Origin of the sequence: Thiocapsa marina 5811 (assembly GCF_000223985.1) — a bacterium.
GTDB classification, from domain to species: Bacteria; Pseudomonadota; Gammaproteobacteria; order Chromatiales; family Chromatiaceae; genus Thiocapsa; species Thiocapsa marina.
This window is the reverse complement of record NZ_AFWV01000006.1, coordinates 112,143-319,905: the sequence shown is the minus strand read 5'-3', so window position 1 is coordinate 319,905 and position 207,763 is coordinate 112,143. Positions and strand designations below refer to the sequence as shown.

The window sequence follows — 207,763 nt, the reverse complement described above, 5'->3', positions numbered from 1 at the left end:
CATCCGCATCGTCTCCTCGTGCGCTGCGCCGTAGCCCGGAAATTCGTTCATGCGGCAACCACTCCCGTTCGGATCATCGGGAGCGATGCTCGCAGCACGTCGATTCTTTTTCAAGTCGCTAACGCACTTTTCATACAAGATGGCTGAGGTAAAATGCCTTACTTGTTAGTGAATCGTTACAAATTGCGATGTGCATTCAGATGTGGGCGAAGCATAAGGCGGTCACAATTGCCGACACGCTGAACGCATCGAGAGAAGGTGGTAAAAAGGTCACGCCCGCAATGGTCTACGCGGCTGTTCGGCGTTCGCGTGCCGCCAGCGAACGTGAACTCGAAAGATTGGAAGCAACAGGTGATATCGAATCAGCGAAGAAGTTACGCAGTCGTATGGTGGCGTTGCTTCCGGAGCAGAAAACCGTCGATGAGAATAGCCTCGATGCGGACATTTTGGCGATTATCTATGCGCCGATTAAAAGTGAGGTGGCGCCATGATCAGCCTTGAGCCAAAGCGCGTCTCGTTAAAACTGGAGGATTCGACCGAAGAGATCGATGCGTTGAAGAGTCGGATCTTTCGAGAGCCCGAGATGAAGGCAATTCTGGAAAGAGCTATCGATTTACAATTGTTTGAACTCGGATACGTCGATGCGCAAACAACACGCTTCCACGATCGTGCTCCACACATCATTGACGTAAATCTGAGAATGCGTTTCTTTTGCGATACATCGGTATGATCTAGGAGGTGGTGACTTAATTCGTAATCTGAATGTTTTTGCGTGATCTTAATATACTAAAGTTTCCGCCTTTTGCCGGGCTGTGGCGGCAGGGGTGGGGGGTATTTTGAGGGGGTTTGCGTAGATTGCGGCAAACCCCACCGAAACGCCTCGACCTCCCAGCGCCAGGCCGCAGAGGATTCTCGGAATCCGGAAACTTCAGCTTAATATATTAAAGTCGGAGAAATCTATGTGGAAGTATCCCGTTAATCGCGTGACTATTGAACTCGAAAACTTTGCTGGAATGGACCAATTGATAACAGCACTCACCAAAGACCCGGTAGTCGGAAAAGGGTTTATGGACGCCGTTTGTGACCAACTCATTCTGAGTGGAATGATGATTTGGAAGAGCGACACCGACGAGCATATTTGGATCGACGAACGGCCCGATATTGTGGATTTGCATCTTACTCTGCCTTTGCACATCGACCAATCGTTTGGTTCGGTTATGCCTCATGCTGAACTTTTTGATTCGTCTTGGACAGAGAGCGTAGCTGATACGGATATGCGTTAGTGTTCCATGAGCCGAGTAGAGACATCCGCCTCTACTCGGCTCGACAGAAGCGCGACTATTAATTTTGAGTTGGCGGATACCCTTATAGTTGAAGGTCTGTAGTTTGGATAAATTAGAGTGCACCGGCCGAGGTGCACTCATCTTTTCTTAAAGCGAGACGTACCGATATGAACGAGAGTATTTTTGATAGCGATAGTCCGTTCGGACGCCCTTTGGAGGGCTTATCCGATGATGGATCAGACCGCGACGTTCGTCAAGACGAGGCTGAGTCTTTCGGTGCCTTCGATGGCATTGAACCGGATATTGAAACGGGCGACATTCCGGATGACGCGCCTTCGAGCATGGATGAAATCTGGATCCCGAACATTGACTTTGGTAATGGCCAGAAGGTCACGGAGACTGCTGTAATAACCACGACTATTGAGACGGATAAAGTCGAGACCCCTGACGGACCGCAGTATTCTCAGCCAACGGCTTTGGTGCCGGTAATGGAGAAGCCTCATAGCGCGATTGACGATGCCGGTAAGGACTATGAAGCGCCATATGACGCTCAATCCGGGACTACGCCGATTGACACACAGGTGAGTCGTCTTCCGCAAGCCATTTCTCGAGTCGCCAAGTCAGTGGAGCTAGCAGTCGATGATATTGGCGCACCTTACGACGTGATGGATGCATGGAGAATCATTCGTAACGAGTCGCCGCGAGACTATGCGCAATTTCGGGCAAAAATAAAGGCAGTCAAGGGATTCCAAATCGGGCCGTTCGAAAAGGAGTTGGGTACGCAAAAGTCAACGTCGGCGGAACATGACCTGTCAGCCGAAGCCATTATCGATATGATTCGGAAGGAGTCTGAGCTGTTTCACGACAAGAATACCGATACGTATATCGCAACGGTGATCGACGGTTACAGACAGACGTGGAAGCTCGGTTCGACTGACTTTCGGACTTGGCTGATCGGCGAAATCTTCGATCGGTTCGAGCGATGCGTCCCCGAGGCCACCATCAGCCAAGTAATCACGACTCTCAAAGCCTACGCTCTACGCCGTGGAACTCAGAAAGTGGTCGGAACGCGCGTGCTGTGCCTCGTACCCGAAAAGCGTTACCTGGTCAATTTGGGTGATGCCGCATGCACGTCCATCGAAGTTTCGGCCGAAGGGTATAAGCCGGTCGTTTTGGACGATGTACATCTTCTGCGAAGCGGTCGGATGATGCGTGCATTGCCGTTTCCGGCGGCATCAAGTTCGTTAGATGCACTTTGGGAGGCAGTCAATGTACCCGAGAAGTATCGACTCATCGTCATAGCATGGATGATACAATCCTTCCGGGTTGATAGTGCGTGCCCAGTGATTGAGTTTGTTGGCGAGGAAGGCTCGGGGAAAACGATGACGACGACGTGTATTCGGAACTCTGTCGATCCCAAAGAAGGTGGGCTGACCCCCTGTCCACGGTCAATACAGGACCTCTATAGCATAGCAGCCAACAGCCATGTCATCTGTCTGGAGAACGTCTCTTGGCTATCGCCCGAGACTCAAGATGCGCTCTGCACTATTGTGACCGGTGGTGGATACGCAGGAAGGCAGTTGTACACCAATGCCGACGAGTTCCTGCTGCCCGTGAAGAACCCTGTCATCATCAACGGCATCAGTGCTGCAATCACGGCATCCGATCTTGCGGACCGATCGATCTCGATCATCTGTCCCCGCTTGCAAAAGCGCAGAACAGAGAGTGATGTCATGCGTGATTTTGCCCAGAACCATGCAGCGATTTTCGGGGCACTGTTGTCCGAATTTGTCGCGGTGTTGAAAGTGGAACCTCAGATCATAATCGATCCTGAAAAGCTGCCCCGTATGGGTAATTACGCCTACACCGGCGAAGCGGTGTATCAGGCCAATGGTCGAGCAGCAGGAGAGTTTCTTGAAGACTTCAACAGTCTTCGGGTTGACGTTGCCGCACGAGCCGTGGAAAGTCATGCAGTGGGTAACGCGATCCTGGCGTTCCTGAAGGCACATCCTGAAGGCTTGGTATACAGTCCTGGTAATCCGGTGAACATCAAGAGCCTGCTTTGCGCTCTGCGAAAGTTTCGATCCAGCGACGATGCCAACTGGCCGACAAGCGCTCGGGCATTTGCCGATGCGATCCGACGACTATCTCCGAGCTTAGCCCGGATTGGTATTGAGGCTCGTATTGGTATGCAACGGACGAACGCGGGCTATCCGGCGACACTACGATACCTTGATGACAGCGCTCCGATCGAGCCGGAGGTTTTATAGTGTGAAGCACTTGGTATTCGGCGTCGCAATATGTATATTTAAGTAGGATGACCAGCCTCGGTATGACTGTAAAATGTCCTGCCGGGGTTGGTGATACGAGCGGCACCAACAGCAGAACTCCATCCATGACCCATGAGCAATCATAAGTCGTGGGTGGAGTTTTGTTTTTTGCGTCGATCTAACGGCACGCAGGTTCGCCGTGGGGCACTGATGATCGCAGGGCAGGGCAGGGCAGGTTCCGCCCTAGGCTACTGATGACCGTAGGCAGGGTGCGCAGGTTCAGCTATGGGCATTGGTGCGGCCGCAGGGCAGGGCAGGGCAGGGCAGTGTAGAGCGTGTAGACCGTGCACTGGTTTGCCCCAGCTAGGCTGGCCTGGAAAAAAATAGATCCCGAGCACAGGGCATGGGACGGTTCAGGAACCGTCCGAACCCTGAGGGCCTTGTGCCATAGGATAGCTAGGGTGACATTTTATCCTTAGACATGGGTAGATGGAGTCTCATAGAGAGATGCTGGGTTCAGAACCTCTTGATCCGATAGATACTCTGAAGAGGCTTGTTGGTCTTCAAAGGTTTCTGAGGGCAGGTAACCTGAGACATAGCCTGATCAGGAGTCTGCCAAGAAATTTTTTTCTCGGGTCTCGGGTACCTCGCCTAAAATAGTGCACGCTCTACACTGATCGTCCGCGGTCGTTCGCTGGATTCGCGGGCGGCACGGTAAGGAAGATCCTAAGCTGTCGGGGCTGGCCAGCAACGGCGTGGTACCAGTGCCATTGGAAAGGGTTGAGACCATCATCCGTGGCGATGCTGAGAAATGGTCCAATCTGTGACTTCGATCACAGACTGACTGATGATATTGTCGTAGAACCTCCCCAGTTCGTGGACTGTTGCCCTTTGTCGGGGAACAAGGTCCTCCTTCCATGGCGCGGTATCCTTGTGTTTGGGTGGCACGCGCGGATCGATTGCGTCGAGCAGATGGGCTGACCGGCACTCAGTGCGAATCGGACGAGGTTGATCGGAGTCATATCAAGGTGTTTGGATTCGTAATCGTTTTTTAGTAAGACGCGTATCTCATCGTAGACTGTGCTGGGCAGCCTTTCGGCCCGGTTCGAATGGACGTTTTCGAGCACGTTTTTGACGCCCTTTTTCGTTAGAAAAAATTGCGTTACGTGTTGAATAATGGACTTTTTTTCGATGCGGCCAGGTGACAAAGTCAGGCTGAAGGCAAACCCCGGACGGATCGGGATCCTGGGCAACGAAACCGATGGGCCACCTCATCGGACGCGGGTCTTGGTCCACTTCCGCGACGGCGACGAGCAGTTCATCCTTCAGGGTTCACTGGAGAAGGTCACGGCGGCGGCAACCGGGGCTTACGCCATGATGCAGGCCGGCCGCTATGGTCGGGTTTCCGACCTTCGCGGCGCGATCACCTATTATCGGCTCAGCGGTCGACTGGCCAACCTGATCTACAGCCTCAACACCACCAATACCCAGTTCCTGGCGTATCAGTTCAAGCCAGTGCTGCAATTTCTGGATTCGCCTTGCAACGGAATCCTGATCGCCGACGAGGTGGGACTTGGCAAGACCATTGAAGCCGGGCTGATCTGGACCGAGCTGCGTGCGCGCGTCGATGCGCAACGCCTGCTGATCGTCTGTCCATCGATGCTGCGGGAGAAATGGCAGGAAGAGCTGATCGGTCGTTTCGGTGTTCAGGCCGAGATCGTCAATGCGGCGGTCCTCTTGGATCGTTTGGCGTCACTGAAGCGCCGCCCCCATCAAAAGTTCGCCCTGATCGCCAGCATCCAGGGCATACGTCCCCCGCGGGACTGGAGCCCGGACGATCACGCGGAGCCGTCCCAAGCACCCGCCGCGCAGCTAGCGCGATTCCTTGCGGATGCCATGTTAGACGACGCCTTGCTCGACTTGGTGGTTGTCGACGAAGCTCACTATCTGCGCAATGCCGAGACCCTGGCTCATCGCTTCGCTCGTCTGCTGCGGCCGGTCACTCACAACTTGGTCATGCTGACGGCGACCCCGATTCAACTGCGCAGCCGTGATCTGTTCAATCTGCTGCACCTCATCGATGAGGATGCGTTTCCCTACGAGAACTCCTTCGAGGAGACCTTGCGTGCCAACGCACCCGTGGTGGCCTTGCGTGACCGGATCCTGAACGGCGAGGTCACCCAGGCGGACTTCGTGGAGGCATTGAAGGAGGCGATTCAACAGCGCATTTTCGGCGACAACGAGCAACTCGACCACCTTCTCCGGCATCCGCCAGGCGACAAGGACTTGTCGTCACCGCACGGACGGGCGGAGATCAGTGAGCAGCTCGACCGAGTCAATCCGTTGGCGAAAGTGGTGACGCGGACGCTGAAGCGTGATGTGCAGGAGATGCGGGTACAGCGCAGCCCGGTCACCATCCGCGTGGAGATGACACCGACCGAGCGCGAGTTCTACCTCCAGGTGACCGAAGCGGTGCGCGATTTCTGCGCCCGATTCGCAGTTTCCGAGGGGTTCATGTTGACGATTCCTCAGCGGCAGATGTCGAGCTGCATCGCCGCGGCCTGCCAGGGTTGGATCGCTCGGGCCGGTGACCTCGACGACGATGAGTTGGAGGAGGCGGTCTTCGAGCTCTTCGGCGATGCGGACGAGCCTGCCCAAAGACCCAATCTAGGGCCGCTGCTGCTGACGCTGGTCGGGATTGCACGCCGGGTCGGAGATGATCGGGCGCTACGGGCAGACGACACGAAATATGCTGAGCTGCTGGCCAACATTCGCCGCTATTGGGAAACCTATCCGGATCAAAAGATCATCCTTTTCTCCTTCTACCGCAATACCCTGCACTACTTAGCCAAGCGGCTCGCCGCTGACGGGATCCTGTCGGTCGTTCTGCACGGAGGTATGGACAAACAGGGGGCATTGCGTCACTTCGCCGCACCCGAAGGGCCGAACCTTCTGCTCTCGTCTGAAGTCGCCGCAGAGGGCGTGGACCTTCAGTTCTCTAGCCTACTGATCAACTACGATCTGCCGTGGAACCCGGCACGCATTGAGCAACGCATCGGGCGTATCGACCGCATCGGCCAGGCTGCGGAGCGCATCCTGATCTGGAACTTCATTTACGCTGAAACCATCGACGATCGAATTTACACGCGTTTGCTTGAGCGCCTGGATGTCTTCAGGCACGCCCTGGGCAGTCTGGAGGCAATGCTCGGCGATGAGATCCGCAAGCTGACCTACGAGCTTCTGTCACACAAACTGACGCCCGAGCAGGAAATCGCGCGCATCGAGCAAACACGCCTTGCGGTCGAAACGACCAACCGCCTACAGGAGGAACTTGAGGAGGAATCCACCCGGCTCATCGCGCACGGCGATTTCATCCAGAACAAGGTACGCGCCGCGCGCGAACTCGGGCGCTATTTGCGCGGCGAAGATCTGCTGGCCTATGTCCGCGATTTTTTGGAACGGGACTATCCGGGCACCCGTCTGCTTACAGGCGATGCGTGTCCTTTGGAGCAAACACTCGAGTTCTCGACCGAGGCAAGGGTCGCCTTCGCCGAGTTTCTGACCGCTCATCAGTTGGGGGGCACGCGCATCTTGGCGACTCCGCCCCCGCGGCTGTTGTTTGAGAACCGTCTCGGTCGCACTGCGCATGGGGTGGAACGCATTACCCAGGATCATCCGTTGGTGCGGTTCGTCAACGAGCGTTTGAAGCTCGCCGGAAGCGGTCCGTTGTATTGCCCAGTATCAGCCGTGGAACTGCCGGCGCAGATCCTCGGTTCAATCCACGCCGGAGTCTATATCTATGCCGTTGCCCGTTGGACCGTCTCCGGCGCGCGCGAGATCGAGCGGCTAGAGTATTTGGTACAAGGGCTCTCCGGGGGAGTGTGGATCGACGGCGAGCAGGCCGAGCGCCTGGTGAATATCGCCGGTCTGGAAGGCAAGGATTGGCTAGGTGCGACGAGCAGCCTCGATCATGCCCGCTCTGCCGATTTGCTTGATGCGTGCCGAACCGAGCTGGAAGCGCGTTTCCAGAGGTTCAGCCAGGCGCAGGCGCGCGAGAACCGCGACCGGGTTAATCTGATGGTCAACACCTTGCAGCACCATCTCGACCAGAAGCGCCGGGTGCTCAATACCCGGATATCCGAGTACCAGCAGTTTGGAACGGATCGGCAACGGCGCATTATCCCTGCCTTGAACGGTCAACTGAACAAGCTACAGCAACGTATCGAATCGAAGATCCAGGAATTGCGTCTCAAGGAGCAGATCACGTCTCAGGATAGTTTGGTTTCCGGTGGAGTGATAAAAGTGTTTTGAATTGATTCTCGGGGGATGGAGCGATGGTAAGTTCAATAAAGGAAGCTATGCGCAAGGCGCAAGACGAGAAAAGCAAAGGCCAGCCAAGGCAGCTATCAGGCGTCTCCAACGGATCGGGACCGACTTTAAAGACCAAGGAAGACATGGTTCGCTATCGAGACAATCTCAGAAAGGTCTTGCCATCCAGTAAAAATACGACCACGACCAATCAACAAACACCAAAAAAACCGACTACAATCAGCACGCCGACGCGCTGCGCCTCACACAAGAACACGCTGCCACGACCTACACCGGGAGCAGGGACCTATCGTTTAGCGGTGACAAATAGACCAAAGCTTGCCTTTGAGTCACAGTCTCGTCACCGGACCGATCTGCTCGATTCGAGTCTTTTTGAAGAGCATGGCACGCAATGTCATGGGCAGACGACCCACGACGAGCGTGAGATCGTCGTGGGGCTGGATTTCGGCACATCAAGCGTGAAAGTCGTCATCGGCGACTCGGCTTTGGGCTATGCGTTTGCCGTCCCGTTCACGACCGGTACGGGCATTGCACGGTACCTGCTTCCCTGTTGCTTGTATCGGACCGACGAGCTGTATTCCTTACACCAAGGTAGCCAGGTGTATCGTGACTTAAAGCTCGCCCTTGTAGCCAACCCGACCGAAAGGACGTTTCAGGAACCAGTCATTGCATTCCTGGCCTTCGTGATTCGGCATGCCCGGAACTGGCTATTACGGGAGCATCGGGACAAATACCATGACACCCACATTTTCTGGAAGCTTCGGATTGGTCTGCCGGTGGCGCATCGGCTTGATGAGCAGCTTTCGCCCATTTTCGAGAAATTAGCTCGAATCGCCTGGTTAGTCGCCGGCAGCACAGGTCCGATCACGCGGCCTAGCATTCGCCGTGCCGAGGAGCGTCACGAGGCGCTTCTGGCGGGTCCCGAGCAGATGACCGAGCATGAGGATATCGATGTCGATGTGGTACCGGAGATCGCAGCACAGATTTACGGGTTTGTGAATTCGAACCGATTCGACCGCAAAGCCCGTAACCTCTATCTCATCATGGATGTGGGCGCTGGTACCGTCGACTCATCATTGTTTCGTGTGAATCCCGCACGTGGTGGAAAATGGGATTTTGAGTTCTTTACCTCGGCTGTAGAGCCAAATGGAGTGATGAATCTACACCGTCATCGCATCAATTGGTGGCAGGAAGCATTGCAGGCAAATGCTAAATGCAGAGGGCTCGTGTCGTGTTGGGATGATCTCAAGTTTCCAACGGATCGGGAATTGGCTATTCCTGACTGCTACACAGGATATTTCCAGGGTATAGAGGTCGATTTTAACGATACTCGGAATACTCCAGATAGAGTCTTCTTCGGCACGGTCTTAAATCAAGTGTCGACGAATACATATATGAAGGCTTGGCAGACGGGTTTGTTGGAAGGTCAACTATTGAAGGATATTCCAACCTTCTACTGTGGGGGTGGAACGCGTATGTTGTTTTACGATCACCTCCGCGATCGGCTGCGCGCAGATGCCAACTTATCCTGGTTCGGTCTGAAACCTCACAGGATTGAGCTTCCTAGTGGACTTGAAGCTCCTGGCCTTAAACGTGACGATTATGATCGGCTGACAGTGGCCTACGGATTGAGTTTTCTTGAAGTAGGAAAGATTGTAAAAGCGATTCCGGAGCCTAAATTGCGCATTCCGCCGACCATGACGTGGCGAGACAACTACGCCGACAAGGATTACTGCTAAGTGCGGACGTTGAATGCACAGAGAGGGAGTCGATCCTCACACCGGCCTAGACGTTGCAGGTCTCCTGGGGGTGTGGTCGCCGGTAGTGGTCTTCGTGAGCGCGGCCCTTGCCCCGGAGTCGACGGAATGGCGGGGCAGTGTACATGGTGTACTGCGTGCACTGGTTTGACCGACCTTCCCCTGGCCCGCGAAGAAGAATAAATCGCGAGCAAGGGGCGTCGGACCGAGCGAAGCCTGAGGCATGGGCGTATCGGATTGTTAGAAGAAATCTCAGGTAAGATCAGTCTCCTAGAGTTTCTAGGTCTGATTAAGTCTCTTGTATGATCAGGTTCTTAGAGTCTCTAGCTTGAACGAAGTCTATTTAAGATCATGGAGTCAGAGTCTTCTGGTCTGATCGAGTCTCTGACGAGACTAGATCATCTCGACAGGTCTCTCAGCGTAGGTGACTTGCCTGGGTTCGAGGAGTCGATGATCCTTGAGTCGTTGGCATAGCCTGATCAGGAGCTTTCCAAGAAAGTTTTTTTCTCGGGCCTGTGATAGATCCCGGAAACATGTACACCCTCTACACGATCTACAACGGAGCGTTCGTGGGCGTTCGCTGGGTTCGGATCTAAAAAACAAGCATTAACCCCACGGGCCGGTTGGAACACCCCCAGGCTCTGCCGAGACCTTCCTGACAGACCCTTACGCAAACGATCCGTCTAGCTGTACAAGCTCGTATTTACATATAGCGGGAGGGGTTTCAAGAAACGGGGTCTGGTTCTCCGATCAGCACGAATTTAACGGCGGCATCGACATTCGTCGATATCCTTAGATCTTGGATGCAGGTGGTTGGTTTCTCAGTCGTGTGTCAATGATCTGGCGCAGACGCCGAGGATCGGCACAGGTGGCGATGCCTTCTTTGCTCAGTTGGCACTTGGCGTTCAGCGCCGATTAATTTTTGAGCTTCATGTTGAGTACAGTCAGTGACAACACTGCTGCTTCAAACAGCTCGACATGAATGCCCGCAGTTCTCTCACATCTGCAACCGCTAATTGTTCCACCTCTTGGCACCGCCCAAGGGGTGTTAGTAAGGTCTAGAAAGTCCCCAACTGCCGTAGGCTCTTCGATCATCGACGGTCGCAATACGCCTCGCCGGGCAAATTGAGAAATCACCCTCTGCATCACTAAGATCTCCGCCTTGGACTTCCCGAGGTCCTCCCGACGGGGGCGCCGTTCGCGAGTCTAGGCCCGCCTCTTCCAGTGCAGCGCCTCTCCGAAGCTTAACTTGCCCTAGTAGATCGTTCAGCTGCCCTATGTGACGCCCTTAGTCTGCACGTCGTCTCGAAGCCCACTCCGGTCGTGTGTGCAAGACTCGTTAGCCAGGTGGAGAGTTCTTGACCAACCATTCAGCCCTCGGTAGCCTTTGGTCACCGCATGACTCGAAGCGGCACTTGCAGTCCCAACCCTTCGGTGTGGGGTAGCAGTTGGACTTTGGCGTGATATTTATCGGCTGCTCAGGCGGAACAAGCCAATCGCCGATAGATAGGATATGGGTTCTTTTAAAGAACCGTCTGGCAAAGGGAGTTATGGATATGATGGTTGCCGTGCCCTACAAGTGGATTATCCGTCACCGTGACGATTTGCTGATGGCACTGAGTATCATGCTCTTGGCAATTGCCGTTTTTGTCTTTTTCAAGACATTCTTCGACGCTAATATCGACCCGCTGGCCACAGAAATATTGGCTGCTTTGCTCGGTACGATTCTGACCGTTCTGATCACGATGCTTCTGATCAAACGGCAGGGAACGATCGAGCAGGCGCAAGAGGCGGCTGCCACGAACAAGACGCATATCTTCGAGCGTAAACTCGAACTCTTCCGGGAGTTCATCGCTTGCTACACAAGAAGTGCGTTGGATGGAAGGCTGGACGCGGATGAACTCGGTCGACTAGAGGAGCTTGCCCTTACAATTACGCTCTTCGTACGTTATGACGCTAATACGCCGCCTGGAGAAGACCTTGGCGAGCAGCTCTGCAAATTTATTCTTGAGCTGGAAGTTTTCGGGCTTGACCCAAGCAGTACCGAGATGGATCCACAGCTCTTGGCGCGCTATTTTCCGTCTCACGATGGATTGAGAGCAGCGGCAGATATGGTTTCCTTCGTCGATATACTCCAACTGATGAAAGCCGAATTGGGTCTGGAAATGACTGATGAGGCTGTGGACGATCCTTTTAGGCAGCGTCCGAATCAGAATTATTGGGCAGAGAAATTGTTGTGCTACCGAGACTACCAGCGCAATTGCGAAACGGCCGGAGGCGCAGAGGCTCGGAGGTGATTTCGTTAACGGCCGAGAACGCTCTAGCGAGAGATCGAGGAAGTCTTGTCGCCATGTAAATGTCGTGGGCCTAGACTATTATATTGTTGATGGCCACGAAGCCGTTTCGCCTGTCTTTTCGTTGTGTCAAAAATTGCCGTTGTCGGGCGATCGCAGCGAGGGGACCACCTAACCCGGAAACGGAAAGTCAATTGCACGTGAACGAGTTACGAGTAACGAGTAACGATTTTGAGCGAATACAACTCGTTGAGTCTTGAGTGTCTGTTACACAATCGTTACCAAAACGATACACCAACTACGGCTGCGAGCAGGTGCGTCGGGACTTCGTCGCTGGTGAGTCGTCACTCTGAACCACTTCTTCGGAGTAGACTCAAAGGTTGCGCTCCCGCAGAGGCAGTATGAATTGCTCGGGAAGTATAAAACAGTTCTCTATTTGGCCAAAATCGAGCTTTGTATTTGGAACATAAAAGGCGGGGCCTAAAGCATAGTAATCCGAATCTCGTTTTCTGGAAGCTGATTTGGTGGCTCAAATGAGAACAGGAATCTCTCGTCTTTCATATCCGTAAGGCATTTTGGAGAACAACCTTTACCGCACCATGTGTCTCTCGTTTCTGGATGGCGATGCTTCGGGGGAAGCTTGCTGGTGGTTTTTCTCAGGTATGCCTCTCGATGTAATCCGGACAGTCGCGAAAGCGCGACACGCATTGTCGCACTCGCGTGACAGACTAACGCTAACGGTTCTCGCACGGTTCGATCCTGGGGGCCGCACGTCGCACTGCACAACGTTAAGAGGTCTCTATGCCTAAGCCGACGAGCTATCCACTGCATTGCCTGATCGAGGAGCGCCGTGCAGCGCTGGGGCTGTCGCGCTCCGATGTGATCCGGCGTATGGGTTCCCGCAACCTCAGCAAGGGCGTCCGCCGTCTGGAAGACATCAAACACGGTGACCTGAGTCACACGGCGTTTTTTCATGCTCCGCTCGCCCAAGCGCTGGAGGTTGAGCCGGATGTGGTCGAAGAGGCATTCCAGGCGACGCGCGATCAACTTTCCGCCGAGTGGGATGAAGCCTATCGCGCGGTTTTCAGTCCGCATTTGATTTGGGTCACGACGCCCCGGACCCGGTACTGGGCGCGACAGGCCGCTCTCGCTCGGGCGTACGTCAAGATGCAGGGGTTCTTTGTGCCGGGTTCTAGCCCTGCTACCTTCGTGGACCAGGCGATGCGGATGTTGCCCGATCCGCCCGATTTGCCTGGCTACGGTCGGATCGAAGGGTTCGTGATCAACTTCAGTCCCGACGAGGCCATTCGCTATGACCTGGAGGGTCGTGCGCTGGAGTGCTTGCCCGAGGCCGCGCTGGTAGGACATTTCACGCGTTTTTCCTGAGCGAGGGTTAAACCTACCCTGTCCCGACTCCATAGGGCATGCGGGAGGGGGGCAAACACCCAATGTCGTTAAGTTAGCATTTTTTGAATCATAACTATCTGACAATGTTAGAATAGTTCTGTATTCACAACCCGATGCGAGGGCACCCAAATGGTACTCAAACCCAAGGCGACCGACTTCACCCCCACTGAAATCGCACACATAACGGTGATTTTCTTCGATCTATAGGGCTATAAGCAATACTTTGGCATCGTCGGACTTTCTGGAGCGCCACCGGGTCGGTGAGAACGCGTTCACGCGCGATCGTAAGCTGCCGCTGCCGCAACTGGTGAGGTTTTTGCTGAACTTACGCAAAGGTGCCAACCAGGACGAATTGGACCGCTTCTTCGAGGTCGTCTGCGAGCAACCGCTGGCCGACAGTGTCTCCAAGTCGGCGCTGACCCAAGCCCGCGCCAAGCTGCGTCCCGAGGCGTTCAGCGAACTCAGTGAGGTGTTGGTGAACGAGGCGATGCGCACGCTGCCGATGCGCCGCTGGCACGGTTTTCGGCTGTTGGCGGTGGACGGGTCGACGTTTCTGCTGCCCAAGGAGCCGGCGATCGTGGAGGCGTTCGGGCAAACCGGGGAGGTGACACCGCAGGCGCGTTTCTCGCGGCTGTACGACGTGCTCAATCGCCTGGTCGTGGCGGCGGACATCGAGCCGTTGAGCCTCGGCGAGCGCATTTTGGCCGGCGAGTATCTGCCGGCGACACGGGTTGATGATCTGCTGCTCTACGATCGCGGCTATCCGGCGTTCTGGCTGTTTGCCTCCCATGCCGTCGAGCAACGCCACTTCTGTGTCCGTGTGCCGCGCGCCTTCTGCACCGAGGTGCAGGCGTTTGCCGCCGGTGACGCGCACAGCGCCGTGATTGAGCTGACGCCTTGCGATGAAGCGCGTCGCCAATGCCAAGCCTTTGGCTTGCCGACCGAGGCGCTGCGGCTGCGCCTGATTCGGGTGCGCCTGAAGGGCGGGGAGGAGGAGTTCCTGATCACCTCGCTGCTCGACGAGGAGGCATTCCCCACGCCGCTGTTCAAGCACTTGTACCATCTGCGCTGGGGCATTGAGGAGGGGTACAAAACGGAAAAATCCCGGGTCGAGGTGGAAAACTTCTCCGGGCGCACGGTGCACGCGCTCAAGCAGGACGTCCTCGCCAAGATCTTGACGCTCAACCTGACGGCGATCCTGGTGTGGGTGGCGCAATGGATGACCACGCGCCTGTATCAGGAGCGCCGACGCGGCTATCAGGTCAACTTCGCCAACGCACTGTCGAAAATGAAGGACAACGTCGTGCGCCTGCTCTCTGCGGAGCCACCGCCCGACCTCCTTGAACGGCTCCTCTGCGCCATGGCCCTGGAGGTGGAGGCGATCCGGCCCGATCGGTCGTTCCCGCGTCACATCAAGTCCACGACGCCAAAACGCTTCCATCCCAACTACAAGCGCTGCCGCTAGGGCTTAACTTAATGGCATTGGGGGGGCAAACACCATGTTCGGGAACGTGACGAAGTAGGAACCTTCAATGCAGGGCGTCGGCTACTTGATCGATCCACTCGTCGAGTTGGCTTTATTATCGGTTAATAGCCAAAACGAATGCCGGCTGGACAAGTGACTCCCGCTTCCGAGATCAGTGCAACGTGAGTTCTGGACTGATTGGCTGAGCCTGGTCCGAAACGGATACTGATCACCAATTCTGGTTCTATTTTCGAGGTGATGAAAATGAAATCACTGATTGAGTAATTGCACTTACATATCTGCCCTTCGATTTAGCGGTCAGTGCGGAGAAAAAATACATATGTCTGCAAAGTTTGACAATATCCCTACCGAAAGCGATACCGTCATCTTGTTTCAGGTGGAGGGTGCTCTCGACGGCTACGATCTCATGTACCAGAAATGGGCGTGGTGTAGTTATAGGGCGGAAAGCTTTATTTTTAGTGCCGCAGATATTTCTGGTCTGAGTGATGAAGAGGTGGAGACGCTTTCCAGAACATCGCCACTTGTTAAGTCAGATTCAGAAGTGACCATCACTCGAAAAGGTTCTGACTTTGTTTTTGTGAATTTCAACTTTGAAGATTCAGATGATGATGAACCCTGGGAGGATAAAAGAACTGATGAAGAACGAAAGATTGATCGCGAGAAGACCATTCGATATATCGGTCAGAAGAACAGAGAAGAAGTAGCCAGATTCAAAAAATAAAAATTTAGTGGGGTATAACGTTTTCGACAATGGAATACATTCGGCGCGGAAGTGACCAACCAATTGTTGATCCTGGGCAGTCAGCGATCCGTTCATAGAGTCTGCCGGTCGCTTCCTAAGGCATCTACTGGTGTCGATGTCCTTGGTTCGATTTTTGATGTGGACGTTTTCTGAGTCTCCTATCAATGGGTGCGCACGTTGATCGAGCTGCACCCATTGATTTTTTGTTGGACTGTTATTTCGAGCTACAGCCAGTTACCCAGTCATCGATATCGGTGTTCAGCCAAGCGGATATACGGCCGATTTTCTTCGGGGCAGGGAACTGATTCAGTTTGATCAGGCTGTATATTTTTGTCTTGCCGAGACCTGTTATTTCCAGGACCTGCTTTAAACGTAACAGACGATGACTTGTCGGATTCTGCGTATTATTTGCCATGTGTACTCTTAAACAAGAATACGCGTTGGAACGATGCGAAATTAGAAGAGTAAGTGTAGCGAGCGAGTAAGTTTGACTTAGTAAAGTGTAAGAGTAAGAGCAGGGGAGATCGATCTTCAGCGTAGTGGTGGTGTCGCCTGTCTGGATATGAAGAGCGACGGACTCGGACCCTCCGAGCTTGGCGTTCACAATAGTCCAGGCGAACGCAGAAGGCAACCGTCGAGCGATCGCGATTCTCGGAGGAGTGTGGTCAAACGGCGGTAGGGGCCTTCTCGGGGAGGGCACCTAAGTGCTATAGGGCAGGCTGCACGCATGATCGCTTAGTGCGACAAGAGAAGCAGTACCGCTGCCACGGTCATTGTCGAGTATTGACAGGCTGCGGCGTTCGCGTGATGATCGTCTGGCTACAATAGAATCCGAGCGGCGAAGAGTCACGACGACGAGCTTTACTCATCTTCATTTATCAGAAGCCGTTTCTTCCTTACTTCACTCAAAGAAAATCATGTCATGTTTCATCATTCTACAGTTTCGACTAATAGACTTTCAAAACTCCCGATACCCGAGCCCGGTGTGACCACGGTTTATTACTTTCAATATTTCAGCGGTAAAAGAGTTGTTTTGCGTGACGGCAGTGGTCGGTTGTTTTATACCGACGTCGAGTTCCTTTACAACATGATGCTGCACTATCGTGCCCACCGTGACATGCCCGTCGTGATCGGCAACGACTCACATTTGGAACCTGAATCCGACGATGGGTTGGGTGATGACGGAATGTTTTCATATATCGTCACTGACGATTAGGCGAACACTGACAACAAACCTCGTTGGTTGGATGTGTATTTTTGACCCCCTCCGCAAGGAGGGGTCTTTTACGTGACGGTTTCCTTCGCGCTTTTTTCCCAACGGATATCACGTCGGTTGTGAGGTTTCTCGAAGGGTTTCGAGATGTCTGATATGCGAGGAGATGTGGTCTGACGACGCTCGGATCGCGTCGATCGACTTGCAGACTGGGCAGGCGAGGTCAGGGTTAGAATCGCCGGTCTCTAGCCTCGATTTCGGCGCAGGGGGATTCGGTTCTTGTGCAGCAGTGAGCGCAGAACAGACGCGGATTCTAGGCAGTTCCATGCTCGGATCTTCCGGCCCACCTTCGAGCATCCGAGGCGCGGTGCTCGAAACACTGTTTTGGACTGTCGGATGCCGGCACCTAACGCCGACAATCATGGGCGGGAACGAGAGTGTTGCGTCTTAGGGAGGGGTGAAATTTGCGGAGTCGCCACGCTAACCGTTCGCGGATGTCCTCCCGCGATCGCGAACTTCCCTGTTCAGGTGGGGGACCAATTGGGGGATCGAAAGAGATAAGCGCATTGTAAGGCGCTGTAAATAATGAAGAAAATCAATTTTATTGGTGGAGCCGAGGTCTACCGAACTCGTCGCGCATGGCTATGTTTTGAATAGGTTTTTTATGATCCGTTTTCTCGTATACCCCCATATCTACCCCGCTTTGAGTGTCTGGTACCCGGTGAAGGTAGCTTATTTCGGGGTCCGGGCGGAAGGATACGCACAGTCTGCGGACCCTCGCTTGAACCGAGGGGAAACCGACGCGCAGTCGGCTTTGGGGTCACGTCGCGCGACCCTTGCGGGTTCTACGGGCTTCTCCGCGAACCTGGGGCGATCATCCGTCTGGGGCGCCACACGGAGCGGCAAATCCCCCTTCGGCAGTTGAATCGCGAGGGGGTTTACCGACGGTCAGCTCCCCGGAGCAGTGCGACCTCCCGTCTGGGATGATGGGGTCGCCCTCGGGCGTCCAGACCGGCCCGCCACGCCCTCGGCACGCCTTTTCTGTGGGTTGGTGCGGTCGCCCTCGGCGGCGGCTCCACGGGGCTGCTACAGCGTCTCGCGCCATCCTCGGGCCAGCCGGGCCAGATTCGAGACATCGGGCGCCTTGCCGTGTGCCGCCTGGATCGCCTCGCAGACATCCCGCGACGATGCGCCCGCGTCCAGCATCCCGATTGCCATTTGCTTGACGGCTGGCGGATAGCCTCGCTTCGTTACAGTGACGCCATGCAGCCCGACGGTGGCCTGATCCGTTTGGCTCGTTACTGTGACGCGCTTCGGCTGTGGCTCCGTCACGGTAACGGGCGGCGGCTCGGGAATCGTCACTGTAACCTCTGGCGCCTCGGGGGTCGTCACAGTAACGGATCGAGCACGCAAGCGGCGCACCAGTTCGGCGGCGATGCTCTCGATGGCCACGGACTGTTTGAGCCGGAAGGCTTGGGGAATCGCCTCGAAGAGTGTGCTGTCGGCGGCCTTGCCGATTTCGCTGTCATCGAGCCCATAGGCCAGCTCGCTCGCACGCCTGCGAAGAGCCGCTTGGCGTTGGGCGCTCGTCGTCTTCGGGGTCGTCGAGTCGGTCATGTTCGCGTCACTGTAACAATCTAGGTGGTCCCATTCTGTCACTGTAACGCCGAAAAACAAGGGGCATCAGGTGAGATTCGCCGGCTTCTCCCCGGAAGCGGGGGCGACCGCCTTGCGGTTTGGGGTCGGCAGCGAACACAGTGCGCGTCCGGCAGGGCGCGACAGACGGATCGCTGGCCGGTATCATCGTCTCGCTTGCGCCTATCCATAACAGCGGTCGGGCCTGGTTCTTGGGACTCGGGTCGTGGTCTAGGTAGGCGAAGCGGATTTAGATGGATGCTTTCAAGTCTTTCCTGTGTCAATTTTCTGTGGATTGGATCTTCAATCCTTCGCTGATTGTTTTCCGGGCGGCGTGAGGGTCATATATGAACGAAATTTATGCGAGGGCGTTGTGGCTGTTGGGGGGTGCATCTTTGCTTCTGCTGTGCTCGGGCTGTACGACGCTCGGCGCCACGAAAGATCCGAGCGGATTTTCTAAAGCTGAGATGGATACTTACAGAGCCAAGAATCTATCCGACAGCGATGCATTCACCTGTCTTGTCGAAGGGATTGATGCAGAACTCTGCGCGAAAACAAAGGATACGGGCTTTGGCCCATACGAGGGGGCTGTATTGCTCGGGGGCGGTTTCAGCCTAACGGAGGAATCTGGAAACGACAGCGCGCGAGAGTGGATAAGAAACGGGTTTACGTTCGATCAGGCTGTCTCCTGGCGAAAAGGCGGGTTTTCACTTGCGGATGCAAGTCAGTGGAGAGAGAAGGGTTTTACCCCGGAGAGTGCGTCTGAGGCGCAAGCAAGCGAGAGAGCGCGACAGTGGGAAAGGGATAACCCGGAGCTGGTGCGGCAGGCTGAGCGCCAGATGCAGCGCTACCTCAGCACGCCGAACATTTACGGCTGCCCCGGAAACATGATCCCGACCGGCACCGGCTGCGGGTATAACGTTGGGTACTGATGCTGGTCAATTCTGGATCTTTGGCTATAGAACTCAGCGTCGGGGCGCTATTTGACGCGCCCGGCTATCGGTGGAATGATCGAGCCACATTAAGCGAGGTGACGATATGGCCACTGAAGACTTGAACGAAGTCGTATTTCCCGAGATCGCGTGTCTTCTCGATCTTCTTTCCGAGCATCCAGCCGTTGCAGCAGACGGGACGCTGTACGGCGCGGTAGCGGTGATCAAGCGTATGTTGTGCGCGGCTTGGGAGGCATCGGAACACCTCTCCGAGATCGCGCAGCAACCCTCCTGACGCTCGGATAGGGATATCCGATCGCTGGTAGGGTGTGTATCCCGACGAAAGTGGCCGCCCGGTCCGAAGCAAAATGGCCGCTGGTTCTGATTTTTCCGGAACCTGCCGAAGACGCGCGATCTTTCGTTCTTGTTGCCGACCCGAAGCGTATTCGTGTTCTCCTTGGTGGTAATCTCCATGATTCGCCGTAGGCCGGCCCCGGCTAGGCGCTTAATCGGAGCACGCTATAAGGCGCGGATGACCAGCACCGACGGGAACCTGACGGTCGATTTCCCGGATGACGACAAGCTCTATCTCGGCAGCGTGGTCGCGTTGCGGACCTTGCTCGAGGGATACGTGCATCGGGTGATGGCGGCCTACGACGAGTACCTGCATGGGCGCGAGGGCGCGGATGTGGTGCTGCCCAAGATCGAGGCGCTGGCGCGCGAGTACGGCGACATTATCATGGGGCGCAATCGGCATTACCGCATCGCCCCGTGGCAGGAGCGGCATCGTCTCGGGGCGCGGTTGCGCTACTGGTACCCCGAGGAGATCGGCCGGGACGACGATCCGGGCGAGGGGTACTTTCGTTCGCTGGCCGCGCAGTGCATCGCCGCCGCCCAGGAGATGGCCGGCGGGTCGATGACCGACGAGGAGGCCGGCGCCGAGCTCGGTGAGATCCTGCAGGACAACGCCGAGCGCATGGTGGGGCTGGCCTGATGAACAACGCGAGTCGTCTTCCGATCTTCATCCGTAATGGCGCTCTACCCCTTCACGCCCGCCCTTTGGTAGGCATTCATCGATGTGCCCAACCTGACTTTGAGCTTCATCGCTGCAAACTGCGCAGGAAAGGGCGCTTTTTCCGGGAATAGCAGAGCGCCATTTGTGGGTGACAGGGTTAAGTGTACGCCTCGTGGATACTTAGGTCTTGAGTCCGCAGCGATCTGGATGCTTTGCCCGCGTAGGGCAACTTGAGTGGATTAAGGGCGTCGACCGCCTCCGGAGCCGACGTCGGGTCGCGCGATTCACCGGCACTTCCGCGTCACGGTTCCTCCGAACTCGAACTCCTCGCACGTAAATTGCTGGCCGCCGAACGTACCGGTGGTGGTCGTCGTGCCGCCGAAGGTTGTCGTTTCCGCACGAAGCCTTTGCCCGTCGATCGTACCGGTCGTGGTCGTCGTGCCGCCGAACTCTGTCGATTCTGTCCGTGCGCCTTGACCGATTCCGGGAGCACCCGGAAACCATGGTTCGGAAGCAATGGCGGGGCCGAAAATCAGTCCGAGGGTCATTGCGAGCGGGAGGTGGTTCATGGTGTGCTCTGCCATTGGGGTGTTGTCAAAAACCGAGATCGTCGCCGTCGTGCCCCCATGCCTCGCTGCGGGACGGTGACGATGCGGCGACCTTGCGCTGTCGGTCTTGCTGACATTACAGCATGGGCCGGCAATGTCAGCGCACCAGGGTGACTCGGGCAGTCGAAAGAGGCGAAGATCACCGGGCCTTACGCGGGGCGGGCGGTTGTCACGGTTGTCACGGTTGTCGGTTGTCGGTTGTCGAGCAATATGCCCAATCCTTCGATCGTTTGCGGTTCCCGAGCACCGAATCGATCGGATACGCTGCTGCCGTCGGGGCGCCGGGTGTCGGTGGTTGCGGGCAATGCTACCTCGCCGATGACGGCAGTGCGAGGCGCTCGAGCAGACGATCCAAGCCTGGACGAAAGGCGTAGAGGGCGTGTCGTTTATGGCGACACTGGAGGCGGCGCTCGACGAGGCCGTCGATGTCCACATGGGAAGCCTGGAGGCATACCTTGACGGAACAGGAAGCGATGGTGCGGGCGAAGGAGATCCTGGCTCAAGTGAAGGCGAACCGCGCGGATTTACTCTCGCGGGCGCGGGAGCGGCGCAGCCAGCAGGGCCAGGCGAAGGCGAGCCAGCCGGAACCGAGCAGAAACCAGAGCCAGAACCCGCCGAAGGTCGACTCCTCCGACTGAAACCGTCGCCTGTAGATCTCGCCGTTCTTGGTCGTCGGCGGCGGCGTGTTCGCGTCTCGCATCGAGAAGGATTTGGGTCTTCGGTGGTCATGCTGATGCCTCCATCGCCGGGGTGAGATTGAACAGCGCATCGAGCGCGACGGCATCCGGGTAGACGGCTTTCATCTCGGCTCGGGTCGCGTGCGGGGTGACGGTGTGATCTTTCCATGATCCATCGGCGTGTTGGATCAGCCAGCGCCAAGATGGGCGATCGGGCTCGCTGATTCTTTTGAACATGCCGGGCGAGGCACCTAAAGAACCTAAAGAACCCTCGTAGCCTGGGTTGTTTTGGTTTATTAGGTGCCCCCCTGGGGTGTTGCCAGATTTTTCAGGCGATCGAGGTAGGTACCCATCAGCGCCCCCCGAACACTGCGGGGTTGATCCGATATGCCTCGGACGGGCGCCCGCCGGCAGGGCCGGGCTTGGTCGAGACATGCAGCAGATAGCCCAAGTCGCACAAGATCCGCAGGGCGTCACGCGTCGCCTGGACGCCCGCCACCCCCGCCCATCCTTTCAGGTAGATGTCGGACGCCTTGAATCCGTCGCTTACTGCACGGGCCTTGATCTTCGCCAGCAGGGCGATTGCCCCGTCCACGTCGGCGCCGGTCCCTGCTCCGTAGATCCGTCGTGCGTGCGACTCTAGGTACCCCGCCCACGCCAGCGCACGCAGCATCGACGCCTCGCTCACGGCTTCCTCGTCGTCCGCCAGCGCACAAACCAAGGCGACCGCGGGCACCAGCTTTCGATACTTCGCGAGGTGCGACTCCAGCGCCGGGTGCATCGACCCATCCCGCAGGCGAGGCTCCAAAGAGGTTGCACGCCAGTGGTCGAATAGCTCTTGCGCGGCTTCCGACAGGCGGTAGACCCACGGGACATCTCGCCCGGTGTCGGGGTCGGTGTCCGGCTTGATCCCATCGAGCTTCTCGAAGACCTTGAAGGCGCTGGCCTTGGCGTCGGTGTTGGGCCAGCGGTCCACGTTCTTCCAGTCGCGCGACGGGTCGGGCCAGACCATCAAACTGAATCGCTGCAACAGCCCGTCGTCGCCCGCACCCTCGGTGACGGCCTCACGGATGAATGACTTCAGCTTGCCCGGCTGGATGCCTCCGAGCATCGACACGCAGACGGCTTCGATGTGCAGGTTCTTGCCTCGCATGATCCGGTCGAAGGTGTAGCCTTGGTTGCCGTCGTACCCCTGTAGATAGAAGGCGCGCGAGCCCTCCTGACCCTCTTTGTCGAGCCCGCGCAACAGCCCATAAAGTTCGTCGCGGTAGGCCAGGACGCCCCACGGGTTGTCGATGAGGATCTCCCCCAGTGCCTCGACCGTCGTGTCTGTCACCTTGTATCGCCGCAGCGCGGGCGGGTCGCCCTCATCCCCTCCCATCGAACGCAGCGCGGCCTCAGCCTCAAGGATCTTGCCGCCCTTGACCAGTTTCTGAGCCTGGTCCTTGGCGGCCTTGGCCTGCATCTCACGGATGATCTCCGCGCCTTCATGCTGCGAGACTTGATCCTTGAACGCGTCACGGGCCGCGGTCTGTAGCCGATCCAGCGGATTGAGCGCGACCGATAGCGCCGGGCTTTTCATAATCCCCGGGCGCCCGACCACTGCGCCCCACAGGTTCGGCACAACCTCCCAATCATCGAACCGTTTGGGCCTGACGACACACTTGCGCCCGACTACGGACGACAGGGCCACCATTGCCCCCACTGCGGGGAAGTCCGGCGGGCATTGCATCCGCTCCGCGGCGTCGGCGATCCAGCCTCGCAGCGACTCGGGCAATAGCGCCATGTCGAACGGATCGACCGGGTAGAGCGTCGCAGGAATCGGCTGGATCTTCGGCCATTCCTCCGGCTCCGCTGGTGGGGCGACGGGCTCGTTTGCCGGCTCCACGCCAGCCAGCCGCTCCAGCTCATCGGGGTCGAACTTGTAGACGGGTGCGGTGCTCATCGCGCTCCCTCCCATGCCTTCAGTCGCTCGCGGGCAACCTCGACGCGGGCCTGATCCTCGACACCGAGCACGCGACCGGATCGGATCTCGGTAGCGGCGATACGTAGCACGGCGCGCTCGACCTCCAGCGGATCAAGGTCGGCCATACGGCGGCGAAGTGCCTTGTTCGGGCGTTGTGCGAAGCGCGCGGCGTCCAGTCGGTCTTCGTAAAGGTCGCTCCACGTCAGCCCGAGCGCGGCCAACACGTCCTCGGACTCGCAGCCTGTGAAGCAATGCAGCAGCACACGCTCGCCGGTGTCGCGCACGGACAATGACGGCGATCGGTCTTCATGCGCGGGGCAGCGGGCGGACCATTTGCCATCCCCGGCAGCGCGGACGCCCTCAAGTCTGTTCAGAAGGGCGTGAACGCGGGTACCGGACGGCGGGGCCTGGAAAGCGATGTGCGCCCGGACCTCGGGCGGTAGGCGGTTTAAGTCGGTGGTCATGTTGGTGGTCTCCAATGATCTCGGAAACCGACCGGGCTGCGGGCATGGCGACAGACGACAGGCGCAAGTTGGTGCGCTATCATCTTCTCGCCGGTGCTCGCGACTGTGCCTAGTCGGAGCTTTGCGCGAGACGCCTTGCAGGGCTCTCGCGACGGTTTGAACAATACTCTGCCGATGCTGCTTCTTCAACGCCCGCCCGGATGCCCCCCGGTTGGGCGTTTCTCGTTTCGGGCCAGCGTTTTTCGGTCTTGGCGCGGCGGGCGGCTCGGCGGTCTCGGGTGCGTCGGCTCATTTCGGCACCCCTCAAGCCGCGGCCCGGCCGCACTTCTCGATGAATGCGCGGATGTCCTCGACCCGCCATGCGGTAGCGCGGGGGCCGATCTTGACTGGCTCCGGATAGGTGCCGTTGGCGCAGCCTTTCCACCAAGTGCTTTTCTTGACAGGGACCAAGGGCGGGACGGGCGGGTTGGCGTCGGGGTCGCCGATGATCTGCTTAAGGCGGAGAAAGCCGGTTTCTGGCAATGCGGACGGTGCGTGCACGTGGTGTTACCTCTCGCGATGCGATGGCCGAAGATGGCCGACGCAGCGAAGTGAAACACCACGGGTCGATGTAGTCAGGGGAGATAAATCGCGGGGTTAGTTCCCCCTTTGCGGGGGTGGTGCTAGCGGGCGAGGCGAGCGACCTCCGCCCTCATGTGCTCGTCGAGCTTCAGCACAAGCCGCAAAACTTCGTCGGGTATCGGGAAAATGTCGTCGGGTATCTGCACTCGCCTGTATTTCTTCCAAGCCTTGTCGATCGTGCCGCCGTCCTCGCCGGACTTTCCGGCAGCGCGCCCGACGATCTCCTTGGCGGCGTCCAGTGTTGCAACCCCGTGCTCGGCGATCAGCGTCTCGACCCATCGGGCATAGTTCCATTGCAGAAAGGCTAGATTCCCTTTCGGCTTGCCTTCGCGTTTCCAACCGAAAGCCTGATCCGGGGATTGCCCCTCCGCGATCCGCGCCATGATGCCCGCCAGCCACGCAGTCGCGGGGTCGGTGCCCTTGATCCTGGTCAGGCTCTCCACGCACTCGCCGGCCATGACGCGGAGCGCCTCGCGGTTGCCGGCCTCCGCCTCTTGGATCAGGTGCCAGTCGATCGCGGTGAATGGCTCGCTCAAGCCGCGCCCGGGGGCACGTTCGCGCCGATGCGCAGCTTGTCGAGATAGTCGCTCCACTCCTGCATCATCGCGCGCCGTTCGTCCAGGTAGCTCGTGCGGTTGTAGGCTCGGCCGTTCGCGTCCCGCACTGCATGGGCAAGCTGGTGCTCGATCAGGTCTGGCCGGTACTTGAGTCCTTCGTCGAGCAGTGTTCTAGCCGTTGCGCGCAAGCCGTGCCCGGTCGCGGTCTCTTTCGGTATGCCCATCCTCCGCATCGCCGACAGGATGGCGTTGTCGGACATCGGCCGTCGCGGGGTGCGTGCGCTCGGGAAGACATATTCACCATTCCCCGTGGCCGGCTCGATCTCCCGAAGGATCTCGACGGCTTGACGGCTGAGGGGGACGATCAAGTCCGTGTCGGTCTTGCTTACCGTGAACCGCCATTCGGCCGCGTCAAGGTCGAAGTCTGCCCATCGTGCCGCCCGCAGCTCTCCCGGCCGAACGAAGACAAGCGGAGCGAGCCGCAGCGCACACTTAACAGTCAGCGTGCCCTCATATCCCCACAATGCCCTCAGCAGCGCGCCGACTTCCACTGGGTCTGTCACTGCCGTGAAGTGCCCGTCCTGTGCTGTCGGGAGTGCCCCGCGCAGATCACGGGTAACATCCGAGTCTGCTCGGCTGGTGGAGATTGCGAACCTGAACACTTGGCCGATGTCGCTCAACGCCCGGTGCGCGGTCTCCAGTGCCCCGCGTTCTGCGATGCGTCGGACGGTCGCGAGGATCTCGGGGGCTTTCAGGTCTGCGATCGGGGAGCCGCCAATCCAGGGGAAGATGTCACGCTCCATGCGCCTTAAGACGCGCGTGCTGTGGCTCGGTGCCCACGTCGATTCGTTCTTCGCGAACCACTCCCGAGCGATCACCTCGAACGAATTGGTCGCGCGCTCGATCCGCGCTGCTTTCTGCGCCTTGCGTGCTGCACCCGGATCAACCCCGGCAGCGAGCAGCTTTCGGGCATCGTCGCGTCTCTCTCTGGCCTCCTTCAGTCCCACGTCGGGGTAGCCACCCAAGGCGAGCAGCTTTTCCTTGCCGTCGATGCGGTACCGGAACCGCCACAGCTTGCCCCCTTCGGGCGCGACCATGAGGAATAGGCCGCGCTCGTCGTAGAGCTTGAACATCTTGCCGGCCGGCTTGGCGTTGCGGACCTTGGCGTCTGTCAGGGGCATTTGGGGGTATATCCTTTCCGTGTTTCCGATGTACCCCGGAAATCTACCCCCACGGTACCCCGGATGTTAGTGGACTAAACCGCGTCCTGTCCTGGTACAATCTACCCCTAAATGGACAATCTCACAAGCGTAAGGGCATAAAAAAACCCGCCTTTTCGGGGCGGGTCTCTTGTCTCATAGTGTCCATGTCGGGACACTGCAAGTCGGTCTTTGGTGGAGCCGAGGGGGATCGAACCCCTGACCTCCGCATTGCGAACGCGGCGCTCTCCCAGCTGAGCTACGGCCCCATTGTCTGATTGTTTCGGCGACGATTCGCCCCGACTCTGTTCCGGGAGAAGGGCCGCCGACGGCGCATTGTGCACCGTGCCGGCGTCTTGAAACAAGCCCTGCAACCCTTCCCGACGATCCTACCGGAGTGCGCATGCTGGATTCCCTGCCGTTGCTCTTCCCCTCCGACTTTCCCGCGATCGACCGGCGTCGCCTGCAGACCCTGCAGATCAACCTCGGTTATCGCTGTAACCAGAGCTGCCGTCACTGCCATGTCGACGCGGGACCCAAGCGCTCCGAGTCGATGAGCGAGGAGACGGTCGAGGCGGTGCTCGCGTTCTTGGACCGGCACCCCGTGCGCACGCTCGACATCACGGGCGGTGCACCGGAGATGCACCCGGAGTTTCGTCGTCTGGTGCGCGAGGGTCGGCGCCGGGGCGCGGAGGTCATCGACCGCTGCAATCTGACGATCCTCTCGGAGCCCGGCCATGAGGATCTCGGGGCCTTCTTGGCGGATCAAGGCGTTCGGATTATTGCGTCCCTGCCCTGTTATCTGGAGGAGAACGTCGATACCCAGCGCGGCAACGGCGTTTTCGCGGCCAGCATTGCCGGTCTTCGCCAACTCAACCGCCTGGGCTACGGGGTGGACGGCAGCGCTCTCGAGCTGGACCTGGTGTTTAACCCGCAGGGTCCGACCTTGCCGCCTGCTCAGTGTGCCCTGGAGGCCGACTATCGGGCCGTTCTCGGCGAGCGTTACGGGATTGTATTCAGTCGCTTGCTGACGATCACGAATATGCCGGTCAAGCGCTTCGGCAGTCTGCTCCAGTCGACCGGGCAGTTTGCCGACTATATGGCCCTTCTGAAGGGCGCCTATCGTGCGGAGAATCTCGACGCCGTCATGTGTCGCGACCTGATCAGCGTGGATTGGCAGGGCTTCGTCTTCGATTGCGATTTCAATCAGATGCTCGGTCTTGGGCTCGAGCGGGACACGCGGCGCTTGCACATCTCCGAGGTCGATGTCGATGGGCTCGAGGGTCTGCGCATCCGTACCGCGCAGCATTGCTACGGCTGCACGGCCGGGCAGGGAAGCAGCTGTGGCGGGGCCTTGGCTTGAGGCGAGCGGCCCGGCTCATCCCGAGGGCAGGCCGGTGCGCTATCCGAATGCCCGTATCCTGATCTTCGCCAAGGCGCCGATCCCGGGACAGGTAAAGACCCGCCTGATCCCGGCGCTGGGGCCTACAGGCGCTGCGCAGCTTGCATGCGACCTTCTCGAGCGGCTCGTTCGGCGGCTCTCGGGTGCGCACCTCGCCCCGGTGGAGCTCTGGTGCTCGCCCGATCCCGGACATCCGCTGTTTCGAGACCTTGCCGAGTCGGAGGGTGTCGCGCTGCGAACACAGCAGGGCGAGGATCTCGGAGAGCGCTTGAGCGCGGCGGCCGAGGATGCGCTGGGTCGTGCCGACGCGGTGCTTCTCGTCGGCGCCGATGTCCCGGGGCTTGACGCCGACTATTGCGCATCGGCATTGGCGACGCTTGCCGAGTCTGACGCGGTTCTCGGCCCGGCCGAGGACGGTGGTTATGTGCTGCTCGGGCTCAAAGCCCCTGCACCGACCTTGTTCGAGGACATGCCGTGGGGAGGAGATCGCGTCGCCGCGATCACGCGGCGTCGCATGGCGTCGTTGGGGTTGCGTTGGCGCGAGCTTGCGAGCCTGTGGGATCTGGATCGGCCCGAGGATCTCCTGCGCTATCGTCGCCTCGATGCCGATCGAGGCGACGCCGAACCGACGGGCTGTCGCACCGAAGCCTAAGCGGCGCGTTGCAGGACCAGCTCCAAGACGGCCTTGCTGCCGAAGTAGGCGAGAATCAGCACGACGAATCCCCCGAGTGTCCAGCCGATCGCGGTCCGGCCGCGCCAGCCCTTGCGGAACCGTCCGATGAGCAGTCCGCCGAACATCAGCCACGCCAGGATCGAGAGCACCGTCTTGTGCACGAGGTGCTGCGCGAGCATGTTCTCGAGGAAGGCGAAACCGCTCAGCAGCGCCAGGGTCAGGAGTACGAAGCCCGCCGTGATCATCTCGAAGAGCAGGCTTTCCATCGTCTGAAGGGGCGGCAGGGTGCGCACGAAACCGCCCGGATGACGGCTGCGCAGATGGCTGTCCTGCACGGCCAGCAGGATCGCCTGCACCGCGGCGAGTGTGAGAAGACTGTAGGCGAGCATCGAGAGCAGGACATGGATCTTCAGGGGCCAATCCGCACTCGGACGCATGAAGCCGACATCGACGAACGATGCCTCCAAGATCAGGCTCAGGGCCGCGGCGGGCAGGAGCAGCAGGCCGAGATTCTCCACCGGTTTGGTCAGGCTCGACACCAGCAGCAGCGTGATGATGGTCCAGGTCGTGAGCGCCAGTGCGTTGTAGAACCCGAGATTGAGCCCGGCATGGCTGAAGATGCTGTCCCAGAGAAGCCAGCTGTGGAGCATGAGACCGACGAAGATCAGCCCGAGCACCAGCGGGCGCTGCGGCGTCCATCCGTCGGTCTTGCGGAACAAACGCATGCCGATCAAGGCGGCGGCAGCCGAGTAGCAGAGGATGGCGACGATGGCGATGAGGGTATGGGTCATAGATGGAAACCGATGGGCCTAAACCGCGCCCGGCGCGGTCTGCGATGTTTGTGGATGGGATCGGCCCCGGTAGGCTTGGCGACCGTTGGAGCCTGCGCGGTTTAAGACATTAAAAAATATATCATTTTAAACCGAGTCCCCGCTAAGTGTCGTGGATGCATCAAACGTCGAGCTCACTCGAAAGTCAGCATCTTGCTCCGGACGCGGTTTAAGTCGGATCGTGCACAGGGCTCGCGCAAACCTGACGTCGTCGAGACGGGGCCTTGTCGTATCGCCTGCCGGTGGCGAGCATTATACTCGGAACTTTCACGACAGGCCGGGCCCACGCCGGTCTAATTCAGATCGAATATCCGTGCGGGCATCGCAGCCCGGCGATGATCGAGGTCCACCTTATGTTCGAGAATCTCCAGGACCGTTTCGGCGATGTCCTGAACAATCTGCGCGGTCAGGGCCGTCTGACCGAAGAGAACATCAAAGAAACCGTCCGCCAGGTGCGCATGGCGCTCTTGGAGGCCGACGTTGCCCTCCCGGTGGTGCGGCAGTTCGTCGACGAGGTGCGCGAGAAGGCGCTCGGCGAGACCGTGACCCGCAGCCTGACGCCCGGTCAGGTCATGATCAAGATCGTCAACGACGAGCTGGTCAAGCTGATGGGGCAGGCCAACGAGCAGTTGGACCTGACCGCACAGCCGCCGGCGGTGGTGCTGATGGCGGGCCTGCAGGGCTCGGGCAAGACGACCAGCGTCGCGAAGCTCGCGCGCTGGCTGCAGGAGAAGCAGGGCAAGTCGGTGATGGTCGTGAGCTGCGACGTCTACCGCCCGGCCGCCATCGAGCAGCTGAAGACGGTCGCGACCGAGGTCGGGGCCGAGTTCCATCCAAGCACGCCGGATCAGAACCCGATCGATATCGCCAAGCGCGCGCTCGATGCCGCGCGCAAGCATTTCAAGGATGTGCTGATCGTCGACACCGCCGGCCGGCTGCATGTCGACTCGGCCATGATGGACGAGATCAAGGCGGTTCATGCCGCGTTGAAGCCTGTCGAGACCCTCTTCGTCGTGGATGCCATGACGGGTCAGGATGCGGCCAACACGGCAAAGGCCTTCGACGAGGCCCTGCCGCTCACCGGCGTGGTGCTCACCAAGACCGACGGCGATGCCCGCGGCGGTGCGGCCCTCTCGATCCGCCAAATCACCGGCAAGCCGATCAAGTTCCTCGGCACCGGCGAGAAGACCACGGCGCTCGAGCCCTTTTATCCGGACCGGGTTGCCTCGCGCATCTTGGGGATGGGTGACGTCGTCTCCTTTGTCGAGGAGGTCCAGGCCAAGGTCGACAAGGACAAGGCCGAGAAGCTGGTCAAGAAGCTCAAGAAGGGTAAGGAGTTCGATCTGGTCGATTTCAAAGAGCAGCTCGATCAGATGGCCAACATGGGCGGAATGATGGGTCTTCTGGACAAGCTCCCCGGGATGGGGCAGATCCCCGACCACGTCAAGAGCAAGGCCAGCGATAAGGAGATGGGCAAGCTGATCGCCATCATCAACTCGATGACGCCGCAGGAGCGTCGTTTTCCCGCTGTCATCAAGGGTTCGCGAAAGCGGCGCATCGCTGCGGGATCGGGGACCGAGGTGCAGGACGTGAACCGCCTGCTCAAACAGTTCGCTCAGATGCAGAAGATGCTGAAGAAGATGAAGGGCGGCGGCATGGCCAAGATGATGCGCTCCATGCAGGGGCGCATGCCCGGAGGCTTTCCGCCGGGTGGGGGCTTCCCTCCGGGCGGCATGCCGCCGGGTGGATTCCCGATGTAGCTCGCCGGCCTCGACGGTCGTGCGGTGCCGGTTCGGCCCGGCACCGCACGCCGAAGGGGGTGGCTTGTGGGTGCTCCGACAGAGGCTGTGTCACCGAAGTCGCTGCGATGCCCACTCCGCTCGGGGCCTCGTCCCGGACCTTGCCGGATGCGCTCGGCTGCGTCGGCGTGCGGTAAAGCGGCCGCGAGCCTTCGGCGTCACGGTTCGGGGCGTCACGGTTCGGCGATCGCCGGGACGAGTGGCGAACGTTGGACGGGGAAATCCGGAGTCGATGCGATGATCGGATCAAATAGACTTTGAGATCATCGGCTTGGGTTTGGCGCTCCCTAGGGGGTTCGAACCCCTGTTACCGGCGTGAGAGGCCAGCGTCCTAACCGCTAGACGAAGGGAGCAGGTACTGCGGTGTAGAAACGCGTATTATACGCGCATCACGGCGCTCTACAAGCCGGCTGTGACCTTTGTCTTACCAATGGCTGCAACTCTGCGCCCCGTCGTGCTCGGCACCGGGTGACGCCTTCATGAGTGCGGCCCCAGCGATCAGGAAGTCCTCCTAAAAGGTGATGCAGGAACCTTTCCAAAATACGAGCCCGGACGCGATCGCGGCGAGCCCTTTGATCGTGCCTCGGCCCGAGCACGGGATCTCGCGCGCGAACATCAGCGAGAACGCACTCAAGGTGCTCTACCGTCTCAAACAAGAGAATTTTCAAGCCCATCTGGTCGGCGGCGGCGTGCGGGATCTGCTCCTCGGTCACGAGCCGAAGGATTTCGACGTGGCGACCGATGCCACCCCGGAGCAGGTCCGGCAGGTGTTTCGCAACTGTCGCCTGATCGGGCGGCGCTTTCGGTTGGCGCATGTCCATTTCGGGCGCGAGATCATCGAGGTCGCGACCTTTCGGGGCACGACCGTCGCGTCGGAGGGCGACGACAACGATCGACAGATGGAGAACGGTCGGATTCTTCGGGACAACACCTACGGGACGATTGCCGAGGACGCCTTGCGCCGGGATTTCACGGTCAATGCGCTCTACTACAACATCGCCGATTTTTCGCTGATCGATTACGCCGACGGGCTCGAGGACATCAAGGCCGGACGTCTGCGCTTGATCGGCGATCCCGAGCAGCGCTATCGCGAGGATCCGGTGCGGATGCTCCGGGCGGTGCGCTTTGCCTGCAAGCTCGGCTTTACGATCGAGCGGCAGACCGAGGAGCCATTGTTCAATCTCGCCCACCTGCTTGCCGACATCGCCCCGGCGCGGCTCTTCGACGAGCTGATCAAGCTCTTTCATTCGGGTTACGGACTCGGCGTCTTCGAGAAGCTGCGCCAGTACGGGCTCTTCGGAGAGCTCTTCCCGGCGACCGAGGACTGCTTGGCGCGGGAAGATCAGGGTTTTCCGCTGACCTTCGTCAGTCGCGGTTTGGCCAATACGGACAAGCGGCTGCACGAGGACAAGTCCGTGACACCGGCCTTCCTGTTCGGCGTACTCCTCTGGGAGCCGGTCCGCCAGCGTTTCGAGGAGTATCTGGCCGGCGGCGAGGCCGCCAACGAGGCGATGTTTCTGGCGGCGAGCGAGATCTGCACGCAGCAGCAATCGCTCGTCGCGATTCCGAAGCGGTTTTCGCTGCCGATGCGCGAGATCTGGTCGATGCAGCCGCGGCTCGAGCAGCGTGACGGCAAGCGCCCGCAACGCTTGGTGACGCATCCGCGGTTCAGGGCCGCTTACGACTTCCTCGTCCTGCGTGCCGAGGCCGGCGAGGCGGATCCGGAGCTGGCGGCCTGGTGGACGCGCTTTCAGGAAGCGAGCGGCGCGGAGCGCGCGACCATGACCGAGGGCAGCGCCAAACGGCGGCGGCGTCGTCCGCGGCGCCGCAAATCGGGTGACGCTACCCCCGGGGCGGATGCGACGGGTGTTGTGAAGGGGGGAGGCTGAATCTTCGGATTCGGACGCGATCCGGCGCAGGGTAGCGTTGCTCGATCTCGGTCACTATCCTCGCTGACATCTTACCTGATCTTCGGAGTCGATCATGTCTCTCGCGCCGATCTCGGTCGCCACGCTCGCCGCAATGAAGGCGAAGGGCGAGCGCATCGCTTGTCTCACCTGTTACGATGCCAGCTTCGCGCGCCTGCTCGCAGGTGCGGGCGTGGAGCTTATGCTGGTGGGGGATTCTCTCGGGATGGTGCTCCAAGGGCACCGCACGACCGTCCCGGTCACGCTCGAGCAGATGGTCTATCACGCCGCCTGTGTTTCGCGCGGACGCGGGCGTGCGCTGCTCGTCGTGGATCTCCCCTTTCTCGCCTGCGCGACGCCCGAGCGTGCGATCGACGCGGCCGGGCGGTTGATGCAGGAGGGCGGGGCGGAGGTCGTGAAGCTCGAAGGCGGGGCGCCGATGTTGGATACGGTCCGGCGTCTCACGGAGCAGGGCGTGCCGGTTTGCGCCCATTTGGGTCTTCTGCCTCAATCGGTGCACCGTATCGGCGGTTATCGTTTTCAGGGTCGGGACCATGCCTCGGCCGAGGCGATCCGGCATGATGCCGTTGCCATGCAGGAGGCCGGTGCGAGCCTCCTGGTCTTGGAATGCGTCCCCGCTGCCTTGGCCTCGGAGATCGCCTCGATGCTGAGCATTCCCGTCATCGGAATCGGTGCCGGGGCCGGTTGCGATGGCCAAGTGCTCGTTCTGTACGACATGCTCGGACTCAATCCGGGTCGGCCTCCGAGCTTCAGTCGAGACTTCATGGCCGGGCAGGGTTCGATCGGGGATGCCGTCGCGGCCTATGTCCGAGCGGTCAAGGCGCGCGAGTTCCCCGGTCCCGACGAGACATCGTATTGACGACAGATCGATGCCGAAGCCGAGATGACCAGGCAAACTCAACCGCGTCCAGTGCGAGATGCTCGCTTTCGCGTGAATTCGACGTTGGGTGCATCCACGGCCCTTAGCGGGAACGCGGTTTGGAATTGTTGGTTTTTCAATACCCTAAACTGCGCCGGCTCCGACGATGATCGGGGACGGTGCGGCCAAGCCAATCCAACAAACTACGCATACCGCGCTGGGCGCGGTTTAAGCCGCCGCAGCGGAACAGGACGATGAACACGATCGAAACCGTGGAAGGCTTGAGGGCGCAGGTGGCTGCTTGGCGTGTGGCCGGCGAGCGCGTGGCCTTCGTCCCGACGATGGGGAATCTCCATGCCGGGCATTTGGCCTTGGTCGCGCAGGCCCGCGCGCGTGCACAGCGGGTGGTTGCGAGCATCTTCGTCAATCCGATGCAGTTCGGCCCCGCCGAGGATCTGGATGCCTATCCCCGGACCTTGGCGCGCGATCGGGAGCTGCTCGAGGCGGCGGGTTGCGACCTTTTGTTTGCTCCCGGTGTCGCGACCGTCTACCCGCGCGGCAGCGAGGCGCAGACGCGCGTGGAGGTGCCGGGGCTCTCCGATGTCCTCTGCGGCGAGAGCCGTCCCGGACATTTTCGCGGGGTGGCGACGGTGGTCTGTAAGCTGTTCAATATGGTGCAGCCGGATGTCGCGCTGTTCGGCGAGAAGGATTTCCAGCAGCTCTTGGTGATCCGGCGGATGGTCGAGGATCTGGCCATGCCGGTGGAGATCGTCGGGGTGCCGACGGTTCGGGAGCCCGACGGGCTCGCTATGAGCTCGCGCAACGGCTACCTTTCGCCGTCGGAGCGGGCGCGCGCGCCGGCGCTGCGGCGGGTGTTGACGCAGGCTCGGGAATCCTTGCTGGCAGGGAATGCCGTCGCGTTGGTTGAGCGGGAGGCGGAGGACGCTTTGCGCGAGGCCGGTTTGACCCCAGACTATATCCGGGTGTGCACGACCGACGACTTACGCCCGGCCACGGAGAGCGACCGGGATCTCGTGATCCTCGCCGCAGCCTATCTTGGCCGGGCGCGTTTGATCGACAATCTCAGGGTGCAGTCCGACACGAATGCTGCGCCGCAACAAACGCTGCGGTAAACTACGCCGATTCTAAGATCGAGAGCGCTTCGTCCAGGGCACGAAGTCGCGGCCGGACCGGCCTTTCGGAGGATTGAAGACATGCATCTGACCTTGTTGAAGTGCAAACTGCATCGCGCTTGCGTAACCCATGCGGAAGTCGATTACGAAGGCTCCTGTGCCATCGACGAGGAGCTGCTGACGCTCGCCGGTATTCGCGAGTACGAGCAGATTCAAATCTACAATGTCACCAACGGCGAGCGGTTCACGACCTACGCCATTCGCGCCGAGCCCGGCTCTCGCGTGATCTCGGTCAATGGGGCCGCAGCCCATAAAGCTGCCCCCGGCGATCGTGTCATCATCTGCGCCTACGCCGCCATGACGGAGGCCGAGGCGGATGCCTACCGCCCGGCGCTCGTCTATCTCAACGAGCACAACCGCGTAACCCGCACCGGGGACTTCATCCCGGCTCAGGTCGCCTGATCCGGATTGAACCTTCCGGAGCGAAGACGCCTGCCGAAGATCCGGTCCGCAGGACCCATCCCGTAAGCGCCGATTGGATTCCGCCCGACCGGGCGGCTACACCGACGCCGCGCTCGCCTGTTCCGCACTCTGCGCGATCGCCCGGTCGGCGATCGCCTCCGCATAAAGCTGCACATAACCGCGTGCGCTTGCCTCCCAGCTGAAGTCCTGCTGCATTCCCGTTGTTGCGAGCTTTTGCCACGCCTGCGGGTCCTCGCGATACAGTTGCAGGGCCTGGCGCACGGCGTCGAGCAGGGCATCGGCGCGCGGCTCCTCGAACAGAAAGCCGGTCGCGGTGCCGTCGGCGAGTGTTTCCGGGGAGGTATGCACGACGGTGTCGGCCAGCCCGCCGGTGCGGTGGGCGATGGGCGGCGTCCCGTAGCGCAGACTGTAGATCTGGTTGAGCCCGCAGGGCTCGAAGCGCGACGGCATCAAGAAGGCGTCCGAGCCGGCCTCGATGCGATGCGCCCGCGCCTCCTCGTACTCCACAAAGACCCCGACCTGACGCGGATACGATGCCGCGATGGCGAGCAGTGCCTGCTCCGTGCTGCGTTCTCCCGTGCCTTGGAACACGACCTGGATGCGCGGGTCCTCGAGAAGGCGCGGGAGTATGGCGAGGATCAGGTCCACGCCCTTCTGCTCCACCAAGCGCCCGATATAGCCCAGCACGAAGGCGTCCTCGTTGCGCGGAAGCCCGACCTCGCGTTGGATGTCGAGCTTGTTCTCCGCCTTGAGTCCGAAGGTCTCCGGGTCATAGCATTGGAGGATGAAGGGATCCGTCAGGGGATCCCAGATCCGATAGTCGACCCCGTTGAGGATGCCGCTGAAGCGGCTGCCGATCTGGCGCAGCAGTCCGTCGAGCCCGAATCCGAAACGAGCCGTGCGCACCTCCGCGGCATAGGACGGGCTGACGGTGTTGACCCGGTCGGAGAAGATGATGCCCCCTTTGATGAAGGACATCCTCTGATGGAACTCCAGGCCCGAGACGCTCCACAGCGCCGGCGGCAGGCCGAGCCGATCGAAGGTCGCGCGATCGAACAGCCCTTGGTAGGCGAGATTGTGGATCGTGAAGACGTTTGCCGGATGGCCCGGCAGATCTCGGAGCAGGGCAGGGGCCAGCCCGGTTTGCCAGTCGTTGCCGTGCAGGACGTCCGGACGCCAGCCGATCGCCGGGAGACCGCCGGCAATCAAGGCGATGGCCCGACAGAAGAGCAGGAAGCGCTCGGCATTGTCGCCCCAGTCACGTCCGCTGAGGTCGGTGTAGGGATTGCCTTCGCGACAGAAGTGCTCGGGTGCGTCGACCAGATAGATCGGCAAGTCGTGATCCGGATGCTTGCCTTCGAGAATGCGCACCTGGGTGCGGCTCGTCGGGATCTTCAGCTCGCAAATGATCTTGGTGTCGCGCAACTGGCGGGCAGCGCGAGGATAGGCCGGCAGGATGAGCCTCGCATCGTGGCCAAGATCGCGCAACGCAGCGGGTAGACTGGCGGCGACATCGGCGAGCCCGCCGGTTTTGATCAGCGGGTGAGCCTCGCTGCTCGCCACAAGGATATGCAGCGGCCGCTCCGGCGCGGTAATGTCCGGGGGTAGAAGAAGCGATGGCTCCATGGAGGGTCCCTAAATCCGAGCGAATCGGTTGCCGGCGCGGCACGCCTGGCTTGGCAACAGTATGACAGGGCTCACGTTATCACATTTGTCCGCGATCGAGGCACCAAGGCCATGTCGGATCCCTGCACCATCCTGATCTTCGGCTCGACGGGTAACCTGGTGAGCATCAAGCTGCTCCCGGCGCTCTATCACATCGAGGCGGCGGAGCGCCTTCATCCCGAGACGCGGATCATTGGATTCGGCCGCCGCCCGTGGTCGGATGGCGAATGGCGCGACGAGGTCCGGGCGAAGCTCGCCGAGCGACTGCCCGGCGCCACTGACGCACACGTCCTGGAACGTCTGCTCAGCCGGATGCTCTTTGTGGAAGGTGACCTGGAAGAGCCCGCCGGCTACTTACGCCTGGCCGAACGACTGCGCGAAGAGGCGGACATCCCGGCCAACCTCATGACCTATCTGGCGGTGGCGCCGAAGCACTACGGCGGCATCGTGGACAACCTGGCCGCTCAGGGTCTGAACACCGAGGACGGGCGCTGGTCCCGTCTGGTGGTGGAGAAACCCTTCGGCTTCGACCTCGAAAGCGCTGCTGTCCTGGATCGCCGCATCCGGCATTGTTTCGACGAGTCGCAGATCTTTCGCATCGATCACTATCTGGGCAAGAGCACGGTTCAGAACATCCTGGTGTTCCGCTTCGCCAATCTGATGCTCGAGCCCCTTTGGAATCGCAACTACATCGATCATGTGCAGATCTCGCACGCCGAGGCCGCCGGGATCGGAGAGCGCGCCGGTTTCTACGACGGTGTGGGCGCCATGCGCGACATGATCCAGAGCCATCTCCTGCAGATGCTGACCCTGGTGGCGATGGAGCCTCCGCCCTGTCTGGATGCCGAGGCACTGCGCGACGAGAAGGTCAAGGTGCTGCGCTCCATCAGACCGATTCCGCGCGAGGCGGTGCATGCCCAGGCCTTCCGGGCACAATACGGACCGGGCGCTTCGGGCGGGAATAAGGTTCCCGGCTATCGCGACGAGCACGGCGTCGGGCACAACAGCACCACCGAGACCTATGCCTCGCTGAAGCTCTACATCGACAACTGGCGCTGGCGCAACGTCCCCTTTTATCTGCGCACGGGAAAGCGTCTTGCCCGCAGCAACTCCCTGATCGCCATTCGGTTTAAGCATCCGCCGCAGCAGCTGTTCCGCTATACGGCCATCGAGCAGCTCAAACCCAACTGGCTGCTGCTCAATATCCAACCCAACGAGTGCATCCGCATGGAGATCCAGGTCAAGCAACCCGGACTGGAGATGCGCACCCAAACCGAGCGGCTGGACGCGAGCCGATGCACCATCCCCTCCGAGCAGATCGATGCCTACGAGGCGCTCATCCTCGACGTGATCGAAGGGGACCATACTCATTTTCTGCGCTTTGACGAGGTCGATTGGGCATGGCGAGTCGTTGATCCGGTGATCAAGCTGTGGTCCACCGAGCGTGACTTCATCCAGACCTATCCGGCCGGCACCTGCGGACCACCCGAGGCCAACCGCTTGTTTGACCGGGACGATCAGTCTTGGCGAGAGGGGATGGACGGGTGAGTTGCGAGAACGCCGAGCCGGACAGCGCCACAATTCGCCAACGCATCATCAGGAGAACTTCATGACGTCGCTCATCAATCAAACGCCTGCATGGCGGGCACTGGAACAGCACAGGCAAGAGATGCAGAGCGTCGCGATGCGCGATCTCTTTGCGTCCGATCCCGTCCGCGCCGAGACCATGCGCCTGTCTGTCGCGGGATTGCATCTGGACTACTCGAAGAACCTGGCTACCCCGCAGACCCTTGCGCTGCTGTTCGATCTGGCCGAGACCGCGGACGTGAGCGGATGGATCGCCCGGATGTTCGCGGGCGAGCCCATCAACAACACCGAGGAGCGCGCGGTGTTGCATGTGGCCCTGCGCAATCGCTCCAACCGGCCGATCCAAGTGGACGGTCAAGACGTGATGCCGGGCGTGAATCGCGTGCTCGAGCGTCTCGAGGCGTTCGTCGGATTGGTTCGCTCGGGCGAGTGGAAGGGCTTTCAGGGCCAGTCCATCCGCGATGTCGTCAACATCGGCATCGGCGGCTCCAATCTCGGGCCCAAAATGGTCTGCACGGCGCTCGGCGCTTACGGCAGCAACGACCTTCGTGTCCACTTCGTCTCGAACGTCGACGGGACCCATTTGCTGGAGACGCTCAACGATCTGGATCCGGCACGCACGCTCTTCATCGTGGCCTCCAAGACGTTTACGACACAAGAGACCATGACCAACGCCACCAGTGCACGCGACTGGCTCCTGGCGGCGGCGCGCGATCCGGCGGCGGTCGCCAAGCACTTCGTCGCGGTTTCGACCAATGCCGAGAAGGTCTCCGCGTTCGGGATCGACACGCGGAATATGTTCGGGTTCTGGGACTGGGTCGGTGGACGCTACTCCCTCTGGTCCGCCATCGGTCTGCCGATCGCCTTGGCGGTCGGCTACGAGCGTTTCGTGGAGCTCCTCGAGGGCGCGTTCGCGATGGACGAGCACTTCCGAACCGCCCCGTCGGCGAAGAACATGCCCGTCGTACTGGCTCTGCTCGGGGTCTGGTATGCCAATTTCTGGGGCGCACGAACGCATGCCGTTTTGCCCTACGACCAGTATCTGAGGCTTTTGCCGGCGTACCTTCAGCAAGGCGATATGGAGAGCAACGGCAAAGGCGTCACCCGCGAGGGTATCGCCGTGGACTACACCACCGGGCCGGTCGTCTGGGGCGAGCCGGGTACCGACGGGCAGCATGCCTTCTACCAGCTCATCCATCAGGGCACGCAGATGATCCCGGCGGATTTCATCGGCGCGATCAAGAGTCACAACGAGCTCGGCGATCACCACCTCAAGCTCATGGCCAACTTCTTCGCCCAAACCGAGGCGCTGATGCGCGGGCGCACCACGGAGGAGGCGCTCGCCGAGATGCTGAACGCAGGGGTTCCGGTGGAGCGGGCGCAGGTCCTCGCACAGCATCGGACCTTCCCCGGAAATCGACCGACCAACAGTCTCCTGATGGAACGTCTGACGCCCTTTACGCTGGGGGCCTTGATCGCGCTCTACGAGCATCGGATCTTCGTGCAGGGCGTCGTCTGGGGGATCAACTCGTTCGACCAATGGGGCGTGGAGCTCGGCAAGCAGCTTGCCGGTGTGATCCTCGAAGAGCTCGGTGAAGGGCGCGTCGTCGCAGACCACGATGCATCTACACGCTCCCTGCTGAACGACTTCATTCGAGGGCGCCGCGCTTGAGGTCGAGGTTTCATGTTCCCGCGTGATGTGGACCCGGCATAAGACGCCGGGGCGACACGCAACCCGCGAGCGCCGCTTCGGGATGTCGACCGCGGGATGAACCCCGGCGTCGGCGTGATGTCTCTTAGTCCGGTATGGCGTCTTGATGCTAGTCTCTATGCATCGGCGTGGGGCGAGGGTTGCCCACCGCCGAAGCGCGCAGGACGGAGCGTTCGGCCGAGCCTTCGCTGAATGCAGCCGAACCCGGGCCTCCGAAATGGCTCGATGCCTTTCGTACGGCGGAGGCGGTGTCTATCGGCAGACCTGGTTGACACTGCCGATCTCGCGGCGAGTGCCTGCACTCACTTGGTGCACAATCCGGTCGCGCCGGTGCACGGGTATTCCGGGTACGCTGCGACCCGGTGCCCGCCCGGTGCCGGCCCGGTAGGGTGCAGCGGCAGCCTCGCAGCGTATGGCGCGCATATTGCTAAAATTCGAATCCAAACCTTGTCTTTCCCACGGCTCGCCCCGAGCACTAAAGCGAGGCGAGTTGCGGTCGACACTGGGTCGGGCGAGCAACAACAGCTTCCGAGCGAGGTAACATCTATGTCGATCTTCGAACGCTACCAGGCACGCTACGAGTCATCCCGCGAGGAGTTGATGAGCCTCGACGAGTACTTGCAGCTGTGCAAGTCCGATCCGAGCGCCTATGCGGGAGCTGCGCAGCGGTTGCTGACGGCGATCGGCGAGCCGGAGCTCGTCAATACCCGCGATGATCCGAGACTCAGTCGGATCTTTCAGAACAAGATCATCCGGCGCTATCCCGCGTTTTCCGAGTTCTACGGGATGGAGGAGTCGATCGAGCATCTGGTCTCCTATCTCAAGCACGCGGCTCAAGGACTCGAAGAAAAGAAACAGATCCTGTATCTGCTCGGCCCGGTCGGCGGCGGCAAATCCTCGCTCGCCGAAAAGCTCAAGGAGCTGATGGAGCTGCGACCCTTCTACGCGATCCACGGGTCGCCCGTTTTCGAGTCGCCGCTCGGTCTGTTTTCGCCCGAAGAAGACGGCCCTATCCTCGAAGAGGACTACGGGATTCCGTCCCGCTATCTGCGCACGATCATGTCGCCATGGGCGGTGAAACGCCTGCAGGAATACCGCGGCGACATTACGCAGTTCAAGGTCGTGAAGCTCTACCCGTCGGTCCTCGAGCAGGTGGCGATCGCAAAGACGGAGCCCGGCGACGAGAACAACCAGGACATCTCATCGCTGGTCGGCAAGGTGGACATCCGGCAGTTGGAGCGATTCGCTCAACACGACGCGGACGCCTACAGCTACTCCGGCGCACTGTGCCGCGCGAACCAAGGCGTGATGGAGTTCGTCGAGATGTTCAAGGCACCGATCAAGGTGCTGCATCCGCTGCTCACGGCAACCCAGGAAGGGAACTACAACGGCACCGAGGGGCTCTCTGCACTGCCGTTCCAAGGCATCATCCTTGCCCACTCCAACGAGTCGGAATGGCAGAGCTTTCGCAACAACAAGAACAACGAGGCATTCCTCGACCGCGTCTTTATCGTCAAGGTCCCCTATTGCCTGCGCGTCAACGAAGAGACTCAGATCTACGAGAAGCTGCTCTACAACAGCTCGCTCGCCGATGCGCCTTGTGCGCCCGGAACCCTGTCGATGATGGCCCAGTTCTCTGTATTGACGCGTCTGAAGGAGCCGGAGAACTCGAGCATCTTCTCGAAGATGCGGGTCTACAACGGTGAGAACCTCAAAGACACCGATCCCAAAGCCAAGTCCATGCAGGAGTACCGCGACTACGCCGGGGTCGACGAAGGGATGTCGGGAATCTCGACACGCTTTGCGTTCAAGATCCTCTCGCAGGTCTTCAACTTCGATCACAGCGAGGTTGCGGCCAATCCCGTTCACCTCTTGTACGTCCTCGAGCGTCAGATCACGCGCGAGCAGCTTCCCCCGGAGACTCACGAACGCTATCTGAGCTTCCTCAAGCAATACCTTGCTCCACGGTATGCGGAGTTCATCGGCAAGGAGCTTCAGACGGCCTATCTGGAGTCTTATGCGGAATACGGTCAAAATATCTTCGATCGCTACGTGACCTATGCCGATTACTGGATCCAGGATCAGGAATACCGTGATCCGGATACAGGCGAGATGATGAACCGCGGCGGTCTCAACGAGGAGCTGGAAAAGATCGAGAAGCCGGCGGGGATCTCCAACCCGAAGGATTTCCGAAACGAGATCGTGAACTTCGTTCTGCGTGCGCGTGCAAACAACGGCGGCGCCAATCCGAAATGGACCAGTTACGAGAAGCTGCGTGTCGTCATCGAGAAGAAGATGTTCTCCAATACCGAGGAGCTGCTGCCTGTCATTTCGTTCAACGCCAAGGCATCCGTGGACGAGCAGAAGAAGCATGATCAGTTCGTCGATCGCATGACTGAAAAGGGCTATACGCCGAAACAGGTCAGGCTTCTTTCGGAATGGTATCTGCGGGTTCGCAAATCGCAGTAGAGGCGAGGGGGAGACATCGCTCGGAGCGATGTCCGTCCCGACGGTCGGGTGACTCTCGCGGCGAGGGCAGGCCGCACTGTCCTCGGTGCACGACGGTCGATCGCTTGAACGGCCGTTGTGTCCGACGGCATCATCGCGGTGTCGAAACCTGCAAAAGGACGAGAACGCTCAGGAAGTCAAACGTAGGCACGGGCACCGACTTGCGCGGTTTGTCGTTGTTTCACCCAGCCGAGTAGGCAAGAGTCCTTATGTCACACTTCATCGACCGTCGACTGAACGGCAAGAATAAGAGCACGGTCAACAGACAGCGTTTCTTGAAGCGGTACAAGTCGCAGCTCAAGCGCTCGGTCGCCGATGCCGTGAACAAACGCAGCATTACCGATATCGACTCGGGCGAGCGTGTCGGGATTCCGTCCAAGGACATCTCCGAACCGGTATTTCATCACGGCAAGGGCGGGGTGCGGGACATGGTGCACCCGGGCAACAAGGACTTCATCGCCGGGGATCGGATCCGGCGTCCCGAGGGCGGCGGCGGGGATGGCTCGGGTCAAGGAAAGGCCGGAAAGGGCGGACAAGGCGACGACGATTTCATGTTCGAGCTGTCGCGAGAAGAGTTCATGGATCTCTTGTTCGACGACCTCGAGCTTCCCAATCTGGTGCGGAACCAGTTGATGGGAACGACCGAGTTCAAAACGGTCAGGGCCGGTTATTCAACCGATGGGTCGCCCTCGAATATCGACGTCGTGCGCTCCCTCAAGGGTGCCATCGCGCGGCGCACGGCGATCGGTGCGCCCTTGCGTGCCCGCGCGCGCGAGCTCGAGGAGGAGCTTCAGACCCTGCTCGACAGGGGCATCGACGAGACGGACGCCCGCGTGCGCGAGATTCGCGAGGAGATCGATCGACTGCGCACCCGGATCGCGGCCTTGCCGTTTATCGATACCTTCGACCTGCGTTATCAGAGCTTCACGAAGCTTCCCGAGCCGACGAGCAAAGCGGTGATGGTCTGTATCATGGACGTCTCGGGCTCGATGGATCAGGTCCGCAAGAATCTTGCGAAGCGGTTCTTTATCCTGCTGTATCTCTTCCTGCAGCGGAACTACGACAAGATCGACGTCGTTTTTATTCGTCATCATACGATCGCCCAAGAGGTCGATGAGCAAGAGTTTTTCTATTCGCGCGAAACCGGCGGTACGGTCGTGTCAAGTGCACTGAATCTGGCTTACGACATTCTCAAAGAGCGCTACGATTCATCGGTTTGGAACATCTATGCCGCGCAGGCCTCGGACGGAGATAATTGGGATTCCGATTCCACGGTCTGCCGTGATCTGCTGGTGGAGAAGCTGATGCCGTTGATGCGCTATTTCGCCTATGTCGAGATCACCCCGCGACAGCATCAAAGCCTTTGGTACGCCTATCAAGAGGTCCGGGCCCTGCACCGCCACTTCGCGATGGAGGAGATCGACGGCGCCGAGGATATCTTCCCCGTGTTTCGGGAGCTGTTCAGGAGGCAGGAGGCATGACCAAAAACCTCATTTCCGACTCCTCGGAATGGTCGTTCCCTCTGTTGGAGAGGTTCGATCGGGAGATCGGCCGCTTGGCCCGCGATGTCTACGGCCTGGATACCTATGCCAACCAGATCGAGGTCATCAGCTCCGAGCAGATGATCGATGCCTATTCATCGGTCGGTCTGCCCATCAACTATCCGCATTGGTCGTTCGGCAAACAGTTCGTCGCGACCGAGCAGACGTATCGGCGCGGTCAGATGGGATTGGCCTACGAGATCGTGATCAACTCCGATCCCTGTATCGCCTACCTCATGGAGGAGAATACCCTGCCGATGCAGGCGCTCGTCATCGCGCATGCCTGCTACGGTCACAACAGCTTCTTCAAAGGCAATTATCTCTTCCGCACCTGGACCAGCGCCGATGCGATCATCGATTATCTGGTCTTCGCACGGCGATTCATCGCCGAGTGCGAGGAACGCTACGGCGAGGCCGAGGTCGAGCTCTTGCTCGATTCCTGCCACGCGCTGATGAACCACGGCGTGGATCGTTACAAGCGACCGACGCCGCTGACGCTTGCGGAAGAGCAGCGACGCCAAAAGGATCGCGCCGCGTATCTGCAATCGATGGTCAATGATTTATGGCGGACCTTGCCGACGTTCGATTCCGACGACGGCGCAGAGCAGGATGCACGCTGGCCGGACGAGCCCCAGGAGAACCTGCTCTACTTCATCGAGAAGAATGCCCCCCTGCTCGAGCCGTGGCAGCGCGAGATTGTTCGAATCGTCCGGAAGCTCGGTCAATATTTCTACCCGCAGCGCCAAACGCAGGTCATGAACGAGGGGTGGGCGACATTCTGGCACTACACGCTCATGAACCATCTCTACGACGAAGGCTTCGTCACCGACGGATTCATGATGGAGTTCCTCCAGTCGCACACCGGTGTGGTGTTCCAGCCCACGTTCGACGTGCCCTATTACAACGGGATCAATCCCTACGCGCTCGGTTTCGCGATGATGCGCGATATCCGGAGAATCTGCGAGGAGCCGACCGACGAGGATCGCCACTGGTTCCCGGACATCGCCGGTGGCGACTGGCTGAAGGTCTTGGACTTCGCCATGCGCAACTTCAAGGACGAGAGCTTTGTTGCGCAGTATCTTTCGCCGACGGTCATGCGCGATCTGCGTTTGTTCGCGATCTCGGACGATGACCGCGAGGAGCACCTGGAGGTCACCGCGATCCACGAGGAGCAGGGCTACCGTGCGTTGCGACAATCACTGGCCGAACAATACAACCTCGGCTCGCGCGAGCCGAACATTCAGGTGTTCAACGTCGATCGTCGCGGCGATCGCTCCATGACCTTGCGGCACTATCGGCACAATCGTCGCCCGCTGGGTGATTCGGTCGAGGAGATGCTCAGGCATATCAGGCGCCTGTGGGGATTTACCGTGCGCCTGGAGACCTTGGACGAGAACGGCAGGACACAGTTGATCGGCGAATGTTGATCGACCGAAGGGTCGGGCCTGAGGGATAACCGGTATGCGTTGCCGTTTGGTCGGTCTGTTTTGGATTTTGGTTGTCGCCTCTTCGCCGGCGTCGACCGACGGGTTGTTGCGACCGACGCTCGATTCGATTCGGGACGCGAGAACCGTCGCGGTCGAGGGCGTTCCGCTGTTGTCCGGCCGTCTGCTGTCCGAGTTCTACGGGGAACGCGGAGATGTCTTGGTCTGGGTCGACCTTGAACGGATTGCGCAGCTCTCGGACCTCGCGCAGCGAAGCACGTCGGATGGCTTCCGACCGGAGGATTTCCACGCCGAGCATCTACGTCGACTCGCCTCGCCGGGTGTGCTTGACTCCCTGACCGGCAACGAACGGATGGCCGCCGATCTCATCCTCAGCGATGCGCTGGCGCGCTACGTCCACCACCAGCGCTACGGCAAGCTCGATCCGGTCGCCGTCGATTCGAAATGGCACGACCGAGCTCCGGCGTCGAGCGAGGTCATCCTCGGCGATATGAGCCGGGCGCTTGACGGTGAGGATCTGGAAACCAGCCTAAGCGAGGGTTTTCCTCGCCCGTTCTGGTACGAGGATCTGAAGCAAGCCCTGCAAAGCTTTACGACCCGCGCCTCTCTCGCGGGATTGCCGCCCCTGCCGGCCGGACCGAATCTAGCCCGCGGAAACCGGCATCCGCGTGTTGCGATGCTGCGTGAGCGGCTCGAGCGCCTCGATGGCGCGGCGGTTGCGACGCCACCCGATGCCGATCTCTTCGACGCCGCTCTTCACGAGGCCGTGCTGTCTTTTCAACGGCGATCGGGGCTGACCGCCGACGGCGTCGTGGGTCCTTCCACCCTTGCGGCGCTCAACGGGCACGGCGACGAGACGAATGCGGAGCAGATCCGGATCAATCTGGAGCGCATGCGTTGGCTCTATCAGGATCTTCCGGCCGATTATGTCTTCGTCGACGTCGCCGCGTTCAAGGTTCACCTGGTGCGTGACGGAGCTTTCGCTTGGTCGACGCGCGCGATCGTCGGCACGTCCGAGACGCAAACCCCGATGTTTCGCGACACCATGGACCATCTCGTCTTCAATCCGACCTGGACGGTGCCCGTGTCCATTCAGAAGAAGATGGGCAGGGTTTCCGGCGACTATCGTTTGGTCGATCGCCGCACCGGAAAGCAGGTCGGCGGCGGCGATGCCCGCGATTACAAGCGCTACCGGCTCGTTCAGGCACCGGGTCCAAAGAATGCCCTCGGTCGCGTTAAGTTCATGTTTCCGAACCGCCATGCCATCTATCTTCACGACACGCCCGGAAAGGCTGCGTTTGGACGTCAGGCGCGTGCGCTGAGTAATGGCTGTGTCAGAGTCCAGGATCCGCTGGCCCTTGCAGAGGCCATTCTGGACCAGCCCAACTGGGACCGGTCCGGGATCGAGCGCTTGGTCGAGCGCGGACGGACCCGTTACGTCGATCTCGCGGATGACCTGCCGGTGCTGCTTTACTACTTGACGGCCTTCGCCGACGACCAAGGCAAGGTCGGGTTTCGTCGGGATATCTACGCACGCGACGAGGCCCTGCGTGCCGCCTTTTCGGCCCCGGTTCTGCGTACGCGCATCAGCTTCCCGGAGCCTCCGACCGAGCCCCCGAGCACGACACCCCCGAAGCCCGAACCAGCGCCGGATGCCGAGCCGTCCGACAAAGACACATCGGTTCGCCTCACCGGCCGGGATTCCGCGGCAGGCCGCGTCGACGAGCGTAGCTCGGGGACCGATGGCCCCGACCCTGCCGTTTCGACCCTCGATCCTGCGCAAGCGCGCCCCATAGGTCGCCTCTGAGGATCGCTTTCATCGGGTTTTCCTTCTCCCGATTGCCTGGGTTTCGATTCGCTCCGCGAGTCTTCCCGGGGACGTCCCGCGCGTTTCGTGTTTGCCCCGGGGTGGATTGAAATCCTCTCTCCCGTTAGACTCCGGCTTGGTCGCGATTCCGAAGGTATGCGAGTCTCGACACAAACACCAAACGTTACGAACGGAGAACTCTGTTTTGATTCGACAGAACATCTGGTTGATCCCGGCGCTCGCAATGTTGGCGTTGCTTCCTACGACAACCCTTCAAGCCAATGTCACGGACGGTACGGCCTCGTACTACGGAGATCGTTTCGACGGGCGGCGGACCGCCAGCGGCGTCCGATTCGACAAGGACGCCTTGACCGCGGCACATCGGACACTTGAGTTCGGAACGCGGGTGAGTGTGACGAATAAGGCAAACGGCCGATCCGTCGAGGTCGTCATCAACGATCGCGGCCCCTTCGTGAGAGGCCGTACCATCGACCTTTCGAAGGCGGCTGCCCGAGAGATCGGAATGCTGGGCCGGGGCGTTGCCCCGGTGCGTCTCGAGGTCGTCGACTCGGGCAATCCCTCGTGGGCGACCGGGAAGAGCATCGCGCGGACCGATGCCGAGCGGGTCCTCATGGATCTCTTCTGAGCCGCATCTGCCGCGGCGCCTCGTGGTCGTTCGGGGGCGTTGCCGGTTCGAACCGGGTTCCATCTCGTACCGGCCGCGGTCTAGCGCCCGAGACGCTCACCCCACGTCCTCGCGGCGGCGATGATCCGACCGTTGTCCAACCCGGTCGGCAGCCCGTCGCGGAGCAAGTGGCGACCCCGCACCCAGACCTGACGCACCTGTTGCTGACTGGCCGCGTAGACTAGTTGCGAGACCGGGTGATAGAGGGGCTGGGTGTGGGAGTCGCGCAGATCCAGCGCGACCAGGTCTGCTGATTTGCCCGGCTCGAGCGAGCCGATCTCATCCTCCAGTCCAAGGGCTCTGGCACCGTTGATGGTCGCCATCCGCAACGCGGTTGCGGCCGGCAGGGCGGAGGCCGAGCCTGCCACGCCCTTGCCCAGCAAGGCGGCCGTGCGCATCTCCCCGAGCATGTTCAGGTCGTTGTTGCTCGCCGCGCCGTCGGTGCCGATCGCGACGTTGATCCCCGCATCCAAGAGCTTTGCGACGGGGCAGAACCCGCTCGCAAGTTTCAGATTCGACTCCGGGCAATGCACCACATGAGCGCCCGAGTCCGCCAAAAGTGCGATCTCGTCCTCCTCGAGCTGGGTCATGTGTACGCACACCAGTCCCGGGCCGACCAATCCGAGCCGGTTCAGCCGCGAGATGGGGCGCTCGCCATGGTCGCGCAGCGACTGGAGGACCTCGTCGCGCGTCTCGTGGAGATGGATATGGATCGGGACCTCGAGCTCGTCCGCAAGCGCACGCACGCGTTGCAGCGGCGCATCCGATACCGCGTAGGGCGAATGCGGGGCGAAGGCAACCCGGATCAACGGATGGTTCCGATAGTGCTCGTGCAGGGCGAGGCCCTTGGCGATGTATTCGTCGGCACTCGCGGCATATCCGGTGGGGAAATCCACGACGATCATCCCGATGACGGCGCGCATCCCGGCCTCCGCAGTGACCTGTGCCGTGACCTCGGGATGGAAATACATGTCGTTGTAGCAGGTGATGCCGCCGCGCAGCATCTCGAGGACGGCCAGCCGGGTTCCGTCGGCAACGAACGCCGGATCGACCCAACGCTGCTCGGCGGGCCAAATGTGCTCGTGCAGCCACGTCATGAGCGGGAGGTCGTCGGCCAGCCCCCGCATCAGCACCATGGCCGCGTGGGTGTGGGCATTGACCAGGCCCGGCATCAGCAGATGGCCCGGCAGCTCGATCACCCGTTGGGCCTCGACGCTGCGCCGCGCCTCTTCGGACGTCAGCACGGCGAGGATACGCCCGTCCGCGACCGCGACCGCATGATCGGTGAGCTGACGATCCAGTGGATCGACGGGTAATACCCACTGGGCATGGATCAGAAGCTCGGCTTGCATCGGTCGGTCCTTTCAGTCGGGGCAGGGGATGGGTGACAATGGCGAGAACATGCCACAAGGAGCCCCCGATGGAAACAACGATCCCGACCGTGCCGACCCCGGACGATGCCGCACTCTGGCACGAGGGTGTCCTCTATCTCGCGGATCAGCGACTGCTGCCCGATCGTGCGGAGTTTCTGCGACTGACCGATGCGGGTGCGGTCGCCGATTCGATTCGGGCGATGGTGGTGCGCGGCGCGCCGGCTATCGGCGTGGCTGCGGCCTATGGGGTGGCTCTTGCGGGGCGGGACGCCTACGCGGCCGCAGGGGGCGGCTGGAAGGCGGCGATCGAATCCGATCTCGCGCGTCTCGCCGCCTCCCGCCCGACCGCGGTCAACCTCTTCTGGGCGATCGACCGGATGCGCCGCTTGATCGCGCGTCTGGATGAACGCGACCCCTTCCCTGCCTTGGTGGACGAGGCGCTGGCCATTCACGCCGAGGATCGTGCGGCCAACCGGGTAATCGGCGACTTGGGAGCGGCGCTGATCGAGGCGCGGACCGACATCATCACCCATTGCAACGCCGGGGCGATCGCCACCGGCGGTTACGGCACGGCGCTCGGCGTCATCCGCAGCGCCTACGCGGCGGGCAAGGTCGGGCGCGTCTTCGCCGACGAGACGCGGCCCTGGATGCAGGGGGCGCGTCTTACCGCCTGGGAGCTGATGCACGACGGCATTCCGGTGACCCTGCAGGCCGACGGCGCGGCGGCGAGCCTGATGGCCGGCCGCTCGGTCGGCTGGGTGATCGTCGGCTCGGATCGGATCGCCGCGAACGGGGATGTCGCCAACAAGATCGGGACTTACGGCCTTGCGATCCTCGCGAAACACCACGGCATCAAATTCATGGTCGCGGCACCCACGTCGACCATCGATCTGGAGGTCGCGAGCGGTCGCGAGATTCCGATCGAGGAACGTGATCCTGACGAGCTGCTGAGCTGCGGCGAGCGGCGTCTCGCACCCGCCGGGTGTGTCGCCCGCAATCCGGTGTTCGACGTCACGCCGGCGGAGCTGGTCGATGCCATCGTCACCGAGCGGGGCGTGGTGCTTCGGCCGACGAAGGAGAAGATCCGTGCCTTGATGGGTGGTTGGGGGCTCTAAACCGCGCCGGCTCCGACCGTTGTCGGAGCCGGCGCGGCCAAGCGACGCCTCCGAATGACGCAGACCGCACCGGGCGCTGTTCAGGTTCAACGTCGATGTTAAACCCAGCGGAGCGACAGCGATGGAAGCATTTAAACTCAAGACCCTGGCCGATCTGTTCAATGCTTCCGATGAGCGTGTCGAGCTGATCGATGGCGAGATTGTCCAGCGCCCGATGGCGCGGATCGAGCACGGCTTCGTGCAAAGCAATACGGTCGCCGAGCTCGACGCGTTACGACGCACCGCTGGCCCTGGCGGCTGGTGGATCGCCAGCGAGGTCAGCGTCCACTACGCCGACCACCAGTGCCCGACCCACGATCTCGCGGGCTGGCGCAAGGAACGGCTGCCGGAGCGCCCCAGCGGGGTGGTCGAGATCGTCCCGGACTGGGTGTGCGAGATCGTCTCGCCCGGTCATGAGCGTAAGGACACGCTGACCCTGTTTCTGCTGCTTCAGCGCCAACAGGTGTCCTATTACTGGCTGATATGGCCCGAGGAACGCTCACTGGTCGCCTGGCAGCTCGACGGGGGCAGCTACCGGGTCGTCGCCAGCGTCGCCGCGCCCGGCCCCGACGAGCGAAAGATGCGCATCCCGCCGTTCGATGCCATCGAGATCGACCTGGGTTACATCCTGGGCGATGAAGCCTAAACCGCGTCCAGAGCGATATGCGTCGTTTTAAGTGTGCGTTTGGCTTCGGAGATATCCTTGATCCCCGTGAGACGCGGTTTAGAATTTAAGCTTTTTTAAGACTTTAAACCGCACCGGGCGTGACTTACTCTCGGCGGCGGCGCAGTGTGACGCTCTCCCCGCCGATGCCCCAGTTGTCGGTCTCCACCTCGTCGATGACGACCATCGTCGTCTGCGGATTCTTCCCGAGCACGTCGACCAGCAGCTGTGTGACGCCTTGGATGAGTGCCTCCTTCTGCTCGGCGGTCGCACCCTCGCGGGTGATCTTGATGTTGACGTAGGGCATGTCGCTCTCCGGTCGATCCGATGTGGATGAAGAAAAATCGAAAAAGAAAACGACGTCAACCGGGGATTGCCGAGTCTGCACATAAATCCGCCACGTCGCCGATCCCGGCAATGAGTGGACGAGCGCCGTAGGGTACGAGCTCTGTAGGGTGGACGAGCGAGAGCGAAGTCCACCTGGCCCAGCGCCGGCGCCGGTGGACTGCGCTGCGCTTGTCCACCCTACCTGCCGGTCGCACCCTACCTGCCGGTCGCATGAACAACGCTGGATTGCCGACCTCTGCGAAGCCGCCCACGAAAGACTCCATGTCGCCCCGGACGCGGTTCAGGCCGGCGCCAGTAAGCGCTCGAGGATTCCGCGGTAGATCCCGGAGAGCTCGTCGAGCTCGACGACCCCGACGCACTCGTTGACCTGATGGATGGTGGCGTTGACCGGACCCAGCTCGACGACCTGCGCGCCGGTCGGTCCGATGAACCGCCCGTCCGAAGTGCCGCCGCTCGTGGAGAGCTGGGTCTGGATGCCGGTGACCGCCGCAATCGACTCGCGGCTCGCGGCCACCAGCTCGCCGGCCGGTGTCAGAAAGGGGCTGCCCGAGAGCCGCCAGTCGAGCGCGTATTCGAAATCCCCGGCGTCCAAGATGGCCCGCACGCGTGCCTGGATGGTTTCCGGGTCCAGCTCGGTGGAGAAGCGCAGGTTGAACTGGGCCTCGAGTCGGCCCGGGATCACGTTCTCAGCGCCCGTGCCCATGTTCAGGTTGGCGATCTGGAAGCTGGTGGGCGGGAAGTGGTCGTTGCCCTGATCCCAGACCTCGGCGCAGAGTGCCGCGAGTGCATCGACGCAGGCGTGGAAGGGGTTCTTCGCCAGGTGCGGATAGGCGACGTGACCCTGTTTGCCCTGCACCCGCAGGACGCCGTTCAGACTCCCGCGTCGACCGTTTTTGATGGTGTCGCCGAGCCGCTCGCGCGCCGAGGGCTCGCCGACCAAGGCGTAATCGATCTTCTCGCCGCGCTGCTCCAAACGCTCCACGACGCGGCGGGTCCCGTCGATGGACGGCCCTTCCTCGTCGCTCGTGATCAGGAAGGCGATGGATCCGCGATGATCCGGATGATCGCCGACGAAGGCCTCCACCGCGGTGATCATGGCCGCGAGCGAGCCCTTCATGTCGCAGGCGCCGCGCCCGAAGAGACGGCCGTCGCGGATGGTTGGCTCGAAGGGGGCCGAGTCCCACTGCTCGACCGGGCCGGTCGGAACCACGTCCGTGTGGCCGGCGAAGCAGAAGAGCGGACCGTCATCGCCGCGTCTGGCCCAAAGGTTCGCGACCTCCCCGAAGCGCATGTCTTCGATGCGAAAACCGATCGCGGCCAACCGCTCGGCCATAAGGGCCTGGCAGCCCGCGTCGTCGGGTGTGACGGAAGGGCGGCGGATCAGCTCGCACGCAAGCTCCAAGGTCGGGGACATCGACATCAGCCGAAGAGCCTCTCATAATCGGTTTGGGAAAAACCCGCGAGCCGGACCTCGCCCGTGTCGAGCATCGGTCGACGAATGATCGACGGGGTCTCGAGCATGACCCGGATCGCGGCTTCCGCGTCCATGCCCTCGCGCACGTCCTCGGGCAGCTTGCGCCAGGTCGTGCCCCGACGGTTCACCAGCGTCTCCCAGCCCAGCTCCTCGACCCAGGCGCGCAAGCGGGTCTCGTCGATCCCCTCGCGTTTGTAATCGTGGAACCGATAGTCGACACCGTGCGCGGCCAGCCAGGCGCGGGCCTTCTTCATGGTGTCGCAGTTGGGAATGCCGTAGACCTCGACCACGTCTTTAAACCGCGCCCGGTGCGGTATGAGTCATTTGCAGGATGGCTTGGCCGCGCCGGCTCCGACGACTGTCGGAGCAGGCGCGGTTTAAAGGATTAAACATCTTAAATTCTAAACCGCGTCTCACTGGGATCAAGGATATCTCCGAAGCTAAACGAACACTGAAAACGACACATGTCGCTCTGGACGCGGTTTAGATATCCCGAAGCAGCTCGTTGATGCCGACCTTTCCGCGGGTCTTCTCGTCGACCTGCTTGATGATGACGGCGCAATAAAGGCTGTGGCTCCCGTCCTTGGCCGGGAGACTGCCGGGGACCACGACGGCGCCGGGCGGGACGCGGCCGTAAAGGATCTCGCCGGTCTCTCGGTTGAAGATCTTGGTGCTCTGACCGATGTAGACGCCCATCGACAGCACTGCACCTTCGCCGACGATCACGCCTTCGACGACCTCGGAGCGGGCGCCGATAAAGCAGTTGTCTTCGATGATGGTGGGTGCCGCCTGCACCGGCTCGAGCACGCCGCCGATCCCGACACCGCCGGAGAGATGGACGTTCTTGCCGATCTGCGCACAGGAGCCGACGGTCGCCCAGGTGTCGACCATGGTGCCCGAGTCGACATAGGCGCCGATGTTGACGTAGGAGGGCATGAGCACGCAGCTCGGCGCGATGTAGGCGCCCTTGCGCGCGGTCGCCGGCGGCACGACCCGAACCCCGCCGTCGCGGAACTCGCGCGAGTTGGTGTCGGCAAACTTGGACTGAACCTTGTCGTAATAGTTGGTGAAACCGCCCTTGATGAAGGCGTTGTCCTCGATCCGGAACGACAGAAGGACCGCTTTCTTGAGCCATTCGTGGACGACCCAATCGCCGTCGCGCTTCTCGGCGACCCGCAGCTCGCCGCGGTCGAGTCGCTCGATCGTGTCCTGCACGGCATCGCGCACGCGGGTCTCGACCGTGCGCGGGGTGATCTCGGCACGTCGCTCGAAGGCCTCTTCAATGATGGATTGCTGGTCGCTCATGGGGTGTTCTCTGCTGTCGTGTTGAAGACCTCGGAAAACGCAGGTCTCGGGCGTTTGGAGCGCAAAGGCGCGAAAGGCTCAAATGATGACAATGCCGTCAGATCTGCTCGAGGCATCGTCGAATCCGACGTGCGGCATCCACGCACTCGTCCAGCGGCGGGACCAGCGCGAGTCGGATGCGGTTTCGACCTGGATCGGCCCCCTCGACCACGCGCGAGAGGAAACGACCCGGCAGGACCGTCAGGTTCTCCTCGGCGAAGAGGCGCGCGGCGAAGTCGGTGTCCGGGATCGGCGTCTCCGGCCACAGGTAGAAACCGGCCTTCGGCGCCGCGACCGCAAGCGCGTCTCCGAGGATCGCGAGGACGGCGTCGAACTTCTCGCGATACAGCCGTCGATTCTCCCGTACATGGGTCTCGTCGCTCCAGGCCGCGATGCTGGCATGCTGATGCGGCAGGGACATGGCGCAGCCGTGATAGGTCCGGTAGGCGAAGAAGTCGCGGATCAGCTCGGCGTCGCCTGCAACGAACCCCGAGCGCAGGCCCGGCGCGTTGGAGCGCTTCGAGAGGCTATGGAAGACTATGCAGCGACTGAATGCGGTGTTGCCGATGGCGGCCGAGACCTGGAGCAGCCCGAGCGGCGGGTCGGATTCATCCAGATAGAGCTCCGAGTAGCACTCATCCGAGGCGATGACGAAGTCGTGACGTTGCGCAAGCTCGATGAGACGCGCATAGGTTGCCCGATCGAGCAGGGCGCCGGTCGGGTTGCCCGGCGAGCAGATGTAGAGCAGGCGGCAAGACCGCCAGGTCGCCTCGTCCACCGCCTCGAAATCCGGGACAAAGCCGTTCGCCGCCTCGCACGCGAGATATCGCGGCTGTGCGCCGGCCAGAAAGGCGGCGCCCTCGTAGATCTGATAGAAGGGGTTGGGCATCAAGACGAGCGCGTCCCGCGAGCGATCGATCACGGCTTGCGCGAAGGCGAAGAGTGCCTCGCGCGTGCCGTTCACCGGCAAGATCTGTGTGTCCGGGTCGATGCCGAGTGTGCCTACCCCCATCGAGCCGTCCGACCCGAGCTTGAATCGGTTCGAGAGCCAGGCCGCAATGGTCTCGCGCAGGGCCGGAATGCCGCGCGTCGTCGGATAGACGGCGAGCTGATGCAGGTGTGCGATCAAGGCATCCGTGACGAGCCCCGGGGTCGGGTGTTTCGGCTCGCCGATGGAGAGCGCGATGTGGTCGCGATCGGCCGGCGGAACGAGTCCGTGCTTCAGTGCGGCGAGTCGTTCGAAAGGGTAGGGCTGCAAGCGCCCGATATCCGGGTTCATCGGGTCATCCTGAGTTGGTTGTCTAAACTGCGTCTTCCGGCGGCCGCTGTCTGCACCGAGGTCGAGTCCATCTCGAAACGTCACATTTCACTCAGGACGCGGTTTAGTATAGGCGAACGTCCAAGCCGGCTCCATGCCGAGGGGAATCCGATGCCGCTGGTCCGTTCCATCCATCATGTCAGTCTGATCGTTGCCGATACCGCGCGGGCGCTCGATTTCTATCACGGCGTTCTGGGTCTCGAGCGCGACCCGGAGCGCCCGGACCTGTCGTTTCCGGGGGCCTGGCTTTGGGTGGACGATCAGCAGATCCACTTGCTCGAGCTGCCGAACCCGGATCCGGTTGCGGGCCGTCCCGAGCACGGCGGCCGGGACCGACATCTCGCGATGCGGGTGAGTGGTCTGGACGAGGTGACGGCCCGGCTCGAGGCCGCCGGACTCCCGTATACCGTCAGTCGCTCGGGGCGGCGCGCGCTGTTCTGTCGTGATCCGGACGGGAATGCGCTCGAGCTGATCGAGACCGGCTGAGGCCCTGAGACCGGCGGTGTACATATTCCCGGCCGTAGGGTGGACGAGCGAGAGCGAAGTCCACCGCACCCCGCGTCGGCGCTGTTGGACTGCGCTGCGCTTGTCCACCCTGCGGCTACGATCAGCGACGTGGCCGAGTTTATGAGCAAACCACACTCCCGACCCTCGAGCGACCTTAGAATCCCCTGAAATACCAGTGGTTGTCCCAGCCTGGCGGCACATAGATCGGCGTGTCGCCGGGTGTGGCGGATGTCGTCGGACCGCTGCCGAGCTCGGGCAGGGTGGGCATACCGGTGACCCAAGGCCAGGGTAGCGGGGGCTGTCCCGGACCAAGGCTGCGAAAGATCTCCAGATCTTGATCCATGCGTTCGAGACGCGCTGCACGGCGTCGGCGCACATCCTCTTCCCACGCCTCCTGCTGTGCGGCCGCCCTCGGGTTGTTGGCTCGCCGACGCGCCTCGTACGCGCTTCGCGTTGCCTCGCGTCTGGCCTCCCAGGCTTGTCGTTGGGCACGGACCTCGTCGAGCCAAGGTGTCGGCGCGCCGCCCGGTGGTTGATCCCCGAAGGTTTGGCCGACGGACTGGACGGGTACGGCCAGGTTCTCGTCGGCTGCGACGGCCTCCGAGATCAGCAGGATTGCGACGAGCACGGCGGCGCCGAGTCTCATGCCCTTGCGGTGTGCCGGTAAGCAGAGCGCGACGGCGGGCCGATGCTCAGGGCGTCCCATGGCCTTCCAACCGGTCGTGGATCTCACGTCGCAAGCAGGATAGGGCGGTCTCGCAGGTGATGGGGGTTTCATCGTCGTTGGTGATGAAGAAGACATCGTCGACCTCGGCGCCGACCGTTGCGATCTTGGCGTTCTGAAGACGGATGCCGCATTCCTGGAAGACCGCGCCGACTTCCGCGAGCAGGCCGGGGCGATCCAGGGTTGCGAGCCGCATGATGGTGCGGCGGTTCGGCTCGTCCGTTGAAAAGGTGACACGCGTCTCCGTCGGAAAATACCGATGACGTCTGGGCATGGAGCGTGCGACTTGGATCTCCTCCCCGGCATCCTCGGCGAGATCCGCGACTAAGCAGGACCGAATCTCCTCCATCCTCAATGTGTCGTGGATCGGACTGCCGTCCTGGTCCAGCACCTGGTAGGTGTTGACCGCCATGCCGCCCTCGGTGGTCAGGATGCGTGCATCCATGATGTTGAGGCCGACCTGATCCAAGAGGGCGGTGATGCGTCCGAAGAGGTTCGCGCGATCGGTCGTGTAGATGAAGATCTCGGTCCCTCCGCGCGCCGTCACCGGGCGAATGACGACGAGCGGCAGCTGCTCGGGCTCGCAGGCGAGGATCTGGCGCGTCTGCCAGGCGATCTCGTCGGGCGAGTTGTGCAGGAACAGGTCCTGACTGAGCTTGTTCCAGAGCCGATTGCAGGCGGCGGGATCGCCGCCGTAGCGTGCCACCAGGCGCCGAGCCTCGGTCTGTTTCTGCTGGATCAGCTCGTCCTGGGCTTGCGGGTTCTCCAGTCCACGCAGCAGCGCGCGGCGTGTCCCGTGATACAGCTCGCGCAGCAGCGCATCCTTCCAACTGTTCCAGCGTTCGGGGTTGGTTGCCCGGGCATCCGCAACCGTCAATAGGTAAAGGTAATCCAATCGTGTCGTGTCGCCGACGACGGCGGCGAAGGATTGGATCACCTCCGGATCGCTGATGTCCTTGCGCTGGGCCGTCATCGACATCAGCAGATGTTTTTCAACCAGCCAGCCGACGAGCCGGCTGTCGAATTCGGGCAACCCGTGAAGCCGACAGAACGCACGGGCGTCGTCGGCACCGAGCAGTGAATGGTCACCGCCGCGGCCCTTCGCGATGTCGTGGAAGAGGCCGGCGAGATACAGCAGCTCGAGCTTGGGGATGCGCCGAGCGATCGCGCTGCAGAGCGGGAATTCGTCGTCGTGCTTGGTCACGGTGAAGCGGCGCAGATTGCGCAGCAGCGACAGGGTGTGCTCGTCGACCGTGTACACGTGCAGCAGATCGTACTGCATGCGCCCGACGATATTGGCGAAGGCCGGGATGTAGGCCGCGAGTACGCCGTAACGGTTCATACGACGAATGGCATGGGTGAGGCCGCTCGGGTGACGGAGGATCTCCATGAAGAGACTGCGCGCGCGCAGATCGGCGCGGAAGTCATCGTCGATGCGGTGGCGATTCTCGCGGATCAGCCGGATCGTGCTGGCGCGCACGCCTTCGAGCTCCGTATGGACCTGAAGGATGTGGAAGATCTCGAGCAGGGCGATCGGGTAGCGCCGAAAGACGCTCGCCGAGGTGACCTCGAGATAGCCGCTGCGAGACTGGAAGCGCTTATTGACCGGAACGGGCGGACCGACCTCGTCATGCAGGAGAATCGCCTCGCGAAAGAGCTGCAGCAGCATCTCGTTGAGCCGATTGAGCTCTTGGACCGTGCGGTAGTACTGCTGCATGAACTGCTCGACGGCAAGGTTGTTCGGACCGTCTTCGAAGCCGAACTGGGTGCCGAGGGTTCTCTGATACTCGAACAGGAGTCGGTCCTCGCGCCGCCCGGCGAGGCGATGCAGCGCGAAACGGATCCGCCACAGCAGTGTTTGCCCCTCGATCAGCGTGCCGTATTCCGATTCGGTCAGGAACCCGTGACCGACCAGCTCGTGCAGCGTCTCTGCGTCGAAATGGCGCTTGGCGACCCAGCCGATCATCTGAATATCGCGCAGGCCGCCCGGGTTTTCCTTGATGTTGGGTTCGAGGTTGTAGGCGGTGCCGCCGTATTTTTGCCAACGCGTGCGTTGTTCCCGGGTCTTGGCGGCGAAGAATTGCTCGCTGTTCCACATGCGCTCGGGGCTGACGACGTCGCGCATCCGATGGCACAGCGCGCTGCTGCCGCGGATCAGGCGCGCCTCCATCATATTGGTCATGACGGTCACGTCGTCTGCGGCCTCGCGTGCACACTCCTCGGGCGTGCGCACGCTGTGTCCAACCTCCAAGCCGATGTCCCACAAGCAGGTCACCAGCCCCTCCAGGGGAGCGGCAAGGCGTGCGTCGGCATCGGCGTCGACGATGACCAGGATGTCGATGTCGGAGGCCGGTTGGAGCTCCTGCCGACCGTATCCGCCGACCGCGACCAAGGCGGCGTCGTCGGTCTCCCCGACGTGGTGGTCCCAGACCTCGCGCAGGACGTCGTCGATGAGGAGACTGCGTTGCAGGACCAGGCTCCCGACCGGTACGCCTTGGTCGAAGTCGGCGAAGAGTCGGTCGCGCCCGGCTTTGAGCCGCTTTTTCCAATCGGCGATCAGCGCCATTGGATCGGGCGCAGAGCTCGGCTCCGCGACCGCCCCCGACGCGGGGCAGGGAGCGGTGCTCATGGGCGGGCGACGATGGCGCGTTCCAGCTCGGTTTCCTCGGCCGGTGGTTCGTTTGCACGCTCCTCGGCGCGCAAGGTCAGGATTTCATGGCCCTGCTCGGTGACGAGGACCGTGTGCTCCCATTGCGCCGACAGACTGCGATCCTTGGTCACGACCGTCCAGCCGTCCGGGAGCAGTTTGATGAAGCGCTTGCCGGCGTTGACCATCGGCTCGACGGTGAAGCACATCCCCGCCTTCAGGACCAAGCCCTCCCCCGGCTTGCCGTAGTGCAGGACCTGCGGCTCCTCGTGAAAGGCTTGCCCGATCCCGTGCCCGCAATATTCGCGGACCACGGAACACCCCTGTCCCTCGACGAAGTGCTGAATCGCGTGGCCGATGTCCCCCAAGGTCGCGCCGGGGCGCACCCTCGCGATACCGAGGCGCATGGCCTGCTGCGTGACGGTGACGAGACGGCGAGCCAGGATGCTCGGCTCGCCCACGAAGAACATCTTGCTCGTATCGCCGTGATACCCGTCCTTGATGACGGTGATGTCGATGTTGACGATGTCGCCTTTCTTGAGGCGCTTGTTGCCCGGGATCCCGTGGCAGACCTGATGGTTGACCGAGGTGCAGATCGATCTGGGAAAGCCGCGGTAGTTCAAGGGTGCCGGGATGGCCCGCTGGATGCGCGTGATGTAGTCGTGGCAAATGCGGTCGAGCTCGTCCGTGGTCGCGCCCGGCACGACATGGGGGGCGATCATGTCGAGCACGTCGGCCGCCAGTCGGCCCGCCACGCGCATCTTTTCGATCGCCTCGGGGGTCTTGATTGGCACGCTCATGGCGTGCGTCGCTGAATCGACATCGGGTCCGGATCTCACAGAAAACCTTGAGGTAATTGCTCGTAATGAACGCGCTATGGTATAAAACCCGGCGCGCTGCGGCAAATCGGCTGCTGTCGGCTATCGACGAGCCGAAGACCTGTCGAGATCCTGCGCGCAGTCGGCCGCAATCCCGGGTGATCCGGGCTGAAAATCGCCGAACCGAGACCGGCCCCGATCCGCGGGCGCCGGAAAATGTCCGCACACGCATCGACACAACCGGCCGGGTGCCTGGTAAACAGGTTGCCGCTTGGGATGCGTGGAGGCCCAACCCAGACTATAGGAAGTGAGACCGTGAGCGAAGTCACCATGCGCCAGATGTTGGAAGCGGGCGTCCATTTCGGACACCAAACCCGCTACTGGAACCCCAAAATGGGGGCCTTCATCTTCGGGCAACGCAACAAGATCCACATCGTCAACCTCGAGAAGACACTGCCGCTCTACCAAGAGGCGGTGAACTTCATGGGCTCGTTGACGGCCAACGGCGGCCGTATCCTCTTCGTCGGCACCAAGCGTGCGGCACGAGACGCCATCAAGGAAGAGGCACTGCGCTGCGGGATGCCCTATGTCAACCATCGCTGGCTCGGCGGCATGCTGACCAACTTCAAGACCATTCGGCACTCGGTCAAGCGGCTCAAAGAGCTCGAGACGATGTTCGCCGAAGGCACGATCGAGCGATTCAACAAGAAGGAAGCGCTCGGTCTCGCACGCGAGCGCGCCAAACTCGAGCAGAGCATCGGCGGTATCAAGGACATGGACGGCCTCCCGGACGCGATGTTCGTGGTCGATGTCGGCCATGAGAAGATTGCGGTTACCGAAGCCAACAAGCTCGGAATCCCGGTGGTCGGCGTGGTCGATACGAACAACGACCCGAGCAAGGTCGACTACGTGATCCCGGGCAACGACGACGCCATCCGCGCGGTTCGCCTCTACATCAGCGGTGCGGCGGACGCCATCCTCGACGGCCGCAACACTGCGGCCGCCATGGTCGGTCGCGGCGATACCTTTATCGACGCCCCCGTCGAGAGCGAAGCGGCGCCGAGCGCCGTCGCCGAAGCCGAGTAGAGCGGCTGCGTCGATTCGGGTGCGTCCGGACTCGATCCGGGCGCCCCTCTCATTCGCCGTTCGCACCCGAGCACTCGGGCGCGAACGCATCCAGACAAACTCGAATGCGTCCCGCGAGGGACCGAGGAACCAAACGATGGCGATTACAGCGGCATTGGTGAAAGAGCTCCGGGAGCGCACCGGCGCCGGCATGATGGAGTGCAAGAAGGCGCTGGTGGAGTCCGACGGCGATATCGAAGCGGCGATCGAGGCCATGCGCAAGGCCGGTCAGGCGAAGGCTGCGAAGAAGTCCGGACGCACGGCGGCCGAGGGCGTGGTCATGATCGAGATCGCGCCGGACGGCAAGCGCGGTGTCTTGGTCGAGATCAACTGCGAGACCGATTTCGTAGCAAAAGACGCCAGCTTTCTCGACTTTGCGCAATCGACCGCAGCGACGGCGCTCGCCGGCGATATGGCCGATGCGGAGACGCTCTCGGCAACACCTCTGCGGGACGCCCCGTCGACCACCGTCGACCAGGCTCGCGAGGCCCTGATCACGAAGATCGGCGAGAATGTCCAGGTGCGTCGCTTAGTCCGTTTCGACGATGTCGAAGGCCGTCTCTACAGCTACCGCCATGGTGTTCGTATCGGCGTCGTGCTCGACATGAGCGGCGGCGACGAGACCCTCGGACGCGACATCGCGATGCACATCGCCGCGACCAACCCGCTGTGCCTCGGGGCCGACGAGGTTCCGCCCGAGACGCTCGCCAAAGAGCGTGAGATCTTCAAGGCGCAAGCGCTCGACAGCGGCAAACCCGAGGCGATCGTGGACAAGATCATCGACGGGCGCGTGCGCAAGTATCTCGAAGAGGTCACCCTGCTCGGTCAGCCGTTCGTGAAGGATCCCGACACCTCGGTGGAGAAGCTCCTGAAGCAGGCGGGCGCAGCGGTGCACCGCTTTGCCCGTGTCGAGGTCGGCGAGGGCATCGAGAAGAAGGTCGAGAACTTCGCCGAAGAGGTCATGGCACAGGTTCGCTCGACCTAAACCGCACCCGGCGCGGTATGCGAAGTTTTTGGATGGGGCCGGCCCCTGCGGACTTGACGGACGCCGGAGCTGGCGCGGTTTAGGCTGCACGATTCGGTCGGTGCGACGCGACCCGACGCCATCCAAACGACCCCATCCAGATGAATGGGCCCCGAGGGCTGCGCGAATCTCGCGCCGCCTTCTCCGACTCAACCCATGACGAGGTTCTCCCGCCATGACGGCGCCCCTATATCGACGCATCCTGCTCAAGCTCAGCGGCGAGGCACTGGTCGGCTCCGAGGCTTACGGCATCGATCCGGAGATTCTGGACCGCTTTGCCGGCGAGATCCGTGACCTCGCCGCCGTCGGTGTTCAGGTGGCACTCGTCATCGGTGGCGGGAACATCTTCCGCGGGGCGGGTCTTGCGGCCAAGGGGATGGACCGCGTCACCGGGGATCAGATGGGGATGCTCGCGACCGTGATGAACGGGCTGGCGATGCAGGATGCGCTCGAGCGCATCGGTGTCCCGGCGCGCGTCATGTCGGCCCTGAAGATCAATCAGGTCTGCGAGGATTACATCCGGCGACGTGCCATGCGCCATCTCGAGAAGGGTCGCGTAGTCGTCTTCGCCGCCGGGACCGGCAACCCGTTTTTCACGACCGATTCTGCGGCCAGTCTGCGTGCGATCGAGGTCGGTGCGGATCTGCTGATCAAGGCCACCAAGGTCGACGGCATCTACTCGGCCGACCCGATGATCGATCCGGGGGCGACCTTCTACCCCCGCATCAGTTATGATCGTGCGCTTCGTGAAGGACTGCAGGTTATGGACACGACGGCCATCGTGCTCTGTCGTGACCATGGTATGCCACTGCGTGTAATGAATATCAACGAGCCCGGTGCCTTGCTGCGGCTGATTCGCGGCGAAGACGTCGGCTCGTTGGTCGTAAGCGGGAACTGACATGATCGACGACATCAAGAAGGACGCTGCGGAACGTATGGCCAAGAGTGTCGAAGCCCTGAGCCACGAGCTGGCCAAGATTCGAACCGGCCGGGCGCATCCCTCCCTTTTGGACCATGTGATGGTCTCCTATTACGGCTCCGAGATGCCCATTCGTCAGGTGGCCAACGTGAGCGCGGAAGATGCGCGAACGCTTGCCGTCACGCCGTGGGAACGCAACATGGTGCAGGCCGTCGAGAAGGCCATCATGCAGTCGGACCTCGGGCTCAATCCCAACACCGCGGGGACGGTCATTCGGGTTCCCATGCCGGCGCTGACCGAGGAGCGGCGGCGCGATCTCATCAAGGTCGCACGCAACGAGGCCGAGCAGGCGCGGGTTGCCGTGCGCAACATTCGTCGCGATGCCAACCATGATCTCAAGGAGCTCGTGAAGGACAAGATGATTTCCGAGGACGAAGAGCGCCGCGGTCAAGAGCTCGTTCAGAAGCTGACCGATCAATACATCAAGGATGTGGATGCGGTTTTGGCGGAGAAAGAAGCGGACTTGATGTCGATTTGAGGCGGGGCGGGCGAGCCCGACGACGATCAACGTGGATATTGCAACGCCCGCAGCCGGCATGCGTGATTCGGATTCACCTGATCCGTCCGTGCCTCGACATGTCGCCGTCATCATGGACGGCAACGGCCGCTGGGCCAAGCAGCGCGATCGCCCCCGCACGGCGGGTCACCGAGAGGGGGTGAAGAGCGTTCGGGCCGTTGTCGAGGAAAGCGTCCGCCGCGGCGTCGGCACACTGACGCTGTTCGCCTTCAGCAGCGAGAATTGGCAGCGACCTCGTTCCGAGGTGAATATCCTCATGGAGCTCTTTATGAGCGCCTTGCGGGGTGAAGTGCGTCGTTTGAACGACAACGATGTTCGGCTTCGCATCATCGGCGAGCGCCAGGCCTTCCCCGAAAAGCTACAGCGCCGCATCGCCGAGGCCGAAGAGCTCACGGGAGGCAACCGGTCACTGAATCTCCAGGTCGCGGCCAATTACGGCGGGCGCTGGGACATTGCTCGTGCGGCTCGGCGCTTGGTGGCGGATGTGCTGAGCGGGTCGCTCGATCCGGATGCGATCGACGAGCAGGCGGTGACGAGCCGCCTGTCGTTTCCCGATCTCCCGGAACCCGACCTCTTCATTCGCACCGGCGGGGAGCAGCGATTGAGCAATTTCGTGCTTTGGCAGTCGGCCTATGCCGAGCTCTACTTCACCGACCTCCTGTGGCCCGACTTCGACGCGGCGGCCTACGGTCGAGCACTCGACGACTACGCCCGCCGTCAGCGGCGGTTCGGGCGAACGGGCGAGCAGGTGGCGTCGCGTGATCCGATGAGTGCGTATGGGCGGGGTTGACGTCTTGCCTGTCTCCAATGCGCTGAAGCGCCGAACGATCACGGCGCTCTCGTTGGTGCCGCTCGTGATCGCCGCTGTCCTGTGGCTGCCGACGCCGGCCTTCGCACTTGTCTTGGCCGGTGTCTTGATGCTGGCCGCTGTCGAGTGGTGCACGCTGGCGGGACTGACGCGGCCGATCGCGCGCGCCCTCTATCCGACGAGCATCCTCGGCGTGATGGCGCTTGTCTGGATTTGGCCGCAGGCTCAACCCTGGTTTTTCGGTCTCAGCGCCCTGTGGTGGGTCGTGCAGGCGTTTGCTCTGCCGCAGATTCGTGAGATCCCGAGAGTCGAGGGCGTCCAATGGTCCTTGCTGCCCGCCGGTTTTCTCGTTCTGGTCGGTCCGTGGGCGGCGCTGATCCATCTGCATGGGCTTCCTGATTCGGGTCCGGCACTCGTTCTCTTCCTGCTCTTTCTGATGTGGACCGCCGATTCGATGGCCTATTTTGTCGGCCGCGCCTGGGGCGACGGTCGGGCGAAGCTTGCGCCCGTGCTCAGTCCGGGCAAGACACGTGTCGGCGTTTACGGGGCCATCGTCGGGGCCGCCGTCTGCGGTCTGGCGTTTTCCCGGATCCTGTCCGCGAGCCCGACTGCAACCCTGCTGATCCTGCTGGTCTGCGGCGTCGCCGTCGTGATCTCGATCGTCGGAGATCTCTACGAGAGCCTGCTCAAGCGTCGCCGCGGTCTGAAGGACTCGAGTCATCTCTTGCCGGGCCACGGCGGCATGCTCGACCGCATCGACAGCTTGACGGCGGCTGCACCCGTGTTTGCCTTGGGTCTCACCTTGATTGGAGTAGCGACGTGATCGGCCTAACTGTCCTTGGCTCGACCGGCTCGGTCGGCGTGAGCACCCTCGATGTCGTTGCGCGACACTCCGATCGCTTTCGGGCGGTTGCCTTGACGGCGAATCGCGACAGCGCGCGCATGGCCGAGCAGTGCCGCCGCCACCGACCGCAGATTGCGGTCATGGTCGACGAGGAGGCCGCGCGGCGTTTGCGCGAGCTGCTCTCGGATATGCCGGACCGCCCGGAGATCCTCGCGGGTGCCGATGGCCTCGAGCAGGTCGCGACTATGCCGGAGACCGACTACGTCATGGCTGCGATCGTCGGTGCCGCGGGTCTGCCGCCCACACTGGCTGCCGCCCGCGCGGGCAAACGTCTGCTGCTCGCCAACAAGGAGTCCCTGGTGGTGGCCGGTGCCTTGCTCATGCGTGCCGTGGAGGAGAGCGGCGCGCAGCTGCTGCCCATCGACAGCGAGCACAACGCCATCTTCCAATGTCTGCCGCCGAACTTCTGCGAGGGTTTGCCGTCGGTCGGGGTCGAGCGAATCCTGTTGACCGCCTCCGGCGGTCCGCTGCGCGATTGGCCGATCGATCGGCTCGCGTCCGTGACCCCCGAGCAGGCCTGTGCACATCCGACCTGGGCGATGGGTCGCAAGATTTCGGTCGATTCGGCGACGATGATGAACAAGGGTCTGGAGGTCATCGAGGCCTGTTGGCTTTTCGGCACCGATACCGATCGTATCCAAGTCGTCGTCCATCCCCAGAGCGTGATTCACTCGCTGGTGCAATATCAGGACGGCTCCGTGCTCGCCCAGCTCGGCAATCCCGATATGCGCACCCCGATCGCCCATGCACTCGGTTGGCCGGCGCGCCTGGATGCAGGCGTTTCCCCTCTGGATCTCTTCAAGGTCGGACATCTGGATTTCGAAGAACCGGATCTCGCACGGTTTCCCTGCCTCGGTTTGGCCTTTCGGGCAGCCTCCACGGGCGGAACGGCACCCGCGATCCTCAACGCCGCCAACGAGATCGCGGTCGCCGCCTTCTTGGACCGACGCCTCGATCTCCCCGGGATCGCCGCTGTCGTCGAGGGGACGCTCGAGTCGCTTCCGAACGAAGACGTCGACGGGCAGGATCTCGCCTTCCTTTTGGATGTGGATCGGCGGGCGCGCGAGCATGCGGAGCACCTGGTCCGGTCGCGGGCTATTTAAACCGCGTCCGGATCGACAAACGCCGGGGGCGTGGGAAATGGTTGCCCGCGGTTACCCCGCTGACGTTGTTGTCGATGCGGTTTAAATAGAATAAAAAATAACAACTTAAATCGCGTCACTCCGATCGCCGTTGATGGCCGGAGTCGCTGCCCGCAACTCCTTCCTCATTAGCCACTCCGGACGCGATTCAAGATGGACATCCTCTTTACGATCGGCTCCTTCGTCGTCGCGCTGGCGATTCTCATCGCCGTGCACGAGTTCGGGCACTTCTGGGTCGCCAGACGCGTGGGCGTGAAGGTGCTTCGATTCTCCATCGGTTTCGGCAGACCTCTGCTGCGCATTCAGCGGGATCCCGACGCGACCGAGTACGTCGTCGCGCTCGTCCCGCTCGGCGGCTATGTCAAGATGCTCGACGAGCGTGAGGAGGAGGTGCCGGCGGCGCAGGCGCATCTTGCCTTTAATCGCCAAGCACTTTGGAAGCGCTCGGCGATCGTCGTCGCCGGCCCGCTGTTCAACTTTCTCTTCGCGATCTTCGCCTATTGGGCCATCTTCATGTCCGGCGACTCGGGCTTGAGGCCGATCGTCGGCGATGTTGAGCCTCAATCCATCGCGGCCGAGGCCGGCTTCCAATCCGGCGACGAGCTGATCCGTGTCGGCGATCGCGAGGCCGGGAGTTGGGAGACGGCCCTGATCGCCTTCGTCGGCAAATCGCTCGACGGGCGCGAGCTGGCGGTTCAGGTGCGCGATGCCTCCGGCCGCGAGCTGACGCGCTGGATCCCCTCCGATGCGGTACGCAGTCTGGCAGAGGAGCCGGACCTCCTCGGTCGCCTGGGTCTCTCTCCGAAACGTCCGACCTTGCCTGCCGTGATCGGCGAGCTTGTCCCGGGCGAAGCCGCCGAGGATTCCGGGCTGAAGCGCGGCGACCGCATCCTCTCCGCCGACGGCCGCCCGATCGAAGGCTGGCAGGATTGGGTCGGCGTGGTGCAGGACCATGCGAACGAGGCCTTGGCGATCGAGATCGAGCGTGACGACGGCGAGCGCCTTGCCTTGAGCATTACGCCGCGATCCGCGCAGGTCGAGGGGGAAACCATCGGTCGGATCGGAGCCGGGGTGCTGGTTCCGGACGGACTGATGGACGACTACAGCGTCGAGGTCCGCTACGGCCCCCTGGAATCGCTCGATCGCGCCGTCTCCAAGACCGTCGAGATGAGCGTGATGACACTGCGTGTGGTGGGGCGCATGTTGATCGGCCAGGCCTCGGTGGAGAATCTCAGCGGTCCCATCACGATCGCCGAGACGGCCGGGCGCACCGCGAGCTATGGATTGGAATCCTTCGTGAAATTCCTCGCGGTCGTCAGTATCAGCCTCGGAATCCTCAACCTTCTGCCGGTACCGGTCCTCGACGGAGGGCATCTGCTGTACTTCTTTATCGAGTGGGTCAAAGGCAGTCCACTCTCCGAGGAGGCGCAGATGCAGGGCCAGAAGATCGGCCTTTTCCTCTTGGCCGCCCTCATGTCGCTGGCCTTCTACTTGGACCTCTCCCGACTATTGGGCTAGGCGCGTCGAATCCCTTATACTTGCGACCCTGAAACGCCGACTGCGCCGCAGACTTCGGCTTGATCGAGGGGACCCTGTCTTGCGCGCGATACCTCTGATGCTCCGTTGCTGCGCACGTCGGCAGCTCGCTCTGATCGCCCTCCTGCTGGCGATCAACACGCCGGTCGCCGCCGAGGTGTTCCAAATCGCCGACATCCGCGTGGAGGGCCTGCAGCGGATCGCACCCGGCACCGTCTTCAACTACCTTCCGGTGCAGGTCGGGGATACCGTCGGCGACGGGGTGACCGGCGGCATCATTCGCTCGCTCTATCAAACCGGCTTCTTCGACGATGTTCGCGTCGAGCGCGAAGGCAATGTCCTCGTGCTCTGGGTCCGCGAGCGTCCGGCAATCGCCTCGATCGACATTACCGGCAACCGCGACATCGACACCGAGGCGTTGACGGCCGCCTTGTCCGACATCGGGCTCAAGGAGGGCCGGGTCTTCGATCGTTCCGTCCTCGATCGGATCGAGCAGGAGCTCGAGCGCCAGTATTTTTCGCGCGGTAAATACGGTGTACTGATTCAGTCGACGGTGTCGCCCCTCGAGCGAAACCGCGTCGCGGTCCGCATCGAGATCACCGAGGGGCTGACGGCACGAATCAAACAGATCACCATCATCGGAAACGAGGCATTTCCGGAGAAAGAGCTGCTCAAGCGCTTCGAGCTCGGCTCGACCCGCTGGACCTCCTTCTATTCGAAGAACGACCAGTATTCCAAGCAGAAGCTCGCCGGTGATTTGGAGTCGCTGCGCTCCTTCTACTTGGATCGCGGTTTTATTCGGTTTGAAATCACCTCGACGCAAGTCTCGATCAGCGCAAACAAGAAAGAGATCTATATCACTGTTGTCGTCGACGAAGGTGCGCCCTACCGGATCAGCGATATCAAGCTTGCCGGCGAGCCATCGATCCCGGCCGAGGAACTGTTCCCCTTGATTCATCTCAAGCGCGGTGATTTTTTCTCGCGCCGCGCGACCACGGAAAGTGCCGAGCGGATCTCGAATCTGCTCGGCGACCGTGGCTATGCCTTTGCCAACGTCAACACCATCCCCGAGATCGACGAGGAGGCACGCGAGGTCTCGGTGACCTTCTTCGTCGATCCGGGGCAGCGCGTCTACGTACGCCGCGTCAACATGAAGGGCAATACCCGAACCCGCGACGAGGTGCTTCGCCGCGAGATGCGACAGTTGGAGTCGGCTTGGTTCTCGGCCGAGTTGGTCCGCAAATCGCGCGAGCGGCTCCAGCGTCTCGGCTACTTCGAGGACGTCACCATCGAGACGCCTGCGGTGCCCGGCTCCGCGGATCAGGTGGATGTCGACGTCACCGTGACCGAGAAACCGGCCGGCAATCTCTCGGCCGGCATCGGGTACTCGCAGTCGCAGGGTATCCTGTTCAATGCCAGCGTGACGCAAAACAACTTCCTGGGTACCGGCAAGCGCGTGTCGTTCGGTCTCAACACGAGCGAAGCGACCCAGCTCTATCAGATCGCTTACACCAACCCCTTCTATACGGTCGACGGTATCAGTCGAGGCTTCAACGTGTCCTATCGGGAAACGGATTTCGACGAGCTGATCGGTGCGGATTACTCGACCGATGTCGGCGTGCTCGGCATGAACTTCGGTCTGCCGATTTCCGAGACCAGCCGGGCCGGACTCGGTGTGCGCTACCAGTATACGAATTTCATCGCCGGCGATAGCTCCGAGTTGGCACAGCAGTTTGTCGAAGACAACGGCAACGTCTTCAACGACTTCGTCCTGTCCGCCAGCTATACGAACGACAGTCGCGACACCGCGATCTTCCCCACCGAAGGCAGTTTGCGTATCGCGAGGGCCGACCTGACGGTACCCGGCAGCGATCTCCAGTACTATAAGCTGACCTATCAGGAGCAGCTCTACATCCCTTTGACCTCTCGGTTCGTGGTCTCCTTGAGCGGTGATTTGGGCTACGGCGAGGGGTACGGCCAGACCGACTCCCTGCCGTTCTTCGAGAACTTTTACGCGGGCGGACCGCGCTCCGTGCGTGGCTTCGTGGCCAACTCCTTGGGTCCTCGGGAGACCGACGACGACGATCCGGTCGGAGGCAACTTCAGAATGGCCGGCAGCATCGAGCTCTTCGCTCCCGCCCCGGGCGGGCCTCAGCTGAGCAAGACCTTGCGGCTAGGCGCCTTCCTCGATTTCGGCAACGTTTGGCAGACCAACGATTCCGATCTCATCGAGCCAACCGGATTCGATATCGGGGATCTTCGCTATTCGGCGGGTGTCTCGGCAACCTGGCTGTCGCCGATCGGCGCGCTGTCGATCAGTCTGGCGGCACCGCTCAACGAAGAAGAGGGCGACGAGACCCAAGTCTTTCAATTCGGTTTCGGACAAACCTTCTAGGGAGCCGATGCGTGAGGTTAGCTGTTCTTTGGTCGTCGACGGTCCTGTTGATCCTGCTGTCGGGTGTCGTGCTCGCATCGGATTACCGGATCGCAGTGGTCGATCCCAACACGGTCGTCGAGGAGTCGCCGCAGTACGAGGCTGCACGGGCCGCACTTCAGCGCGAAGTCGAGGACCGCGAGAGTATTCTGCGCGAGCAGCAGGAGCAGATCACCGCACTTCAAGGGCGCTTGGAACGCGAAGGTGCCTTGATGAGCGAGAGCGAGATTCAGCGCCTGCAAAACGATATTCGAAATCGCACCCGCAAGCTCAAGTACGCGAGGGATGAGTTCCAGGAAGACTTCGCGTTGCGGCAGAACGAGCTTCGGACCAAGCTTGCGCTGCAGGTTCGCGAGGTGATCGTCGAGGTCGCCAAAGAAGAAAAGATCGATCTCGTCATCAGCGAAGGTCTGGTCTACTTCAGCCCGCGTATCGATATTTCCGCCCAAGTCATCGAGCGACTCAAACAGGAGTTCGTCGAAAAGTGATGATGTCCTCGCCAGACCAGCGGCCTATTGGGTGACCTCTTGGAGATCGCGCTCGGCGACTTGGCGGTGCGTCTGGGAGTTCCGTTACGGGGCGATCCCGAGGCGCGTGTGTGTCGCATTGCTCCGCTGAGCTCCGCCGACGCGACCGGTCTGACGTTTCTCGGCGACGGGCGCTTCAGACGCCATCTGGAGCATACTCGGGCCGGTTGCGTGATCCTCTCGGATGCCGACGCGGATGCTTGTCGGTCGCCGGTCCTGCTGAGCGATAACCCGTATCTGACGTTTGCGAAAGCGGCTCGGATTCTGTATCCGGAGCCTGCCGTTGTCGGCGGTGTTCACCCGAGTGCCGTCGTCGATCCGACCGCACAGATCGATCCGACGGCATGGGTCGGTCCGAGCTGCGTGTTGGAGGCCGATGTGCTCGTCGGTCCACGGGCCTTCCTCGGACCCGGTTGCATCCTCGGGGAAGGGGTTCGGGTCGGCGAGGAGAGTCGTTTGGTGGCGCGCGTGACGCTCTGCTCGGGAACGCTGATCGGCAAGCGCGCACTGCTTCACCCCGGCAGTGTCGTCGGGCGGGATGGGTTCGGCTTCGCTCGGGACGGCGATCGATGGGTCCGTATGCCGCAGGTTGGGCGAGCAATCTTGGGCGACGATGTCGAGATCGGCGCGAACACGACCGTCGATCGGGGGGCGATCGGCGACACCGTGATCGGCAATGGGGTGAAGCTCGACAACCACATCCAGATCGGTCACAACGTCGAGATCGGCGAGAATACGGCGATGGCCGCGAATACGGGCATCTCCGGCTCAACCCGAATCGGTCGGAACTGCACCATCGCCGGCGCCGTCGGGATGGCGGGGCATTTGGAGATCGGCGACGAGGTTCACTTTACGGGGATGGCGATGGTGACCCGATCGGTTCTGGCGCCCGGCTCCTACAGCAGCGGGATCCCGGCCATGCCGAGTGCGGATTGGCGACGCAACGTCGCTCGGTTCAGGCATCTGGACGAGTTGGCGCGACGCATTAAACAACTTGAGATACGTATCGATACGATGAACGAAACAACTGGGCGGGAGGCTACCTAGCATGGAGGGATCGCATCCCACGCCGACGGATTCTGATTTGCGTCTTGATCGCTCGGAGGACGTCGTGAGCACAATGGACATCCATAAGGTACTGAGCCTGTTGCCGCACCGGTATCCTTTTCTATTGGTCGACAAGGTCATCGACTACAAGGTGAACGAGTATCTGATCGCCTTGAAGAACGTTTCCTACAACGAGCCGTTCTTTACCGGCCATTTTCCGGTGCGTCCGGTGATGCCCGGCGTCTTGATCATCGAGGCGCTGGCGCAGGCGACCGGATTGCTGGCGATGGCCTCGCGTCCGGACGAGGTCGGCAACAAGCTGTATTACTTCGTCGGTATCGACAAGGCGCGCTTCAAGCGGCCCGTCGAGCCGGGCGACCAGTTGATTTTGGATGTGAAGCTCGGGCCCGTGCGTCGAGGGATCTGGAAGTTCGACGGCGAGGCGCGCGTGGACGATCGCGTCGTGGCCAGCGCCGAGATCATGTGTACGGCCCGAGACTTTGCCGCTTGATCCACCCGACCGCCTTGGTGGATTCGGGGGCGGCGCTGGATTCCGATGTCGAGGTCGGCCCCTTCGCCGTCATCGGTCCCGATGTCGAGATCGGTGCGGGGAGCCGGATCGGCGCCCATGCCGTGATCAAGGGTCCAACCCGGATCGGGCGCGACAATCGGATCTTTCAGTTCGCGAGTGTCGGTGAAGACCCCCAGGACAAGAAGTACGGCGGCGAGACGACGCGCCTCGAGATCGGCGATCGCAACCAGATCCGCGAGTTCACGACGCTTCACCGCGGCACCGCCCAAGACCGAGGTGTGACCCGAATCGGCAACGACAATCTCCTCATGGCCTATGTCCACGTGGCACACGACTGCCGAATCGGCGACAACGTCATCATGGCCAACGCCGCCTCTCTGGGCGGCCATGTCGAGATCCAGGACTGGGCCATCCTCGGCGGCTTCACGATCGTCCACCAGTTTTGCAGGATCGGCGCCCACGGTTTCTGTGCCATGGGTTCGGTTCTGAGCAAGGACGTCCCTCCCTACGTCACCGTCGGCGGGCACCCGGCCGAGCCTCGGGGTATCAATGCCGAGGGATTGCGGCGACGGGGTTTCTCGGACCTGGCCATTCAGGCGATCAAGCGTGCCTATCGCACACTCTATCTGGGGAATCTGAAGCTGGCCGAGGCGATTGCCGAGCTGACTCGGATGTCCGCCGACACTCCCGAGATTGCTCCGATGGCGGACTTCATCACCGACAGCACGCGCAGTATCGTGCGCTGATGTTGTGCATCGGCATCGTCGCGAACGAGGCGTCCGGCGACATCTTGGGTGCCGCTCTGGCGCGCGAGATCCGCAAACGGGTCCCCGACGTCCGCTTCGTCGGCGTGGCCGGACCGCGGATGCAGGAGGAGGGGTGCGAGACCCTCTTCGCCATGGAGAGGCTTTCCGTGATGGGGCTGATGGAGGTCCTCGGCCAGCTTCGCGAGCTGCTCGGTCTCAGACGCGAGCTGGTGCGCTATTTCGTCGAGAATCCGCCGGACGTCTTCATCGGCGTGGATGCACCCGATTTTAATCTCGGCCTCGAGCGTCGACTGCGCGGCGCAGGGATTCGCACCGTCCACATGGTCAGTCCGACCGTCTGGGCCTGGCGTCCGGGTCGGGTCAAGTCGATCCGCCGCTCCGTCGATCTCATGCTGAGTGTCTTCCCGTTCGAGGAGACCTTCCTGCGTGAGCACGGCGTGCCGGCACGCTATGTCGGTCATCCGCTCGCCGACGAGATCCCGCTGGAGATCGATCGGGCCGGTGCGCGACGGGCCCTCGGTCTGCCCCAGTCCGGATCCATCGTCGCCCTGCTGCCCGGCAGCCGAACGGGCGAGGTCGAGCGTCTGGCCGGGCCCTTCATCGAGACCGCCGCGCGTTGTCTCGCCGCCCGATCCGACCTGCGGTTCGTCGTCCCACTGGTCAACGTCCGCCTGCGCGAACGCTTCAGCCAAACCTTGGAGCAGGTCGCGCCGCATCTCCCGATCACCCTGGTCGACGGGCGCAGTCGGGAGGTGCTCGCCGCCGCCGATGTCGTGCTGACCGCCTCGGGAACGGCGACGCTGGAAACACTGTTGTCGAAGCGGCCGATGGTCGTCGCCTATCGGGTCCACCCCGTCTCGTATCACCTGGTCAAACAGCTCGGTCTGGTCAAGGTCCCCTACATCGCGATGGCGAATCTCCTCGCCGAGAAGGAGCTGGCGCCCGAGTTTATCCAAGACCGCTGTCGCGCGGACCTGTTGGCGCCCGCCGTGCTCGCCTTCCTGGACGATCCGCAGCGTGTGGCCGAGATCCAGGCCGAGTATCGGCGTATCCATCTCTGGCTCCGACAGGATGCCGCAGCGAGCGCGGCACAGGCGGTCCTTGATCTCATCGGGGATTGAATCGCGTCCGGTGTGGTCCTTGCGCTCTCGCCTGAGGCTCGCACGTCGATGTGCAAACGGACTCGGCGGGGACACGATTCAAGACGTTTTTCGCCTTTTCACTAAAACCGAGTCGAGGATAAAGTCCCTTGGTATCCGCGACGATTCGACGATGAGGAAACGTCATTGATCACCCGGGACGTGGTTTTATGCGCGGGTGTCGACGAGGCGGGCAGAGGCCCGCTGGCCGGTCCCGTCAGTGCCGCGGCCGTCATCTTGGATCCGGCCCGACCGATCGTCGGCCTTGACGATTCCAAGAAACTCACCCCGGCTCGGCGCGACGCCTTGGATCTGGAGATCCGCGAGCACGCCCTGGCGTGGTCTGTTGCTTGGGCGAGCGCGGAAGAGATCGACCGAATCAATATCCTCCAAGCGTCCATGCTGGCCATGCAGCGCGCCGTTGCGGCCTTGCAAGTGCGGCCGACGCGGGTGCTCGTCGACGGAAATCGTTGTCCCGATGTGGGGTGCGAGGTCGAAGCGATCGTCGGCGGCGACGGTTTGGTCTTGTCCATCGGTGCCGCCTCGATCCTCGCAAAGGTTGCGCGCGATCGTCTCATGTGCGAGCTGGATCTCGCGTTTCCCGGCTACGGTTTTGCCGGACACAAAGGCTATCCGACACGCGCCCACATCGAGGCACTGCGCCGACTCGGACCCTGTGCCGAGCACAGACGCAGTTTTGGTCCGGTCAGGGCATGCGTCCAGGTCATCGGCTGATCGATCGCGACACGATCCCCCGACCCTGGTCGGTCTCCAGGCGGTGTCGGCCACACTTGGGCCGAGCCGCGCAATTCTCAGGATGCCTCCATTTCGCGCTCGAGCTGCCGCTTCACGTCGCCGGGCGATCCGGTGTGGCGGGCGAGCAGGTCGTACGCGACCGGGACCACGAACAGTGTGAAGATCGTCGCGGCGAGCACGCCCGCGAGGATGACGGTACCGATGACGGTGCGGGTCTCGGCGCCGGCACCGCTCGAGAGCAGGAGCGGGAGCGAGCCGGCGGCCGTGGTGATGCCCGTCATCACGATGGGGCGCAGACGCACGTCGGCCGCTTCGAGCAGCGCCTCGCGGAAGGCCTTCCCCTCGTCGCGCAGCTGGTTGGCGAATTCGACGATCAGGATACCGTTCTTGGCGGCGAGCCCGACCAGCATGATGAGTCCGATCTGGCTGTAGATGTTGAGCGTCTGCCCGGTCAGCCAGAGGGCGAGGAGCGCCCCGGCCATGGCCAGCGGGACCGTCAGCATGATCACGAGCGGATGGATCCAGCTCTCGAATTGGGCCGCCAACACCAGGAACACCACCAGCAGACCCAGGACGAAGACGAAGAGGATGTCCTGATTGCTCGATCGGAAATCGCGGCTCTGGCCCTTGTAGTCGATCTGGGCCTGTTCGGGCAGGTGCTCGGCGACCTTGCTCTCCAGATAGCTCAGGGCATCGCCGAGCGCCAGTCCGGATTCCAGGTTCGCCTCGATGGTGATGGCGCGCAGCCGATTGTAGCGGTTCAGGCTCTGTGAATCGGCCGACTCGGTCACCCTGACCAGGTTGGCGAGCGGGATCAGCTCGTCGCTGCGATCCGAGCGCACATAGAGATTATCGAGGCTCCCTGGCGTGCGCTGCGCGTCGCGCTCGCCTTCGAGGATGACGTCGTATTCCTCTCCGGCATCCAGATAGGTCGTCACCTTGCGCGAGCCGAGCATCGTCTCGAGCGTGCGCCCGATGTTGCCGACCGTCACCCCGAGATCGGCCGCGCGATCGTAGTCGATCTCGACCTTGAGCTGCGGCTTGGTCTCCTTGTAGTCCCAATCGATGCCGGTCAGTCCGGGATTGTCCTCTTCGATCGCCTCGAGCAGCAGATCGCGCCACTGCGCAAGCTCCTCGTAGGTCCCGCCGCCGATCACGAACTGGACCGGCTTCTGGATACGCGCACCGAATCCCTGACGCATGACCGGGAAGGCGGTCACGCCGGGCAGATCGGCGAGCTTCGCCCGCACCTCGTCCATGATGACCCAGCCCGAACGGCGTTTGTCGAAATCGTTCAGCACCATCACGACGATACCGGTGTTGAACAGCGCGGTATTGGAGAAGGTGCGAGGGGCGCGCACGAGCAGCCGGATCGCCTCGCCCGATTCGGCATAGGGCATGAGGCGCCGTTCGATCTCGTCCATGTTTTCGCTCATGTACCCGTAGGAGGCACCCTCGGGTCCGTTGACCAGGACAAAAAAGGCACCGCGATCCTCTTTGGGCGCGTATTCCTGCGGGATCTGCTCGAACAGCCAAACCGCGGCACCGAGTGTCCCGATGAAGGCCAACCCGACGATCCAGGGCTGACGCAGCAGGAAACGCAGTATCGCACCGTACCCGCGGCGCACCCACTGAAACACCCAGTCGACCCCGTGGGTGAGGGATGCGCGCCGATGCGATCGGGGCAGGATCCGGGAGGCGAGCATCGGCGACAGCGACAGGGCGACGAAGGACGAGAAGGCGACCGCCGCGGCCATGGTGAGTGCGAATTCGGCGAAGAGCCGCCCGACATCGCCTTGCAGAAAGGCGATGGGTACGAAGACCGAGATCAAGACGACGGTCGTGGCCACGACCGCGAAGGCGACCTGGCGCGTCCCGCGATAGGCCGCGACGAGCCGCGTCTCGCCGTACTGCTCCATGCGGCGATGGATGTTCTCGAGCACCACGATGGCGTCGTCCACGACCAACCCGATCGCCAGGACCAGCGCGAGCAAGGTCAGGATGTTCACGGAGAAGCCGAGCCAGAGCAGGACCGTGAAGGTCGCCACGATCGAGACCGGGACGGTGACGGCCGGCACCAGCATCGCGCGCACGCTGCCCAGGAACAGGAAGATGATCAGAATGACCAGACCGATGGCGATCGCGAGCGTCTTGTAAACCTCCTTGATGGCGTCCTTGACGAAGACCGAGGAGTCGAAGCTCTGCTTGATCTCCATACCTTCCGGTAGGGTCGGGTTGATCCGCGCCGCCTCGGCCTTGGCCGCATCCGCCACGGCGACGGTGTTCGCGGTCGATTGCTTGATCACGCCGATGCCGACCATGGGTACGCCGTTGCCCCGGAAGAAGGTCCGGTTCTCCTCGGTGCCGCGCTCCACCCGCGCCACGTCGCCGAGCCTCACCAGGTAGCCGTCGGCGCCCTGCTTCAGGACCAGACCGGCGAAGTCGTCGGCGTTGTTGAAGGCGCGGCTCGTGCGAACGCTGAACTGCCGATCGACCGACTCGATACCGCCGGCGGGCAGCTCCAGGTTCTCCGCACGCAGCGCGTTCTCCACATCGGTCACCGTCAAACGACGTGCGGCCATCTCGGTTCGATCGAGCCAAACGCGCATCGCGTAGACCTGATTGCCGCCCACCCGGATGCGGGCGACCCCGTCGAGCACCGAGAAACGGTCCACCAGGTAGCGACGGGCGTAATCCGAGAGCTCCGGGACGCTCATGCGATCGCTGACCAGATTCAGCCACATGATGACGTCTTCGTTGCTGTCGACCTTCTGGATCTCGGGCGGCTCGGCTTCGACGGGGAGCTGATCGAGCACGGCCGAGACGCGATCGCGGATGTCGTTGGCCGCGCCGTCGATGTCGCGGTCGATATTGAACTCGATGGTGATGGCCGAGCGTCCGTCCTCGCTGACGGATTCGACCGTGCGGATGCCCTCCACACCCGCGATGCGGTCCTCGATCAGCTGGGTAATCCGCGTCTCGACGACGTTGGCGGCCGCACCCGGATAGACGGTCTCGATCGAGACGACCGGCGGGTCGATGTCCGGATACTCGCGCAGCGGCAGTCGATCGAAGGCGACCAGGCCGAAGGCGACGAGCAGGAGCGAGAGAACGGTGGCGAGTACAGGGCGGGTTACCGAGATGTCGGATAGGATCATGGGGTCTGGTCCATCGCGCCCGTCGGGTCGGAGGAATCAGTCGACCCGGCAATCTCGACGGGCTGTCCCGGACGAACCTTGAGATGACCGTGCTCGATGACGCGATCGCCTTCCGCAAGCCCCTCCCGCACCTCGACCAAGCCGGGCTTGCGCGCGCCGATCAGGATCCGGCGGCGCTCGGAGGTCAGTCCCTTTTCGCCCTCCACGACGACCTGAACGAAGTGCTCTTGGCCTTCGTGCAGAATCGCGGCCTCGGGGACGACCAGCGCATCGCGCGGGTCCACCAGGAGCTCGACCCGCATGAGCAATCCCGGCTTGAGCGTGCGCGCCGGGTTGGGGATGAGCGCACGGACCTGAATCGAGCGCGTCACCGGGTCGACGCGACTGTCGACCCCGCGCACCACACCCTCGAAGACTCGATCGCCGTAGGCACGGGCGCGTGCCTCGATGCGAAGTCCCGGCTCGAGCGCGCTCATATAGACGCTCGGGACCGTGAAGTCCAGCTTCATGAAGCTGTCGTCGTCGAGTGTCGTAATCGTATCGGCGGGCTCGACCAGGGTACCGCGACTGACGTTGCGCAGACCCAGCACGCCGTCGAAGGGCGCCTTGATCAGCCGATCCGACAGTCGCGATTCGATGGCCACCAAGACGGCACGCGCCGTGTCGAGATCACGTTTGCGCTCGTCGAGGAGCGACTCGGATGCGGCTCCCTGCGCCACCAGCGCCTTGACCCGCTCGTACTGGCGCTCGGCCTCCCGCGCACGCACCGCCGCCTCGTCGAGCAGCGCATGCTGCTCGACGCTGGTCAGCTCGACCAGGATGTCGCCTTCGCTCACGCGCTGGCCGTCGTCGAAGTGGATCGCCGAGATGGTCTCGGTGACGTTCGCGGTGATGTTGACCGACTCGTTGGCCTTCAGCGTCCCGAGCGCTTCGACCCGTTCGGCCCACGGCATCGATCGGACCTGCGCGACGACGACCGCAACGGCCGTCGCGGGGCTCGGTGCCGTCAGGGTCACGGCGAGAAGGAGAGCCGATTGAAGCACGAGGAAGGGGATGACGGGTCTTGACGCTGGCATACATCGAATCCCTGTTGTCGGGCGGGCTCACGGCGGATCCACCAGCCGTACGGCGGCCAGTGCTGGATCCGACGTCGGGGGCCGGGTTGGAGGTCCACGCGAGGACGATCCCGGGTGCGCGTCGTGCCTGTGCGGCAGCCGTGCAGGCGGTGATCGGATCTCAGCAGGGCGTGGCCCTGGCCTGGCCCTTCATCTTGTTCACGATGGCGTAGACGCCGACATGCCGATTCGGGCTCAGATGCTCTTGGAGACGGAGCGCCTCGAACAGTTCCTCGACATCCAATGCCTCGATCTCCTCGGGGCGCTTTCCGGAAAAGAGCCCGACCAGCAGGGCGACGACGCCCTTGATGATGGCGGTGTCGCAATCGCCCCTGAACGCGAGGTGACCGGGTTGCTCGGGGAGGGGTCGCGCCGCCGTGTGTACAAGGCTCATGCATTCGACCACGCGGTTCTCGTGGGTCTTCTCCTCGGGCGGCATCGGCGGGAGACGTTCGCCGATCTCGACGAGGTATTGATAACGCTCGTCCCAATCACCGAGAAGCTCGAAGTTCTCAAGGATCTCGGTCATTTCATCGTTGAGCATGGATGCGGACTATTCCAAGTTGATACTAAAGGGTTCAAAGCGAAGCTCCGAGCGATACGGGCCGCGCAACGTCGAGCGCCGGCACGACATCGACAGCGTTGCGCCGTCGATGGAGTCGGTCCCGGGGGCATTGGAGTTGATCCCGAGATCATCCGATATCCTGAATCGCATCGACGCCACTGCCGTTTCAAGATTGTCGATCCGGGGCGACATGAAGACAGGCCATGTCGAGCAGGACGCGATTCAGACGCTGAAGGACTCGCCGCAACCGCAGGTATCCTTCACCTTGGGGTTTCGGAACTCGAAGCCCTGGTTGAGCAAGCTGGATCGCACGAAATCGATCTCCATCCCGTCGATCCGGTCGAGGCTTTCTTCATCGACCACGACCTTCACGCCATGGCTTTCGAAGACCCGATCGGTCGGCTCCACGGCGTCCGCGTAGTCGACATCGTAGGCAAAACCAGTACAGCCGCTCTTGCGGGTGCCGACCCTCAGGCCGAGGCCCTGTCCCCGTTTGTCGAGCATGCCGGCGACGTGGCTGGCGGCGGCTTCGGTTAGTGTGACTGCCATTGGATTAACCCTTCGCTCGTTGACGATTTTCAATACTCGAACCTGAGCACTGTAGACGATTTTTCAACCCCGCACCGCCCTGAGCCGGGTGTCGTGCCGACCCGCACAGGCGCGCCGCGTGTTTGCGCGGAGGCGGCTCAGTGGCGGTGCTCGGCGGTGTCCATGCTCGCGGCCGCCGACATATCCAGAAGCCCCCGCATCAGTGCGGCCCGGTCGCCGGTCGGAAGGGTCTCGATCAAGGCCTGCTTATCCTCCGGGCTCAGCGGCAGATGGGCGCACAGCAGGTTCGTCAGGTCCTTGTCGGCCATCTGCTCGACATCCTCCCAGGGAACCTCGACGCCGCGCAGTGCACAGTAGGCCTTTAGCGAGGTGAGGAATCCTTTGCGATCCGCGATCGGAGAGTCGTTTTCCTGATAGTCCGCCGCGAACCGCTCCCAGTCCGCCCGAACCCGCCGATAGCCATGCTCCTCGGCGATCTCGCTGATGACTTGGAAGCGGCACACCCCGGTCAGGACCAGGACGATTCTGCCGTCGGTCGTCTCGCTGTAGGAGGTGATTCGACCCGCGCAGCCGATGCGGTGAATCTCCGGGACCTCCTCGGTCATGGTCTCGCTGGTCGGCTGAATCATGCCGATGAGATGGTTCGACGCCAATGCATCGGTCACCATCCGGATGTAGCGTGGCTCGAAGATGTTGAGTGGTAACTGAACCCCCGGCATGACCACGGCTCCCGGCAAGGGGAAGATCGGGATCTCGGCGGGCAAGTCGGAGAATTTCGGAAAGAAGGGGGTGCGGGTCATCGGCTACTCCAGCGCCCGAACCCGCGAGAGGTCCCGGCGATGCGGTTGATCGTTTGCGTCGTCAACGGGATAGATGGGGCGTCTCTCGCGCTTCCCTAGACGGTGGCGCTCCCGACCCGCAAACTCCTTGCCGCCGGGATCGCGCGGGGCGGTCGAGTCGTCGAGGGCGGATCCGAGCCGATAGCGACCACGCTCGGAGGCCGACCCGCCACGCTCGCGAGCATGATATACCGAGCGCATGCGGGTTTTTCGCAGGAACATGCTCGTTGTCGCGGTGCCGGTGCGCCCGAGCGGATCGTCGCTGTTTCCGCCGAGCGCCGCCTGCCGTGCACGACGGCGCGACTCGCCTCGCCATGCCGTCGGAGGCTGAGAGCTGAAGGATGCGTGCCGTTATTCCGAATGGGGGCGGGGTTTTGATCGCGGGAGGCTTTACCAGTAATCTACTGCGACTTCTGTTATCGAGTCTACCGGGGCGACCGGCCGCTCTTGGACTTGTCTAATCCCCTTGGCGGTGGCCTCGGATGCAGTCTTTCAGCTATTGGATCGGCTTCGCGGGAATCACCGCCTTTGCTGTGACGGCGGTGCTCGTTTTGGCGCCGAAAGGGATCGATCTCTTCAGCGCCATCGTGCTTGGCATTATCACGGCGGTCGGCGGCGGTACCATCAGGGATATGATCTTGGATGTTCCGGTCTTCTGGGCGGCCGATCTGAATTACCTGTGGGTCGCCATCGGTGCGAGTCTGGTCACCTTCTTTGCGGAGTCGTTGTTCACGCGCAGAGAGATCTACCAGCTCATGCTGTATATCGACGGCCTCGGGGCCGCCTTGTTCGCGATTCAGACCGTCGACAAGGCATGGGCGATGGACTTCGGTCGCCCGCTCGCCCCGATCATCCTAGGCATCGTCACGGCCATCGGTGGAGGCCTGCTTCGAGATGTATTGTCGGGTCGCCAGACGCTCTTGATGACGCGCGAGCTCTATGCCACGCCGGTGCTGATCGGATGCACGCTCTATGTCGCGCTACTGACCTGGGTCCCGGAGCATCAAGCTGCCGGTGCGCTCTGCTGTGTCGCGATCATCTTCGCGCTGCGTGCGGCAGCGATTCGCTGGGATTTGACCGTGCCTCAATGGTTAATCACGAAGGCGAAGGCGGACTGAGGGCCCCGTGGTTCGGCGCAACCCTACCCAAAAATCCCGCAGGCATACCCCGGCGTCACGCGCGATGCGTGCAGGCCCCTCACGCCATGCCGGCGCCGATGAGTCTGCTCGCCAATGAAAACCTCGCGCGTTGCGTATCCTAAACCGCGTCCAGAGCGAGATGCTCACCTTCGCGTGAGCTCGACGTTGGGTGAATCCATGGGTCTTGGCGGAGACGCGGTTTAGAAATTTATATTTTTTAATACCTTAAACCGCGCCGACTCCGACAATGATCGGAGCCGGCGCGGCCAAACCAATTCAACGAACGACGCATACCGCGCCGGGCGCGGTTTAATGATGGAAGCCCGATGCCTCTTTGCTCGTGAGCGACTCCTGAATCGGATGCGCCTCGATATGATCCAAGGCCGCCTTCATGTGCTCGATGAGCAGCGTACAGAGGTCGCGGCTTACGCCGTTGCGCACCAGGATCCTCTGGACCGCTTGGTCTTGACAGTTCGACGGCAAGGTATAGGCCGGCACCTGCCAGCCGCGTACCCGGAGCCGGTCGGCGAGATCGAACAGGGTGAAGCCCGGATCGGTGCCCTCTTTGATCTTCCAAGCAACCGCCGGGATGCCGCGGGCCATGTCGCCGCCGAAGACGATCTCGAACGGCCCCATCTTCGCGATCTCCTCGGCCAGATATTCAGCGCTGCGATAGCAGGCGGTATGGACCTTTCGGTAGCCCTCCCGTCCGAGGCGAAGGAAGTTGTAGTACTGGCAAACGATCTGCCCGCCGGGCCGCGAAAAGTTCAGCGCGATGTCGCGCATGTTGCCGCCGAGATAGTTCACCCAAAACACCATGCTCTCGGGCAGGTCCTGCTCTTCGCGCCACAGCACCCAACCGACACCGAGCGGGGCGAGGCCGAACTTATGCCCCGAGGCGTTGATCGAACGCACCCTCGGCAAACGAAAGTCCCACTCCAAGTCGGGTGCGCAGAAGGGGGCGAGGAAGCCGCCGCTGGCGCCGTCGACGTGGATCGGGATGTCGAGACCGCTCTTGGCCTGGAAGGCATCCAATGCGTCGCTGATCGCCTTCACCGGCTCGTACTCGCCGGTAAAGGTCACGCCCAGTGTCGGCACGACGCCGATCGTGTTCTCGTCGCAGCGGCTCAGGACCTCTTCGGGCGTCATCAAGAGTCGCCCCTTGTCCATCGGAATCTCGCGGTGCTCGATATCCCAGTAGCGGGTGAATTTGTGCCAGCAGATCTGGACCGGCCCGGTAATGAGATTCGGCTTGTCGGTGGGCTTGCCCTCGGCCCGGCGACGCATCTCCCAGCGCCGCTTCATGGCCAGCCCGCCCAACATCGCGGCCTCGCTGGAGCCGGTGGTTGAGCATCCGACCGCCTGCTCGCCGGCAGGCGCATTCCAAAGATCGGCGAGCATCTGCACACAGCGCGATTCAATCTCGGCCGTCTGCGGATATTCGTCCTTGTCGATCATGTTCTTGTCGATACAGGCATCCATCAGACGATGGATCTCGGGCTCTTCCCAGGTCTGGCAGAAGGTCGCGAGGTTCTGACGCGAATTCCCGTCGAGCATCAGCTCGTCGCGGACCGCAGCATAAATGCGTCGCGGGTCTCGCTCGATTTCGGGGAAGGTCGACTTCGGAAGGCCGGTCACGAGCTCGCTTGAACCGTAGGTCTCGTCGTTGCTGTTCTCTCCCTCGTCGTACAGAGGATCCCGGTCGCTGCGCCCCGTTTGCTTGCTCACGTCCTGCTTCGGCATCGTTGAATACTCCTCGGCAATGGAAAAGGTGAAAATCGAACCCCCGTCAATCGATCGGCCGCTCTGCCGAACAATCGAGCAAGCGGAACGCCAATATCCTGCTTGTGTGCTGAAATTCTGTTCGGTCGGTTGTTTTTGAATCGCCTCCTAGCGACTCGATGTACGTATCCCCACCAAGCGTGCGAGAAACACGGCGACGAACATCGGGCCGACAACGGCCTCGATCATCACGAATGACTTTGCCGGCGGGGTCAATGGCGTGATGTCGCCAAAGCCGACGGTCGTCAAGGTAGAGAAGCTGAAATAGATGAGCTGACTTTCGATCTGGGGGATGCCGACCGGGGCCTCATGTGCGAAATAAAACGAACCCGGTACAAGCATCTCCAGGAGCATGAACACGAGCGCAAAGCAGTAGCCGAGGAGGATGTAGACGCAAATGCCGCCGTAAACCGTGTCGTTGGTAGGTGATCCGCGGCGCTGGATATAGAGGAAGAGGGCGCCTGCATTGAATCCGGTAAACAGCAGCGAGAACAGGATCGAGACCGGCGCCAGCGCCGAGGCTTGGAGCCAGAAAAAGGTCCAGCGGGCGGCGAGTGCCGGCACCAAAAGCACGCAACCGACAACGAGCAGTATCCGGTTGTGGTACATCGAGGCCAGTCCGGCGAGCAGGACCGCCGATGCAGCGATGTTGCCCAGTATTTCCCCAATGCCGGTGGTCGCAAAGCCGCTGCTGGCACCGAGAACAAGCAGGCTGAAGAGCAGGATGGCGAAGCGAATCGGGCGCTCTTCGGGTGCGGAGCTACGCATGAAACTGCTCGTTGCTCGATTTCCGCCATGGATATTGAACATGCGCCAGACCTTGCGCCTCGACCCGCGTGGGCCTCACGCCGACTTCAGCGCTGCCGCACCGTCTGCCGGATCGCCCCTCAATCGTTGAAAAGGCGACACCAGCAGCTTGTCTGCTCCGGCCAGTGCCGTGAGGTCGAAACGCGTGTCGTTGTAGGTCTCGTGATCGCGCAGGAGGAAGAGCTTGCGGTCCAAGTCCGAGATGCTCGTCCAGCAGGTGAACTCGGTGGCAGCACCACCGCCCGGCGCGTCGAGACCCTTGACCTCCATAGTGATGGCGAGTACGCCGTAGCGGGTCGTGAAGCCTACGGGCGGATGATCCGCGACGTGCGAGCTCATGTTGTAGCCCACGGGGAACCAGGCGACCCGATAGGGCAGATCGACCGTGAGCTCGAGCGTCCGCCCGAAATACGACCTGCCGGCGGCGTCACGATAGACGAGCGATGTACACATAAGGATCTCCCGAGTGTCTCGACGCTGGTGTCGTCACCGAATCGGCGCTCCACATCCGACCCGGAGACCGACCCCTAGACCCACGCAGCCGAGAGCATCGGAGCCCGCTCTCGCTTCGTTCATGGGGTGCGAGACCGGATGCAGGGCAAAAGACATTGAAAGTGTGTTTCATGTCCACGATCAATGGGGCGATCATAGCCGATGCCGAACAGAACGGGAACAACGAGCACGTTCGAGATGCCGGCAATCGGGCCATCCGTCGCGATACAATCAATACGGCAAACCCAGACTTAAACAGCTTCGCTTTGGCCCGATGCTCTCGCAGGAAAGGTCATTTCTCGAGCAGGAATCGGAAGCGGCGCGCATGCAGCGGGCGGATAGAGCAGGCATGAACAACCCTTTTTTCCGCGCAACCGTGTCGGCATCCGTCTTCCGGCTACTGTTGATTTGGATGCTGTGTTGGACACCGGGCATGGCCTTCGCAGATGCGACCGGCATGCTCGGCCCGCCCGACACATCCTCGCCGCGCGCCACCTTCACCGGCTTTCTCGGGCTCATCGACACGATCGCCGAACGCTATGCCGCGTACCGCGCAGCGCCGAGCGCCGAGACCCAGCGGGCGGTCCTGCGGGCGGTGGAGCAAGGCATGAATCTGATGGATCTCAGCGGTGTCCCGCCGGCCGCGCAGCATGAGATCGCCACCGCGACGATCATCTGGCTCTGGGAGGTGATCGCACGGGTCGAGCTCCCGCCCGCCGAGGCGATCCCCGATGCCGCAACCGACACGAGCACGGTTGCACCGGCCGACCAACCGCCGCGATGGCGCCTGCCGGGCACCGGAATCGTCATCCAGCGCGTCGAGCAAGGAGCGCGTGCCGGGGCGTTCCTGTTCAGCCCCGAGACGATCGCCTCGGCACGAACCTACGCAGAGCGGGCGCGCGAGCTGCACTATCTGCGCCCATCGCGCATCGAGGATGTCGACGACCTGACAGGAACCGCACTCGGGTTCTCGGGTTGGATGGTGCCGCCGCGCACGATCGAGCGACTGCCGGATTGGGCGCGGCGCCCCATTGCCGGTCAAGTCGCCTGGAAGTGGGCCATGCTGCTGGCGAGCCTGGCCTCGACGCTGGCCCTGATCGTCGTGGTGGTCCGCTGGTCTCGGCGCCGTGCCTGGGATGCCCGTGTCGGGACCTTGCTGAGACGCCTGGTTGCACCGCTGGCGATGCTGGTGACCACGCAGCTGTTGCGCGCCTTCCTCGACGACCAGGTGCAGGTCACCGGAATGGTGACCGCCTGGCCGGATTACCTCGCCGAGCTGGCCTCCGGGCTGGCCCTGATCTGGACGATCCTGCTGCTCGCGCGCTGGATTCCCGATGCACTCAACGCCATGCCCCGCAGCGGCACCAAGCAGCTGGACCCGAGTCTGGTGCGCTGGAGCGCGCGTGTCGTTGCACTGTTTGCCATCCTGATGCTGCTGTTCTCCGCCGCGCAGGGCCTCGGTATCCCGGTCTACGGCCTGGTGGCGGGCGCCGGTGTCGGCGGTCTGGCCGTGGCGCTCGCTGCCCGCCCGACGCTGGAGAACTTCATCGGCGCGCTCAACCTCTTCGCCGACCGGCCCGTCCGCGTCGGCGACCTGATCCGCTTCGACGAGCGTCACGGCGAGGGCTGGAACCCGGTCGGCCGGGTCGAGGCCATCGGCCTGCGCTCCACCAAGATCCGCCAGCACGACCGCACCCTGATCACCATCCCCAACGCCGACCTGGCCGAGCGCAACATCGTCAATCTCAGTGCCTGCGATCGGTTCTTGTTGCAGCAGCGCTTCGCGGTGCGTCACGAGACCGGCGACGACCAACTGCGCTATCTGCTCGCCGCGCTGCGCGAGCTGCTGCATGCACACCCCAAAACCATCCATACCGCAGAGGAGCCGATCCGGGTGCGCTTTCTCGGCTTTCGCGACCATGCGCTCACCGTCGAGCTGCGCGCCTACATCCGCACCACCGGCTATTCGGAATTCCTTGCTATTCAGGAGGACATCATGTTGCGGGTGATGAAGCAGGTCAAGCAGGCGGGAACGGCCTTCGGGCTCCCTGCGCGGGTGCTGTACATGGCGCGCGATGCGGGACTCGACGCGCAAGCACGCGCGGCGGCGGAGCAGCAGGTGCGCGAATGGGCCGCCGCCCACGAGCTACCCTTCCCTGACCTGGACGAGACGCAGCGCAAGCGTATCAGCGACACGCTCGACTATCCGCCCGAAGGCTCGCCCGGCGCAGATCGGGGTTGAGGCGACGCCCTCAATCACAGCCGACCGTCGCCGACAAGCGACTGCAGACCACAGGGTGGTCTCGGTATGCGGCCGCTCGCATCGGTTGACGGATTCCCGTCAATGAGGTCGGTGAGCTCTCCGTCATGCGTCTGCTTCCCGGCGTTTCACGCTGCCGGCGATTCATCGGCGACCGCGGGGAACGTGGCTTGCGGGCCGGTCTTCGGCTCCCGGACCACGGAACCGCGAGCTCCATACTCATGCGCCCTCCAGTCCTGCCGGGCTTGCAGACGTGCTCGGCACGGGGTAACGTTCGAGCCGCTTCAGGGTACCCGCGGATCGCCTCGGGCGTCGCCTGGCGTCCAGCGCGACATGCCTCGTTCTAATTGTGCGTTTGGCTTCGGAGATATCCTCGATCCCGGTGAGGCGCGGTTTAAGACAAAGCTCGTCGGGGCCGGCTCCACCGAGCCCCTCTCGGTCGACGACATCCTGCCCGGGGTCTTTCGTGTGCGCCTTCACCTTCGGCGTGAGCACCTTGGTCGGCGCATCCTGCCGGACTGATGCGGCCATGAGGCCGCAGCTGACCTTCAACTTGCCGTGCAACTTGAAACCGGGAATGACCTCTGATGCCCATGCCCGAAACAGATTCGCAGCGTTTCAGTGGTCGTTTTACTTGGATCATCCTAGCGTTCCTGCTGGCAATCGCGGTTGCCGCCTTCGGCATCGGCCGCGCGGCGGTTGCGCAACCGACCGGCGCATCGGCGCAGCAGCCGACGGAGCTGCATCACGGCAGCGAGCGAAAGCTCGATGAGCAAGCGCACCGGCTTGCAGGGGCGATCACTCACGATATCGAACGTGTCGAGCCCTACCTGGAACGCTACGGCTACTGGGCGGTATTCGCGGCGGTCGGGATCGAGGGTATCGGGATTCCGGCTCCCGGCCAGACACTCTTGGAAGCCGGCGCCCTGGTCTCCGCGGCACCCGGCAGCAAGCTCAACGTCTACCTGCTCCTGTTCGTCACGATCCTGGCGACCTCTCTCGGTCAGACCCTCGGGTATCTGCTCGGGCGTTCGGGCGGGCGTGCGGTACTCGATCGGTTGCCGATCTCCAAGCACGGCATCGAGAACATCGAGCGCGCATTCAATCGCTATGGTGGATGGCTCGTCGTTTTCGGTCGCTTCGTCGATGGACCGCGCCAGCTCATCGGTCTCTTTTCAGGTGTCCTCATGATGCCTTGGGGCCGTTTCATGCTCCTCAATGTTGTCGGCGCCATCCTTTGGGCGAGTTTCTGGGCGCTCGGAGTCTATTATCTCGACCTCCATTTCGGTGTGTTGGTCACTGCGTTGCGTCAGCTCAACCCGTGGATCGCCGGTCTCACCATCATCGGCGTCGTCGTCCTGGTGTTCTCCGTGCTGATCGCCCTGATCCGACGGCGGGGCCGGAACCACCCGACGTAGGTCGGCCCGCGCCCGGCGATGACGTTTCCTTGGCGGCTTTACCTCGCAGCAACCCTCGTCGGTGTCCTCACCGGGCTGATCGGCGCTGCCTTCCATGCACTGTTGGATCAAGCCGCCGCCAGCCGCGGCGATCTGAAAGCACTTCTCGAGGCGGCACCCGTACCCGGTTGGCTGCTGTTGATGCTGCTCGGTGCCTCGGTGCTGGTCACGGCGATGTGGCTGGTGCGACGCTTCGCCCCGGAGACCGCGGGCAGCGGCGTGCAAGAGGTCGAGGCCATCCTCGCCGGCGAACGCCAATTGCGCTGGAAGCGCGTGCTGCCGGTGAAGTTCGTCGCCGGCGCTTTGGCGGTCGGCTCCGGTTTGGTGCTCGGGCGCGAAGGGCCGACCATCCATATGGGTGCGGCGCTTGGTCAGATGGCCGGCGAGCGCATCGAGCCGCGACCCGGCGCTAATCGCGCCCTCATCGCGGCCGGTGCGGCGGCCGGCTTGGCAACCGCCTTCAACGCGCCGATCGCATCCATCGTCTTCGTCACCGAGGAGCTGCGCGAGCACTTCGAGTATCGCTTCGAGACCATCCAGTCCGTCATCCTCGCCAGTTGTGCCGCGGTCATCGTGAGCGGCTGGATGCTCGGACAGGGTCCGGATATGGCGATGCCGGATCTCGGGATGGCACCGCTGGAGGCGCTGCCGCTGTTTCTGGTCCTCGGCATCCTCATCGGCGCACTTGGCGTGCTGTTCAACGGGCTGGTGCTTGGCTCGGTGGCGTCGTTCCGCGCGCTCGGTACCCCGGGGGCTTACAGCGCCGCCGCTGTCGCCGGTCTGATGCTCGGTGCGCTGCTGTGGTTCGCGCCCAATACCGTCGGCGGCGGGGAAGGTTTGGTCGAGAGCCTGGTGCACGGCCAACCGGCGTTGTTCTTTTTGATCGCGCTGCTCGCGGTGCGGCTGCTGACGTCCATCGGCTCCTACGGTCTGGGTCTCCCGGGCGGCATCTTTGCGCCGCTGCTCGCGCTCGGCACCATCTGCGGGGCAGCCTTCGCGGCCCTGATCACGCTCGCGGCGCCGACACTGGCGCTCGCCCCGGAGATGTTCGCGGTCGCGGCCATGGGCGCGCTCTTCGCGGCCACCGTGCGCGCGCCGCTCACCGGCATCATCCTGGTGATCGAGCTCACCGGCGCCCAAGCCCTGGCCCTGCCGATCATCATCACCTGCCTGGCCGCCACCTTCACGGCCGAGGGCCTGGGCGGGCGGCCGATCTACAGTTCTCTGCTCGGGCTCCAACAGCAGGCACCACCGCGCGCACCGGCTCGGCGCATCCTGGCCGCAGCGATGCTCCTGGTCGCGTTCGTCGCCATCGAACGACTCGACGTTGCGTTTCAAGGGACGGGGATGGAACCGGGCAAGACCCTGGCCGAGACCCCGGCCGAGCCCCCGGCCCAGGTGGAGCCGCCGATTCCGGCCGTAGCGGACCAGCCGGCCGACGTGTCCGGGACGCGTGCCGATGAGCCTTTGGTTGCGTCGAGCGCCCCGGCAGCACCAGCCTTCGTCAGGTCAAGGCCAACTGCCGTTGAGTCCGCCCCGTCGACGGAGGTCGGCGTTTCCGAGTCGACCCTCGGCCCAACAGGTGATCGCGAGTCGGTGACCGACGAACGGCTGGCTTCAGCAGAGCTGCCGTGGCCGCCGACGTCCACCGAGTCCGCGCCGGAGCGTGCTGCTGACCCGGATCCGTCTGAAGAGCAGGCAACTTTGGCCCTCGTCGGGACGACGTCGGCGCCGAGCGATCAAGGTTCCGCCATCAAGGCAGACGCCCGTTTCAGTATTCAATTGATCAGTTACCGGAGTATCGAAAGCCTTGCGCGTTTCGCCGAGGAGGAGGGGCTGCTCGGCAAGGCATTAAAGCTGCAAACGGACGCACAAGGTGCGCGCTGGCATCCAGTGTTGCTCGGCGCCTACGCCGACCGCATCGCGGCCGAGTCAGCATTGGCCAACCTTCCGGCGCGCTTGCGGCGACTCGATCCGATGATCCGCCCCCTGGCCCCCGACGAGCGCCTGGTGCCGATTGCGTCACGCTGAACCGCGCGCCGGCACCACTTCCGTGAGCACGACCCGATCGATTTCCGCCCGACCTCGAAGGGGTCGAGCGGAAATCGAGCAAACAACCGACGTGCCGACGCTCGATCGGGTGATCGTAGCCGGATGCCTAGTCGGCGCGCTCCGCGACACGCAAGTCCAGAGGTTGATGATGCCGCGGTTCGTCTGTTTCTTGCGGTCTTTGCGGTGTGCTCGACGGCTGCTCGGCCTGCTCGGTTGCGCGCTGCTGTTGGCGAGCGCAGGCCCGGCAACGGCGACCGAGGAACCTCGGATCCTGGTGCTCTTCGGCTATCAGCGCGCGCTGCCTGCGACCATCAAGGTCGAGCAAGGGTTGGACGAGACCATCGCTGCCGGCACCGATGTGAGTATCGAGTTTCTCGACTCTGCGCGCTTCTCCGGCGAAGCCTATGTTCGGGCGGTGACGCGTTTTCTGCGCGACAAGTATGCGCAACGCCCGCCGCAGGTGATCGTCGCCGGCGGGGAAGACGCCTTGACCTTCCTGCTGTCCCATCGCGAGGCGCTGTTTCCGCACGCGCCGATCGTCCACTTCGGGATTAGGCGGAGTATGCTCGCGTCCCTCGCACCGCTGCCGGCCGATGTGGTGGGCATCCCGATCGAGTTCGATGCCGTGCGCACCATCGATCTGGCCTTGCGCTTGAGCCCGCGCGCGAAGCGCCTCGTGTTGGTCACCGGGGCAGCGCCCTGGGATCGTGCGTGGGAGGCACGGTTGCGCAAGGAAGTCACGCGCTTCGCGGGACGGGTGACGCCCGAGTTTCTCGCCGGTCTGCCGACGGATGAGCTGCTCGAGCGCCTGCGCGCGCTGGATCGGGACAGCATCGTCTTTACGTCCGGCTACTTCCGTGACGGCAACGGTGATGACTTCATCCCCGTCGCGGCGGGAGCCGCGATGGCGCGGGCCGCCAGCGTGCCGGTCTTCGCGCCTTCGGATACGACCATGGGCACCGGTATCGTCGGTGGGTATAGTCCGAGCTACGTCGTCATGGGACGCGAGGTCGGCCGATCCGTCAACGCGCTGCTCGACGGGGTGGCCCCGCAGGCGCTCGCGCTGCCCGCGGTGTTGCCGACGACCTTGAACCTCGACTGGAATCAAATCCGCCGCTGGCGGCTCGACCGGGATGAGATCCCGGAGGACGCCGTCATTCATTTTCGGGAACCGAGCTTTCTCGAGGCGCACCGTGACGAGGCGATCCTGTTCGCCGTCGTCATGCTGCTGCAGAGCGGCCTGATCGTCTGGCTGCTGGTCGAGCGCCGGCGGCGACGCGTCGCCGAGCAGGCCGAACAGAAACAGCGGTTCGCGCTGGTCCATGCCTCCCGGGTGTCGGTGGCCGGTGAGCTTACCGGCTCGATCGCGCATGAGATCAACCAGCCCCTGGGGGCCATCCTCAGCAATACCGACGCCGCCGAGCTGATCCTCGGTGCGGGTGCGGGGACGGATACCGAAGCAGAGTCGTGGCCCGACCCGGCTCGGCATCGGGAGCTGCGCGCCATTCTTGCCGATATCCGCCGGGACGATCTGCGCGCGAGCGAGGTGATCCGACGGTTGAGGGCATTGCTCGGCAAACAACGCACGGAGTCGACACCGCTGGATCTGGTCGAGGTGGCCGGCGAGGTCGTTGCCTTGCTGCGGGTCGAGGCCCGGCGCCGCCGGATGACGTTGTCCCTGGATTCAGCGGTGCAGCATGCGATCATCCTGGGCGATCGCATCCAGATACAGCAGGTCATGATCATTCTGGTCATCAACGCCATGGACGCGATCGACGCCATGGACGCCGGCGCTGCGGACCGGCGTCTCGTGGTCATGACCCTGGAAGCGCGTGCGAGAGGTTATCGGATCACCGTCACCGATCACGGCACCGGCATTGCGCCGGAGCACCTCGAGCAGGTGTTCGAGTCGTTCTTCAGCACCAAGCCGGACGGGATGGGGCTCGGGCTGTCGATCGCCCGGACACTGGTGAATACGCACCATGGGCGAATCTGGGCCGAGAACGCGGCCGCGGGCGGCGCCCGCTTCCAGGTCGAGTTGCCGGCGCTCGGCGGCGCGCGGGGCGAATCGCGATTCAATAAAGAGGGGGCATCGGCATGAGTGATGTCGCACTGATCCACGTGGTCGACGACGACGAGTCCCAGCGTGTGGCCCTGCTGCGCCTGCTCGGTGCGGCCGGTTTCGAGACCCGCGGCTATGGCTGTACCGGCGAGTTCCTGCTGCAACCCTTGCCCGACCGGCCCGCATGCCTCCTGCTCGATATGCACCTACCGGGGCCTTCCGGGTTGGAGCTCCAGGCGGCCCTGCAGCTCCGGGGCTGCACCCTGCCGGTGGTGTTCCTGACCGGCTACGGCGATGTGGCCTCGAGCGTGCAGGCGATGAAGGCGGGAGCGGTGGATTTTCTGTCCAAGCCGATCGAGCGCGACGCCTTGCTGGACGCGATCGGCCGAGCCCTCGCCCGCGACCGGGCGCTGCGTGCTGCCGGTCGGGAGGCGGCCGATCTACGCTCGCGCTTCGCCGCGCTCACCCCGCGAGAGCGCGAGGTCTTCGACGGCGTGGTTGCCGGTAAGCTCAACAAACAGATCGCCGAAGCCATGGGTATCGCGGAACGTACCGTCAAGCTGCAGCGCGCGCAGATGATGCGCAAGCTCGGCGCCGGCTCGGCGGCCGAGCTGGGTGCTCTGGCGGAACGGTTGAAGGGCCTCTGCGCCCGCTATTCTCCCGAAGCCTAGCCGGAGTGCACGCGGGCCAGTCGGCGACGGCGACGCCCGATCTGCTCGGTACGGCACGAGATTGCCCCAAGGGGCAAAGTCGATGCCCTTAGGGCCGATACTGATGCCGAGTCGGCACTGTTACCGTTGATGCTGCCCGAACCGGCGATTTGTCCCCGATCGCTCGTCACTCAAGCACGCTTTCGGAAAACATCTTTCCGGATTGATCCGCGGAGAATTGAAACGATGACACGCCTGACCGCTCTGAGCGCTTGCGCACTCGCCCTCGCCATGGGACCGGCGTTCGGGGAGGTCTCTCCTGCAGAGCTCGACGCGATCTCCATCCCCGACAAGGTCGAGACCGGGATCGGCACGCTCGAGTTCTTTGACGGGGTGCCGACCGACGCCACGATCGGCACCGTCTACGACAACCTCGACCGTATGCGCGGCATGCAGGTGTTTCTCGACAATGTCGGCGCCGTGTCGATGTACAGCGTGCGCAAGGGGCTGGCCGACGCAGGAGCCGAGGGCGCGAACAGGATCGCCATCTTCGAGCAGCTGCTGGATTCGCAAACGCTTGTCGTCACCGCAAACACCTCGACCCTGTATGCCTACACCTACACCGATCTTGCCAAAGACGGGCCGACCGTGATCGAGATCCCGCCGGGCATGCTCGGTTTCCTGAACGATGCCTGGCAGCGCTTTGTCGGCAACATGGGCGTCACCGGACCGGACGAGGGCAAGGGCGGAAAATACCTTGTGCTGCCGCCCGGCTACGCGGGCGAGATCCCCGACGGCTACTTTCCGTTGAAGCCGCCGACGAACCGAAACTTCTTGTTCCTGCGCGGCTCGATCGCCAAGGGGCTGGAGCCGGCCGTCGAGAACATCACCTCGAAGCTGCGCGTCTATCCCCTGAAAGACGCGGCCGACCCGGTTGCGACCGAGTTCGTCAACATGTCGAACAAGGCCTTCAACACGGTCTTCCCCAGCGATTTCACCTATTTCGAATACCTCGACCGGGTCATCCAGGACGAACCGATCGAGGCGATCAGCCCCGAGGTGCGCGGGGAAATCGCCGCCATCGGCATCGTCAAGGGACAGCCCTTCGCCCCGGACGAGCGGACCAAGAAGCTGTTGACCGAAGCCGCTACGCTGGCGGACGCCACCGCCCGCACCATCACCTACCATCCCCGTATCGACGGCGTGCGGATCTATCCGGACGATCCGAGCAGCGTCTGGTCCACGGCCTTCGCCAACAAGAACACCAGCTTCGAGTCCGACGGGGCCATGAACCTCGACGCGCGGGTGCTCTATTACTTCAATGCGGGCGGGGTGACCCCGGCCATGGCCACCAGCAGCCCCGGGCGGGGGTCCGACTACGCGCTCGCCTTGCTCGATGCCGATCAGCAGGCATTCGACGGCTCCAAGACCTACAAGCTGCACCTGCCCAAGGATGTGCCGGTCAACGACTTCTGGGCCGTCACGATCTACGACACCCAGACCCGCTCGCAGCTACGGACCGGCCAGAGCTTCCCGACCATCGGCAGCCAGACCAAGGGCATGACCCGGAACGCCGACGGTTCCTATGACGTCTATTTCGCGCCCGAAGCCCCCGAGGGCAGGGAAGGCAACTGGCTCCAAACCGTGCCCGGCAAGAGCTGGTTCACGATCCTGCGGATGTATGGCCCGCTCGAGCCCTGGATCAACAAGACCTGGCGGCCTGGCGAGATCGAGCGCGTGCAATAGGTCGCTGAAAATAAGCAGCGATCGCATCGAACCATTGACCATACACATGACGACCCAAGCGCCATGAAACATCTCTCGTATCTTTCACTGACTGTCGTGATGGCTGTCGCGTCGGTGCCGTTCACGGCGGCTGCCGATGCCATCACTGTCAATGTCGACAACTTCGATCGGGCGCAGACCGATATGGAGTTTGCGGGCATCATCAAGCTGGCGGGCGGCGTCAACAAGCTGCATCACAATCGCACACCGACGCCGATCGACAAGCAGAACGTTATTCGGATGAACCGCGATACGCTCTACAGTCTCGCGGTTGTTGATCTCTCCAATGGCGCGACCGTCACACTGCCCGACTCCGGCAAGCGCTACATGTCGTTGATGGTCATCAATAACGACGGCTACGTGAACGAGGTTTTCTACGGCGGCGGTGCGCATGAGCTGACCCTGGACACATTCGACACCCCCGTCGTCGCACTGGTCATCCGCACCCTTGCAGACCCCGAGGATGAGGCAGACCTCGCCGCGGCGCATGCGTTGCAAGACAAGATCGAAATCGCCGCCGGGTCCGACACGGCCTTCTCGATGCCCGATTATGACCAGGCGAGCTACGAGGCGACACTCGAACCCATTCTCGATCTCGCGAAGGGCCTGAAACGCTACATTCATACCTTCGGCTCGAAAGACGAGGTCGATCCGGTGCATTTCATGATCGGCACGGCCTCGGCCTGGGGCGGATTGCCTGATCAGGACGCCGTCTACGTGAATGTTCAGCCGGATCTGCCGGTGGGAGACTATGAATTGACCGTCAAGGACGTACCGGTCAAGGGCTTCTGGTCAATCAGTCTGTACAACGCCAAGGGCTATTTTCAAAAGAACGCGCGCAATGCCTATAGCCTGAACAACCTGACCGCGAAACCGAACAGCGACGGGTCATATACCATCCGCTTCGGCGGGTGCGGGGATGGGGTGGAGAACTGCCTGCCCATCATGGACGGCTGGAACTACGCGGTTCGCATGTATGAACCGGAACAATCCATCGTCGACGGCACCTGGACGTTCCCGGGGCCGCCCGTGGCGCGTGGCCAATGAAAGCAACCGATATGACCCGACACGACGACAGGAAACACTCCATGCCCCGAATTCCCATGACCTGCGGATTTGTGGTGGCCATGTCGCTGGCCGCGACAACACAGGCCGAGGTGTCGAAAGAGACGATTGAATCGCTTGGCGCACCCGACAGCGTCGAGACCTCGATCGGAGCCTTGGAGTTCAAGGACGGCGCTCCAAGCGCCGATACCGCGCAGAAGGTCTTCGATGCGCTCGACTTCACCCGCGCGCTCAACGTCTACAACAACAGCTTCCGCGGGGCGTCCGCGCTGGGGTTCCATAAGGGCTTTCAAAGCATCGGCGCGGACTACAACGACGTCGTCATCACGTCTGAGCTGCTGGATTCGACATCGCTGTTCCTGACCGGAAACGCCGACACTGTCTATTACCTCTCCGTGATCGACCTCTCGAAAGGGCCGATGGTCATCGAGCAGCCGTCTGACGGCGTCGGCACCATCAACGACATGTGGTTCTCGTGGATCATCGACGTCGGCGGCCCGGGACCGGATCGCGGCCGTGGCGGCAAGTATCTGATCGTCGGTCCCGACTACGACGGGCCGCTGCCCGAGGGTGGATACTTCGTTGCCCATTCCAAGACGAACCGGGTTCTTTACGCCTCGCGTGCCTATCTGGTCGATAACGATCCCAAGCCGGCGGTCGAGAACGTCAAGGCGAGCATGAAGATCTACCCTTTTACGCCGGGCGGTTACGGAACGAGCATCGCCGAAGCGCTGACCGGCGCGGTCCGCCTCGGGGCAGATCCGAAGATCCCCGAGACCACGTTCGTCGAGGCGAGCAACCTGTCGTTCAACACCATCCCGCCCAGCGATTTCGGGTTCTATGAGTGGATCAACGAGAACGTCCAGGCGGAGCCCGCCACCAGCTATGACGTGGAGCTCTCCGGGCAACTCGCCGCCATCGGCATCGTCAAGGGCAAGGAATTCGCGCCTGACGAGCGGATGAAGAAGATCCTCGCCGACGCCGCCGCGGTCGGCCAGGCGGCCGGGCGGGTGCTGAACTGGCGCCCCTACGGCGCCCATCCGGACTGGGCCTATTACGAGGGGTCGATGTGGGGCAACATGCTCTGGGAAGGCGGGGCCTTCTTCGAGACCCCGCCGCCCGCCTTCGAGGACGGCATGTTCAAGCCGCTGCCGCCGACCGGCGCACGCACGCTCGATTCGCGCACGGCCTTCTACTACGGCTACACCCTCGACAGCCCCGGCATGATCATGAACATCCCCGGCGTGGGATCGCAGTATCTGATGGGATTCCTGGATGCCGACGGCGAGGTGTTCGACGGCGCGAAGACCTACAAGGTGACGCTGCCGAAGGATATCCCGGCCAAGGCGTTCTGGTCCTTCACGCTCTACGACAATCAGACACGGTCGATGCTGCAGACGCTCCAGAAGTACCCGCGCGCCGGCTCCCAGAGCTACCCCTCGCCGGCGGCGAAGGCGGCCGAGGACGGCTCCACCACGATCTGGTTCAGTCCTGAACAACCCGACGGCGTGGATCGCGGCAACTGGATCCAGACCGATCCGGAAAAGGGCTGGTTCACGATCCTTCGGCTGTACAGCCCGCTTCCGTCGTTCTTCGACAAATCCTGGCGGCCGAGCGAGATCGAACCGGCGAACTAGGTCCCCGGTGGTCATCATGTTCGCTGAAAGGGTTGGCTTGTCGGCCCCATGCGAACGGTTCAGATCCAGCCCCGATTGATTGCTCGTCCGGTCGTGTCGGCACGATCGGGCGAGATCGTGCGCGGGTGGGCAACACGAGAAGCGAGCTTGGCAACGAGAACTGGGGTTTAGGGCCCACGGCGGTGGTCCTGCACTTGGAGCACGGCAGTCCTTGGGTGTACGGGATGCTGGTCAATAACATCTGGTCGCTCGACAACAGCAATGCCGATCCCGCCTACAACAACGGACTCATCCAGCCCTTTCTCAACTACAACCTCCCCGGTGGAACCTACATCAACACTGCCCCCATCATCACCGTGAATTGGGAGGCGGAAGGCGAGCAGTGGACCCTACCGGTGGGCGGGGGCCTCGGTCGGATCTTCCGCCTGGGCAAGCTACCCGTGAATGCCCAGCTTGGCGGCTACTACAACGTCGTCAAACCCATTGACGGCGCGGAGTGGCAGATTCGCCTCCAGATGCAGCTCATGTTTCCCAAATGAGCGGAGGGCCGGCAGTGGCGACCGACGCTCCGTGCCGGGTGCAGCCTGGCGATCGCGCAAGCGGACCCGCCCCAGCACGGTCCGCATGGACGTCCCCGAGGTTTGGGTCCAGGTGCCAAGCGACCCCCGGGTCTGCATCCGGGGTCAGCAGCACCGCGGGCCAACCGAATCCCCATGTCACCGCGACCATCCCCGAGGGCGCGACGCCCGATCCGTCGTCCACATGGACGGCGTCACGACGGGCCGTTCTGAAGCGGCCCCGCAAGCTTTACCGTCAACCCAATGAGAAACCAATCGGAGCTATCTGAGATGAAAATGAAAGAGACGATCACCGTTGCCGCTTCTGCCTTGGCCTTGATCCTGTCGACCGCTGTCGCTGCCGAGAGTGCGAAAGATCTCGAAAAGGCGCACGAGAAGGCAGAATCGGACCTGACGCTTGACCCCGCGCACGCGAAGGCGGAAGCCGATCTCAAGACGATGAGCGCAAAGGAAGAGAAGAAGCTCGATGCGGCCCATGAAAAGGCCGAAAAAGACCTGAAAGCGATGGACGAAAAGAAGTAGGCGCAGACGACGCCGCGACTCCGCCCGCCGGATCATTCGGTGGGGCGGAGTCCAGACACATGCGGATCAACCTATTACTCCATGCCCATTCGGCCACCGAGTCTACAGCCCTCTGATGCGCCAGGAACGTCAGCCGCATGCCGGATCCAGGGCTCGCGCCCGGACGTTCTCGCATTCATCGGAGGTTCACTCTACACCTATGAAACAGACGACATACACCCTCGCTGCCCTGGCGCAGGCAACCGCTCTGTGCGCCGGATCGCTGATCGCTATGCCCGCGGCGGCGGAGGTTGATCCCTTCGACGGGAATTGGCACTTCAGCGTCACCCCCTACCTTTGGCTGCCGAACGTCAACGGCAACTTGGACTATGACCTGCCGCCCCGCGTGTCGGACGCTCGGCAATCCGATGTCCGTCGCCTCGGCACGGAGATCGGACCCAACGACTATCTATCCAACCTACAATTCGCGTTGATGCTGAGCGGCGAGGCGCGCAAGGGGGCCTGGTCGGTCTTGACCGACATCATCTACCTGGACCTCGGCAATCAGGACTCCGACATCCGCACCTTCCGCGGACCTCGCGGCGAGCCCCTGCCCAACCTGTCTCATCAAGCCGAGACGAGCCTGAGTGCGACGGTATGGACCCTGGCCGGCGGCTATACCCTGTCCCGGGGCGCCTGGGGCAATGTCGATCTGCTCGCCGGTTTCCGCTATCTGGGCCTGGACACCGATTTGAAGTGGCAGCTCGCGGGGAGCGACGATCGGCTTGATCGCACCGGCAAGGTCTCCTCGAACAAGGATGAGTGGGACGGCATCCTGGGCGTCAAAGGCTAGATCCTGTTCGGGGACACGCATTGGTTCATGCCCTACTACTTGGATGCGGGCACCGGCTCGTCGAACCTGACCTGGCAGGCCGCCTTGGGCGCCGGTTATCGCTTCGATTGGGGCGACGTCACGCTCGCCCTGCGTTCGCTGTCCTATGAGTTCGACGAGAACGATGGGGACATCCGTTTTACCGGCCCCGTGCTCGGGGCGACCTTCCGTTGGTAGGGAGGCGCCACGACGACGCCCGCCAGTCACCGACACCTCGCCCGACAACCCAACCCCCGACTCGGAGACGATGATGACCACGAGAAGACATCTGCTTGCCGGCGCCGCCGCGCTGGCACCACTGGCTTTCGCCTTTCGGTCTGCGATGGCCGACGAGGGCGGGAGCGCGCAAGACACGACGGGCCATGGATCCGGCGAGAACGCGGATTTCCTGTTCGTTCAGAATGGAGGACGTGGTGCTGGTGCTCCAGGAGCCGGAGCTCGTCGGGGATGATCTGAGCTACCAAGTTCGGGTTCTGGAGGGTACGCTTCCCGCCGAAGCCGGACCGGCGTCGCTCTTCATCGACGTCATCGGCATGCCCCTCACCCCGGTGTCCTTTGCCGGCGCGCGTCGTCGCTCCTTCCGCCGCGCCGTGATCTATTGAGGCACGGCTATCAGGACCGGTCGACATCGCCTGACCGAGTCAAGGTTCAAACCCCAGTCAACTCAACCCAAGGTGCACCTCAGCAATGAATCAGAAGCAAACCCCCGCCCGTCAATCCGCACTGAGAACGGTCTGCTCGGTCGTGGCCTTGACCGCCTGTCTGGCATTCGGAAGCGCCCAAGCAGCAGACACCGGCCCGCGCGCCCACGCCGAAGGCAAGTACGACTCCGCCACCGCCACCTATGTGGTGGTCGCGGGCGACGACCTGTTCGCGATCAGCCAGCGTTTCAAGGTCTCGGTCGATGCACTCAAGGCTGCCAACAACCTGACCTCCGACGTCGTCAAGACCGGCGAGAAGCTGCGGATTGCATCTGGCGGTGCGCACGCGGCCGGCAAAGCCGACACGTCCGCGAGCCGGCATGCGTCGTCTAAGAAACCCGATTCCAAGATGACGTGCGAGGAGTTCCTCGGTCTGGACGAGAGCTTCCAGCCCGAGGCGGTGTCTTGGGCCGTCGCCTACAACGCCGCGGGCGAACCCGAGGCGGAGGCGGTGGACGTCGAGGGCATCGAGACGGTCGTCCCCTTCGTCGTCGAGGAATGCAAGAAGGCACCCAAGGAGACCTTCTGGCAAAAGGCCAAGGCGGAGATGAAGAAGCTCGAGGCGAAGATCTAAACCGTGTCCCGAGCGAGAATCGATGTTTCAGTGATCATTCACGCCGTGCCACGCACGGCCCCGGCGCTGGACCCGATTTAGGATGATGCCCGATCCGTGCTTGCGGATCGGGCGACCTGGACGGCGCCGGGTATTCCGCCCGGCAGGAATCGCTGACACATGAACCGAGTTTTGTCCAAGCTTAAAGAAGAGTTTTTGGCGATCCTGCCGCCGACGCTCTATTTCTTCGTCGCACTGCATCTGGTGGTCGTGATCCGCGTCTTGATGCTCGAGGGGACCGACATCCGGGCGACCACATCGGTCTCGATCGCGCTTGCGGCCCTCATCCTCGGCAAGGCCGTGCTGATTGCAGACTTGCTGCCCATCATCAATCGTTTCCCCGAGAAACCGCTGATCTACAACGTGCTTTGGAAGACGCTGCTGTATCAGATGGTCGCCGCGGCGGTGCACTATGCCGAGCGTCTCGTCGACTTCGCTCGCCAAGCAGGCGGTCTAGTCGCCGGCAACGAGAAACTGCTCGCCGAGATCGTCTGGCCGCATTTCTGGGCCATTCAAATCCTGCTGTTCCTGCTGATTCTGATGTACTGCACCCTGCATGAGCTGGTGCGCCTGATCGGCAAGGACAAGGCCAAACAGCTGTTCTTCGGGCCCTTGCCGTTGCGGCGATGATCACCTTCGTGGTCGCGCCGGCGAAGATTGTAGATCTCGTCGGCGCCCACGGCCTGGCTCCGCAGAGCATGAGCCGAGACACCTCCAGCGCGCTGGAGGCGTTGCATCGACCCGAACCGGCTTATTCGGCGAGCTAGCGCTCGGCTCGAGAAACCGCGAGACCATTCTCGGCGCTCAAGCGGCAACAGGTTCGAGCGCGGCAGAGTCGATGACAGGGTCGGATCTTTCCTTATCCCGCAAGCCCAGAGCATCCGGATCCCGCAAGGCCAGAGCATCCGGATTCACCATTCTTCGTTTTCGTGCTGGAAATCCGGCGACCTGGACGCACCATTGCTGGCGAGCCGGTGATCGGTGATCGACGATGGTTGCGTCCCGCCCGAGGGTGCGGGCCGCGTCCAAGATCTTCCGGGCTCGGCGGTGAGGCATCGAACGGTTCGGTTGACCCCTGAGCCTCGAGGAGTCGCCGCTTCGGCTGCACGTGTCTATGGAACCCGATCCGTCAACAACCGAGAGCGAGACTCACATGTCCCTTCAACCCGCTAGGGCCCACCAGGACGACGCCGCGCGCGCGGATCTGTCGGGTGACTTCCGGAGCATCCGCGCCTTGACCGAGCAGCTGTGCAAGCCGCTCGCAACCGAAGACTACATGCTCCAAACCCGGATCGAGACGAGCCCGCCGAAGTGGCACCTGGCTCATGTCTCCTGGTTCTACGAGACCTTCCTGCTGCGGCCCTTTCTGCCCGGATACCGGGTCTTCCACCCGAGGTTCGATTACCTCTTCAACAGCTATTACGAGCAAACCGGAAGCGGTTTCTGGCCGCGGCCCGAGCGTGGGCTCCTGTCCCGGCCGACGGTCGCCGAGGTTTACGACTACCGGCATCATGTCGACGAGGCGATGCTCAGGCTGATCGCCGACTGTTCAACGGCGGATTGGCCGACCGTCGTACAACGACTGCACATCGGCCTGAATCACGAGCAGCAGCACCAAGAGCTCCTGGTGACCGACATCAAGCAGAACTTTGCCTACAATCCGTTGCGCCCCGCCTATCGCGAGGACTTGCCGCACGCCCCGCCGAGCGATCCGGATCCGCTGCGCTGGGTCGGTTTCGAGGGCGGAGTGGTCGAGATCGGCGCGGATGCGCGAGGGTTCTCCTACGACAACGAAGGCCCCCGGCATCGCTGCTTTCTTGCGCCCTTTGCCCTCGGCGATCGGCCCGTGACCAACGGTGAATTCCGACAATTCATCGATGACGGCGGCTATCGCGATCCGGCCCTTTGGTTGTCCGATGGTTGGGCGACGGTCCGCAAGGAGGGCTGGCGCTCTCCGCTGTACTGGGAGGAGGTCGACGGCACCTGGCAGATCATGACGCTGGGCGGGATGCGCCCGTTGGATCCGGCGGAGCCGGTCTGTCATGTCAGCTACTACGAGGCCGACGCCTTCGCGACCTGGGCCGGCAAGCGCCTCCCGACCGAGGCGGAGTGGGAGCATGCCGCGCAGGAACACGCCGTCACGGGCAACTTCGTCGCCGATGGATCTCTCCATCCGCGTCCCGCCGTGCGCGGCGCCGAGGGGCAAGGGGGCGGGCTCAGGCAGCTCTTCGGCGATGTCTGGGAGTGGACGGCGTCCCCCTATCTGCCCTACCCGGGTTATCGTGCCGCGGCCGGTGCGCTGGGCGAATACAACGGCAAGTTCATGTGCAACCAGATGGTGCTGCGCGGCGGCTCCTGTGCCAGCTCGCAGGACCATCTACGGGCGACCTATCGCAATTTTTTCTATCCCCAAGAGCGCTGGCAGTTCAAGGGATTTCGACTCGCGGAGACGACACCATGACCCATTTCAGCGCCTTGCAACGCTCCGAGCGCGAGCTGTTCCCGCGGGAGACGGCGGACGGGGAGGCGGCGAGCGCACGCCGATCGCTTCAGACCCCCGGCTCGATCCGCTTCTTCGACTACCGCCCGACCCCGGCCGACGTGCGTGCCGAGGTGTTGGCAGGGTTGGGACGTCCGGTCAAGCGTCTGTCGCCGAAGCTCTTCTACGATCAGCGTGGCTCGCAGCTTTTCGATGCCATCACGGAGCTGCCCGAGTACTACCCGACGCGAACCGAGATCGGGATCCTACGGGAATACGGCTCCGAGATGGCCGATCTGCTCGGCCGGGACAACGTCCTGATCGAGCTCGGAAGCGGCAGCAGTCTTAAGATTCAAACCCTGCTCGCCGCGCTGCAGCCCAGCGTCTACATGCCCGTGGATATCTCCAAAGAGCATCTGCTGGAATCCGCGCATGCCCTGGCCGAGCGCTTCCCGGGTCTGTCGATCCGTGCCGCCTGCGCGGACTACTCAGCCCCCTTTAAACTCCCTTTGAAGGCGGACTGGACCGATCTGGCCGCCTTCTTTCCGGGGTCGAGTATCGGCAATTTCGATCCCGACGAGGCGCGGCGTCTTCTCGGGCGTGTCGCCGGCCTGCTCGGTGTCGGAGGGCGATTGCTGATCGGCGTCGACCTGCCGAAAGATCCGGCGATCTTGAACGCAGCCTACGACGACGCCCAAGGGATCACTGCGGCGTTCAACCTGAACCTACTGATCCGGATCAATCGCGAGCTTGACGGTCACTTCGACCCGGATGCCTTTTACCATCGGGCCTTTTTCAACACCGAGCGCAGTCGTGTGGAGATGCATCTGGTCAGCCGGGTCGAGCAGAAGGTCGAGGTTGCGGGAGAGCGCTTCGAGTTTCGTGCCGGCGAGACCATTCATACGGAAAATTCGTACAAATACGGAATCGACGCCTTCCATCGGCTCGCCGGGGAGGCCGGCTTCGTCGCCGAGAAGATCTGGACCGACGAGCAGGAGCTCTTCAGCGTGCACTGTCTGCGGGTCGTGGAGGAGCGCTCCGGCGATTGAGGTTGCCTCTCGAGATGCGGGGCCGCATCAGGCGCTTCGGCGTTGCATCTCGAGGGCTTGCGGGGTTGGATCGGGCCGAAACGCCGTGCGATCGCTCGATCGGCTACCTGACGATCGCACGTGTCGAAATGCGCCGAGAGGGTCCGGAGAGCACCGTACCCAAATCGGTCGAAATGAATTCGACTGAGGATCCGTCCGGACTGATGTAGACATCGTAGTAAAAGCCACCCGTGTACATCACGCGACCGCTGCAATCACCGTTGATCTGGTAGGTGCCCGTGAAGCGATAGGATTCTCCGGTATCGCTGTCGGTCGCCATGCCGACGATATTGCCTCGTCCGTCGTAGGTTTCCAGTCCGGAGGATCTGTAGGGCACGCCCTCCCAATACCCGTCTTCCCGATATTGATAGGTGCCGATCATGGACCGCGGTGAGCAGAACCAAACCGGTCTCTGAGACACAGCCATCTCGTCGAGCTGTTCCGTCTGTACAACGCGCTCCTGAGCCGGCGTCGCTTGCTCTACGCCCGTCACGTTTCGCCTTGCAAAGGTTTCGGCCGAATAGCTTGTGGCGACGAGTGCGGTACACGCCGCGAGGATCACATAAGACTCTTTCATCCTAATCACCCGAACATGTCATGAGATGCCGTGGGGGGATCGGCCGAAATAAACCGGCCGGCCGTCAATGGTGTAATGAGAATGCCCGATTGCGCTTATTGTCGCCGCGTCCGACCGAGACAAAAGTCGGGGGGGTCGACGACCTTCGGGTTGTAACACTCGGGGCCGGCGAGATCGGCATCGGCACGCTTCCAGTCGACGTCCCAGTCGCTCGAACGGCGGAAGCAAAGAGGGGACGGGCGATGCCCGCCGTCGGCTTGCAGGATTCCGCCGAGATTGTCCGGATGAAAGGTCGACGGCATGGTGAAGCGCACCCCGTAGCAGCCGCCTTGCGGGCAGTCCAGGTCGCGGCCGGCCCAGGAACAGATCGGCTCCGATTGCCCGCTCGCTCCGCCGAGGCATTCCGCATAGAGCTCGGGGTCGGAGTCGAGCAGGCTCTGCGAGCAACCACAGGAGCTTCCCGTCCAGGCGCAGAAGCTCTCCGGTTGGCAGGCGTCGGCGCCTGCACGCCGGTAGGCTTCCTCGAACTCGGGGAATTCCATTCCCAACTCAAGCGTTAAAGTCCCGTCCTTGGGGTCGTAGCGCTTGCGCCAGCCTTGGGGCCAAGCCCCTTCTTGAAAGGCGAGCAGTTGTGACTCGAGCCCGGTCCTGACCATGACGACGGATGCCTCGACGTCTGCCCGGTCGGCACCTTGGCCGACGTAGATCTGATAGGTCTGTCGCGTATCGGGCTTGGCGTAAACGAGGAATAAATAGTAATCGGCTCCGGGTTGGAACGTATTCAGATTCGCGGCCCCGGCCGCGCGTTGCGTGCCGGCATCCATCGTGGTGTCGAGGTAGTACAGGCCCTTGTTGGCGGTCAGGTTGTTTCGCTGCCACATACTCTGCTGCATCATTCGGATCTGCGCGCCCGGACGGTTCGCCGCGGCCTCCGAGCCGGTGATGAGCTGTCGATACATGGGGATCCCGTAGCAGAGTTGGTTGGCGCAGTCCTTGGCCCAATCCTGCGCGTTGCAGTCGCCTTCCGCGCGCCCGATGTCGGTCTGGTTGGCTGCGCAGCCGGGATAGATCACGCTGGTCACATGTTGGTAGGGGCTCGTCTTGGCGGTGCCGTCGGAGAGACACTGAACGGCCTCGACCGGTGCGCTGAAGAAGGGATCCAGGTTCACCGAAATGGTGTCGGCCAGCCCCGTCATCGAGCCGTCGTCGTCGTTGAGAACCGTCTGGCGATCGATGTCCGTGAAGTTGTCGAACATCCTATCGTTCCAATTGCAATAGGCGGACCGCGCAGAGGTCTTGTCCGTCTTGAAGGTGTCGGGTTGGAACAGCGGTTGGATCACGAAATGACGGATATCGACATTGTTGAAGTAGAGATCGTTGGAGTGGAATGCCGGGGGATAGTAAAACCCGTTGGGTTGTTTCCATCCGATCGCGGCATTCGGCAGATAACAGTCGCTTCCCGAGCCCGGGACACCGAGTGTGCGGCCATACATCCAGCCGCTGTCGACACAGCCGCTATGACCGCCGATGCTCGGGTCGGCGTTGGGGCTGCAGCCGCTCAAGGGCGTCGTCGTGATATCCAGATAGGCGTTGGATTCCTGCTGCGCCGGACCGTCGTAGATGTTGAACATGCGCTGCATGACGCCGAAGTTACTCAACGGCATGCTGATGCCCTGATCCCGAGACAGGCAGTAGTTGGACGCGATCCGGTTGTCGCAGGACGCGCCGTCGGGGTTGAATGGGCCGGCATGATCGGCGTAGGGGTTGTAGTGCAGCGGATCCTGCGCCTTGGTGGGCTGGGTATTGCCGATCAGCGCACTCTTGCGCAAAAGCATCCAATGGCCGCGAATCGCCGAAGAGCGCGTATAGTCGCCGCCCGTGACGAAGGTCAATCCGGCATTCTGCGTATCGGTCAGGACGCTGTCGGTCACGAGATACCATTGCGGGCGAAGCCAGATGGCGGCGAAATTGGTTTCGGCCCAATGAAACGAGGATGTATAGCGGTCAAGCACGGTCACTTGACAGTTGGTTTCGACATTGTCGTTGGCGCATTTCCTGACCCCGCTGCAATCGAGCGCGCCGGTCGCGGGATCCGCGACGACCGCGCCTGTCGCCGAGGCATCGCAAGTGGTCGCGAAGCGCTGTCCACCCGGATCCACCAGCGGATAGTAGTCATCCGCGATCGGGTTCTTGGTGGGCGGCACCGCCGGGTTGTCCAAGGGTTTGCCGAGATCCAGGAGGCGGGCGGGTGCCAATGGATTGGGTATGGAATGCAGCACGACATCGATGGGTGCGCCCTTCTGCGGTGCGGATACGGGAAAGCGCGGGCCATCGACGCCGAGGCAGGCCGTGGTGTCGCCGACGGTCTGAAACGAGGTCATCGCCGTCGAGCAGTGATTCCCGCGAAAGCGCATCAAGGGCGTCGTGCCCGCTTTGGCGATGCCGCTCTGCATCGAGGCATAGGATTCCCAGCGCATCTGTTGCGACATGCCGCTGTTGGCGCCCGGGACCAGCCAATAGCAGGCCCCGCAGGTCCCCGCGCCGACGGCCATGTTGCCCTGGAAATCGTTCCAGCCGTTCATGATCCAGAACACCGACGGGTGGTCGAAGTCCGAGTGGTAGGGAAAGACCTCCCCGCCGCGATAATCCGGCTGCTGGTCGATCTCCGGCGTTAATTCCGGGGAGGCGAGGATGCCGGGAACACGGCGTGGATTCTCCGCATTGTCCACCGCCGCTCGCGCCGAGATCCCGATGTTGGCGTAGAGCCGGTTGTCGGTCTCGGTCCCCTCCTCGAGGTAATAGCCGTGACCGATGGAGCGGTAGCCCACGTTGCGCGCCAAGGTGAGGTTTTGGGTGGCGTGCAGCACCGCCCAACGCGTCATGGAGTCGTGGATCGAGCTGTCCTTCACGAAGCTGTCGTCAGGGAGCAACCGCGCCATGTGAAAATGAACCGGGTAGTGCCCCATGCGGCCGCCTTGACCGAGCTGACCAAACTCGACGCCCTGAACCTGAACCTGCTCGACACCCTGGCGCACGATCGTGTGACCGCCGAAATAATACGGGTGCTGCTCGCCGGGCTGCTCGGTGGAATCCACCAACACCGAGGGGTCCGGAAAGGGTTCGCCGAGGGCGTCGCCGGCGGACAGGATGCGGATGCTGCGGCTGAGCAAGGCGACGGCGGCCCGGGTATCCGCAGCCGGCTCACCCTCGACCTTGATGGCGAGATCCAGACGGCTGATCCCGGGATGCGACGCCTCGCCGAGATCGTAGAGGGTTCCGCGATGGAAGTGCCGAACGCAGGGCGCGGGTTTGTCTTGATCGAGACAGTCGTTGCGCACCCGGATGGTCCGGGCATCGATGATCTGCGCGATCTCGAGCGTCTCGGAGTGGCCCGGCATGTAGTCCGTCGTCGTGACCACAAGGCGGTCGCCGACCTGCCAATCGACGGGTCGATCGAGGTGCACCAGATCTTCTCCGGGATCCAAACCGTGATCGCCGGTATCGGCCGGATCGGTGGAGAGCCGGACCCAACTGGTGCCCGAATCCTCGGGTGCCATGGTCGCGTCGTCGCTCGCCCCTTTGTCCCCGAACAGCTTCAGTGTTCCGCCGTAGGAGACCGCAAGCACCTTGTAGCCGAAGAAGCCGGCGGTGCCCTCGGCATCCGTCCCGCCGTCGTAGGGCAAGGGATGGTAGCGATAGAAGTAGTCGCGCACGCCGCCGGGAAGATCACGCTTCTGCTCGTCGGAGCCATCCCAAATGTCGCTCGGGACGCCGCAAGGTCCGACCCCGGGCGTCACGGGCGTCTTGCAGGTAATGCCGACACCGCCCCCGCCCATGGCATGCCCGAAGGGCGCGGCCCCCTGATCACGGCCGTACAGATAGATGGTCAAGCGTCCGCCTTGGCTGCCGATACGCTCGCCGGCGCCCGGACCGCCGGCGATGAGCGCGCCGGTGTTCTCGACCAAGATGGATCGCGCCCAGAAATCGACGACCGAGTCGGCGAACCGCAGGGTCCCGCCGCTGTGGATGTTGACATCCCGATAGCGATAGATCCCGGGGCCGACGCGACAGGGCCCCGTCACCTCCAGGTCCTCGCCTTCGCCCGGACCCAGGTCGCCCGACGTACAGACCGCCGCGACGGCATCTTGACCGTGACCGGGACCGAACAATCCGAGAAGGATGAGGCCGGCGAGAATACCGATCCGCTCGGAGCGTCGCGTTCTCGTCATCATCGGGCGTCGTCGCGCGTCCTGCGGGCGTTCTTCGAGGCCACAAGCTCTCTTTGTTTCCCTCGGTGGGGCCGCGTCGCTCATCGTCGGTCTCCTGGTCTGCGCGACGTGGACTGCATCCGGAAGACACGCACGCGATACTTCAAAGTAGCTCAATATCGCTGCTGCGGCCGACAATCGTGCGTCCGAGAGACCGCGGAGCCTCCGGCCGAGCCGCAGGGATCAGTCGGGCGTGGCGAGTGCCGGGCTGCGGCTGAGGGATCGGAGGGCGTCGGCGATGTCTCGGCTCAAGGTCGTCAGGGCGCGGCTGTGAGCGGCTGCGAGCGCCTCGAAGCCGGCACCGGAGACCGGCTCGCGAACGCTGGTTCGGCCCGACTGCGTCTTGCCGTCCTCTTTGCGGCGGACGCTCCAAACGGCGGAGAGAGCGGCCGCCGAACCCGGTGCCGACTCGAACGTCTGCACCTCGATCGCGACGCGATAGTCCGCGTTCGCAGACGTGACCTGTGGAAACAGCGTCACCTGCTGGGTGCCGAGCAGGGCGATCAGGTTTGCGGCGACCACGCCGGCGATGGCATCGCTCAACGGCGAGGCCCAGCGGCTTGTCTCGTCGACGGCCACCCGATTGGGGCCTTCGGTCACCACGATCTGGGGCCGGTCGACTTGTGCGGGGATCGAGACGGGTCCGACCGACACCGACATCGCGTCCGTTACGCCGGTCGGCGTCAGCGTGCTGCTCAGGGTGTAGAAGCGTGTCGGCGCCGACGCACAGCCTGTCGCCAGGGCGCAGAGCACGAGGATGAGGATCTTGGAGCGGTGCAGCGCTGTGTCGGGGCTCATGGTGGTCGTCACTCCTTGCCCTTGCCGCGGATCAGGGCGGACGGGTTGCGTTCCAGATAGTCGGCCAGCACGCGAACGGAGCGCGCGGCTCGCACGATCTCCTGCATCGCATCGCGAAATTCCTGTTGGCCCGGGGCGTCTGTTCCCAACAGTGTTTGATTCGTGTTTTTGAGAACCCGATCGGCCGTCGTCATGGCGCTGCGCATGGCGCCGAGTGCCTGGTCGAGCTCGGGCAGTGTCTTGGTGTCGACGCCCTTGAGCAGCCGGTCGAATGTCTTGATCGCCCCGTCGAGATCCACCGCGATGCCTTCGAGCGGCATCTTCTCGACCGTGGCGAGGATCGCGTGGACCTGCTCCAGGATGCCGGTCACCTTGGACTCCAGGTCTTCCAGCCCACTCTGCGTTACGGGGAGCACCAGTGGGTCTTGGCTCCAATCGATCTTGACCTTGGGTGCCTTGGGGTCGTAGTCGAACGCGATATAGCGCTCGCCGGTGAGAAGATTGCCCGTGCGGACCTCGGCGCGCAGACCCAGGTCGTCAAACTGATGCCGGATCAGCGCGAGCCGTTCGGCTTGATTTTCGTGTAACAGGGCTGTGGCAAGGGCGGTCTGTTCCGGGATGACTCGGGCGATCAAGCGCTCGGGGAAAAAGCTGATGAGGACGCGCGGGCGAAACGCGCGGGTCTCGGGATCCAGGGTTAGATCGACCCCGGCGATCTCCCCCGCGGTTAGGCCCAAGAGCTTTACGGGCGACCCCACGCTCAGCCCTTGCATCGAATCTGTGTAGAGGATGAAACGCCGCGCGACGGGGTCGGGCTGCTTCATCGCGCTGGTTTGGTCTTTATAGAGGGTGAAGGTCGCACCTTCGGCCGAAGGTGCTTCCGTCGACGCGAAGGACGGCAGGTCAAAGGCCACGCCACCGGCCAAAATGGAGACCAGCGACTGGGTGCGGACGGCGAGCCCCTCCGCATTGAGTGAAACGTCGATGCCGCTCGCGTCCCAAAAGCGTGTCTCGGGCGTGACGTACTGATCGTAAGGGGCGTTGACGAAGACGGTCACGTCGATCCCGCTTCCGCCTGCGGCGAGTGCGTAGCTCAAGACCTCGCCGGCCCTGAGTCGACGGAAGTACAGCGGTGCGCCGGTACCCAGGGAACCGAGATCGGGCGCCGTGAGGACGAAGCGTTTGCCCGGTTGGTCCGTAATCGGCGGCGGTGTGTCGAGTCCGACAAAGGCGCGCTCCTCCTTCGTCGATTGACCCGGTTGCAGGCCGATGAAGTTTCCCGAGATCAGTGTGCCGAGACCGGTCACGCCGCTCAATGTGATCCGCGGCTCGACGATCCAGAGTCGAGTGTCTTCGACGAAGAGCCCGGCGGCGCTGCGGTCCATCTTGGCGGTGATCTTGACCTTCGAGAATCCGTCCGCGAGCTCGACCGCCGTGACCTGCCCGATATCGACGTCCTTATACTTGACGACGGTTTTTCCGGCCTGAACCCCGCTGGCCTGCTTGAACAGGATCGTGATGGTCGGCCCTTCGGTCATGATGCGCTGCACGCCGATCCCGATGGCCACCGCGGCGGCGAGGATCGGAATAAACCAAATGAACGACGGGCCTCGACGCCGCGGAGGGTCGAGGCTGGCTTGCGGGAGCGCATCGATGGCAATCGGGTCAGGCACGTTTGATATCCACTGGATCACGATCCCAGAGTAGTCTGGGATCCAAGGATTCGGCCGCCAGCATGGTCAGCACCACGACGGAGGCGAAAAAGAGGACGCCCATTCCGGGCTCGACCGACATGAGCGGGTCGAGCTGCACCAGGGCGACGGTAAAGGTAGCGACGAAGACGTCCAGCATGGACCAAGGCCCGACCGCCCTGACGGCACGATGGAGCCGCATACGCCGGCGTTCACCGCCGCGCGTGCGGCGCTGGATCGAGATGAGAAGCCAGGCGAGGGCGATCAGCTTTCCCAGCGGGATCATGAAGCTTGCCACGAGCACGATCAGGGCCAAGGGCCAAGAGCCCGTGGTGAACAGAAACACGACGCCGCCGAGAATGGTATCGGGCGTGGAGGATCCGAACGCGTTGGTCACCATCACCGGCAGGGCATTGGCGGGCAGGAAACAGACCGCCGCGGCGACCGCCAGAGCCCAGGTGCTCTGAAGGGAGTTGGGGTGCCGCCCATGGAGCTTGGAACCGCAACGTCGGCAGAAGCCCGCCTCGCCGGGACCGGCCGGGCGCGACAGCAGCCCGCAGGTGCCGCAGGCAACCAGACCCAGCCGGGCTGCGGTTAGGGGCGTCGTGCTCATGCGTTCGGATCACCGTCCGGCACCGCCGCGATGCCCTTACCCCGATGATGCAAGGCGGCCGGGTTGACCCAGGCAATTCGATGCCAGACGGCTTCGGGATCGAATTGAACCGCGAGGGTCGCCAGCAGCACCAGCAGGGCTCCGGTGGAGAACAGCCCGATTCCGGGCTCGACCGTCGCCAGATCGGCGATCTTGACCAGGGCGACCAGGATCCCGAGCAACATGACCTCGGGCAACGACCACGCCTTTGCGTGTTCCGCAAGACGCAGCAGCGGACCGACCCAGGCGGGGGCCGGTGCGCGGCGTGCCGCCACCAGAAGCGTACACATCAAGACGAGATAGATTGTCGGGGCCACTGCAGTGCAGAACGCCACGAGCGTGGCCGTGATGGGTTGGCCCTGTCTCCACATCACTTCGGCCCCGCCCAGGATGGTCGTTTCTGCGAAACGCCCGACCACCGAGAGTGTCATCAGCGGCATCGCGTTCGCGACGACCAAGGTGATCGCGGCAGCCAGGGCAAGCGCGAGGGGACGCTCGATGGGGTCGGCCGGCGTCGTGGCAACGATCTCGCCGCACCTGGGGCAGCGCGCCCGACCCTTCGGCGGGATCGGCGGCAGGTGTTGAAGCAGGTCGCAGCCGGGACAGGCGACCACATCGGCCATCGAGAGGGGCGAGGGTGGGATGGTCGGCGACATCGGATGAACGGCTAGGGATCCCGGGATCGATGGAAAGGAGTGTTCGGGCTGTCGTCGTGCAGAAAGCCCGGCAGTCGTCGAGCGGCATTGTACCGGCGCGGAATGCCGCCGGGTATTGACCTGCTGAGGATACAGCTTGGCGGCGGCCTGCGCTTGACATGATGCGACATCCGTCGCGTCATGGCTGGCCGATGCCTGGACCCCTGCCAATGACTCCGGCACTGTCGCGCTTGTCGCGAAATGACATGCAAGGTCCCGAATGACCGCACACAATCGTAGAAACGCTTCTATTTGCGAGCGCCGCTGGCATTCCGGGTCGTGAAGACGCGGCGATTCAGCATCCCAAGCGATTGGCGACCAATCGTTTCGTACCACGGAGATGGGCCGATGAGCAGACAGACGGAACACAGGCGGAGAGGATCAAGATGGTGACGGAGGCCCGATGAGCGTCGATAGGGCCCGACATTATCAACCGAGAAGACAATCTGCCATGCCTGAGATTACGCGATTCGCGACCGAAACCAGAGGGAATGGCCGGGATGCCCCGGGGATGACATGGACCGACATCGACATCTCCGACGAGCGGGAACGTGATTGGCTGAGGTCATGGGCGCAACTCGGCGAAGACACCAAGAGCCTCTTGCTCGGCCCTGTTCGATTCAGTCACAGCGAGCCCGTCCATGAAGGCGTGCTCTTGAGCCTCAAGGCCGTGCGTGGCGATAAAGCGGATGGCTTCGACCAACCGACCGATTTCAGGCTGCTGATCGGGAAGACGGACGCTGTCACCGTGCGATCCGGCAGCGCCGCGCCCGTCGATGAGTTGCGCCGGTATCTTCGTTCGAACAGCAGCCTCAAGACACCGGTCGACCTGCTCGCGTTCATGATCTCGGGCATGACCAAGCGTCTGGAGACCGTCATTTTCGATCTGACAATGGCGACCGACGCCCTCGAAGATCAACTGCTTGACGTTGGGACCGCGCCGCCGCCGGAGGCTCTCATCGGCCTGCAGCAGCGTGTCTTTCGGGCACGTCGGCAGATCAAGACCGTTCAGCAGGTGCTCTCGCCCATTGCGACCGATCCGGCCGTGGCGTTGGCCTCCCGCGATCGCGAGACACTGGCTCGGTCATCCAATCACGTGAACCGCTATATCGAAGCGCTTGACGATTGCAGGACCCGTCTTCGGATGCTCGAGGATCAGATCGAGGCGCAGCGCGCCGAGAGCATGACTCGCTCGAGCCTCGAACTCACCGTCGTCGCGACGGTCTTCCTGCCGCTGACCTTCATCACGGGACTCCTCGGGATGAACGTCGCCGGCATCCCCGACGAGCATGATCCCTGGGGATTCTGGTTCGTGACGAGCCTGTCGCTTCTGGTTGCGCTCTTGGCTTGGTTGGTGCTCCGGCGTCGCATGCATGACAAGCGGCGCTGAATAATTCCGGGGTTCCTTGCCTCCATCAACAATATCTGTTCCCTAACCAGGGATCAGCATGGCGGCTGCGACAACAACGGTCCGATCCAGCCCTTTCTCAACAACAACGTCAAGAGCGGGTTCTATCTGAAATCCGGTCTGCGGAGTTGGACCCTGTTCGATCACCACCGAGATTTATCGACGCTCGCCGACAGATTCCAGACCGATCGATTCGGCGGCAAGTTCGACGTCGGTGGCCACGGCGCGACCCTGACACTCGCCGATACGGACACGGGCAGCGGGGCCGACTCCTCCCGGGCGTTTGCCCTCAAGGGATGTAACCCGGGGCGTTGGGACCGAGGTTCTTCTCGTCCTCGAGGGCGGCGTCGCGCGGGTCGAAAACGGCGTCCGGTGCTCCGCCGTCGTCCGTAATCCCGTCACCCAGATCCTGGACATTGTCGATGCCCGGGTAGGTTTGGCCTTGCGGGTTCTCGTCGATAAACTGGCGGACATCCACATCGATCCCGTCGGAGATGACCTCCTGGTCAGCAGGGGCGGCAAGCGCGATCGCCATCAGCAGTGGGCCGACGGTCACGACTGGCAGGTTCTTAAAGCTCAATTGTTATCCCTCGTGGATGGAACATTCCAAGGGCGGAGATCGATTCCAATCTTAACGGTATACGATCGGTTGCGTTCGGTAATCGGCTTGGCAGGGCTCGCTCCCCCGGCAATGGCGGCGACAGGATTCGGGATATCCGGCGTCGGCGACTGCGGTGCTTCTCAGCTCCAGCTTCAGACCCTCTGCCCGGTTTACCGGACGGTCGCGGCGATGGTCTCGCGGGACTTCGACCTGATCACGGAAGCCTTGACCCATTCGGCGTCGAGGACCTGGGCCTCTTGAATGTGTTTTTCGTTCACTGCGGCCCTCTCGCAAAAAATGCAGTCGGCCAGACGGCGCGACGCCGACCTCGTCGTCCATCGTATCTCGCCCACACACGCTCGACCACATCACCGTGCATTTGAAGCCACGGCCGCGTAGCGTAGACTATCCTTCCCGATGGCTACGCGATGATTTCCACGAACGTCTGATGCAAGTGGACTACGCCCCGCTGTCCTACATGTCGAGCGATCTGCCCTTGGTCATGGAAGGCTCGCTGCGCATCGCGCCCTTTCTGCAGGTACCAAACCTGCTCGTCGAGTTTGGCCTGGACCCGGCGTCGATCACCGCCGAGGCTGGTCTGGATATCGGCCTGTTCGACGACCCGGAGCAGGGCATTCCGCTCGCCGCTGCCGGCCGACTCCTCGCGCTCGCCGCCGAGCGAAGCGGTTGCCCCAGCTTCGGGCACCGACTGGGAGAGCAGGTCGGCCTCGACGCATTGGGTCGGATCGGACAGCTTGCCAAGAGCGCGCCCGACGTCTCCACCGCCCTGCACCAGGTCGTCCTCTATTTGCATTTGCACGATCGCGGGGCCGTCCCCGCGCTCTGGATCTCCGCGGACCGGGTGGTGATGGCCTATGTCGTCTATCAGGCGGAGGTTCCTGGTATCGAGCACATTTACGACGGTGCGGTCGCGATCACCTTCAACATCGTCAAGTTGCTCTGCGGCGCCGGGTTCGAGCCCATCGAAGTCCGCCTCAGCCGGCCTCGCCCCGCCGATGTCGAGCCCTACCGGCGCTTCTATCGCTCCCGCATCAGCTTCGGCGCCGAGCACTCCGCCGTGGTGTTTTCCGCCGATTGGTTGAAACGTCCGCTCGACGGCGCCGATGGGGTGCTGCATAAACAGCTCTTGCAGATCATTGAATTCGCCGACGTGCGTGGGGAGGAGAACCTCGTCGCGAACCTGCGCCGAGTGATACGGTGCATCTTGGTCCAGGGTGTCGCTCCCGAGGACACCTCGCTGGCCCATATCGCACGCCTGTTTTCACTGCATCGGCGCACCCTGAATCGGCGGCTGCAGTCGCTCGGTACGACCTTCAAGACATTGATTGACGAGGCCCGTTACGACGTTGCCCGGCAGCTTTTGCGCGATACCAGCCTACCCGTGGTCGACATCGCCGCCTCGCTCGACTATGCCGACGCCGCTGCCTTCTCGCGCGCCTTCAAGCGCTGGTCCGGTGTCTCGCCCGGCGCTTGGCGTCGATCGCTGCCGCCGCCGTAGAAGATCGCATCCCCCGCGACGGCGAAGACTGTCGCGAAATGTCAATGTCCGACTGCGGCGCATCTGCACAATTGCCGCATCGATACCGATCCGATGTCAACGGCGCCCGGACCTTATACCTCGCGTGGGCATCGGCTGCCGCCGCGGGCCCGATACGCGCCGCGCCGCCCCGCCGTCCGCTTCCAACTCGACAACGGAGAACGACATGACCACCAGACGTGAACTGATCGCCGGTGCGGCTCTCGCACCCATGGCCCTGGCTTTGAACCAGAGCGTTGCGGCAGAGCATCACCCGAAGGGCGACAAAAACGAGGATGCCCCGCAATTTCTGTTCGTGCAAAGCGCCGAGGGCGTCACCTTTTCCGACGGGCGCCTTACCCTGACCGGCGTGAGTCCGATCACGGTGCTGTTCTCGGACCGTCCGGATCGGCTCGCCGGCCATATGACCACCGCCAGCTTCGTTCCCTTCTGGGACGAGGGCGACAATAGCTTCGCGTCCGATCCGCCCAATGCCAACCTATCGGTACTGGACGGTGACGCTATGCAGGACATCGTTGTCGAGCTGCGCAGCCCGCGACTGACCGGCAGCGACCTCAGTTACGAGGTCTCGGTGCTGGAAGGCGAGCTGCCGGCCGTCGGCGGTCCAGCCTCGCTCTTCATTGACATCATCGGTCGGCCGCTCACGCCGATCTCTTTTGCTGGTGCCAACCGGCGTATGTGGCGGCGTAGGGCCTTTTACCGATAGGGCCGCAGACGCGGGCGCGCTGATTGCGCCTTGAATACACGAGGCGCCGGTTGCCGCGCGATTGAGCGACGGCTTTCCGAAGCCCGACACCATCGAGACGATCTACGGCAGCCTGGATCGACAGGCGCAAGGAACCGTTGGTCGTCGATGTTCAGCCCATGGCCCCGGGGCTGATCGATGACGTTTGGTACAGGTGGGTGGCCGATATCGGCATCGCCTCCACCGTCGATACGGTCCCTTGGAGCCCTGGTTCGACCAGACCCGGCGACCGAGCGAGATCCAATTGCAGCTCCAGGTCTAACGCCTAGCAACCCGGTCGCTCGCCCACGCCGCGAGCGATTTGAGCCTTCCAACGTCCAACCCACCACTGGAGACAACGCCACAATGGCTGTCAACCTCTCGGAACCAGCGTCGCCCCCATGGCGGCGACTCGCCGCAGCCCTAGTGGTCGCGGTCTTTCTCTGCTCCGGCGCCCTTCAAGCCGCCGACAATGGCCCACGCAATCACGCAGAAGGCGCATTCGATGCCGCTACCGGTCGCTATGAGGTGGCCAAGGGCGACGATCTCGCGGGAATCGCCGCACGTTTCGGTGTCCCGGTCGCGGACATCAAGGAAGCCAACAAGCTCGACTCGGACCTGATCAATATCGGTCAGGAACTGGTGCTGAGCACCAGCGCCACCGCGACCGAAGGCGCGGCGAAAGGCGCCCTCCAGGACAGCGCCCAGGCACCCCCCCAGGTCACAGGCGTCCTCGGCTCGCCCAGCGCGACCACCACCATCTCAGGCAACCAATTGCCCGCGCCCCAGCCTGCCTTTGGCGGTGTGATCAAGGACGACGCGCTCCAATCCAAGCAATGGTGGGCGCCGCGCATCGTGCCGCCCAAGGATGCGCCAAACATCCTGCTGATCCTGACCGACGACGCGGGCTTCGGCGTGCCTAGCACCTTTGGTGGCGTCATCCCGACACCGTCGATGGACCGCATCGCGGAGAACGGGCTGCGCTACAACCGGATCTTCTCCACATCGCTCTGTTCGCCGACCCGCGCCGCGCTCATCACCGGGCGCAACCACCACTCGGTGGGCTTCGGCGTCATCGCCGAACAGGCGACCGGATTCCCCGGCTACAACAGCGTCATCGGCGCGGACAACGCGACCATCGGACGCATCCTGCGCGACAACGGCTATGCGACCAGCTGGTTCGGCAAGAACCACAACACGCCGACCTACGAGGCCAGCCAAGCCGGGCCGTTCAACCAGTGGCCGACCGGCATGGGCTTCGACTACTTCTATGGCTTCGTCGGCGGCGACGCCAACCAATGGGGACCGAACCTGTTCCGCAACACCACGCAGATCTATCCCTGGATCGGTCACGAGGGCACCCTGAAGATGGATCGGTCCGACCCGAAGGCGGCGATCTGGCCCGTCACCGGCGAGGAGCCAAGCTGGAACCTGATCACTGCCATGGCCGACGACGCCATCTCCTGGATGGATCGGATTCACCAGACCGACCCCACACAGCCGATCTTCCTCCACTACTGCCCCGGCGCCTCGCACGCGCCGCACCACCCGACTAAAGAATGGGTGGACAAGATCAGCGCGATGCATCTCTTCGACGACGGCTACGAGAAACTGCGCGAGCGGATCTTCGAGAATCAAAAGAAACTCGGCGTCATTCCGCCGGATCAGGAACTCACGCCCTGGCCGAAGGACATCCTGACGCCCTGGGACGAGCTCTCGGACGATGCGAAGAAGCTCTTTATCCGCCAGGCCGAGGTGTTTGCCGCCTTTGTTGCCTACAGCGACTATGAGATCGGTCGCGTGATCCAGCATTTCGAGGACCTGGGCAGGCTGGACAACACGCTCGTCATCTACCAGAACGGCGACAACGGCACCAGCGCCGAGGGCGGGCCGGAAGGTACCTTCAGCGAGGTTGCATTCTTCAATGGCGTGAAGCCGCCGGTGGACGTACAGATGAAGTTCTACGAGGCATGGGGGACGGAACTCGCCTACAACCACATGTCGGCCGGCTGGTCCTGGGCCTTCGACACGCCGTTCGACTGGTTCAAGCAAAACGCCTCCCGGCTCGGCGGCATCAACCAGAACATGGTCATTCAGTGGCCGGCGCGTATCAAAGACAAGGGCGCCCTGCGCGAGCAGTTCATGCATGTCATCGACCACGTGCCGACGATCCTGGAGGTCACCGGCATCGCGGCCCCCGAGGTCGTGGACGGCATCAAGCAGCGGCCCATCGAAGGCACCAGCTACGCCTACACCTTCGACGCGGAGAATGCCAAGGCCCCGTCCCGGCACACCACCCAGTATTTCGAGATGATGGGCCAGTGGGCGATCTACCATGACGGCTGGCTGATGAGCACCAAGGTGGACCGCGCGCCTTGGGATGCCTTCTCCTCAGCCAACCCGGACCCGCTGAACAACCAGGTGTTCCAGCTCTACGACCTAACCACCAGTTGGAACCAGTCCGACGACATCGCCGCGCAGCATCCGGAGAAGGTGACGGAAATGCGCGCGATGTTCCTCGCGGAGGCGAAGAAGTATCAGGTGCTGCCGCTGGATGCCTCGGTGGGCGCCCGCGTGGCCGCCCCACGTCCGAGCCTCACCGCCGGCCGCAACGAGTATGTCTACACCTCGCCGATGACCGGTCTGCCGCAGGGCGATGCGCCTTATCTGCTCAACACCTCCTATACCGTCACCGCGGACATCACCGTTCCCGAGGGTGGTGCCGAGGGCATGATCGTGACCTCGGGCGGGCGGTTCGCTGGATTCGGCTTCTACCTGCTCGAAGGCAAGCCGGTCTTCCTGTGGAACCTGCTCGATCTGGAGCGCATCAAGTGGGAAGGACCGGAGGCCCTGGCGCCCGGCAAACACAACATCGAGTTCGACTTCACCTATGACGGCCTCGGCGCGGAAACAATGGCCTTCAACAACTTCAGCGGCATTGGACGCTCGGGCACCGGCACGCTGAAGGTCGACGGCAAGGAGGTCCAGACCATCAAGATGGAGAAGACCATCCCGATCATCCTGCAGTGGGACGAGAGCTTCGACGTCGGCTCCGACACCATCACGGGCGTCAACGATGCGGACTACCTGCCGCCGTTCCCGCTCACCGCGGGGTTGGACAAGCTGACGATCAAGGTTGATCGGCCGGTGCTGTCGCCGGAGGAGATCAGGAAGCTGGAAGCAGGTTTGCAGAAGGTGGAAGCCGGCCGCGAATAGGCGAGCCACTGAGCCAGTCGTGAAACCCCGTGGGCCGCTGTCAAAAGGGCGCGACCCACGGTATTCTCAATCCAAGCAGTTTGAAGCGATGCGACTGGATGTCGCTTCAAACGCCTTTCATAAACCAGGCGACCCTGCCTTTCCATCGACCGCGACCTTAACCTTGAGGCACAAGAACCAAGATGACGTTTTGGCCCCGTAACCGTGACCTAGAATCCACACGTCAATCCACGAGCCGGCATGCGCTCGCGGTTGCCACTGCGCTCAGCCTGACATCGGGACTTGCGCTCGCCGTGCAAGACTCCGACCTTCGCCTCGACAGCACCGGCGACCTCTACGCGGTCTGCTCGGTGCCCGCGAGCGCCGCGGAGTATCCGGTCACCCGCCAGGCATGCCGGTCCTTTATCGAGGGTGTGGCCCAATACCATGACCTCGTCAGCAAAGGTCGGATGAAGCGTCTGTATTGCACGCCCAAAGGCAGCACCGTCGACAACGGTGTACAAGTCTTCAACGCCTGGGCTGCGGCCAACGCCAGCGATACGACACTGATGGGCGAGGAACCGGCGGTGGGTCTGATCCGCGCGCTCGCCGCCAAGTATCCCTGCAAGGGCTGACGCACTGACCTAATCACCCGATTGCTCGCCGCGGCCTTGCCGCCGAGCTCGGTTACTTGATGGAGTTTCCACGATGACAACCCATTCCAGAAAACATCTCGTCATTCCTGCCCTATTGGTCACCGCCTTCGCCCTGGGCGGCTGCGGTACGACCACCGGAACCCGCACCGCGAGCGGCGCACTCATGGGCGCGGCCACGGGTGCCGCCATCGGTTCGCTGACCGCCGAGGCCGGCGCCGGCGCTCTGATCGGTGTCGGCGTGGGCGCCCTGGGCGGCTATCTCTACGATCAGCATCTCAAGGGCCATCTGGACTAAGGCGATTTCTGTCGACTTTCATACCGTATTCAGGGACGAGTCCATGCCCGCAAACCCACCAGCGGAGAAGCAATGAAAAGGCGGCTGGCGCCCTTTTTGTCGGTGCTCGTGCTTGTCCTCGGCGCGTCTGCGGGGTCGTCCTATGCCCGGGAGACGGCAGCGTCTGAACTAGCGTCCGGGGCGCCGACCGTGGCAGCCGAATCCGGATTCGACACCCTGATGGGCCGATGGGTGCGGCCCGACGGCGGCTACCTGATCACGATCCAGGGCGTCGACGCCGACGGCAGGCTCGACGCCGCCTACCGGAATCCGAATCCGCTCCCCTTCGCTAAGGCGCAGGCGTCGCGCATCGGCAACGCGATCAAGGTCTTCCTAGAGCTGCGCGCAGGCGGCTACAACGGGTCCACCTACAGCCTTTCCTACGACCCCGCGAACGACGTCCTTCACGGCGTCTACTACCAGGCGGCCGCTCAGCAACAGTACGATGTCTATTTTGAACGCGCTGAACCGCGCTAAACCGCGTCCAGAGCGAGATGCTCACTTTCGCGTGAGTTCGACGTTGGGTGCATCCACCGGTCTTAGCGGAGACGCGGTTTAGAAAATTACATTTTTTAATACCTTAAGCTGCGCCGGCTCCGACAATGATCGGAGCCGGCGCGGCCAAGCCAATTCAACAAACGACGCATACCGCGCCGGGCGCGGTTTAGCTCCTGCGATCGTTGATTCTGCCGGGAGCTTGACGGGCAACCCATGCCTATCGAGTGGCAGATGAATGCGCATAGCGGGCGTTCATGATTCCTTTGGAGTAAGCACGGTAGGAAGAAGGCCCAATCGCCCGCGTGTGGGCAACTTTCGAACAACAGGAGAGAGAAAATGAAAATCACCGGATTGTTCTTTCCGGCGCGCAGAGGTGCAATGAAATGAAGACATCGAGAATCCTTGCGAAGCGCTCCGTGCGGAGCTTGCCCGCTATGGCGTTGTCCATGATCGTCTCATTGGGCATCTCCATGGGTGCGAGTGCCGATGAAGCAGATGCCAAGCGGCTGCTGAAGGCCATGTCCGATTACTTGGCAGCGCAGCAGGCCCTCTCATTCGAGTACGACGCCATCCTGGAGGTCATTACCGAGGACCAACAGAAGCTCGCCCTGGCAAGTTCGGGCACGCTGATCCTCAATCGGCCCGACAAGATCCTCGCCACGCGGTCCAGCGGTTTTGCGGATGTCGAGATGTTGTTTGACGGGAAGACGCTCACCTTGCTGGGCAAAAACCTGAACATCTATGCGCAACAGGACGTGCCCGGCACGATCGAGAATCTGGTCGATGAGTTGCGGCAGCACAACCGTCCGCTCCCTGCCGCGGATCTGTTGTTGATGGACCCCTACGAGACACTGATGCTGGATGTCGTTGACGTCAAGGATCTCGGCAGCGGCGTGATCGGCGGCGCCGAATGTGATCACCTCGCTTTTCGGGCAAAGGAAGTCGATTGGCAGATCTGGATTGCGCAAGGAGAGCGTCCTTATCCTTGCCGATTCAGCATCACCTCGAAGTCCATGAAAGGGGAGCCTCAGTACAGTATTCAAATCAGGGACTGGAAGGCAGACGCTGAGGTTACGACAACCGATTTCACCTTTAAGAACCCGACGGATGCCAAGAAGGTCGACCTGAAGAATCTCGAGGGGACAGAGGAATTACCGCAACATTTCAAGATAGGAGAGGCCCAATGAAGGCGTCGAAACCAATTGTTGTCAGTTTGATTGCCCTGGTCATCGTGATCGGCGCTTCGGAATTTGGTGAGCGGCTTTCAGTCCCTGGTTTTCACGGTTTGATCCCGACGGCCGAAGCCATTGTCGGACGGCCACTCACACCGGTGAGCGTTGCCGGGGTAGGTCGTCGTACGGTGCGACGTTGCGCAGTGGGTGTTTACAACTGTTAGTCTTTCCGTAGAGATGGGTTCAGGCGCTGTTTGAACAGGTAGGACATCCCTCCCTGTTCTCAGCGTTGACTATTGGTCCCGGTGTACCCGTCATGATCCACGCGCACCAGCGCCGCAAGCGCGCGCGGCGATACGCTTGCGTTCAGCTTGAACAGCGCCCCACGCAGGGGATACTTTCTGACCGCTTTCTCCATCCGAGGCAGCGGGGCATTGACGATGTCGCGCCGTGCGGCGCCGATGTGGCCATAGCGCAGATCATTCACAGGCACCTCCATGTGACGGAAGCCCAATGATTTATGACGCCCTCATTAACCTGGAACGGCTCTATTGAGGACTGACGTGATCCGCCCTGACGTTCTCCCTGCTTAGACGTTCCCGATAGGCCGATGAACATGCGAACCCTTGTCTTTGTCATCACCGCCTGCGCGCTTTGGGCCATCTGGCTTTCGTCCGCCTGTGCTCAGGAGGCCGACAGCCTGTTGCCCGGGTGGTTGGTCACCTCGGAGGCGCTGGAGTCGAAGATCGCGGAAACGGAGGCGGCAACCGACAGGACCGAGGAGGCGAAGACGCGGCTTCTCGAGCTCTACCGAAAGGCGTTGAGCAATCTGCAGGCGGCAAAGGACAACGCCGCATCGGCGGCCACGTTCCAGCGCAGGGCCGAACGCGCGCCGGTCGAGATCCAGTCCATCCGCGCGGCGCTGACGCCGGATGCCCGGGGAGGCCCTCTCGACAGCTTAGAGGCGGATGCGAATACCCCGCTGCCCGAACTCGAACAAGAACTGCAAAAGGAACAGGCGGAACTGACCGCGGCCGATGCGCGGCGCGTGGATTTCGAGTCCCGTCTGGCCATTTTCGATCAGCGCCCGGCGGCCATCAGCCAGCGCCTTGCGGAGGCAACGCAACAACGCGAAGAGGCCTCGGCGCAGATTCAGACCCCGGTCGGGGATGATGTAGGGCCCACGTTTGCGCAGGCCCAAAAGTGGGTGCTGGAAACGCGCTACGTGGCGCTGAACACCGAGACCACGATGCTCGAGCAGGAGCTCTCGACCCTGCCGCTGCGGACGCAATTGCTGGAGGCAAAGCGCGATAGGGAAGCGGCCAATGTCGAAGGCATCGACGAGCGCATTCAGATACTCAACGACCTGCTCGACCGAAAACGCCGCCAAGCGGCGGAACAAGCAGCGACCCAAGCCGAGCAGACCCAGCGCGAGCTCGCGGGGACGAACCCGGTCTTGGCCGAGTTATCCGCGGAAAACGCGGCACTGTCCCGAGACATCAACGACACCACCCAGCAGCTTCAGGCGCAGGATCTGGTGCGGCAGAACCTGGAGCAACTCGTCGAGCAGATTGGCGCCGATTACCAAGATGCCCGTGAAACGCTGGAGTCCGGTGAGGTCAACGACGATCTTGGCAGAATCCTGCTGCAGCAGTTCGAGGCCCTGCCGGACCTGCGGGCCTTTATTCAGAACGACGAACAGCGCAGGCAGACAATCGCCGACCTCAACGTGCGCCGGCTGAAACATCGCGCGGAGGCTCGACGCATCGAAGATACAAATGCCACCGTCGAGCGGCTCGCGCTGGCGCTCCAGGCCGATGCGTCGGCGACGTCCGAGGCTGCGGCTCATGCGTGGACCGAGGCACAAAAGGTCACGTTGCAAGAGCTGGTGCAGCAGCGCCGGGCACTGCTCGACAAGGCATTGAAGACCGATCAAACCTACCTCGGCAAGCTGCGGGAGCTCGATCGGGCCGAGCAGGCTTTGCTCACAACCGCCGCCGAGTATAACGCCTACTTGGACGAGCAACTCCCCTGGTTGCGTAACGCCAAACCCCTCCAACTCGAAGACGTCCGCGCGATGCCGAGCGAACTCCGCGCCCGGCTCACGGCCGCGGGTCTGCTGGACTTGCCGCAACTGATTGGCCAGCAGCTCGCGCGCAGCCCCGCCTTCTGGCTCGCGATCATCGGCGCCGGCGTCCTGCTGTGGCGACGCCGAGCGATCATCGCCGCCATTGAGGCGGTCGCGCCCCGTATCGGTAAACCCACCACGGACCGCATGAACTATACCGTGCGGGTCCTAGGCCTGACCCTGATGCTGGCGGCACCGCTGCCGTTGCTCTTGGCGGTCACGGGTTGGCAGCTTCAGGTCGACAGCGGCGCAACAGAGCTGTCCCACGCCCTGGGCGATGCACTGACGCGGGTCGCCCTGCATCTTTCCATTCTGCTCGGTTTTATCGCCGGTTGCCGACCGCGGGGGTTGGCGGCGGCACATTTTCGCTGGCCGGAGCGCAACCTGACGCTGCTGCGAACGCAGCTCATGCTGTTCATTTGGCCGTTCGTGACCTCGGTCTTCATCATCGATGTCGCGCTCGGTATCGATCAGGCCCAGAGCGGCGGGACCTTGGCCGAGCTTGGTCTGCTGCTTGGCTACCTGCCGCTGTCCTGGTTCCTCTACCGAGTCTTGCATCCCCGGCGTGGCGTGCTTGCACACCTGCGATCAGGCGGCGACTACCCGATGGTCGTCCGTACTTACATGATCTGGTACCCGCTGGCTGTCGGCTCTCCGTTGGCATTGATCGCCCTTGCCTTTACCGGTTACGTCTACACGGCCACGGCGTTTTCCTATCTGTTTTTGCTGACGCTCTGGTTCCTCTTAACGCTGTTGCTGGCCAACTCACTCGCCCTGCGCTGGCTGCAGGTGACCAGGCGTCGCCTCGCCTATGAGGCCGCCATGGAACGGCAACGCGCGGAGCAAGAGGAGGCCGAAGAGGAAGAGGCCCTCGGTGAGATGGGTGAGCTGGAATTCGAAGAACCGGAAGTGGATATTACGGCGCTGAGCGACGAGACGCGCGGGCTGATCCGGATACTGAGGCTCACCGCGGCCATCTTCGGACTCTATCTGATCTGGTTCAGCGCCCTGCCGGCGCTGCAGATCGTCGATGAGGTGGTCTTGTGGCACGGGACCGTCATTGTCGATGGCGCGGAGCAGCCGCTGCCCATCACGTTGGGGAGCCTCGGTCTGGCGCTGCTCTATGCCGTCGGTACCTGGGTGCTGGCGGATCGCCTGCCGGCACTGTTGGAGATCGTGCTGCTGCAGCGCTTCAAGACGACCGCAGCCGGCCGCTATACGGTGACCACGCTGACGACTTACGTCGTCGTCGCGGTGGGTCTGTTGCTGGTGCTCAGCACCCTCGGCGCGCGTTGGTCGCAAGTGCAATGGCTGGCGGCGGCGCTCAGCGTCGGCATCGGCTTCGGCCTGCAGGAGATCGTCGCCAACTTTATCAGCGGGTTGATCATCCTGTTCGAGCGACCGATCCGTGTCGGCGATGCCGTGACCGTCGGCGAAACCGACGGCGTCGTCACCAAGATCAAGATTCGCGCCACCACCATCCGTAATTGGGACGGCAAGGAATTGCTGGTGCCGAACAAAGAGTTCATCACCGGGCGCCTACTCAATTGGTCGCTGTCGGATCGCACCACGCGACTGGTCCTCGCTATAGGTGTCGCCTATGGATCGCCGGTGCGCCAGGCCATGGATCTGCTGGAGGAGGCGGCAAGAGAGAACCCCAACGTGCTCGATGACCCGGCCCCTACGGTGATCTTCGACACCTTCGGCGACAATTCACTCGGCCTGCTGCTGCGTTGCTTCGTCGATTCCATCGATTTGCGCGTCAGCACCATCAGCGCGCTGAACGTGGCCATCAACGACAAGTTCAATGCCGCCGGCATCAGCATTGCCTTCCCGCAGCGCGACCTGCATCTGGACACCATCAAGCCGCTGCGGGTGCAGATCGAGCACGCGAGCCCTGTCGATCGTTGACCGCAACGCACAATCAATCGGCGTCGTCATTCCGTGTAGGAATAGGGCTCGGATCACTATTCTCGGTAGAACGCTTGGATTCATGATTTGCCGGGATTGTCGAATGAGCGAGGAGGTGTGATGTCGAATCGAGCAGAATGGACAGGGCGGCGCCGGGTCCGCCGCGTATTCGGCTTCGCGGTCCTCGTCGCCTGCGTGTTGTTCTTTTTCCACGCGAACCTGCTGTTCGAGTCGGCCGCTTTGATTCTGCGCAACGTTGATCCGCTGATCGAGCATCTTGGCGCAGGTCGGGCCGGAAAGGTGATCATCTTCGGGTGCTTCGCCATGCTGTTTGCCGCTCACCTCGCAGAGGCTGCCGTATGGGGCCTTTATGTTTGGCGGCAAGGGCTGACGCGGACCTATGCGGACGGAATCTATTTCACGGCCGTCACGGTGACCGCCCTCGGTTACGGGGATGTGGTTCTTCTGCCGCCCTGGCGCATGCTGGGTCCGCTCATCGCGATTGCCGGACTGCTCAAATTCGGATGTTCGACCGCGTTTCTGTTTGTCGTTATTCAGGCGATCTGGACGCGCCACCTCGTCTGATGCGGCCTACTGTCCGATCAGGTTTAAGGCCGCAGATTCATGACCGAGCGAACCGCATACGCGCCGAATGCCGGTTGTCGTGTCGCGAAATGTCAAGACGTCGAGCTGTGGAATGCGCATACTTCCGTTCGCTTCAATTTTGGTTTCGGCAAGTCCTCGAGCCGAGCTCGCGGGGGATTTGCCGGAGGGCATGAGGCCGGGCGCCGTCACGGCGATGATCAGTTCAGGCGGAGGACACCAATGCGTCGAATACGCAGGACTCTCGGATCCTATGTGTGTGCTTGTGCGGCGCTCGGGCTGTCAAACGGTGCAGCCGCCGAATCCGGTGATGGCGGTTGGCAGTTCAATCTCATGCCGTATCTCTGGTTCCCCGCCGTCACCGGGAGCATCGACACCAACGTCGAAGGCCTTCCCGGACCCTTAGGTGGGACGCCGAGACAACTGGAGGTCAGCGGCACGGTCAATCCCGATAACTATCTCAGTAATCTGGATATGGCGTTCATGCTGACCGGCGAGGCACGCAAGGGAAATTGGGCGATCCTGACCGACATCATTTACGCCGACCTGGGAAGTCAGGATACCCGAATTCGCAATGTGACCGGACCTATGGGTGCCACGCCGCGTGTGGCACGCGACACTAAGACGGATATGAATTCGATTATCTGGACATTCGCCGGTGGCTATCGTGTGGCGGATGAAGCGCCGTGGAGTCTGGACTTGATCGGCGGCTTTCGGTACCTTGAGCTGAATAATGATTTGACGGTCGATTTCACGGATGAACGCGGTCGTTTGCTCGGCTCAACCAAAGCATCGATGGATCAGAGCAATTGGGATGGTATTATCGGGATTCGAAGTGAATACTCTGTCCGGAATACCCCCTGGTTCGTACCCTTTTACGCGGACATCGGGACCGGTTCGTCCGATCTGACCTGGCAAGCTCTTTTGGGTCTAGGATATCGGTTCGATTGGGGCGAGGCGACATTGGCGTGGCGCGCCATCGGTTACGAATTCGACGGGAACGACGCCGATCTGACTTTGTCGGGCCCGGCTTTGGGCGTGGGCTTCCGGTGGTGACGCGTCTTCAGCCGGTCACACTTCCGGATAGTGGCGCGTCATGACGACATCGATCAGTAGAGAAGGTGTGTCCTTTCGAACAAAACGGCATCGCCGTCGGGGTTGGGAATGCGCGAAGATTTTTCACTCACTTGAAGCTCTGCATTCAGGTATCAACTCAGCTTTGCCGAAACAAAGCGAATGAACCGCTATCATCCATCCAATAAGAGAACACTATGACGATCAAGATCCTTGCTGTTGCTGCGACCTTGGCCATCAGCGTGACGTCGGTATACGCGGCATCCGACAGCGCAGTTGCCTATACGGTGAGCGAAAACGAAGACATCGAGACGATTGCAGGGACTTACGATATCAGCGTCGAGGATATCTTGGTGACCAATGGAAAGACGGCCGAAGAGATCGAAGTGGGCTCGGTGATCTATATTCCGCCGGTGCATGCGACAGGCCGTTATAACCCGGACAAGGGAACGTACAAGGTCGCGAAAGGTGATGATCTGTATGCGATCAGCAATCGATTCGGCACGAGCGTTGCATCGATCGAAGAATTGAACGGCATGAAGGGAAATGAGATCAAGGCCGGAGCAACAATCAAGATCCCTCAATGATCCTCGTTCCGGGCTGGTTTCACGCCAAAGGCCGGGTGACCGGCCGGAGCTGTGTCTCCGCACGACATCCAGCATTCACGCCACTGCCTAAACCCGGAGATCGAGTGATGCACTCTAGGCGAGAGATCCTTGCCGCAGCGGTTGCCTTGGTCCCGTTGTCGCTCGCCGTGACCCCTAGCGGGGCTCGCGCGACGGCCAAAGAGCCCGAAACCGCTGACTTCTTTTTCGTGCAGATCGAGTCACGCTTCTCGAGGGCGAGTTGCCGGCTACGGGTGGATCGGCATCGCTGTTCATCGACATCATCGGGATGCCGCGCACGCCGTTATCCTTCGCCGGTGTCGGTCGCCGGAGCTTCCGGCGCGCGGTCATCTATTAGTCATCCGGTGACGGGGTCGAGGGTTCCGCCGGACGTGCCGGAGGGCGCGGCTCGTTCACGACCGCGCAGCCGGACGTTGCGGCCGGTTGCGCACGACGTGTCATCGAAGGGGCGCTAAATTCTCCTCGGGCGATAGGCGACGGATCAAGGGCTTGAGTTCGCGGAGCCGATCGGGCATCCGCGCGAGCGCGGTCTCGTCGCGGCTTTCGAAGTCCCCGATCCAGACTGGATACCAGCTTGAACGACTTCTATCAGCGTCCAGTGTGCGCGGTTGATCGAGGACTCCTTCGCGCCGTACGAAGGGAGCCATGCTCGATGCTTTTCGCAAGCTGATGAGCTGGATGCTGGAACGGGCCCGGTCGACGACCGGAGCGGGCGCCGGGGCAGAGTGCTCGGCGACGGGTGCCGGCGCCTCCATCCCGGTGCCCGTCACGTCTTGCGCTTGGTTCGAAGCCGTCACAGTCGGCGTGCCCTCGTCATCCGGCGTCGATGCCGGGAGAGCCCCTGACCGGGGTCGGTGGTTGGCGGGAGTGCCGCGCCATCCACGGTCTTCCGTGAGACATACAGGCGATCCGCCGCCACCATCGCGGCGAGAATCATACCGAAGGCCGGGATTCTGCGTCCCGGGGCCCGCGGCGCGGGGCGATCACCAAGGCCAAGCAGGCGACTGTAGATATCGGGTGGCCACCCATGGCCTCGGCGGTGAAGGTCGCCGTGAGGCATGTGAGAATAATCGGCAGCGCCATCGCTTCCGCGCCGGTCAGCTGGATCACGAGGATGATCCCGGTCAAGGGTGCGCGCACGGCGGCGAAGAGCGCGCCCATGACCATTGTTCTGCGCCATCCGCTCTGACGCCATCTGACCGAGGGCGGCGCCCATGTGGCTCGTCGGACCCTCGCACCCCGGGACCAGGCCGCAGCCCACCGCCAGGGTCCACGCGACGAATTTGACGGGGAGAACCCGCCGCCAACGCAGTTTGCGTTGTCCGGCGAGGATCACCTCGACCTCCTGGACGCCGCTGCCGGCGGTCTCGGGGGCGACGCGACGCACGATCCAGAGTGCAGCAACCAGGACGAGCGCACCCGCGACGACCAGAGCGAGCCAGCCCGGAACCGGCGCCGAGTCCAGGCACGCCGTCAAGACCTCGGGACCCTGGTCGGCTTGGTCGAGGACGGCGTGGAAGGCGTCCCCGGCAAGTCCGGCCAGCGCCCCGACCAGGGCTGCAGCGAGATAGAGCGGCCAGAGGATCTTGATCCAGTCGGTCACAGGGCGGCGCACGTCGCGAACGACAGGCCGGATCACGCCCGGGTTCGGCAACAATAGGTCCACAACTGGCTCGCTGGGCGGCGCTGACCGGTGCCGATGCGCCGTGCGGTCTCCCCAGGCCCGGCGTCGCGATCACGCCGGGCCGTATTTCATCGGCTGGCGATCACTGCGAGCCCGGCCGCATCGGTCGAGTTGCGCTGCTGCTCCGATCAACCCGGGCCGCGACCGCGCTGATGTAGGTGACGGTGACGCTGTCTCCTGCGCGAACGCCTTCGAGCATGGCGGGATCACGCACGTTGACCGTGACCGTGTTCTCGGGGCCTCGGATGGTGGCCGTCGAGTTGGCGCGATTAACGCCTTCGACGATACCGACGATCCGGACGGTCTCCTCCATGCTGCCGGCGGGCAGACGCCCCGCTGCACGGTCGACATCCATCGTGGCGGTGGCCGAGGGTGCGCCGGCCGCGGCATCTCCCTTTTGAAGATCGATCGCGACGGCCTCCATATAGGCGATCGTCAGCGTGTCGTTGATCCTCACTTCATCGAGTCGTGTCACCTCGGCCGGGACATGGATGACCTGAAAGACGCCGTCCGGTTTGCGGATGGTCAGCATGCGGGTCTCGGTGTTGACCACCACGACCGTGCCTTCGACTTCCTTCACCGTCGCCCCCGCGGCCACCGGGACGTTGTCGGTCGCGGTCTGTGCCGAGAGCAGAAGGGGGCATAGCGCGAGCGTGCCCGCCAAGGTCAATCGGGCGAGTTTGTTCATCGTTGTCTCCTTATATGCTGTTTGGATGCTTATCCGGCCGGGGTCAGGGCCCGGGGTTGCATGTGATTCCCGCCCGCCGGCGCGAGCCGGGCGGGCGGGGTTGCCGCATCGGGCGCGATCAATCGCGATCGAGACCTTTTATTTTGCTTCCATCTTCTTCAGATCACTCTCGGCCTTCTCCTCGGCTGCTTCCATCTTCGACTTCTCCTTCGCGTCCATGCTCTTGAGATCGGCCTCGGCCTTCGCATGCTCCGGGGAGAGCGTCAGATCGGCTTCCGCTTTCTCGTGCGCCTTTTCCAGTTTGGCCGCCGATTCGGCGATGGCTCCGGCCGACAGGACCAAGGCGAGGGCGGCTGCAGTCAGGACGACAGACTGTTTCATGGTCATTTGAGATGTCTCCGAGTGATGATTGGGAATAACTTCAGGTGTTGTCGGGTGCGAATACACGATCAACCAAATGTGTCCGCCAGGATGTGTCGAGGCATGCGACACGGGCCAAGAATATCATGATGAGAGGCGAAATCAGGTATCTTGCGCGCAGCCGCGATCGTCGGGTCGAGGATCCGGTGGATGCCCTGCATTCCGGCGCGATCGATGCCCTAGCCCGGCAGCACCGGCGCACCTTCCCCCGTCAAGCTCGGCACAGCCCCCGGATCATGCGGCAGACGATGCAGGAGGAGGTTGTGTTGAGCGATTTCCGTGTCCGGCGGCGAGTGGCGCACCGCCGCCCCGATCACGCCGGTCGAATGCAGTCCCGAGTCATGCGCACAATGTCCACGATTTTCGTCTGGGCTTTTGTCGGCCGGGCTCGGGCAAGGTAGTATCCGGCTCTCGAATCGCCCCTTCTTCGTGACGGTCCCTATCGAGGCCGTCCGCACAGAGTAACGCCCGATGAACGATGTTCCGCAAGACCAGGCCCTGGAGCGCGACGTTCAGCTCTTCACCGCACTGCTCGGCGAGGTGCTGCGCGAGCACAGCCGTAAACGCGTGCTGGTGATCGTCGAGCGTCTGCGCGAAGGTTTCATGCAGCTGCGCGAAGGCGACGACCCCGAGCTGCGCGAGAAGCTGATGAAGCGGATCGAGGGTTTGGATGCTCAGACCCTTTCGGAGGTCATCCGCGCCTTCAACATCTATTTCGGGCTGGTCAACACGGCCGAGGAGTTGAACGCCTATCTTGCACGCATGGATCTGATCTCCGCCGGCCAACGGCTCTGGGTCGGCTCCTTCGACGAGATGGCGCGCCGCTTCAAGGACGACGGGGTGAGCCCGGAGAACTTCCAAAGCCTGCTCGAACATCTGATCTATCTTCCGGTCTTCACCGCGCATCCCACCGAGGCCAAGCGACGGACGACCCTGGAGACCTTCCGCCGGATCTTTCTGGTCGGCCAGGATCTGCATCGCAGCAAGCTCAACGACGAGGAGCTCGAGGACCGACTTCAGGACATCCTCACTCAGATCCAGATCCTCTGGAAGACCGACGAGGTCCGGATCCACAAGCCTCAGGTCACCGACGAGGTCCGTCAGGGGCTCTATTTTTTTCGCGAGTCTCTCTTCGAGGCGGTGCCCCGGGTCTATCGCTTTCTGGAGAAGGCAGTGCGCCGGGTTTACGGGGCGCAGTCCGGGATCAGGGTCCCGAGCTTCATCCGGTTCGGGTCGTGGATCGGCGGGGACCGCGACGGCAACCCCTTCGTCAAGCCCGAGACCACGGAGCTCGCCGTTCGCATGCACGGCGAGCTGGTCCTCGAGCTCTACCTCGAGCGTATCCGCAAGCTGCATCGCATGCTCAGCCACGCCAGCTCCATCTGCCAGCCGTCGCCGGCCTTCATGGACAGCTTGGATGCGGACGAGGACTATTGGGTCGACACCATGGGGCAGAGCCTGCGCCGTTATGTCCATGAGCCCTATCGGCGCAAGCTGGCGATGATGGATCATCGTCTCGGCGCGAATCTGAAGCGGATTCGGGCGCGCATGGCGGGGCGGTACGATCCGACCCAGCCGGCCGGGTACGCGAGCGAGCGCGACTTCCTCGCCGATCTGTACTTGATCCGCGACTCGCTGCATCACCATGGCGATGCCAACGCCGCGGCCGGCCCGCTGCAGGATCTCATCCGGCTCGCCGAGACCTTCGGCTTCCACCTCGTGCATCTCGACATCCGGCAGGAGTCGATTCGCCACACCGAGGCCGTGACCGAGCTGTTTGCGCGTCAAGCCGGCGCGCCCTTTTATCAGGCATTCGACGAAGAGCAGCGCCTGATGGCCCTGGCGGAGGCGATCGCCCATCCGCACCCCTTCGTGATCGACAAGGCGACCTTGACCCCGGAGACCCGCGAGACGCTGGAGGTCTTCGAGGTGATGGCGCGAATGCGTGCCGAGATCAGCGAGAGTCTGTTCGGGCAGTACGTCATCTCCATGACCCATTACGCCAGTCATGTCATGGAGGTGATGCTGTTGGCGCGGCTTGCCGGACTCGCCGGGAAGGATTGCCGGGATTGGTTCTGCAAGATCCAGGTCTCGCCCCTGTTCGAGACCATCGACGATCTAAACCGCATCGGGGAGGTGATGGGGCGGCTGTTCAAGGATCCGACCTACAGCGCGCTGCTGAAGGCTTCGGGTAATCAGCAAGAGGTCATGCTCGGGTATTCGGATTCCTGCAAAGACGGCGGTATTCTGGCCTCGAGCTGGCGTCTCTACGAGGCGCAGCGCCGGGTGATCCAGCTTGCCGACGACGAGGGCGTCTCCTGCCGACTCTTCCACGGACGCGGCGGTACGGTGGGGCGCGGCGGCGGGCCGACCCACGAGGCCATCCTCGCTCAGCCCACCGATACGGTGCATGGACAGATCAAGCTCACCGAGCAGGGCGAGGTGCTCTCCTACCGCTATGCGAATCCCGAGACCGCGCGTTACGAGCTGACGCTGGGCATCAGCGGGCTCATCAAGGCCAGTCGCTGTCTGATCGAGCCTCCGCCCGAGGACCGCAAGGATTATCTCGGCGTCATGGACGAACTCGCCCGCTACGGCGAGGAGGCCTATCGGAAGCTCACGCAGGAGACCGAGGGCTTTCTCGATTATTTCTACGAGTGCACCCCGCTCGACGGGATCGCCCTGTTGAACATCGGCTCGCGCCCGTCACATCGCAAAAAGGCGGATCGCTCCTTGAAGTCCATCCGCGCCATCCCCTGGGTCTTCGGATGGGCCCAGTCGCGTCAGACCTTGCCCGCCTGGTTCGGCATCGGCTATGCCATCGAGCGCTACCGCGGCAACGATCTCGAGCGTCTCGTGAAGCTCCAGAAGATGTACCAGGAATGGCCCTATTTCCGCGCGCTCTTGTCCAATACCCAGATGTCGCTCTTCAAGGCCGAGATGCATATCGCGCGGGCCTACGCCCGTCTCGCCGAGAACCGGGAGCAGGCCGAGGCGATCTACGGCATCATCGAGGCCGAGTACGAGCGCACCTTGGTCCAAGTCTTGAACGTCGCCGGCCTGCGCGGTCTGATGGAGGAGACGCCGGATCTTCAGCGTTCCCTGGCGCGTCGCAATATCTATCTGGACCCGTTGAACCATATCCAGGTCTCGCTTCTGGAGCGTTATCGTAACGAGCGCGAGGAAGAGAAACGCGAAGAATGGCTGGACCCTCTGCTGCGCTCGATCAATGCGATCGCTGCGGGGATGCGAAACACGGGCTGAAGCAGGCCCTGTCGCGAGCCTGCGGATCAACCGAGATTTTGGATCTGAGATAGACTGTGAGCACCTCGCCGAACACAGGCAACGGATGGAATCCCGTGGGCTCGGTTGTCGAGTTATACGAGGCATTGGCCAGCGCGCCCGATGACCGAGCGCGTGCGCGTGTCATTGCCTCCGCCTTCGAGCGTTACCTCCATCTGCCGGATCTGGTGACCCGGCAGCAGCTGCGTGGCGAGGTCAAGACCGAGATCGAGCGCAGCCGGAATATCTTGCTGATGTGGCTGATTCCGCTGCTGTTTGCACAGGTCGGTGCGATGGCGGCGCTGGTGAAGCTGCTCTGAGCGCGAGCATTCGAACGATGCCCGAGAAAACACAAATCGCACCGCAGACACCGACGCGACCGCCGTGGGGCATCCGGTTGCTCGGCGGCGTTTTGCTGACCTTCAGCGTGGGTTTGGTCTCGTGCCAGGCGATGTGGATCCTCTGATGGTCGATCCGACGGGAACACCTCCCGAGCAACGTCGTACCCTCGGGCTCGCCGAGCTGATTCTGGGCGTGAAGCCCGGTCAGGCGGGCGGTTCGGGGCAGGGCGTGCGCGGTGCGAGAGGGCCACGCGCGACCGGAACCCTGCTGTATGTCCTGCCGATACCGCTCTTCATCGGCGCATTGGTCGGGCTCGTGGCAGGGCGGTTGGATGTCGTGCTCGCCGACGGCGGGATCTTCGCACTCTTCATGGGGGCGGCAGAGCTGACCCGACGCGGCTTGAAGGCGGAGTACGCGCAACAGATTCTTCGTTTCACCCGTCTGCAGCGGATTCCTCTGAAGACCATCGGAGGGCTACTTACGGGTTTGGCAACCGGTCTTGCCGCGGTGATCTCGGTCGATCAGGGGCTCGGTCTCGGCCTTGCCTATGCCGCGGTCGCCATGCTCGGGTTCCATCTTCTTTACGGATTCGAGCCGCTGGGTCGTCCACGCGCATTCGCGACCGACGACGAGCGCTCGCGCAAGATCGCTGCGGCCTTGGCGGAAGCCGAGCGCAAGCTGATCGACCTGGAGCGCGCGGCAAAGGGCATCGCCAATCCGGAGCTGAAGATTCGCCTGCAACGCATCGGCTCGCAGGGTCGCTCGATCCTCGAGCAGATCGCGGATCGGCCCACCGACCTGTTTCGTGCACGCAAGTTCTTAAGCGTCTATCTCGACGGTGTCCAACAGGTCGCCGACGGTTACGCGCGGACGCACCGTCTGGCGGATTCGCGCGAGTTGGAGCAGAATTTTCGTAATGTCCTGGTGACGGTCGAGCAGGTGTTCGACGAGCAGCACCAGCGCCTGCTGAAGACCGACGTGATGGACCTCGATATCCAGATCGAGGTGCTGAAGAAGCAGCTCGAGCGCGAAGGCATTCAGTGACTAAACCGCGCCGTGTGTGACATGCAACGTCTCCGCGTCGGTCTTCCGTTGCGGTGAATAACGGCCTCGGCGGGGCGCGGTTTAGAATAATTTATTTTTAGAATCTTAAGCCGCGCCGGCCCAAACGGTCGTCAAGTTTGCCGGGGCCGATCCCATCCAAGAACAACGCATACCGCGTCGGGCGCGGTTTAAATCCATCGGGAGAGATTGAGTGAGCGAGCAAGACCGAGGCGATGCTGCAGCGATGGATCCTCACGCGCAGGGGCAAGCGACGGGTGCGCGGCCTGCGCCGACAGCCGAGCCCGTCGCGGAGATCGCCCGCGCCGAACCGCCGCGTGCGGATGAACGGCCGCTCATGGTTGCCGAGGAGGCTCAGTTGCCGCAGATCGACGAGGCGCAGCTCGGGCGCCTGCTGCAGGAGCTCGATCTGAACGACACCCATTCCATCCTCTTCTTCGGCTCCAAGGCCCAAGAGCGCCTCACCGAGGTCTCGGACCAAATGCTCGAAGGCGTGCGGGCCAAGGACGTGGGTCCCGCCGGGGCCGCGCTGAGCGACATGGTGACGACGCTCAAGGGCTTTCGTGTCGATGATCTCAATCCGAACCGCAAACCCGGTTTTTTGGCGCGTCTGACGGGGAAAGGTCGGCCGGTCGTCAAGTTCCTGCAGGAATACGAGGCGGTACGCGATCAGATCGAGACCATCTCCGGGCAATTGGAGCGGCACAAGACCAAGCTTCTGACCGACGTGACCGCGCTCGACCGGCTCTATGCCGCCAATTTGGACTATTTCAGAACCTTGGAGCAGTACATCGCGGCAGGGGAGGCGAAACTGGCCGAGCTCGACGAGTCGGCCATCCCCGGCTTGGCCGCGCAGGTCGAGACCAGCAAAGACATGGTCGAGGTCCAGCGTTTGAAGGATCTGCGCGGCGCCCGCGACGACCTGGAGCGACGCGTCCATGATCTGAAGCTCACCCGCCAGGTCACCATGCAGGGCCTACCGAGCATCCGCATGGTCCAGGAAAACGACAAGGGTCTCATCAACAAGATCAATTCGACCCTGGTCAACACCGTTCCCCTATGGCGCCAACAGTTGGCCCAAGCCGTCACCATTTACCGTTCCGGCGAGGCGGCCGACACCATCCGGGCGGCCACCGATCTCACCAACGACCTGTTGCGAGCCAATGCCGACAATCTCAAATCGGCGAACGCCGAGGCCCGCCGCCAGATCGAGCGCGGCGTCTTCGACATCGAGGTGGTCAAGCACGCCAACCAAACGCTGATCGAGACGATCGAGGAGAGCTTGGCGATCGCCGACGAGGGCAAACGCGCCCGCGCCGTCGCCAGCCAAGAGCTCGAGCGTCTCGAGGCCGATCTGCGTCGCACCCTGACCTCCGCGAGCGCGCGCCGGTCCGATGGATAGAGCCCGCGGGCGGACGGAACGGACCATCGAATGAATCATGGTGGAGTCTGTCGAGCACCTTGTCTCGGTGCCCTCCCGCGGCGTTCGGATCGATGTCGGCGACATCGAAGGCCACGTTCGGGAGATCAGACCTCGCCTTGCCGGTCTCGGTGATGCGATTCCGGCCCGGATGCGTGATAAGCGCTTCCATTTTTCACCGGATTCTGTATATTTGCGCGTTTACCTGCGGGGCCATTCCCGCAACGTCAAATCGTCTGGGTCCAGGACAGCACATGGTTACGATTCGTTTGTCTCGGGGTGGCTCCAAGAAGAACCCTTTTTATCAGATCGTTGTCGCCGACATCCGCGCCAAGCGTGACGGACGCTACATCGAGCGCCTCGGATTTTTCAATCCGCTCGCCCGCGGCGGCGAGGTCGAGCTGCGTATCGATCGTCAGCGTGCGCAGTATTGGGTCGAGCGCGGTGCGCAGCCGACCGACCGCGTCAAGCAGCTTCTGAAGCAAGCCGCTCGCGAAGAGTCGGCAACCGCAGTCGCTGCCTAGTCCGAACGATCGCACCTCGCGCAGCCGACTCGAAACGCCCCGATCGATGCCCGGACAACCGGATTCGACGCGTATCGTCGTCGGACACATCGCCGGTGTGTACGGCGTGCGCGGATGGCTGAAGGTGATGTCGGAGACGGATCCGCCGGAGGGCATCCTGAGCTATTCGCCATGGCTGCTCGGCGCCGATGCGGCGACCTGGGCCGTGAGCGAAGGCAAGCGGCACGGCAAGGGCCTCGTCGTTAGCCTGCGTGGCTGTGACGACCGCGACCGAGCGGCTTCACTCGTCGGGCAAGACATCGCCGTCGTCCGTGATCAGCTTCCGCCGCCGTCGCCCGATGAGTTTTACTGGGTGGATCTCGAGGGGCTCTCGGTCGAGACGACCGAGGGTGTCGCACTTGGCTCGATCGATCATCTCTTCGCGACCGGCGCAAATGATGTCATTGTCGTCAAGGGTGATCGAGAACGTCTTTTGCCCTTCGTTTGGGGCGATGTGGTCAAGGATGTCGATTTCGAGCAGCGACGGATGCTGGTGGACTGGGATCCGTCGTTTTAGCGCGTCCCCCGTCCCGACTCCGTCGAATGAGCCCGAATGAGCGTTGTCTCGAACGGGAGGTTTGGTTCGGAGCTGTGCCTGTTTAGGCTATTGTCTCGACGACGGTCCCGGTATCCCCGATGCGTTTCGATGTCGTGACCCTGTTCCCGGCGCTCTTCGATGTCCTGCTCGATCAGGGGGTCACGGGGCGAGCGTTGATCCGCGGTGTGGCCGAGCTGCACCTCTGGAACCCGCGCGATTTCACGCGGGATCGGCATCGCACCGTCGACGACCGGCCCTACGGGGGCGGCCCGGGGATGTTGATGAAGGTCGAGCCGTTGCGAGACGCCATCGCTGCCGCACGCGCACAGGCGCCGCAAAGCCGGGTCGCTTACCTCTCGCCGCAGGGCAGGGTATTGGACCAGGCGGCGATGGTCGAGCTGTCGCGCCGGCCCGGTTGGATCCTGGTCGCCGGGCGTTACGAAGGCGTCGACGAGCGCTTGATCGAGGGCCACGTCGATGAGGAATGGTCGATCGGCGATTATGTCCTGAGCGGCGGAGAGTTGGCGGCCATGGTGGTGATGGATGCAGTCACTCGACTGCTGCCCGGTGCACTCGGGCACGCCGATTCGGCGGCCCAGGATTCGCACACCGACGGGCTGCTGGATTGCCCGCATTACACCCGACCGCCCGAGATCGACGGGCGCAGGGTGCCCGAGGTCTTGATCGGCGGCGATCACGCCGCGATCGCGCGCTGGAGGTTGCAGCAGGCCCTCGGACAAACCTACCGGCGTCGCCCCGATCTTTTGGAACGGCGCGGCTTGAATCAGCATGAGCAGGCGCTGCTCGATGAATTTGTCCGGTCCCGTCACGACGATGAGGCCGGTTGAGAACAGGAGCCGAAGGAAACCATGAGCAACATCATTCTCCAGCTCGAAGCAGAGCAAATGAAGACCGAAGTCCCCGAGTTTGCACCGGGCGATACCATCGTCGTGCAGGTCCGCGTGAAGGAAGGCGCCCGCGAGCGTCTGCAGGCCTTCGAGGGCGTGGTGATTGCGATCCGCAACCGCGGCCTGAACTCGGCCTTCACGGTTCGTAAGATGTCCCACGGCGAAGGGGTCGAGCGCGTCTTCCAGACCCATAGCCCGGTCATTGCCGGAATCGAAGTCAAGCGCAAGGGCGACGTGCGTCGCGCCAAGCTCTACTACCTTCGAGGCCGCACCGGCAAGAGCGCGCGTATCCGCGAGAAGATTTAAACCGCGCCCGGTGTGGTATGCATCGTTTGTTGGATTGATTTGGCCACGCCAGCTCCGATAACCGTCGGAGCTGGTGTGGTTTAAAGTATTAAATTCTTAAATTTTAAACCGCGTCCCCACTAAACCGCGTCCAGAGCGAGATGCTCACTTTCGAGTGAGCCCGACGCTTGGTGCATCCACGATCCTCAGCGGGGACGCGGTTTAAAATAATAGAATACATTTAATGCCTTAAACCGCGCCGGCTTCAGCGGCCGTGAAGTCCGCCGAGGCCGATCCCATCCAATAACATCGCATACCGCACTGGGCGCGGTTTAAGGTCGGAAAAATCCTCGAGCCCGACACAACATGAAAATGACGCATTTCACGCTGGACGCGGTTTAAGGCGCGTGGCCGGTCGCCCGAACGCGCCGACCTTTCTCTGGCACGACTACGAGACCTGGGGCTCGGATCCGCGTCGCGACCGGCCGTGCCAGTTCGCCGCTGTCCGCACGGACGCCGATCTCAACGAGATCGGCGAGCCGAGCATGTTCTTTTGCTGTCCCTCGACCGATCTCCTCCCGCACCCCGAGGCCTGTCTCATCACCGGCATCACACCCCAGCTCGCCGAGCGCACGGGGCTGATCGAAGCCGAGTTCGCAGCCGCCGTCAATGCGCAGCTGAGCGTCCCCGGCACCTGCGGGGTCGGATACAACAGCATCCGATTCGACGACGAGATCACGCGCAATCTGCTGTATCGCAACCTGCTCGATCCCTATGCGCGCGAGTGGCGCAACGGCAATTCGCGCTGGGACCTGATCGATGCCCTGCGCCTTGCCCACGCCCTGCGCCCGGGCGGTTTGGAATGGCCGACCCGCGAGGACGGCACCACGTCGTTCAAGCTCGAGCATCTCACCGCCGCCAACGGGATCGACCACGGCCAGGCCCACGACGCGCTCGCGGACGTGCGCGCGACCATCGCGCTGGCGCGCCGCCTACGGCATGCCCAGCCCAAGCTCTTCGACTACGCCCTCACCTTGCGGGATAAGCGGCGCGTGCGCGAGCTGCTCGATCGGGGTGTGCCGCTCCTGCATGCCTCGGCGCGTTATCCGGCCGCCCAAGGCTGTATTGCGCCGGTCCTGCCGCTCTGCGCGCATCCGCTCAACGGCAACGGGGTAATCTGCGTCGATCTGCGCGCACCCCCCGAGTTGTTGATCGATCTCTCCGCGGACGAGCTGCGGACGCGACTCTTTAGCCCTGCGAAGTCACTCCCCGAGGGCGTCGAACGGATCCCGCTGAAGACGATTCACGTCAACCGCGCGCCGGTTCTGGCCCCGATGAAGACCCTCGAGCCCGATGCGGCGGCCCGCTGGTCGATCGATCCGGGGGCAGTCGCCGCTCATGCGCGTCGGTTACGCGAGTGCGCCGCGGCGATCGAGATGAAGGTTCGCGAGGTGCATAGCGCCCCGGATGGACCGACAGAGACCGACCCCGACTTGATGATCTACTCGGGCGGATTCTTTTCGGACGCCGACCGCCGCGCCATGGACGGAATCCACAGACTCGACCCCGCCGAATTGGGCGATCACGCGCCGAGCTTTCAAGACCCGCGTCTCGGCGAGATGCTGTTGCGCTACCGCGCCCGAAACTGGCCGGAGACCCTCACGCCCGAAGAGCGCGAGGACTGGGACCTGTTCCGCCTCGCCCGGCTCACCGATCCCGCCGCGGGCGGCAGCATCGTCATCGATCAATTCGAGCAGTGCCTGAGCGCGTTGGCCGAGCAGCACGCCGGTGATCCCGCCAAGCTTGCGATCCTCGAAGACCTCGCCGAATGGGCCGAGCGGGTGCTCGACGCGGAGGCTTGAGGTGGTCCCTGACGATGTCTCGGAGCGAACCGGCGAGACCCCGTGACTGGCAGATGCGCCCGCTCCGAGAGCAGTTGAGCCGCAAAGAACACAAAGCGGTTCAACCTCTCTTTTTGGGGTGAAGGGGTATCGTCCGTGACGGCCATGCTCATAACGCCGGCCACTGCGATGACTTTGGGTTGTAGGGTGGACAAGCGCAGCGCAGTCCACCAGCGCCGGCGCGGGGTTCGGTGGACTTCGCTCGCGCTCGTCCACCCTACCGGGCGGTCTTATGACCAACACCGTCCGTGACTCTATTCCACGCGGCGCAGCGGTAGTCGCGAGGCGTCATGCCGGTGAGCCGCTTGAATGCCCTGCAAAAATGCGACGCGTTCTCGTAGCCTGCTGCAAAAGCGATGTCGGCGATGTTCAGGTCGGAATCAGCCATCAGGTCCGATGCGATCAAGAAACGCGCCTCTTGGACAATTGCGGAATAGGTCGTCCGGCGTTGCGCCAGCCGACGCTGCAAGCTGCGCTCGCTCATACCAACGATCTCGGCCGCCAACGACAGGGGCGGATGACCCTGCGCGAGATAGGGACGGATGAGCGCGCGCAGGCCGGTCAGGAAGTCCCAGGCGTCGCTCAAGCCGGATGGTGGTCGCGAGGGAGTCGTCGGATCCTTGGCGCCATCGGAGCTTGACCGGCGGTCGATGCAGGTCCGCGCAAGATCTGCCGCCGCGACGAGTACCGAACAGTACCGCTGACCGGTCAGGATGCGGGGTTTGCCGTAGGCCTCCAGCGCGGCCCCCGAGGGCCGCTCGCGCGAGACGAAGGTGATCTCGGTCGGACACCAATCGGGTCCTGCCGCACTGCGCATCACGCCGATGATTCCCGCGATCGCCTTCCACTCGGCGAACCCGACAAGGGGACTGTTGCGAAAGCCCTGTATTTCGCAAACCACGCGTCGATCGATGCCTTCACGGCGGATGCCGATCCTGACGGCGTTGCTCTCCTGGTGCACCCGGTCGGACAGGACCGTGATGCGGGAAAGTCCAGTAGAAGCCCGCGTCACTGCACGTTGTACATCGGGATGGAGCGAACGAAGCGAAGCCGCGCGGCCCGCGAGGAAGCCAAGCTCCATGACCCCAAACTCACGCCTCGACCTCCAAAGCCAGTCGAGGGCGCGTGGCAGGCTGACGTAGTCGTTGGGCGTTTCCTCAATCGCAACAGGGAGTCGCGAGCGCTCCAACTCGCGCTCGACCGGCACACCAAGGTCTCGGAGGACTCCGATATAGTCGATCAGATGCTGCGCGCGTACGACGGGGATATTCAGGTCGCTGTCTCCGTGATGAGCACGAACGGGGGCCATCCCCGCAGATCGATAATCACGGGGACTCAAATGACGGTGGCAGTATCAGGAACTCTTTCGGCGCCGAAGCCGGAGCGCAGATCGCGTGTGCAAGATCGCTCGTAGGCTGGGTTGAGGTACGAAACCCAGCATCGGCGGTATCGTAAGCCCCGGAAATGCTGGGTTTCGCAAGCTCAACCCAGCCTACGAACTGCTCAAGCGCCCGGCAGAGCCCTGCCCGGATCGGGTTGCGCTCGCTTGAACGAGGTGCCGCAAACACATGATCCCGGCCCGACTGCCGGACTCCCCGCCGGCAATCGGACCCGCTGGGATCGGTTTACCAGACCTGGCCGGGGTTGTTCTCGAGCTGCCGCATCACCGCCTCCGTCGCCTTCTGCAGGCTCAGCGACTCGGCCCGTTGGCGCGGCGGCCATTCCTGCAAGCTCTGCATGTGCTCGGCGAGAATCCCTTGTGCCGGCACCAGGGTCCACATCTTCTGGGCTAAGAACTTGCGGCCGATATAGCCCCATTCGTGGGAAAGGGGGTCGAAGCGCTCCATGGGGTCCATGCGCAGGTTGAAGAGATAGGGCGCCGACGGATAAACGATCGGGTCCCACCACAGCCCATTCTCCTTGACCCCGAACAGCATCTTCCAATCGCCCACGCGCACGCCGGTGAGGGTCGCCTCGTCGTAATAGAAGTAGTCCTTACGGCCGGATGTGTCCGTCTTGCCGGTCCATAGATCGAGATTGTCGTAGCCGTCCAGGTGCACCTTGTAGGTCATGCCGCCCATCTCCGCGCCCTGGAGCAGCTTGTCCTTGAGGTCCGGCTCGCCCGCGGCCGCGGCCAGCGTGACGAACAGGTCTTCATGGCTCTGGATGGCGTTCGAGACGCTCCCCGAAGGGATCTTGCCGGGCCAGCGGACCATCATCGGCACCCGCACGCCACCTTCCCAGGTCGTGCCCTTCTCGCCCCGGAAGGGCGAGTAGCCGCCGTCCGGCCAAAACATCAGCTCGTAGCCGTTATCCGTCGAGTAGATCACGATGGTGTTGTCGGCAACCCCCAGGTCGTCGAGCGTCTTCAGCAACTGGCCAATTTCTTCGTCGTGCTGGATCATGCCGGCGCGGTAGACATCGTTCTCGGGGCGTCCCTCGTCGACGGCCTTCTGCATGTACTCCGTGGGTACATGGGTCCAGATGTGCATCCGGGTGGGGTTGAACCAGACGAAGAATGGCTTGTCTTCCTTGACGCTGCTCTCGATGAAGGTCTCGGCCGCCTTCAGGAACTCGCCGTCCACGGTCTTCATGCGCTCGCGCGTGAGCGCACCGGTGTCCTCGCAGCGCTGCTTGCCCATGGGGCCGAACTTGGGGTCATCGGTGGGGTCGTCGGTGTCCGTCGCCCAGCAATGCAGGACGCCGCGCGGGCCAAACTTCTCTTTGAACTCGGGATTCTTCACCCCCGGGTAGTCGAGCTGCTCGGGCTCTTCCTCGGCGTTGAGGTGATAGAGGTTGCCGTAGAACTCGTCAAACCCGTGCACGGTCGGCAGGAACTCGTTGCGGTCGCCCAGGTGGTTCTTGCCGAACTGCCCGGTCGCATAGCCAAGGGGTTTGAGGACCTCGGCCAGTGTCGGGTCTTCCTTCTGCAGGCCCTGCTTCGAGCCGGGGATGCCGATGGTCGTCATGCCGGTGCGCACCGGCAGTTGCCCAGTGATAAACGCGGCCCGTCCGGCGGTGCAGCTTGGGTGCGCGTAGTGGTCGGTAAACAGCATGCCCTCTTTGGCGATGCGGTCGATGTTCGGCGTGTGGCCCATCATGCCGTGGGTATAGGCGCCGACATTCCACATGCCGATATCGTCGCCGAAGATAACGAGGATGTTGGGCCTTTCGGCGGCCGCCATTGCGCCGGGCATCCAGGCCGACAACGCCATCAGTGGAACGAGTTTCAGCAGGGTCTTCCTCATCATTTCTCCTAGTTCACGATACGAGCAGGTGATTACGGAGCCGCCGTGGGAATTGGTGGCGGCCGCTGAGTAAGGTTGCAAGAATTAAGTTAAACAGCTTATCGACTTGGGTGTCGCTAGCCATCTAATCGGTATCGGTATCGGTATCGGTATCGGTATCGGTATCGGTATCGGTATCGGTATGGTATCGAACTGACTGCTCCGGTATTCGCCAAGCTCCTCGCGGACCGCGTAGCGACGCTGTCCGAGCTTCGTCAGCTTGGCCACAATACGATCGAGCAGTGCCTTTCCGATTCCGATTCCGATAGCGACCCCGATTGCGCTCCGCCCACCAATAGATAGAGTTGTGCAGGTTATTAGTGAACCGTTCCTAAGAACGCTACTCCGCACCGCCCCTGAGCTGCGCCAGCAACGCGCCGACCTGCCCCGACGGGTCCGGGAAGCGGGCGAGGTAACGCTCCGCCCAGGCGATGGTGGCGTCCCGGTCACCGGCCTTGGCGTTGAGGCTCACCAGCGCGAGCGCGATGTCGGCGTCGTTGGGGTGGCGGTCGGTGGCCGCCGTGAGGGTGGCGATGGCCGCGCGCGGGTCGCCGGCGGCTTCCTGCGCCAAGGCGTGGACATAGGCGTAGCGCGACTGATCCGGGGCCTGCTCGGCGGCGCGGCCAAGCAGGTCCACCGCGGCGGGAAGGTGCTTGGTGCGGATCTCCAACAGGCCGAGGGCGTGCAGCAGGTCGGCGTCGTCCGCTGCCTGTTCCAGCCCTTGTTCCAGCACGGCGCGACCGTCGGCGTCGCGACCGAGGGCGCGGTACAGGTCCGCAAGGTTCGCGTAGGTCGGGGTGAATTCGGGGTCGAGCGCCAGTGCCTGGCGGTAGTCGCGCTCCGCGGCATCGGAATCGCCCAGCAGGCTGTCGAGCACGCCGAGGTTGAGCCAAGACTCGGGGCGCTCGGCGCTGGTGAGCTGGGACTCGCGGTACTCCGCCAGCGCCGGTGCGAGGGCCTTGCGCAGCGGGGACTCGCGGCCGGGGACGTTTGCCTCCAGCCGCGCGAAGGCGGCCAGCGAGCGTGCCGTGTCGACACGCACCAGGCGCGTCGGGTCGTTCAGCAGATCAAGCCCCATGCTCAGCGCGTCCTGCGGCGGCAGGCGCTCCAGGGCGCCGGCGACGGCGGAGCGCAGCAGCGGGGAATCGGACTCGGCGAGTGCTTGCAATAGGGCAGGATCAACGGGCTGTGACAGCTCGGCGAGCAGGTCGAGAGCCGTCGCCCGGGCGATCATGGGCGCCTCGGTATCCACGGCCAGCTCGGCGAGCTTTGCCGCGGCGCCCGGTGCTCCGCTGCGGCCGGCGTGCAGCGCGGTGGCGAAGTGCGCCGGGCGCTTCGGTGTGCCGTACCAGGTCTGCACCTGCGCCGCCGCCTGTGCCGGGGTCAGCTCGGTGTGGCAGCCGGTGCAGGCGTCGGGGGTGCCCAGGGCCGCGGCGAGGTCCGGGCGCGGGACGCGCAGGCTGTGGTCGGCGCGCGCGTCGATGACCATGTAGTTGCGCTCGGGCATGTGGCAGTCGACGCAGGCGGTGCCGCTGCCCTTGGCGCCGGAGGCAGCGGTCATCGGGTGATGATGGTGCTCGGCGCTGTCATAGCGCGCGGGTGCATGACAGCGGGCGCAGACGGCGTTGCCGGGCGCGCGCAGTTGCAGCGAGTGCGGGTCGTGGCAGTCGCTGCAGGTGACGCCCTGGTGGAACATGCGGCTCTGGATGAAGGAGCCGTGCACGAAGACCTCGTCTTGGATCTGCCCGTCGGCGTAGTAGAGGCCATCTCCGAGCAAGGCCAGCCGATGGGTGTCCTCCAGCGGTGCGTCCGGGGTGTAGGGGACGTGGAGCTGGCCGCGGCGGGCGTGGCAACGGGCGCAGGTGTTGACTTCGGCATGACTGACGCGGGCCGGCTCGCGGTGCGGCAGGCCGGTCTCCGGGTCTTGCACCCAGGTGGCGTTGTCGCGGTCGGCGAGGTCCGGCGCCAGGCCCTTGTGGGCGTCCCAGGCATCGGCATTGCCCGCCGCGGCGGCCTCGGCCTGCGCTGTGTGCGCGGCGCCGGGGCCGTGGCAGGCCTCGCAGGCGACGTCGATCTCGGCCCAGGTGGTGGTGTAGGCGTCCGTGCTCAGGTCGTAGCCCTTGTGCAGGCCGGTGGAGTGGCACTCGGCGCACTGGTAGTTCCAGGTCTGGTCGCGGTTGGTCCAGTGCAGCGGGTGATCGGGGCCGTAGTCCGCGTCGTCCGGGTAGAGGTGGAACCAGCGCTGGCCGCCCTGGTCCGCCGGGCGTGAATCCCATGCAATGCCCAACGCCTGCAGCCGCCCGTCGGGGAAGCGGATCAGGTATTGCTGCAACGGCGTCCAGCCGAAGGTATAGGCGATGGCATAGCTCGCAGGTTTGCCGTCCGGGCCGTCGGTGTCCACCCGGAATTCATCGCCGTCACGGTGGAAGCGCGTGGTGACGCCGTGGGCGGTGAATTCGGTATCGTCGAAGTCGCCGAGGACGTTCTCCGGCGTCGCCTCGGCCATGGCTAGGTCGTGATGGGAGCCGCGCCAGGCGGTGAGCTCGGCGGCGTGGCAGCTGCCGCAGCGCGCGCTGCCGACATAGCCGTCGGCGGCGACCTCGTCGACCGCGAGCGCCGGCACACCGGACAGCGACAGGAGGCCCAGGACTGCCGCGATGACGTGCGGCATCTGCCGCCGGGTCGGTCTAGCTGTTGGGTGCATTGAGTGCCTCGTCCGGCCAGTACTTGGTGCCGGTGAGCTTGGCGGAGATCTTCCAACCCTTGTTGGTGAGCACGAACACGGCGCGACCGTCCTCGAACCCGAGCGCCAGGCGCTCTTGCTCGTCACCCGCCATGCTGCCCGCCTCCGCGGTGGCATCGAGCCCCTGGGTGACGAACTTGTGATAGGCGAAGGGCGTCTGCAGCAGGATTACGAGCTGGGTATCGAAACCGCCGAAGCCATACCCGATACCGACGCCCGCACTGCCCATACGCATGTAGGTGCGCGCGCCCGAGTCGCTCTCCACCGCGACGCCGCGCCCGTAGCCGCCCGCGAGCCCGAGCTGCATCTGGCGGGTGTCGAACACGGCATAGCCGTCGCTGGCCGCCAGCAGCGGCGCCACGTCGGGGCGTTCGGTAAGCAGCCGGTCCAGCGTTTGTGCCGCCATCAGGTCCAGCTTGGCGCGGGTGCCGTCCGGGGTGTCGCCGTCGCTGAGATCCTGCACGGCCTCCTCGGTGGTGGCTTCGACGTGCTCCACCGCTTTGGCGCCGATCTCCCCGGCCTTGTGCGCGACATCGCCAGCGACCGTGCCGGCTTTGTGCGCCGCATCGCCGGCCGCCTCGCCCGCCTTCTGCGCAGCGGCGGCGGCCTTAGCCTTGAGGTCGCCGAACAGTGAATCGGCGCGCGCCTCAGCGGTCGCACCGAGCGCGCCGAGGCCCAAGGCCAAGATCACAACCGGGGCCAGGCTCCGGGTGGCAGACAACATTGTCGGCAACGGGCGGGTGGCGGGGCGCCGGCCGGCGGACAGGTGATCGGGCATCGGTTCTCCTCGCACGGTTCAAACGATGCCGCTTGCCCGATTGCATTCCCCGGTTGCATGCGTGGACGGGCAAGCGGCAGACAGTCAGATGGAAGACAGCTTGCGGGGAGCGGTCACTACTCCATCGTGACAGTCATTCCGCTCATGCTTCCGAGATTGAGATCGACGCCCTGGGTGCGTGAGCGCAGCACCAAGATCACGCCATTCTGGTTCTTCAAGCGCAGTCCGCCCATGCCACCGCCCAAGGCGACGCCGGCGTCGAGCTTGGTGAAGGTTCCCGGGAAATCCGAAACGCTGGTTAGATCGTAGACCTCGCCGGAGGCACTCATTTTGGAGATGCCGACATTGGCCCCGACACTGATTCCCCTGAGCTTGAATGGGTACTCTTCGCCCTGGAATGTCAAGGTCCCGCTGCCCTTGCTGCCGCCAAGGATGAATCCGAGCTCTTTTTCTTGAATGGTGATCGTGCCAGCGGGCTGTTTGGCGTCCTCGGCGACGGCCAGACTGCCGAAAAGCATCATGGCGGTCATGGCAACCGCGCCGATCATTTTGGAATAGGAATACAACATTGTTTTACTCTTTGCTCAAAGGTTATTGAATCGGTTGAAGACTGCCGTGTAGGTCAAGGACCCACCCATTCGTCTTCTCGCTTGAAGAACGCGTTGTTCCGGCATCCCGGTGGCTACGGGATGAATTTGGATTCAGATCTTTCTAATCGTGCCCACCTCCAAGCCGTCGAGTACCTATTTGGGAAACTTTGTTGATCGAGATCGGGATCACCGGCTGGATATTGAGGATGTTCTGCGTGCCCCGTTCCGGCCCATAGTTCAGATTGGTGTTGTTCTGAAACGGCACGCTGATGAGATTGCCGACCGGGTTCTGAGCGAGCTTGGCGAGCTCCGTTGCGCTCATTTCGGCCATCGCGGGCGCGCATCCCAGCCATGTGATGGCCAAAGCCCAGACCAGCGAACGCCATGGATTGAATGATTTGTTCATGAGTTCAGTCTTCGGGTAGAGGCAATGGGTGCCTCGGCAAGAAGGAGTCGGGCATTGTTCGTAAGGAACGACGGAGCCGGCCTGCTCAGTTCTGACTTTCGTCGAACGCAAAAATCCGATTCCAGTCGGTCTTCATGCTGATCACGATCCAGCCCTGCTTCTGTGCCTCGTCGTACAGCGCCTGGGTGAAGGTGCCGACTCGGGTGTCGGGCAGCCCCTGCGCCGGTCCGTACGCGTACTCGCGCTCGGCGTCGTCGTGCAGCAGAATCATCGACAACCTCGCGCCGTCACCGGCCTTGGTGTATTCCAGCATCTGACGGTCGCCGGTCGAGTTTCCGAAGGCGGCATGGGGCCGACGCCCGATCATCAGATGGATGCCCTCGGGCTTGCCGGCATCGTTGTTGTCCAGGAGCAGTTTCGGTTCCTTGGTGAGAAACGGCTGGCCATCCTTGCGATAGCCGTACTTGGTCTCCCCGGCGCTGCCGACCACCTGCTCCGGCGGGATCCCGTAAACGGGCGCGGAATACACCCGAACGAAGTCCTGACCGCCGCCGGTGACGATGTAGGTCTTGTAGCCGTTGGCGCGCAGGTACTCCAGCACCTCCTGCATCGGCAGGTAGGTGAGATCCGTGTAGGGCCGATCCCAGCGCGCGTTCTTGGCGGTTGCGAGCCACTTCTCCGCCTCGGCCTTGAACTCATCGACATCCATGCCGGTCAGCGTGGCGGCGAGGATCTTGAACAGGTCGTCTGTGGAGAGTTTGGCGATGGCCTCACGGTCGCCGAACAGCACGGTCTTGAAAGGCTCCACCTGCGCCAGCTCAGGTTTTGCCTTGACCACCGCCGGAACCCGGTCCAGGCAGTAGACGACCTGGCTGTACATGGGGTGCTCGACCCACAGTGTGCCGTCCTGGTCAAAGGTCGCGATGCGCTCTGCCGGCGGCACGAACTGCGGGCTTCCCTCCGTCGTGGTCTCCTTCACGAAGGCCATAATCGCCTGCTTAGCCGGCCCGTCGTTCCAAGAGGACAGCGGTTCAGCGGCTGCGAGCGCCGGTTGTTTTTCCTGAGCTGATAAAGGGGCTGTTACAGGGGCTGAGACGGTCGGCGCGCCCGTCGTGATGGTCAGCTTCTGACCAGGCTTGATGACGTCCGAGCTGAGGTCGTTTTCTGCCTTCAGGCTGTCCAGCGGAACCTCGAAGCGTTCGCCGATCACAATCAGCTCATCACCCTCGACCACCTCATAGATGGCGGTAACGGTGTCGTATTCGCCCTTGGCGTGGTGGCGAGCCCCCTGGTCGGCGGCCTGGGCGCTGCCGAAGGCCAGACAGGCGGTGAGCGCCAGTACCGAGCAGGCGGCCTGAAACCGCGTGGTGAAGGGTTGCCTCAGGATTGAGGGGGTCTTCATGAGTGGATACCTTCTGTATCGCATGCAGCCATCATGGGTCAAAAAACACGCCCATTCCGGAAGATGCCGTCGTCGGTGTAGGCTGGGTTGAGGTACGAAACCCGGCAACGGCGGTATTGCAAACAAGAAAAGGGCCGGGTCTCGCAAGCTCAACCCAGCCCACAGGATTTCCTCCCGATGATGCGGGCGGCCCGTGCGGGCCGCCCGGTCCATCACATCAGCGACGCTTCGCGCCGTTACTCACCCGCGTGGCTGATGTGTTTCGCTGACTGCATCGCCTCGATCACTTGATCCAGGTTGTAGCTCGCCGGCATCTGCAGCGAGGGGAAGTCCCGGTAGGTCTCGAGCTCCTTCAGCCATAGCAGCTGTCCGATAGGCAGCAGGTTCCAGTCATAGATGTACGCCGTGCTTGGAGCAGCCAAGGCGCCGCCGTAGCCCAAGAGGGTCCCATCAACCGACGCGACCGAGCGCTCGAAGGGATCACGCTTGAGGTTGCTGACATAGGTCCAGTGATAGGTGGTTGGGGGGTCGAACGCTTCCGTCGCATTGGACGAGATCATCGTGTAGTAGAACTTCCAGTTCTTGTAGCGCACCGCCGAAGGATCTTTACCGGTGTAGTAGAAGAAGGTGTCGCGTGCCGAATCCGACTTGCCTTCGAGGTAATCGCGCTGGTCGAAGCCGTCCAGCGTGGTCTTGACGATGCCGGGATACTCGCCGGCCTCGATCTGCTTCTTCAGCCCATCGCCCGAAGGCCCCCCGGCGATATTGACGAAGGTGGGCACCCAGTCCAGCGACGAGAAGATCTGGTCCGGATTCGATCCGGCCTCGACGTGTCCCGGCCAGCGCACGAGCATCGGCGCCCGCATGCCGCCTTCCCAGGTGGTGAGCTTGCCGCCTCTGAAGGGCGTGACACCGCCGTCCGGGTAGGTGATCGTCTCGGCGCCGTTGTCGGTGGTGAAGACGACGATGGTGTTGTCGAGCTCGCCCATGTCTTCGAGCTTTTTCAGCACGTAGCCGATGTTGTCGTCCATCTGCTTCATGCCGGCTTCGTTGATGCCCCAGTCCTTGCCGCCCTTCTGGCCCAGCATGTCCTCATACTTTTCCGAGAGCATGGTCGTGACGTGCATGCGCGCCGGGTTGTACCAGACGAAGAACGGCTTGCCGGTCTTCTCGGGGTCGTTGCGCTCGAGGAAGTCGATGAGCTGGGCGGAGATCTCCTCGTCCACGGTCTTGGAACGTTCCAGCGTCAGCGGCCCTTCGTCCTTGCAGCTCTGGTTCTCTTCGGTGCCGTCCGAAGACGTACAGTGGATGACCGGCCGCGGCGGGGTCATGCAGAGCGCGGTCTTCGGGTCCACGGCACCGGGAACCTCTGCCAGACCCTTGACCGGGGTGTTCTTACAGGGCGGAACAACGGTCTGATCGGTCGAGGTGCTGTTGATATCCGGGAAGCTCACCCCCTGCATGGCGTCGAGGTGGTACAGGTAGCCCCAGAACTCCTGGAAGCCATGTGCCGTGGGCAGCGAGGCCGATTTGTCGCCGAGATGGTTCTTGCCGAACTCGCCGGTGTTGTAGCCGAGATCCAGCAGGAACTTGGCAAGCGCGGGCGTGCCCGGCAACAGCGAGCTGGTGGCGCCCGGAAGCTGCGGCATGACCATGCCGGCGCGCAGCGGATGCATGCCGGTGAAGAAGGCGGTGCGACCTGCCGTGCAGCTCTGCTCGGCGTAGTAGGTCATGAACCGCGCACCTTCATTCGCGATGCGGTCGAGGTTGGGCGTCTCGCCGACCATGAGCCCCTGATGGTAGGCACCCACGTTCATGATGCCGATGTCATCGCCCATGATGAACAAGATGTTGGGCTTGTCACCGGTCGCTTCGGCGGTGCTTGCTTGGCTGTCGCGGTCCCCTGCGTCCGCGGCAGCCACCTTCAGCTCTTGGCCCACGGCGAGGTCGTCGGAGCGCAAGTCGTTGGCCGTCTCCAGCTCGCCGACGCTCGTGCCGAAGCGCTTTGCGATGGCGCTGAGGTTATCGCCCGCGCCGACGGTGTACGTGCCTGCGGCAGCGTCGTAGTCGCCTCTGGCGCCGGCGATGGGGTCGGTTTCTGCCGCCACAGCCACGCTAGCGCCAAACAACATAGCGGCCACTGTTGCGGCAAGAACCTTGGCGCGCAGACGCGCCGTTGGCTCAGGATTTTCAATCATCGCAGTATGCTCCAATTCACTGATAAAGCTGATTGTTCCGCCTTCAAACGCGGTACGGGCATCGGTTCGCGGTACGTCTTCGATTGCGGGATCGCTGCCACTGACACCGTGGCATACAGCCGTTGCGACGACCCCGGCGCGAAGTGATTTGACCCCACGCCTGCCGACATTCCCATTGGCCGTTCCACCTAGACTACGTACGTAACCGCTCGTCGGACCCTGCCCTTCGGATGCCAGCCAACAGGTCGGCGCGTGTGACCGGCCTCTCCAGGATGACCAACCCGCCGGCCTTCAAGGCGCTGACTGCCTGCGGGACGTCGCCGCGATCGACGATGACCAGCGTCGGCATTCGGACGCAGGCGGCGGCGAGCTGGCTCGGCTCGGAGCCACCGGAATCATTGGCCGGCATATCGACAAGCAGACAGCCGATCCGGTCTGAGCCGACATGATCGAGGCAAGCCTGCAGATCGGTGAACGCCTTGCTGCGCAGGCTCGCGGAGCGCAGCAAATCAGCGAGATAGGCGCGCATGGCGGGGTCAGCGCTGACCACAGACACCGTCACTGTTGGCATGGGGCTCATACCCGTCACAAATGAATTTTCGGCCGCGATGCACGCCCCTCGCACCCGATAGCTGCGTTACACCTCCTCGCCATAGGGCGGCTATGACTCGTCGGTGTGCCTTGCTCTCGGGCACGAGGGACGCACCTCGCTTTCCCGAAAACCCATCTGCGACGGGTCTAGATCACTCCTGCAGCGGCGATGAAACAACCCTTCGCCAATAGCGCGCTTTTTGATTGGCAGGCCGGCCTTACCGCGTTGGCAGCACCGCGCTCGGAATTCTTGTCTGGGTTGACGATAGAGGAGCGTAGGCAGTAGGGACATACGATTGACTACGCGTCCTACGTACGTAGTCACCGGGAGAAACAGCCACGGACAACGCGCTGAGCGAACCCGTGCGGATCGGTTCAGGGCACGAAACCAGGTTTGCGCGCGCTCTGTCCGCCTAGCGTTCCCGCCGCGACGCCAGCGCCAACGCAAGCAACTCCTTGACGGAGCTCACGCCCAGCTTTCGCAGCAGATTCTGGCGATGGGCCTCGATAGTGCGATGGCTGACATCCAGTTCGCGGGCGATCTCTTTGCTGGTGCCGCCCTTGAGCAAGTAGTCGAACACCTCGCGTTCGCGCTGCGTCAACAAGCTGAGACCCTGGGCGAGATCGCCGTCCCCGGTGCCTGATCGTCGCGCGCCAAGGTCCAGCCCCAACGCCCGATTGACGCTATCCAACAAGGCCTGGTCCCGGTAGGGCTTCTGCAGGAAATCGACGGCCCCGGCCTGCATGGCCTGGACCGCTATGGGGACGTCGCCATGGGCGGTGAGCATGATGATCGGCAGGGTCGTACCCAGCGCGTTGAGTCGTTCTTGCACCGCCAGACCGCTGATGCCCGCCATCCGCACATCGAGGATCAGGCATCCCGGGCGTTCCGGCTCGAATGCGTTCAGGAACGCCTGACCGGAGGCATGGCCCTCGGCGCGCAGACCGACGGACTCGAGCAATTCCTGTATGGAGTCGCGCACCGCATCGTCGTCATCGACGATGAACACCGTTTGCTTAGCTGTTGTTGTCATGGCTCGCTACGCGCAGCGTAAAGCAGAACATCGCACCGCCAGCGGGGTTGGGCTCGTACCAAAGTCGTCCGCCGTGGGCTTCAATGATCTCTTGGCAAATCGACAGGCCCATGCCCATGCCGCCGCTCTTAGTGGAATGCAGCGGTTCGAAGATGGCCTCGACCTGCGCCGATGGTACCCCGGGTCCCCGGTCCGAGACGCAGACCTGGACGTCGCCGTCGATCCTTTCGGCGTGGACGCGCACACGGCGATCGCTCGCTTCGTCACCGCAGACCGACTGAATCGCGTTCTGCAGCAGGTTGACCAACACCAATTGGACCTGAAGGCCGTCGGCAAGGACGGCGGGGAGCTCTCCGGCGGACGTGCAGTCGATGAGGCAGCCACGCCGCTCGGTCTCCAGCTCCATCATCCCGACCGCCTCTTGCAAGGTCGCGCAGAGCGGCAGCGGTTCCAGGGCGACCTGCTTGGTACTGATGAATGCCCGCACCTTGTGGGTGATGTCACCCGCCCGCGTCGCTTGGCCCTCGATCTTCTCGAACAAGGCTTGCAGCTTGGAGGTTTGATCGTTGCCGCTGCCCAGGCGCCGTTTCGCCGCCTGGGCGTAGTTCTGGATCGCGATCAGCGGCTGATTGATCTCATGAGCAATGGCCGTGGCCATCGCGCCGAGGCTGCGCTGCTTGCCGTATCGGGCGAGTGTTGCGCGCAGTGCGATCATGTCGCTCATGGTCTGCTTGCGCCGGGCGTTCTCGTCGCGCAGTGCGCGCTCGGTTCGCTGCAAGCGTCTCCAATTCACGAACAAGGCCGCGATCAGCATCCCCTGCAAGGCGATGACGAGGGCCCCGGTAGCGATCGCGCCCGGATGTTCCTGCAGCAGCGAGGGTTGGCGGTTGCGGATGCGGCTGCCCGCGGGCAATCGGTCGTCGTCGATCCGCCAACGCGCAAGCGCCGGGGCGTCGAAGATCGCCGGGTTGTGCAGCCGGTTGACCACAGGTATCGCGTGCGGCGCTTCGCCCCGAAGGATGCGCACGCCCATCTGTGCCGCGCGAAATCCGTCGTCCTCCAGAGTAATCATGCGACCGCCGACGATACCGGTACCGATCAGGGTATCCCAGAGGCCATAGGTTGGCACGCTGGCCACATCGACGACATCGCGAAGGATGCTATGCGGCGTGTAGGCATTGCCGGCTCGGTCCTGATATTGAACCAGGTAGAGGATCACCGTTCGGGCCGGCAGCCGACTGACCGCCTCCAAGAGCTCGTTCAACGGCAGACCCTTCAACCAGACAAGGTCAGGGCGGGTCTTCAGTGATTGAAATGCCTGTTCTGCAAGGCGCTCGTACCATTGGCCATACGCACCGGTCCCGACGATTACGGCCACCCGCTCGGTGTCGGGATGCAGCGCCAATGCCAATTCCAGCGTGCCTGCGATGTCGGCATTGAAAGTGACGCCGGTCATGGTCTCCGGCAGTTTGTGCGCGCCCACGATGCGGCCATCCGCGTCGCAGAACACGATCGGCACACCAGAAAACAGCTCCTCTCCGTCTTTCAACAGAAACAGGAATGCCGGCGTGTAGGTTGCGATGACCAGATCAGGCCGGTAGTCGCGATACTTAAGGGCATAGCTGCGGCGCAGCTCAACGACGTAGTCTGCGTCGTCGACGCGCGTCAGATCAGGCGCTTCGACATCGATTTGGACTTGCATGTCAGGCGCCGAGGCAAATCCCCGCAGGATACCGTTGTGCCAGTCCGTGTTCGCGGGCAGGCTGCTTCCGTGCGAATGCAACACGAGCACCCGGTAGGGCTCGCCGCGATCTTGGGCCGGCAGCGCGGGGGAAATGAACAAAAGAGCGAAGAGTGCAGCGATCCGCATCGGGCTTACCTGGCCTAAGCCGAACAAAGCGCGGAACAAAGAGCCGAACAACCTGTTGCGCCAGCGCTGGAGGGTGCAGATCGGCTCAACATCGCGGCCCCGCCGTGCTTGACCGTATGGGATTGGTCTCACGCGTCTTAGGATACCGTCAACCTTCTTTGCCTGCATGACAAAGACCCAAGATGGGCAAAGCCTGGCTCACAAACCACGACAACAGCAGTGGTGCGTCCTTTGCGCTGTTACGGTTCCGATTGCCGAATTTCCGATAAGAAAAAAGGCTGCTCCGGAACCGGAGCAGCCTTCTGTCGCGTCGCCGACCTTCATTCGGACGGGTATTGTGCGCCCGTCGACGAGCCGCGTGGCTTGGCGACCGTGCGGGTCGTTTCGGCGCTTGTCTCGAGAGGCGAGTCTATTTGCCGGTGTTCAGCTTGAGCGGCAGATAGACGGGGCACCAGCGCAAGAGTCCGGTGGCCAGGGGCACCAGCCCGATCGCGCCGAGCCAATTCTGGGCATAGACGCCCCAGCCGACGATGGCGACGCCGGCGATGATACGGAGGGTGCGGTCGAGTGTTCCGACATTCGGGGTCATAGGATGATCTCTGCTGTTGTGGAGACCGGCGCGTTCGGCCGATCGGGTGAGGATGTCATACAAGAATAATCGGAGGGATCCGGCGCTTCAGTGACTTTGTCACCAAGCGACGGATTGCGCGCCGGCTCAGACCTCCCGTGCCCGCAGCTCGAGCGCCGGAATGTCCAGCAGCTCGATGACGCCGCGTGTCGTGCGCAGCAGTCCCTGCGACTCCAAGCCTTTGAGAACCCGGCTGATGACCTCGCGCGAGGATCCGAGCTCTACCGCGAGGGCCTGATGCGTCATGTGGATCTCTCGCTCCGAGCCGGTTTCGCTCAGGCCCAGGAGATAGACGATCAGGCGTTGATCCAACCGCTGGAAGAGCACCGCATCGAGGACGCCGAAGACCTCCTGCAAGCGTCCCGCGATCAAGCCGAAGACGTATTCACGCCACCGCTCCGACGTGGCCATCCAGCGGCGGACCTCGGCCGGTCGCACGACGACCGCCTCCACCGCGCTCTCGCACACGGCGAAGGCCGGAAAGGCCCGCCCGCTGAGGATGCAGGAGGTGGTGACCACGCAGCTCTCGCCCGGATGAACGCGATACAGGGTGATCTCCCGACCGTTTTCACCGAGCTTGTAGACACGACCGGTTCCGGTCAGGACCAAGGGGAGCTGCGTGCATTGGTCGCCGTCGTGACAGATCAGCTGACCGACCGGCAGCCGGACCAAGGTGACCCGAGCGAACAGCTCGGCGCGGAACGCCTCCGGTGTCTCGTGCAGAAACGGGAAGGTGTCGAGAAGACGTTGGCGCTGCCACGGATCACCGATCATGCACCGATCTCCGGGCCGACACCCCCATCGGGACAGGCTGCGCCGAAGGTATGCCGAGACGCCGCATCACCGGCGGCTCCGGCGTCTTCGGTGCAGTACGTCGTGACGACGCCGATCACCCCGAGCACCCTCAACCGTGCCCGTGCTCCACGCTTTCGGCACAGGGCGCCGCGGCGGCGAGCGTGCCGGCCAGATAGCTGTCCAGCGACGCGCGCACCGTACCGCTCGCCCCGGTCGCGGTCATGATGCCTGCCTGTCTAAAAAACTCGATGGCGCGACCGCCCATGCCACCGCTCAACATCACGTCGACCCCCTGTTGCTTGATGAAGTCCGGGATCTGTCCCGGCTGATGCGCTTCGGCGAAGGGGTTGGCGATGTCCAGTGTCGCGGTGATCGCGCCGTTCTCGATGTTCACGATAATAAAGTAGGGGGCATGGCCGAAATGCTGGGCGACCTGACTGTCGAGACCCTGGTCGGATTCGGCGCTAATGGCGATCTTCATCTTCAATCTCCTGATTGATCGGGTGTTCAATGGGTGTTCAATGGGGGCTAATCGGGGTTGTTGCGCGCGGCGTCCCCGACCGTTGCGGCTGGTGCGGCGCCCGGCAGGTCCTTCGCGAGGACAGCCACAACCTGCTGCCACACGGCGGACAGGGCGAGGCTGGCGGGGGCGTCCGGGCGATAGGCGGTGACGGCCGCGCCCGCGACCATGGCGCCGGGAACCGAGGGATCGAAGGGCACGCGGGCGACGGTGTCGATCCCGTTCGCGCGGCAATAGGCGTCGATCCCCTGCGCGCCGACGGGATAGACATCGGCCTTGTTGATGCAGACCAGTGCCGGTACCCCGAAGTGTCGGAGGGTTTGCAGGGCGCGGCGCAGATCCTGTAGGCCGGCCACTGTCGGCTCGGTCACCAGCAGCGCCAAGTCCGCCCCCGAGACGGCGGCGATGACCGGACAGCCTATGCCGGGCGGTCCATCGATGAGGACCAGCGGACGTTGCTCATCCAGGGCCTGCCGACAGGCGCGCTGTCGCACTTCCGTGACCAGCTTTCCGGAGCTCTCCTGCCCGGGATACAGGTGGGCATGGTGGAGCGGTCCGTAGAGGCTGTCGGAATAGGCGTATTCCCCGACGGTCTGCTCCTGCATGGCGATGCTCGCCGTGGGGCATTGATGGACGCAGGCGGCGCAGCCTTCGCAGGCAACGGGATCGACGATCCAACCGGCATCGGTCTCGACGATCGCGTCGAAACGACAGATCGACTCGCAGTCGCCGCACTGCACGCATTGGTCTTCGTCGATGACAGCTACCTCTCCGCCGCGAAAGGGCTCGGTGTCCAATCGCTTCGGGTGGAGCACCAACTCGAGATTCGCCGCGTCCACATCCGCGTCGGCGAGGATAACCTGACCGGCAAAGGGACCCGCGGAGGCCAGATGGGCGAAGGCCGCGACGACACTGGTTTTCCCGGTGCCGCCTTTGCCGCTGAGGATGACGAGCTGTTTCATACGGTCACCTCGGCGAGGATGCGCTCGAGCAGGGCCCGGAATCGGTGTCGATCGTCGAGGTTGGCCTCCACGAGGGTACTGCCGGCGGCGATCGCCTCGGCGATGCGTCGGTCCATCGGGATGCGCAGCAAGATCGGCAGATCGCTCTCGACACAATAGGCATCGACGGCGGCATCGCCGATCCCGTCGCGATTGATCACCACGCCGGCCGGGAGGCCCAACTCGCGGGCGATGGCGGCGACCTGTTTCAGATCATGCAGGCCGAAGGGGGTCGGCTCGGTCACGAACAACACGAAGTCCGCCCCGCGCATCGTCTCCACCACCGGGCAGGAGGCGCCGGGCGGGGCATCGCGAATCTCCAGGGTGCGCCGCGGCGGGACGGTCATTGTCGGCGACAGCGCCGGGGAGGATTTCTTCAGCTCCCGCAGGATCGGCATGCCCATCGCCTGGCCGACGTTCATCATGCCCCGTGCAAAGGCGATCCCGTCCGGCGTGGTCCCGCTATCGATCGAGCCTGTTACGAGCAGATGTTCGGTGATGGCCTGCTCCGGGCACATCCAGGTGCAGCTGCCGCAGCCGTGACAGAGGTCGTCGAACACCAGCGTCGTTTCGCCGACCACCGCGATCGCATTGAATCGGCAGATCTCGGCGCAGGTGCCGCAGGCGTTGCAGGTTTGCGGATCCACCCGCGGCACGCGGATCCCGACGTCGCGGTGGACATCCAGACGCGGATGCAAGAACAGTGCGGCGTTCGGTGTTTCCACGTCGCAATCGAGAAAACGCACCGCATCCCGCTCGGCCGCCACCTGCGCGAGACTGGTGGCGACGGTGGTCTTGCCGGTGCCGCCCTTGCCGCTGGCTACAACGATGCGCATCCCGGTTCAGTCTCCGTGGTGGCCGCCATGCGTGGCGTCATCTGCCGGGGTCAAGCGTCCCGAGTTGAAGGCGTCCAGAATCTCGGCGGCGCTGCGCGCCTCGTTTCCCGGGGCAAGGAAGCACTCGATGCGTGCCGCGGACAGGGTGCGATGCGCCTTGGGGCCGTAAGCCCCGCTGACGACCGCCTGCGCGCCCAGGCGCGCGATGAACTGCGCGGCGAGCACGCCTGCTCCGCCCGACGCGGACAAGGCCGGGTTGGCGTGGAACGTCCAAGCGCCGGTGTCCGTGTCCACGACGCAGAAGGACTCCGCGCGACCGAAGCGGGCATCGAAAGGCGCGTCCGGGGTTTGGCCGGCGATCGAGATGGCGACGTTCATCGGGGGTGTTCTCCTGTCGTGCTCGCTCATGGAGGTGTGTCTGCGGACGGGTGCGTCCCGTGCCGAGCCGATGCCGGGCGGGGCTCCACGTCGCTGGGTTGAAAGTCGTATTCCGACTTGAGTGATCGGCATTTTCCTCCGTTCTCGCGGGCCAAGACCCTGATATCCGTCAATGTGAACCGGACATATGTGCGTTTTACTGATCCCGCGAATCGGAACACTTCACTTGAGGAGGCCTGATGCAGGGTCGAAAGCGGCGCGCCCGATGTATCGGTTTCGATCCGGGCTTTCTCTGTTTCAAACCCTGCGGACGACCGGGACGAGGCCTGGAGACCGTAACGCTGCGCGCCGATGAGCTTGAAGCCTTACGTCTCGCGGACCTCGAAGGCTTATATCAAGAGGAGTGTGCCGTGCGGATGGGCATCTCGCGGACCACCTTGTCGAGAACACTCGCGCAGGCGCGGCGCAAGGTGACGGACGCCCTGATCAGCGGAAAACGGCTGGTGGTGGAGCCGCAGAGCGGGAAGACCCGCGTCGCGGACGCGCGGGGCGGGGCGGTCGTGACACCGGATCGACCGGAGGACGAAAGAGGCGAGGCGGTGTGAGTCGGCCTTAAACGTCCGGGCTCGGCTCACTCCGGTCGCGGGGCGGCCGGCGCCTGAGCGACAGCTTCGGGGCCTTCGACCAATTGGCGGACGATGTCCCGGCACTCGGCGGCGTTGCTGATCCATTGCAGCCCGGCCTCGGCCGGCACAGCACCGCTTTTCTCGCGGATCTTCGCGATCGTGGTGGCGATCAGCGCGTCGATCTGAGCGGGATCGGTCACCAGACCGCTCTCTTCGGCGGTCTCGACCGCCAGGCAGGCACCGGCCTGGGATCCGATCACCAGCCCGCTCGCGGCACCCAATCCGGCACCGAAGCCGAGTGCGAGGAAACCTCCGACTGCGCTTCCGATCAAGAGAAAGATCAGGGCGAGGATGAATGTCTTCATGGATATCTCTCTATGAGAAATGGAGTGTCGGAGGCCGCGGATGGCGCCGTCGTGTCAGCGCCCGCTCGCGCCCCATTGCCAGATGCTCTCCCCGCGCGGCAGGGAGACCTCGCCCAGGGCGTCGAAGCGTCCGGTCAGCCCGTCCGCGTCGATGGTCCCTTCGAATCCGATCTCCCCTTCGGTAGGATGGACGGCCGTGAAGGACATGCCGTCGTCCCGAATCGCCAGGTCGACGAGCTGAGGTCGCGTCGGCAGGCCATCGGAGAACTGGACCAAGGCGACGTAAGCGACCTCGTCATCCCGAACATGAGGCAGGATGAAGACCTCCATGCCGATCAGCTCTCCTTGCTCCACCGACGGCTCCATATTGGAATAGATGCCTTGGAGCTTCGGTGCGTCGGCAGCTACGCAGGCGATTGCAAAGCCCAGGAGGGCGACGGTCATGCCCGTGAGGCTGAAGTAGCGGTGTCGAAGGTGCATCGGCGTTATTCTATCCACTGGGTCGGCGGCGACCGCAATACGAGCGGATCCGGACTCGAAGTGTCGCCGACTCGGCGGGTGCCGGCAAGCGTATCGGGATCTTTCCCCATCAGGACTTTCCTTACATCCATGTTCGCCAGTCCACCGCCTCTGCGGGCCCTGTCGGGCGTCTTGCGAGTCCGAGGTCGTGCTTCGACGGCCCTGTGCTTCGTCTTGTGCGCCTTTTTCGGTCAACCCTGCGCGAACGATCGCCCCGCGTTTCTGGCTGCCGAGCGGGCGCTCGAGGCAAACGACATCGAGACCTTCGATCGTCTCTCCGCGGGTCTCGCCGATTATCCGCTGTATCCCTACCTGCGCTTCGCCTTCCTGACCCGGGACCTCGAGGCGACCTCGGATGCCGATATCGAGCGCTTTCTCGGCGATTACCCGCAGACCCAACTTGCGACCCGTCTGCGTCTGGCCTATCTGGCACGCCTCGCGGCGGCCGAGCGCTGGTCGGACTATGCGCGGATCTATCGGCCGGACCGCGCGACCGAGCGGCGCTGTCTCTATCTTCGTTCACTCATCGAGACCGGGCGGCGCGACGAGGCGCTCGCCGGGGTGGAGCCTCTTTGGTTGTCGGCCCGCTCGCAGCCGGATGCCTGCGATCCTGTGTTCGCGGCGTGGCGCGATGCCGGTGGGCTCACGACCGAGCGCATCCTGCAGCGCGTCCGATTGGCGATGGAGGCGGGCGAGCGCGGTGTCGCCGGCTATCTGGGCGGGCTCCTCCCGGATGCGCAGAAGCATCGCTACGCAGCATGGCGCGCGGTCGACGCCGATCCGGCGCTGGTTCTGGATCCGGGGTCCGTCGAGGACGGCCATCCGCAACGCGCTGCGATCCTCGCGCACGGGCTGGCCCGTTTGGCGCCTGGCTCGCCCGAGACAACCGCCGACGCGCTGGCGTCTCTCGCGGACGTTTTGAGCACGGATGGCGCGGCCTCCGATCGCGCCCATGCGGCGATAGGACAGGCGTTGACACGCGCCGGGGATCCGCGCGGGCTCGCCGTCTGGGATGGCGTGCGCGCGACCGAGCGGACAATGACCGAGCAAGAGGCTCGCCTGCGTGCGGCGGTCGCCCTGCGGGCCTGGGAGCGGGTCTCGCAGTGGGTGGCTCGAATGCCCGAGGGTGCCGTCAAGCGCGACCGCTGGCTCTACTGGCAAGGGCGTGCCGAGGCCGAGCTCGGGCGCGACGCGGCAGCGCACGCCACCCTGAAGCGGGCAGCCGAGGGGCGCAGTCTCTGGGCCTTTCTGGCTGCGGACCGGTTGGGGCTGCCCTATCGGCTCGATCATGCCGGGACGCCCGCGGAGCCCGAGCGGATCCGCGCCTTGGCGAGCGGCCCCACCTTCGCACGCATGCGCGAGCTGAGCCGACTCGGCCGAGAGACCGACATGCGGCGCGAGTGGCGCGAGCTGATGGAGCATCTGGACGGCCCGGATCTGCTGGCGGCCGCCTACGTGGCCGACGTCATGCGCTGGCACGACCAGGCCATTCAGGCATCGGCACGGTCCGGCTACTGGGACGACATGGAGTTGCGTTTCCCGACCCCTTATCGCGCCTTGGTCGAGGAGCAGGCCTGGCAGCGGAGCGTGGAGCCGGACTGGATCCTCGCCGTGATTCGACAAGAGAGCGTCTTTGCCGGCACCCTGGCCTCCCACGCGGGTGCGGTCGGTCTGATGCAGCTCCTGCCTACCACGGCCCGAGAGGTCGCGCAGACGCTCGATCTGGATCCGCCGTCGCGGTGGGATCTGCTCGACCCTTCCGTGAACATCGCGTTGGGCAGTGCGTACCTCACACGCATGCGCGATCGTTTTGGTCACGCCGCGTTGGCCACGGCGGCCTATAATGCCGGGCCGGCGCGTGTCGCACGCTGGCTGCCGGACGCCTGTCTCGAGGCCGATCTTTGGATCCTGTCGATCCCCTTCCTCGAGACGCGTCGGTATGTCGAGCGTGTCCTCGCTTATCGGGTGATCTACGGCGAGCGTTTGGGGCTTCCGCCGACACGCCTGTCCGATTGGCTCCCCCCCGTGCCCGGCGCGGATTTTTTCGAGTCCTGAATGAAACACTGATGTCGACCGTCGTCCGCATTTCTCTTGCCTGTATCGCGATTTGGCTCTCGCTGGCGGCCCCGCCCGCGCTCGCCGATACGCGCTCGGCCATGGCCGATGCCATGGTGCGCATGATGGAGGCGATGGGTCTCTTCGGTACCGCAGGGGGAGCCATGTCCGGCGGTTCGCCGGGCGTACCGAATCCAATGGGCATGTCCGGATGGCCGTCCGGGTTCGGGGCCATGCCGGGCGTCCCGGGCGCAGGCACGATGCCTTTCCCCGGTTCCTCGCAGATGGATCCGACGGCTCAGATGGGCCAGATGGGCCAGATGTTGGAGCGCTTCAATCCGGGCAGTGCCATGACCGGTGCGATGCCTTGGACAGCGAGTCCGCTGGAGGGGATCTGGGAGGGCAGCGACGATGGACTCCTGATCGTGCAGGGCGGACGCTACCGCATCTACGCACCTTTCAGCGGCTACATCGACGGCGATATGCGCATCACCGGAGATCGGGTCGAGCTGACCAATCGGCGCGAGGGCTTTAGTCAGGAGTTCGAGTACGCCTTGGATCAGGGCCGCTTGGTCTTGCGCGACCGTCAGGGCCAGATCTATCTCTATCGCCGTCTCGTCCTCGAGGGCGGCTGAACCGCGTCCTGAGCATATCCGCGTTGTCTTCGTCGGAAGCGATGTCGAGGATGTCAAGAGCCTCGCCAAGACGCGGTTCAGAGTCAATCCAAAAAAACTCTTGAACCGGGTCGACTCCGACCTTTGCGGATCGATCCGACGTAAGCCCAGCCGGCGAGCCTTGCATATCGGACACCCGAACGCGGTTCAATAGGCCAGGCGCAGGGCAATCAAGAGCAGAAACACCCCGAACAGCCTCTTGAGAAGTCCAACCGGCAACTGATACGCCAGTTTCGCGCCGAGGGGCGCGGTGGGCATGCTGGCGAGCAGGATGGCTCCGACGGCAGGCCAGTACACGAAGCCCGTGCTCACATCGGGCAATCCCTCGCGCCCCCAGCCGACGACCATGAAGCCGATGGCGCCTGCAACTGCGATCGGCAAACCGCAGGCGGCCGAGGTGCCCACGGCCTTGCGCATGTCGATGCCCCGGTTGCTCAGGAACGGCACCGTCAGGGTGCCGCCGCCGATCCCGACCAGTGCGGAGAGTGTCCCGATGCCTCCGCCGGCGGTCCACATCCCCCTGGGGCCGGGCAGGGTGCGATCCTGATGGATCTGCCGCGGAATCAGCATGCGCAGCCCGACATAGGCGAGAAAGGCGGCAAAGAGACGGGTCAGCCACAGCTCGGGGATAAACCCGGCCAAGGCGGCCCCGAGCCAAGCGCCGATGACGATGCCGGGTGCCAGTCGGGCGACCAGATCCCAGCGCACCGCGCCGCGCCCGTGATGGGCATAGGTCGACGCCGCCCCAGTCCCGACGATGGCGGCCAGCGAGCTTCCGACGGCGACATGCGGGATCCACTCGGACCCCATGCCGATCTGTGCGAAGAGCAGGATCAGCGCCGGCACGACGATCACGCCGCCGCCGACACCGAAGAGACCGGCCAGCAGCCCGGAGGCGGCGCCGATGGCGAGATAGGCTAGAAGCTCGAGCACTGGATTCGGTCCTGAACGATCGAAGGCCCCGATGGGCGATAGGTGGCCGCGGCGGGCTTTGAAACGGATCCGCGACGAATGATTGAATCGCACATTGCGCGTGCGCCATGACTTGTGCCAATGTCGTCCGGTCGGGTTCAATCGCATCCTGCGAGCGGACTCGCCGGGGTCGCGGCGGAGCCCATCCACGAGACCAGTGAACGTCATGGACTTCAGTGAGCTTCAGGGATGTTTTGAATTTCCTAAACCGCGTCTCGCCATCGTCGCACGTTGCGGCGAGGTCGCGCGATCCTCGGAGCGAAAAAGCACACCTGGACGCGGTTTAGTCTGGCCACGGGCGCCGAGACGCCCCAGACGAGTCACGACGACATCATGAGACATCCGTGCATTTGTGTCATCGGGGGAACCGGCTTCGTCGGTCGACACCTCTTGAATATCCTGTCCGGCGCCGGGTATCGGACCCGTGTGCCGACGCGCCATCCCCATCGCTATCGCGATCTGCGGCTCGTTCCGGGCTGCGAGCTGGTGCAGCTCGAGCAATGGGACGAAGCCGGTTTGGCTGATCTGATGGTCGGATGCGACGCCGTGGTGAATCTGGTCGGCATCCTCAACGAGGGGGGCGGGCGCACCTTCGAGCAGTCCCACGTCGGGATGGTCGAGTCGACGGTGCGCGGGGCGCTCGCCGCCGGTGTCGGCGCCTACCTTCATATGAGTGCCCTGAATGCGGACCCGGCCGGTCCGAGCGACTATCTGCGCAGCAAAGGCAGGGGCGAGGCGGTCGCGTCGGCCGCGGCCGAGCAGGGATTGGCGGTGACGGTGTTTCGACCGTCCGTCATCTTCGGGCCGGGCGACGGACTCTTCAATCGTTTCGCATCGCTGCTGCGTTTGCTGCCGGGGCCATTCCCGCTGGCCTGTGCCGACGCGCGATTCGCCCCGGTCTATGTCGGCGATGTCGCCGCCGCGATGCTGCGCACGCTCCGAGATCCGGCGAGCCGAGGACAGATCTACGAGCTGTGCGGACCGCGTACCTTTGCGCTGCGCGATATCCTGACCTATACGGGCAGCCGCATCGGGCGCAAGGTCCGGGTGGTCGCGCTGAGCGATCGTCTCGCGCGACTCCAGGCGCGCCTCTTCGAGAAGCTTCCGGGTAAGCCCTTCAGCACGGATAACTATCTGTCCCTGCAGATCGACAGCATCTGTCGCGAGGATGGACTCGGTCGGCTCGGCATCGCGGCGACCGATGTCGATGCCGTGGTGCCGGCTTATCTGGGTTAGCGTCTGAGCACGGCTTCGGTCGGCCCGAAGATCCGGCCGCTCGGAGTCATCGATCCCATGCTCTACCTCGACAAGCTGCTCAGCCAACTCGCCTATCCGCTCGGGTTCTCCATTGTCCTGGCGTCGCTGGCGCTCGTGCTCCTGATCGCGGGCTGGCGTCGCTCGGGACTCTTGGCCCTGTCGGCCGGGATCCTTTGGCTCGCCCTTTGGTCGATACCGATCGTCTCGGATGGTTTGCGACTGTCGCTGGAGGGCCGGTTCGCGCATCAGCCGGTCGGCGCCTTGCCGGCAGCGGATGCCGTCGTGGTCCTCGGCGGCGGTATCCGAGGAGGCCCGCCGGATTGGCCGGACCCGGATCTCGGGCGGGCGTCGGACCGCGTTTGGCATGCGGCGCGGATCTATCATGGGGGAAAGGCCGCACGCGTCATCGTCTCGGGGGGCGCAATGCCGTGGGCGGGCGAGCGCCGCAGCGAGGCCGACGGGATGCTGCGTTTTCTCACCGATCTGGGCGTGCCGCCCGATGCGATCCTGTTGGAGGGGCGCAGCCGAAACACACGCGAGAACGCGCTCTATACCGCCGAGATCCTGAGCGCCGAGGGTATCGATCGCGTCCTGCTGGTGACCTCGGCCCTGCACATGCCGCGTGCACTGGCAACCTTTCGGTCGGCGGGGATCAATGCCGTGCCGGCGGCGACCGACTTCGAGGTGATGCCCGAGCCGGCGCATCTCATGCGCTGGTTGCCGGACGCCGAGGCCTTGTCCGACAGTACGCGTGCCCTGAAAGAGTATGTCGGATGGTGGGTCTACAGTTGGCGCGGCTGGGCCGAGCTCTGAGGTGGCCGATCGCCGATCGCCGATCGTCGCCATCGGCCATCGGCGATCGAACGACCCGAGGCCGGTGACGCCGGTGCAAGCGAAACCCGGACACGTGAGATCGACCGAGCGAATTCGATTGACCAGGTCAATTCATTGGAGGTAACGATGAAAAGGCATTTTTTAATTCTAGCGATGCTTTCGGCCGCGGTACTCGCCGTCCCCGCGCAGGCGTTGGACGGCGGTGTCGAGAGCCTGCGCGAGACCGGCAAGGCGTTCGCATCGGTCGGTCGGGCAGTCTCTCCTTCGGTCGTCTTCATCCAGGTCGAAGGCCAGAGGACCACAACTGCACAGGCCCCCCTCGGGCTGCCCTTCGGCGATGAGCTCCCGTTCGGGGAGGAGTTTTTCAAGCGCTTCTTCGGCGAGGGCTTTCCGGGTCTCCCGCGCGGCCAAGCACCCCAAGCCCCGCCCGGGGAGCCGCGCTCCATGGGGCAGGGCTCCGGATTCGTGTTCGCCGCAGAGACGGGGCTGCTCGCCGACAAGACCTACATCATGACCAACAATCATGTCGTCGAGGGCGCCGATCGGATCCGCGTCACCTTTCAGGACGGGCGTGAATTCGATGCCGAGGTGACCGGTCGCGACCCGCAATCCGACGTGGCCGTCATCGAGATCAAGACCGGCGGCCTGCCGGCACTCGCTCTGGGCGACTCGGCGAAGCTCGAGGTCGGCGAATGGGTGGTCGCGATCGGCAATCCTTTCGGGTTGAGCCACACCCTGACGGTCGGCGTGGTCAGCGCCACCGGGCGCACCAGCTTGGGCATCAACGACTACGAGGATTTCATCCAGACGGATGCCGCCATCAACCCGGGGAACTCCGGCGGGCCGCTCGTGAATCTCGACGGCGCCGTGGTTGGCATGAACACCGCCATCTTCAGTCGCAGCGGCGGCTACATGGGTGTGGGTTTCGCTATCCCGATCAATCTCGCCAACGCCATCGCGAATCAGTTGATCGAGCAGGGCGAGGTGACGCGCGGATTCCTGGGTATCGTGATCCAGCCGCTGACCGCGGACCTGGCCGAGTCCTTCGGGATGGAGCAGGGCGAGGGGATTCTGATCGCACAGGTCACGGAAGACAGCCCGGCGGGTCAGGCCGGTCTGCGTCAGGGCGACGTGATCGTTGCCTATCGCGGCGAGCCCGTGACCGATGTCGGGAATTTCCGCAACCGGGTCGCGCTCACGCCGCCGGGGAGCAATCAGGAGCTCACGATCGTGCGCGAGGGGCAACGGCAGACCCTGCAGGTCACCATCGGGACGCTGAACGCCGATGCGCTCGCCTCCGCGTCCCCGACCCAGACCAGCGAGGAGCTGGGACTTACCCTACAGAACCTCACGCCGCAGCTTGCCGAGCAGTTCGGCGGTCAGCCCGGCGAGGGTGTCCTGGTCACGGAGGTGAAGCCCGACTCGATCGCCGCCGCGGCAGGCATCGAGCCGGGAACGCTGATCCTGCAGGTCAACCGTGAGTGGGTGAAGAGCGTCGCGGACTTTCAGCAAGCGGTGAAGGCCGGGCGCGATGCCGGGCGCGTCTTGCTGCTGGTGCGCAAAGACGCTATGCAGCGCTTCGTCGTCCTGAGCTGGTAGCCGCGCACGACGGGAAGGGATTCCCGCCGCGCCCCGGCCGCGCGTCCGCGGCGCCTCTGCGCAGCAGCCCCGCCGGATGCAGGTGTCCAGCGCTGTCGCCTCGGGTCCTCGGCCGGCCGCTGCCGTGCCTGTCTATCGACCGACGTCATCGACATCACTTGCGAATCCGCCCTGCCGCGACTAGTCTATCTCTGAAGACCAAGCGTAAAAGTTGGTTTTGAAGTCCGCGCCGATCGGGGATCCGGGAGGCAGTGCAACGGATATCGTCCAGACCAGCGAGCCACCTCATACAGCATCGTTTCGCGATGCGGCGAGGGATCTCGTCGCCGTTCCGGCAACCCCGTCGGTAGAACACGACAACCGTCGGGAGGAAGAATCATGAGTCTCGTGACCCACCTCAGCGGGCATGGCGGCCCCGCATTGCCTGTCATGCACGTGTCCTTGGTAAGACCCTTCATCTGGCTGAGCAGGGGATGGGAGGATCTTCGCCGGACCCCTCGCGCCAGTCTTGCCTACGGTTTGCTCGTCTCCGTGCTGGGTGCGGTGATCCTCGGTTTTTGGCGGCACCCGTATTTCATCGCCGCGGCCGTCTCGGGTTTCCTGCTCGTCGGCCCGCTCTTCGCGGCGGGATTGTGCGAGTTGTCCCGTCGCCGCGCCGCCGGGGAGCCCGCCGATTTCGAGACATCGCTCTCGGTTCTTGCCGATCATCGCAAGGCCCTGCTTCGTTTTTCGGCCGAGCTGTTGGCGATCGGTGCGATCTGGTTTGCGGCCTCTACCCTGATGCTGCATCTGGCCTTGGGAAGCGCCGGTCCGGGCATCGAGGCGACGATGTGGGGTGGCGTGCTCGAGCAGTTGACCGAGGCGCAGATGATCTCCTACGCCGTGGTCGGCGGCCTTCTCGCATGCGTCGTCTTTGCGCGATCGGTCGTCGCGGTCCCGCTCATCATCGACCGTCACGTGGATTCGCCGACCGCCGTACGCACGAGTATCCGTGTCACGCTTGCCGATCTGCCGGCGATGATCCTGTGGGCCGCTCTGATCGTGATCCTCGCCGGTATGGGCTTTGCGACCTTCCTCGTCGGCATGGTCGTCGTCTTTCCGCTGCTCGGGCATGCGACCTGGCATGCCTACCGCGATTTGGTGAAATGAGTCACGTCTCGGAACCAGGTTGAGCACGGAATCCAAGCGTTGTCGTTGTCGTTGTCGTAATCGACAACGACAACGACGACCGTGGCAAAGGTGTTCCTTCGTGGGGTCGGTCGTGCCTCCACCGTTGGACCTCATCCCGATTCTGCCTTAGATTGCGCGTTTTATCCGGCGGAACCGAGATCGTGGATCCCGAGGTCTTCAAACAGCGCGCCGCCGAGTTGATCGGCGTCGGTCACTTTTGTTTTTCACGCGGCTGGTTGCCGGCGACCTCCGGCAACCTCTCCGCGCGTCTGGATGCGAACCGGATCGCCATCACCGTGTCGGGCCGTCACAAGGGCGAGCTCGACGCGAGCGGCATTATGGCGATGGACGTCGACGGCACCGTCCTGAGCGCCGACTGTCGGCCGTCCGCCGAGACCGAGCTTCATCTGATGCTGTATCGCCGCGACCCGACCATCGGCGCCGTGCTCCACACCCACTCGGTCAACGCCACCGTGCTCTCGCGCCTGGCCGGCGACGCCTTGATACTCTCCGACTACGAGGTCTTGAAGGCGTTGCCCGGGATCGAGACGCACGCGACTCGGCTCGCGCTGCCCGTCTTTGCCAACGACCAGGACATCGCCCGTCTGGCGCTCGAGGTCGAGCGGATACTGGAGCGCACGCCGGATCTGCCGGGCTACTTGATTGCCGGTCACGGCCTCTATACCTGGGGCAGCAACGTTGCCGACGCGCGTCGGCGGATCGAGGCATTCGAGTTCCTGCTCGAATGCGAAACCCTCATGAGGAGCATCACCCGATGAGCGAGCTGCGCATCCACGCCGAAGACCGCGCTGCACCCGAGGCGGTCTTCACCGACTTCGTCGACATCCGGCGTGAGCTGGGCGCCCTCGGCGTCAACTTCGAGCGCTGGCAGGCCGATCGCGTCCTGGCGTCGGATGCGACGCCCGAGGACGTCATCGCCGCCTATCGCAATGATATCGATCGCTTGATGACCGACTACGGCTTCGGCTCGGTGGATGTCCTGCGCATGACGCCGGACCACCCCGATCGCGAGGCCCTGCGCGCGAAGTTTCTCAACGAGCACACCCACAGCGAGTTCGAGGTGCGCTTCTTCGTCGAGGGCAGCGGTCTGTTCTATCTGCACACCAATGGCAGGGTCTATGCCGTGATCTGCGAGCAGGGCGATCTCATCAGTGTCCCCGACGGTACGACCCATTGGTTCGACATGGGTCCGCGCCCGCACTTCACCGCGATCCGCCTCTTCACGAACCCCGAGGGCTGGGTCGCCAACTTCACCGGCAGCGACATCGCGTCGCGCTTTCCCCGCTTCGAGTAATCCGTCCTCATGATCAAGGCCATCCTCACCGACATCGAGGGCACCACATCGAGCCTCTCGTTCGTCAAGGACGTGCTCTTTCCCTACGCCGCGGAGCATCTGCCTGACTTCGTGCGGGCGCATCGCGACGAACCGCAGGTGGCGCAGTTGCTCGACGATGCACGCGCCGTCGCGGGTGGATCCGGCGACGACGAGGCGCTGATCGCGCAGCTGCTCGAGTGGATCGCGACCGACCGCAAGATCACCCCGCTCAAGGCCCTGCAGGGATTGATCTGGGAGGAGGGTTACGCCCGCGGCGATTTTCGCGGCCACATCTACGAGGATGCCGCCCGCCGCCTGCGCGACTGGCACGGTGCCGGTTTGCGGCTCTATGTCTATTCCTCCGGCTCGGTGCATGCCCAGAAGCTGTTGTTCGGGCACACCGAGTACGGCGACCTCACGCCGATCTTCTCCGGCTTTTTCGATACGCGCATCGGCGGCAAGCGCGAGCGCGACGCCTACCGTGCCATTGTCTCCGAGGTCGGTCTGTCGCCCGCAGAGATTCTTTTCCTCTCGGACATTCGCGAGGAGCTCGATGCCGCGCGCGATGCAGGGATGGCGACGACTGCGCTGCGCCGCGAAGGCGTGACCGGGCCCTTCGGGGAGCACCCGGTCGCCGATGATTTCGATGGGGTTCGGCCGATCGAGGATTGAGCGGCGGCCTCAATTTCGGACCAAGGCGTCTCGCATCTGCATAAAGGCGATCAGATACTCGAACATGATGCGCCACATCAGCTCCATGAAGAGGAACGCAGCGACGAACAGCAGGATTCCGAGCACGCGCCAACGCAGGCGCACCGTCGCGGTTAGAAGCCCCATCCCGGCTCGATATGCGTCGCCCACCGGCTCGAAGCGGCGCATTAAGAACAGCGCCATGAGCCAGGCTGCGAGGGGCATGACGACGGCGCCCAGATAGTAGAACACCAGCAGCGCATGGCGGCTGATCATGGTGTCGAAGGAGAGGAAGTCGGTCATCCGAAAACACCATGGTGTCTCGCTACCGCGTCCGGGGAATGCGGGAGGCGGAGCGTCGGCCTTGCGGCGATCGATTCAGATGCGGGTGCTGGCTCGGGCTCCCGTCATTCGGGGTGAGCCTGATTCGAAATTCGATATGAAATGGTGCCGAGGAGAGGACTCGAACCTCCACGAGCTTTCGCCCACATGGACCTGAACCATGCGCGTCTACCAGTTCCGCCACCTCGGCATGAGGTTCCGGGGATGTCTTGAAGAAGGCCGCCCCCGTGGCAAGGCGCGAATATTAGTGAGACAACCGAAGGGTGTCAAGGCTACACTAACCTTTTCCGGACAAGAACGAGCCCAAGTGACAAGACGCCGAAATCCGACAGCCGCCAAAGAAGCGGATCCCCATCGCCAGCGCGAGGCGAAAAAGTACGCCAACCCCATCCCCAGTCGCGAATTCATCCTCGAAACACTCACCAATCTGGGCGCACCGGCCGGTGCCGACGAGGTCGCCCGCGAGCTCAATCTCACCGACGAGCAGGATCTGATCGCCCTCGAGCGGCGACTCGGGGCCATGGTGCGAGACGGTCAGCTGGTACGCAATCGCAACCAGGCCTTCTGTCTGGTCAACCGACGCGATCTGATCGCCGGTCGTGTCATCGGACATGCGGACGGTTTCGGGTTCGTGCGCCCGGACGAGGGTGGCGACGACCTCTACCTCTACCCGAAAGAGATGCGTGCGCTGTTTCACGGCGATCGTGTCGTCGTGCGTGTCGCAGGGCGCGATCGACGGGGTCGGCTCGAGGGTGCGGTCGTCGAGATCCTGGAGCGCAAGACCCGGACCGTCGTCGGGCGGCTCTATAAAGAAAGCGGTGTCGGCTTCGTCGCGCCGGACAACAAGCGACTGACCCACGACATCATCATCCCGAGCGACCGCATCGCGGGCGCCGAGCAAGGCCAGATCGTCGTCGCCGAGATCACGGATCAGCCCACCCAGCGCACCCAGCCGATCGGCCGGATCCTCGAGGTCCTCGGCGATCACATGGCGCCCGGGATGGAAACGGACATCGCGATCCGTGCACACGATCTACCGATCGACTGGCCGGAGGAGGTTGAGACCGAGATCGCCGGGCTCGGCAGCGAGGTCCCGGAGGCGGCGAAGGAGGGCAGGACCGATCTGCGCAAGCTCCCCCTGGTCACGATCGACGGGGCCGATGCGCGCGACTTCGACGACGCCGTCTATTGCGAGCGCAAGCCCAAGGGCTGGAAGCTGCTGGTCTGCATCGCCGACGTCTCGAGCTATGTGGTGCCGGGTACGGCGCTGGATACCGAGGGCTATTCACGCGGCAACTCGGTCTACTTCCCGGACCGTGTCGTCCCGATGCTGCCGGAGGTGCTCTCCAACGGGCTCTGCTCGCTCAACCCGCATGTCGATCGGCTCTGCATGACCGCCGAGCTCTACATCAACGCCGAGGGCAAGGTCACGCGGACGCGCTTCTTCGAGGGTGTCATGCGCTCGCATGCGCGGCTGACCTACGATCAGGTCGCCGCCATGATCATCGACGGCGATGCCGATCTGTGCGAGAAGCACGCGGACCTGCTGCCGCACCTGCATGAGCTCTACGCCCTTTACCAGACATTGCACCAAGCGCGCGCCGAGCGCGGTGCGATCGACTTCGACACCGTCGAAACCAAGTTCGTCTTCAACGAGCAGGGGCGCATCGCCGCCGTGGTGCCGCTGGTGCGCAACGAGGCGCACAAGATCATCGAGGAATGCATGCTCGCCGCGAACGTCGCTGCGGCGCGTCTCTTCGAGCGCAAGAAGATGCCGGCGCTCTACCGCATCCATGACCTACCGAATGCGGAGAAGCTGAGCGACCTGCGCGAGTTCCTGGGACAGCTCGCGCTCAAGCTTCCGGGCGGCGAGAAGCCGACCGCCAAGGATTATGCAGAGCTGCTCGAGATGGTCAAAGACCGTCCGGATCGTGGTTTGATCCAGACCGTGTTGCTGCGCTCCATGCAGCAGGCGATGTACAGCTCGGACAACGTCGGCCATTTCGGTTTGGCCTACGATGCGTACACGCATTTTACCTCCCCGATCCGTCGCTACCCGGATCTCGTCGTCCATCGGATCATCAAGCACATCCTGCGCGGCGGGACCGCGGCCGACCTGGATTACTCCAAGATGGAGCTCCAGCAGATCGGCGAATACTGTTCGGGCACCGAGCGGCGTGCCGACGAGGCGACCCGCGACGCCGACGACTGGCTCAAGTGCGAGTTCATGCAGGGCAAGCTCGGCGAGAAGTTCGACGGCATCATCACCAGCGTCAATTCGTTCGGCATCTTCGTCGAGCTCGACGAGGTCCACGTCGACGGTCTGGTGCACATCACCGCGCTCGACAACGACTTCTACCATTTCGACCCCATCGGCCATCGCCTGCACGGCGAGCGCACCGGCACTGTCTACCGTCTCGGCGATCCGCTGCGGGTGCAGGTTGCGGCCGTGAATCTCGACGATCGCAAGATCGATTTCGTGCTCGCCGAGTCGAGCGGGAAGGGCGGCAAGGCAGGGAAGGACGGGCAGGGCGGACGTCAGTCGAAACCCAAGCCGACGGCTCAGGCAGCGGGCCAGGGCGCGGCATCGCCTCAACAGAAACCTGCGTCCTCCAAGGCCGGGGCAGACAAGCCTGCCGAAGGCGCCAAGAAGCCGCGTTCGCGCAATCGGCGCAAACGCAAACCGGCCGGCGCTGCGCCGACCTCCTGACGATGAAGCCATCGCGACGTTCTGTCGTGGATCGGCGTGACGAGGTGCGCCCCCCCGCGACAGGGCTGCACCCGGTCGGCGGCATCCACAGTGCGCGGGCCGCGATCAAGTTCGGGAGCGAAGGGGTCGGCGAGCTTTGGCTCGACCGCAGTCGTCGCGATCGGCGCCTGTCCGAGCTGGCCGATCTGGCGAGCCAGGCCGGCGTAAAGGTCCGCCAGGTCGAGCGCGACGAGCTCGAGCGTGCGGCAGAGGGCACCAATCACCAAGGCGCCTTGGCCTGGGTGCGTGTTCCGGCGGCCCGATCCGAGCAAGATCTCGATTCACTCCTGGAGCGGATCGAGGGTCCGCCCTTTCTGCTCCTGCTCGACGAGGTCCAGGATCCGCATAATCTCGGCGCCTGTCTGCGCACCGCGGAAGGCGCCGGCGTGCATGCCGTCATTGCCCCGAAGGACAACGCCGTCGGTCTCACTCCGGTCGTCTGCAAGGTTGCCAGCGGGGCGGCCGAGACCTTGCCCTATGTCCAGGTCACCAATTTGGCGCGGACCATGGGCGACCTCAAAGAGCGCGGGATCTGGCTCACCGGAACCAGCGGAGACGCCGACACCGAGCTCTATACAGCCGATCTCACCGGGCCGCTCGGCCTGGTCATGGGCAGCGAAGGCACCGGCCTGCGCCGCCTCACGCGCGAGCACTGCGACCGTCTGGTCCGTCTACCCATGTGCGGGACGGTCGAGAGTCTCAACGTCTCGGTCGCCGCGGGTGTTTGTCTTTACGAGGCGTTGCGTCAGCGTCGGTGAGCATCGTCACCCGAGTTTTTACGGGTGACGTCGATGCGGCGATTGGCCTCGCTCGTGAGACCGACCACCGAAAACATCACTCGCTCTTGACACCCGCTCTGCGGTGTCACGCATGCCCCTGGCGCTCTGCGCCATGTGCCACGCAACGGAGTTACGAGCAAGGCCCGGCGTTTAAGCGATTTCCGAGTCCCAGCATCCCAAAACATCGTATACGTCTCAGATAGGCTCGACGGCGACCACGTGCATCGCGCGCTCATCGATCCGCCATCGGATATTGCGGTCATAAAGCCGGAGGCCGAATTCTCGGCGCTCGGGGTACCGATTCATATACCCCGGGCGCGGATCTTGGGCGAGGACCTGCTCGATCAGTGCGCGCAGTCGGAGCACCCCGGTCGGATCGGCTTCGGCAATGCCCTTTAACGCCTCCACGGAGAAGGTCACATCGGCGGCGGCGATCTCGGGCGCCGTGGCAAAGCCGCTTCGTGCCTCGGGGAGGCTGTCCGCGTACGGCACATAGGGCTTGATGTCCAGGACCGGCGTGCCATCCAATAGATCGACGCCCCGAAGCGCGAGCGCGAGTCCGCGCGCATCTTTGATGAGTCCCCGCTGCTCGACCGCGGAGATCCCGATGGGGTTCGGCCGATACGGCGCGCGGCTTGCGAAGACACCGACGCTCTCGCGGCCTCCGAGACGCGGCGGGCGCACTGTCGGGCTCCAGCCGGCGGTCAGGCAGTCCTCGTGAAAGACGAAGAGGATCCAGACATGCGAGAAACCTTCGAGTCCTTTGAATGCCTCTTCTCGGGCGAACTCGGGTAGAAGCTCGACACGCGCCTCGGCGGCGGTCACCAATCCGGGTTGGCGCGGGATCCCGAACTTGTCGGTGTAGGGGGAGCGGATGTGGCCGATGGGGGCGAAGCTGAAGGACATGCGCTGGCCTGCTGTCTTTGGGGGGTTCCATTATCCTAGATCCGGCAGTTCGTGCCCCGCGCTGTCACCGCTTTGTCACGTCCCGCGCATTCCCTTATCCTTCACGCGCTTTTCGGGCGCGAGGGGGCGTGCCTCGTTCTCAAACTCAAACACAATCAGGGGCGCGACGATGACGAAGGCGGGTGCAAGACTGTTGGTCGGGGCGGTTGGGCTCGGGATGGCTACGCTGGCGCAGGCGTACGACCTGCCCGCCGTGAATCTTGGGTTTACGAGTTTTCTGGACGGTGCGCCGCCGTCGGGGCCAGGGTGGTACGCTCAGCAGTATGTGCAGTTTTATCGCAACGGGCGCCTCAAGGATGCCGGCGGCGCTGACCTGCGTCTGCCCACCGCGCGCGGGCTCGAGAAGGCGCAGGTCGATGCGAACATCGGTTTGACCCAGCTCGTTTATCAATCGGATCAGCCCCTGCTGCTCGGCGGCAAATGGGGCATGAATCTCATGCTGCCCTATGCGGGCTTCGATCTGGATCCGAAGGACAACTTTGCGCTATCGGCAAACGGCGGCAATCTCGGCGATCTCTTGATCGGTCCCTTTCTTCAGTGGGATCCCATCATGGGTCCGAACGGACCGAGATTCGTGCAGCGAGTCGAATTTCAGCTGATCTTCCCGACCGGCTCCTACGATGCGAACGATGCCCTGAATGTCGGCAGCAATTATTTCTCCTTCAATCCCTATTGGGCCGCGACGGCATTCCTGACACCGAAATGGACGGCCTCCTGGCGTCTGCATTATCTGTGGAACGCCGAGAACGACGATCCCTACAAGCCGCTCGGGGCCAACGACACACAGGCCGGTCAGGCCATCCATGCCAACTTCGCGAGCGCCTACGAGGTGCTGCCGAATCGTCTGCGTATCGGCATCAACGGCTATTTTCTCAAGCAGTTCACCGAGAGCAAGATCGACGGCCGAGGTGTGCGCGACAGCGAGGAGCAGGTCATCGGCATCGGGCCTGGGCTCGTCTACCACGTCTCCAAGCACGACCATCTCTTCGTGAACGCCTACTGGGAGACGGAGGCGGAGAATCGCCCCGAGGGCTCCAGGTTCAACCTGAGGTTCGTGCATCATTTTCATTGAGACCGGACCGCGTCCAGTCCGGCGTGCGCCGGGCCGAGTCTGATCGGCGCTGCCGGATCCTCGGGAGGTCGGACCCCAACCGCCTCTCTCGCTCGACGACTGGCTCGCCGTCGAGCGGACCGCCACCGATCGACGCAGCGAATAGGTTGCCGGCGAGGTCCTTGCGAAGGCCGGCGATACTGAGGTGAACAACCTGATCGTGCCCAACGTCGGTGCTGAGCTGCGGAGCCAGTTCAAGGTTTAACCCTGCCGGGTCTCCGCGAGCGACTCGGACGGATGCGTTGCCGGTCGGAAAACGGCTGTGCCGTTACCAAGTTGTGCAATATTGAGGGCCGTCTATACTGATCTACCGATAGACCCGTATCGTCATGGGCACGCCTCAGGGTGGTCGATGCCTGTTCGGCGAGCTCGGCCGGATCGGAATCGATTTCGTTGATGCGACCTCGGCGGGGCTGCCGTCGCGCAGCGCTGCGATATCGGCATCCAAGCGGATCGGTCCGGATCGATGGTAACGCGCCGGGCATGAGAGGCAGGGGTCTCGCCTTAGGAGCCCCGCGCCTCGGCGTCACCCACGACCATTGCAGTCCATCGCCGAACTAAGGATTTTTTGGCATCGAGCTACCAAACCGGGAAGCCAGCTCGCCCCATGGATCAGACTTCGGAACAGTCGTCCGCGGACATGCCGGGGCCGCGGCTCCTTGCCGATGTTCCTACGCGTGCGCCGCTCCTCGCAGCGCCGGATACGCCCCTGCGCGAGGCGGTGCGACTGCTGAACAGGATGCCCGATGGCGCCGCGGTTTGCGCCTTGGTGATCGTCGACGGCGACAAACCGCTGGGTATCCTGACACCGCGCGACCTCTTGCCATGGCTCGTCGAGGGATCCGGGGATCCTGCCACGTCTCTCGCCGCGCTGATGCGTCGTCCCCTCATCGCCTTGCCCAAGGCATCGACCCTGGAATTCGCGGCCGACCAACTGGCTGCTGCGGGGGTCGGCTACCTTGCGGTGACCGAACCCGGGGGCAGCCTCACGGGGCTGGTGTCTCGGTCGGAGCTGCTTGCCGCCCTTGGCTCGCGCGTGGATCGGGACGGGCGCCCCGACCCCGCGGATCTCCCCGATCCCGGGCGCGCCGAGACCGTCGAGACACACCTGCGGCGTCTCAGGGACATCCTCGAGACCACCGTCGACTGGATCTGGGAGGTGGACGCCGAGGGACGCTATACCTTCGTCGCCGGGCGTGTCCGCGAGGTTTTGGGGTACGCGCCCGAATGGATCATCGGGCGCACGGCCTTCGACCTCATGCCGCCCGCGGAGGCGCGCCGAGTCGGTGAAGCCTTCGCGGCGATCGCGGCGGCTGCGCGTCCCTTCCGGGACCTCGAGAACCAGTGTCTGCACCGCGACGGCAGCGTTAGGATCATGTCGACCAGCGGGGTGCCGCTCGTGGCGCCCAACGGTCTCCTGCTCGGATATCGCGGAATCGACCGGGATGTCACCGAGACGCATGCCGCCGCCCGCGCACTTCGCGACAGCGAGGAGCAGCTCCAGGCCATCTTCGACAATGCCAACGTGGGCATTGCGCTGCTCACCGGCTATCGGATCATCGAACGCGTCAATCGACGCCTCGCCGAGATTCTGGGCTACGACGGCCCGGAATCCATGCGCGGACTGAGCGTGCGCGCGCTGCACCTGTCTGAGGAACGCTTCGCCGCATTCGGCAAGCAGTACTACCTCTCGCTGCGGCACGGACAGCATCGACATATCGAGTACGAGCTGCGACGTCGCGACGGCAGCGCCGTCTGGTGTCTGCTCTCCGGTCAGGCCGTAGACGCCGTCTCGCCGGCGGATCTTGCCGGGGGTGTGATCTGGACCATCGACGACATCTCCGCGCGGAAGGCACGGGAGGCCGAGCTTGGCGCGCTCCATGCGCGACTTGCCGAGGAGCATGTCCTCTTCACCGAGGGCCCGGCGATGGTCTTTCGCTGGCTGCCGCAGGCGGGCTGGCCGGTCGTGGAGTGCTCGCCGAATGTCCCGCGACTGCTTGGCGTCAGCGTCGCCGATCTGATCAGCGGCCGAATCCTTTTCGCCGATCTGGTTCATCCGGAGGACCGTAAGCGGATCGGTTCCGAGGTGGCCCGGTATACCAGTGAAGGGGCCGAGCAATTCGAGCAGCAGTATCGCCTGCGCGGGCCCGAAGGCCAGTGGCTGCACTGTTACGACTTCACGCGGATCCTTCGTGCAGACGACGGCTCGATCCGGGCCTATCACGGTTATCTCGTCGACATCACGCATCAGCAACGCCGCGAGATGGAGCTGCGCGCGCTGATGGACGGCATCCCGGATCCCATCTTCTTCAAGGACCACCAAGGGGTCTACCTGGATTGCAATCTGGCCTTCAGCGGATTCGTCGGCCGATCCCGCAAGGCCGTCATCGGGTGCTCCGACCTGGATCTCTTCAGTCCGGAGGTCGCCGAGCCCTTTCGAGCCGGGGATCGAGAGACCCTGGCCGCCGATACCCTTGTTCGAGCCGAGGAGTGGGTCACGCGTTCGGACGGCAGGCGGCTCCTGTTCGACACGCTCAAGATCCCCTACCTGTGCCCGAGCAGCGACACCCTCGGGGTGCTCGGGATCAGTCGCGACATCACCGAGTACTACTGGCAGACCAAGGAGCTGGAGCGGGCGCAGACGCTGGCCCGAGTCGGCAGCCTGAATCTGGGTTTACCCAAGGGTCGCGCCCATTGGTCCGACAACTTCTACCGGATACTGGGTTTGGATGCCGACCGGGACTTGCCCGGCGACGACGCTCTGCTCTCGATGGTGCAACCCGACGACCGGCGGCGCGTCGAGGCGACCCTGGTCGCCTTGCGCAGCGGCGAGGCCGGCAGCGTGGAGCTCGATTACCGAATCCGGCGGCCGGACGGCGAGATCCGCTGGCTGACCAGTCGCCGCGAGCTGACCCGCGACGCTCAGGGCCGCCCGGTGCGCATCGACGGGGTTGTCCAGGACGTGACCGAGCAACACCTTGCTCGCCAGGCCCTGGCGGCTAGCGAGGCCCGCTATCGAACCCTCTTCGAGCATGCGGCCCAGCCTTTGGTCCTGATCGACGGCGACGGCCTGATCGCCGCGGCGAATCAGGCGGTCTACGATCTGCTTGGTTATCCGGGATCCGGAACCCTCGTCGGCGCCTCGCCCGCCGCGCTCTCTCCGCGGCTCCAGCCGGACGGCGAGGTATCCGCCGCCAAAGCGGAGCGGATGATCAGGTGCGCCCGGGAGCGAGGCGTTCAGCGCTTTGAATGGGAGCACCTGAGGCGTGACGGGTCCGGGGTTCCGGTGGAGGTGACCCTCAACCCGATCGAGCTCGAGGGGCGACAAGTGCTGCTGGGCACACTCTACGACTTGCGGGACCGGCTGCGGGCCGAGGACTGGGAGCGACGCGCCTCCACGGTGTTTACCGCGACCAGCGAGGGCATCCTCATCACCGACCCGGAGGGCCGCATCCTCGCCGTCAACCCCGCCTTCACGACCATCACAGGATACGCCGAGGACGAGGTCCGCGGGCGCCGTCCCAACCTCCTGCAGTCCGGTCGTCAGGACCAGGTGTTTTACCGGGCGATGTGGCACGCGCTCATCGAGACCGGCCACTGGCAGGGGCAGCTCGGGAACCGCCGCAAGAACGGCGAGTTGTTCACCGAGTGGCTCAGCATCAGCGCCATTCGCAACTCCGCCGGGCATATCCAGAGCTATATCGGTATCTTCAGCGACATCACCAAGGCACAGCGCTACGCCGAGGAGATCGAGCACCTTACCCACCACGATCTGCTGACCGATCTTCCCAACGCCACGCTGTTTCGCGCGCGGCTGGACCAGACCATGCGTACGGCGCGCGCCGACGGACGACAGGTCGCGGTGATGGCCATCAATCTGGACGGCTTCAAGCATGTGGTGAGCGCCTACGGCCATGCGCTTGCCGACGGGGTGCTGGTGGAGGCCGCGCGTGCGCTGAAGGGCGCGCTCCCGAACGATGCCATGCTGGCACGTCTCGGGGGAGACACCTTCGTCATCGGTATCGCGACGCCGCCGGGTGCGGAATCGGTCAGCGAGCACGTGGCGCGCATCCAGTCGGTTCTGCTCCGGGACATCCGCGTCGAGGGTGTCGGCAACCTCAACATGGGTAGCGGCGTTGGCGTCGCGCTTTGTCCCTCGGATTCCTGCGATGCCGCCGAGATGATCCAATTCGCGGATTCGGCCTTGAACACCGCCAAAGCCGCGGGCCCCGGCACTTGCTCTTTTTTCCGTTCGGAGATGACCGAGGTTGCCGGCCAGCGCCTGCGTTTGGCGCAGGACCTGCGATGCGCCCTGGCGAAGGGTGAGCTCGTCTTGTATCTCCAGCCCAAGCTGGATCTCTCCAACGGGAGGCCTGCGGGGGCCGAGGCACTGATTCGCTGGCAGACTTCGGAGGGCCAGCTGCGACTCCCGCAGGAGTTCATGCCGCTGGTGGAGAGCGGCGATCTGCTCTGGCCGGTCGGGCGTCGGGTCATCCAGGAGGCGGCCCGAATCATCGCCCTCTGGAAGGCGGATGGCGTGACCCCGGTGCCGATCGCCGTCAATATCTCCAGCGCGATGATCGGCAGCGGACAGTTGGCGGACGCCATCGCCGGGGCTGCGCGGGCGTACGGGATCGATCCTCGTCTGCTCGAGATCGAGGTCCTCGAGAACGTGCTCATCAACGACCCCGAGCGTGCCCGCGCCGAGATCGCCGCGGTGCGTGCCCTAGGGGTCGCAGTGGTCCTCGACGACTTCGGAACCGGCTATTCCAGCCTCGCCTATCTGAAGCGCTTTCACTTCGATTCACTCAAGATCGACCGCTCCTTCATCAATGGCCTCGGGCAAGAATCGGACGACACAGCGATCGTGCGCTCGACCATCTCCATGGCGCATCATCTCGGGATCCGGGTCGTGGGCGAGGGTGTCGAGTCTGCGGATCAGCTCGTGCAGCTCTCCAATCTGGGTTGCGACCTGGCCCAAGGTTTCCTGCTCGGGAGGCCGATGCCGCCGGACGACCTTACCGAGATGCTGCGTACGGGTTCCCTGCCGATTGCCGGCGTGCGGGTTCAGGAGTTGCTGGCCCGCCGTGCGCTCGTTGTGGAGGACGACCCCGTGCAGCAGGCGTTGCTCGTGCGCTACTTTCGCCGGATCGGATGGCGAGTGACCTCGGTGGCAGGCGCCGAGGAGGCGGATGCTCAGCTTGAACAGGACGATTTCCACCTGTTGCTTGTCGATTACAGACTGCCGGGCGAGAACGGCATCGACCTGCTCAGCCGTGCCCGCGAGTCTCACCCTGAAGTGGTTAGGGTCTTGATCTCCGCGTGCGACGACCCGCTGGTCATCGCCGAGGGCATCAACGTCGGCGGCATCTTTCGCTATCTTCGCAAACCCTGCTCGGAGAAACAGTTGGTGGAGCTGTGCGAAGCGGGTTTCGCCTTGGCGAAGCTCTTGCGCCAGGCTGGCCCTTTGGTGGCGAGGCGGGTTAGGTCAACTTGATGGAGGCCACGACTGCGTTTGGTCGGAGACGAAGCGGGCCACATCCGCTGCGAGGTCTCGGAGCAGCGCGTCCGGGATCGTCTCCGCGCCTTGCGACAGGGCGAGCGCGCGCATGAGCAGACCGGCTTCTTCTTGGGTCAGAATGCCTTTCGGCAGGGCTTCGCTGTAGAGCCAGATCCCGGCGTGTTGGGGTGTCGGCGGGGTCTCTTGTTCGGAACGGACGGCGGCGCAAGCGAGAAGTGCGCCGAGCAGCAGGTCCATGGCGGGGGCAGGGCACGCCTGTTGGATCAGGACCTCGGCGCCGCGGAGCTTCTCCCGCGCCTTGAACAGGAGCCTGGGCTCTTGCGGGCTGTGCTGCTCTTCCGTTGCCTCGACGAGCGGCCGAGCCCGCGCGATCGGAGAGGCGTCCCCGAGCCGCTGTAGTCCGCTCAGCGTCCGTGGGTCGATGAGTGCAACCGGAACCTGACCGGAGATCGCTGCGGCAAGCCGATCAGCCTCGGCATCCACGCGATCCAGGACCACCAGCAGGCCTCCGCCGGAGCCGAGGATCCGCTCGATGCGTGTGCCGAATGCTTTCTGGACGGCTTCGATGGCATGGCGGATGGATGCTTCCATCTCGGCATCTCGCGTTGCATCGGCGAGCGGAATGGGCTCTGCTCGCTCCACCGGTGTGCCGTCGGTCTGCGCGTCGTCGATCGCCGTCGTCTCGCCGGCGCTCAAGTCGATGTCCGGACTCGCCTTTAGGTTGGCGTCGGCCTGATCGGATGCCGGCTCTTCGGAAGCGGCCTCCTCGACCTGCTCGCCCGTTGCCTCGTTGGCTGTTTTCGGGACGCCCGGCAGCCCGGCGAGATCCTCCGCGAGCACCTCCACTAACTTGCGCGAGATCCCGACGACATCTTCTGTCGCGTCTTGGTCGACCACGTTGTCGAAGAGGTTGCGCTTGCCCTGGACCAGCTCCAGGACGCGGCACTCGTAGGACTCGGCGGCGACCAGCAGGACGATCTGAACCGTGCGGGTCTGCCCCAGACGGTGCACCCTGGCGATGCGCTGATCCAGCACGGCCGGGTTCCATGGGATATCCAGATTGACCAGAACCGAGGCCGTCTGCAGATTGAGCCCGACCCCGCCCGCATCGGTGGAGATGAAGACCTGACAGGCGTCGTCGTCATTGAAGCGATCGATCAGCTCGCCGCGCTTGGACGTCGGTACACCGCCGTGCAAGCGTACGCAGCCGAGTCCCAGCGCGCGCACGCGCTGCTCGACCATCCGGGTCATCTGCTCCCATTGGGAGAAGACCACGGCCTTGAGTCCCGATTGCAGACAGAGCTCGTCGAGCAAATTCGCCAGCTCGTCGAGCTTGGGCGACCCCTCGGTCTCCTTGTCGACCAGACCGGCGGCGTCGCAGGCCATGCGCGCTTGCTGCAAATGTGCCATAAGCCGGTTCGATTCGCCCGGCGTGAGCGGACGACGCTTGGCGATCTGCGCCAGGATGCCGGCGGCCTGGATGCCGGCGTCGTGCAGCTCTTTCTGGCAGGCGTCGAGCGGGATGTCCAGGCGGCTCTCGATGCGATCAGGGAGCTGATCGCGCACCAGTTGGCGGTCGCGTCGCAGCATGACGGGTGCGAGCCGACGTCGCAGCTCGGAGAGATTGCGGTAGCCGAGCACCTTGCCGCGCTCGTCCGTGACGTGGAAGTCCACCAGATAGCGCCAAAGCGGTCCGAGCACCTTCTGGTCGATCACCTGCATCAGGCTGTAGAGATCTTCGAGCCGGTTCTCGAGCGGCGTGCCGGTCAGAACGAAGGCGTAGCGCGAGGGGATGCGTTTGACGGCCGCGGCGATCTTGGTGCGCCAGTTCTTGATGCGCTGCGCTTCGTCGAGGATCATCAGGTCCGGGCGCAGGGTCTCGGCGATGACACTGCCGTCGCGCAGGATCAGCTCGTAGTTGACGACCAGGAAGCCGCCGGCACCTCGATACTGGGCGGCACGCGCGGCTGCGGGCCCCTGGATCACCCGCGCCTCCTGTCCGGTGAACTTGCGGATCTCTCGAGCCCACTGTTGCTTGAGCGAGGCCGGACAGATCACCAGGATCCGCTCGACCTCGGCATGCGCATGCAGCCAGGCCGCCGCCGCGATGGCTTGGAGCGTCTTGCCGAGACCCATGTCGTCGGCCAGCAGCGCGCGCCCGTTGGCGGCCAAAAAGGCCACGCCCTCGACCTGGTAGGGATAGAGTCGCGCGGTCACGCCGGGCAGACGCCCACCCGAGGCGCGGATCGCCTCGCCGATGTCGCGTGCCCGCTGCCGCTGGGCGGCCTGCTCGGCCAAGCGACGAGCGTAGCCGAGTGCATCTTCCCCGAGATCGATGTCCGCGCGCCCGGCCAAGGCATCGGCCAGGCGCAGAAAGTCCTCGGGCAGACGCCGACGGTAGGCGCCCGCGTCGTCGAAATGCGCATCCAGCAGCGCGACCAGCTCGGAATCGAGCGGTCTGTCCGGGCGTTGCATCGCCCGATGGAGCCGAATCTGGGGAGCAGGGTCGCCCTCCCAGTCCAGATAAACAAAGGGCGATGGCGGTCCGAGTGCTTGGGGACCCTTGGCGTCGCGGCGTTTGGCAATGCGGTGCAGCACCGCCTCGATGTGCTTGCAGGTTCCCAACTGGTTGGTCGCGAAATCCGGGCAGGTACAATAGTTGGCGCGCCGGTCCAGCGAGCGGATGTGCACCCGGTAGCTGACCGGGACATGGGTCGATGACATGAGCGAGCGCGCGGTCCAGGCCCCGTAGGCCGGGTCGCCCGTGAGGTGCTCGACCCGCACCTCGGTCCGTCCGCGCTTGATGCGCTCGTCGATCGCCCCTTCCACTGCGCCGAGCAGCTCGCCCTCGGCTGCCCTGCGTGCCGAGCGGGCAAAGAGTGCGGCGAGTGCATGGACGCAGGCTTGGTCCGAAGGCGTCCCGCAGTCGCATAAACAGATCAGATTGCCGTCGCTGTCATAGGACAGCTCGAGCGCGACGATCTCTTCATCCTCCTCGTCCTCGACGTCGGCACGCAGACAGGCACCGTCCAGCTCCAATTCGGCGACGCGGTTGTCCTTGAAATGGCGCAAGCCGGCGCGCACGAGATCGGCGGCCGCCAGGGCGTGAAGCTGATCTTGATCGAGCGTGAAGGGGTCGAGGTCGTGCGTCTGGTCTGGGCCGGCGTGCATGGAGGCGGTGCTTCCCGGTACTTGGTCGGTGGCCCATGTTAAACCGCGCGCGCCGACGGATGCGCGGTTTTCGCGTTGGACCGTCGTTGCCTGGATGCCATCGGGGTGCGGCGGACTGGGTTCGAGTGCTGTCCTCGCCGAATTCCGTGATCCAACCGTCCGGCTCGGTCGACTCCGGTACACGAATACGTTCGCCTTTTACGATGATAGGTGCCACGAGCCTGCGGGGGCGGCAGGTCTTCGCGAACGAGGTGCTGTCGGCGAAGCAAGTTGTTACGGGATCGGTGCCACGGGCTGGCACGGGTTCGCCCCGCTCGTTACTCTTCTCCTCTCTTCCTCTTCTCTGTGGCCTGCGGGCCCACCGCGGCCCGGAGGGCCCATGCAGATTCGCCTCTCGACGCTCCTCACGCTTGGTCTTCTCTCCGGCCTGACGCCCTTTGCCATCGACATGTATCTGCCGAGCCTGCCCGCGATCGCGCGGGACTTGGACTCGACGATCGAGCTGGCGCAGCTGAGCGTGACCGCGTACCTGGGTGTCTTTGCTTTGGCCCAATTGGTTTTGGGTCCGGCCTCGGACGTGCTCGGACGGCGGGCGACCATCGGCGGTGGCCTAGCGCTCTTTTGTTTGGGTGCGCTCATGTGTGTGTTGGCCGAGCGGATGGAGACCCTGCTGTTGGGGCGCGCCGTTCAAGGGCTGGGCGGCGCCGCGGTGGCGGTGACGGTGCCCGCTCTGGTGCGGGACCTCTTCGAGCGCGATCACTATGCGCGGGTGATGAGCCTGGTGATGTTGACGACGGCGCTGGCGCCCTTGCTCGCACCTTCCATCGGCGGGGCCATCGTCTCCTATCTCGAGTGGCATTGGGTCTTCGTCGCGCTCTTGGGCCTGGGCTTGACCGCGAGCGGGCTCTTCTTTCGGCTGATCCCGGAGACGCTTCTGCACGCGGATCGCCACCCGCCCGAGTTGGCTCGGGTCTTACGCAATTACCTGAGCTTGCTCCGGCATCGGGTCGGCATGGGATATTTGCTGACCGGGGCCTTCTCCTTCGGCGGCATGATGACCTACATCGTCACCTCGCCCTTCGTGTATATCGAGCTGCATGGTGTACCGGTGGGTTGGTTCGGGGTCTTCTTCGGGGCGAATGTGGCCCTGGCGATGGTGGTGACGAGCCAGAATGCCCGGTTGGTGGTCCGTTTGGGGGCGGAGCGGCTGCTGCGTTGGGGACTCGGGGTACAGGTGATCTCGGCGCTGATTCTGATGGTGCTGGCCATCTGGGGAACGCCGCCTCTGTGGGCCATCGTCGGCGCGACCTTGCTCTATCTGGGTATGGCGGGGGTCGTGCTCGGCAATTCAATGGCCGGTTTCATGGCGCTCTTCGCGCGCATGGCGGGCACGGCCTCGGCCTTTTCCGGGGCGTCGCGCTTCGGGCTCGGCGCGGTGATGGGCTCGCTGGTCAGCTTGATGCACACCGGGGATGCGACGCCGATGCTGTTCGGCATGGCAGTATGCGGCTTGGCGGCGGGCGGGAGCTATTGGCTCCTCTGTTGCCCGTCCAATGAGGCGACGGGGTCCGGTTGACCCTACGTCGGTGGCGAATCACAGATGCATCGACAGCGTTTTTCGGGCCGGATTCGGCCCGCCGATCTGGACCGATCCGACGACGCGCATGCCGTCGTGGCCTTGCTGAATGCCTATGCCGAGGACGCCATGGGCGCAGGCGAGTCTCTGCCGGAGGACGTCAGACAACGTCTGGTGCCGGCCCTACGGCGGGTGACGGATCGTCTCGTGCTTTTGGCCTTCGACGGCGAGGCCGCCGTCGGGCTGGCGATTTGCTTCCAGGGGTTTTCGACCTTCCGCGCCCGGCCACTGCTCAATATCCATGATCTGGCGGTGCTCTCGAGCTACCGGGGCCGGGGGATCGCCACCGCGCTGATCGGCGAGATCGAGGCGGAGGCCAGGCGTCGCGATTGCTGCAAGCTCACGCTCGAGGTGCGCGAGGACAATCCGCGTGCCGAGGCGCTCTATCGCGCGCTGGGCTTCGGCGCCGGTCGCGCGGGCGAGTGCTCCGTCCAGTACCGCTTCATGGAAAAACGTCTCGGGTCGAGTGCTTGAGTATGGGCGACGCATCATCCCGGAACGGTATTCGAAACGACGTTCAGCCCTCGCCCAACCGCAGGCTGTTCCCGGCCCCGATGAGCGCACCGGCGAAGAGCCGACTCAAGTCGGCGTACCCGTGGGCGAGGCAAGTCCACGTGCCGGCCTTCGCGGCTTCCACAAGCGCGCGATGCCGAAGGTCTCGAGGGGCCCCGGGCGACAAGACACACCCTCCAGCCCTCGGCTCGGGTTTGTCCCGAGCCGCATCTTGCCGCATCATGCGCGACCGCGGATTCAGTGAGCGCAAGACGACGGCATGACCGAAACCATGACCTACAACGCGGAGGGCCTCGAGCGCCTGCCGCTGAAGGACTTCACCGAAAAGGCGTATCTGGACTATTCCATGTACGTCATCCTCGACCGCGCGCTGCCCCATGTGGGCGACGGGCTCAAGCCGGTGCAGCGGCGCATCCTCTATGCCATGTCGGAGCTTGGGCTCTCGGCGGCGGCCAAGTTCAAGAAATCCGCGCGCACCGTCGGCGACGTGCTGGGTAAGTTCCATCCGCACGGGGATTCAGCCTGTTACGAGGCGATGGTGTTGATGGCGCAATCCTTCAGCTATCGCTATCCGCTGGTGGACGGGCAGGGGAACTGGGGCTCGCCCGATGATCCCAAGTCGTTTGCGGCGATGCGCTACACGGAGTCGCGCCTTGCGCCCTACGCGGGTCTGCTGCTCGACGAGGTCGATCAGGGGACGGTCGACTGGCAGCCGAACTTCGACGGGACGCTCGATGAGCCCAAGCTGCTGCCCGCGCGTCTACCGAACCTTTTGCTCAACGGCGCAACCGGGATCGCCGTCGGCATGGCGACCGACATCCCCTCGCACAACCTGCGCGAGGTCGCACGCGCCTGCATCCATCTGCTCGATCATCCGGATGCGACCCTCGAGGATCTGATGCGCTTCGTACCCGGGCCGGATTTTCCGACCGCGGGCGAGATCGTCACACCGCGCGAGGATCTCGAAAAGATCTACCGGACCGGCGGCGGGAGTCTGAAGCAGCGCGCCGTCTACGAGGTCGAGCGCGGCGAGATCGTGATCACCGCCTTGCCGTATCAGGTCTCGGGCAGCCGTGTGCTCGAGCAGATCGCGCAGCAGTTCAACGCCAAAAAGCTGCCGATGATCGAGGACTTCCGCGACGAGTCCGATCATGAGTTTCCGACCCGATTGGTGATCGTGCCGCGCTCCAACCGCGTGGATGTCGACCGGATGATGTCGCACCTCTTCGCCACGACCGATCTGGAGCGCAGCTACCGGGTCAACATGAACCTGATCGCGCTGAACGGTCGGCCGCGGGTCATGACACTGCGCGACATCCTCGTCGAGTGGCTGGCCTACCGCACCGAGACGGTGCGGCGGCGCTCGCAGCATCGCCTGGACAAGGTCCTGGAGCGTCTGCACCTCTTGGACGGCTTGCTGATCGCCTTTCTCAATATCGACGAGGTGATCCGTATCGTCCGCAGGGAGGACGAGCCCAAGCCGGTGCTCATGGCGCAGTTCGCGCTCTCGGAGGCCCAGGCGGACTATGTGCTCAACACCCGGTTGCGCCAGCTCGCGCGTCTGGAAGAGATGAAGATCCGCGCCGAGCAGGCGGAGCTGGCCGTGGAGCGCGACGGGCTGCAAGCCATCCTGGGCGATCCGTCGGCACTCAAGCGGCTGATCTCGGAGGAGATCACCTCGGATGCCGAGAAGTACGGCGATGCGCGGCGCTCGCCGCTGGTCGCTCGGGCCAGTGCGGCGGCTATCGACGAGATCGATCTGGCGCCCAGCGAGCCGGTGACCGTGGTGCTGTCCGAGAAGGGTTGGGTGCGTGCGGCGAAGGGGCACGAGGTCGATCCGGCCGGGCTGAGCTACCGCTCCGGGGATCGCTTCCTCATGGCGGTGCGGGTGCGCAGCAGTCAAGGCGTGGTCTTTCTCGATTCGACCGGGCGCAGCTATTCCTTGCCGGCCCACAGCTTGCCGTCGGCGCGGGGACAGGGCGAGCCTTTGACCGGGCGACTGGATCCACCCGCCGGTGCGCGTTTTGTGGCGGTGTTGGGCGAGGCGCCCGAGTGCCGGGTCCTGATGGCGTCGGATGCCGGATACGGATTTATCGCCCGAATGGAGGATCTCTTCGCCAAGGCCAAGGCCGGCAAGGCCGTGCTGAGCCTGCCGAAAGGCGCCGAGGTCTTGGTGCCGCTTGCGCTGAGCGCAGAGGAAGGCGGCTTGGAGGGCGCCCGGCTCGCGGCCGTCACCACGGCGGGGCATCTGCTCCTGTTCCCGGTGTCGGAGCTGCCCGAGATGCCGCGGGGCAAGGGCAACAAGATCATCGGCATCCCCTCGGCCCGCGTCGCGGCACGCGAGGAGCTGGTGACCGCGCTCGCCGTCGTCCCGCAGGGCGGGAGCCTGGTGCTGCTCTCGGGCAAACGGACGCTGACATTGAAGCCGGCCGATCTGGATGTCTATCAAGGGGAGCGCGGACGCCGCGGGCGTCTGCTGCCGCGCGGCTTCCAGCGGGTGGAAGGCCTGTCGGTGGCGTAGGTCGGCCCGGCGAAACCTAAACGCTAAACCGCGTTCGCTGCGGCGTTCATGCTTGCTGCCGTCGTCGATCCAGTGCGAAGACGATGCATTCTGCTCCGGACGGGGTTTAGCTCATATAGCTCAAGGCTTCATCACCCGGATGCGGCAACCCTGCGATGCGCCATGCCTGTCGGCAGGAGCCGAAGAGTCGGCGCACCGCGTCGCGTTGCATGCCATGGGTGCGGCAGATCTGCGAGACCGGCGGGATGGCGCCGTAGGTCATGCGGTGCTCGCGCAGATAGTAAATGATCGACCAATGGTCGGGGCCGAGCGGCCCGATCTCGTCGAGGTCGGCCATGACACGGGCCATGCCGGCGTTCCAATCCGTCGGGTCGATCAGGAACCCGTCCTCGTCGACGGGAAGCGGGCGGTGCTTGTGCGGGGCCTGGGAGCGGACGGCGGTTTGAGTCATCGTGATTACCCTTTGCCTTTGGTGGATCAATTATTTTTATGAGGACATTAGCTTATCTCTCACTGACGAATATAGTCAGAATTACGGACGCGTCAACCCCCTGATTGACTTTGGCGATCCGCTCGCGCATCGGTGGCTTCAGAGCCGAATCTGGTGATGCTCTAGGAGGTAGCCGCGATCGCGGTAGTAGCGGAAGCGCTCGCGCCCTGCGAGGCGGGCGGCAGGGTCGTGGTCGATGGGCTCGCAGAGACGCTCGAAGCGGCCGAAGAACTCGGGGACCTCGCTCGAGAGGTTGATCAAGACCTGATCTTCCTTATCGGGCGAGCCGTCGCCGCTGATGAGGATGGGGGTCAGCTCGGGGTCGGTTCGATCGATGCGTCCGTGAGGCAGGAAGCTGTCCTCTCGGAAGGTCCAAAGCAGACGGTCCAGATGGTGTGCTTGACCGGGATCGGGGCAGTGAATCAGCACGCGCGCGCCGGTCGCGCGGATGCGTTCGACGAGGCGACAGGCGAGGAGAAAACGATCGCCGCCACTGTTCTCGTCCAGGCTGTAGAAATCGATTCGGGTCATGGTTTGAGGCACGTCCGCTTTCGCATGGTTTGTCGTCGTTTGGGTCCGGCCTTGTCCGCATCCGTTATCATGGTCGCCGACGCGTCTCGCGTCTTGGATTGATGTCATCGCACTCGCGCGTGCCCGGTTTAGTATACCGGCAGCACGGCACGTCTTCGCAGGTCTGCGTGCCGCGCAGTACGCAACCGAACAAGCCCCGATTCGCACGGACCACCGAGCAAGCGACCGAGCACACATGGCCCAAGATTCGTTTACCGCCTGTCTGGAATGCGGTCTGCTCCAACGTATCCCGGAGGTACCGACCGGTGGATCCGCGCAGTGCGTGCGTTGCGGCGGCGTCATGCATCGCAATCGGCCGGATAGCCTGAACCGCACCCTGGCGCTGACGATCGCCGGACTCGTCCTCTTCATCGTCGCCAACGGCTTCCCTTTTCTGGCGTTCGAGATGCAGGGCAGGGAGACGCAGACGACGCTGATCACGGGTGTGATCGATCTTTATCGAGGTGGCGATTGGCCGATTGCCGCGGTGGTGCTCTTTACCAGCATCCTGGCGCCCGGCCTGCAGTTGGCGCTCTTGCTGATGGTCCTGGTTCCCTTGGCGATGAACCGCACGCCGCCCTGGTTGCCGGTACTCTTTCGATGGGTTCGGACCCTTGTCCCGTGGGGGATGATGGACGTCTTCATGGTCGGAATCCTGGTGGCGGTGGTGAAGCTCGCCGACATGGCGTCGATCGTTCCGGGTGCATCTCTTTTCGCGTTCGCCGCACTCATCTTCGTGCTCGCCGCTGCACAAGCGGCCCTGGATCCCGACCTGGTCTGGTCGCGTGTGCCGATCACGGGCGATGGCACGCGAGCGCCGCGGCGCGGCGAGGATCGGGTGTCCTGCGATGTCTGCGAGCTGGTGATCCCGCCCGCCGCGGCGGTCCGCGACGGCGATCGTCTTCGCTGTCCGCGGTGCCGCGATGTTCTGCACAGACGCAAACCGCAAAGCCTGCAGCGGACGTGGGCGCTGCTGATTGCGGCGGTCCTGTGCTACATCCCGGCGAATGTCCTGCCGATCATGTCGGTGACGTCGCTCGGAAGCAGTCAATCGGATACCATCTTCACCGGGGTGCGGTTTATGTTGGATCACGGGATGTGGCCTCTGGCCCTTGTGATCTTCACGGCGAGTATCTTCGTGCCGCTTCTGAAGCTCTTGATCTTGATCTTCCTTCTCGTCTCGGTTCAGCGGCGCTCCGATTGGCGGCCCCGCCAGAGGACCCGGCTGTATCGCGTCGTCGAGGCGATCGGGCGCTGGTCGATGGTCGATGTCTATGTGGTCACCATCCTGGTCGCCCTGGTGCGGCTGGGGAATCTTGCGAGCGTCCAAGCGGAGCTCGGCGCCGTCTTTTTTTGCGCGGTCGTGGTCTTGACCATGCTCGCGGCCATGTCGTTCGATCCCAGGCTGATCTGGGACGCGATGGAGCAGGGACATGTCGGAGATCGAGAACGGACCTTCGGGGCCTCCCTTGCCGGATCCCCTTGAGGGCGCGCCCGCGGCCATCGTCAAGGGACGCAGCGGTGTGTCGCTCGTCTGGCTGATTCCGATCGTGGCCCTGTTGATCGGTGGCTGGCTCGCGGTGAAGACCTTTACGGAGCGGGGGCCGACGGTCAAGATCGAGTTCGGGACCGCCTCAGGGCTGGAGGCCGGCAAGACCAAGGTCAAGTTCAAGGACGTCGACATCGGTCAGGTCACCTCCATCGACGTGAGTGCAGACCTCAAGAGCGTGATCGTGACCGCCGAGTTGAAGCATGGCTCGGAGCAGTTTCTCACCGAGAAGACGCGCTTCTGGGTCGAGCGCCCGCGGGTGACCGCCAGCGGAGTCTCCGGTCTCGAGACCCTGCTGTCGGGCTCGTTTATCGCGATCGATCCGGTGCGCAACGGCAAGGAGGCGCGTCGGTTCAAAGGACTCGAGGAGCCGCCGCTGTTCACGACCTCGGAGCCGGGCACGCGCTTTACGCTGCGCTCGCCGACCCTGGCGTCGTTGAACATCGGCGCCCCGGTCTATTACCGTCAGATTCAGGTCGGGCAGGTCGCGGGCTTTTCGCTCGACGAGGACGGTGAAGCGGTCAGCATCGACGTCTTCGTCTTCGCCCCTCATGATCGGTTGGTCTCGACGAGCACCCGCTTCTGGAATGCCAGCGGGATCGATTTTTCGATGAGCGCGGCCGGTGTGAAGGTGGATACCGAGTCGCTCATGTCCGTCTTGATCGGCGGCGTGGCCTTCGATACGCCGGACACCATCGATGCGCCGGGCGAGTCCCCGGCCTCTGATCATGTCTTTCCGCTCTATGCGAACCGCGACAACGCGCACGAGAAGATCTATCTGCACAAGGAGCGTTATCTCCTCTTCTTCGACGGCTCGGTGCGCGGATTGAGCGTCGGTGCACCCGTCATGCTGCGCGGGATCACCATCGGAAAGGTCCTGGACATCCAGCTTCAGCTCAGCGTCGAGGATCTACAGTTCCACATCCCGGTCTTGATCGAGGTCGAACCCGAGCGGATCGCGGTGCGTGGCGACCGGGGCGCACTGGATGAAACGGGCATGATCAGACGCTTGGTCGCCAAAGGCCTGCGGGCTCAGCTCAAGACCGGCAGCCTCATCACGGGCCAGCTCTATATCGAGCTCGATTTCTACCCGGATACGCCGCCCTCGGTGCTTGCAAAAGAGGGCGACTACGACGTCCTGCCGACGACGCCGGGCTCGCTCGAGGCCTTGACCAACAAGGTTTCGGCGATCCTCGACCGACTCGAGGCATTTCCGTTCGATCGGATCGGGAAGGATTTGACAGATACCCTTGCGGGGGCGAGCGAGATCGTGAACTCCTCGGCACTCAAACAGGGTATCGTGGAGCTTGAAGGCTCGCTGGCCGAGATCCGAGCCCTGGCCGAGCAGCTCAACACCGATATTGCGCCCGACCTGGCCGAGACCCTGCGCCAGACGACTGCAACCTTGCAGGGGGTGCGCCGGATGATCGAAGAGGGCTCGCCCATTTCCGTCGAGCTGCGACGGTCCCTCAACGAGATCTCGGGTGCGGCGCGATCGCTGAAGACGCTGACGGACTATCTGGAGCGTCACCCGGAAGCCTTGCTGAGGGGCAAAGGAGGAGGTCGATGAAGATGCGTGGTTTTGGATTGGCCGTCGTGGTTGCCGTCGCGGTCTCGGCGGGCTGTGCGACCTCGCCGCCGTCGAGCTTCTACACGCTGACGCCGATGCGCGCTTTGCCCGATTCGGGTGGTCCGCCGGCCACGGCGTTGGGCGTCGGGTTGGGTCCGGTCAACTTTCCGCAGTTTCTCGACCGACCCCAAATCGTGACGCGCGATGCCGGAAATCGTTTGGCCATCGACGAGTTCCATCGCTGGGGCGGAACGATCCAAGACGATTTTCAGCGCGTCTGGATCGAGAACATGTCCGCCTTGTTGGGTACGACCAGCGTCTTTGCCTTTCCCAACGAGGTCCGCTATCCGTTGGATTTCCGAGTCACGGCCGACGTGCTGGCCTTCGAAGGGACCTCCGATGGCTACGCCGTGCTGCGGGCACGCTGGATCGTGCTCGACCACGGCACGGATCAGGTCTTACGCGTCGAGGAAACGCACTACCGTCGGCCGCTGGCAGAGCCGAAGGACGAGGGCGCACTCATCGCGGCGATGAGCGAGACCTTGGGCGATTTCAGCCGGGATGTGGCGGTAACCTTAAAACAGCTCCCGAAGCCCAAGCCGCCGGCAGCGGAGCAGCCCGACGATCGGGACGGCTCGTTGCGCATCCCCTGATTCGCGGTTGGCGAGGCCGGGGCTCGGGTGAGCCTTGGCTGGGGACGACCGGATTTCGCTGTGCTCTACCCATCCTACGACGTGGGGTGGCGGATGCGGTTCAGGTGGGAGTGTTGACCCTCGCCCCACAGGACGCCTGTCTGCATTGATTGACCTCGACCGTGATGTGGAGCAGGCCGGTCATTCCGGAGAGTAGATCGCGATAGTGCTCGACCGGACGTGGGTGGTGCGTGACGAGCGACAGGATGCATGCGCGTCCGGCCGGTGCGATCCGCCAGACGTGTAGATCCGCGACCTGGTTGTCCGCGTCGGCCTCGATGCGTCTGCGGATCTCATGCTCGATCGCGCTGTTGTCGCCCGCGTCCAACAGGACCTGCGCACTCTCGCGAGCGAGCCCCCAAGCCCAGCGGCCGACCAGGACAGCACCGACGATACCCATCAACGGGTCCATGAAGGCCCAGCCGTAGAGCATGCCCATTGCCAATGCGGCCAGCGCCAGCACGGATGTCAGGGCATCGGCGATCACATGGAGATAGGCCGCCTTGAGGTTGTGATCCTGGATGTCGGCAAGCCCGTGACGATGGTCGTGCCGACCGTGGTCGTGTGCATGGTCGTCGTGTCCATGAACGCGCTCATGGTCGTGCTCGTGCGCATGGCGATGCCCGTGATGATGGTGACCGTCTCCGGAGTGACCCAGCAGCCAGGCGCTGAGAAGGTTTACGGCCAGACCGAAGGCGGCGACGATCATCGCCTCGGCGTAGCGGATCTCGACCGGGTCGATGAGACGGCTTAAGGATTCGACCAGCATCCAAAGGGCGCCGGTGGCCAACAGGAGGGCGCTCGAATAGCCCGCGAGCGAGGACACCTTGCCGGTTCCGAAGGTGAATCGCCGATCCGCCCCGCGCTGCCGCGCGAAGGCATAGGCGTAGGCCGCAATCCCGAGCGCCGCGGCGTGGCTGCCCATGTGCCAGCCGTCGGCCAGCAGGGCCATCGAGCCGGTGATCCAGCCGGCCACCAACTCCACGCACATGGCCGCGAGGGTGAGACCGACGACCCAGCGTGTCCGACGCTCCGCGTCCGCCTGGTCGGCGGTGGCGAAGTCATGGCTGTGACCCCAGTGGCTGATGTCGTGTGTGTGCATAGGCATCTCGCTCCGGACGCGGTTTAATCGAAAACGCATCGCCGACCACGGAGGGCGTCTCTCACGCCGAGCTCAGGACTCCGCCCGAGCACCCTCGCCGATCCACTCATAGGTCTCGAGGGTCGCCGGGTCGCATTTGCTGCATCCCGAGCTGCATGCGGTCGAGCCCGTGATCCGACGGACCCGGCCTTTGCGCTCCAGAATGGTCAGCATGCCGCGCAAGGCGTCCGGACTGGATTCGAAGCGATAGGCGAGATCCATCAGGCCAACCCGATGGTGTTGCTCGAGATAATCGGTGAGCTCCGATAGGATCATGCTCGATCTCCTTGAGAACGTGGGGGCGAAGGCGGCGATTCGACCCCGCGGTTACGCCCCTTCGCGTGCGAGCCGGGGCGACTGCGGACCGCCGCGCTCCGCCGTGAGCCGCATCCCGACGATGACCGCCGCGAAGAGGGCCAGCATGCCGCCAATCCAGGCCGCGGAGCTGGTCGGGTCTCGGGCGAAGATGGCACTCTGATAGAAGACGGTGGCGACGATATAACCGAGCCCGGTCGTCCAGAGCACCGTGAAGACCGCCCAACCCGGCGATGTCTCGCGATAGATGGCCGCAATCGCCGCGACGCAAGGCGCGTAGAGCAGGATAAAGAGCAGATAGGCAAAGGCTCCGGCGGCCCCGTCGAAGCGCGATGCCATGGCCCCGAAGGTGCCCGTGGTGATCTCTTGAGACTCGGCCACGGCCGCCGTGTCGGTCAGGTCGCCCACGTTCAAGCCGATCGGGTCCTCCCAGCTGCCGATTGCATCGGCAAGGTTCGCGGGAATCGTCGCCAAGGCACCGAGCAGGCCGGCCTTCAGATCGAACGGCGCCTCCTCTTCGGCCTCGCCGGCATCCGAGACTGCGAGCGCGGAGTAGGTCGCATCCAGGGTGCCGACCACGGCTTCTTTGGCCAGAATGCCGGTGAAGATGCCGACGGTGGCCGGCCAGTTCTCCGCGTCCAGGCCCATCGGTGCGAAGGCCGGCGAGAGTGCGCGCCCGACCTCGGCGAGGACCGACTTGTCGCTGTTCTCGTTGCCGAAGGAGCCGTCCGTACCGACACTGTTCATGACGTTGAGGACCAGCACCATGGGGACGATCACCTGTCCGGCGCGTACCACAAACCCCTTGGTGCGGTCGATCGTGCGCAAGGCGACGCCTTTGAGGGTCGGCAGATGATAGGGCGGCAGCTCCATGATGAAGGGTGTGGCTTCACCCTTGAGCAGGGTGCTCTTCATGACGAAGCCGGTCAGTACCGCCACTGCGATGCCGATCAAGTAGAGCCCGAAGACGATGTTCTGGCCGCCGACCGGGAAGAATGCGGCGGCGAAGAGCACATAGACAGGTAGACGCGCTCCGCAGGACATGAACGGCGCCATCAGGACCGTCAAGGTCCGGTCGCGTTGGTTCTCCAAGGTCCGCGTTGCCATGATCGCCGGTACGTTGCAGCCGAAGCCGACCAGCAGCGGCACGAAGGATTTGCCCGGCAGGCCGACCGCGCGCATGAAGCGATCCATCACGAAGGCGGCGCGGGCCATGTAGCCAGAGTCCTCCAGGATCGACATGAAGATATAGAGGAAGGCGATGATGGGGATGAAGGTCGCCACCACCTGAACGCCTCCGCCGATGCCGTCGGCCAGCAAGAGGACGAGCCACGCGGGTGCACCGAGAGCGGCGAGGACATGGGCCGTCCCGTCCACGAAGAGCGTGCCCGCGGCCTGATCGAAGACGTCGATGAAGGCCCCGCCGATGTTGATGGTGAACATGAACATCAGATACATCACGAGCAGAAAGATCGGGATGCCGAGCAGCCGGTTGAGCATGACCCGATCGATGCGATCGGAGAGGTTGCGCGAGACCGTGCCGACCTGCGTCACCGTGGCCTGCGTGATGGCGTGGGCGAAGCTGTAGCGCGCATCGGCGATCAGGATGTCGATATCCTCGGCCTGATCGCCGAGCAACGCGTGGATCTCGTCCGGCTGCACCTGGTCGCCCACCAGGCGCTGCGCCAGATCGTCTCCCTCCAGCAAACGGGCCGCAAGCCAGCGCGGCGAGTCGCCATTGTCCCGGGCGACCGGTGCGACACGCGGCAAGAGTGCGGCGATGGCCTTTTCGAGCACCGGCTGATAGGGGATCTCGACCCGCGGGATGGGATGGTTCGCTTGGCTTTCGAGCAAGATGTGCTTGAGCTGTGCGATGCCTTCGCCGGTTGCCGCCGAGATGGGGACGACCGGGCAGCCCAGACGTTTGGCCAGGGCTTCGACGTCGATCTTCATGCCGCGCTCGCGCGCGACGTCCATCATGTTGAGCGCCAGGACCAGGGGGCGGCCCATCTCGATGAGCTGGGTCGTGAGATAGAGATTCCGCTCGAGGTTGGTCGCGTCCAGGATATTCAGGACGAGATCGGCCTCGCGATCGTGAATGAAGTCGCGGGCAATGCGTTCGTCGAGCGAAAGATCGTGATCCGAGACATCCAGCGAATAGGTGCCGGGCAGGTCGACGAGATGGACGACGGCACCCTCGAACCGATAGCGCCCGATCTTGCGCTCCACGGTCACGCCCGGCCAGTTGCCGACGCGCTGACGCGACCCGGTCAATGCATTGAAGAGGGTCGTCTTGCCACAGTTCGGGTTGCCGACCACGCCGACGGTCAAGGGCTTGCTCATGGCCTTGTGTCCTGTTCTGCGTTCCGACTTGCCGCCGGTGGCGGCGTCGTTCGATGGAATACTCACGAGAGTCCCTCGACCAGCAGGGCGGCCGCCTCGTCCTTGCGCAGACTGATCGAGCAGCCGCGCACCCGAACCTCGACGGGATCGCCGAGCGGCGCGACCCGGATCACCTGGAATTCGGCACCGGGGGTCAGCCCCATCGAGAGGAGCTTGCGGCGATAGGACGGCGCGCCGGCGTCAAAGCCTTGGACCCGGCCGTGATCGCCGGATTTCATGTCTCTGAGGGTGGTCATGAGTGCTGATACGTCGGGTAAGAATCGAAAGAGGTCGGTTGTCCGAGGGGCCGGGCCGGATGCGGCATATCAGGCAAGCGGTGCGACCTGGATCTTGGCTGCCATGCCGCCGCCGAGTGCGATGCGCGACTCGCCGCGAGCAACCAGCAGACCGCCGCCCTGCCGTTGCACGACACGGACCTCGGATCCGACGTTCAGGCCGAGCTCCGTGAGGCGCGTCGTCAAGCCTTTGCCGCCGTTCAGGGCAATGATTCGCAGGCAAGCCCCTTCATCGGCCATCATGAGCGGAAAACCCTTCGCGGGCGGAATCGCTGTCATGAGTGGCTCGTAGCCGACGGGGTTTGACACGCCGTGTTGACCGAACATCGTTGATTCTCCAATTCAAAGGCCCCGTGCCCGGAGGTCTTGCCGGGTCTGAAGGACAGTACGGCGCTCGCGGGTGATGTCGAACGTCGAGACGGACCGACTGGATGACCCTTCGAAGAGCAGCGAGGGCTCGACCGGCAGGCATCCTGGCTGGTCGGAATACTAGCTCAGCACAGGTCTAATTGCAAATGATTCTCAACGCGAGGCGGTGTCGGCGCGACGCCCCGACGCAATACGCAGGTCGGGCGAACCCGCGCGGGGCCTATACCGAGACCTCCCGGGTCGTCGGAAGGCAGGGCGCTTGCAGGGCGAGCAATGCGGCGAAGAATCCGCGTGTGTCCGGTGGACGGTAGGCGTGCGCCTATTTCAGCAGTTTTCGTGACTGTTGCACATGATCCAAAGCGGGTTTTCCGGCGCTCGGTCTTGCCGAGACGCCGTGGGGCAGCAAGCGCGGGGTCAAGAGCCCCTTCAGCGGCGTCGGGTCCGACATCGCCGTGCTTGTCGACTATCGACGTGCCTTATACGCAGCCGGTCGGTTTCGGCAGTCCGCCCCATTTACAGATCAGCTTCATGGGTCCCTTTTTGAAGATATTGTAGAGGTCCTTGGTCGAGACCTTCTGCTTCTTGGCGAAGATTCGGATCGGCGGCACGACGCCGTCGGACTCGTACATGGCCCGTGCCTCGCGGATGAGGTCCATCACCTGATCGGTCATCTCGAACTCGTCCGCCTTGGCCAGCTCGACGGCAACCTCTTCGCTCCAGTCGTCGCGGTTGACGAGAAAACCTTCGTTGTCCAAGGGAACGCTCAATGCTTCGGTCATGGGTACGGCTCCGGGTTACTGTCTGGTCAGGATTGAAATCTCAAATAGAGGATGGTGGCGACGCGTATCGTTGCAAGACGTTCGTCGCCCGTCCAGCCACTCGTCAGACACTGCGGGCACTCTGGATCGCCTCCAGTACGCCGTCCCAGAATCGAATGCGGGCGCAAATCGCCTCTTCGGCGGCGGTTTCGGCCTCGTCGAGCCGTTTCGGATCGTCGACGCAGAGCTGCTCGAGGAGTCTCATCGACAGCGGACCGTGGAAGTCCTCGTCGAGCTGGATATGCCGGCTCAAGTAATGATGGAAGATCGGCGCCTGCGCCTCGGTGATGTGCATCTGCCCGAGGAACTGCCGGAACATTCCGGGGATGAGCTTCTCGCGTCCGAGGGCGAGTGCGGCCGCAACCAGATGCGGCTTGTCCTCGCGGATGAAGCAGAAAGTGGTCTCGGAAAAGTAGCGCGACGGCAGCGGGACGATCGGCGCGTACAGGGCCTTGTCGACACCCTGCTCCTCGACCAGATCGAGAAAACGTCTCGGCATCTCGCCGTCGGCGCCGATCTCGTTCATGGCGCGACAGTAGAGCTCGAAATGGCTGGCGTACTCGACGTCGCCGCCGGGGAGCGGCAGGCTGTCGGATTCCTCTTCGAGGACCAGTTGATTGATGAAATAGCGTACACCGGCATCCCCTTTGGGTATCCAGGGAACCGAGACGGGTGCGACCCGAGCTTGGAGGTACTTGATCAGGGACATGAAGTCCCAAACCGAGAAGACGTGGTGGCTCATGAAGACCTGGAGGTCCTCGATGCGCTCGATGGCGCCGTAGATCGGATGTGCGTTGAGCTGTTCCTGCAGGGGTTGGATGTGGTCCAGGTTCAGTGATGCCATGAGTCCCGTCCTCTTTATTTCAGTATTTCAGTCGACACTGAATCGACAATATAAGGCGTTCGGGCGTGAAATCTCCAGTGGCGCCTGATCGATGTCATCGCGGGCGTGAAGTCTTCCGACTAGCCTGGTCTCGGGTCGGGTTGTGATCCCGGCGGGATGTGTCGAGATGGAGTGGGGCAGGATGACGGGCGATCGGGTCGGACGGCTTTTCCCGCGATGACGGGCTCCGCGTACGCGCTTGCATTCGTTGTCGGGCTGCTCAGTGCCATGCATTGTATCGGCATGTGCGGCGGGATCAGCGGGGCCTTGAGCTACTCGCTGCCGCTCGAAACGCGCAACGATCGGCAACGGCTCGGTCTGTTCGTGCTCGCCTTCAACCTGGGCCGGATCGCCAGCTATGCCGCGGCCGGGGCCGTCTCAGGTGCATTCGGGGCCGTGCTCCTCGGCTCGGGCGCGTCACCCTGGATCTTCGAAGGCGTGCGCTGGCTGGCCGCCGGCATCATGATCGGCATCGGGCTCTATATCGGGGGGTGGTTTCCCCGGTTCGCGACGATCGAGCGCCTGGGCATGCCCCTTTGGCGTCGGCTCGAGCCGCTCGGCCGACGGCTCTTGCCGGTGACGACGCTGCCGCGCTCCGTCCTGTTCGGCATGGTCTGGGGGTGGTTGCCTTGCGGGCTGGTCTACAGCATGCTTCTGAGCACCCCCGCGCAAGGCGGTGTCCTGGCCGGGGCGCTCTATATGGCCCTGTTCGGCGCGGGAACCTTGCCGATCTTGCTGTTGGGCGGTGTCTTCGCCGGTCAACTCTTTCGGCTCGGCCAGGACCGACGCTTTCAGGCGATGGCCGGTATCGGCGTGATCCTGCTCGGACTCTTGACCCTGAGTACAACCCAAACGATTTCGGACGTGGTTTCATGACGACTTTGATTGGCCAGTCTCCCGCCTTTACCCGACTTCGCAATGCCCTGTCGATGGTCGCCGCGACGGACGTGGGCGTTCTTCTGCTGGGCGAGCCCGGTACCGGAAAAGAGACCCTGGCGCGCGAGATCCATGCGAGCAGCGCCCGTCGGGAGGGTCGGTTTGGCGTACTCGCCTGTGCCGGAGCGCCTCCCGATGCGCTCGATCGGTGTTTGTCGGCGTTCTCCCGCGACGCTGCGTCGACCCTGTATCTCGACGAGGTCGGCGAGCTGAATGCGGGGGATCAGGCGAGATTGCTGCATTTCATCGTCGGGCAGGACGCCGCCGCTCACGACGGATCGCGCTCCGGATCCGGGCTGCGGATCGTCGCGGCCTCGGCCTTGGATCTCGATCGGTTGGTCCAGCAAGGGACATTTCGGCGCGATCTGTATCTGCGTCTCTGTGTCGTACCGCTGGAGGTGCCGCCTCTACGCGAGCGGGCGCTCGATATCTCGGCGCTGACGCAGCACTTCATCACGACGGCCGCGGCTCGACATCGGGTCGAGCCGCCCCGCCTCAAGTCCGGCGCGGAGCGTCTGCTGCGCCGCTACACCTGGCCGGGCAATCTGCGCGAGCTTGCGAACCTCTGCGAGCGTCTCGTGATCCTCTTGCCCGGCACCGAGGTGGGTCCCGAGAACCTGCCCGGCGAGGTCGTGCGGGGGG

General features: G+C 63.2%; 181 protein-coding genes and 3 tRNA genes (1 of these 184 running past the window's edge). 108 read left to right on the top strand and 76 right to left on the bottom strand.

Going from position 1 to position 207,763, the window contains the following annotated elements; genetic code table 11:
* The first annotated feature begins 200 nt into the window (after window positions 1–200).
* The 10 genes from THIMADRAFT_RS10895 (at window position 201) to THIMADRAFT_RS10850 (ending at window position 15,547) form a co-directional block, all read left to right on the top strand.
* Window positions 201–491 carry a hypothetical protein gene (locus THIMADRAFT_RS10895; RefSeq protein WP_139052795.1) on the top strand — a complete coding sequence of 97 codons (291 nt, stop codon included), beginning with the start codon at window positions 201–203 and terminating at the stop codon, window positions 489–491.
* Window positions 488–730: a hypothetical protein gene (locus tag THIMADRAFT_RS10890; protein ID WP_007193084.1), complete on the top strand. Its 243-nt coding sequence runs from the start codon at window positions 488–490 to the stop codon at window positions 728–730. Before THIMADRAFT_RS10895 ends, THIMADRAFT_RS10890 begins: the two co-directional genes overlap by 4 nt.
* A gap of 229 nt (window positions 731–959) precedes the next feature.
* On the top strand, window positions 960–1,283 hold the full coding sequence (locus tag THIMADRAFT_RS10885; protein ID WP_007193083.1) for a hypothetical protein: 324 nt from the start codon (window positions 960–962) through the stop codon (window positions 1,281–1,283).
* Window positions 1,284–1,450: 167 nt separating this feature from the next.
* Window positions 1,451–3,553: a hypothetical protein gene (locus tag THIMADRAFT_RS10880; protein WP_007193082.1), complete on the top strand. Its 2,103-nt coding sequence runs from the start codon at window positions 1,451–1,453 to the stop codon at window positions 3,551–3,553.
* 1,191 nt (window positions 3,554–4,744) lie between these two features.
* Window positions 4,745–7,864, top strand: a complete 3,120-nt coding sequence (locus THIMADRAFT_RS10875) for an SNF2-related protein (protein WP_007193081.1) — start codon at window positions 4,745–4,747, stop codon at window positions 7,862–7,864.
* A gap of 47 nt (window positions 7,865–7,911) precedes the next feature.
* The gene (locus THIMADRAFT_RS10870; RefSeq protein WP_139052794.1) at window positions 7,912–9,621 is read left to right on the top strand and encodes a hypothetical protein; all 1,710 of its coding nucleotides are present in this window, start codon (window positions 7,912–7,914) and stop codon (window positions 9,619–9,621) included.
* Window positions 9,622–11,195: 1,574 nt separating this feature from the next.
* Window positions 11,196–11,936: a hypothetical protein gene (locus THIMADRAFT_RS10865; RefSeq protein WP_007193079.1), complete on the top strand. Its 741-nt coding sequence runs from the start codon at window positions 11,196–11,198 to the stop codon at window positions 11,934–11,936.
* Window positions 11,937–12,734: 798 nt separating this feature from the next.
* Window positions 12,735–13,319 carry a hypothetical protein gene (locus tag THIMADRAFT_RS27100; RefSeq protein ID WP_007193078.1) on the top strand — a complete coding sequence of 195 codons (585 nt, stop codon included), beginning with the start codon at window positions 12,735–12,737 and terminating at the stop codon, window positions 13,317–13,319.
* 244 nt (window positions 13,320–13,563) lie between these two features.
* Window positions 13,564–14,805 carry an IS4 family transposase gene (locus tag THIMADRAFT_RS10855; RefSeq protein ID WP_007193077.1) on the top strand — a complete coding sequence of 414 codons (1,242 nt, stop codon included), beginning with the start codon at window positions 13,564–13,566 and terminating at the stop codon, window positions 14,803–14,805.
* Between the two features lie 340 nt (window positions 14,806–15,145).
* Window positions 15,146–15,547, top strand: coding sequence for a hypothetical protein (locus tag THIMADRAFT_RS10850; protein ID WP_050799551.1), 402 nt, complete (start codon window positions 15,146–15,148; stop codon window positions 15,545–15,547).
* Between the two features lie 235 nt (window positions 15,548–15,782).
* Here the strand turns inward: THIMADRAFT_RS10850 and THIMADRAFT_RS28575 are convergent, their stop codons facing one another.
* Window positions 15,783–15,983: a helix-turn-helix transcriptional regulator gene (locus tag THIMADRAFT_RS28575; protein ID WP_007193076.1), complete on the bottom strand. Its 201-nt coding sequence runs from the start codon at window positions 15,981–15,983 to the stop codon at window positions 15,783–15,785.
* Window positions 15,984–16,553: 570 nt separating this feature from the next.
* Here THIMADRAFT_RS28575 and THIMADRAFT_RS10845 point away from each other — a divergent pair.
* Window positions 16,554–16,784 carry a hypothetical protein gene (locus THIMADRAFT_RS10845; protein ID WP_007193075.1) on the top strand — a complete coding sequence of 77 codons (231 nt, stop codon included), beginning with the start codon at window positions 16,554–16,556 and terminating at the stop codon, window positions 16,782–16,784.
* Window positions 16,785–17,867: 1,083 nt separating this feature from the next.
* Here THIMADRAFT_RS10845 and THIMADRAFT_RS10840 read toward each other — a convergent pair.
* Complete coding sequence (locus tag THIMADRAFT_RS10840; RefSeq protein WP_007193073.1) at window positions 17,868–18,398, bottom strand: hypothetical protein; 531 nt, start codon at window positions 18,396–18,398, stop codon at window positions 17,868–17,870.
* A gap of 365 nt (window positions 18,399–18,763) precedes the next feature.
* Here THIMADRAFT_RS10840 and THIMADRAFT_RS10835 point away from each other — a divergent pair, with 365 nt between their 5' ends.
* The 3 genes from THIMADRAFT_RS10835 (at window position 18,764) to THIMADRAFT_RS10825 (ending at window position 20,342) form a co-directional block, all read left to right on the top strand.
* Window positions 18,764–19,348, top strand: coding sequence for a hypothetical protein (locus THIMADRAFT_RS10835; protein WP_007193072.1), 585 nt, complete (start codon window positions 18,764–18,766; stop codon window positions 19,346–19,348).
* A gap of 106 nt (window positions 19,349–19,454) precedes the next feature.
* Window positions 19,455–19,643: a hypothetical protein gene (locus tag THIMADRAFT_RS10830; protein WP_007193071.1), complete on the top strand. Its 189-nt coding sequence runs from the start codon at window positions 19,455–19,457 to the stop codon at window positions 19,641–19,643.
* 237 nt (window positions 19,644–19,880) lie between these two features.
* A complete protein-coding gene (locus tag THIMADRAFT_RS10825) occupies window positions 19,881–20,342 on the top strand; it encodes a hypothetical protein (protein ID WP_007193070.1) in 462 nt (153 codons plus the stop codon).
* Between the two features lie 305 nt (window positions 20,343–20,647).
* On the opposite strand, the gene THIMADRAFT_RS10820 is transcribed toward THIMADRAFT_RS10825, so the two are convergent.
* The 9 genes from THIMADRAFT_RS10820 to THIMADRAFT_RS10780 form a co-directional block, all read right to left on the bottom strand.
* Entirely contained in the window at window positions 20,648–20,932 is a 285-nt protein-coding gene (locus THIMADRAFT_RS10820; protein WP_139052792.1) for a hypothetical protein, read from the bottom strand.
* Window positions 20,933–21,470: 538 nt separating this feature from the next.
* Window positions 21,471–21,671 carry a hypothetical protein gene (locus THIMADRAFT_RS27095; RefSeq protein ID WP_040730902.1) on the bottom strand — a complete coding sequence of 67 codons (201 nt, stop codon included), beginning with the start codon at window positions 21,669–21,671 and terminating at the stop codon, window positions 21,471–21,473.
* A 25-nt stretch (window positions 21,672–21,696) separates the two neighbouring features.
* On the bottom strand, window positions 21,697–21,885 hold the full coding sequence (locus THIMADRAFT_RS10810; RefSeq protein WP_007193068.1) for a hypothetical protein: 189 nt from the start codon (window positions 21,883–21,885) through the stop codon (window positions 21,697–21,699).
* Between the two features lie 115 nt (window positions 21,886–22,000).
* Window positions 22,001–23,593, bottom strand: a complete 1,593-nt coding sequence (locus THIMADRAFT_RS10805) for a YfjI family protein (protein WP_007193067.1) — start codon at window positions 23,591–23,593, stop codon at window positions 22,001–22,003.
* Window positions 23,590–24,078 (bottom strand): hypothetical protein, encoded by a 489-nt coding sequence (locus THIMADRAFT_RS26625; protein WP_007193066.1) that lies wholly within the window; start codon window positions 24,076–24,078, stop codon window positions 23,590–23,592. The genes THIMADRAFT_RS10805 and THIMADRAFT_RS26625 overlap by 4 nt, the downstream gene beginning before the upstream one ends.
* 303 nt (window positions 24,079–24,381) lie before the next feature.
* The gene (locus tag THIMADRAFT_RS10795) at window positions 24,382–24,618 is read right to left on the bottom strand and encodes a helix-turn-helix transcriptional regulator (RefSeq protein ID WP_007193065.1); all 237 of its coding nucleotides are present in this window, start codon (window positions 24,616–24,618) and stop codon (window positions 24,382–24,384) included.
* 122 nt (window positions 24,619–24,740) lie between these two features.
* Window positions 24,741–25,235 (bottom strand): hypothetical protein, encoded by a 495-nt coding sequence (locus THIMADRAFT_RS10790; protein WP_007193064.1) that lies wholly within the window; start codon window positions 25,233–25,235, stop codon window positions 24,741–24,743.
* Window positions 25,232–26,437 (bottom strand): tyrosine-type recombinase/integrase, encoded by a 1,206-nt coding sequence (locus THIMADRAFT_RS10785; RefSeq protein ID WP_007193063.1) that lies wholly within the window; start codon window positions 26,435–26,437, stop codon window positions 25,232–25,234. The genes THIMADRAFT_RS10790 and THIMADRAFT_RS10785 overlap by 4 nt, the downstream gene beginning before the upstream one ends.
* Window positions 26,438–26,648: 211 nt before the next feature.
* Window positions 26,649–26,724: transfer RNA gene (locus tag THIMADRAFT_RS10780), tRNA-Ala, on the bottom strand.
* 134 nt (window positions 26,725–26,858) lie between these two features.
* On the opposite strand from THIMADRAFT_RS10780, the gene arsS reads away from it, so the two are divergent.
* Both arsS and THIMADRAFT_RS10770 read left to right on the top strand, forming a co-directional pair.
* Window positions 26,859–27,818, top strand: a complete 960-nt coding sequence (gene arsS, locus THIMADRAFT_RS10775; protein WP_007193062.1) for an arsenosugar biosynthesis radical SAM (seleno)protein ArsS — start codon at window positions 26,859–26,861, stop codon at window positions 27,816–27,818.
* Window positions 27,819–27,852: 34 nt separating this feature from the next.
* Entirely contained in the window at window positions 27,853–28,509 is a 657-nt protein-coding gene (locus tag THIMADRAFT_RS10770; protein WP_007193061.1) for a TIGR04282 family arsenosugar biosynthesis glycosyltransferase, read from the top strand.
* Here the strand turns inward: THIMADRAFT_RS10770 and THIMADRAFT_RS10765 are convergent.
* Window positions 28,506–29,321 carry a cytochrome C assembly family protein gene (locus tag THIMADRAFT_RS10765; protein WP_007193060.1) on the bottom strand — a complete coding sequence of 272 codons (816 nt, stop codon included), beginning with the start codon at window positions 29,319–29,321 and terminating at the stop codon, window positions 28,506–28,508. The genes THIMADRAFT_RS10770 and THIMADRAFT_RS10765 overlap by 4 nt on opposite strands.
* Before the next feature lie 392 nt (window positions 29,322–29,713).
* On the opposite strand from THIMADRAFT_RS10765, the gene ffh reads away from it, so the two are divergent.
* Window positions 29,714–31,120 carry a signal recognition particle protein gene (ffh, locus tag THIMADRAFT_RS10760; protein WP_007193059.1) on the top strand — a complete coding sequence of 469 codons (1,407 nt, stop codon included), beginning with the start codon at window positions 29,714–29,716 and terminating at the stop codon, window positions 31,118–31,120.
* Between the two features lie 317 nt (window positions 31,121–31,437).
* Here the strand turns inward: ffh and THIMADRAFT_RS10755 are convergent.
* A tRNA-Glu gene (locus tag THIMADRAFT_RS10755) sits at window positions 31,438–31,512 on the bottom strand.
* 168 nt (window positions 31,513–31,680) lie between these two features.
* Between THIMADRAFT_RS10755 and pcnB the strand changes: the two genes are divergently transcribed.
* The 4 genes from pcnB to panD all read left to right on the top strand — a co-directional run bounded on the left by pcnB (window position 31,681) and on the right by panD (window position 35,541).
* Window positions 31,681–33,048 (top strand): polynucleotide adenylyltransferase PcnB, encoded by a 1,368-nt coding sequence (pcnB, locus tag THIMADRAFT_RS10750; protein WP_007193058.1) that lies wholly within the window; start codon window positions 31,681–31,683, stop codon window positions 33,046–33,048.
* Window positions 33,049–33,142: 94 nt separating this feature from the next.
* Complete coding sequence (panB, locus tag THIMADRAFT_RS10745; protein ID WP_007193057.1) at window positions 33,143–33,946, top strand: 3-methyl-2-oxobutanoate hydroxymethyltransferase; 804 nt, start codon at window positions 33,143–33,145, stop codon at window positions 33,944–33,946.
* 254 nt (window positions 33,947–34,200) lie between these two features.
* Complete coding sequence (gene panC, locus THIMADRAFT_RS10740) at window positions 34,201–35,079, top strand: pantoate--beta-alanine ligase (protein WP_007193056.1); 879 nt, start codon at window positions 34,201–34,203, stop codon at window positions 35,077–35,079.
* 81 nt (window positions 35,080–35,160) lie between these two features.
* Window positions 35,161–35,541, top strand: coding sequence for an aspartate 1-decarboxylase (panD, locus tag THIMADRAFT_RS10735; RefSeq protein WP_007193055.1), 381 nt, complete (start codon window positions 35,161–35,163; stop codon window positions 35,539–35,541).
* A gap of 96 nt (window positions 35,542–35,637) precedes the next feature.
* Here the strand turns inward: panD and glgA are convergent, their stop codons facing one another.
* Window positions 35,638–37,188 (bottom strand): glycogen synthase GlgA, encoded by a 1,551-nt coding sequence (glgA, locus tag THIMADRAFT_RS10730; protein WP_007193054.1) that lies wholly within the window; start codon window positions 37,186–37,188, stop codon window positions 35,638–35,640.
* 111 nt (window positions 37,189–37,299) lie between these two features.
* Here glgA and zwf point away from each other — a divergent pair, with 111 nt between their 5' ends.
* The 7 genes from zwf to THIMADRAFT_RS10695 all read left to right on the top strand — a co-directional run bounded on the left by zwf (window position 37,300) and on the right by THIMADRAFT_RS10695 (window position 48,472).
* A complete protein-coding gene (gene zwf / locus THIMADRAFT_RS10725; RefSeq protein WP_007193053.1) occupies window positions 37,300–38,775 on the top strand; it encodes a glucose-6-phosphate dehydrogenase in 1,476 nt (491 codons plus the stop codon).
* Between the two features lie 61 nt (window positions 38,776–38,836).
* A complete protein-coding gene (gene pgi, locus THIMADRAFT_RS10720) occupies window positions 38,837–40,486 on the top strand; it encodes a glucose-6-phosphate isomerase (protein WP_007193052.1) in 1,650 nt (549 codons plus the stop codon).
* A 585-nt stretch (window positions 40,487–41,071) separates the two neighbouring features.
* Window positions 41,072–42,994: a PrkA family serine protein kinase gene (locus THIMADRAFT_RS10715; RefSeq protein WP_007193051.1), complete on the top strand. Its 1,923-nt coding sequence runs from the start codon at window positions 41,072–41,074 to the stop codon at window positions 42,992–42,994.
* 248 nt (window positions 42,995–43,242) lie between these two features.
* Window positions 43,243–44,514, top strand: coding sequence for a YeaH/YhbH family protein (locus THIMADRAFT_RS10710; protein ID WP_007193050.1), 1,272 nt, complete (start codon window positions 43,243–43,245; stop codon window positions 44,512–44,514).
* On the top strand, window positions 44,511–46,001 hold the full coding sequence (locus THIMADRAFT_RS10705) for a SpoVR family protein (RefSeq protein ID WP_007193049.1): 1,491 nt from the start codon (window positions 44,511–44,513) through the stop codon (window positions 45,999–46,001). The genes THIMADRAFT_RS10710 and THIMADRAFT_RS10705 overlap by 4 nt, the downstream gene beginning before the upstream one ends.
* Window positions 46,002–46,035: 34 nt before the next feature.
* Window positions 46,036–47,826: a L,D-transpeptidase family protein gene (locus THIMADRAFT_RS10700; protein WP_007193048.1), complete on the top strand. Its 1,791-nt coding sequence runs from the start codon at window positions 46,036–46,038 to the stop codon at window positions 47,824–47,826.
* 205 nt (window positions 47,827–48,031) lie between these two features.
* On the top strand, window positions 48,032–48,472 hold the full coding sequence (locus THIMADRAFT_RS10695; RefSeq protein WP_007193047.1) for a septal ring lytic transglycosylase RlpA family protein: 441 nt from the start codon (window positions 48,032–48,034) through the stop codon (window positions 48,470–48,472).
* Window positions 48,473–48,552: 80 nt separating this feature from the next.
* On the opposite strand, the gene THIMADRAFT_RS10690 is transcribed toward THIMADRAFT_RS10695, so the two are convergent.
* Window positions 48,553–49,863 (bottom strand): TRZ/ATZ family hydrolase, encoded by a 1,311-nt coding sequence (locus tag THIMADRAFT_RS10690; RefSeq protein WP_007193046.1) that lies wholly within the window; start codon window positions 49,861–49,863, stop codon window positions 48,553–48,555.
* A gap of 68 nt (window positions 49,864–49,931) precedes the next feature.
* On the opposite strand from THIMADRAFT_RS10690, the gene mtnA reads away from it, so the two are divergent.
* Window positions 49,932–50,999: an S-methyl-5-thioribose-1-phosphate isomerase gene (gene mtnA, locus THIMADRAFT_RS10685; protein WP_007193045.1), complete on the top strand. Its 1,068-nt coding sequence runs from the start codon at window positions 49,932–49,934 to the stop codon at window positions 50,997–50,999.
* Window positions 51,000–51,120: 121 nt separating this feature from the next.
* Window positions 51,121–51,684, top strand: a complete 564-nt coding sequence (locus THIMADRAFT_RS10680; RefSeq protein WP_007193044.1) for a Uma2 family endonuclease — start codon at window positions 51,121–51,123, stop codon at window positions 51,682–51,684.
* Window positions 51,685–51,808: 124 nt separating this feature from the next.
* Here THIMADRAFT_RS10680 and THIMADRAFT_RS10675 read toward each other — a convergent pair whose 3' ends face one another.
* The 5 genes from THIMADRAFT_RS10675 to dapC all read right to left on the bottom strand — a co-directional run bounded on the left by THIMADRAFT_RS10675 (window position 51,809) and on the right by dapC (window position 56,147).
* Entirely contained in the window at window positions 51,809–52,009 is a 201-nt protein-coding gene (locus tag THIMADRAFT_RS10675) for a tautomerase family protein (protein WP_007193043.1), read from the bottom strand.
* A 321-nt stretch (window positions 52,010–52,330) separates the two neighbouring features.
* A complete protein-coding gene (gene dapE / locus THIMADRAFT_RS10670; protein ID WP_040731038.1) occupies window positions 52,331–53,464 on the bottom strand; it encodes a succinyl-diaminopimelate desuccinylase in 1,134 nt (377 codons plus the stop codon).
* Window positions 53,465–53,469: 5 nt separating this feature from the next.
* The gene (locus THIMADRAFT_RS10665; RefSeq protein WP_007193041.1) at window positions 53,470–53,814 is read right to left on the bottom strand and encodes an ArsC family reductase; all 345 of its coding nucleotides are present in this window, start codon (window positions 53,812–53,814) and stop codon (window positions 53,470–53,472) included.
* A 193-nt stretch (window positions 53,815–54,007) separates the two neighbouring features.
* Entirely contained in the window at window positions 54,008–54,829 is an 822-nt protein-coding gene (dapD, locus tag THIMADRAFT_RS10660; protein ID WP_007193040.1) for a 2,3,4,5-tetrahydropyridine-2,6-dicarboxylate N-succinyltransferase, read from the bottom strand.
* Between the two features lie 97 nt (window positions 54,830–54,926).
* Window positions 54,927–56,147, bottom strand: coding sequence for a succinyldiaminopimelate transaminase (gene dapC, locus THIMADRAFT_RS10655; protein ID WP_007193039.1), 1,221 nt, complete (start codon window positions 56,145–56,147; stop codon window positions 54,927–54,929).
* 150 nt (window positions 56,148–56,297) lie between these two features.
* Here dapC and THIMADRAFT_RS10650 point away from each other — a divergent pair, with 150 nt between their 5' ends.
* On the top strand, window positions 56,298–56,672 hold the full coding sequence (locus THIMADRAFT_RS10650) for a VOC family protein (protein WP_007193038.1): 375 nt from the start codon (window positions 56,298–56,300) through the stop codon (window positions 56,670–56,672).
* A gap of 175 nt (window positions 56,673–56,847) precedes the next feature.
* On the opposite strand, the gene THIMADRAFT_RS10645 is transcribed toward THIMADRAFT_RS10650, so the two are convergent.
* Genes THIMADRAFT_RS10645 through map form a run of 3 tightly spaced genes read right to left on the bottom strand, consistent with a single transcriptional unit; the run spans window position 56,848 to window position 60,864 of the window.
* A complete protein-coding gene (locus tag THIMADRAFT_RS10645) occupies window positions 56,848–57,399 on the bottom strand; it encodes a hypothetical protein (RefSeq protein WP_007193037.1) in 552 nt (183 codons plus the stop codon).
* Window positions 57,386–60,046 carry a [protein-PII] uridylyltransferase gene (glnD, locus tag THIMADRAFT_RS10640; protein WP_007193036.1) on the bottom strand — a complete coding sequence of 887 codons (2,661 nt, stop codon included), beginning with the start codon at window positions 60,044–60,046 and terminating at the stop codon, window positions 57,386–57,388. Before glnD ends, THIMADRAFT_RS10645 begins: the two co-directional genes overlap by 14 nt.
* On the bottom strand, window positions 60,043–60,864 hold the full coding sequence (gene map, locus THIMADRAFT_RS10635) for a type I methionyl aminopeptidase (RefSeq protein ID WP_007193035.1): 822 nt from the start codon (window positions 60,862–60,864) through the stop codon (window positions 60,043–60,045). Before map ends, glnD begins: the two co-directional genes overlap by 4 nt.
* 348 nt (window positions 60,865–61,212) lie before the next feature.
* On the opposite strand from map, the gene rpsB reads away from it, so the two are divergent.
* The 15 genes from rpsB (at window position 61,213) to rnhB (ending at window position 76,098) form a co-directional block, all read left to right on the top strand.
* Window positions 61,213–61,968 carry a 30S ribosomal protein S2 gene (gene rpsB, locus THIMADRAFT_RS10630; protein ID WP_007193034.1) on the top strand — a complete coding sequence of 252 codons (756 nt, stop codon included), beginning with the start codon at window positions 61,213–61,215 and terminating at the stop codon, window positions 61,966–61,968.
* Window positions 61,969–62,104: 136 nt separating this feature from the next.
* Entirely contained in the window at window positions 62,105–62,992 is an 888-nt protein-coding gene (gene tsf, locus THIMADRAFT_RS10625) for a translation elongation factor Ts (protein ID WP_007193033.1), read from the top strand.
* Window positions 62,993–63,206: 214 nt separating this feature from the next.
* Window positions 63,207–63,929, top strand: a complete 723-nt coding sequence (pyrH, locus tag THIMADRAFT_RS10620) for a UMP kinase (RefSeq protein ID WP_007193032.1) — start codon at window positions 63,207–63,209, stop codon at window positions 63,927–63,929.
* A gap of 1 nt (window position 63,930) precedes the next feature.
* Entirely contained in the window at window positions 63,931–64,488 is a 558-nt protein-coding gene (gene frr / locus THIMADRAFT_RS10615) for a ribosome recycling factor (RefSeq protein ID WP_007193031.1), read from the top strand.
* Between the two features lie 58 nt (window positions 64,489–64,546).
* Entirely contained in the window at window positions 64,547–65,317 is a 771-nt protein-coding gene (gene uppS, locus THIMADRAFT_RS10610; protein ID WP_083829267.1) for a polyprenyl diphosphate synthase, read from the top strand.
* Window positions 65,304–66,158 carry a phosphatidate cytidylyltransferase gene (locus tag THIMADRAFT_RS10605; RefSeq protein WP_007193029.1) on the top strand — a complete coding sequence of 285 codons (855 nt, stop codon included), beginning with the start codon at window positions 65,304–65,306 and terminating at the stop codon, window positions 66,156–66,158. The genes uppS and THIMADRAFT_RS10605 overlap by 14 nt, the downstream gene beginning before the upstream one ends.
* Window positions 66,155–67,342: a 1-deoxy-D-xylulose-5-phosphate reductoisomerase gene (gene ispC, locus THIMADRAFT_RS10600; RefSeq protein WP_007193028.1), complete on the top strand. Its 1,188-nt coding sequence runs from the start codon at window positions 66,155–66,157 to the stop codon at window positions 67,340–67,342. The genes THIMADRAFT_RS10605 and ispC overlap by 4 nt, the downstream gene beginning before the upstream one ends.
* A 192-nt stretch (window positions 67,343–67,534) precedes the next feature.
* Window positions 67,535–68,899, top strand: a complete 1,365-nt coding sequence (rseP, locus tag THIMADRAFT_RS10595) for an RIP metalloprotease RseP (protein ID WP_007193027.1) — start codon at window positions 67,535–67,537, stop codon at window positions 68,897–68,899.
* A gap of 97 nt (window positions 68,900–68,996) precedes the next feature.
* The gene (gene bamA, locus THIMADRAFT_RS10590) at window positions 68,997–71,312 is read left to right on the top strand and encodes an outer membrane protein assembly factor BamA (protein WP_086010396.1); all 2,316 of its coding nucleotides are present in this window, start codon (window positions 68,997–68,999) and stop codon (window positions 71,310–71,312) included.
* 11 nt (window positions 71,313–71,323) lie between these two features.
* On the top strand, window positions 71,324–71,839 hold the full coding sequence (locus THIMADRAFT_RS10585; protein ID WP_007193025.1) for an OmpH family outer membrane protein: 516 nt from the start codon (window positions 71,324–71,326) through the stop codon (window positions 71,837–71,839).
* Window positions 71,840–71,878: 39 nt separating this feature from the next.
* On the top strand, window positions 71,879–72,925 hold the full coding sequence (gene lpxD / locus THIMADRAFT_RS10580; protein WP_040731028.1) for a UDP-3-O-(3-hydroxymyristoyl)glucosamine N-acyltransferase: 1,047 nt from the start codon (window positions 71,879–71,881) through the stop codon (window positions 72,923–72,925).
* A gap of 1 nt (window position 72,926) precedes the next feature.
* A complete protein-coding gene (gene fabZ, locus THIMADRAFT_RS10575) occupies window positions 72,927–73,436 on the top strand; it encodes a 3-hydroxyacyl-ACP dehydratase FabZ (protein WP_007193023.1) in 510 nt (169 codons plus the stop codon).
* Complete coding sequence (lpxA, locus tag THIMADRAFT_RS10570; protein WP_007193022.1) at window positions 73,433–74,203, top strand: acyl-ACP--UDP-N-acetylglucosamine O-acyltransferase; 771 nt, start codon at window positions 73,433–73,435, stop codon at window positions 74,201–74,203. Before fabZ ends, lpxA begins: the two co-directional genes overlap by 4 nt.
* Window positions 74,203–75,345 (top strand): lipid-A-disaccharide synthase, encoded by a 1,143-nt coding sequence (lpxB, locus tag THIMADRAFT_RS10565; protein WP_007193021.1) that lies wholly within the window; start codon window positions 74,203–74,205, stop codon window positions 75,343–75,345. The genes lpxA and lpxB overlap by 1 nt, the downstream gene beginning before the upstream one ends.
* Window positions 75,346–75,510: 165 nt before the next feature.
* Window positions 75,511–76,098, top strand: coding sequence for a ribonuclease HII (gene rnhB / locus THIMADRAFT_RS10560; protein ID WP_007193020.1), 588 nt, complete (start codon window positions 75,511–75,513; stop codon window positions 76,096–76,098).
* A 77-nt stretch (window positions 76,099–76,175) separates the two neighbouring features.
* Here the strand turns inward: rnhB and THIMADRAFT_RS10555 are convergent, their stop codons facing one another.
* The 5 genes from THIMADRAFT_RS10555 to THIMADRAFT_RS10535 all read right to left on the bottom strand — a co-directional run bounded on the left by THIMADRAFT_RS10555 (window position 76,176) and on the right by THIMADRAFT_RS10535 (window position 82,306).
* Entirely contained in the window at window positions 76,176–79,277 is a 3,102-nt protein-coding gene (locus tag THIMADRAFT_RS10555; RefSeq protein ID WP_007193019.1) for an efflux RND transporter permease subunit, read from the bottom strand.
* Window positions 79,274–80,353 carry an efflux RND transporter periplasmic adaptor subunit gene (locus tag THIMADRAFT_RS10550; RefSeq protein ID WP_007193018.1) on the bottom strand — a complete coding sequence of 360 codons (1,080 nt, stop codon included), beginning with the start codon at window positions 80,351–80,353 and terminating at the stop codon, window positions 79,274–79,276. The genes THIMADRAFT_RS10555 and THIMADRAFT_RS10550 overlap by 4 nt, the downstream gene beginning before the upstream one ends.
* A gap of 160 nt (window positions 80,354–80,513) precedes the next feature.
* Complete coding sequence (locus THIMADRAFT_RS10545; protein WP_007193017.1) at window positions 80,514–80,936, bottom strand: SufE family protein; 423 nt, start codon at window positions 80,934–80,936, stop codon at window positions 80,514–80,516.
* Window positions 80,937–81,179: 243 nt separating this feature from the next.
* Window positions 81,180–81,506, bottom strand: coding sequence for a HesB/IscA family protein (locus THIMADRAFT_RS10540; protein ID WP_007193016.1), 327 nt, complete (start codon window positions 81,504–81,506; stop codon window positions 81,180–81,182).
* A 137-nt stretch (window positions 81,507–81,643) separates the two neighbouring features.
* On the bottom strand, window positions 81,644–82,306 hold the full coding sequence (locus THIMADRAFT_RS10535; protein ID WP_007193015.1) for an LON peptidase substrate-binding domain-containing protein: 663 nt from the start codon (window positions 82,304–82,306) through the stop codon (window positions 81,644–81,646).
* A 521-nt stretch (window positions 82,307–82,827) separates the two neighbouring features.
* Here THIMADRAFT_RS10535 and THIMADRAFT_RS10525 point away from each other — a divergent pair.
* Window positions 82,828–83,463, top strand: coding sequence for a trimeric intracellular cation channel family protein (locus tag THIMADRAFT_RS10525; protein WP_007193013.1), 636 nt, complete (start codon window positions 82,828–82,830; stop codon window positions 83,461–83,463).
* Between the two features lie 330 nt (window positions 83,464–83,793).
* Here THIMADRAFT_RS10525 and THIMADRAFT_RS10520 read toward each other — a convergent pair whose 3' ends face one another.
* From THIMADRAFT_RS10520 to THIMADRAFT_RS27440, 3 genes are all read right to left on the bottom strand, one after another.
* A complete protein-coding gene (locus THIMADRAFT_RS10520; protein WP_007193012.1) occupies window positions 83,794–85,227 on the bottom strand; it encodes a glutamate decarboxylase in 1,434 nt (477 codons plus the stop codon).
* Window positions 85,228–85,374: 147 nt separating this feature from the next.
* Window positions 85,375–86,034 (bottom strand): potassium channel family protein, encoded by a 660-nt coding sequence (locus THIMADRAFT_RS10515; protein ID WP_007193011.1) that lies wholly within the window; start codon window positions 86,032–86,034, stop codon window positions 85,375–85,377.
* A gap of 75 nt (window positions 86,035–86,109) precedes the next feature.
* Window positions 86,110–86,526 (bottom strand): hypothetical protein, encoded by a 417-nt coding sequence (locus THIMADRAFT_RS27440; protein WP_007193010.1) that lies wholly within the window; start codon window positions 86,524–86,526, stop codon window positions 86,110–86,112.
* 388 nt (window positions 86,527–86,914) lie between these two features.
* Here THIMADRAFT_RS27440 and THIMADRAFT_RS10505 point away from each other — a divergent pair, with 388 nt between their 5' ends.
* Window positions 86,915–88,807, top strand: coding sequence for a mechanosensitive ion channel family protein (locus THIMADRAFT_RS10505; RefSeq protein WP_007193009.1), 1,893 nt, complete (start codon window positions 86,915–86,917; stop codon window positions 88,805–88,807).
* Window positions 88,808–89,044: 237 nt separating this feature from the next.
* Here the strand turns inward: THIMADRAFT_RS10505 and THIMADRAFT_RS27895 are convergent, their stop codons facing one another.
* Window positions 89,045–89,356, bottom strand: coding sequence for a hypothetical protein (locus THIMADRAFT_RS27895; RefSeq protein WP_233490233.1), 312 nt, complete (start codon window positions 89,354–89,356; stop codon window positions 89,045–89,047).
* 62 nt (window positions 89,357–89,418) lie between these two features.
* On the opposite strand from THIMADRAFT_RS27895, the gene THIMADRAFT_RS24715 reads away from it, so the two are divergent.
* From THIMADRAFT_RS24715 to egtD, 16 genes are all read left to right on the top strand, one after another.
* A complete protein-coding gene (locus THIMADRAFT_RS24715) occupies window positions 89,419–90,243 on the top strand; it encodes a DedA family protein (protein ID WP_233490232.1) in 825 nt (274 codons plus the stop codon).
* An 18-nt stretch (window positions 90,244–90,261) separates the two neighbouring features.
* The gene (clcA, locus tag THIMADRAFT_RS24710; protein ID WP_007193007.1) at window positions 90,262–92,313 is read left to right on the top strand and encodes a H(+)/Cl(-) exchange transporter ClcA; all 2,052 of its coding nucleotides are present in this window, start codon (window positions 90,262–90,264) and stop codon (window positions 92,311–92,313) included.
* Window positions 92,314–92,479: 166 nt separating this feature from the next.
* Complete coding sequence (locus THIMADRAFT_RS10485) at window positions 92,480–94,435, top strand: sensor histidine kinase (RefSeq protein WP_233490231.1); 1,956 nt, start codon at window positions 92,480–92,482, stop codon at window positions 94,433–94,435.
* On the top strand, window positions 94,432–95,067 hold the full coding sequence (locus THIMADRAFT_RS10480; protein ID WP_007193005.1) for a response regulator transcription factor: 636 nt from the start codon (window positions 94,432–94,434) through the stop codon (window positions 95,065–95,067). The genes THIMADRAFT_RS10485 and THIMADRAFT_RS10480 overlap by 4 nt, the downstream gene beginning before the upstream one ends.
* Before the next feature lie 225 nt (window positions 95,068–95,292).
* Window positions 95,293–96,792, top strand: coding sequence for a DUF1254 domain-containing protein (locus tag THIMADRAFT_RS10475; protein WP_007193004.1), 1,500 nt, complete (start codon window positions 95,293–95,295; stop codon window positions 96,790–96,792).
* A gap of 63 nt (window positions 96,793–96,855) precedes the next feature.
* Window positions 96,856–97,878 carry a DUF1254 domain-containing protein gene (locus THIMADRAFT_RS10470; protein ID WP_007193003.1) on the top strand — a complete coding sequence of 341 codons (1,023 nt, stop codon included), beginning with the start codon at window positions 96,856–96,858 and terminating at the stop codon, window positions 97,876–97,878.
* Between the two features lie 41 nt (window positions 97,879–97,919).
* Entirely contained in the window at window positions 97,920–99,533 is a 1,614-nt protein-coding gene (locus THIMADRAFT_RS10465) for a DUF1254 domain-containing protein (RefSeq protein ID WP_007193002.1), read from the top strand.
* 125 nt (window positions 99,534–99,658) lie between these two features.
* On the top strand, window positions 99,659–100,072 hold the full coding sequence (locus tag THIMADRAFT_RS10460) for a hypothetical protein (protein WP_007193001.1): 414 nt from the start codon (window positions 99,659–99,661) through the stop codon (window positions 100,070–100,072).
* Between the two features lie 309 nt (window positions 100,073–100,381).
* Window positions 100,382–100,633 carry a hypothetical protein gene (locus THIMADRAFT_RS10455; protein WP_007193000.1) on the top strand — a complete coding sequence of 84 codons (252 nt, stop codon included), beginning with the start codon at window positions 100,382–100,384 and terminating at the stop codon, window positions 100,631–100,633.
* Window positions 100,634–100,832: 199 nt separating this feature from the next.
* Window positions 100,833–101,465: a hypothetical protein gene (locus THIMADRAFT_RS10450; RefSeq protein WP_007192999.1), complete on the top strand. Its 633-nt coding sequence runs from the start codon at window positions 100,833–100,835 to the stop codon at window positions 101,463–101,465.
* A 27-nt stretch (window positions 101,466–101,492) separates the two neighbouring features.
* A complete protein-coding gene (locus tag THIMADRAFT_RS27890) occupies window positions 101,493–101,681 on the top strand; it encodes a hypothetical protein (RefSeq protein ID WP_007192998.1) in 189 nt (62 codons plus the stop codon).
* A 185-nt stretch (window positions 101,682–101,866) separates the two neighbouring features.
* Window positions 101,867–102,106 carry a hypothetical protein gene (locus THIMADRAFT_RS10445; RefSeq protein ID WP_139052790.1) on the top strand — a complete coding sequence of 80 codons (240 nt, stop codon included), beginning with the start codon at window positions 101,867–101,869 and terminating at the stop codon, window positions 102,104–102,106.
* 85 nt (window positions 102,107–102,191) lie between these two features.
* The gene (locus tag THIMADRAFT_RS27090; RefSeq protein ID WP_007192996.1) at window positions 102,192–102,779 is read left to right on the top strand and encodes an HdeA/HdeB family chaperone; all 588 of its coding nucleotides are present in this window, start codon (window positions 102,192–102,194) and stop codon (window positions 102,777–102,779) included.
* 159 nt (window positions 102,780–102,938) lie between these two features.
* Window positions 102,939–103,448 (top strand): hypothetical protein, encoded by a 510-nt coding sequence (locus tag THIMADRAFT_RS10435; RefSeq protein ID WP_007192995.1) that lies wholly within the window; start codon window positions 102,939–102,941, stop codon window positions 103,446–103,448.
* 523 nt (window positions 103,449–103,971) lie between these two features.
* Window positions 103,972–105,279 carry an ergothioneine biosynthesis protein EgtB gene (gene egtB, locus THIMADRAFT_RS10430; RefSeq protein WP_007192993.1) on the top strand — a complete coding sequence of 436 codons (1,308 nt, stop codon included), beginning with the start codon at window positions 103,972–103,974 and terminating at the stop codon, window positions 105,277–105,279.
* Window positions 105,276–106,346, top strand: coding sequence for an L-histidine N(alpha)-methyltransferase (egtD, locus tag THIMADRAFT_RS10425; protein WP_007192992.1), 1,071 nt, complete (start codon window positions 105,276–105,278; stop codon window positions 106,344–106,346). Before egtB ends, egtD begins: the two co-directional genes overlap by 4 nt.
* A gap of 103 nt (window positions 106,347–106,449) precedes the next feature.
* Here the strand turns inward: egtD and THIMADRAFT_RS26610 are convergent, their stop codons facing one another.
* The 6 genes from THIMADRAFT_RS26610 to THIMADRAFT_RS10395 form a co-directional block, all read right to left on the bottom strand.
* The gene (locus tag THIMADRAFT_RS26610; RefSeq protein ID WP_007192991.1) at window positions 106,450–106,962 is read right to left on the bottom strand and encodes a hypothetical protein; all 513 of its coding nucleotides are present in this window, start codon (window positions 106,960–106,962) and stop codon (window positions 106,450–106,452) included.
* Between the two features lie 95 nt (window positions 106,963–107,057).
* Window positions 107,058–111,194 carry a hypothetical protein gene (locus THIMADRAFT_RS10415; protein WP_050799545.1) on the bottom strand — a complete coding sequence of 1,379 codons (4,137 nt, stop codon included), beginning with the start codon at window positions 111,192–111,194 and terminating at the stop codon, window positions 107,058–107,060.
* Window positions 111,195–111,413: 219 nt separating this feature from the next.
* Complete coding sequence (locus THIMADRAFT_RS10410) at window positions 111,414–112,028, bottom strand: PqiC family protein (protein WP_007192989.1); 615 nt, start codon at window positions 112,026–112,028, stop codon at window positions 111,414–111,416.
* Between the two features lie 8 nt (window positions 112,029–112,036).
* Entirely contained in the window at window positions 112,037–113,701 is a 1,665-nt protein-coding gene (locus THIMADRAFT_RS10405; RefSeq protein WP_007192988.1) for a PqiB family protein, read from the bottom strand.
* Window positions 113,694–114,332: a paraquat-inducible protein A gene (locus tag THIMADRAFT_RS10400; RefSeq protein ID WP_007192987.1), complete on the bottom strand. Its 639-nt coding sequence runs from the start codon at window positions 114,330–114,332 to the stop codon at window positions 113,694–113,696. The genes THIMADRAFT_RS10405 and THIMADRAFT_RS10400 overlap by 8 nt, the downstream gene beginning before the upstream one ends.
* Window positions 114,329–115,027, bottom strand: a complete 699-nt coding sequence (locus tag THIMADRAFT_RS10395; RefSeq protein ID WP_233490230.1) for a paraquat-inducible protein A — start codon at window positions 115,025–115,027, stop codon at window positions 114,329–114,331. Before THIMADRAFT_RS10395 ends, THIMADRAFT_RS10400 begins: the two co-directional genes overlap by 4 nt.
* Before the next feature lie 550 nt (window positions 115,028–115,577).
* Here THIMADRAFT_RS10395 and THIMADRAFT_RS10390 point away from each other — a divergent pair.
* Window positions 115,578–116,456, top strand: coding sequence for a magnesium transporter CorA family protein (locus tag THIMADRAFT_RS10390; RefSeq protein ID WP_139052788.1), 879 nt, complete (start codon window positions 115,578–115,580; stop codon window positions 116,454–116,456).
* A 307-nt stretch (window positions 116,457–116,763) separates the two neighbouring features.
* On the opposite strand, the gene THIMADRAFT_RS10385 is transcribed toward THIMADRAFT_RS10390, so the two are convergent.
* Entirely contained in the window at window positions 116,764–117,054 is a 291-nt protein-coding gene (locus tag THIMADRAFT_RS10385; protein ID WP_007192984.1) for a hypothetical protein, read from the bottom strand.
* Between the two features lie 469 nt (window positions 117,055–117,523).
* Here THIMADRAFT_RS10385 and THIMADRAFT_RS10380 point away from each other — a divergent pair, with 469 nt between their 5' ends.
* From THIMADRAFT_RS10380 to THIMADRAFT_RS25655, 8 genes are all read left to right on the top strand, one after another.
* Window positions 117,524–118,594: an AraC family transcriptional regulator gene (locus THIMADRAFT_RS10380; RefSeq protein WP_007192983.1), complete on the top strand. Its 1,071-nt coding sequence runs from the start codon at window positions 117,524–117,526 to the stop codon at window positions 118,592–118,594.
* 124 nt (window positions 118,595–118,718) lie between these two features.
* Window positions 118,719–119,339 (top strand): hypothetical protein, encoded by a 621-nt coding sequence (locus THIMADRAFT_RS10375; protein ID WP_233490229.1) that lies wholly within the window; start codon window positions 118,719–118,721, stop codon window positions 119,337–119,339.
* Window positions 119,340–119,723: 384 nt separating this feature from the next.
* Window positions 119,724–122,573: a sulfatase-like hydrolase/transferase gene (locus THIMADRAFT_RS10370; RefSeq protein ID WP_007192981.1), complete on the top strand. Its 2,850-nt coding sequence runs from the start codon at window positions 119,724–119,726 to the stop codon at window positions 122,571–122,573.
* 182 nt (window positions 122,574–122,755) lie between these two features.
* A complete protein-coding gene (locus THIMADRAFT_RS10365) occupies window positions 122,756–123,187 on the top strand; it encodes a Rap1a/Tai family immunity protein (RefSeq protein WP_007192980.1) in 432 nt (143 codons plus the stop codon).
* Window positions 123,188–123,260: 73 nt separating this feature from the next.
* Window positions 123,261–123,503, top strand: coding sequence for a glycine zipper domain-containing protein (locus tag THIMADRAFT_RS10360; RefSeq protein WP_007192979.1), 243 nt, complete (start codon window positions 123,261–123,263; stop codon window positions 123,501–123,503).
* A 72-nt stretch (window positions 123,504–123,575) separates the two neighbouring features.
* Complete coding sequence (locus THIMADRAFT_RS27435; RefSeq protein WP_007192978.1) at window positions 123,576–124,019, top strand: hypothetical protein; 444 nt, start codon at window positions 123,576–123,578, stop codon at window positions 124,017–124,019.
* A 455-nt stretch (window positions 124,020–124,474) separates the two neighbouring features.
* Window positions 124,475–125,227, top strand: a complete 753-nt coding sequence (locus THIMADRAFT_RS10350) for a DUF2092 domain-containing protein (RefSeq protein ID WP_007192977.1) — start codon at window positions 124,475–124,477, stop codon at window positions 125,225–125,227.
* The gene (locus THIMADRAFT_RS25655) at window positions 125,224–125,436 is read left to right on the top strand and encodes a hypothetical protein (protein WP_007192976.1); all 213 of its coding nucleotides are present in this window, start codon (window positions 125,224–125,226) and stop codon (window positions 125,434–125,436) included. The genes THIMADRAFT_RS10350 and THIMADRAFT_RS25655 overlap by 4 nt, the downstream gene beginning before the upstream one ends.
* A gap of 59 nt (window positions 125,437–125,495) precedes the next feature.
* Here THIMADRAFT_RS25655 and THIMADRAFT_RS10345 read toward each other — a convergent pair whose 3' ends face one another.
* Window positions 125,496–125,699, bottom strand: coding sequence for a hypothetical protein (locus THIMADRAFT_RS10345; RefSeq protein WP_007192975.1), 204 nt, complete (start codon window positions 125,697–125,699; stop codon window positions 125,496–125,498).
* A gap of 216 nt (window positions 125,700–125,915) precedes the next feature.
* Here THIMADRAFT_RS10345 and THIMADRAFT_RS10340 point away from each other — a divergent pair, with 216 nt between their 5' ends.
* The 4 genes from THIMADRAFT_RS10340 (at window position 125,916) to THIMADRAFT_RS10325 (ending at window position 131,515) form a co-directional block, all read left to right on the top strand.
* Window positions 125,916–129,251: a mechanosensitive ion channel domain-containing protein gene (locus THIMADRAFT_RS10340; protein WP_233490228.1), complete on the top strand. Its 3,336-nt coding sequence runs from the start codon at window positions 125,916–125,918 to the stop codon at window positions 129,249–129,251.
* An 87-nt stretch (window positions 129,252–129,338) separates the two neighbouring features.
* Complete coding sequence (locus tag THIMADRAFT_RS10335; RefSeq protein WP_233490227.1) at window positions 129,339–129,836, top strand: potassium channel family protein; 498 nt, start codon at window positions 129,339–129,341, stop codon at window positions 129,834–129,836.
* A 39-nt stretch (window positions 129,837–129,875) separates the two neighbouring features.
* The gene (locus tag THIMADRAFT_RS10330) at window positions 129,876–130,910 is read left to right on the top strand and encodes a hypothetical protein (RefSeq protein WP_158308377.1); all 1,035 of its coding nucleotides are present in this window, start codon (window positions 129,876–129,878) and stop codon (window positions 130,908–130,910) included.
* 215 nt (window positions 130,911–131,125) lie between these two features.
* Window positions 131,126–131,515, top strand: coding sequence for a LysM peptidoglycan-binding domain-containing protein (locus THIMADRAFT_RS10325; RefSeq protein WP_007192971.1), 390 nt, complete (start codon window positions 131,126–131,128; stop codon window positions 131,513–131,515).
* Between the two features lie 832 nt (window positions 131,516–132,347).
* Here the strand turns inward: THIMADRAFT_RS10325 and THIMADRAFT_RS28725 are convergent.
* The 3 genes from THIMADRAFT_RS28725 to THIMADRAFT_RS10305 form a co-directional block, all read right to left on the bottom strand.
* Window positions 132,348–133,220, bottom strand: a complete 873-nt coding sequence (locus THIMADRAFT_RS28725; RefSeq protein WP_007192970.1) for a chloride channel protein — start codon at window positions 133,218–133,220, stop codon at window positions 132,348–132,350.
* A 100-nt stretch (window positions 133,221–133,320) separates the two neighbouring features.
* Window positions 133,321–133,926: a hypothetical protein gene (locus THIMADRAFT_RS10310; RefSeq protein ID WP_007192969.1), complete on the bottom strand. Its 606-nt coding sequence runs from the start codon at window positions 133,924–133,926 to the stop codon at window positions 133,321–133,323.
* Between the two features lie 138 nt (window positions 133,927–134,064).
* Window positions 134,065–134,307, bottom strand: a complete 243-nt coding sequence (locus THIMADRAFT_RS10305; RefSeq protein WP_233490226.1) for a hypothetical protein — start codon at window positions 134,305–134,307, stop codon at window positions 134,065–134,067.
* Window positions 134,308–134,817: 510 nt separating this feature from the next.
* On the opposite strand from THIMADRAFT_RS10305, the gene ppc reads away from it, so the two are divergent.
* From ppc to sbcB, 9 genes are all read left to right on the top strand, one after another.
* Window positions 134,818–137,610 (top strand): phosphoenolpyruvate carboxylase, encoded by a 2,793-nt coding sequence (ppc, locus tag THIMADRAFT_RS10295; protein ID WP_007192967.1) that lies wholly within the window; start codon window positions 134,818–134,820, stop codon window positions 137,608–137,610.
* A gap of 95 nt (window positions 137,611–137,705) precedes the next feature.
* Window positions 137,706–137,948, top strand: a complete 243-nt coding sequence (locus THIMADRAFT_RS10290; RefSeq protein ID WP_007192966.1) for a hypothetical protein — start codon at window positions 137,706–137,708, stop codon at window positions 137,946–137,948.
* Window positions 137,949–138,093: 145 nt separating this feature from the next.
* Complete coding sequence (locus THIMADRAFT_RS10285; RefSeq protein ID WP_007192964.1) at window positions 138,094–139,014, top strand: 5-bromo-4-chloroindolyl phosphate hydrolysis family protein; 921 nt, start codon at window positions 138,094–138,096, stop codon at window positions 139,012–139,014.
* A gap of 211 nt (window positions 139,015–139,225) precedes the next feature.
* Entirely contained in the window at window positions 139,226–140,434 is a 1,209-nt protein-coding gene (locus THIMADRAFT_RS10280) for a toxic anion resistance protein (protein WP_233490225.1), read from the top strand.
* A 272-nt stretch (window positions 140,435–140,706) separates the two neighbouring features.
* On the top strand, window positions 140,707–140,976 hold the full coding sequence (gene rpsP / locus THIMADRAFT_RS10275; RefSeq protein WP_007192962.1) for a 30S ribosomal protein S16: 270 nt from the start codon (window positions 140,707–140,709) through the stop codon (window positions 140,974–140,976).
* Between the two features lie 46 nt (window positions 140,977–141,022).
* Window positions 141,023–141,532: a ribosome maturation factor RimM gene (rimM, locus tag THIMADRAFT_RS10270; RefSeq protein WP_007192961.1), complete on the top strand. Its 510-nt coding sequence runs from the start codon at window positions 141,023–141,025 to the stop codon at window positions 141,530–141,532.
* 119 nt (window positions 141,533–141,651) lie between these two features.
* Window positions 141,652–142,401, top strand: coding sequence for a tRNA (guanosine(37)-N1)-methyltransferase TrmD (trmD, locus tag THIMADRAFT_RS10265; RefSeq protein WP_007192960.1), 750 nt, complete (start codon window positions 141,652–141,654; stop codon window positions 142,399–142,401).
* Window positions 142,402–142,422: 21 nt separating this feature from the next.
* Window positions 142,423–142,767 (top strand): 50S ribosomal protein L19, encoded by a 345-nt coding sequence (gene rplS / locus THIMADRAFT_RS10260; RefSeq protein WP_007192959.1) that lies wholly within the window; start codon window positions 142,423–142,425, stop codon window positions 142,765–142,767.
* A gap of 386 nt (window positions 142,768–143,153) precedes the next feature.
* Window positions 143,154–144,608: an exodeoxyribonuclease I gene (sbcB, locus tag THIMADRAFT_RS10255; protein ID WP_007192958.1), complete on the top strand. Its 1,455-nt coding sequence runs from the start codon at window positions 143,154–143,156 to the stop codon at window positions 144,606–144,608.
* Between the two features lie 256 nt (window positions 144,609–144,864).
* Here sbcB and THIMADRAFT_RS10250 read toward each other — a convergent pair whose 3' ends face one another.
* From THIMADRAFT_RS10250 to THIMADRAFT_RS10170, 17 genes are all read right to left on the bottom strand, one after another.
* The gene (locus tag THIMADRAFT_RS10250) at window positions 144,865–145,956 is read right to left on the bottom strand and encodes an AraC family transcriptional regulator (protein ID WP_007192957.1); all 1,092 of its coding nucleotides are present in this window, start codon (window positions 145,954–145,956) and stop codon (window positions 144,865–144,867) included.
* A 316-nt stretch (window positions 145,957–146,272) separates the two neighbouring features.
* Window positions 146,273–147,895, bottom strand: coding sequence for an arylsulfatase (locus THIMADRAFT_RS10245; RefSeq protein ID WP_007192956.1), 1,623 nt, complete (start codon window positions 147,893–147,895; stop codon window positions 146,273–146,275).
* A gap of 379 nt (window positions 147,896–148,274) precedes the next feature.
* Window positions 148,275–150,605: a tetratricopeptide repeat protein gene (locus THIMADRAFT_RS10240; protein ID WP_233490224.1), complete on the bottom strand. Its 2,331-nt coding sequence runs from the start codon at window positions 150,603–150,605 to the stop codon at window positions 148,275–148,277.
* Between the two features lie 16 nt (window positions 150,606–150,621).
* Window positions 150,622–151,455, bottom strand: coding sequence for a lipid-binding SYLF domain-containing protein (locus tag THIMADRAFT_RS10235; protein ID WP_007192954.1), 834 nt, complete (start codon window positions 151,453–151,455; stop codon window positions 150,622–150,624).
* A 116-nt stretch (window positions 151,456–151,571) separates the two neighbouring features.
* A complete protein-coding gene (locus THIMADRAFT_RS10230; RefSeq protein ID WP_199484232.1) occupies window positions 151,572–151,985 on the bottom strand; it encodes a DUF1134 domain-containing protein in 414 nt (137 codons plus the stop codon).
* A gap of 181 nt (window positions 151,986–152,166) precedes the next feature.
* A complete protein-coding gene (locus tag THIMADRAFT_RS10225; protein WP_040730871.1) occupies window positions 152,167–152,451 on the bottom strand; it encodes a hypothetical protein in 285 nt (94 codons plus the stop codon).
* An 85-nt stretch (window positions 152,452–152,536) separates the two neighbouring features.
* Window positions 152,537–153,853: a haloacid dehalogenase-like hydrolase gene (locus tag THIMADRAFT_RS10220; protein ID WP_007192951.1), complete on the bottom strand. Its 1,317-nt coding sequence runs from the start codon at window positions 153,851–153,853 to the stop codon at window positions 152,537–152,539.
* A gap of 236 nt (window positions 153,854–154,089) precedes the next feature.
* Window positions 154,090–156,051, bottom strand: coding sequence for a sulfatase-like hydrolase/transferase (locus THIMADRAFT_RS10215; RefSeq protein ID WP_007192950.1), 1,962 nt, complete (start codon window positions 156,049–156,051; stop codon window positions 154,090–154,092).
* 193 nt (window positions 156,052–156,244) lie between these two features.
* Window positions 156,245–156,622, bottom strand: a complete 378-nt coding sequence (locus THIMADRAFT_RS10210) for a response regulator (RefSeq protein ID WP_007192949.1) — start codon at window positions 156,620–156,622, stop codon at window positions 156,245–156,247.
* Window positions 156,623–157,055: 433 nt separating this feature from the next.
* A complete protein-coding gene (locus THIMADRAFT_RS10205) occupies window positions 157,056–157,652 on the bottom strand; it encodes a response regulator transcription factor (RefSeq protein WP_233490223.1) in 597 nt (198 codons plus the stop codon).
* Window positions 157,653–157,659: 7 nt separating this feature from the next.
* Window positions 157,660–159,378, bottom strand: coding sequence for a sensor histidine kinase (locus tag THIMADRAFT_RS10200; RefSeq protein ID WP_158308376.1), 1,719 nt, complete (start codon window positions 159,376–159,378; stop codon window positions 157,660–157,662).
* Window positions 159,379–159,955: 577 nt separating this feature from the next.
* Window positions 159,956–160,135: a YgaP family membrane protein gene (locus tag THIMADRAFT_RS10195; protein ID WP_007192946.1), complete on the bottom strand. Its 180-nt coding sequence runs from the start codon at window positions 160,133–160,135 to the stop codon at window positions 159,956–159,958.
* 126 nt (window positions 160,136–160,261) lie between these two features.
* Window positions 160,262–160,948: a Crp/Fnr family transcriptional regulator gene (locus THIMADRAFT_RS10190; protein WP_007192945.1), complete on the bottom strand. Its 687-nt coding sequence runs from the start codon at window positions 160,946–160,948 to the stop codon at window positions 160,262–160,264.
* 130 nt (window positions 160,949–161,078) lie between these two features.
* Window positions 161,079–161,450, bottom strand: coding sequence for a NifB/NifX family molybdenum-iron cluster-binding protein (locus THIMADRAFT_RS10185; RefSeq protein WP_007192944.1), 372 nt, complete (start codon window positions 161,448–161,450; stop codon window positions 161,079–161,081).
* 47 nt (window positions 161,451–161,497) lie between these two features.
* On the bottom strand, window positions 161,498–162,451 hold the full coding sequence (locus THIMADRAFT_RS10180; RefSeq protein WP_007192943.1) for an ATP-binding protein: 954 nt from the start codon (window positions 162,449–162,451) through the stop codon (window positions 161,498–161,500).
* Window positions 162,448–163,326: an ATP-binding protein gene (locus THIMADRAFT_RS10175; protein ID WP_007192942.1), complete on the bottom strand. Its 879-nt coding sequence runs from the start codon at window positions 163,324–163,326 to the stop codon at window positions 162,448–162,450. The genes THIMADRAFT_RS10180 and THIMADRAFT_RS10175 overlap by 4 nt, the downstream gene beginning before the upstream one ends.
* A gap of 6 nt (window positions 163,327–163,332) precedes the next feature.
* Window positions 163,333–163,704 carry a NifB/NifX family molybdenum-iron cluster-binding protein gene (locus THIMADRAFT_RS10170; RefSeq protein WP_007192941.1) on the bottom strand — a complete coding sequence of 124 codons (372 nt, stop codon included), beginning with the start codon at window positions 163,702–163,704 and terminating at the stop codon, window positions 163,333–163,335.
* A gap of 239 nt (window positions 163,705–163,943) precedes the next feature.
* Between THIMADRAFT_RS10170 and THIMADRAFT_RS10165 the strand changes: the two genes are divergently transcribed.
* Window positions 163,944–164,309, top strand: coding sequence for a DUF134 domain-containing protein (locus THIMADRAFT_RS10165; protein WP_007192940.1), 366 nt, complete (start codon window positions 163,944–163,946; stop codon window positions 164,307–164,309).
* A gap of 26 nt (window positions 164,310–164,335) precedes the next feature.
* Here the strand turns inward: THIMADRAFT_RS10165 and THIMADRAFT_RS10160 are convergent, their stop codons facing one another.
* Entirely contained in the window at window positions 164,336–164,695 is a 360-nt protein-coding gene (locus tag THIMADRAFT_RS10160) for a hypothetical protein (RefSeq protein WP_007192939.1), read from the bottom strand.
* Between the two features lie 54 nt (window positions 164,696–164,749).
* The gene (locus THIMADRAFT_RS10155) at window positions 164,750–165,175 is read right to left on the bottom strand and encodes a hypothetical protein (protein ID WP_007192938.1); all 426 of its coding nucleotides are present in this window, start codon (window positions 165,173–165,175) and stop codon (window positions 164,750–164,752) included.
* A 129-nt stretch (window positions 165,176–165,304) separates the two neighbouring features.
* Here THIMADRAFT_RS10155 and THIMADRAFT_RS10150 point away from each other — a divergent pair, with 129 nt between their 5' ends.
* Window positions 165,305–167,269 carry a transglycosylase SLT domain-containing protein gene (locus THIMADRAFT_RS10150; RefSeq protein ID WP_007192937.1) on the top strand — a complete coding sequence of 655 codons (1,965 nt, stop codon included), beginning with the start codon at window positions 165,305–165,307 and terminating at the stop codon, window positions 167,267–167,269.
* Between the two features lie 11 nt (window positions 167,270–167,280).
* Window positions 167,281–167,904, top strand: coding sequence for a hypothetical protein (locus THIMADRAFT_RS10145; protein WP_007192936.1), 624 nt, complete (start codon window positions 167,281–167,283; stop codon window positions 167,902–167,904).
* 186 nt (window positions 167,905–168,090) lie between these two features.
* Here the strand turns inward: THIMADRAFT_RS10145 and THIMADRAFT_RS10140 are convergent, their stop codons facing one another.
* Window positions 168,091–168,876: a sulfite exporter TauE/SafE family protein gene (locus tag THIMADRAFT_RS10140; protein WP_040730859.1), complete on the bottom strand. Its 786-nt coding sequence runs from the start codon at window positions 168,874–168,876 to the stop codon at window positions 168,091–168,093.
* A gap of 372 nt (window positions 168,877–169,248) precedes the next feature.
* Here THIMADRAFT_RS10140 and THIMADRAFT_RS10135 point away from each other — a divergent pair, with 372 nt between their 5' ends.
* From THIMADRAFT_RS10135 to mtnC, 7 genes are all read left to right on the top strand, one after another.
* Window positions 169,249–170,151: a complex I NDUFA9 subunit family protein gene (locus THIMADRAFT_RS10135; RefSeq protein WP_007192934.1), complete on the top strand. Its 903-nt coding sequence runs from the start codon at window positions 169,249–169,251 to the stop codon at window positions 170,149–170,151.
* Window positions 170,152–170,208: 57 nt separating this feature from the next.
* Window positions 170,209–170,985, top strand: a complete 777-nt coding sequence (locus tag THIMADRAFT_RS10130; protein WP_007192933.1) for a YdcF family protein — start codon at window positions 170,209–170,211, stop codon at window positions 170,983–170,985.
* 147 nt (window positions 170,986–171,132) lie between these two features.
* Window positions 171,133–172,605 carry a DegQ family serine endoprotease gene (locus tag THIMADRAFT_RS10125; RefSeq protein WP_007192932.1) on the top strand — a complete coding sequence of 491 codons (1,473 nt, stop codon included), beginning with the start codon at window positions 171,133–171,135 and terminating at the stop codon, window positions 172,603–172,605.
* 378 nt (window positions 172,606–172,983) lie between these two features.
* Window positions 172,984–173,754, top strand: coding sequence for a DUF2189 domain-containing protein (locus THIMADRAFT_RS10120; RefSeq protein ID WP_007192931.1), 771 nt, complete (start codon window positions 172,984–172,986; stop codon window positions 173,752–173,754).
* 182 nt (window positions 173,755–173,936) lie between these two features.
* Window positions 173,937–174,554, top strand: a complete 618-nt coding sequence (locus tag THIMADRAFT_RS10115) for a methylthioribulose 1-phosphate dehydratase (protein WP_007192930.1) — start codon at window positions 173,937–173,939, stop codon at window positions 174,552–174,554.
* Window positions 174,551–175,090 (top strand): 1,2-dihydroxy-3-keto-5-methylthiopentene dioxygenase, encoded by a 540-nt coding sequence (locus tag THIMADRAFT_RS10110; RefSeq protein WP_007192929.1) that lies wholly within the window; start codon window positions 174,551–174,553, stop codon window positions 175,088–175,090. Before THIMADRAFT_RS10115 ends, THIMADRAFT_RS10110 begins: the two co-directional genes overlap by 4 nt.
* A 9-nt stretch (window positions 175,091–175,099) precedes the next feature.
* Complete coding sequence (mtnC, locus tag THIMADRAFT_RS10105; RefSeq protein WP_007192928.1) at window positions 175,100–175,783, top strand: acireductone synthase; 684 nt, start codon at window positions 175,100–175,102, stop codon at window positions 175,781–175,783.
* Window positions 175,784–175,792: 9 nt separating this feature from the next.
* Here mtnC and THIMADRAFT_RS10100 read toward each other — a convergent pair whose 3' ends face one another.
* Window positions 175,793–176,104, bottom strand: coding sequence for a DUF4282 domain-containing protein (locus THIMADRAFT_RS10100; protein WP_007192927.1), 312 nt, complete (start codon window positions 176,102–176,104; stop codon window positions 175,793–175,795).
* Between the two features lie 142 nt (window positions 176,105–176,246).
* Window positions 176,247–176,333: transfer RNA gene (locus tag THIMADRAFT_RS10095), tRNA-Leu, on the bottom strand.
* A 117-nt stretch (window positions 176,334–176,450) separates the two neighbouring features.
* On the opposite strand from THIMADRAFT_RS10095, the gene rnr reads away from it, so the two are divergent.
* Both rnr and rlmB read left to right on the top strand, forming a co-directional pair.
* Window positions 176,451–178,853: a ribonuclease R gene (gene rnr / locus THIMADRAFT_RS10090; protein ID WP_007192926.1), complete on the top strand. Its 2,403-nt coding sequence runs from the start codon at window positions 176,451–176,453 to the stop codon at window positions 178,851–178,853.
* A gap of 2 nt (window positions 178,854–178,855) precedes the next feature.
* A complete protein-coding gene (rlmB, locus tag THIMADRAFT_RS10085; protein ID WP_007192925.1) occupies window positions 178,856–179,650 on the top strand; it encodes a 23S rRNA (guanosine(2251)-2'-O)-methyltransferase RlmB in 795 nt (264 codons plus the stop codon).
* A 216-nt stretch (window positions 179,651–179,866) separates the two neighbouring features.
* Here rlmB and tsaA read toward each other — a convergent pair whose 3' ends face one another.
* Entirely contained in the window at window positions 179,867–180,577 is a 711-nt protein-coding gene (gene tsaA / locus THIMADRAFT_RS10080) for a tRNA (N6-threonylcarbamoyladenosine(37)-N6)-methyltransferase TrmO (RefSeq protein WP_007192924.1), read from the bottom strand.
* A gap of 169 nt (window positions 180,578–180,746) precedes the next feature.
* On the opposite strand from tsaA, the gene THIMADRAFT_RS10075 reads away from it, so the two are divergent.
* A complete protein-coding gene (locus THIMADRAFT_RS10075) occupies window positions 180,747–181,709 on the top strand; it encodes a SphA family protein (protein ID WP_007192923.1) in 963 nt (320 codons plus the stop codon).
* Between the two features lie 646 nt (window positions 181,710–182,355).
* Complete coding sequence (locus THIMADRAFT_RS10070) at window positions 182,356–187,245, top strand: PAS domain S-box protein (RefSeq protein WP_007192922.1); 4,890 nt, start codon at window positions 182,356–182,358, stop codon at window positions 187,243–187,245.
* Here the strand turns inward: THIMADRAFT_RS10070 and THIMADRAFT_RS10065 are convergent.
* Window positions 187,237–190,440, bottom strand: coding sequence for a DEAD/DEAH box helicase (locus tag THIMADRAFT_RS10065; RefSeq protein ID WP_007192921.1), 3,204 nt, complete (start codon window positions 190,438–190,440; stop codon window positions 187,237–187,239). The genes THIMADRAFT_RS10070 and THIMADRAFT_RS10065 overlap by 9 nt on opposite strands.
* Before the next feature lie 379 nt (window positions 190,441–190,819).
* Here THIMADRAFT_RS10065 and THIMADRAFT_RS10060 point away from each other — a divergent pair, with 379 nt between their 5' ends.
* The 3 genes from THIMADRAFT_RS10060 (at window position 190,820) to parC (ending at window position 195,110) form a co-directional block, all read left to right on the top strand.
* Window positions 190,820–192,016 (top strand): Bcr/CflA family multidrug efflux MFS transporter, encoded by a 1,197-nt coding sequence (locus THIMADRAFT_RS10060; protein WP_007192920.1) that lies wholly within the window; start codon window positions 190,820–190,822, stop codon window positions 192,014–192,016.
* Between the two features lie 24 nt (window positions 192,017–192,040).
* Complete coding sequence (locus tag THIMADRAFT_RS10055; protein WP_007192919.1) at window positions 192,041–192,550, top strand: GNAT family N-acetyltransferase; 510 nt, start codon at window positions 192,041–192,043, stop codon at window positions 192,548–192,550.
* A 298-nt stretch (window positions 192,551–192,848) separates the two neighbouring features.
* The gene (parC, locus tag THIMADRAFT_RS10045) at window positions 192,849–195,110 is read left to right on the top strand and encodes a DNA topoisomerase IV subunit A (protein ID WP_007192918.1); all 2,262 of its coding nucleotides are present in this window, start codon (window positions 192,849–192,851) and stop codon (window positions 195,108–195,110) included.
* A 106-nt stretch (window positions 195,111–195,216) separates the two neighbouring features.
* Here parC and THIMADRAFT_RS10040 read toward each other — a convergent pair whose 3' ends face one another.
* Both THIMADRAFT_RS10040 and THIMADRAFT_RS10035 read right to left on the bottom strand, forming a co-directional pair.
* Window positions 195,217–195,561: a TusE/DsrC/DsvC family sulfur relay protein gene (locus tag THIMADRAFT_RS10040; protein WP_007192917.1), complete on the bottom strand. Its 345-nt coding sequence runs from the start codon at window positions 195,559–195,561 to the stop codon at window positions 195,217–195,219.
* A gap of 138 nt (window positions 195,562–195,699) precedes the next feature.
* Window positions 195,700–196,131 carry a DNA polymerase III subunit chi gene (locus THIMADRAFT_RS10035; protein ID WP_007192916.1) on the bottom strand — a complete coding sequence of 144 codons (432 nt, stop codon included), beginning with the start codon at window positions 196,129–196,131 and terminating at the stop codon, window positions 195,700–195,702.
* Window positions 196,132–196,366: 235 nt separating this feature from the next.
* Here THIMADRAFT_RS10035 and THIMADRAFT_RS10030 point away from each other — a divergent pair, with 235 nt between their 5' ends.
* The 3 genes from THIMADRAFT_RS10030 to THIMADRAFT_RS10020 are packed head-to-tail and all read left to right on the top strand — an operon-like array spanning window position 196,367 to window position 199,942.
* A complete protein-coding gene (locus tag THIMADRAFT_RS10030; RefSeq protein WP_007192915.1) occupies window positions 196,367–197,656 on the top strand; it encodes a paraquat-inducible protein A in 1,290 nt (429 codons plus the stop codon).
* Entirely contained in the window at window positions 197,604–199,289 is a 1,686-nt protein-coding gene (locus THIMADRAFT_RS10025) for a PqiB family protein (protein WP_007192914.1), read from the top strand. Before THIMADRAFT_RS10030 ends, THIMADRAFT_RS10025 begins: the two co-directional genes overlap by 53 nt.
* Window positions 199,286–199,942, top strand: coding sequence for a PqiC family protein (locus THIMADRAFT_RS10020; RefSeq protein ID WP_007192913.1), 657 nt, complete (start codon window positions 199,286–199,288; stop codon window positions 199,940–199,942). Before THIMADRAFT_RS10025 ends, THIMADRAFT_RS10020 begins: the two co-directional genes overlap by 4 nt.
* A 100-nt stretch (window positions 199,943–200,042) precedes the next feature.
* Here the strand turns inward: THIMADRAFT_RS10020 and dmeF are convergent, their stop codons facing one another.
* The 7 genes from dmeF to THIMADRAFT_RS09985 all read right to left on the bottom strand — a co-directional run bounded on the left by dmeF (window position 200,043) and on the right by THIMADRAFT_RS09985 (window position 206,146).
* Window positions 200,043–201,083: a CDF family Co(II)/Ni(II) efflux transporter DmeF gene (gene dmeF, locus THIMADRAFT_RS10015; RefSeq protein ID WP_007192912.1), complete on the bottom strand. Its 1,041-nt coding sequence runs from the start codon at window positions 201,081–201,083 to the stop codon at window positions 200,043–200,045.
* Between the two features lie 72 nt (window positions 201,084–201,155).
* Window positions 201,156–201,398 (bottom strand): FeoC-like transcriptional regulator, encoded by a 243-nt coding sequence (locus THIMADRAFT_RS10010; protein ID WP_007192911.1) that lies wholly within the window; start codon window positions 201,396–201,398, stop codon window positions 201,156–201,158.
* A 51-nt stretch (window positions 201,399–201,449) separates the two neighbouring features.
* Window positions 201,450–203,780 (bottom strand): Fe(2+) transporter permease subunit FeoB, encoded by a 2,331-nt coding sequence (feoB, locus tag THIMADRAFT_RS10005; RefSeq protein WP_007192910.1) that lies wholly within the window; start codon window positions 203,778–203,780, stop codon window positions 201,450–201,452.
* 62 nt (window positions 203,781–203,842) lie between these two features.
* The gene (locus THIMADRAFT_RS10000) at window positions 203,843–204,076 is read right to left on the bottom strand and encodes a FeoA family protein (protein ID WP_007192909.1); all 234 of its coding nucleotides are present in this window, start codon (window positions 204,074–204,076) and stop codon (window positions 203,843–203,845) included.
* 69 nt (window positions 204,077–204,145) lie between these two features.
* Complete coding sequence (locus THIMADRAFT_RS09995) at window positions 204,146–204,394, bottom strand: FeoA family protein (RefSeq protein ID WP_040730966.1); 249 nt, start codon at window positions 204,392–204,394, stop codon at window positions 204,146–204,148.
* A gap of 566 nt (window positions 204,395–204,960) precedes the next feature.
* Window positions 204,961–205,263 (bottom strand): TusE/DsrC/DsvC family sulfur relay protein, encoded by a 303-nt coding sequence (locus tag THIMADRAFT_RS09990; protein WP_007192907.1) that lies wholly within the window; start codon window positions 205,261–205,263, stop codon window positions 204,961–204,963.
* A 103-nt stretch (window positions 205,264–205,366) separates the two neighbouring features.
* Window positions 205,367–206,146: a DUF3050 domain-containing protein gene (locus THIMADRAFT_RS09985; protein ID WP_007192906.1), complete on the bottom strand. Its 780-nt coding sequence runs from the start codon at window positions 206,144–206,146 to the stop codon at window positions 205,367–205,369.
* Between the two features lie 216 nt (window positions 206,147–206,362).
* Here THIMADRAFT_RS09985 and THIMADRAFT_RS09980 point away from each other — a divergent pair, with 216 nt between their 5' ends.
* Window positions 206,363–207,061: a sulfite exporter TauE/SafE family protein gene (locus THIMADRAFT_RS09980; protein ID WP_007192905.1), complete on the top strand. Its 699-nt coding sequence runs from the start codon at window positions 206,363–206,365 to the stop codon at window positions 207,059–207,061.
* Window positions 207,058–207,763, top strand: the 5' portion of a protein-coding gene (locus tag THIMADRAFT_RS09975) for a sigma 54-interacting transcriptional regulator (protein WP_007192904.1). 191 nt of this gene lie beyond the right edge of the window; the window shows 706 of its 897 coding nt (coding positions 1–706); it begins with the start codon at window positions 207,058–207,060; the stop codon falls past the right edge of the window. The genes THIMADRAFT_RS09980 and THIMADRAFT_RS09975 overlap by 4 nt, the downstream gene beginning before the upstream one ends.

Coding starts and splice junctions, on each gene's coding strand:
- dmeF (WP_007192912.1), bottom strand. CDS start 201,083: ATGCACACACACGACATCAGCCACTGGGGTCACAGCCATGACTTCGCC.
- THIMADRAFT_RS10550 (WP_007193018.1), bottom strand. CDS start 80,353: ATGCCAGCGTCAAGACCCGTCATCCCCTTCCTCGTGCTTCAATCGGCT.
- THIMADRAFT_RS10365 (WP_007192980.1), top strand. CDS start 122,756: ATGACGTTTTGGCCCCGTAACCGTGACCTAGAATCCACACGTCAATCC.
- arsS (WP_007193062.1), top strand. CDS start 26,859: ATGCTGGATTCCCTGCCGTTGCTCTTCCCCTCCGACTTTCCCGCGATC.
- THIMADRAFT_RS10450 (WP_007192999.1), top strand. CDS start 100,833: ATGAAACAGACGACATACACCCTCGCTGCCCTGGCGCAGGCAACCGCT.
- THIMADRAFT_RS10325 (WP_007192971.1), top strand. CDS start 131,126: ATGACGATCAAGATCCTTGCTGTTGCTGCGACCTTGGCCATCAGCGTG.
- map (WP_007193035.1), bottom strand. CDS start 60,864: ATGAGCGTGCCAATCAAGACCCCCGAGGCGATCGAAAAGATGCGCGTG.
- feoB (WP_007192910.1), bottom strand. CDS start 203,780: ATGAGCAAGCCCTTGACCGTCGGCGTGGTCGGCAACCCGAACTGTGGC.
- egtD (WP_007192992.1), top strand. CDS start 105,276: ATGACCCATTTCAGCGCCTTGCAACGCTCCGAGCGCGAGCTGTTCCCG.
- THIMADRAFT_RS10060 (WP_007192920.1), top strand. CDS start 190,820: ATGCAGATTCGCCTCTCGACGCTCCTCACGCTTGGTCTTCTCTCCGGC.
- THIMADRAFT_RS10125 (WP_007192932.1), top strand. CDS start 171,133: ATGAAAAGGCATTTTTTAATTCTAGCGATGCTTTCGGCCGCGGTACTC.
- THIMADRAFT_RS10485 (WP_233490231.1), top strand. CDS start 92,480: ATGATGCCGCGGTTCGTCTGTTTCTTGCGGTCTTTGCGGTGTGCTCGA.
- THIMADRAFT_RS10220 (WP_007192951.1), bottom strand. CDS start 153,853: ATGAAGACCCCCTCAATCCTGAGGCAACCCTTCACCACGCGGTTTCAG.
- THIMADRAFT_RS10470 (WP_007193003.1), top strand. CDS start 96,856: ATGAAACATCTCTCGTATCTTTCACTGACTGTCGTGATGGCTGTCGCG.
- THIMADRAFT_RS10010 (WP_007192911.1), bottom strand. CDS start 201,398: ATGATCCTATCGGAGCTCACCGATTATCTCGAGCAACACCATCGGGTT.
- ppc (WP_007192967.1), top strand. CDS start 134,818: ATGAACGATGTTCCGCAAGACCAGGCCCTGGAGCGCGACGTTCAGCTC.
- panD (WP_007193055.1), top strand. CDS start 35,161: ATGCATCTGACCTTGTTGAAGTGCAAACTGCATCGCGCTTGCGTAACC.
- THIMADRAFT_RS10230 (WP_199484232.1), bottom strand. CDS start 151,985: ATGACCGCCATGATGCTTTTCGGCAGTCTGGCCGTCGCCGAGGACGCC.
- THIMADRAFT_RS10605 (WP_007193029.1), top strand. CDS start 65,304: ATGGGCGGGGTTGACGTCTTGCCTGTCTCCAATGCGCTGAAGCGCCGA.
- THIMADRAFT_RS10395 (WP_233490230.1), bottom strand. CDS start 115,027: ATGTCGCCGACCATCCCACCCTCGCCCCTCTCGATGGCCGATGTGGTC.
- dapC (WP_007193039.1), bottom strand. CDS start 56,147: ATGAACCCGGATATCGGGCGCTTGCAGCCCTACCCTTTCGAACGACTC.
- THIMADRAFT_RS10525 (WP_007193013.1), top strand. CDS start 82,828: ATGCAGTCTTTCAGCTATTGGATCGGCTTCGCGGGAATCACCGCCTTT.
- THIMADRAFT_RS10715 (WP_007193051.1), top strand. CDS start 41,072: ATGTCGATCTTCGAACGCTACCAGGCACGCTACGAGTCATCCCGCGAG.
- THIMADRAFT_RS10190 (WP_007192945.1), bottom strand. CDS start 160,948: ATGATCGGTGATCCGTGGCAGCGCCAACGTCTTCTCGACACCTTCCCG.
- parC (WP_007192918.1), top strand. CDS start 192,849: ATGACCGAAACCATGACCTACAACGCGGAGGGCCTCGAGCGCCTGCCG.
- egtB (WP_007192993.1), top strand. CDS start 103,972: ATGTCCCTTCAACCCGCTAGGGCCCACCAGGACGACGCCGCGCGCGCG.
- THIMADRAFT_RS09980 (WP_007192905.1), top strand. CDS start 206,363: ATGACGGGCTCCGCGTACGCGCTTGCATTCGTTGTCGGGCTGCTCAGT.
- THIMADRAFT_RS10825 (WP_007193070.1), top strand. CDS start 19,881: ATGACCAGCACCGACGGGAACCTGACGGTCGATTTCCCGGATGACGAC.
- THIMADRAFT_RS10235 (WP_007192954.1), bottom strand. CDS start 151,455: ATGCCCGATCACCTGTCCGCCGGCCGGCGCCCCGCCACCCGCCCGTTG.
- lpxB (WP_007193021.1), top strand. CDS start 74,203: ATGTTGTGCATCGGCATCGTCGCGAACGAGGCGTCCGGCGACATCTTG.
- dapE (WP_040731038.1), bottom strand. CDS start 53,464: ATGTCCCCGACCTTGGAGCTTGCGTGCGAGCTGATCCGCCGCCCTTCC.
- THIMADRAFT_RS28575 (WP_007193076.1), bottom strand. CDS start 15,983: ATGGCAAATAATACGCAGAATCCGACAAGTCATCGTCTGTTACGTTTA.
- THIMADRAFT_RS27890 (WP_007192998.1), top strand. CDS start 101,493: ATGCCCTACTACTTGGATGCGGGCACCGGCTCGTCGAACCTGACCTGG.
- THIMADRAFT_RS10350 (WP_007192977.1), top strand. CDS start 124,475: ATGGCGTTGTCCATGATCGTCTCATTGGGCATCTCCATGGGTGCGAGT.
- trmD (WP_007192960.1), top strand. CDS start 141,652: ATGCGTTTCGATGTCGTGACCCTGTTCCCGGCGCTCTTCGATGTCCTG.
- THIMADRAFT_RS10435 (WP_007192995.1), top strand. CDS start 102,939: ATGAACCGAGTTTTGTCCAAGCTTAAAGAAGAGTTTTTGGCGATCCTG.
- THIMADRAFT_RS10025 (WP_007192914.1), top strand. CDS start 197,604: ATGTCGGAGATCGAGAACGGACCTTCGGGGCCTCCCTTGCCGGATCCC.
- THIMADRAFT_RS25655 (WP_007192976.1), top strand. CDS start 125,224: ATGAAGGCGTCGAAACCAATTGTTGTCAGTTTGATTGCCCTGGTCATC.
- THIMADRAFT_RS10180 (WP_007192943.1), bottom strand. CDS start 162,451: ATGAAACAGCTCGTCATCCTCAGCGGCAAAGGCGGCACCGGGAAAACC.
- clcA (WP_007193007.1), top strand. CDS start 90,262: ATGACGTTTCCTTGGCGGCTTTACCTCGCAGCAACCCTCGTCGGTGTC.
- THIMADRAFT_RS10865 (WP_007193079.1), top strand. CDS start 11,196: ATGATGGTTGCCGTGCCCTACAAGTGGATTATCCGTCACCGTGACGAT.
- rpsP (WP_007192962.1), top strand. CDS start 140,707: ATGGTTACGATTCGTTTGTCTCGGGGTGGCTCCAAGAAGAACCCTTTT.
- glnD (WP_007193036.1), bottom strand. CDS start 60,046: ATGAGCACCGCTCCCTGCCCCGCGTCGGGGGCGGTCGCGGAGCCGAGC.
- THIMADRAFT_RS10120 (WP_007192931.1), top strand. CDS start 172,984: ATGAGTCTCGTGACCCACCTCAGCGGGCATGGCGGCCCCGCATTGCCT.
- THIMADRAFT_RS10475 (WP_007193004.1), top strand. CDS start 95,293: ATGACACGCCTGACCGCTCTGAGCGCTTGCGCACTCGCCCTCGCCATG.
- dapD (WP_007193040.1), bottom strand. CDS start 54,829: ATGAGCGACCAGCAATCCATCATTGAAGAGGCCTTCGAGCGACGTGCC.
- rpsB (WP_007193034.1), top strand. CDS start 61,213: ATGCGCCAGATGTTGGAAGCGGGCGTCCATTTCGGACACCAAACCCGC.
- THIMADRAFT_RS10880 (WP_007193082.1), top strand. CDS start 1,451: ATGAACGAGAGTATTTTTGATAGCGATAGTCCGTTCGGACGCCCTTTG.
- THIMADRAFT_RS10415 (WP_050799545.1), bottom strand. CDS start 111,194: ATGATGACGAGAACGCGACGCTCCGAGCGGATCGGTATTCTCGCCGGC.
- THIMADRAFT_RS10555 (WP_007193019.1), bottom strand. CDS start 79,277: ATGATCCTATCCGACATCTCGGTAACCCGCCCTGTACTCGCCACCGTT.
- THIMADRAFT_RS10185 (WP_007192944.1), bottom strand. CDS start 161,450: ATGAAGATCGCCATTAGCGCCGAATCCGACCAGGGTCTCGACAGTCAG.
- THIMADRAFT_RS10215 (WP_007192950.1), bottom strand. CDS start 156,051: ATGATTGAAAATCCTGAGCCAACGGCGCGTCTGCGCGCCAAGGTTCTT.
- THIMADRAFT_RS27100 (WP_007193078.1), top strand. CDS start 12,735: ATGCCTAAGCCGACGAGCTATCCACTGCATTGCCTGATCGAGGAGCGC.
- panB (WP_007193057.1), top strand. CDS start 33,143: ATGTCTCTCGCGCCGATCTCGGTCGCCACGCTCGCCGCAATGAAGGCG.
- THIMADRAFT_RS10650 (WP_007193038.1), top strand. CDS start 56,298: ATGCCGCTGGTCCGTTCCATCCATCATGTCAGTCTGATCGTTGCCGAT.
- mtnA (WP_007193045.1), top strand. CDS start 49,932: ATGGAAACAACGATCCCGACCGTGCCGACCCCGGACGATGCCGCACTC.
- rimM (WP_007192961.1), top strand. CDS start 141,023: ATGCCCGGACAACCGGATTCGACGCGTATCGTCGTCGGACACATCGCC.
- THIMADRAFT_RS10870 (WP_139052794.1), top strand. CDS start 7,912: ATGCGCAAGGCGCAAGACGAGAAAAGCAAAGGCCAGCCAAGGCAGCTA.
- THIMADRAFT_RS10310 (WP_007192969.1), bottom strand. CDS start 133,926: ATGAACAAACTCGCCCGATTGACCTTGGCGGGCACGCTCGCGCTATGC.
- THIMADRAFT_RS10200 (WP_158308376.1), bottom strand. CDS start 159,378: ATGCAAGTCCAAATCGATGTCGAAGCGCCTGATCTGACGCGCGTCGAC.
- THIMADRAFT_RS10240 (WP_233490224.1), bottom strand. CDS start 150,605: ATGCCGCACGTCATCGCGGCAGTCCTGGGCCTCCTGTCGCTGTCCGGT.
- THIMADRAFT_RS10535 (WP_007193015.1), bottom strand. CDS start 82,306: ATGACCCGCACCCCCTTCTTTCCGAAATTCTCCGACTTGCCCGCCGAG.
- THIMADRAFT_RS10545 (WP_007193017.1), bottom strand. CDS start 80,936: ATGCTCAACGATGAAATGACCGAGATCCTTGAGAACTTCGAGCTTCTC.
- THIMADRAFT_RS10710 (WP_007193050.1), top strand. CDS start 43,243: ATGTCACACTTCATCGACCGTCGACTGAACGGCAAGAATAAGAGCACG.
- THIMADRAFT_RS10480 (WP_007193005.1), top strand. CDS start 94,432: ATGAGTGATGTCGCACTGATCCACGTGGTCGACGACGACGAGTCCCAG.
- THIMADRAFT_RS10225 (WP_040730871.1), bottom strand. CDS start 152,451: ATGAACAAATCATTCAATCCATGGCGTTCGCTGGTCTGGGCTTTGGCC.
- THIMADRAFT_RS10160 (WP_007192939.1), bottom strand. CDS start 164,695: ATGAAGACATTCATCCTCGCCCTGATCTTTCTCTTGATCGGAAGCGCA.
- THIMADRAFT_RS10035 (WP_007192916.1), bottom strand. CDS start 196,131: ATGACCCGAATCGATTTCTACAGCCTGGACGAGAACAGTGGCGGCGAT.
- THIMADRAFT_RS10885 (WP_007193083.1), top strand. CDS start 960: ATGTGGAAGTATCCCGTTAATCGCGTGACTATTGAACTCGAAAACTTT.
- THIMADRAFT_RS10455 (WP_007193000.1), top strand. CDS start 100,382: ATGAAAATGAAAGAGACGATCACCGTTGCCGCTTCTGCCTTGGCCTTG.
- THIMADRAFT_RS10245 (WP_007192956.1), bottom strand. CDS start 147,895: ATGAGGAAGACCCTGCTGAAACTCGTTCCACTGATGGCGTTGTCGGCC.
- tsf (WP_007193033.1), top strand. CDS start 62,105: ATGGCGATTACAGCGGCATTGGTGAAAGAGCTCCGGGAGCGCACCGGC.
- THIMADRAFT_RS10390 (WP_139052788.1), top strand. CDS start 115,578: ATGACATGGACCGACATCGACATCTCCGACGAGCGGGAACGTGATTGG.
- THIMADRAFT_RS10400 (WP_007192987.1), bottom strand. CDS start 114,332: ATGAGCACGACGCCCCTAACCGCAGCCCGGCTGGGTCTGGTTGCCTGC.
- uppS (WP_083829267.1), top strand. CDS start 64,547: ATGCGTGATTCGGATTCACCTGATCCGTCCGTGCCTCGACATGTCGCC.
- THIMADRAFT_RS10700 (WP_007193048.1), top strand. CDS start 46,036: ATGCGTTGCCGTTTGGTCGGTCTGTTTTGGATTTTGGTTGTCGCCTCT.
- THIMADRAFT_RS24715 (WP_233490232.1), top strand. CDS start 89,419: ATGCCCGAAACAGATTCGCAGCGTTTCAGTGGTCGTTTTACTTGGATC.
- THIMADRAFT_RS10850 (WP_050799551.1), top strand. CDS start 15,146: ATGTCTGCAAAGTTTGACAATATCCCTACCGAAAGCGATACCGTCATC.
- THIMADRAFT_RS26625 (WP_007193066.1), bottom strand. CDS start 24,078: ATGACCACCGACTTAAACCGCCTACCGCCCGAGGTCCGGGCGCACATC.
- zwf (WP_007193053.1), top strand. CDS start 37,300: ATGTCGGATCCCTGCACCATCCTGATCTTCGGCTCGACGGGTAACCTG.
- THIMADRAFT_RS10890 (WP_007193084.1), top strand. CDS start 488: ATGATCAGCCTTGAGCCAAAGCGCGTCTCGTTAAAACTGGAGGATTCG.
- THIMADRAFT_RS10150 (WP_007192937.1), top strand. CDS start 165,305: ATGTTCGCCAGTCCACCGCCTCTGCGGGCCCTGTCGGGCGTCTTGCGA.
- THIMADRAFT_RS10330 (WP_158308377.1), top strand. CDS start 129,876: ATGACCGAGCGAACCGCATACGCGCCGAATGCCGGTTGTCGTGTCGCG.
- rseP (WP_007193027.1), top strand. CDS start 67,535: ATGGACATCCTCTTTACGATCGGCTCCTTCGTCGTCGCGCTGGCGATT.
- THIMADRAFT_RS10210 (WP_007192949.1), bottom strand. CDS start 156,622: ATGCCAACAGTGACGGTGTCTGTGGTCAGCGCTGACCCCGCCATGCGC.
- glgA (WP_007193054.1), bottom strand. CDS start 37,188: ATGGAGCCATCGCTTCTTCTACCCCCGGACATTACCGCGCCGGAGCGG.
- rlmB (WP_007192925.1), top strand. CDS start 178,856: ATGAAGCCATCGCGACGTTCTGTCGTGGATCGGCGTGACGAGGTGCGC.
- THIMADRAFT_RS10810 (WP_007193068.1), bottom strand. CDS start 21,885: ATGTTCAAAAGAATCAGCGAGCCCGATCGCCCATCTTGGCGCTGGCTG.
- THIMADRAFT_RS10645 (WP_007193037.1), bottom strand. CDS start 57,399: ATGGGACGCCCTGAGCATCGGCCCGCCGTCGCGCTCTGCTTACCGGCA.
- THIMADRAFT_RS10165 (WP_007192940.1), top strand. CDS start 163,944: ATGCAGGGTCGAAAGCGGCGCGCCCGATGTATCGGTTTCGATCCGGGC.
- THIMADRAFT_RS10110 (WP_007192929.1), top strand. CDS start 174,551: ATGAGCGAGCTGCGCATCCACGCCGAAGACCGCGCTGCACCCGAGGCG.
- THIMADRAFT_RS10465 (WP_007193002.1), top strand. CDS start 97,920: ATGCCCCGAATTCCCATGACCTGCGGATTTGTGGTGGCCATGTCGCTG.
- ffh (WP_007193059.1), top strand. CDS start 29,714: ATGTTCGAGAATCTCCAGGACCGTTTCGGCGATGTCCTGAACAATCTG.
- THIMADRAFT_RS09985 (WP_007192906.1), bottom strand. CDS start 206,146: ATGGCATCACTGAACCTGGACCACATCCAACCCCTGCAGGAACAGCTC.
- THIMADRAFT_RS10380 (WP_007192983.1), top strand. CDS start 117,524: ATGCAAGTGGACTACGCCCCGCTGTCCTACATGTCGAGCGATCTGCCC.
- pcnB (WP_007193058.1), top strand. CDS start 31,681: ATGCAGGAACCTTTCCAAAATACGAGCCCGGACGCGATCGCGGCGAGC.
- THIMADRAFT_RS10020 (WP_007192913.1), top strand. CDS start 199,286: ATGAAGATGCGTGGTTTTGGATTGGCCGTCGTGGTTGCCGTCGCGGTC.
- THIMADRAFT_RS10075 (WP_007192923.1), top strand. CDS start 180,747: ATGACGAAGGCGGGTGCAAGACTGTTGGTCGGGGCGGTTGGGCTCGGG.
- THIMADRAFT_RS10070 (WP_007192922.1), top strand. CDS start 182,356: ATGGATCAGACTTCGGAACAGTCGTCCGCGGACATGCCGGGGCCGCGG.
- THIMADRAFT_RS10145 (WP_007192936.1), top strand. CDS start 167,281: ATGTCGACCGTCGTCCGCATTTCTCTTGCCTGTATCGCGATTTGGCTC.
- THIMADRAFT_RS27440 (WP_007193010.1), bottom strand. CDS start 86,526: ATGTGTACATCGCTCGTCTATCGTGACGCCGCCGGCAGGTCGTATTTC.
- THIMADRAFT_RS10065 (WP_007192921.1), bottom strand. CDS start 190,440: ATGCACGCCGGCCCAGACCAGACGCACGACCTCGACCCCTTCACGCTC.
- THIMADRAFT_RS10410 (WP_007192989.1), bottom strand. CDS start 112,028: ATGAGCCCCGACACAGCGCTGCACCGCTCCAAGATCCTCATCCTCGTG.
- pyrH (WP_007193032.1), top strand. CDS start 63,207: ATGACGGCGCCCCTATATCGACGCATCCTGCTCAAGCTCAGCGGCGAG.
- THIMADRAFT_RS10305 (WP_233490226.1), bottom strand. CDS start 134,307: ATGAAACAGTCTGTCGTCCTGACTGCAGCCGCCCTCGCCTTGGTCCTG.
- tsaA (WP_007192924.1), bottom strand. CDS start 180,577: ATGTCCTTCAGCTTCGCCCCCATCGGCCACATCCGCTCCCCCTACACC.
- THIMADRAFT_RS10540 (WP_007193016.1), bottom strand. CDS start 81,506: ATGGCAGTCACACTAACCGAAGCCGCCGCCAGCCACGTCGCCGGCATG.
- THIMADRAFT_RS10100 (WP_007192927.1), bottom strand. CDS start 176,104: ATGACCGACTTCCTCTCCTTCGACACCATGATCAGCCGCCATGCGCTG.
- THIMADRAFT_RS10835 (WP_007193072.1), top strand. CDS start 18,764: ATGAACGAAATTTATGCGAGGGCGTTGTGGCTGTTGGGGGGTGCATCT.
- pgi (WP_007193052.1), top strand. CDS start 38,837: ATGACGTCGCTCATCAATCAAACGCCTGCATGGCGGGCACTGGAACAG.
- THIMADRAFT_RS10195 (WP_007192946.1), bottom strand. CDS start 160,135: ATGACCCCGAATGTCGGAACACTCGACCGCACCCTCCGTATCATCGCC.
- THIMADRAFT_RS26610 (WP_007192991.1), bottom strand. CDS start 106,962: ATGAAAGAGTCTTATGTGATCCTCGCGGCGTGTACCGCACTCGTCGCC.
- frr (WP_007193031.1), top strand. CDS start 63,931: ATGATCGACGACATCAAGAAGGACGCTGCGGAACGTATGGCCAAGAGT.
- THIMADRAFT_RS27090 (WP_007192996.1), top strand. CDS start 102,192: ATGAATCAGAAGCAAACCCCCGCCCGTCAATCCGCACTGAGAACGGTC.
- THIMADRAFT_RS10370 (WP_007192981.1), top strand. CDS start 119,724: ATGGCTGTCAACCTCTCGGAACCAGCGTCGCCCCCATGGCGGCGACTC.
- THIMADRAFT_RS10155 (WP_007192938.1), bottom strand. CDS start 165,175: ATGCACCTTCGACACCGCTACTTCAGCCTCACGGGCATGACCGTCGCC.
- THIMADRAFT_RS27095 (WP_040730902.1), bottom strand. CDS start 21,671: ATGCGAGACGCGAACACGCCGCCGCCGACGACCAAGAACGGCGAGATC.
- THIMADRAFT_RS10040 (WP_007192917.1), bottom strand. CDS start 195,561: ATGACTCAAACCGCCGTCCGCTCCCAGGCCCCGCACAAGCACCGCCCG.
- THIMADRAFT_RS10030 (WP_007192915.1), top strand. CDS start 196,367: ATGGCCCAAGATTCGTTTACCGCCTGTCTGGAATGCGGTCTGCTCCAA.
- THIMADRAFT_RS10830 (WP_007193071.1), top strand. CDS start 19,455: ATGGCCACTGAAGACTTGAACGAAGTCGTATTTCCCGAGATCGCGTGT.
- THIMADRAFT_RS10705 (WP_007193049.1), top strand. CDS start 44,511: ATGACCAAAAACCTCATTTCCGACTCCTCGGAATGGTCGTTCCCTCTG.
- THIMADRAFT_RS10680 (WP_007193044.1), top strand. CDS start 51,121: ATGGAAGCATTTAAACTCAAGACCCTGGCCGATCTGTTCAATGCTTCC.
- THIMADRAFT_RS10175 (WP_007192942.1), bottom strand. CDS start 163,326: ATGCGCATCGTTGTAGCCAGCGGCAAGGGCGGCACCGGCAAGACCACC.
- THIMADRAFT_RS10130 (WP_007192933.1), top strand. CDS start 170,209: ATGCTCTACCTCGACAAGCTGCTCAGCCAACTCGCCTATCCGCTCGGG.
- THIMADRAFT_RS10505 (WP_007193009.1), top strand. CDS start 86,915: ATGAACAACCCTTTTTTCCGCGCAACCGTGTCGGCATCCGTCTTCCGG.
- panC (WP_007193056.1), top strand. CDS start 34,201: ATGAACACGATCGAAACCGTGGAAGGCTTGAGGGCGCAGGTGGCTGCT.
- THIMADRAFT_RS10135 (WP_007192934.1), top strand. CDS start 169,249: ATGAGACATCCGTGCATTTGTGTCATCGGGGGAACCGGCTTCGTCGGT.
- THIMADRAFT_RS27895 (WP_233490233.1), bottom strand. CDS start 89,356: ATGGCCGCATCAGTCCGGCAGGATGCGCCGACCAAGGTGCTCACGCCG.
- bamA (WP_086010396.1), top strand. CDS start 68,997: ATGCTCCGTTGCTGCGCACGTCGGCAGCTCGCTCTGATCGCCCTCCTG.
- THIMADRAFT_RS10820 (WP_139052792.1), bottom strand. CDS start 20,932: ATGAACCACCTCCCGCTCGCAATGACCCTCGGACTGATTTTCGGCCCC.
- mtnC (WP_007192928.1), top strand. CDS start 175,100: ATGATCAAGGCCATCCTCACCGACATCGAGGGCACCACATCGAGCCTC.
- THIMADRAFT_RS10360 (WP_007192979.1), top strand. CDS start 123,261: ATGACAACCCATTCCAGAAAACATCTCGTCATTCCTGCCCTATTGGTC.
- THIMADRAFT_RS10520 (WP_007193012.1), bottom strand. CDS start 85,227: ATGCCGAAGCAGGACGTGAGCAAGCAAACGGGGCGCAGCGACCGGGAT.
- THIMADRAFT_RS10055 (WP_007192919.1), top strand. CDS start 192,041: ATGCATCGACAGCGTTTTTCGGGCCGGATTCGGCCCGCCGATCTGGAC.
- THIMADRAFT_RS10765 (WP_007193060.1), bottom strand. CDS start 29,321: ATGACCCATACCCTCATCGCCATCGTCGCCATCCTCTGCTACTCGGCT.
- THIMADRAFT_RS10840 (WP_007193073.1), bottom strand. CDS start 18,398: ATGACCGACTCGACGACCCCGAAGACGACGAGCGCCCAACGCCAAGCG.
- THIMADRAFT_RS10875 (WP_007193081.1), top strand. CDS start 4,745: ATGCGGCCAGGTGACAAAGTCAGGCTGAAGGCAAACCCCGGACGGATC.
- THIMADRAFT_RS10285 (WP_007192964.1), top strand. CDS start 138,094: ATGGTCGATCCGACGGGAACACCTCCCGAGCAACGTCGTACCCTCGGG.
- THIMADRAFT_RS10895 (WP_139052795.1), top strand. CDS start 201: ATGTGGGCGAAGCATAAGGCGGTCACAATTGCCGACACGCTGAACGCA.
- THIMADRAFT_RS10445 (WP_139052790.1), top strand. CDS start 101,867: ATGGATCCGGCGAGAACGCGGATTTCCTGTTCGTTCAGAATGGAGGAC.
- fabZ (WP_007193023.1), top strand. CDS start 72,927: ATGGAGGGATCGCATCCCACGCCGACGGATTCTGATTTGCGTCTTGAT.
- rplS (WP_007192959.1), top strand. CDS start 142,423: ATGAGCAACATCATTCTCCAGCTCGAAGCAGAGCAAATGAAGACCGAA.
- THIMADRAFT_RS10785 (WP_007193063.1), bottom strand. CDS start 26,437: ATGCCCCTGACAGACGCCAAGGTCCGCAACGCCAAGCCGGCCGGCAAG.
- THIMADRAFT_RS09990 (WP_007192907.1), bottom strand. CDS start 205,263: ATGACCGAAGCATTGAGCGTTCCCTTGGACAACGAAGGTTTTCTCGTC.
- THIMADRAFT_RS10170 (WP_007192941.1), bottom strand. CDS start 163,704: ATGAACGTCGCCATCTCGATCGCCGGCCAAACCCCGGACGCGCCTTTC.
- THIMADRAFT_RS10515 (WP_007193011.1), bottom strand. CDS start 86,034: ATGCGTAGCTCCGCACCCGAAGAGCGCCCGATTCGCTTCGCCATCCTG.
- THIMADRAFT_RS09995 (WP_040730966.1), bottom strand. CDS start 204,394: ATGACAGCGATTCCGCCCGCGAAGGGTTTTCCGCTCATGATGGCCGAT.
- THIMADRAFT_RS10675 (WP_007193043.1), bottom strand. CDS start 52,009: ATGCCCTACGTCAACATCAAGATCACCCGCGAGGGTGCGACCGCCGAG.
- THIMADRAFT_RS10250 (WP_007192957.1), bottom strand. CDS start 145,956: ATGGCCCCCGTTCGTGCTCATCACGGAGACAGCGACCTGAATATCCCC.
- THIMADRAFT_RS10690 (WP_007193046.1), bottom strand. CDS start 49,863: ATGCAAGCCGAGCTTCTGATCCATGCCCAGTGGGTATTACCCGTCGAT.
- THIMADRAFT_RS10000 (WP_007192909.1), bottom strand. CDS start 204,076: ATGACCACCCTCAGAGACATGAAATCCGGCGATCACGGCCGGGTCCAA.
- THIMADRAFT_RS10805 (WP_007193067.1), bottom strand. CDS start 23,593: ATGAGCACCGCACCCGTCTACAAGTTCGACCCCGATGAGCTGGAGCGG.
- THIMADRAFT_RS27435 (WP_007192978.1), top strand. CDS start 123,576: ATGAAAAGGCGGCTGGCGCCCTTTTTGTCGGTGCTCGTGCTTGTCCTC.